The organism is Polaribacter marinivivus (assembly GCF_042651285.1).
Classification (GTDB): domain Bacteria; phylum Bacteroidota; class Bacteroidia; order Flavobacteriales; family Flavobacteriaceae; genus Polaribacter; species Polaribacter marinivivus.
On the sequence record NZ_JBHSCY010000001.1, the window covers coordinates 687,188 to 917,873 of the forward strand.

The 230,686-nt window shown below is 28.9% G+C and carries 223 protein-coding genes and 5 tRNA genes (2 of these 228 cut by a window edge); 129 read left to right on the forward strand and 99 right to left on the reverse strand.

Features of this window, described 5'->3' with window-relative positions:
• Together ACFOWD_RS03200 and ACFOWD_RS03205 are read right to left on the reverse strand one after the other, a co-directional pair.
• Positions 1 to 136, reverse strand: partial view of a G-D-S-L family lipolytic protein gene (locus tag ACFOWD_RS03200; protein WP_377408059.1) — the 5' portion only. Its footprint begins 1,406 nt before the window's first position; only the first 136 of its 1,542 coding nucleotides appear in the window; its start codon is at positions 134 to 136; the stop codon falls past the left edge of the window.
• Positions 137 to 154: 18 nt separating this feature from the next.
• Positions 155 to 2,953, reverse strand: a complete 2,799-nt coding sequence (locus ACFOWD_RS03205) for a TonB-dependent receptor (RefSeq protein WP_377408061.1) — start codon at positions 2,951 to 2,953, stop codon at positions 155 to 157.
• A gap of 191 nt (positions 2,954 to 3,144) precedes the next feature.
• Between ACFOWD_RS03205 and ACFOWD_RS03210 the strand changes: the two genes are divergently transcribed.
• Both ACFOWD_RS03210 and serS read left to right on the forward strand, forming a co-directional pair.
• Positions 3,145 to 4,077 (forward strand): bifunctional riboflavin kinase/FAD synthetase, encoded by a 933-nt coding sequence (locus ACFOWD_RS03210; protein ID WP_298990553.1) that lies wholly within the window; start codon positions 3,145 to 3,147, stop codon positions 4,075 to 4,077.
• A gap of 59 nt (positions 4,078 to 4,136) precedes the next feature.
• The gene (gene serS / locus ACFOWD_RS03215) at positions 4,137 to 5,411 is read left to right on the forward strand and encodes a serine--tRNA ligase (RefSeq protein ID WP_377408063.1); all 1,275 of its coding nucleotides are present in this window, start codon (positions 4,137 to 4,139) and stop codon (positions 5,409 to 5,411) included.
• A gap of 3 nt (positions 5,412 to 5,414) precedes the next feature.
• Here serS and ACFOWD_RS03220 read toward each other — a convergent pair whose 3' ends face one another.
• On the reverse strand, positions 5,415 to 5,558 hold the full coding sequence (locus ACFOWD_RS03220; protein WP_298990559.1) for a hypothetical protein: 144 nt from the start codon (positions 5,556 to 5,558) through the stop codon (positions 5,415 to 5,417).
• 187 nt (positions 5,559 to 5,745) lie between these two features.
• On the opposite strand from ACFOWD_RS03220, the gene ACFOWD_RS03225 reads away from it, so the two are divergent.
• From ACFOWD_RS03225 to mgtE, 4 genes are all read left to right on the forward strand, one after another.
• On the forward strand, positions 5,746 to 7,512 hold the full coding sequence (locus ACFOWD_RS03225) for a tetratricopeptide repeat protein (protein WP_377408065.1): 1,767 nt from the start codon (positions 5,746 to 5,748) through the stop codon (positions 7,510 to 7,512).
• A 64-nt stretch (positions 7,513 to 7,576) separates the two neighbouring features.
• On the forward strand, positions 7,577 to 7,906 hold the full coding sequence (locus ACFOWD_RS03230; protein ID WP_298990565.1) for a DUF4286 family protein: 330 nt from the start codon (positions 7,577 to 7,579) through the stop codon (positions 7,904 to 7,906).
• A 2-nt stretch (positions 7,907 to 7,908) separates the two neighbouring features.
• Entirely contained in the window at positions 7,909 to 8,712 is an 804-nt protein-coding gene (gene rsmA / locus ACFOWD_RS03235) for a 16S rRNA (adenine(1518)-N(6)/adenine(1519)-N(6))-dimethyltransferase RsmA (protein WP_298990568.1), read from the forward strand.
• Entirely contained in the window at positions 8,702 to 10,051 is a 1,350-nt protein-coding gene (gene mgtE / locus ACFOWD_RS03240) for a magnesium transporter (RefSeq protein WP_377408067.1), read from the forward strand. Before rsmA ends, mgtE begins: the two co-directional genes overlap by 11 nt.
• 51 nt (positions 10,052 to 10,102) lie before the next feature.
• Here mgtE and ACFOWD_RS03245 read toward each other — a convergent pair whose 3' ends face one another.
• The gene (locus ACFOWD_RS03245; RefSeq protein WP_377408068.1) at positions 10,103 to 10,633 is read right to left on the reverse strand and encodes an RNA methyltransferase; all 531 of its coding nucleotides are present in this window, start codon (positions 10,631 to 10,633) and stop codon (positions 10,103 to 10,105) included.
• Positions 10,634 to 10,757: 124 nt separating this feature from the next.
• Between ACFOWD_RS03245 and mutS the strand changes: the two genes are divergently transcribed.
• The gene (gene mutS, locus ACFOWD_RS03250; RefSeq protein ID WP_377409600.1) at positions 10,758 to 13,331 is read left to right on the forward strand and encodes a DNA mismatch repair protein MutS; all 2,574 of its coding nucleotides are present in this window, start codon (positions 10,758 to 10,760) and stop codon (positions 13,329 to 13,331) included.
• Positions 13,332 to 14,305: 974 nt separating this feature from the next.
• Here the strand turns inward: mutS and ACFOWD_RS03255 are convergent.
• Positions 14,306 to 14,782 (reverse strand): hypothetical protein, encoded by a 477-nt coding sequence (locus ACFOWD_RS03255; RefSeq protein ID WP_377408070.1) that lies wholly within the window; start codon positions 14,780 to 14,782, stop codon positions 14,306 to 14,308.
• Between the two features lie 241 nt (positions 14,783 to 15,023).
• Here ACFOWD_RS03255 and ACFOWD_RS03260 point away from each other — a divergent pair, with 241 nt between their 5' ends.
• A complete protein-coding gene (locus ACFOWD_RS03260) occupies positions 15,024 to 15,308 on the forward strand; it encodes a Sec-independent protein translocase subunit TatA/TatB (protein ID WP_298990577.1) in 285 nt (94 codons plus the stop codon).
• Between the two features lie 2 nt (positions 15,309 to 15,310).
• Here ACFOWD_RS03260 and ACFOWD_RS03265 read toward each other — a convergent pair whose 3' ends face one another.
• From ACFOWD_RS03265 to ACFOWD_RS03280, 4 genes are read right to left on the reverse strand one after another with little or no spacing between them, the layout of a single operon-like run.
• Positions 15,311 to 15,952 (reverse strand): O-methyltransferase, encoded by a 642-nt coding sequence (locus tag ACFOWD_RS03265; RefSeq protein ID WP_377408072.1) that lies wholly within the window; start codon positions 15,950 to 15,952, stop codon positions 15,311 to 15,313.
• A 12-nt stretch (positions 15,953 to 15,964) separates the two neighbouring features.
• Positions 15,965 to 16,228, reverse strand: coding sequence for a hypothetical protein (locus tag ACFOWD_RS03270; protein WP_298990580.1), 264 nt, complete (start codon positions 16,226 to 16,228; stop codon positions 15,965 to 15,967).
• Positions 16,229 to 16,233: 5 nt separating this feature from the next.
• Entirely contained in the window at positions 16,234 to 16,800 is a 567-nt protein-coding gene (locus tag ACFOWD_RS03275; RefSeq protein ID WP_377408074.1) for a sigma-70 family RNA polymerase sigma factor, read from the reverse strand.
• A gap of 29 nt (positions 16,801 to 16,829) precedes the next feature.
• Positions 16,830 to 17,309: a nuclear transport factor 2 family protein gene (locus tag ACFOWD_RS03280; RefSeq protein WP_377408076.1), complete on the reverse strand. Its 480-nt coding sequence runs from the start codon at positions 17,307 to 17,309 to the stop codon at positions 16,830 to 16,832.
• A 139-nt stretch (positions 17,310 to 17,448) separates the two neighbouring features.
• Here ACFOWD_RS03280 and panB point away from each other — a divergent pair, with 139 nt between their 5' ends.
• The 5 genes from panB (at position 17,449) to ACFOWD_RS03305 (ending at position 20,745) form a co-directional block, all read left to right on the forward strand.
• Positions 17,449 to 18,267 (forward strand): 3-methyl-2-oxobutanoate hydroxymethyltransferase, encoded by an 819-nt coding sequence (gene panB, locus ACFOWD_RS03285; RefSeq protein WP_377408078.1) that lies wholly within the window; start codon positions 17,449 to 17,451, stop codon positions 18,265 to 18,267.
• 241 nt (positions 18,268 to 18,508) lie between these two features.
• A complete protein-coding gene (locus tag ACFOWD_RS03290; RefSeq protein WP_377408080.1) occupies positions 18,509 to 19,447 on the forward strand; it encodes a 2-hydroxyacid dehydrogenase in 939 nt (312 codons plus the stop codon).
• 37 nt (positions 19,448 to 19,484) lie between these two features.
• On the forward strand, positions 19,485 to 19,943 hold the full coding sequence (locus ACFOWD_RS03295) for a DUF1801 domain-containing protein (protein WP_377408082.1): 459 nt from the start codon (positions 19,485 to 19,487) through the stop codon (positions 19,941 to 19,943).
• 5 nt (positions 19,944 to 19,948) lie between these two features.
• Positions 19,949 to 20,335 carry a VOC family protein gene (locus ACFOWD_RS03300; RefSeq protein WP_377408084.1) on the forward strand — a complete coding sequence of 129 codons (387 nt, stop codon included), beginning with the start codon at positions 19,949 to 19,951 and terminating at the stop codon, positions 20,333 to 20,335.
• 11 nt (positions 20,336 to 20,346) lie between these two features.
• Entirely contained in the window at positions 20,347 to 20,745 is a 399-nt protein-coding gene (locus ACFOWD_RS03305) for a DoxX family protein (protein ID WP_377408086.1), read from the forward strand.
• Between the two features lie 140 nt (positions 20,746 to 20,885).
• Here the strand turns inward: ACFOWD_RS03305 and ACFOWD_RS03310 are convergent, their stop codons facing one another.
• Genes ACFOWD_RS03310 through ACFOWD_RS03325 form a run of 4 tightly spaced genes read right to left on the reverse strand, consistent with a single transcriptional unit; the run spans position 20,886 to position 27,469 of the window.
• Positions 20,886 to 21,743, reverse strand: coding sequence for a class I SAM-dependent methyltransferase (locus ACFOWD_RS03310; protein ID WP_377408088.1), 858 nt, complete (start codon positions 21,741 to 21,743; stop codon positions 20,886 to 20,888).
• Between the two features lie 45 nt (positions 21,744 to 21,788).
• Complete coding sequence (mnmG, locus tag ACFOWD_RS03315; RefSeq protein ID WP_377408090.1) at positions 21,789 to 23,666, reverse strand: tRNA uridine-5-carboxymethylaminomethyl(34) synthesis enzyme MnmG; 1,878 nt, start codon at positions 23,664 to 23,666, stop codon at positions 21,789 to 21,791.
• Positions 23,667 to 23,712: 46 nt separating this feature from the next.
• Positions 23,713 to 24,126, reverse strand: coding sequence for an rRNA maturation RNase YbeY (ybeY, locus tag ACFOWD_RS03320; RefSeq protein ID WP_377408092.1), 414 nt, complete (start codon positions 24,124 to 24,126; stop codon positions 23,713 to 23,715).
• 1 nt (position 24,127) lies between these two features.
• Entirely contained in the window at positions 24,128 to 27,469 is a 3,342-nt protein-coding gene (locus ACFOWD_RS03325) for a DUF4175 family protein (RefSeq protein ID WP_377408094.1), read from the reverse strand.
• Between the two features lie 112 nt (positions 27,470 to 27,581).
• On the opposite strand from ACFOWD_RS03325, the gene ACFOWD_RS03330 reads away from it, so the two are divergent.
• The 4 genes from ACFOWD_RS03330 (at position 27,582) to ACFOWD_RS03345 (ending at position 32,043) form a co-directional block, all read left to right on the forward strand.
• Positions 27,582 to 28,421 (forward strand): hypothetical protein, encoded by an 840-nt coding sequence (locus tag ACFOWD_RS03330; RefSeq protein WP_377408096.1) that lies wholly within the window; start codon positions 27,582 to 27,584, stop codon positions 28,419 to 28,421.
• Between the two features lie 112 nt (positions 28,422 to 28,533).
• Complete coding sequence (gltX, locus tag ACFOWD_RS03335) at positions 28,534 to 30,069, forward strand: glutamate--tRNA ligase (RefSeq protein ID WP_377408098.1); 1,536 nt, start codon at positions 28,534 to 28,536, stop codon at positions 30,067 to 30,069.
• 150 nt (positions 30,070 to 30,219) lie between these two features.
• Positions 30,220 to 31,143, forward strand: coding sequence for an SPFH domain-containing protein (locus ACFOWD_RS03340; protein WP_298990609.1), 924 nt, complete (start codon positions 30,220 to 30,222; stop codon positions 31,141 to 31,143).
• Between the two features lie 27 nt (positions 31,144 to 31,170).
• On the forward strand, positions 31,171 to 32,043 hold the full coding sequence (locus tag ACFOWD_RS03345) for a LytTR family transcriptional regulator DNA-binding domain-containing protein (protein WP_377408100.1): 873 nt from the start codon (positions 31,171 to 31,173) through the stop codon (positions 32,041 to 32,043).
• Between the two features lie 172 nt (positions 32,044 to 32,215).
• Here ACFOWD_RS03345 and tatA read toward each other — a convergent pair whose 3' ends face one another.
• From tatA to rnr, 5 genes are all read right to left on the reverse strand, one after another.
• On the reverse strand, positions 32,216 to 32,410 hold the full coding sequence (gene tatA / locus ACFOWD_RS03350; protein ID WP_298990613.1) for a twin-arginine translocase TatA/TatE family subunit: 195 nt from the start codon (positions 32,408 to 32,410) through the stop codon (positions 32,216 to 32,218).
• A gap of 44 nt (positions 32,411 to 32,454) precedes the next feature.
• The gene (locus ACFOWD_RS03355; protein ID WP_377408103.1) at positions 32,455 to 33,144 is read right to left on the reverse strand and encodes a head GIN domain-containing protein; all 690 of its coding nucleotides are present in this window, start codon (positions 33,142 to 33,144) and stop codon (positions 32,455 to 32,457) included.
• Between the two features lie 75 nt (positions 33,145 to 33,219).
• Complete coding sequence (locus tag ACFOWD_RS03360; RefSeq protein ID WP_377408105.1) at positions 33,220 to 33,660, reverse strand: hypothetical protein; 441 nt, start codon at positions 33,658 to 33,660, stop codon at positions 33,220 to 33,222.
• Positions 33,661 to 33,671: 11 nt separating this feature from the next.
• Positions 33,672 to 33,995 (reverse strand): heavy metal-binding domain-containing protein, encoded by a 324-nt coding sequence (locus tag ACFOWD_RS03365; protein ID WP_377408107.1) that lies wholly within the window; start codon positions 33,993 to 33,995, stop codon positions 33,672 to 33,674.
• 9 nt (positions 33,996 to 34,004) lie between these two features.
• Positions 34,005 to 36,206, reverse strand: coding sequence for a ribonuclease R (rnr, locus tag ACFOWD_RS03370; RefSeq protein WP_377409602.1), 2,202 nt, complete (start codon positions 36,204 to 36,206; stop codon positions 34,005 to 34,007).
• A 145-nt stretch (positions 36,207 to 36,351) separates the two neighbouring features.
• Between rnr and ACFOWD_RS03375 the strand changes: the two genes are divergently transcribed.
• The 3 genes from ACFOWD_RS03375 to ACFOWD_RS03385 all read left to right on the forward strand — a co-directional run bounded on the left by ACFOWD_RS03375 (position 36,352) and on the right by ACFOWD_RS03385 (position 37,947).
• Complete coding sequence (locus ACFOWD_RS03375) at positions 36,352 to 36,531, forward strand: hypothetical protein (RefSeq protein WP_377408109.1); 180 nt, start codon at positions 36,352 to 36,354, stop codon at positions 36,529 to 36,531.
• 541 nt (positions 36,532 to 37,072) lie between these two features.
• On the forward strand, positions 37,073 to 37,507 hold the full coding sequence (rpiB, locus tag ACFOWD_RS03380; RefSeq protein ID WP_377408111.1) for a ribose 5-phosphate isomerase B: 435 nt from the start codon (positions 37,073 to 37,075) through the stop codon (positions 37,505 to 37,507).
• A complete protein-coding gene (locus ACFOWD_RS03385) occupies positions 37,507 to 37,947 on the forward strand; it encodes a GNAT family N-acetyltransferase (RefSeq protein ID WP_377408113.1) in 441 nt (146 codons plus the stop codon). The genes rpiB and ACFOWD_RS03385 overlap by 1 nt, the downstream gene beginning before the upstream one ends.
• Positions 37,948 to 37,978: 31 nt before the next feature.
• On the opposite strand, the gene ACFOWD_RS03390 is transcribed toward ACFOWD_RS03385, so the two are convergent.
• Both ACFOWD_RS03390 and ACFOWD_RS03395 read right to left on the reverse strand, forming a co-directional pair.
• Positions 37,979 to 38,878 (reverse strand): DUF2167 domain-containing protein, encoded by a 900-nt coding sequence (locus ACFOWD_RS03390; protein ID WP_377408115.1) that lies wholly within the window; start codon positions 38,876 to 38,878, stop codon positions 37,979 to 37,981.
• Between the two features lie 55 nt (positions 38,879 to 38,933).
• Entirely contained in the window at positions 38,934 to 39,716 is a 783-nt protein-coding gene (locus ACFOWD_RS03395; protein WP_377408117.1) for an aldose 1-epimerase, read from the reverse strand.
• Positions 39,717 to 39,829: 113 nt separating this feature from the next.
• Between ACFOWD_RS03395 and recA the strand changes: the two genes are divergently transcribed.
• Complete coding sequence (gene recA, locus ACFOWD_RS03400; RefSeq protein ID WP_377408119.1) at positions 39,830 to 40,837, forward strand: recombinase RecA; 1,008 nt, start codon at positions 39,830 to 39,832, stop codon at positions 40,835 to 40,837.
• A gap of 62 nt (positions 40,838 to 40,899) precedes the next feature.
• Here recA and ACFOWD_RS03405 read toward each other — a convergent pair whose 3' ends face one another.
• Genes ACFOWD_RS03405 through ACFOWD_RS03425 form a run of 5 tightly spaced genes read right to left on the reverse strand, consistent with a single transcriptional unit; the run spans position 40,900 to position 43,234 of the window.
• Positions 40,900 to 41,052 (reverse strand): PspC domain-containing protein, encoded by a 153-nt coding sequence (locus ACFOWD_RS03405; protein WP_298990628.1) that lies wholly within the window; start codon positions 41,050 to 41,052, stop codon positions 40,900 to 40,902.
• 12 nt (positions 41,053 to 41,064) lie between these two features.
• Positions 41,065 to 41,436, reverse strand: a complete 372-nt coding sequence (locus tag ACFOWD_RS03410; RefSeq protein WP_377408121.1) for a hypothetical protein — start codon at positions 41,434 to 41,436, stop codon at positions 41,065 to 41,067.
• A complete protein-coding gene (gene dut, locus ACFOWD_RS03415) occupies positions 41,436 to 41,867 on the reverse strand; it encodes a dUTP diphosphatase (RefSeq protein ID WP_298990633.1) in 432 nt (143 codons plus the stop codon). The genes ACFOWD_RS03410 and dut overlap by 1 nt, the downstream gene beginning before the upstream one ends.
• Positions 41,868 to 41,876: 9 nt before the next feature.
• Entirely contained in the window at positions 41,877 to 42,356 is a 480-nt protein-coding gene (locus ACFOWD_RS03420; protein WP_377408123.1) for an SRPBCC family protein, read from the reverse strand.
• A 14-nt stretch (positions 42,357 to 42,370) separates the two neighbouring features.
• Complete coding sequence (locus ACFOWD_RS03425; protein WP_377408125.1) at positions 42,371 to 43,234, reverse strand: alpha/beta hydrolase; 864 nt, start codon at positions 43,232 to 43,234, stop codon at positions 42,371 to 42,373.
• Positions 43,235 to 43,326: 92 nt separating this feature from the next.
• On the opposite strand from ACFOWD_RS03425, the gene ACFOWD_RS03430 reads away from it, so the two are divergent.
• The 3 genes from ACFOWD_RS03430 to ACFOWD_RS03440 are packed head-to-tail and all read left to right on the forward strand — an operon-like array spanning position 43,327 to position 46,297.
• Positions 43,327 to 44,322, forward strand: a complete 996-nt coding sequence (locus tag ACFOWD_RS03430) for an NAD(P)H-dependent glycerol-3-phosphate dehydrogenase (RefSeq protein ID WP_377408127.1) — start codon at positions 43,327 to 43,329, stop codon at positions 44,320 to 44,322.
• A gap of 43 nt (positions 44,323 to 44,365) precedes the next feature.
• On the forward strand, positions 44,366 to 45,025 hold the full coding sequence (locus ACFOWD_RS03435) for a hypothetical protein (protein ID WP_377408129.1): 660 nt from the start codon (positions 44,366 to 44,368) through the stop codon (positions 45,023 to 45,025).
• Positions 45,026 to 45,028: 3 nt separating this feature from the next.
• Complete coding sequence (locus ACFOWD_RS03440) at positions 45,029 to 46,297, forward strand: MFS transporter (RefSeq protein ID WP_377408131.1); 1,269 nt, start codon at positions 45,029 to 45,031, stop codon at positions 46,295 to 46,297.
• Here ACFOWD_RS03440 and ACFOWD_RS03445 read toward each other — a convergent pair.
• A complete protein-coding gene (locus tag ACFOWD_RS03445; protein ID WP_377408133.1) occupies positions 46,294 to 47,061 on the reverse strand; it encodes a DUF547 domain-containing protein in 768 nt (255 codons plus the stop codon). The two genes, ACFOWD_RS03440 and ACFOWD_RS03445, sit on opposite strands and share 4 nt — an antisense overlap.
• A gap of 23 nt (positions 47,062 to 47,084) precedes the next feature.
• Here ACFOWD_RS03445 and ACFOWD_RS03450 point away from each other — a divergent pair, with 23 nt between their 5' ends.
• Positions 47,085 to 47,789, forward strand: coding sequence for a TIGR04283 family arsenosugar biosynthesis glycosyltransferase (locus ACFOWD_RS03450; RefSeq protein ID WP_377408136.1), 705 nt, complete (start codon positions 47,085 to 47,087; stop codon positions 47,787 to 47,789).
• On the opposite strand, the gene ACFOWD_RS03455 is transcribed toward ACFOWD_RS03450, so the two are convergent.
• Positions 47,781 to 48,323, reverse strand: a complete 543-nt coding sequence (locus ACFOWD_RS03455) for a pyridoxamine 5'-phosphate oxidase family protein (RefSeq protein WP_377408138.1) — start codon at positions 48,321 to 48,323, stop codon at positions 47,781 to 47,783. The two genes, ACFOWD_RS03450 and ACFOWD_RS03455, sit on opposite strands and share 9 nt — an antisense overlap.
• A 91-nt stretch (positions 48,324 to 48,414) precedes the next feature.
• On the opposite strand from ACFOWD_RS03455, the gene ACFOWD_RS03460 reads away from it, so the two are divergent.
• On the forward strand, positions 48,415 to 49,890 hold the full coding sequence (locus ACFOWD_RS03460; RefSeq protein WP_377408140.1) for a Na+/H+ antiporter NhaC family protein: 1,476 nt from the start codon (positions 48,415 to 48,417) through the stop codon (positions 49,888 to 49,890).
• Positions 49,891 to 50,086: 196 nt separating this feature from the next.
• On the opposite strand, the gene ACFOWD_RS03465 is transcribed toward ACFOWD_RS03460, so the two are convergent.
• From ACFOWD_RS03465 to pheS, 3 genes are read right to left on the reverse strand one after another with little or no spacing between them, the layout of a single operon-like run.
• A complete protein-coding gene (locus tag ACFOWD_RS03465) occupies positions 50,087 to 50,482 on the reverse strand; it encodes a hypothetical protein (RefSeq protein ID WP_377408142.1) in 396 nt (131 codons plus the stop codon).
• Between the two features lie 4 nt (positions 50,483 to 50,486).
• Complete coding sequence (locus ACFOWD_RS03470; RefSeq protein WP_377408144.1) at positions 50,487 to 50,912, reverse strand: META domain-containing protein; 426 nt, start codon at positions 50,910 to 50,912, stop codon at positions 50,487 to 50,489.
• Between the two features lies 1 nt (position 50,913).
• On the reverse strand, positions 50,914 to 51,933 hold the full coding sequence (pheS, locus tag ACFOWD_RS03475; protein ID WP_298990657.1) for a phenylalanine--tRNA ligase subunit alpha: 1,020 nt from the start codon (positions 51,931 to 51,933) through the stop codon (positions 50,914 to 50,916).
• Positions 51,934 to 52,129: 196 nt separating this feature from the next.
• On the opposite strand from pheS, the gene gdhA reads away from it, so the two are divergent.
• The 16 genes from gdhA (at position 52,130) to ACFOWD_RS03555 (ending at position 65,421) form a co-directional block, all read left to right on the forward strand.
• Complete coding sequence (gene gdhA, locus ACFOWD_RS03480) at positions 52,130 to 53,485, forward strand: NADP-specific glutamate dehydrogenase (protein WP_377408146.1); 1,356 nt, start codon at positions 52,130 to 52,132, stop codon at positions 53,483 to 53,485.
• 71 nt (positions 53,486 to 53,556) lie between these two features.
• Positions 53,557 to 54,177 (forward strand): LysE family transporter, encoded by a 621-nt coding sequence (locus tag ACFOWD_RS03485; RefSeq protein WP_377408148.1) that lies wholly within the window; start codon positions 53,557 to 53,559, stop codon positions 54,175 to 54,177.
• A gap of 64 nt (positions 54,178 to 54,241) precedes the next feature.
• A complete protein-coding gene (locus ACFOWD_RS03490) occupies positions 54,242 to 55,084 on the forward strand; it encodes an alpha/beta hydrolase family protein (RefSeq protein WP_377408150.1) in 843 nt (280 codons plus the stop codon).
• Entirely contained in the window at positions 55,085 to 56,167 is a 1,083-nt protein-coding gene (gene dinB, locus ACFOWD_RS03495; RefSeq protein WP_377408152.1) for a DNA polymerase IV, read from the forward strand.
• A 54-nt stretch (positions 56,168 to 56,221) separates the two neighbouring features.
• Positions 56,222 to 56,674, forward strand: coding sequence for a GNAT family N-acetyltransferase (locus tag ACFOWD_RS03500; protein WP_377408154.1), 453 nt, complete (start codon positions 56,222 to 56,224; stop codon positions 56,672 to 56,674).
• Positions 56,675 to 57,784: an NAD(P)/FAD-dependent oxidoreductase gene (locus tag ACFOWD_RS03505; RefSeq protein ID WP_377408156.1), complete on the forward strand. Its 1,110-nt coding sequence runs from the start codon at positions 56,675 to 56,677 to the stop codon at positions 57,782 to 57,784.
• Entirely contained in the window at positions 57,784 to 58,917 is a 1,134-nt protein-coding gene (locus ACFOWD_RS03510) for an NAD(P)/FAD-dependent oxidoreductase (protein WP_377408158.1), read from the forward strand. Before ACFOWD_RS03505 ends, ACFOWD_RS03510 begins: the two co-directional genes overlap by 1 nt.
• Positions 58,917 to 59,627, forward strand: a complete 711-nt coding sequence (locus ACFOWD_RS03515) for a methyltransferase domain-containing protein (RefSeq protein WP_377408160.1) — start codon at positions 58,917 to 58,919, stop codon at positions 59,625 to 59,627. The genes ACFOWD_RS03510 and ACFOWD_RS03515 overlap by 1 nt, the downstream gene beginning before the upstream one ends.
• On the forward strand, positions 59,628 to 60,680 hold the full coding sequence (locus ACFOWD_RS03520; RefSeq protein WP_377408163.1) for a type III polyketide synthase: 1,053 nt from the start codon (positions 59,628 to 59,630) through the stop codon (positions 60,678 to 60,680). It abuts the gene before it with no gap.
• Positions 60,681 to 60,728: 48 nt separating this feature from the next.
• A complete protein-coding gene (locus ACFOWD_RS03525; protein WP_377408165.1) occupies positions 60,729 to 61,526 on the forward strand; it encodes an SDR family oxidoreductase in 798 nt (265 codons plus the stop codon).
• Complete coding sequence (locus ACFOWD_RS03530) at positions 61,527 to 61,976, forward strand: 3-hydroxyacyl-ACP dehydratase FabZ family protein (protein ID WP_377408167.1); 450 nt, start codon at positions 61,527 to 61,529, stop codon at positions 61,974 to 61,976.
• A complete protein-coding gene (locus ACFOWD_RS03535) occupies positions 61,966 to 63,237 on the forward strand; it encodes a beta-ketoacyl-[acyl-carrier-protein] synthase family protein (RefSeq protein WP_377409604.1) in 1,272 nt (423 codons plus the stop codon). The genes ACFOWD_RS03530 and ACFOWD_RS03535 overlap by 11 nt, the downstream gene beginning before the upstream one ends.
• A gap of 5 nt (positions 63,238 to 63,242) precedes the next feature.
• Positions 63,243 to 63,491, forward strand: a complete 249-nt coding sequence (locus tag ACFOWD_RS03540) for an acyl carrier protein (RefSeq protein ID WP_377408169.1) — start codon at positions 63,243 to 63,245, stop codon at positions 63,489 to 63,491.
• A 2-nt stretch (positions 63,492 to 63,493) separates the two neighbouring features.
• Positions 63,494 to 64,069, forward strand: coding sequence for a 4'-phosphopantetheinyl transferase family protein (locus ACFOWD_RS03545; RefSeq protein ID WP_298990682.1), 576 nt, complete (start codon positions 63,494 to 63,496; stop codon positions 64,067 to 64,069).
• Positions 64,059 to 64,508: a 3-oxoacyl-ACP synthase gene (locus ACFOWD_RS03550; protein WP_377408171.1), complete on the forward strand. Its 450-nt coding sequence runs from the start codon at positions 64,059 to 64,061 to the stop codon at positions 64,506 to 64,508. The genes ACFOWD_RS03545 and ACFOWD_RS03550 overlap by 11 nt, the downstream gene beginning before the upstream one ends.
• 34 nt (positions 64,509 to 64,542) lie before the next feature.
• Positions 64,543 to 65,421, forward strand: coding sequence for an AraC family transcriptional regulator (locus ACFOWD_RS03555; protein ID WP_377408173.1), 879 nt, complete (start codon positions 64,543 to 64,545; stop codon positions 65,419 to 65,421).
• Positions 65,422 to 65,597: 176 nt separating this feature from the next.
• On the opposite strand, the gene ACFOWD_RS03560 is transcribed toward ACFOWD_RS03555, so the two are convergent.
• From ACFOWD_RS03560 to ACFOWD_RS03575, 4 genes are all read right to left on the reverse strand, one after another.
• Positions 65,598 to 66,530: an ABC transporter ATP-binding protein gene (locus ACFOWD_RS03560; protein ID WP_377408175.1), complete on the reverse strand. Its 933-nt coding sequence runs from the start codon at positions 66,528 to 66,530 to the stop codon at positions 65,598 to 65,600.
• Positions 66,531 to 66,536: 6 nt separating this feature from the next.
• Positions 66,537 to 67,019 carry an ABC transporter ATPase gene (locus ACFOWD_RS03565; RefSeq protein ID WP_298990690.1) on the reverse strand — a complete coding sequence of 161 codons (483 nt, stop codon included), beginning with the start codon at positions 67,017 to 67,019 and terminating at the stop codon, positions 66,537 to 66,539.
• A 103-nt stretch (positions 67,020 to 67,122) separates the two neighbouring features.
• Positions 67,123 to 67,722, reverse strand: coding sequence for a thioredoxin family protein (locus ACFOWD_RS03570; protein WP_377408177.1), 600 nt, complete (start codon positions 67,720 to 67,722; stop codon positions 67,123 to 67,125).
• A 67-nt stretch (positions 67,723 to 67,789) separates the two neighbouring features.
• The gene (locus ACFOWD_RS03575; protein ID WP_298990694.1) at positions 67,790 to 68,731 is read right to left on the reverse strand and encodes an NAD-dependent epimerase/dehydratase family protein; all 942 of its coding nucleotides are present in this window, start codon (positions 68,729 to 68,731) and stop codon (positions 67,790 to 67,792) included.
• Between the two features lie 165 nt (positions 68,732 to 68,896).
• On the opposite strand from ACFOWD_RS03575, the gene ACFOWD_RS03580 reads away from it, so the two are divergent.
• On the forward strand, positions 68,897 to 69,514 hold the full coding sequence (locus ACFOWD_RS03580; protein ID WP_377408179.1) for a hypothetical protein: 618 nt from the start codon (positions 68,897 to 68,899) through the stop codon (positions 69,512 to 69,514).
• Positions 69,511 to 70,035 carry a nuclear transport factor 2 family protein gene (locus ACFOWD_RS03585; RefSeq protein WP_377408181.1) on the forward strand — a complete coding sequence of 175 codons (525 nt, stop codon included), beginning with the start codon at positions 69,511 to 69,513 and terminating at the stop codon, positions 70,033 to 70,035. The genes ACFOWD_RS03580 and ACFOWD_RS03585 overlap by 4 nt, the downstream gene beginning before the upstream one ends.
• On the opposite strand, the gene ACFOWD_RS03590 is transcribed toward ACFOWD_RS03585, so the two are convergent.
• From ACFOWD_RS03590 to ACFOWD_RS03615, 6 genes are all read right to left on the reverse strand, one after another.
• Positions 70,025 to 70,495, reverse strand: a complete 471-nt coding sequence (locus ACFOWD_RS03590) for a regulatory protein RecX (RefSeq protein WP_377408183.1) — start codon at positions 70,493 to 70,495, stop codon at positions 70,025 to 70,027. The two genes, ACFOWD_RS03585 and ACFOWD_RS03590, sit on opposite strands and share 11 nt — an antisense overlap.
• 125 nt (positions 70,496 to 70,620) lie before the next feature.
• Positions 70,621 to 71,040, reverse strand: coding sequence for a hypothetical protein (locus tag ACFOWD_RS03595; protein WP_377408185.1), 420 nt, complete (start codon positions 71,038 to 71,040; stop codon positions 70,621 to 70,623).
• A gap of 465 nt (positions 71,041 to 71,505) precedes the next feature.
• Positions 71,506 to 75,021: an efflux RND transporter permease subunit gene (locus ACFOWD_RS03600; RefSeq protein ID WP_377408187.1), complete on the reverse strand. Its 3,516-nt coding sequence runs from the start codon at positions 75,019 to 75,021 to the stop codon at positions 71,506 to 71,508.
• Positions 75,022 to 75,032: 11 nt separating this feature from the next.
• Entirely contained in the window at positions 75,033 to 76,202 is a 1,170-nt protein-coding gene (locus ACFOWD_RS03605) for an efflux RND transporter periplasmic adaptor subunit (RefSeq protein ID WP_377408188.1), read from the reverse strand.
• Between the two features lie 11 nt (positions 76,203 to 76,213).
• On the reverse strand, positions 76,214 to 77,545 hold the full coding sequence (locus ACFOWD_RS03610) for a TolC family protein (RefSeq protein ID WP_377408190.1): 1,332 nt from the start codon (positions 77,543 to 77,545) through the stop codon (positions 76,214 to 76,216).
• 9 nt (positions 77,546 to 77,554) lie between these two features.
• Positions 77,555 to 78,151, reverse strand: coding sequence for a TetR/AcrR family transcriptional regulator (locus tag ACFOWD_RS03615; RefSeq protein WP_377408192.1), 597 nt, complete (start codon positions 78,149 to 78,151; stop codon positions 77,555 to 77,557).
• A 127-nt stretch (positions 78,152 to 78,278) separates the two neighbouring features.
• Here ACFOWD_RS03615 and ACFOWD_RS03620 point away from each other — a divergent pair, with 127 nt between their 5' ends.
• The 3 genes from ACFOWD_RS03620 to ACFOWD_RS03630 all read left to right on the forward strand — a co-directional run bounded on the left by ACFOWD_RS03620 (position 78,279) and on the right by ACFOWD_RS03630 (position 80,929).
• Entirely contained in the window at positions 78,279 to 79,250 is a 972-nt protein-coding gene (locus ACFOWD_RS03620) for a polyprenyl synthetase family protein (RefSeq protein WP_377408194.1), read from the forward strand.
• 64 nt (positions 79,251 to 79,314) lie between these two features.
• A tRNA-Ile gene (locus ACFOWD_RS03625) sits at positions 79,315 to 79,388 on the forward strand.
• A 218-nt stretch (positions 79,389 to 79,606) separates the two neighbouring features.
• Complete coding sequence (locus ACFOWD_RS03630; RefSeq protein ID WP_377408196.1) at positions 79,607 to 80,929, forward strand: sugar MFS transporter; 1,323 nt, start codon at positions 79,607 to 79,609, stop codon at positions 80,927 to 80,929.
• Positions 80,930 to 80,977: 48 nt separating this feature from the next.
• Here ACFOWD_RS03630 and ACFOWD_RS03635 read toward each other — a convergent pair whose 3' ends face one another.
• From ACFOWD_RS03635 to ACFOWD_RS03660, 6 genes are all read right to left on the reverse strand, one after another.
• Positions 80,978 to 82,168: a DUF1501 domain-containing protein gene (locus ACFOWD_RS03635; protein ID WP_377408198.1), complete on the reverse strand. Its 1,191-nt coding sequence runs from the start codon at positions 82,166 to 82,168 to the stop codon at positions 80,978 to 80,980.
• A gap of 10 nt (positions 82,169 to 82,178) precedes the next feature.
• The gene (locus ACFOWD_RS03640; protein WP_377408200.1) at positions 82,179 to 83,570 is read right to left on the reverse strand and encodes a DUF1800 domain-containing protein; all 1,392 of its coding nucleotides are present in this window, start codon (positions 83,568 to 83,570) and stop codon (positions 82,179 to 82,181) included.
• 125 nt (positions 83,571 to 83,695) lie between these two features.
• On the reverse strand, positions 83,696 to 84,652 hold the full coding sequence (locus ACFOWD_RS03645; protein ID WP_377408202.1) for a PorP/SprF family type IX secretion system membrane protein: 957 nt from the start codon (positions 84,650 to 84,652) through the stop codon (positions 83,696 to 83,698).
• A gap of 13 nt (positions 84,653 to 84,665) precedes the next feature.
• Complete coding sequence (locus ACFOWD_RS03650) at positions 84,666 to 95,711, reverse strand: T9SS type B sorting domain-containing protein (RefSeq protein WP_377408204.1); 11,046 nt, start codon at positions 95,709 to 95,711, stop codon at positions 84,666 to 84,668.
• Between the two features lie 77 nt (positions 95,712 to 95,788).
• Positions 95,789 to 97,300, reverse strand: a complete 1,512-nt coding sequence (locus ACFOWD_RS03655; protein WP_377408205.1) for a PorP/SprF family type IX secretion system membrane protein — start codon at positions 97,298 to 97,300, stop codon at positions 95,789 to 95,791.
• Entirely contained in the window at positions 97,301 to 101,038 is a 3,738-nt protein-coding gene (locus ACFOWD_RS03660) for an Ig-like domain-containing protein (RefSeq protein WP_377408207.1), read from the reverse strand.
• Positions 101,039 to 101,260: 222 nt separating this feature from the next.
• Between ACFOWD_RS03660 and trxA the strand changes: the two genes are divergently transcribed.
• The 20 genes from trxA (at position 101,261) to ACFOWD_RS03760 (ending at position 118,134) form a co-directional block, all read left to right on the forward strand.
• The gene (trxA, locus tag ACFOWD_RS03665; protein ID WP_298990726.1) at positions 101,261 to 101,620 is read left to right on the forward strand and encodes a thioredoxin; all 360 of its coding nucleotides are present in this window, start codon (positions 101,261 to 101,263) and stop codon (positions 101,618 to 101,620) included.
• Between the two features lie 113 nt (positions 101,621 to 101,733).
• Positions 101,734 to 102,072 (forward strand): PadR family transcriptional regulator, encoded by a 339-nt coding sequence (locus ACFOWD_RS03670; protein WP_298990728.1) that lies wholly within the window; start codon positions 101,734 to 101,736, stop codon positions 102,070 to 102,072.
• A 10-nt stretch (positions 102,073 to 102,082) separates the two neighbouring features.
• Positions 102,083 to 102,739: a hypothetical protein gene (locus tag ACFOWD_RS03675; protein WP_377408209.1), complete on the forward strand. Its 657-nt coding sequence runs from the start codon at positions 102,083 to 102,085 to the stop codon at positions 102,737 to 102,739.
• Entirely contained in the window at positions 102,736 to 103,443 is a 708-nt protein-coding gene (locus tag ACFOWD_RS03680; protein WP_377408211.1) for a hypothetical protein, read from the forward strand. Before ACFOWD_RS03675 ends, ACFOWD_RS03680 begins: the two co-directional genes overlap by 4 nt.
• 48 nt (positions 103,444 to 103,491) lie before the next feature.
• Complete coding sequence (locus ACFOWD_RS03685) at positions 103,492 to 104,958, forward strand: DUF5687 family protein (protein ID WP_377408213.1); 1,467 nt, start codon at positions 103,492 to 103,494, stop codon at positions 104,956 to 104,958.
• Between the two features lie 21 nt (positions 104,959 to 104,979).
• Entirely contained in the window at positions 104,980 to 105,675 is a 696-nt protein-coding gene (locus tag ACFOWD_RS03690) for an ABC transporter ATP-binding protein (protein WP_377408214.1), read from the forward strand.
• Positions 105,676 to 105,795: 120 nt separating this feature from the next.
• On the forward strand, positions 105,796 to 108,015 hold the full coding sequence (gene porW / locus ACFOWD_RS03695; protein WP_377408216.1) for a type IX secretion system periplasmic lipoprotein PorW/SprE: 2,220 nt from the start codon (positions 105,796 to 105,798) through the stop codon (positions 108,013 to 108,015).
• 8 nt (positions 108,016 to 108,023) lie between these two features.
• Positions 108,024 to 108,434: a bactofilin family protein gene (locus ACFOWD_RS03700; RefSeq protein WP_377408218.1), complete on the forward strand. Its 411-nt coding sequence runs from the start codon at positions 108,024 to 108,026 to the stop codon at positions 108,432 to 108,434.
• Positions 108,361 to 108,615, forward strand: a complete 255-nt coding sequence (locus ACFOWD_RS03705; protein ID WP_377408220.1) for an AtpZ/AtpI family protein — start codon at positions 108,361 to 108,363, stop codon at positions 108,613 to 108,615. The genes ACFOWD_RS03700 and ACFOWD_RS03705 overlap by 74 nt, the downstream gene beginning before the upstream one ends.
• Positions 108,608 to 109,012: a DUF6168 family protein gene (locus tag ACFOWD_RS03710; RefSeq protein ID WP_377408221.1), complete on the forward strand. Its 405-nt coding sequence runs from the start codon at positions 108,608 to 108,610 to the stop codon at positions 109,010 to 109,012. The genes ACFOWD_RS03705 and ACFOWD_RS03710 overlap by 8 nt, the downstream gene beginning before the upstream one ends.
• 65 nt (positions 109,013 to 109,077) lie before the next feature.
• Positions 109,078 to 110,214: a F0F1 ATP synthase subunit A gene (atpB, locus tag ACFOWD_RS03715; RefSeq protein WP_377408223.1), complete on the forward strand. Its 1,137-nt coding sequence runs from the start codon at positions 109,078 to 109,080 to the stop codon at positions 110,212 to 110,214.
• 36 nt (positions 110,215 to 110,250) lie between these two features.
• Entirely contained in the window at positions 110,251 to 110,439 is a 189-nt protein-coding gene (gene atpE / locus ACFOWD_RS03720) for an ATP synthase F0 subunit C (protein WP_013993139.1), read from the forward strand.
• 100 nt (positions 110,440 to 110,539) lie between these two features.
• Positions 110,540 to 111,040: a F0F1 ATP synthase subunit B gene (locus tag ACFOWD_RS03725; protein WP_377408226.1), complete on the forward strand. Its 501-nt coding sequence runs from the start codon at positions 110,540 to 110,542 to the stop codon at positions 111,038 to 111,040.
• Between the two features lie 4 nt (positions 111,041 to 111,044).
• Positions 111,045 to 111,602, forward strand: a complete 558-nt coding sequence (gene atpH, locus ACFOWD_RS03730; RefSeq protein WP_377408228.1) for an ATP synthase F1 subunit delta — start codon at positions 111,045 to 111,047, stop codon at positions 111,600 to 111,602.
• Between the two features lie 21 nt (positions 111,603 to 111,623).
• Positions 111,624 to 113,201 carry a F0F1 ATP synthase subunit alpha gene (gene atpA / locus ACFOWD_RS03735; protein ID WP_298990755.1) on the forward strand — a complete coding sequence of 526 codons (1,578 nt, stop codon included), beginning with the start codon at positions 111,624 to 111,626 and terminating at the stop codon, positions 113,199 to 113,201.
• A gap of 57 nt (positions 113,202 to 113,258) precedes the next feature.
• Positions 113,259 to 114,122, forward strand: a complete 864-nt coding sequence (gene atpG / locus ACFOWD_RS03740; RefSeq protein WP_377408231.1) for an ATP synthase F1 subunit gamma — start codon at positions 113,259 to 113,261, stop codon at positions 114,120 to 114,122.
• A gap of 147 nt (positions 114,123 to 114,269) precedes the next feature.
• Positions 114,270 to 115,193, forward strand: coding sequence for a hypothetical protein (locus ACFOWD_RS03745; RefSeq protein WP_377408233.1), 924 nt, complete (start codon positions 114,270 to 114,272; stop codon positions 115,191 to 115,193).
• Between the two features lie 179 nt (positions 115,194 to 115,372).
• Entirely contained in the window at positions 115,373 to 116,122 is a 750-nt protein-coding gene (locus ACFOWD_RS03750) for an SDR family NAD(P)-dependent oxidoreductase (RefSeq protein ID WP_377408235.1), read from the forward strand.
• A gap of 1 nt (position 116,123) precedes the next feature.
• Positions 116,124 to 116,990, forward strand: coding sequence for an aldo/keto reductase (locus tag ACFOWD_RS03755; protein ID WP_377408238.1), 867 nt, complete (start codon positions 116,124 to 116,126; stop codon positions 116,988 to 116,990).
• A 1-nt stretch (position 116,991) separates the two neighbouring features.
• Positions 116,992 to 118,134: an ATP-binding protein gene (locus tag ACFOWD_RS03760; protein ID WP_298990764.1), complete on the forward strand. Its 1,143-nt coding sequence runs from the start codon at positions 116,992 to 116,994 to the stop codon at positions 118,132 to 118,134.
• On the opposite strand, the gene ACFOWD_RS03765 is transcribed toward ACFOWD_RS03760, so the two are convergent.
• On the reverse strand, positions 118,131 to 118,691 hold the full coding sequence (locus ACFOWD_RS03765; RefSeq protein WP_377408240.1) for a hypothetical protein: 561 nt from the start codon (positions 118,689 to 118,691) through the stop codon (positions 118,131 to 118,133). The genes ACFOWD_RS03760 and ACFOWD_RS03765 overlap by 4 nt on opposite strands.
• Before the next feature lie 258 nt (positions 118,692 to 118,949).
• Here ACFOWD_RS03765 and ACFOWD_RS03770 point away from each other — a divergent pair, with 258 nt between their 5' ends.
• Positions 118,950 to 119,606, forward strand: coding sequence for a class I SAM-dependent methyltransferase (locus ACFOWD_RS03770; RefSeq protein ID WP_377409606.1), 657 nt, complete (start codon positions 118,950 to 118,952; stop codon positions 119,604 to 119,606).
• On the opposite strand, the gene ACFOWD_RS03775 is transcribed toward ACFOWD_RS03770, so the two are convergent.
• From ACFOWD_RS03775 to amaB, 3 genes are all read right to left on the reverse strand, one after another.
• Entirely contained in the window at positions 119,601 to 119,870 is a 270-nt protein-coding gene (locus tag ACFOWD_RS03775; RefSeq protein WP_377408242.1) for a hypothetical protein, read from the reverse strand. The two genes, ACFOWD_RS03770 and ACFOWD_RS03775, sit on opposite strands and share 6 nt — an antisense overlap.
• The gene (locus ACFOWD_RS03780) at positions 119,867 to 120,640 is read right to left on the reverse strand and encodes a DUF1295 domain-containing protein (RefSeq protein WP_377408244.1); all 774 of its coding nucleotides are present in this window, start codon (positions 120,638 to 120,640) and stop codon (positions 119,867 to 119,869) included. Before ACFOWD_RS03780 ends, ACFOWD_RS03775 begins: the two co-directional genes overlap by 4 nt.
• Positions 120,641 to 120,723: 83 nt before the next feature.
• The gene (gene amaB, locus ACFOWD_RS03785) at positions 120,724 to 122,265 is read right to left on the reverse strand and encodes an L-piperidine-6-carboxylate dehydrogenase (RefSeq protein WP_377408246.1); all 1,542 of its coding nucleotides are present in this window, start codon (positions 122,263 to 122,265) and stop codon (positions 120,724 to 120,726) included.
• 111 nt (positions 122,266 to 122,376) lie between these two features.
• Between amaB and ACFOWD_RS03790 the strand changes: the two genes are divergently transcribed.
• Positions 122,377 to 123,429 carry an isoaspartyl peptidase/L-asparaginase family protein gene (locus ACFOWD_RS03790; RefSeq protein ID WP_377408248.1) on the forward strand — a complete coding sequence of 351 codons (1,053 nt, stop codon included), beginning with the start codon at positions 122,377 to 122,379 and terminating at the stop codon, positions 123,427 to 123,429.
• Here ACFOWD_RS03790 and ACFOWD_RS03795 read toward each other — a convergent pair.
• Positions 123,426 to 123,824: a hypothetical protein gene (locus ACFOWD_RS03795; protein ID WP_377408250.1), complete on the reverse strand. Its 399-nt coding sequence runs from the start codon at positions 123,822 to 123,824 to the stop codon at positions 123,426 to 123,428. The genes ACFOWD_RS03790 and ACFOWD_RS03795 overlap by 4 nt on opposite strands.
• A gap of 87 nt (positions 123,825 to 123,911) precedes the next feature.
• Complete coding sequence (locus ACFOWD_RS03800) at positions 123,912 to 124,265, reverse strand: hypothetical protein (RefSeq protein WP_298990781.1); 354 nt, start codon at positions 124,263 to 124,265, stop codon at positions 123,912 to 123,914.
• 144 nt (positions 124,266 to 124,409) lie between these two features.
• Between ACFOWD_RS03800 and ACFOWD_RS03805 the strand changes: the two genes are divergently transcribed.
• The 4 genes from ACFOWD_RS03805 to ACFOWD_RS03820 are packed head-to-tail and all read left to right on the forward strand — an operon-like array spanning position 124,410 to position 126,799.
• Positions 124,410 to 125,384, forward strand: coding sequence for a LuxE/PaaK family acyltransferase (locus tag ACFOWD_RS03805; protein ID WP_377408252.1), 975 nt, complete (start codon positions 124,410 to 124,412; stop codon positions 125,382 to 125,384).
• A gap of 10 nt (positions 125,385 to 125,394) precedes the next feature.
• Positions 125,395 to 125,847 carry a large conductance mechanosensitive channel protein MscL gene (gene mscL / locus ACFOWD_RS03810; protein ID WP_377408254.1) on the forward strand — a complete coding sequence of 151 codons (453 nt, stop codon included), beginning with the start codon at positions 125,395 to 125,397 and terminating at the stop codon, positions 125,845 to 125,847.
• 57 nt (positions 125,848 to 125,904) lie between these two features.
• The gene (locus ACFOWD_RS03815; protein WP_377408256.1) at positions 125,905 to 126,354 is read left to right on the forward strand and encodes a YHS domain-containing (seleno)protein; all 450 of its coding nucleotides are present in this window, start codon (positions 125,905 to 125,907) and stop codon (positions 126,352 to 126,354) included.
• Between the two features lies 1 nt (position 126,355).
• Complete coding sequence (locus ACFOWD_RS03820) at positions 126,356 to 126,799, forward strand: YHS domain-containing (seleno)protein (protein WP_377408258.1); 444 nt, start codon at positions 126,356 to 126,358, stop codon at positions 126,797 to 126,799.
• 49 nt (positions 126,800 to 126,848) lie between these two features.
• On the opposite strand, the gene ACFOWD_RS03825 is transcribed toward ACFOWD_RS03820, so the two are convergent.
• On the reverse strand, positions 126,849 to 127,625 hold the full coding sequence (locus ACFOWD_RS03825; RefSeq protein ID WP_377408260.1) for a sterol desaturase family protein: 777 nt from the start codon (positions 127,623 to 127,625) through the stop codon (positions 126,849 to 126,851).
• On the reverse strand, positions 127,618 to 128,910 hold the full coding sequence (gene tyrS, locus ACFOWD_RS03830; protein WP_377408262.1) for a tyrosine--tRNA ligase: 1,293 nt from the start codon (positions 128,908 to 128,910) through the stop codon (positions 127,618 to 127,620). The genes ACFOWD_RS03825 and tyrS overlap by 8 nt, the downstream gene beginning before the upstream one ends.
• A gap of 62 nt (positions 128,911 to 128,972) precedes the next feature.
• Between tyrS and ACFOWD_RS03835 the strand changes: the two genes are divergently transcribed.
• The gene (locus tag ACFOWD_RS03835) at positions 128,973 to 129,974 is read left to right on the forward strand and encodes an NAD-dependent epimerase/dehydratase family protein (RefSeq protein ID WP_377408264.1); all 1,002 of its coding nucleotides are present in this window, start codon (positions 128,973 to 128,975) and stop codon (positions 129,972 to 129,974) included.
• On the opposite strand, the gene ACFOWD_RS03840 is transcribed toward ACFOWD_RS03835, so the two are convergent.
• Genes ACFOWD_RS03840 through ACFOWD_RS03850 form a run of 3 tightly spaced genes read right to left on the reverse strand, consistent with a single transcriptional unit; the run spans position 129,975 to position 132,507 of the window.
• The gene (locus tag ACFOWD_RS03840; protein ID WP_377408266.1) at positions 129,975 to 130,442 is read right to left on the reverse strand and encodes a DUF4296 domain-containing protein; all 468 of its coding nucleotides are present in this window, start codon (positions 130,440 to 130,442) and stop codon (positions 129,975 to 129,977) included.
• Position 130,443: 1 nt separating this feature from the next.
• Complete coding sequence (locus tag ACFOWD_RS03845) at positions 130,444 to 131,778, reverse strand: dihydroorotase (RefSeq protein WP_377408268.1); 1,335 nt, start codon at positions 131,776 to 131,778, stop codon at positions 130,444 to 130,446.
• A 6-nt stretch (positions 131,779 to 131,784) separates the two neighbouring features.
• Positions 131,785 to 132,507, reverse strand: coding sequence for a polyprenol monophosphomannose synthase (locus ACFOWD_RS03850; protein WP_377408270.1), 723 nt, complete (start codon positions 132,505 to 132,507; stop codon positions 131,785 to 131,787).
• Between the two features lie 79 nt (positions 132,508 to 132,586).
• On the opposite strand from ACFOWD_RS03850, the gene ACFOWD_RS03855 reads away from it, so the two are divergent.
• Genes ACFOWD_RS03855 through ACFOWD_RS03865 form a run of 3 tightly spaced genes read left to right on the forward strand, consistent with a single transcriptional unit; the run spans position 132,587 to position 136,227 of the window.
• Positions 132,587 to 133,228: a DUF4271 domain-containing protein gene (locus ACFOWD_RS03855; RefSeq protein ID WP_367181365.1), complete on the forward strand. Its 642-nt coding sequence runs from the start codon at positions 132,587 to 132,589 to the stop codon at positions 133,226 to 133,228.
• A 12-nt stretch (positions 133,229 to 133,240) separates the two neighbouring features.
• Positions 133,241 to 133,987 carry a uroporphyrinogen-III synthase gene (locus tag ACFOWD_RS03860; protein WP_377408273.1) on the forward strand — a complete coding sequence of 249 codons (747 nt, stop codon included), beginning with the start codon at positions 133,241 to 133,243 and terminating at the stop codon, positions 133,985 to 133,987.
• A gap of 38 nt (positions 133,988 to 134,025) precedes the next feature.
• Positions 134,026 to 136,227 carry a tetratricopeptide repeat protein gene (locus tag ACFOWD_RS03865; RefSeq protein ID WP_377408275.1) on the forward strand — a complete coding sequence of 734 codons (2,202 nt, stop codon included), beginning with the start codon at positions 134,026 to 134,028 and terminating at the stop codon, positions 136,225 to 136,227.
• Here the strand turns inward: ACFOWD_RS03865 and radA are convergent.
• Genes radA through panC form a run of 4 tightly spaced genes read right to left on the reverse strand, consistent with a single transcriptional unit; the run spans position 136,224 to position 139,811 of the window.
• Positions 136,224 to 137,585, reverse strand: a complete 1,362-nt coding sequence (radA, locus tag ACFOWD_RS03870) for a DNA repair protein RadA (protein ID WP_377408277.1) — start codon at positions 137,583 to 137,585, stop codon at positions 136,224 to 136,226. The genes ACFOWD_RS03865 and radA overlap by 4 nt on opposite strands.
• Before the next feature lie 52 nt (positions 137,586 to 137,637).
• Positions 137,638 to 138,540 (reverse strand): lysylphosphatidylglycerol synthase transmembrane domain-containing protein, encoded by a 903-nt coding sequence (locus ACFOWD_RS03875; protein WP_377408279.1) that lies wholly within the window; start codon positions 138,538 to 138,540, stop codon positions 137,638 to 137,640.
• Between the two features lie 44 nt (positions 138,541 to 138,584).
• Positions 138,585 to 138,935, reverse strand: a complete 351-nt coding sequence (gene panD / locus ACFOWD_RS03880) for an aspartate 1-decarboxylase (protein ID WP_296638720.1) — start codon at positions 138,933 to 138,935, stop codon at positions 138,585 to 138,587.
• A gap of 30 nt (positions 138,936 to 138,965) precedes the next feature.
• Positions 138,966 to 139,811, reverse strand: a complete 846-nt coding sequence (panC, locus tag ACFOWD_RS03885; protein ID WP_377408282.1) for a pantoate--beta-alanine ligase — start codon at positions 139,809 to 139,811, stop codon at positions 138,966 to 138,968.
• 98 nt (positions 139,812 to 139,909) lie between these two features.
• On the opposite strand from panC, the gene ACFOWD_RS03890 reads away from it, so the two are divergent.
• From ACFOWD_RS03890 to glmS, 3 genes are read left to right on the forward strand one after another with little or no spacing between them, the layout of a single operon-like run.
• Positions 139,910 to 140,719 (forward strand): glycogen/starch synthase, encoded by an 810-nt coding sequence (locus tag ACFOWD_RS03890; protein ID WP_377408284.1) that lies wholly within the window; start codon positions 139,910 to 139,912, stop codon positions 140,717 to 140,719.
• Positions 140,720 to 140,729: 10 nt separating this feature from the next.
• The gene (locus tag ACFOWD_RS03895) at positions 140,730 to 142,286 is read left to right on the forward strand and encodes a DUF4270 domain-containing protein (RefSeq protein ID WP_377408286.1); all 1,557 of its coding nucleotides are present in this window, start codon (positions 140,730 to 140,732) and stop codon (positions 142,284 to 142,286) included.
• Positions 142,287 to 142,315: 29 nt separating this feature from the next.
• Positions 142,316 to 144,172 (forward strand): glutamine--fructose-6-phosphate transaminase (isomerizing), encoded by a 1,857-nt coding sequence (gene glmS, locus ACFOWD_RS03900; RefSeq protein ID WP_377408288.1) that lies wholly within the window; start codon positions 142,316 to 142,318, stop codon positions 144,170 to 144,172.
• Positions 144,173 to 144,221: 49 nt separating this feature from the next.
• Here the strand turns inward: glmS and ACFOWD_RS03905 are convergent, their stop codons facing one another.
• The 3 genes from ACFOWD_RS03905 to ACFOWD_RS03915 form a co-directional block, all read right to left on the reverse strand.
• Complete coding sequence (locus tag ACFOWD_RS03905; protein ID WP_298990822.1) at positions 144,222 to 144,950, reverse strand: energy transducer TonB; 729 nt, start codon at positions 144,948 to 144,950, stop codon at positions 144,222 to 144,224.
• Between the two features lie 113 nt (positions 144,951 to 145,063).
• Entirely contained in the window at positions 145,064 to 145,669 is a 606-nt protein-coding gene (locus tag ACFOWD_RS03910) for an NAD(P)/FAD-dependent oxidoreductase (protein ID WP_377408290.1), read from the reverse strand.
• Between the two features lies 1 nt (position 145,670).
• Complete coding sequence (locus ACFOWD_RS03915) at positions 145,671 to 146,258, reverse strand: MarC family protein (protein WP_298990826.1); 588 nt, start codon at positions 146,256 to 146,258, stop codon at positions 145,671 to 145,673.
• An 85-nt stretch (positions 146,259 to 146,343) separates the two neighbouring features.
• On the opposite strand from ACFOWD_RS03915, the gene ACFOWD_RS03920 reads away from it, so the two are divergent.
• The gene (locus tag ACFOWD_RS03920) at positions 146,344 to 146,907 is read left to right on the forward strand and encodes a DUF3109 family protein (RefSeq protein WP_377408292.1); all 564 of its coding nucleotides are present in this window, start codon (positions 146,344 to 146,346) and stop codon (positions 146,905 to 146,907) included.
• 94 nt (positions 146,908 to 147,001) lie between these two features.
• On the forward strand, positions 147,002 to 147,742 hold the full coding sequence (locus ACFOWD_RS03925; RefSeq protein ID WP_377408294.1) for an energy transducer TonB: 741 nt from the start codon (positions 147,002 to 147,004) through the stop codon (positions 147,740 to 147,742).
• A gap of 60 nt (positions 147,743 to 147,802) precedes the next feature.
• Here the strand turns inward: ACFOWD_RS03925 and ACFOWD_RS03930 are convergent, their stop codons facing one another.
• The 6 genes from ACFOWD_RS03930 to ACFOWD_RS03955 all read right to left on the reverse strand — a co-directional run bounded on the left by ACFOWD_RS03930 (position 147,803) and on the right by ACFOWD_RS03955 (position 157,040).
• Positions 147,803 to 150,637, reverse strand: coding sequence for an ELWxxDGT repeat protein (locus ACFOWD_RS03930; protein ID WP_377408296.1), 2,835 nt, complete (start codon positions 150,635 to 150,637; stop codon positions 147,803 to 147,805).
• Positions 150,638 to 150,773: 136 nt separating this feature from the next.
• Positions 150,774 to 151,304: a hypothetical protein gene (locus ACFOWD_RS03935; protein WP_377408298.1), complete on the reverse strand. Its 531-nt coding sequence runs from the start codon at positions 151,302 to 151,304 to the stop codon at positions 150,774 to 150,776.
• Positions 151,305 to 151,503: 199 nt separating this feature from the next.
• Positions 151,504 to 152,157: a response regulator gene (locus tag ACFOWD_RS03940; RefSeq protein ID WP_377408300.1), complete on the reverse strand. Its 654-nt coding sequence runs from the start codon at positions 152,155 to 152,157 to the stop codon at positions 151,504 to 151,506.
• On the reverse strand, positions 152,158 to 154,041 hold the full coding sequence (locus tag ACFOWD_RS03945) for a tetratricopeptide repeat-containing sensor histidine kinase (protein WP_377408301.1): 1,884 nt from the start codon (positions 154,039 to 154,041) through the stop codon (positions 152,158 to 152,160). It lies immediately after the preceding gene.
• 112 nt (positions 154,042 to 154,153) lie between these two features.
• On the reverse strand, positions 154,154 to 156,052 hold the full coding sequence (locus tag ACFOWD_RS03950; RefSeq protein WP_377408303.1) for an amidophosphoribosyltransferase: 1,899 nt from the start codon (positions 156,050 to 156,052) through the stop codon (positions 154,154 to 154,156).
• A gap of 61 nt (positions 156,053 to 156,113) precedes the next feature.
• On the reverse strand, positions 156,114 to 157,040 hold the full coding sequence (locus ACFOWD_RS03955) for a PfkB family carbohydrate kinase (RefSeq protein ID WP_377408305.1): 927 nt from the start codon (positions 157,038 to 157,040) through the stop codon (positions 156,114 to 156,116).
• A gap of 73 nt (positions 157,041 to 157,113) precedes the next feature.
• Here ACFOWD_RS03955 and ACFOWD_RS03960 point away from each other — a divergent pair, with 73 nt between their 5' ends.
• From ACFOWD_RS03960 to ACFOWD_RS03985, 6 genes are all read left to right on the forward strand, one after another.
• Positions 157,114 to 157,539, forward strand: a complete 426-nt coding sequence (locus tag ACFOWD_RS03960; protein ID WP_298990836.1) for a SufE family protein — start codon at positions 157,114 to 157,116, stop codon at positions 157,537 to 157,539.
• An 11-nt stretch (positions 157,540 to 157,550) separates the two neighbouring features.
• Positions 157,551 to 157,871, forward strand: coding sequence for a DUF59 domain-containing protein (locus ACFOWD_RS03965; protein WP_298990838.1), 321 nt, complete (start codon positions 157,551 to 157,553; stop codon positions 157,869 to 157,871).
• Between the two features lie 26 nt (positions 157,872 to 157,897).
• Positions 157,898 to 158,407: a DUF2480 family protein gene (locus tag ACFOWD_RS03970; RefSeq protein WP_377408308.1), complete on the forward strand. Its 510-nt coding sequence runs from the start codon at positions 157,898 to 157,900 to the stop codon at positions 158,405 to 158,407.
• A gap of 52 nt (positions 158,408 to 158,459) precedes the next feature.
• The gene (locus ACFOWD_RS03975; protein ID WP_377408309.1) at positions 158,460 to 159,320 is read left to right on the forward strand and encodes a DUF3078 domain-containing protein; all 861 of its coding nucleotides are present in this window, start codon (positions 158,460 to 158,462) and stop codon (positions 159,318 to 159,320) included.
• Positions 159,321 to 159,380: 60 nt separating this feature from the next.
• Positions 159,381 to 160,298 (forward strand): DUF3078 domain-containing protein, encoded by a 918-nt coding sequence (locus ACFOWD_RS03980; protein ID WP_377408310.1) that lies wholly within the window; start codon positions 159,381 to 159,383, stop codon positions 160,296 to 160,298.
• 80 nt (positions 160,299 to 160,378) lie between these two features.
• Positions 160,379 to 161,491, forward strand: a complete 1,113-nt coding sequence (locus tag ACFOWD_RS03985; RefSeq protein ID WP_377408312.1) for a CNNM domain-containing protein — start codon at positions 160,379 to 160,381, stop codon at positions 161,489 to 161,491.
• Here ACFOWD_RS03985 and ACFOWD_RS03990 read toward each other — a convergent pair.
• Together ACFOWD_RS03990 and hflX are read right to left on the reverse strand one after the other, a co-directional pair.
• A complete protein-coding gene (locus tag ACFOWD_RS03990; protein ID WP_377408314.1) occupies positions 161,488 to 162,153 on the reverse strand; it encodes a CPBP family intramembrane glutamic endopeptidase in 666 nt (221 codons plus the stop codon). The genes ACFOWD_RS03985 and ACFOWD_RS03990 overlap by 4 nt on opposite strands.
• 198 nt (positions 162,154 to 162,351) lie before the next feature.
• The gene (hflX, locus tag ACFOWD_RS03995) at positions 162,352 to 163,560 is read right to left on the reverse strand and encodes a GTPase HflX (RefSeq protein ID WP_298990851.1); all 1,209 of its coding nucleotides are present in this window, start codon (positions 163,558 to 163,560) and stop codon (positions 162,352 to 162,354) included.
• Between the two features lie 232 nt (positions 163,561 to 163,792).
• On the opposite strand from hflX, the gene ACFOWD_RS04000 reads away from it, so the two are divergent.
• Positions 163,793 to 164,770, forward strand: a complete 978-nt coding sequence (locus ACFOWD_RS04000; RefSeq protein ID WP_377408316.1) for an endonuclease/exonuclease/phosphatase family protein — start codon at positions 163,793 to 163,795, stop codon at positions 164,768 to 164,770.
• Here ACFOWD_RS04000 and ACFOWD_RS04005 read toward each other — a convergent pair.
• A complete protein-coding gene (locus ACFOWD_RS04005; RefSeq protein WP_377408318.1) occupies positions 164,767 to 165,006 on the reverse strand; it encodes a hypothetical protein in 240 nt (79 codons plus the stop codon). The genes ACFOWD_RS04000 and ACFOWD_RS04005 overlap by 4 nt on opposite strands.
• A gap of 47 nt (positions 165,007 to 165,053) precedes the next feature.
• Between ACFOWD_RS04005 and glpQ the strand changes: the two genes are divergently transcribed.
• Complete coding sequence (glpQ, locus tag ACFOWD_RS04010) at positions 165,054 to 166,025, forward strand: glycerophosphodiester phosphodiesterase (RefSeq protein ID WP_377408320.1); 972 nt, start codon at positions 165,054 to 165,056, stop codon at positions 166,023 to 166,025.
• A gap of 283 nt (positions 166,026 to 166,308) precedes the next feature.
• Here the strand turns inward: glpQ and ACFOWD_RS04015 are convergent, their stop codons facing one another.
• The 3 genes from ACFOWD_RS04015 to aspS are packed head-to-tail and all read right to left on the reverse strand — an operon-like array spanning position 166,309 to position 170,607.
• A complete protein-coding gene (locus ACFOWD_RS04015) occupies positions 166,309 to 168,087 on the reverse strand; it encodes a chloride channel protein (RefSeq protein WP_298990861.1) in 1,779 nt (592 codons plus the stop codon).
• Positions 168,088 to 168,807, reverse strand: coding sequence for a DUF6503 family protein (locus ACFOWD_RS04020; RefSeq protein WP_377408321.1), 720 nt, complete (start codon positions 168,805 to 168,807; stop codon positions 168,088 to 168,090).
• 45 nt (positions 168,808 to 168,852) lie between these two features.
• Entirely contained in the window at positions 168,853 to 170,607 is a 1,755-nt protein-coding gene (aspS, locus tag ACFOWD_RS04025) for an aspartate--tRNA ligase (protein WP_377409608.1), read from the reverse strand.
• Positions 170,608 to 170,742: 135 nt separating this feature from the next.
• On the opposite strand from aspS, the gene ACFOWD_RS04030 reads away from it, so the two are divergent.
• From ACFOWD_RS04030 to ACFOWD_RS04040, 3 genes are all read left to right on the forward strand, one after another.
• Entirely contained in the window at positions 170,743 to 171,102 is a 360-nt protein-coding gene (locus tag ACFOWD_RS04030; RefSeq protein ID WP_377408323.1) for a cupin domain-containing protein, read from the forward strand.
• A gap of 87 nt (positions 171,103 to 171,189) precedes the next feature.
• Positions 171,190 to 171,858, forward strand: coding sequence for a 16S rRNA (cytidine(1402)-2'-O)-methyltransferase (gene rsmI, locus ACFOWD_RS04035; protein WP_377408325.1), 669 nt, complete (start codon positions 171,190 to 171,192; stop codon positions 171,856 to 171,858).
• A gap of 28 nt (positions 171,859 to 171,886) precedes the next feature.
• The gene (locus ACFOWD_RS04040; RefSeq protein WP_377408327.1) at positions 171,887 to 172,768 is read left to right on the forward strand and encodes a hypothetical protein; all 882 of its coding nucleotides are present in this window, start codon (positions 171,887 to 171,889) and stop codon (positions 172,766 to 172,768) included.
• A 59-nt stretch (positions 172,769 to 172,827) separates the two neighbouring features.
• Here ACFOWD_RS04040 and ACFOWD_RS04045 read toward each other — a convergent pair whose 3' ends face one another.
• Genes ACFOWD_RS04045 through ACFOWD_RS04055 form a run of 3 tightly spaced genes read right to left on the reverse strand, consistent with a single transcriptional unit; the run spans position 172,828 to position 177,167 of the window.
• Positions 172,828 to 174,375 carry a M20/M25/M40 family metallo-hydrolase gene (locus ACFOWD_RS04045; RefSeq protein ID WP_377408329.1) on the reverse strand — a complete coding sequence of 516 codons (1,548 nt, stop codon included), beginning with the start codon at positions 174,373 to 174,375 and terminating at the stop codon, positions 172,828 to 172,830.
• 18 nt (positions 174,376 to 174,393) lie between these two features.
• Positions 174,394 to 174,996 carry a carboxymuconolactone decarboxylase family protein gene (locus tag ACFOWD_RS04050; protein ID WP_377408331.1) on the reverse strand — a complete coding sequence of 201 codons (603 nt, stop codon included), beginning with the start codon at positions 174,994 to 174,996 and terminating at the stop codon, positions 174,394 to 174,396.
• 11 nt (positions 174,997 to 175,007) lie between these two features.
• Entirely contained in the window at positions 175,008 to 177,167 is a 2,160-nt protein-coding gene (locus tag ACFOWD_RS04055; protein WP_377408333.1) for an Ig-like domain-containing protein, read from the reverse strand.
• Between the two features lie 82 nt (positions 177,168 to 177,249).
• On the opposite strand from ACFOWD_RS04055, the gene ACFOWD_RS04060 reads away from it, so the two are divergent.
• The 3 genes from ACFOWD_RS04060 (at position 177,250) to ACFOWD_RS04070 (ending at position 180,974) form a co-directional block, all read left to right on the forward strand.
• Positions 177,250 to 177,681: an OsmC family protein gene (locus ACFOWD_RS04060; protein ID WP_377408335.1), complete on the forward strand. Its 432-nt coding sequence runs from the start codon at positions 177,250 to 177,252 to the stop codon at positions 177,679 to 177,681.
• A gap of 17 nt (positions 177,682 to 177,698) precedes the next feature.
• A complete protein-coding gene (gene recJ, locus ACFOWD_RS04065) occupies positions 177,699 to 179,384 on the forward strand; it encodes a single-stranded-DNA-specific exonuclease RecJ (RefSeq protein WP_377408337.1) in 1,686 nt (561 codons plus the stop codon).
• A 135-nt stretch (positions 179,385 to 179,519) separates the two neighbouring features.
• Positions 179,520 to 180,974, forward strand: a complete 1,455-nt coding sequence (locus ACFOWD_RS04070; protein WP_377408339.1) for an ATP-binding protein — start codon at positions 179,520 to 179,522, stop codon at positions 180,972 to 180,974.
• Between the two features lie 12 nt (positions 180,975 to 180,986).
• Here the strand turns inward: ACFOWD_RS04070 and ACFOWD_RS04075 are convergent, their stop codons facing one another.
• The 6 genes from ACFOWD_RS04075 to ACFOWD_RS04100 all read right to left on the reverse strand — a co-directional run bounded on the left by ACFOWD_RS04075 (position 180,987) and on the right by ACFOWD_RS04100 (position 188,792).
• Positions 180,987 to 181,358, reverse strand: coding sequence for a VOC family protein (locus tag ACFOWD_RS04075; protein WP_377408341.1), 372 nt, complete (start codon positions 181,356 to 181,358; stop codon positions 180,987 to 180,989).
• Positions 181,359 to 181,411: 53 nt separating this feature from the next.
• Entirely contained in the window at positions 181,412 to 181,804 is a 393-nt protein-coding gene (locus ACFOWD_RS04080) for a hypothetical protein (RefSeq protein ID WP_377408343.1), read from the reverse strand.
• A 4-nt stretch (positions 181,805 to 181,808) separates the two neighbouring features.
• Positions 181,809 to 184,214, reverse strand: coding sequence for a helix-turn-helix domain-containing protein (locus tag ACFOWD_RS04085; protein ID WP_377408345.1), 2,406 nt, complete (start codon positions 184,212 to 184,214; stop codon positions 181,809 to 181,811).
• 98 nt (positions 184,215 to 184,312) lie between these two features.
• Positions 184,313 to 184,681 carry a DUF2200 family protein gene (locus tag ACFOWD_RS04090; protein ID WP_377408347.1) on the reverse strand — a complete coding sequence of 123 codons (369 nt, stop codon included), beginning with the start codon at positions 184,679 to 184,681 and terminating at the stop codon, positions 184,313 to 184,315.
• Positions 184,682 to 184,816: 135 nt separating this feature from the next.
• Positions 184,817 to 186,031 carry a 2-oxoglutarate dehydrogenase complex dihydrolipoyllysine-residue succinyltransferase gene (gene odhB, locus ACFOWD_RS04095; RefSeq protein ID WP_377408349.1) on the reverse strand — a complete coding sequence of 405 codons (1,215 nt, stop codon included), beginning with the start codon at positions 186,029 to 186,031 and terminating at the stop codon, positions 184,817 to 184,819.
• A gap of 34 nt (positions 186,032 to 186,065) precedes the next feature.
• Positions 186,066 to 188,792, reverse strand: a complete 2,727-nt coding sequence (locus ACFOWD_RS04100) for a 2-oxoglutarate dehydrogenase E1 component (RefSeq protein WP_377408351.1) — start codon at positions 188,790 to 188,792, stop codon at positions 186,066 to 186,068.
• A 184-nt stretch (positions 188,793 to 188,976) separates the two neighbouring features.
• Between ACFOWD_RS04100 and ACFOWD_RS04105 the strand changes: the two genes are divergently transcribed.
• From ACFOWD_RS04105 to ACFOWD_RS04120, 4 genes are all read left to right on the forward strand, one after another.
• A tRNA-Asn gene (locus ACFOWD_RS04105) sits at positions 188,977 to 189,050 on the forward strand.
• Between the two features lie 40 nt (positions 189,051 to 189,090).
• Positions 189,091 to 189,162: transfer RNA gene (locus tag ACFOWD_RS04110), tRNA-Gly, on the forward strand.
• A gap of 21 nt (positions 189,163 to 189,183) precedes the next feature.
• Positions 189,184 to 189,269, forward strand: a tRNA-Leu gene (locus ACFOWD_RS04115).
• Positions 189,270 to 189,500: 231 nt separating this feature from the next.
• A complete protein-coding gene (locus ACFOWD_RS04120; protein ID WP_377408353.1) occupies positions 189,501 to 189,719 on the forward strand; it encodes a sulfatase-like hydrolase/transferase in 219 nt (72 codons plus the stop codon).
• 20 nt (positions 189,720 to 189,739) lie between these two features.
• Here the strand turns inward: ACFOWD_RS04120 and ACFOWD_RS04125 are convergent, their stop codons facing one another.
• Entirely contained in the window at positions 189,740 to 189,910 is a 171-nt protein-coding gene (locus ACFOWD_RS04125; RefSeq protein ID WP_377408355.1) for a hypothetical protein, read from the reverse strand.
• 34 nt (positions 189,911 to 189,944) lie between these two features.
• Here ACFOWD_RS04125 and ACFOWD_RS04130 point away from each other — a divergent pair, with 34 nt between their 5' ends.
• Positions 189,945 to 190,124, forward strand: a complete 180-nt coding sequence (locus ACFOWD_RS04130; RefSeq protein ID WP_377408357.1) for a hypothetical protein — start codon at positions 189,945 to 189,947, stop codon at positions 190,122 to 190,124.
• Positions 190,125 to 190,158: 34 nt separating this feature from the next.
• Positions 190,159 to 191,805, forward strand: a complete 1,647-nt coding sequence (locus ACFOWD_RS04135) for a solute:sodium symporter family transporter (RefSeq protein WP_377408358.1) — start codon at positions 190,159 to 190,161, stop codon at positions 191,803 to 191,805.
• A 226-nt stretch (positions 191,806 to 192,031) separates the two neighbouring features.
• Here the strand turns inward: ACFOWD_RS04135 and ACFOWD_RS04140 are convergent, their stop codons facing one another.
• Both ACFOWD_RS04140 and ACFOWD_RS04145 read right to left on the reverse strand, forming a co-directional pair.
• The gene (locus tag ACFOWD_RS04140) at positions 192,032 to 192,325 is read right to left on the reverse strand and encodes a thioredoxin family protein (protein WP_298990886.1); all 294 of its coding nucleotides are present in this window, start codon (positions 192,323 to 192,325) and stop codon (positions 192,032 to 192,034) included.
• Positions 192,326 to 192,412: 87 nt separating this feature from the next.
• Positions 192,413 to 193,636 carry a metallophosphoesterase gene (locus tag ACFOWD_RS04145; RefSeq protein WP_377408361.1) on the reverse strand — a complete coding sequence of 408 codons (1,224 nt, stop codon included), beginning with the start codon at positions 193,634 to 193,636 and terminating at the stop codon, positions 192,413 to 192,415.
• Between the two features lie 103 nt (positions 193,637 to 193,739).
• On the opposite strand from ACFOWD_RS04145, the gene ACFOWD_RS04150 reads away from it, so the two are divergent.
• From ACFOWD_RS04150 to ACFOWD_RS04160, 3 genes are all read left to right on the forward strand, one after another.
• On the forward strand, positions 193,740 to 194,570 hold the full coding sequence (locus ACFOWD_RS04150) for a sterol desaturase family protein (RefSeq protein ID WP_377408363.1): 831 nt from the start codon (positions 193,740 to 193,742) through the stop codon (positions 194,568 to 194,570).
• A gap of 47 nt (positions 194,571 to 194,617) precedes the next feature.
• Positions 194,618 to 197,470, forward strand: coding sequence for a DNA polymerase I (gene polA / locus ACFOWD_RS04155; RefSeq protein ID WP_377408365.1), 2,853 nt, complete (start codon positions 194,618 to 194,620; stop codon positions 197,468 to 197,470).
• A gap of 86 nt (positions 197,471 to 197,556) precedes the next feature.
• Positions 197,557 to 198,186 (forward strand): hypothetical protein, encoded by a 630-nt coding sequence (locus ACFOWD_RS04160; RefSeq protein WP_377408367.1) that lies wholly within the window; start codon positions 197,557 to 197,559, stop codon positions 198,184 to 198,186.
• 31 nt (positions 198,187 to 198,217) lie between these two features.
• On the opposite strand, the gene ACFOWD_RS04165 is transcribed toward ACFOWD_RS04160, so the two are convergent.
• Positions 198,218 to 198,955 carry a hypothetical protein gene (locus tag ACFOWD_RS04165; protein ID WP_377408368.1) on the reverse strand — a complete coding sequence of 246 codons (738 nt, stop codon included), beginning with the start codon at positions 198,953 to 198,955 and terminating at the stop codon, positions 198,218 to 198,220.
• Positions 198,956 to 199,106: 151 nt separating this feature from the next.
• Here ACFOWD_RS04165 and ACFOWD_RS04170 point away from each other — a divergent pair, with 151 nt between their 5' ends.
• Positions 199,107 to 200,063 (forward strand): L-threonylcarbamoyladenylate synthase, encoded by a 957-nt coding sequence (locus tag ACFOWD_RS04170; RefSeq protein ID WP_377408369.1) that lies wholly within the window; start codon positions 199,107 to 199,109, stop codon positions 200,061 to 200,063.
• A gap of 1 nt (position 200,064) precedes the next feature.
• On the opposite strand, the gene ACFOWD_RS04175 is transcribed toward ACFOWD_RS04170, so the two are convergent.
• From ACFOWD_RS04175 to ACFOWD_RS04190, 4 genes are read right to left on the reverse strand one after another with little or no spacing between them, the layout of a single operon-like run.
• A complete protein-coding gene (locus ACFOWD_RS04175) occupies positions 200,065 to 200,409 on the reverse strand; it encodes a phage holin family protein (protein WP_377408370.1) in 345 nt (114 codons plus the stop codon).
• A 5-nt stretch (positions 200,410 to 200,414) separates the two neighbouring features.
• A complete protein-coding gene (locus tag ACFOWD_RS04180; protein ID WP_298990905.1) occupies positions 200,415 to 202,223 on the reverse strand; it encodes a lysophospholipid acyltransferase family protein in 1,809 nt (602 codons plus the stop codon).
• 56 nt (positions 202,224 to 202,279) lie between these two features.
• Entirely contained in the window at positions 202,280 to 203,533 is a 1,254-nt protein-coding gene (locus ACFOWD_RS04185) for an aspartate kinase (RefSeq protein WP_377408372.1), read from the reverse strand.
• Positions 203,534 to 203,535: 2 nt separating this feature from the next.
• Complete coding sequence (locus ACFOWD_RS04190; protein ID WP_377408373.1) at positions 203,536 to 204,015, reverse strand: GNAT family N-acetyltransferase; 480 nt, start codon at positions 204,013 to 204,015, stop codon at positions 203,536 to 203,538.
• A gap of 183 nt (positions 204,016 to 204,198) precedes the next feature.
• On the opposite strand from ACFOWD_RS04190, the gene fbp reads away from it, so the two are divergent.
• The 3 genes from fbp (at position 204,199) to ACFOWD_RS04205 (ending at position 206,620) form a co-directional block, all read left to right on the forward strand.
• On the forward strand, positions 204,199 to 205,209 hold the full coding sequence (gene fbp / locus ACFOWD_RS04195) for a class 1 fructose-bisphosphatase (protein WP_377408376.1): 1,011 nt from the start codon (positions 204,199 to 204,201) through the stop codon (positions 205,207 to 205,209).
• Positions 205,210 to 205,321: 112 nt separating this feature from the next.
• Positions 205,322 to 205,930: a superoxide dismutase gene (locus ACFOWD_RS04200; RefSeq protein WP_377408378.1), complete on the forward strand. Its 609-nt coding sequence runs from the start codon at positions 205,322 to 205,324 to the stop codon at positions 205,928 to 205,930.
• A gap of 120 nt (positions 205,931 to 206,050) precedes the next feature.
• Positions 206,051 to 206,620, forward strand: coding sequence for an acyltransferase (locus ACFOWD_RS04205; RefSeq protein ID WP_377408380.1), 570 nt, complete (start codon positions 206,051 to 206,053; stop codon positions 206,618 to 206,620).
• Between the two features lie 66 nt (positions 206,621 to 206,686).
• Here ACFOWD_RS04205 and ACFOWD_RS04210 read toward each other — a convergent pair whose 3' ends face one another.
• The 3 genes from ACFOWD_RS04210 to ACFOWD_RS04220 form a co-directional block, all read right to left on the reverse strand.
• Positions 206,687 to 207,727 (reverse strand): aldo/keto reductase, encoded by a 1,041-nt coding sequence (locus ACFOWD_RS04210; RefSeq protein ID WP_377408382.1) that lies wholly within the window; start codon positions 207,725 to 207,727, stop codon positions 206,687 to 206,689.
• A 115-nt stretch (positions 207,728 to 207,842) separates the two neighbouring features.
• Positions 207,843 to 209,030: a phosphoglycerate kinase gene (locus tag ACFOWD_RS04215; protein ID WP_377408384.1), complete on the reverse strand. Its 1,188-nt coding sequence runs from the start codon at positions 209,028 to 209,030 to the stop codon at positions 207,843 to 207,845.
• A gap of 89 nt (positions 209,031 to 209,119) precedes the next feature.
• Positions 209,120 to 209,890, reverse strand: coding sequence for a tryptophan-rich sensory protein (locus ACFOWD_RS04220; protein ID WP_377408386.1), 771 nt, complete (start codon positions 209,888 to 209,890; stop codon positions 209,120 to 209,122).
• 75 nt (positions 209,891 to 209,965) lie between these two features.
• Between ACFOWD_RS04220 and ACFOWD_RS04225 the strand changes: the two genes are divergently transcribed.
• Positions 209,966 to 211,108, forward strand: coding sequence for a DNA polymerase III subunit (locus ACFOWD_RS04225; protein ID WP_377408388.1), 1,143 nt, complete (start codon positions 209,966 to 209,968; stop codon positions 211,106 to 211,108).
• 7 nt (positions 211,109 to 211,115) lie between these two features.
• Here the strand turns inward: ACFOWD_RS04225 and ACFOWD_RS04230 are convergent, their stop codons facing one another.
• Both ACFOWD_RS04230 and ACFOWD_RS04235 read right to left on the reverse strand, forming a co-directional pair.
• On the reverse strand, positions 211,116 to 211,289 hold the full coding sequence (locus ACFOWD_RS04230) for a hypothetical protein (RefSeq protein WP_377408390.1): 174 nt from the start codon (positions 211,287 to 211,289) through the stop codon (positions 211,116 to 211,118).
• A 10-nt stretch (positions 211,290 to 211,299) separates the two neighbouring features.
• Entirely contained in the window at positions 211,300 to 211,884 is a 585-nt protein-coding gene (locus ACFOWD_RS04235; protein ID WP_377408392.1) for a riboflavin synthase, read from the reverse strand.
• A gap of 58 nt (positions 211,885 to 211,942) precedes the next feature.
• On the opposite strand from ACFOWD_RS04235, the gene pdxA reads away from it, so the two are divergent.
• From pdxA to ACFOWD_RS04305, 14 genes are all read left to right on the forward strand, one after another.
• Positions 211,943 to 212,977, forward strand: a complete 1,035-nt coding sequence (gene pdxA, locus ACFOWD_RS04240; RefSeq protein WP_377408394.1) for a 4-hydroxythreonine-4-phosphate dehydrogenase PdxA — start codon at positions 211,943 to 211,945, stop codon at positions 212,975 to 212,977.
• Between the two features lie 84 nt (positions 212,978 to 213,061).
• Positions 213,062 to 213,598, forward strand: a complete 537-nt coding sequence (locus ACFOWD_RS04245; RefSeq protein WP_377408396.1) for a YceD family protein — start codon at positions 213,062 to 213,064, stop codon at positions 213,596 to 213,598.
• Between the two features lies 1 nt (position 213,599).
• Positions 213,600 to 213,794, forward strand: a complete 195-nt coding sequence (gene rpmF / locus ACFOWD_RS04250; protein WP_068361688.1) for a 50S ribosomal protein L32 — start codon at positions 213,600 to 213,602, stop codon at positions 213,792 to 213,794.
• Between the two features lie 156 nt (positions 213,795 to 213,950).
• On the forward strand, positions 213,951 to 214,946 hold the full coding sequence (locus ACFOWD_RS04255; protein WP_377408398.1) for a beta-ketoacyl-ACP synthase III: 996 nt from the start codon (positions 213,951 to 213,953) through the stop codon (positions 214,944 to 214,946).
• Between the two features lie 24 nt (positions 214,947 to 214,970).
• Positions 214,971 to 215,459, forward strand: coding sequence for an acetyl-CoA carboxylase biotin carboxyl carrier protein (accB, locus tag ACFOWD_RS04260; RefSeq protein ID WP_377408400.1), 489 nt, complete (start codon positions 214,971 to 214,973; stop codon positions 215,457 to 215,459).
• A 72-nt stretch (positions 215,460 to 215,531) separates the two neighbouring features.
• Positions 215,532 to 216,872, forward strand: a complete 1,341-nt coding sequence (gene accC, locus ACFOWD_RS04265; RefSeq protein ID WP_298990957.1) for an acetyl-CoA carboxylase biotin carboxylase subunit — start codon at positions 215,532 to 215,534, stop codon at positions 216,870 to 216,872.
• An 88-nt stretch (positions 216,873 to 216,960) separates the two neighbouring features.
• On the forward strand, positions 216,961 to 217,410 hold the full coding sequence (locus tag ACFOWD_RS04270) for an Lrp/AsnC ligand binding domain-containing protein (protein WP_377408402.1): 450 nt from the start codon (positions 216,961 to 216,963) through the stop codon (positions 217,408 to 217,410).
• Between the two features lie 115 nt (positions 217,411 to 217,525).
• Positions 217,526 to 217,930 (forward strand): response regulator, encoded by a 405-nt coding sequence (locus ACFOWD_RS04275; protein ID WP_298990961.1) that lies wholly within the window; start codon positions 217,526 to 217,528, stop codon positions 217,928 to 217,930.
• 12 nt (positions 217,931 to 217,942) lie between these two features.
• A complete protein-coding gene (locus ACFOWD_RS04280) occupies positions 217,943 to 218,257 on the forward strand; it encodes an Hpt domain-containing protein (protein WP_298990963.1) in 315 nt (104 codons plus the stop codon).
• 24 nt (positions 218,258 to 218,281) lie between these two features.
• The gene (locus ACFOWD_RS04285; RefSeq protein ID WP_298990965.1) at positions 218,282 to 218,989 is read left to right on the forward strand and encodes a LytR/AlgR family response regulator transcription factor; all 708 of its coding nucleotides are present in this window, start codon (positions 218,282 to 218,284) and stop codon (positions 218,987 to 218,989) included.
• A 240-nt stretch (positions 218,990 to 219,229) separates the two neighbouring features.
• Complete coding sequence (locus tag ACFOWD_RS04290) at positions 219,230 to 220,228, forward strand: GntR family transcriptional regulator (protein ID WP_377408406.1); 999 nt, start codon at positions 219,230 to 219,232, stop codon at positions 220,226 to 220,228.
• Position 220,229: 1 nt separating this feature from the next.
• Positions 220,230 to 221,120 carry an aldose 1-epimerase gene (locus ACFOWD_RS04295; protein ID WP_377408408.1) on the forward strand — a complete coding sequence of 297 codons (891 nt, stop codon included), beginning with the start codon at positions 220,230 to 220,232 and terminating at the stop codon, positions 221,118 to 221,120.
• 6 nt (positions 221,121 to 221,126) lie between these two features.
• Entirely contained in the window at positions 221,127 to 222,272 is a 1,146-nt protein-coding gene (gene galK, locus ACFOWD_RS04300) for a galactokinase (RefSeq protein WP_377408410.1), read from the forward strand.
• 14 nt (positions 222,273 to 222,286) lie between these two features.
• Entirely contained in the window at positions 222,287 to 223,309 is a 1,023-nt protein-coding gene (locus tag ACFOWD_RS04305) for a UDP-glucose--hexose-1-phosphate uridylyltransferase (RefSeq protein ID WP_377408412.1), read from the forward strand.
• A gap of 59 nt (positions 223,310 to 223,368) precedes the next feature.
• On the opposite strand, the gene ACFOWD_RS04310 is transcribed toward ACFOWD_RS04305, so the two are convergent.
• The gene (locus ACFOWD_RS04310) at positions 223,369 to 226,494 is read right to left on the reverse strand and encodes a glycosyltransferase family 117 protein (RefSeq protein ID WP_377408414.1); all 3,126 of its coding nucleotides are present in this window, start codon (positions 226,492 to 226,494) and stop codon (positions 223,369 to 223,371) included.
• Between the two features lie 170 nt (positions 226,495 to 226,664).
• Here ACFOWD_RS04310 and ACFOWD_RS04315 point away from each other — a divergent pair.
• The 5 genes from ACFOWD_RS04315 to ACFOWD_RS04335 form a co-directional block, all read left to right on the forward strand.
• Positions 226,665 to 226,735, forward strand: a tRNA-Gln gene (locus tag ACFOWD_RS04315).
• A gap of 132 nt (positions 226,736 to 226,867) precedes the next feature.
• A complete protein-coding gene (locus tag ACFOWD_RS04320) occupies positions 226,868 to 227,266 on the forward strand; it encodes a VOC family protein (protein WP_298990977.1) in 399 nt (132 codons plus the stop codon).
• 72 nt (positions 227,267 to 227,338) lie between these two features.
• On the forward strand, positions 227,339 to 228,358 hold the full coding sequence (locus ACFOWD_RS04325; RefSeq protein ID WP_377408416.1) for a ligase-associated DNA damage response exonuclease: 1,020 nt from the start codon (positions 227,339 to 227,341) through the stop codon (positions 228,356 to 228,358).
• A 1-nt stretch (position 228,359) separates the two neighbouring features.
• Positions 228,360 to 229,946, forward strand: a complete 1,587-nt coding sequence (locus ACFOWD_RS04330; protein WP_377408418.1) for an ATP-dependent DNA ligase — start codon at positions 228,360 to 228,362, stop codon at positions 229,944 to 229,946.
• 3 nt (positions 229,947 to 229,949) lie between these two features.
• Positions 229,950 to 230,686: the 5' portion of a ligase-associated DNA damage response DEXH box helicase gene (locus ACFOWD_RS04335; protein WP_377408420.1), read on the forward strand. 1,711 nt of this gene lie beyond the right edge of the window; only the first 737 of its 2,448 coding nucleotides appear in the window; the start codon lies at positions 229,950 to 229,952; its stop codon lies beyond the right edge, outside the window.

A 230,686-nucleotide genomic window follows, 5' to 3' on the forward strand; every position in this document is an offset into this window, starting at 1 on the left:
AAAAGTCTAAACCATTTGTATTTAATTCCACTTCTTGTTCTACAACCGCTGGAATTTCTTCTAGTTCATTATTTACATCACAAGATGCAATCCCTAATGAGAGTAGAAATAATCCTATATATTTATAATTTTTCATAAAATATTGTAATTTTTATTAATTGTTAATTGTCCAAGATAAGTAGTACTGAGACCCTATTGCTCCAACACCAGGTGCACTTAAATATTCTTGACCTGTTAAGTTAGATCCACCAAGTTTAATTACAGACTTCCACTTTGGAATTGTATAATTAACTTGTGCGTCTAATATTGTTCTTGAGTCAATTACAGCATTATGGAATGTTGATTCCCATAAATATTCATCTTGCCATCTTACATTTATGTTAAATCCAAAGTTTTCAAATAAATCTGTTTTACCAAATTGAAATTTAACCTTGTGCTCTGGAGTGTTAAATGCAGCTTGGAAATCTGGATCTGTTGATTGATCAAAATCAAACTTAGCAAATGTATAGTTTAACCCTACATTAAATCCATCAAAAATTCTTGTATTTAAACCAATACTACCACCATAAGAGCTAATATCTGCAGAGGAGTTAGTATATGTAGAAAAGGCTGTAAAATCTCCATTAGCTAAAGCTGCTAATGATAATGAGTTGTCACCAACTGTACCATAAAAAGGAACTAATACGTTGTTATTAGAAATAAAGTCTTCATAACTATTATAGTAAACACTCATATCTACAGTAACTCTATTTTCGTTACCACCAACTATTCCTCTATATCCTACTTCATAAGCAGTTACTTTTTCTGGTTTAACTAACTCAACATTTGCTGCAGTTGGTGCTCCTTGCACAACTGAACTTGCTGAAAATGCATTTTCATAAGCTGCACGTCCTGTAAGTGTTACAGAAGATGTGCCTGCTATTGTAGCACCAGCTCCACTTAATGTTAATGCTGGAGTTGTATATCTATCTAAGTTATCTGGAGCAGAACCTACTAAGAAAGCTCTACCTGCATTTAATCCAATGTATTGATCTTGTGTAGTTGGGTTTCTGAAACCTGTTTGAAAAGACGCTCTAAAGTTTTGGTTTTTATCTTCTCCTGCAGCATATGCTAAAGAAACTCTTGGAGAGAAGTTACCATCAAAGTTTTGAGCTTTATCATAACGTAAAGAAGCTGTTAACTTTAAACGATCGTCTTCTAAAAATTTCTTTTGCATTTGTGTGTAAACACCATACTCATCATAATCAATTGGCCCATCGTAATCTGTAAAAATACTTCCATTAGAATTTAATGAATATAATCTGTAAGAAGCACCTACTTGAAACTCTGCCCAATCAATCATATCTTGAAAATTGTAATTTGCATCTACATGATATAATTTTGTATTATCTTGAAATTTAGATCCTGTTACTAAATCTGGATCATTTGTAACTTTATCAAAAGCTGCTTGAAATTCTGGAGTTCCTGGTAAAAATCTACCTGACTCTGCTTGTTGTCTTGCTAATGCATGAGCTTGATCTGAAGTTAAACCTCCAAGAGTTGCTCCAATATAAGCACCAACATACTCTCCAAACCATGTGTTATCATCTTTCCACTCTCTGTTAATATTAATTCCTGCAAATCGAGTGTCAAAAGAATCACCTGCATCTTCGTTAGTTAAATAACCTCTAACAAAAAAGTTCTTACCTCTAAACTCTAATTTGTGTTGCTCCATAAAGAAGTTTCTGATGTTGTATCTATTTAAACCTTGATAAATAGTATTACCTACACCAAATTTAGAATTCCAAATTACTTCTAATCTATCATCTCCATAAGGTCTATAGTTTAAAGACGCTCCAAACTTCATGCTTCTAGCATTGTAATTCATTAAATCTCTTTCATCATAACCAGTTCTACTTATGTCTTCACTTGGCACTAATGCTGATGAACCTGCAGGAGCTAAACCTAATTGTTCTAATGTTTGTGCAACACCTCTAATATTTGTAGACACCTCATCTCCATAAACATTTAATCCATCATAGTTTCTATCAGAATTTCTATCACCTGCAACATATTGTCCATTTAGTGTGTTTCTGTAATCTGTTGCAAACCATTCTGTACCTTTTAAATAAGATAACGTAGCTTTTGCTGCGAATTTTTCAGAAAATTTATAAGCCATACGAATATTAAAATCATAAAACTCATTATCTCCAGCAGCATCCTGACTTGTTAAACCTGTCTTTAAAGAAACACTAATTCCTTGATCATCAAAAGGATTTCTACTTGTCATAAACATAATACCGTTAAAAGCATTTGCTCCATAAAGTGCAGATGATGCTCCAGGTAATAATTCAACCGTTTTTACATCTAACTCAGACATACCTAGAAGGTTACCTAAAGCAAAATTTAACGCTGGTGATGAATTATCCATACCATCTACTAACTGCATAAAACGAGTGTTTGCAAACGTTGCAAAACCACGTGTGTTTACAGATTTAAATGTTAAACTGTTTGTGTTAATGTCTACCCCTTTTAGGTTTTCTAACCCATCATAGAAAGAAGGCGAAGATGTATTTTTAATGGCTCTAATATCCATCCTTTCCACAGTAACAGGAGACTCCATAATACGTTCTGGAGTTCTAGAAGCAGAAACAACAATTTCGTCTAATGCAGTTTCATTTTCTGTAAGACTAACATCTACTTTTTGTTTGTTTTTTGTAATTTCTACTTTTTCTGTCTGATACCCTAACATAGAAATCTCTATAGTAAAAGGTGGCGTATCTGACGTTTGCAAAGTAAATTCCCCATCGAAATCTGTATTTGTACCAACAGCCTTTCCTGAAATTTTAATGTTTGCTCCAGGAAGGGTTTCTCCCGTTTTTGCATCCTTAACAGTACCAGTGATAGTTGTTTGAGCTACCATTGCTATACTACCAAGCATTAATAATGCAAAGAGTAAAGTCTTTTTTATCATAATTTGAATTAATTTGTTAACTAAGATGCAAAATACAATTTTTTTTGAATTTCTGAATAATTCCTCAATAAAATTGTAGGGTTAACAATATTTATTAACATATTTTGCCATATATACATATTAAAACGCTAATAAAAACTACTTTTTACAATGTACTTATTGTACCTTTGTAAACCAATTATTCTATTGTTTTGCAAACTGTAAATAACGTTTTTAACTTTACTTCACAAGAAAAAACCTTTGTTACTATTGGTACTTTTGATGGTGTACATTTTGGTCATCAAAAAATTATCGAAAAATTAGTTTTAGAAGCTAAAAAAGAAGGAAAGAAATCTGTAGTACTCACTTTTTTTCCACATCCAAGAATGGTTTTACAAAAAGAAGCATCAATAGAGTTAATAAATACTATTGAAGAACGCGCAAAACTTCTTGAAAAAACAGGATTAGATTATTTAATAATTCATCCTTTTAGTAAAGAATTTTCAAGAACAACTGCACTAGAGTTTGTTCGAGATTTTTTAGTAAACCAACTTAATATTTCAAAATTAATTATTGGTTATGATCATCATTTTGGAAAAAACAGAGAAGGTAATATTAAACAATTAACAGAGTACAGTCAACTTTACGATTTTACAGTTGAAGAAATACCAGCTCAAGACATAGATGATGTTTCTGTAAGTTCTACCAAAATTAGACGTGCTTTGCATGCTGGAAATTTAAAAACTGCCAACAATTACTTAGGTTATAATTTTATGATTAATGGTGTTGTAGTTAATGGAAAACAACTAGGGGGTAAAATTGGGTATCCAACAGCAAATATTGATGTTAAAGAATCGTATAAATTAATACCTAAAACTGGTGTTTATGTAGTAAAATCTGAGATAGATAATGAAACTATTTATGGTATGATGAATATTGGCAATAGACCTACTGTAGATGGCAAACACCAAACTATTGAAGTTCATTTTTTCGACTTTAATAAAGATCTATATCATCAATCTTTAACTGTAGAATTAATTTATTTTTTACGTGATGAACACAAATTCGATTCTATTGATTCACTTATTCACCAGCTAAAAATAGATGAAAACACAGCAAGAAACTACATCAAAAACAATCTATAGTTCTACATTGCTAAAGTCTTAAGCTTACTGTATATTTGCGCCTTAAAAACATCTTTAAAATGTTACAAGTACAATTTATTAGAGAAAATAAAAAAGTCGTTTTAGATGGCTTAGCAAAACGTAATTTTGCAGATGCAGAAAACATTGTTAATCAAGTTTTAGCAGCTGATGAAAATAGAAGAGCAACACAAGTTGAGCTTGATAATACGTTGGCTGAATCTAATAAATTATCTAAGGAAATAGGAAATTTATATAAATCTGGACAACCACAAAAAGCAAATCTTTTAAAAGAAAAAACTGGACAATTAAAAGATGCTTCTAAAGATTTACAAGAAAAATTAAATGGTTATGCAGATGAATTACAATCACTATTGTATCAAATTCCAAATATACCTCATTCGTCTGTAAAAGCGGGTAATTCAGAAGAAGATAATGAAGAAGTTTTTAGAGAAGGTAACATTCCTGAATTAGGAGAAAATGCTCTACCTCATTGGGATTTAGCAAAAAAATATGACATTATTGATTTCGATTTAGGCGCAAAAATATCAGGTGCTGGTTTTCCTGTTTATAAAGGAAAAGGAGCAAGATTACAGCGTGCATTAATCAACTACTTTTTAGATAAAAATATAGCTGCAGGTTATCATGAAGTTCAAGTACCTCATTTAGTGAATGAAGCTTCTGGTTTTGGTACTGGTCAATTGCCTGATAAAGAAGGGCAAATGTATCATGTTACAGAAGATGATTTGTATTTGATACCCACTGCAGAAGTGCCTATAACCAATATGTTTCGTGGTAATTTAATGCAGGAAACAGAATTCCCAATATGTGTAACTGGGTATACTCCATGTTTTAGACGAGAAGCTGGTTCTTATGGCGCTCATGTACGTGGTTTAAATAGATTACATCAGTTTGACAAAGTAGAAATTGTTAGAATAGAACACCCAGAGAATTCTTATAATGCTCTAAATGAAATGGTAGAGCACATCAAAGAAATTTTAAGAGAGCTAAAATTGCCTTATAGAATTTTACGTTTATGTGGTGGAGATACTGGTTTTACTGCTGCATTAACTTTTGATTTTGAATTGTTTTCTACAGCACAAGACAGATGGTTAGAAATTAGTTCTGCATCAAACTTTGAAACATTTCAAGCAAACAGGTTAAAACTAAGATTTAAAAATGCAGAAGGTAAAAGTGAGTTAGCACACACGCTTAATGGAAGCTCATTAGCATTACCTCGTGTTTTAGCTGGTATATTAGAGAATTATCAAACAGAAGATGGAATTCAAGTTCCGGAAGTCTTGATTCCTTATACTGGTTTTGATATGATTAAGTAAAGTTTAATTTGCTACAATAGCAACCATTAATCTTTTGTATTTATTCATTTCTAATAAAGAGTTTAAATAATCTGCTATTTGACCATTTTTCATAAACTCTATAGAATTTTGCTTAGCAATCTCGTATTTGTTAGTTAGTTCTATCATGACCTTGTTAATTAGTTATTATATCCTATAGACAAGTTTTATGCCAAAATGTTACAAGGTTGGGGTTTAATTTCTTTTGGTTTAATAAAAAATTAACATTTTTGTTAATTATCTTTGAGATTGTATGAGAATTCTTATTCTTTTTTTAATTGTTTTTTGCAGTGAAGTAAACTTCGCTCAAAACATTATGTCTAATAAATCTGAAAACAGTTATTATTTAGCAGAAACCTATTTTAGACAAGGCGAATACCAAAAAGCAGAGCAACTTTTTAAAGAACTTTACAACAAAAGCCCATTTAACACAACATATTTAAATCGATTAATTTCTTGTTACCAAGAAACAAATCAGTTTTTAAACGCTGAAAACTTAATAACGTCAAAACTTAAAAAAGACCCAAGACAAACTTTTTTATATGTTTTGTTGGGGTACAATTTCGAAAAACAGCAACTTTCTGAATTAGCTAAAGTAAATTATGATAAAGCTATAAATTCTTTAGAAAAAAATGCTGCATTTGGTGGTATTATAGGTCGCTTTTTTAAAGACTATAACAAATTAGATTATGCTATTTCTGCTTATGAAATTACTATGTCTAAAAACGAAAATGCAAACTATAATTTTCAAATAGCTCAGATTTATGGAGAAAAAGGAGAATTTAAAAAGATGTTTGAATCTTATGTGAATCTTGTAGATAAAAATGATAGTTATTTAAATCTAATTCAAAGATATGCAAGCAGATATATAACTGATGATGCAGAAAGTGAGACTAATGTTTTATTTAGAAAAACACTTTTAAAGAAGGCAATAAGTAATCCAAAAAAAGAATGGAACATTTTGTTAAGCTGGTTATTTGCGCAACAAAAAGAATATGGTAAAGCATTTAATCAAGAAAAAGCTTTATACCAAAGAGAAGAATCTGATCTTACAGAAATTTTTAGTTTAGGCAAATTAGCTTTTGACAATGAAGACTTAGATGCAGCAAAAAAATGTTTCGACTTTATTAATGAAAAATCAACATTAATAGAAGAAAAAGTTGATGCTAATTTATACTTAGCAAAAATTGCTGTAGCGCTTAAAAATCCAGAAACTGAAGCTTTTTTTAAATCTCTTTTTGTTGAGTTTGGCAAAAATGCTCAAACCATAAATATACAAACTGAGTATGCAGATTTTTTAACCTTTTCTAAAAATGAGCCAGAAAAAGCAAAATTAGTTTTAGAAGAAGCTTTAACCTATGCAAACTCAAAATTTGATAAAGCTCGTATAAAATTAAAATTAGGTGATGTGCTTGTTTACACAGGTAAATTTAATAAAGCTCTTATTTATTTTTCTCAAATTCAAACTCAATTAAAGGGGAATAGACTTGCGCAAGAAGCACGTTTTAAAGTAGCACAAACCAGCTATTTTAAAGGCGATTTTACTTGGGCAAAAGCTCAGTTAAAAGTTTTAAAAAGCTCTACTACACAACTAATTGCAAACGATGCAGTAGATCTTTATTTAAAAATAATTGATAATGAACCTGTAGACTCTATCCCTTCTGGATTAAAGCAATTTGCAAAAGCAGAACTCTTAGCGTATCAAAATAAAGATGAAGAAGCCTTACAAGAATTAGAAGGATTGTTTTTTCCAACAAATCAAAATAAAAAAGACTTTTTTGCAGGTGCAAAACCAGGTGAAGTTATTTATGATGATGCTCTTTTTCTACAAGCTAAACTTTATGTAAAGCAAGAAAAATATCTAAATGCAATTGCAAGTTTAGATAAAATTATTGCTGCAGATAATCAAGGTTTTTTAACAGACGATGTCTACTTTATGATGGCAGAAATCTATAAAAACAATTTATTAGATATAGAAAAAGCTAAAGAATATTATCAAAAAATTATTTTTGAACATCCTTCTAGTATTTACTTAGTTGATGCTAGAAAAAAATACCGAAAATTAAGAGGAGACAATATATAATCAATTTAACAGATAAATTGGTTGGTTGTTGACTAACTTTAAAAACTAAAGATTACAAACCAATATGTACATATACAACGTTACAATTAATATAGATGATTCTGTTCATGACGAATGGTTAATTTGGATGGAATCTCATATACCAGAAGTTTTAAATACTGGTAAATTCATATCTGCTAAATTCACAGAAGTGTTGGTAGAAGAAGAAATGGGTGGTAAAACATATTCAGTTCAATATACTGCAAACAGTAAAGAAGATGTAGAAGCATATTATAAAGAAGATGCAGATGAATTACGTATAGAAGCACTTAAAAAATTTGGTGATAAAATGCTTGCTTTTAGAACAGAATTAAAATTAATTAAAGAGTTTTACCCTATAAATGTTAGTAATTAACCATGTCTGTAAAAGCAAAAAAACATTTAGGACAACATTTTTTAAAAGATGAAAATATAGCAAAAAAAATTGCAGATACTCTAACAGAAAATGGTTATAACAATGTTTTAGAAATAGGTCCTGGAATGGGTGTTTTAACCAAATACATTTTAAAAAAGAAACCAAAAGTTACTGTTTTTGAAATAGATACTGAATCTGTAATTTATTTAAAAGAAGTTTTTCCTGTAGAGCAAATTAGTATTGATACCTCAGCAGAAAAGTTTCAAATTATTGAAGGCGATTTTTTAAAATGTAATCTAAAAGAGGTTTTTAACAACCAACAAGTTGCTATTATTGGTAACTTTCCATATAACATTTCTAGTCAAATCGTTTTTAAAGCTATTGAAAACAGGGGTCTTGTACCCGAATTTTCAGGGATGTTTCAAAAAGAAGTGGCAGAAAGAATCGCAGAAAAACCTGGTAGTAAAACTTACGGAATTTTATCTGTTTTAACACAAGCTTTTTTTGATACTGAATATTTGTTTACTGTGCCTCCTTCTGTTTTTAATCCACCTCCAAAAGTAGATTCTGGAGTTATAAGATGCATTAGAAAAGAAAACTTTACCTTACCTGTAGAAGAAAAATTATTTTTTAGAGTCGTAAAAACAGCTTTTAATCAAAGAAGAAAAATGTTGCGTTCTAGTTTAAAATCATTTAATCTTTCGCTTTCTTTAAAAGAAGACCCTATCTTTGCTAAAAGACCTGAGCAGCTATCTGTTTCAGACTTTATTTTACTCACTCAAAAAATAACAGAAAATGGCAATTGAAGTTACTTCAGAGTTTTTAGAACAACTAAATGAGTACATAGCTCAAAACAAAGATGCAGCTATCAAAAAACTTTTTGATGAAGTGCATTATGCAGATATTGCAGAAATTTTAGATGAGGTTAGTTTTGATGATGCCATTTATATAATAAAGCTTTTAAACAGCGAAAAAACTTCTGAAATCTTAACAGAATTAGACGAAGATATTCGTGAAAAAATCCTAGAAAATTTATCTGCTCAAGAAATTGCAGACGAAATTGGAGAAATGGACACTGATGATGCTGCTGATATTATTGGTGAACTTTCAGATGAGCGTCAAGAAAGAGTAATTAATGCTTTAGATGATGAAGAATTAGCTGCAGATATTAAAGAGCTTTTATCTTACCAAGACAATACTGCTGGTGCTTTAATGGCTAAAGAGTTAGTTAAAGTTTATGAAACTTGGACAGTAGCTGGCTGTATGAGAAGAATTAGAGGTCAAGCTAAAGACGTTACAAGAGTCCACTCAATTTATGTTGTAGACAAAGAAGATAAATTAGTGGGTAGGTTGTCTTTAAAAGACTTAATTATTGCTAAATCAGATCAACAAATTGCAGATATTTTAAAAGACAATGTAGATGCTGTAAATGTTAACGAAGATGATGAAGAGGTTGCAAAAATTATGGCTAAATACGATTTAGAAGCCATACCAGTTGTAGACGATAATAACGTATTATTAGGTAGAATTACTATTGATGATATTGTTGATGTTTTAAAAGAAGAAGCAGATAAAGATTACCAATTAGCAGCAGGTTTAACTCAAGATGTAGATTCAGACGATAGTATATTACAATTAACTAAAGCACGATTACCTTGGTTGTTTTTAGGGTTAATTGGTGGTATAGGAGCTTTTATTATTATGGAAGGCTTTCAAGGAGTATTCGAAAAATATGCTTCTTTATTCTTTTTTACACCATTAATTGCAGCAATGGCTGGTAATGTTGGTGTGCAATCATCTGCAATTATTGTACAGGGTTTAGCAAACAATGATGTAAAGGGTAGTATAAACAGCAGACTTCTTAAAGAAATGTTTTTAGCAGCTTTAAATGGGTTTATTTTAGCGCTATTTCTATTTTTATTTGTTTGGATTTATGAAGGCAGTATTAATACAGGTTTAGCAATATCTGTTTCTTTAGTTGCTGTTATTATTGTGGCAGGTTTAATAGGTACATTTGTGCCACTTTTTTTAAACAAAAGAGGTATAGACCCAGCAATAGCTACAGGACCTTTTATAACCACCTCTAATGATATTTTTGGGATCTTAATTTACTTCTTAATTGCGAAATTAATTTTGGGTATATAAAAATCCTCTTAGATTGTTTCGTAGAGGAGTTTATAAGAATCGAATTTTAATTTATTGATATATTTTCTGAAATAAATCCCACAAAACAACACCAGTAGTTACAGAAATATTTAATGAATGTTTGGTACCTAATTGAGGTATTTCTATACACAAATCTGATGCGTTTACTACATCTTGCTGTACTCCTTTTACTTCATTACCCATTATAACTGCATATTTCTGGTTTTCTTTTGGATGAAATTCATTCAGTTTTGTGCTATTTTCGGCCTGTTCAATCGCCAAAACTTGAACATCATGACTCTGTAATTTTTTTACAACATCAATAGTCTCTTCAGCATACTCCCAATCTACTGATTCTGTTGCTCCTAAAGCAGTTTTATGAATTTCTTTATTGGGTGGAGTTGCAGTAATGCCACACAAATATATCTTTTCGATTAAAAACGCATCACTAGTTCTAAACACAGAGCCTACATTATTTAAACTTCTAATATTATCTAAAACCACAATAATGGGTGTTTTTTTAGTTTGTTTAAACTCTGTTACTGTAAGTCTATTTAACTCGTTATTTTTAAGTTTCCTCATAGTTTGTGAATAAGTTCACAGTAAACTGCTACTATAAACTGCCTACTAATTTTTACCTTCGCAAAACTAACTGAAATTTTTCTAAAACTTGGCAAAATCAAAAGCTAAAAAGGTAACTCCTTTAATGAAACAGTACAATGCAATCAAGGTTAAATATCCTGATGCTATGTTATTATTTCGTGTTGGAGATTTCTACGAAACCTTTGGCGATGATGCTAAAAAAGCAGCTGAAGTTTTATCAATTACACTTACAAAAAGAGGTGCAGGTTCAGACTCAGAAACAGCTTTAGCAGGTTTTCCTCATCACTCTTTAAACACCTACTTACCAAAACTGGTAAAAGCAGGAATGCGTGTAGCAATTTGTGATCAATTAGAAGATCCTAAAATGACGAAAACCATTGTAAAACGTGGTGTAACAGAGTTAGTAACTCCTGGGGTTTCTTTAAATGACGAAGTTTTACAGAGTAAGAAAAACAACTTTTTAGCAGCAATCCATTTTGATAAAAAACAACTTGGTATTTCATTTTTGGATGTTTCTACAGGTGAGTATCTAGTTGCTCAAGGAAATGCAGAATACATAGATAAATTACTTCAAAATTTTGCACCAAGTGAAATCTTAGTACAAAAACAAAACAAGCAACAATTTTTAGAAGTTTTTGAAAATAGATATTACTCTTTTTATTTAGATGATTGGGTTTTTCAAACTGAATATGCTAATGAAACTTTACAAAATCATTTTGAGGTAAAGAGTTTAAAAGGTTTTGGTATACAAGATTTAAAATGTGGGATAATTGCTGCTGGTGCTGTGTTGTATTATTTATCTGAAACACAACACAATCAATTAAAACACATTCAAAATATTAGCAGAATTGCTGAAGATAATTATGTTTGGATGGACAGATTTACAGTGCGTAATTTAGAATTATACAACCCAAACTCTGTAAATGCTGTTACTCTTTTAGATGTGATAGATAAAACCATTTCACCTATGGGTGGTCGTTTGTTAAAGCGTTGGTTAGCATTACCTCTAAAAAATATAGATTCAATTAAAAACAGGCACGAATTAGTAAAACACTTTATAGATTCAAACTCACTTTCACAAACTGTAACCTATCAATTAAAACAGATTTCAGATTTAGAAAGACTTGTTTCAAAAGTAGCTACAGGTAAAGCAAATCCAAGAGAAATTGTATTATTAAAAGATTCTTTAAAAGCAATTTTACCCATAAAAAAAGAGCTTGAAAAGAGCAAGAACAAAGCAGTTTCAGCATTAGGAAATCAACTAAACTCTTGTTCAGATTTAATTGAAAAAATTTCTCAAACCTTATTTGATGATGCTCCTGTTAACCTTAATAAAGGTAATGCTATCGCTAATAATGTTCATCAAGAATTAGATGATTTACGCGCAATTTCATCATCTGGAAAGCAGTTTTTAGATGCTATGTTAGCTCGTGAAACAGAGCGTACAGGAATCAGTAGTTTAAAAATTGCCTTTAATAATGTTTTTGGGTATTACATAGAAGTTAGAAATACGCACAAAGATAAAGTACCATCAGAATGGATTAGAAAACAAACTTTAGTTTCTGCTGAACGATATATTACAGAAGAACTTAAAGAATATGAAACTAAAATTTTAGGTGCTGAAGAAAAAATTCAAACATTAGAGCAACAGATTTTTAGCAAATTATTGCAATACATTATTCAGTTTGTAGATTTAATACAAAACAATGCTAAAACCATAGCAAAAATAGACTGTTTATTAGGTTTTTCTGTATTAGCTATTGATAATAATTACGTCCGTCCAATTATGGATGAAAGTACAGATTTAGACATCAAAAACGGGAGACATCCTGTTATCGAAAAGCAATTACCTATAGATCAAACCTATATTGCTAACGATGTTGTCCTTAACAGAAACCAACAACAAATTATCATGATTACTGGACCTAACATGTCTGGTAAATCTGCTATTTTAAGACAAACTGCATTAATTGTTTTGTTGGCGCAAATGGGAAGTTATGTACCAGCACATAATGCGAAAATTGGTATTGTAGATAAAATATTTACAAGAGTTGGTGCTAGTGATAATATTTCTATGGGTGAATCTACTTTTATGGTAGAAATGAATGAAACTGCATCTATCTTAAATAACATTTCTGAACGTAGTTTAGTATTGTTAGATGAAATTGGTAGAGGTACCTCTACTTATGATGGAATTTCAATTGCTTGGGCTATTTCAGAGTTTTTACACGAGCATCCATCTAAGGCAAAAACATTATTTGCAACTCATTATCATGAGTTAAATGAAATGACAACAACTTTCGAAAGAATTAAAAACTTTAATGTCTCTGTAAAAGAGTTAGAAGATAACATCATTTTTCTTCGTAAGCTCGTTTCTGGTGGCTCTAATCATAGTTTTGGTATTCATGTAGCTAAATTGGCTGGAATGCCAAATATGGTGATTCATAGAGCTAATAAAATTCTTAAAAAGCTTGAAGAAAACAATAAAAATGATGAGGTAAAAGAAACTTTAAAACAAACTCAGAACGAAGATTTACAACTCAGTTTCTTTCAATTAGATGATCCTTTATTAGAAAATATTAGGGAGGAAATTTTAGCAACTAACATTGATACTTTAACGCCTATTGAAGCACTAATGAAATTGAATGAGATTAAAAGAATGTTGCTAAAAAAATAAATATTCTATTTTACTTTCTTGAACAACTTAAATATTAACACAACTATAGCTATAACAAACAATAAAGAAATTGTTTGAATTAAAATTAAATTCCAGCTAAAGTCGTTTAAAATTGTTTCCATAAATTATTAGTGTTTATAAATATCCTTTCTTTTAAATCTAAAAATGATAAATGGTGTTATCATAGAAACAAACATTAAAACATCAAAAACAATTTTATTTGGTAGAAAATAATTAATAACCAAATAAATAGAACATAAAGAAAAAACAGCTTTATATTTTAGTTTAAAAGGAGAGAATACTATTAAAAGAAATAATAAAAGCCCAATTATTGTATATAACTCGTTAATGGTTAGCATATAATAAAGATAAATAAAAGATTTTTAAATTTAAATAGCAGTGAAGTAAAAAACCCTAATTTTTCACTAAACTGCTATTTTAAAATTGCTTTATGTAATTACTCTATTTGGGGGATTAATAATAAATTATACTTATAAGACAGTTACAATTTTAATTTTATTATTGTTGAGTAATTATATGGTAAAAATACTTGGTAAATACATACTAGTCAATCCCTGTAAACAGGGAAATTTCTAACTCCCTGTTTACCATGATAGTTATCCCTGAAAACAGGGAGCTGAAAAAACATAACTATTTGATTATTAATTTTTTAAATAATTTTTGATATTAGCAATTATTGTATTATAATTTTTTTCCTAAAAAATTAAAATTTCTAAATATTGCTGATTAAGAGTTTTTATAATACAAAAAACAAGTAATTCGTTTTAATTTATTATTCTCTAAAACATTGTATTTAAGTAGTAAGCTTTATGTTAAAGCGACATAAGTTGCATTAGAAAGTTGCTTAAGTTATAAAATAAAAAAAACCTAAAAGCATAGCATGCAAATAGGTTTTTAAATTTTATTTTAGGGAAATAAAATCTAATCTCTTATTAAAAGAAATAATTTATAGTTTAAATAGATCTATTTAAATTTAATAAATTATTTGTTGATTTAATGTAACTGTTGTTGATGGTTTCAAATTTCTGAAGACTTTTAAGGCTAAAATCAGATTTAGTCTCAATAATTTCGTCTCCATTATCCATCTTTTTAGCAGATAAACTGTTCTCTAATAATTGAGTTCCTTTAAAATTTGGAACCATAATTATTTCATCAGAAATTTTAGCAATACTACCAGTAGATTTTTCTAAAATAAATACTTTGGCTTCGATTGTGCTTGCACCTCTAACTTTTTCTACAAGTTCAGTTTCAACAAAAAATGAATAATTAGAATTTGGCCTACAAGAAGTGTTCTGCTCTAAAAGAACATTTAAAACATCTATAGTATTCAAATCTAAGTTTGAGTTTTCTGCGGTATTGGTTTTTGAAGTAAACGCAAAGATACCTAGAAGTAGCACCAAAAGTGCTGCTAGTTTTTTAAGGGGTTTCATATTTAGGGGTTTAAATATTTAGATTACAAATGTATATAAAAATTTAATTGGTTTTAAAAATATTTTAATAAAAAACGCAAAATTAATTTATAAATAAGTCAAAAAACAATATAACTTATTCATTTGTAGGTATTTATGTTTATTTGTAAATAACAAAAAAATTAATGAATTTTATTAAACAATACGCATATTTGATATAAATTAGTTTGTTTTTGTACAATAACTACTATCTTTGTAGACGATGATAAATACTTTTTTTCTCTTTATAAGTGGTCAAGAAATATTCATAATAATGATTATTGTTGTGATGCTTTTTGGTGCAGATAAGATTCCTGAAATTGCTCGTGGTTTAGGAAAAGGCATACGTCAAGTAAAAGACGCAACTAATGATATTAAGAAAGAAATTAACGAAAGTGCAAAAAAACAAGGTTTAGATACAAACCTTACTAAAGATCTGAATAAAGAAATTAATGATGTAAAAAAAGACATTGATGATTTTACAGGTCCTATAAAAAGAAATATGTAATCTTATAGTACTCTACTAACTGTTAAACCATCTCTTATAGGTAACAAAACAGTTTCTACTCTTTTATCAATATTCAGTAACTTATTATACTCTAATAAAACTTTGGTGTCTAGGTCTTTAGGATTTAATTGTTCAACAACTTTTCCACTCCATAAAACATTATCAGATAAGATTATTCCTCCAGGTTTCATTTTATCAATAATTAAATGAAAATAGTTAATGTAATTTGATTTGTCTGCATCAATAAAAACCAAATCAAATTGCTGATTTAAAGTTGGAATAATTTTGGTTGCATCACCCACCATTTGTTGTATTTGACTTCTGTAACCAGATTTTTCGAAGTATTTGTTTTGTAAAGTTTCTAGCTCTTCGTTTTTATCAATAGTAATTATTTTTCCGTCTTTTGATAATCCTTCTGCAAAACAAAGTGTTGAATAACCTGTATATGTCCCTATTTCTAAAATGTTTTTGGGTCTTATTAACTTAGAAATCATAGACAATACTCTACCTTGAAATGCACCACTTAGCATTCTCGGGTTTAATACCTTTTGCCAAGTTTCTTTAGTTAGTTCTTGTAAAATTTTTGGTTCTTGTTGTGAGTGATTTACAACGTAATCGTCTATTTTTTCTGGTAAAAAATCCATTTAAAAAAGTAGCTATGCTTTAGAGTTTTCAAGCTTTTGTTTCAATGCAGCTTTATCAATATCAGATAAACATGGTTTTTCTTTTTGGCAATCTGTTGCTTTCATTCTAAACAAATCAGACATTTTATTGTTTTGTTTTGTATAAAGCCTACAAATACCACATCTTAAAAAATGAATATTTAGTTGAATCTTTTCAAATAACGAAGCCTCATTATATTGACTTTTATCACAAATCATTGTGGCTTCATCACATGTTATAAATAAAAACTTAAACATATATTTTAACTATTAAACCAGTTATCTTCCATACATTTTCTTAACTGCGTTCTTGCTCTATGGATAATAACCCAAAGGTTTGACGCTGTAATATCTAACTCCTTACAAATTTCTTCTGTTTCGAATTCTTGAATGGTTTTCATTCTAAAAACCATTGCATATTTTTCGGGTAAATTGTCTATACAAGCTTCTAATTGATCTTTTAATTCTTCATTTTCAACGGCTTTTTCTGATGCATTGTCCCAGCTTTGAGGTACTCTTTCTTCTAACCAGTTTCCTTGTTGTTCGCCATCAACATAAAAGTTCATTCTTACTTCTGCTTGTCCTTTTTTAGAATTGATTTTTCTGTAATAATCTATTACTTTTCTTTTAAGAATAGAAACTAACCAAGTTCTTTCTGTAGATTTCCCTTGAAAATTTTTAGCAGATTTTAATGCAGCTATAAAAGTATCTTGAACCAAGTCTTTTGCTAAATCACTATCATTAACTCTAACAACAGCATAATTAAAGAGATAATCTGCGTAATTATCTATCCATTTATCTGGTTGTAAAGTTGGTTTTGTGTTAGGCATTTTAGCTTTAATAAAAAGCCAAATATAACTTATTTTTTGTCTTTTAGCGCTTTACAATTATCTCTTCTTCTCATATCTACAATATAAATGATTTGCCACTTACCATTATTGTTAAATAACTGAAAAGAATTAGCCCCACAATGACTAAAGTTATCATTTAAATAGAATTCATAAGGAGTCCAAACAGATGCTAAATTACCATCAATTTTAATGTCATAAGAAAGTAACTTTTCTAAATAGACATTTTCTGGTTTTTTATTAGCAACACCTGTTAATAAAGCTTGTCTTGATTGGGTATTTAAGTTTTTTAATCCTTCTCTATTTGTAAAAGTAGTTTGAATTTTAATGTCTTTGTGTAAGGTAGATTTCATGATGGTACTATCTCCTTTATGTAAGCCTATAAAAAATGTTTCAATTACTTTTTTAACTTCTTGTTGCTCATTTTTTTCTTGAGCTGTTATTACTAAAGAACTAATTAATAATAGTAAAAAAGGTATAATTTTTTGCATAATTGATTGATTTTGAAAATCTAAAACTAATTAATTTTCTCTATTTACATATAGCTTTAAAAATACATTAACAGAAGATTAACTAGGTGATGATGTAAATGATATTTCTTACTTTTACCATTGTCAAAAAATTAAAAATATGTCAATTGCAAAAAAACAGTACAAAAGAATTACTGTAAAATCTTTAGTTGAAATGAAAGCAAATGGAGAAAAAATTTCCATGCTAACAGCTTACGATTATACCATGGCTAAAATTTTAGATAAAGCAGGTTTAGATGTGCTACTAGTTGGTGATTCTGCCTCTAATGTCATGGCTGGTCATGAGACCACATTGCCTATTACATTAGATCAAATGATTTACCATGCAAGCTCAGTAATTAGAGGTATAGAACACTGTTTAGTAGTTGTAGATTTACCTTTTGGTAGCTATCAATCTGACCCCAAAGAAGCATTACGTTCTGCAATTAGAATCATGAAAGAAAGTGGCGCCCATTCTATAAAACTTGAAGGAGGAAAAGAGATAAAAGAATCTATAAAACGAATTTTAAATGCAGGTATTCCTGTAATGGGTCATTTAGGATTAACACCACAATCAATATATAAATTTGGTACTTATACTGTAAGGGCTAAAGAAGAACAAGAAGCAGAAAAATTAATGGAAGATGCTTTAATGTTAGAAAGAATTGGTTGTTTTGCTATTGTTTTAGAAAAAGTACCTGCAAAATTAGCCAAGAAAGTTGCAGAAGCATTAACAATACCTGTAATTGGTATTGGAGCAGGAAATGGGGTTGATGGTCAAGTATTAGTAACTCATGATATGATTGGTATGACTCATGAATTTAACCCACGCTTTTTAAGAAGGTATTTAGACTTATTTGCTGATATGACAGGTGCTTTTCAACAATATGTAAAAGACGTTAAAAGTAAAGACTTCCCAAATGAGGAAGAACAGTATTAATCAAAAATGACAATTTCTCAAAAGCTTTTTCAATCATTATTATTTCTACTTACTATTCCTTTTTTTAAAATACTATTTAAGTTTTTTTTGATAAGAGCTGAAAAGTTTTTTATAAAATACAACTCTAAAAGAATGGAGTTTTTCTATTCATATAAAAAAGTGGTCACTTTCTTTATAAGTTATATTTGGCCAGGATTAATCATATTGTTAGTTATATTAATTTGGTTTAATTTTTAATGTTATGAAAGTAATTCATTTAGACACCAACCACCCTCTTTTAATTAATCAATTGAATAAATTAGGGTTTACTAATGATGAAGATTACTCATCTTCAAAAGAAGATATTGAAGCTAAAATTCATAACTATGATGGCTTTATCATAAGAAGTCGTTTTAAAATTGATAAAGCCTTTATAGATAAAGCTACTAACCTAAAATTTATTGGAAGAGTTGGTGCTGGTTTAGAAAATATAGATTGTGAATATGCTATATCAAAAAATATTGCCCTAATAGCTGCTCCAGAAGGAAATAGAAATGCAGTTGGTGAACATACATTAGGTATGTTATTGTCACTATTTAATAAGTTAAATAAAGCTGATAAAGAAATTAGAGCAGGGAAATGGCTTCGTGAAGAAAATAGAGGATTAGAACTAGATGGAAAAACTATAGGTCTAATAGGTTATGGAAATATGGGGAAATCATTTGCAAAAAAATTAAGAGGATTTGATGTAGATGTTTTATGTTATGATATAAAATCAAATGTGGGTGACGAAAATTGTAAACAAGTTTCTTTAGAAGAATTACAACAGAGGTCTGATGTTTTAAGTTTACATACCCCACAAACAACACTTACAAGAAATATGATAAACAAAGCTTTTATTAATCGTTTCAAGAAATCTTTTTGGTTATTAAATACAGCACGTGGAACATCTGTTGTCACAAAAGATTTAGTTGCTGCTTTAAAAAGTGGCAAAATTTTGGGTGCTGGTTTAGATGTTTTAGAATATGAAAAATCTTCTTTTGAAAACTTATTTTCTGACAAAAATTTACCAGAAGCTTTTCAATATTTAATTGCATCAGAAAATGTAATTTTATCACCTCATGTTGCTGGTTGGACTATAGAAAGTAATGAGAAATTAGCACAAACCATAGTAGATAAAATCAAAGCAAAATTTTGTTAACTTGTAAGTCGTTATTCAACCATCAAAAAAAACTAAAATGACATACGAAGCTAACACTCCAGAAGAATATGTTGCTCAAATACCTGAAGAAAGAAAACCAATCATTTCTAAATTAAGAAAAATTATAAAAGATAATTTGCCTGAAGGTTTTGAAGAGGGATTAAACTATAAAATGTTGGGTTATTATGTTCCTCACTCAATATATCCAGAAGGTTATCATTGTGACCCAAAATTACCTTTACCTTTTATGAATTTGGCTTCTCAGAAAAATTCTATAAACTTATATCATAGTGGAATCTACGCAAAAAAAGAACTGTATGATTGGTTTGTAGCTGAATATCCTAAACATGCAAAAAGAAAATTAGATATGGGGAAAAGTTGCATCCGTTTTAAAAAAATGGATGATATTCCTTACGATTTAATAGCTGAATTATGCACAAAACTAACTGTAAATGAGTGGATTAACATATACGAATCTGCAACAAAAAAGAAATAATAAATATGAAAAATAGAGTAACTGGTATTGGTGGTGTTTTCTTTAAAAGTGATGACCCAACTGCATCTAAAGAGTGGTATAAAAAACACTTGGGTTTTAATATCGATAATTGGGGATGCACTTTTTGGTGGAAAGATAAAGATGGTAAAGATGCCTCTACACAATGGAGTCCTTTTACAAGCAAAACAGATTATTTTAAGCCCTCTAAAAAAGATTTTATGATTAACTATCGAGTTGAAAACTTGGTTGAATTATTATCAGAATTAAGAAAAGAAGGAGTTACTATTGTTGGAGACATACAAGAGTTTGAATATGGAAAATTTGGATGGATACTTGACAATGATGGTAATAAAATTGAACTTTGGGAACCAAAAGACGAAGCATTTAAATAAATATAAATATCATGAACTTATTATCTAAATATCCAACAGAAGTATTAGTACTATTATTTTTAACGGTAACTTTTTTACAATCTGGTATTGACAAATTATTAGATTGGAAAGGAAATGTTGCTTTTATAAAAGATCATTTTAAAAACTCACCTTTAAAAAATACAGTGCCTCTATTACTAGCTATCATTCTTGTTTTAGAAATAGTTGCAGGTTTTTGTATGCTTTTTGGTATTTATGAACTTTATACTTCTGGAGCAAAAGAAATTGCTTTATTAGGAACAGAACTTTGTGCTGTTACTTTAATCTTTTTATTAATAGGACAACGTTTAGCAAAAGATTATGCAGGAGCAATAAGCTTAGCTGTCTATTTTATCATTACACTTTGGGGTGTGTTTTTATTAAATAGTTAAAAATTATAATATAAATATTTACATAAGTATTTCTTATGTAAAAAGCCTTTAAAACAGATGTTTTAAAGGCTTTTTATTTTTTTGGAGGGTGTTTGGTTGTTTTTAGCACAAACAATTAAAAAACCTTTTAAAAAGGCGTTTTATTGCTTTTTTAAGACATAAATTAAAGATGAGTACTCCTTTGTTGACTTAGCTTTAAAGTTTGACTTAAATCCATTAATAAATGCTGAAAAAGGTTTACTTTTTTTATACTTGTATTTTTCACTTAATAATGCAACATAATAAGCATCAAATTTCATAGGTAGTATTTTTTCTACTTTCATATTCTCATAAGAAAATAATTTAGAAATAGACGTTTTACTAAAATGCCATAAATGTCTTGGTACATCAAAAGCGGCCCAAAACTCTTTATATTTTATTGCGTCATAACTTTTAAAATTTGGTACAGCAATAATTAATCTTCCATTTTCAGTTAATAAACTTTTTAATGTGGTAATATATTCTTGGAGGTTTTCTACATGTTCTAAAACATGCCAAAGTGTAATGACATCAAATTGTTGATTTTGAAGTTTAGATAAATCTTTTTCTAAATTAACACCTTTTTTAGCAGCAATATTTCTTGCTCCTGAATCTGGTTCTGAACCAAAAATTTCCCAAGAATTCGTTTTACATACTTTTAAAAAATCGCCTGTTCCTGCCCCTACATCTAAAACTTTTTTTGATTTAGTATTAAAAGAGTTAATTAACTTAAGTTTTCTTTTTAAAGTGATATTTTTTATAGCTTGATATACTTTGTCAAAAAGTGATTTTTTAGAATCTGTATGAGAAATATAATCTTCACTTTTGTAATAATCTGAAATGTTTTTTGGAACTGGAATTGTCACTAACATATCAAACTCTTTATTAAACATTACTTGATATTCTTCATGAGAAACAGTGTAATCTTTACAAACTAAGTAAGGTTCTAAATTTTGATAAAAATCGGTTTTCTTTGACATAAAATTTAAATTGTTCCACGAGGAACATCTATGAAATTTGTAAAATTATCTACCCATATACACTAAAAGAACAGAAATATCTGAAGGAGAAACACCACTAATTCTACTAGCTTGTGAAATTGAAGTGGGCTGTATTTTACTTAATTTTTCTCTAGCTTCATATGAAAGAGATTTTACCTTTTGGTAATTAAAACTAGAAGGAATCATAACATTTTCTAGCCTATTTAATTTATCTGCATTACTCTTTTCTTTAGCAATATATCCAGAATATTTTAAATGAATTTCTGCTTGCTCAATTACTTCTTTATCAATGTTATTTTCCTCTAAAAAAGAATTTAATTTCTTTATGTTTTTAAAATCAGAAAAATCTAATTGAGGTCTAGCAGCAATTTTAAAAAGCTTCATAGATTGATTTACTAAAGCTAAATTTTTAGCTTCTAAAATAGGATTTATCTCTTCTTTTTTTACACTTGTTTTTTCTAAAAACTCAATTAATAATTTAGATTTTTCTCTCTTTTCTTTTACCCTATCCAATCTTTCTTTTGAAGCTAAACCAAGTTCAAAAGCCTTTGGTGTTAATCGTAAATCTGCATTATCTTGCCTTAACAAAGTTCTATACTCTGCTCTAGAAGTAAACATTCTATAAGGCTCTTCTGTACCTTTTGTTATCAAATCATCTATTAAAACACCTATATAAGCTTCATTTCTTTTTAAGATAAAAGAAGGTTTATTTTGAACTTTTAAAGCAGCATTTACACCAGCCATTAAACCTTGTGCTGCAGCTTCTTCATAACCAGTTGTTCCATTTATTTGACCTGCAAAAAATAGATTTTTAATCAACTTTGTTTCTAATGAATGCGTTAATTGTGTTGGCGGAAAATAATCATACTCTATTGCATAACCATATCTAAAAAACTTTACATTTTCGAAACCAGCAACAGCTCTTATAGCTTTGTCTTGAATATCTTCTGGTAAAGATGTAGAAAAACCATTTACATACATTTCACAAGTTGTCCAGCCTTCTGGCTCTACAAAAATTTGATGTCTTTCTTTACTTGCAAAACGATCTATTTTATCTTCAACTGAAGGGCAATATCTTGGGCCTGTAGATTGTATTCTACCATTAAACATTGGAGACCTATCAAAACCTTCTCTTAGTAAATCATGCACTTCAGGATTTGTGTAAGTTAACCAACAAGAACGTTGTTTCTTTAAGTTAGTTGTAACAGGTAAATAAGAAAATTTTTCTGTGATTTCATCTCCTGGTTGCTCAGTCATTTTAGAATAATCTAAAGACCTTCCATCAACTCTTGGAGGGGTACCTGTTTTCATTCTTCCTGCTTCAAAACCTTTAGCAACTAAATCTTCTGTGATACCTCTTGAAGCTCCTTCTCCAGCTCTACCTCCACCAAAACTTTTATCTCCAATATGAATTAATCCATTTAAAAAAGTTCCTGCTGTAATAATAACAGTCTTTGCTTTTATATCTAAACCTAAAGCTGTTTTAACTCCAATAATAGTATCTCCATCAAACAACAATCCATTAACTGAATCTTGATAGAAATCTAGGTTTTTAGTATTTTCTAACATGGTTCTCCAACATTCAGCAAACTGCATTCTATCAGATTGTGCTCTTGGACTCCACATTGCAGGACCTTTAGACTTATTTAACATCTTGAATTGTATTGCTGTTTTATCTGTAACAATACCACTATAACCTCCAAGCGCATCAATTTCTCTAACAATTTGACCTTTTGCAATACCACCCATTGCAGGATTACAACTCATTTGTGCAATATTTTGCAGATTCATTGTAATAAGTAGAGTGTGTGCTCCCATATTTGCAGCAGCAGCAGCAGCTTCACTTCCTGCATGTCCACCACCAACTACAATAACATCGTATTTTGTTGTAAATAAACTCATAGTTATTTAAGTTCCACGTGAAACTTTATATTTATTTATTTGATTATCAATATTTTAACAAAGACAAAGCAGCGTTTTCAGCATTTCTCATTTTTATTTTATCATCATCAGATTTATCTTTAAAACCCATATAATGTAAAACACCATGAATCATTACTCTGTGTAATTCATTTTCAAAACTTACCTTAAAATCTTTTGCATTTTCTTCTACTCTTTCTATAGAAATAAATATATCTCCAGAAATTAATTTACCTAAGGTATTATCAAAACTAATAATATCTGTTAAGGTGTCATGATTTAAAAACTCGACATTTAATTTATGAAGATAATTATCATCACAAAAAACATAGTTGATTTCACCAATTTCAAAACCATTATCAGCAACTACTTTTTGTATCCATTCTTGAGTTTGTATTTCATTAGGCAACTCAAAAGGTGTTTCGTAATTAAAAACAATCATTTTATTCTTTCTTAGTATCAGAAAAGTAAGCTCTTACCTTCTTTTTATAATTTTGCTGCAAAGGTAATGATTGTCTATTTAATATTTCTATTTGATTGTAAAACTGCTTTTTAAATTTAAGTGCCTTGATGTTGTTTCTTCGGTTTTCTAAAGTATTTGAAGTTGATTTACGTTTTTTGTCTTTTCCTTGTTCTAAGGCAGCTTTGTCAAGTTTTAATAATTCGTAATTTAAATTTTGCATTTTCTGTAGTGTTGCAGCATTGAATCCTTTTTCAAGTATTTCGTTTTCTAATTCTTCCATGCTTTTTAATGCTTTTTTTGCATTAGCATTACCACCTGCTTTACCTTGTTCGTTTTCTTTTAATGCATCCTGTAGTTCTTGCCTTAATTGAGTCTGTTGTTTAAAGATTTCGTATAATTCTCCATTTAAATCATCATTTGCTTCTCCTTCTCCTTTTCCTGTTTTATTCCCTTTATTACCTTCGCCTTTCTTACCATTATTATCGGGTTTATTACCTTCTTTACCTTTACCCTTCTTTTCTCCTTTCTTCAAACCATCTTTCATTTTTTCAGAAAGTGATTCTTGCTTTTTTATTAAATCTGGTAAACTAAATCCTTGACCTTTTCCTTTTTTTCCTTTACCCATTTTCATAGACATATTGTTCTGCATATTATTTAAAATATTACTTAAATAATCTGCTAAATTATTGGTGGCAGTCATTACATAACGTTGATTAGAAATTCCGTTATTAAATCTGTTTTCAGAAAAATTATATAAAGATTGATCTAAATTATAATGTGCTGTAGATAAATCATCTTGAATCTTAGTAGATATTTTTGGAACACGCATTGCTAAAACATATAAACTATCATCTATATGTTCGAAATACGTTTTAATTTCATTTTGTTTTTTTAGGTCTTTACCAAAATCTGGATGTGAGGTTGAAGTTTCACTAAACTTATTCATCAACTGTTCTTGTTGAAAAGAGAAAATAACTAAGTTTTCTAAAATTTTACGCAAATCTTCTATATTCTCTTCTATAGCTTCTCCTTGCATTTCCATCATAGATTTCTGCATTTTAGCACTCATCTCTTTCATCTTTTTTGATGACTGTTTTTGATTCTTTTTAGCTTTCTGTTGCTGTTGATTTTTTAGGTTTTCTTCTGCTTTATTTAATTCTTCTTCTACTTTTTCTTTTTCATCCTCAACATCTGGCAATTCCATTGGTTCTTTTAACTTCTCATTATCTTTATCTAATTCTTGAAGTTCTTTTTTAATCTCATCAAACTCTTTTTTAATCTCTTTTTGAGCTTCTAAATTATTTTCTTGACTTTTTTCTAAGGATTCCTGTTTTTTAGACAACTCCTCTATTTTATTGGCAATTTGCATTGTTTTTTGTTCAACATAAAAACGTTTTACCATTTCTAATGTTTTCTCTAAACTACGTTGCTGTTGCTTGTTTTGTTGTGCTAATTCTTTTGCTTTTTGAACTAAGTCTTCTTTATTTAATTTATCAGCCATTTTTTGGATTTCATCCAATAACTTTTGTTGTTTTTCTAGTTTCTTTAATTCTTTAATACGTTCTTTTAAATCTTCTTTCTTTTCTTGTAATGTTTTATCTTTTTCTGTTTTTTCATCTAAGTTTTCTTGAAGCTTATCTGTTTGTCTTTGCATCATTTTCTTGTATTGTTCTTGACGCTTTATAAAACTTTCTACCTTCTTTTTATCATTCCAATTAAAGCTTTTTTTATTCTGTAATTCTTGCTGAATATTTTCTAGTTGCTCTTGTTGTTTCTTTTGCCTTTGAACAGAGTTTTCTAGATCATTAATTGTATTTCTTTGTTCTTGTAATAGCTCTTGTTCTATTTCTTCTTCTGTTTTTTGTCTATAATTAAAAATCTTACTTTTTGTAGATTTATTTCCATTAACAGCATCATTATCAGAAACTTGAAAATATAATTCGTAATTAACTCCTTTTGAAAGTTGTAAACCATTAGGAAATTGATAGAAAAAAGTCTGAATATTTTGCTTGGTTATTGGAAGCTCTATTTGTTGTTTTTTATTAGAATTATCCTCTTGATAATACACAAGTTGTAATTTTTTAATTCCATAATCATCAGATATTTGACCTGCAAATTGCGCTGTTCCACGTGAAATACTATCAATATTTGAGCTTACAGAAATTAGAGGAAACTCGTCTTTTACAACATCAATTGCGAACTGTAATTTCTCATAATCTAAAAGGTTTTCATTAGATGAAGAAATCTGATAGCTTAGAGGCTTCTTTATACGTTTTGTAAATTCAAAATTATCTGATGAAGTACTTTCAAAAATTTCTCTTTTTTGATTTTGAATGAATGCTAATTCTTGGGTTTGATTGGTTTTTACTTTCCATGTAATTTTTGTACCTTCTGGAACAACTAAATTATTGGTGTTTTGAACAACTTCATCTTTTCTATTTGTATAATATGGATAATCTAGACTTAATGAAATATTATTAATCGTTGGTGTACCTATGACATTAATTTGATAATCTTGAGATTGAATTCCATTAGCTTCTACATAAAAATTTATTGGTTTTTGAACATCAGAAAATGTGTATGAAAATGAAGCGTCTTCATTATTCTGTAAATAATATTGTTGATTATTAAACAAAATTTTTGCTTCACTTGGAGTTACATTTCCAACAGTTTTTACAACAATAGTAATGGGTTTTCCTTGAATAACTTCAAGGGTTTTATTCTCTATTATAAATGCAAAAGGAGCTGGAGGATTATATGCTGTTCTATGATTAACAACACGCTCTAAACTTTCTGTTAAAGAACCATTACTAATTGTAAATAAGCTAATTACATATACTAAAACAGGAACAATAGTATATTTTAGATATTTCTTGTTTTGTTTAAAGTCAATAGCTTTAACAAATGGTATGGGTTGTAGTTCTAGAGATTTCTGCTCAATACTTGCTAAAATTAAATCAGATTTATTGGTGTTGTCTTTAAGTTGTAATATGTTTAATAATTTATCTTCGACTTCTGGAAAATGAGCTCCAATAATTTTTGAAGATTCAGCAAATGAAATTCCGTTTCTAAAGCCTATTAATTTAAATATAGGAATTGCTATAAATCGAATCAATAAAAAAAGTTCTACAACAACAAAAGCCCAAAACAAAAAGGTTCTTGCTGTTGGTTTTAGCCATAAAAAATATTCTAAAAACAACGTGAAAAAGAAATATAACAATCCAAAAGAAAAGAAAAGAATTGTTCCTTTTATCAACTCGTTAGTATAATACTTTCGAGTAAATTGATGTAATTTTTGTTGTATGTTTTTAAAATTGCTCATAATCAATTAATAAAAATACAGATTTTGTAAATAGTATCTTTCAAATTATTGTTAAAAGACATTGTAAGTATTTATAAAAACAAACTACTAATGCTTTATAAAATTTTAAATCATGAAAAAATTAGCCAAATTAGTTATTCTTATAATCACTTTACAAGCTTATTCTCAAAGTCCTTGGACACAAAAAAAAGGCAACTATTATACACAATTATCATTTACATCTATTTCTGGATATAATACTTTATTTGGGAACCCAGATTATAATACAGAAAGAGAAATTTCTGATAGAACTTTACAATTTTTCACAGAATATGGATTATCAGATAAAACATCGTTATTGGTAAATATTCCTTTTAAAATGATGGAAACAGGTGAATTAACATCTCCTTCTATTACTGCAATTCCGTTAACAAGTAGTGCAACAGAAAGTGCTTTAGGAAATATTTCTTTAGGTATAAAACATAATTTTTATCATAAAAAATGGGTGTTATCTGGTCAACTATCTATAGAAGCAAACACGAGTTCTTATGATGCTGCTTCAGGCATAAGAACAGGTTATGATGCATGGTCTTTTACACCATTATTTTTAGCTGGTAGAGGATTTGGAAAAACATACATTCAAGGATTTATTGGTGCAGATATAAGAACAAATGACTATAGTTCTAACTTTAAAATTGGTGGAGAAATAGGTAGAAAACTAGGCAATTTTATTTGGTTAATAGGTTTTGTAGATGTTTCATCTTCATTTAAAAACGGAGATGTTATGTTACCAGCAGAAAATCAATTAACAGGTTTATATGTAAACGATCAAGAATATGGTGCTTTTGGGTTAAAAGCTATAGGAGAGTTTTCTAATAATTTCGGAATTACAGCTGGTTATGGAGGTGCTTTTTCTGGAAATAATGTGGCTAAACAAGCAGCTTTAACTTTTGGGGTGTATCATAAATTTTAATACATATACTTTTGAATTAATTTAAAAAGACTTCACTTTACTGAAGTCTTTTTTCTTTTATCAAATTTCTCTTCTCTTTAATAAAAACTATCTTTGCAAAAAATTAAATTTAATGGAATCTAATGTTCGTGTACGTTTTGCACCAAGTCCAACAGGACCTTTACATATTGGAGGTGTAAGAACAGCTTTATACAATTATTTATTTGCTAAAAAACACAATGGAACTTTTATATTAAGAATAGAAGATACTGACCAAACACGTTATGTTGCAAACGCAGAACAATATATAATTGATGCTTTAAACTGGTGTAAAATTCCTTTTGATGAAGGCCCTGGAAAAGATGGTGGTTTTGGACCTTACAGACAATCTGAACGTAAAAGTTTGTATAAAAAATACGCAGATATTTTACTAGAAAAAGGATGGGCTTATTATGCTTTTGATACAGCAGAACAATTAGATGCTCATAGAAAAGGGAATGAAGTAGAAGGAAAAACCTTTATTTATAATTGGTGTAATAGAGAAAAAGGAGATTTAGTAAATTCTTTGGTTTTATCTGAGGAAGAAGTACAAAAAAGAATAAATTCTGGTGAAAAATTTGTAATTCGTTTTAAATCATACAATGGTAATCCTGATGCTAGAAGTATTTTATCTATTTCTGATGAAATTAGAGGGAGGGTTTCAATTGATGTAAAATTATTGGATGATAAAATTCTATTCAAAAGTGATGGGATGCCAACCTATCATTTAGCAAATATTGTAGATGATCATTTAATGAAAATTAGCCATGTAATTCGTGGTGAAGAGTGGTTGCCTTCTATGGCTTTGCATATTCTACTATACCAAGCCTTTGGATGGGATGCGCCAAAATTTGCTCACTTACCTTTAATCTTAAAACCTGTTGGTAAAGGAAAATTAAGTAAAAGAGATGGAGATAAATTAGGTTTCCCAGTATTTCCTTTAGAATACACGAATGAAGAAACAGGTGATGTTTCACGTGGATATAAAGAAGATGGTTATTTTGCTGATGCATTTATAAACATGTTAGCTTTTTTAGGTTGGAATCCTGGTACAGAACAAGAACTATTTTCTTTAGAAGAGTTAATTAAAGAATTTGATTTAAAACGTGTTTCTAAATCTGGTGCAAAATTTAATCCAGATAAAACAAAATGGTTTCAACAGCAATATATGCAGACTAAAAGTGATGCTGAATTAACTGAATTATACATTCCAATTTTAGAAGAAAAGAATATTTCTAAAGAAAAAACATATGTAGAAAAAGTAATTTCATTGATTAAAGAAAGAGCTGTTTTTATAGAAGATTTTTGGGAATTATCGTCTTTCTTTTTTGAAGCACCAACTGAATATGATGCTAAAAACGTAAAAAAGAATTGGAAAGAAGGAACACCTGAATTAATGCAAGAATTGATTGCTGTTATTAATAATATTGAAAATTTCTCATCAGAAAATACAGAATCAAAAATAAAAGCTTGGATAACAGCAAAAGAAATTGGTTTTGGTAAAGTAATGCAACCTTTACGATTAAGTTTGGTTGGTAAATTAGCAGGACCTCATTTATTTGATATTATAGCCATGATTGGTAAACAAGAAACTGTTGCTAGACTAAATAATGCAATAGAAAAGCTATAGAAATATTACTGTAAAAATGTGAAATCCTCTCAAAATTGAGAGGATTTCTTTTTTAAACCTGTAACATTTTAAAAGTTTTTACTACATATATATACTTAATCTTTTAAGTATATTTACAGTACACTATTATTAACATTTAAAACTTTTATTATGCCACCATCGTTTTTTATTATTATATTTTTATCATTAGTTGTTCTTTTTGCAGCTTTTTTTATGGTAAAACAACAAACAGCTGCTATTATAGAACGTTTTGGTAAATTTCAAAGCATTCGTCATTCTGGTTTACAAATAAAAATTCCTTTAATTGATAGAGTTGCAGGAAGATTAAGTTTAAAAATTCAGCAATTAGACGTAATTGTAGAAACAAAAACGTTAGATGATGTATTTGTTCGTTTAAAAGTTTCTGTACAATACAAAGTAATTAGAGATAAAGTTTATGATGCTTTTTATAAATTAGATTATCCTCATGATCAAATTACTTCTTATGTTTTTGATGTAGTAAGAGCAGAGGTTCCAAAAATGAAGTTAGATGATGTTTTTGTGAAAAAAGATGATATAGCATTAGCTGTAAAAGCAGAGTTAAATGATGCTATGTCTGATTATGGATTTGATATAATTAAAACTCTAGTAACAGATATAGACCCAGATGCACAAGTAAAAGCGGCTATGAATAGAATTAATGCTTCTGAACGTGAAAAAATTGCTGCTCAATTTGAAGGAGATGCTCAACGTATTTTAATAGTTGAGAAAGCAAAAGCAGAAGCAGAAAGTAAGCGTTTGCAAGGGCAAGGTATTGCAGATCAAAGACGTGAAATTGCTCGTGGTTTAGAAGAGTCTGTAGAAGTGCTTAATAAAGTGGGTATTAACTCTCAAGAAGCCTCTGCTTTAATTGTAGTAACACAACATTATGATACTTTACAATCTATAGGTGAAGAAACAAATAGTAATTTAATTCTATTGCCAAACTCACCTCAAGCAGGTAGTAATATGCTAAATGATATGGTTGCTAGTTTTACTGCAAGTAATCAAATTGGTGAAGCTATGAAGCAGCAATCAAAGAAGAAAAAAGAATAATTTAAATAAAATTTTTATCTTGTAAACATGTTACAAGATCTAGAAAATTGGTTGAATAAGCCTTATTATTTTAATCCATCAATTAAATTTAAAAGTAAATTAAGTTTAGTTTTTGGATTTTTTGTTTTTAGTTTTCTTTACATTTTTGAGCCCTTTACACTTTCTACTTTTAAAGAATATCTTTTTGATTATACTTTAGGGATAGGGTTAGTAACATTCGTAGGAACTTTAATCGTTTTAATAATACCACCAATATTATTTAAAAACTATTTTAATGAAGATAACTGGACTATAGGAAGAAATCTTATCTACATTGGATTATGTATCATTTTTAATGGTACTATTTTATGGTTTTTTGGGCAATTATTTAAGCAAGAAACTAGCATAGAGCATATTAATTATTTTACTTTTATCTATTACACATTTCTGGTTAGTGCTTTACCATTAATCATATTTATCTCATTTAATGAAAAACGTATTAGAAAAAAGAGAGAAGAAACAGCTAAAGAAATTAATGATTTTAATAATGCAAAATTAGAAGTTAATTTACCACTAAAGAACGTTGTTATATCTTCTGAAAACAACAAAGAATCTTTTACAATTGAAGTAGAAAAGTTAGTTTATATAACTTCTGAAGGCAACTATGCTAGTTTTTTTATTATTAAAAATAATGAATTAAAAGAAAAAATTTTAAGGGTTACCTTAACAAAAATTGAGTCATTTTTAAAAGACTATGATTTTATTATAAGGTGTCATAAATCTTATATTATAAATACAAAGTATGTTAATGGGATAACTGGCAATGCAAGAGGTTATTTGTTAAAATGCAATATTTTAGATTTTTATATACCTGTTTCAAGAAAGTTTAGTAAAAAATCTTTGTTAACATTGGTTAAATAACCTTCCCATTTATCACAAAAAATTTAAAAACCTTCCCATTTATCACAATTTAAAGCAATTTTAAAGCTGCTTATATATATTTGTTAAAATTAATTAGTTGGGGGATTTAATTAATTTAAAACAAAAAGCGCAACTGTACAGTTGCGCTTTTTTATTTTTTTATTTTAAAGAATTACTTTTTTTCTTCTATTTTATCATCATTATCTTCTTCTTTAGAGGCTTTTTTAAATTCTTTAATTCCACCACCTAAACCTTTCATAAGTTCTGGAATTTTTTTTCCTCCAAATAATAATAGAACTGCTAGTGCAATTAAAATCCAAGAACCTCCACTTGGCATGCCTAATAAAAATATATGTAAAGTATTCATTTTCTTAATATTTAATAGTACAAAGATATAAAAAAAGCTTTGGTTTAATTTCTTTTTTGAATAATACCTCCTATTACTTTTTTATCTTTAATTAATTCAGGATTTCCTTTATAAAATATAGAACCTCCAAAACTTACTTTTGCTGTTAATGTTTCGCCTGCAAATATTTCTGCTTTTGCACCTGTACCTGCTTTAACAGTACTTGTATTTTCTGTTTTTAAATTAAAACCATGGTAAACACCATATAAATCTAAATTTACATCTTGGTGTTTTGTGGTACCAGATAATTTTATAATACCTCCAGAAGAAGTTTTTACTTCTATATACTTAGTGTTTACAACTAAATTAATTAATGCTCTTTCTTGAGAGTTTACAACTAATTTTTCTTGATTAATATCTTTTCCAGTAATAGTAGCTCCTTCATTAGCATCAATTACATCTATATTAGTAGAGTAAAATAACTTAACAATAACTTCTCCATCAGCTGAATTATTTTCTGGTTTTAAAGAAAAAGGAAGTGTTAATTTTAAAGTTTTATCTACATTTTTAATAGTTACCTTTTCAGATTTTTTACCTCTTATTTCTATCTTTTGTTCATTTGATTTTATTAACTCTACTTCTATACCATTAAAGACTTTTAATGTAGTAAAATCACCTAAATTTTGGCTAACTGTAGACTGAGATTGAGAAGCTACATGTACCAAAAGCATAAGTATAAAAAATATTTTTTTCATAATATTTAAGTTTGATGCTGATTGTAAATCAAAAAATGTACCAATATTTAACGAAGAAACTAAATTAATGTTATACTAGAAAGAATTTTTAACAAATACTTTCCCTTTAATTTTGATATCATTAGCTACAATTATTTTTGATATAGAATTAATTACAAAGGTTGGATTTTTACTAGTTAAAGAAACAAAAAAAGGATCTTGAAGATATGTTGTGAAAATTTCAAATAAAGATGTTGGTTTTGTAAGAAGCTCTTCTAATGAACAATAATTTACTTTAGAAAATTCTGAAGTATCATTATACATATCATCATCTATTTTAATTTCACTTTTTACAACATCGTAAATGTCATTTAATTTTAATAAAAATGCTGCTTTTGTAATTTCTATAGTAAAATCTTTTGTTTCAGAACTAGTTGTAAATCTTCCGAAGTTAAGGCCATCATTATAGGCGATATCATCTTGATTAATAGATATATTATCTATTAAAATACTTTTAAAGTTAGTTAGAATACTCACAGTAATCTAATTTATTTAACTTTAACAGCTGTGCCTGTAATAGAAACTATTAATGTTGCAGAATTAGCTAAAGGTTCTACATCTATTTGAATACCAACAACTGCATTTGCACCTAATTTTATAGCGTTATCTTTTAAATTTTGAAAGGCTTTTTCTTTTATGTTTTCTAATCCTAAGGTGTAAATTTCTCTATATTTAGACATACTAAACATATCTTTAAAAGACATTTTTTGTCCATTTGAAGTATAACTAGAATCATAAGCTGTACCTGTTACAATCCCTAAATAATCAACTATTTTAAAATTTTCTATGTTATGTGTTGTAGTTAAAATCATATTAAAAAATTACTCTTCAATTAAATTAAAGTCTAAATGTTTACGTTCTAAATCTGTCTTTTTTACTTGTACTTGAACATTATCTCCTAATTGATACATCTGTTTTGTAGATTGCCCAACAATAGCATATTGTTCTTCATCGAAAATATAATAATCACTTTTTATATCTCTAATTCTAACCATTCCTTCACATTTATTTTTGGTAATTTCTACATAAATTCCCCATTCTGTAACACCAGTAATAACACCATTAAAAATTTCATCTTTGTGATCTTGCATGTATTTTACTTGCATATATTTAATAGAATCACGTTCAGCTTTACTAGCTAATTCTTCTCGTTTTGAAGAGTGTTTACATTTTTCTTCATAAACTTCTTGTTTTGCGCTGTTTCCTCCATCTAAATAATGTTGTAGTAATCTATGTGTCATTACGTCTGGATAACGTCTTATAGGTGATGTAAAATGGCTATAGTAATCAAATGCTAATCCATAATGACCTATATTTTGAGTGGTGTACACTGCTTTAGACATAGAACGTATTGCAAGTGTTTCTATCATATTAGATTCTGCTTTTCCATGAACATCACTTAATAATTGATTCAATGAATCTGATGTGGATTCTCTAGTATCAGTATTTATTTTGTACCCAAATTTACTAATGATGTTTTGTAAAGAAGCTAATTTTTCTATATCTGGTTCATCATGCACTCTGTATACAAAAGTTTTGTTTGATGGCTTCCCTCCTTTTGATTTACCTATAAATTCAGCAACTTTTCTATTAGCTAATAACATAAATTCTTCAATTAATTTATTAGCATCTTTTGCTTCTTTAAAATATACTCCAACAGGATTTGCAGCTTTATCTAAATGAAACTTCACTTCTACTCTATCAAATGAAATTGCTCCTTGTTTCATTCTCTTCTTTCTAAGTATTTTAGCTAATTCATCTAATTTTAAAATAGCTTCAACTATAGCATCATCCACTTTATATTCTTTACCTGTTAAAGAAACATTAGCTGGAACAATATTATTTTTATTTTCAATAATTACTTGTGCTTCTTCATAAGCAAATCTTTTATCTGAATAGGTTACAGTTCTACCAAACCATTGCTTAATAATTTGTGCTTTTTCATTGATTTCAAACACTGCTGAAAAAGTTAATTTTTCTTCATTTGGTCTTAAAGAACAAACACCATTACTTAACATTTCTGGTAACATAGGTACTACTCTATCTACTAAATATACAGAAGTTGCTCTTTCATAAGCTTCTGCATCTAAAATAGTTTTTGGTTGTACATAATGTGAAACATCTGCAATATGAATTCCTATTTCATAATTACCATTTTCTAATTTTGTAAAAGATAAAGCATCATCAAAATCCTTTGCATCTTTTGGGTCTATAGTAAAAGTTAAATCACTACGCATATCTCTACGTTTAGTAATTTCATCTTTGGTAATCTCTATAGAAAGTGTTTCTGCATCTTTCTCAACTTCTGATGGGAATTCGTAAGGTAAATCGTACTCTAATAAAATAGAATGCATTTCTGTATTATGATCACCAGGTTTACCTAAAACTTTAGTGATTTTACCAAAAGGATTTTTAGATTTTTCTGGCCAATCTATAATTGTAGCTTGTACTTTATCTCCATGTTCTGCTCCATTTAATTTAGATTGAGAAATAAAAATGTCTGCATACATCTTATTACTATCTGGTAATACAAAACCAAAATTTTTATTTAATTGTAATACGCCAACAAAATCAGATTTTGCTCTTTCTACAACTTCAACAACATCTGCTTCTAATTTATTAGATCTTCTTTTTTTATAGACATATACTTTAACCATATCTCCATGTAAACCTTTACCTAGATTTACATTTGGTACAAAAATATCTTCTTCGTAATCATCAGAAATAAAATAACCATTTCCATTAGAGGTAATATCTAATGTTCCTAAAGAATATTTACGATCTTCATTAATTTGAAACTTTCCTCTATCTACTTCTTTTATTTTTTTATTAGCTGTAAGTTCTGCTAATTTTTTTAAAATTTGGGTTTTTCCATCTGTATCAGAAATTCCCATTTTTGAAGCTATTTGCTTGTAATTGTAGAACTTATCACTATCTTCATTTAGAATTTTAAAAATATTTCTTGTTAAATCTTTAATAATTCTTCCTTTCTTTTTAAAAATTTTTTTCTTCTTTCTTGGCATAAATGCATTTACTTGTTTTGAAGTAACCAAATTACAACTATTTAAACTTAAATTGTTTAAATAAGATAAAAGTTAAAGAAATCTTAAAAATTTTGTAACGTTTTCTAAATTATTACGTCTTTAATATAAGAACAAGTAATTTACAATGAAAAACTTACGTAAAATAATAGCATTTTTTGCAATGATATTTATTGCAGGGATTTATTTAGCTGTAAGAACTGTAAATACTTCTTTACAACAAAAAGAGACTCCAAAAGAAACTGTCGAAATTCAAAAAGACACCACTTATCTATTAAAATCAGAAAAGAAAATAAAAACAGTATAAATCATTTTTAGATTTTCACTTATCAACATTCTTTATTATTATATTTTTCTTTTTATAAATTTTTAAAAAACTACAATGTTTATAATAGCTTGTGAATAGTTACTATAAAAATTAAATATTTTATTTTATTATTTGAGTTATTAAAAAACATTGACAACTTATTAGTTATTTAAATAGTTAAAAATCAATATAAATTTACCTTTATTAACAATTGTTATTAACAGCTATTCACTTATTTTTCTCATAAGTATTTTAATTTTTAATGTAAACAAATGGTAAATTTTATGTTGATAAACTTTTATGAAAATAGAATAATAAAATTTGCATATATCATTCTATCCCTTGTATTGTAATTATTTTTTTATTCACCAAAAAAAGTTTCGAGTTTTTAGTGATAAGTTCTTAACATTAACTTAAAATAGTTAAATCATTAAAAAATAAGAGGTTATTAAATATTAATAAATTTTAAATGTTTATAACTGTTGATAACCGTTAATTTCTATATTTTTGCAGTATACAATACAATTAAAATCAACATATTATGACAATTGCCATTGGTAATGATCACGCAGGAACTGAATATAAGTTCGAAATTATAAAACACCTAGAAAACCAAGGATACACTGTTCTTAATTTTGGAACAGACACTAATGATTCTATGGATTATCCTGATGCAATTCATCCAACTGCAGATGCTGTTGAATCTGGTAAAGCTGCTTTAGGAATTATCTTATGTGGTTCAGGTAATGGTGCTCAAATGACTGCAAATAAACATCAGGGAATTAGAGCTGCTTTATGTTGGAATAAAGAATTAGTTGAATTAACAAGACAACATAATAATGCGAATATTTTAACTATTCCTGCACGTTTTGTGTCTTTACAACAAGCTTTAAGTTTTGTAGATGTATTTCTTTCTACAGAGTTTGAAGGAGGAAGACATGAAAATAGAGTAAATAAAATTTCTTGTGCTGGCTAATGGATTTTCAAGTAAAATCTTTTAAAGAATTAACAGTAGATGAATTGTATGCTATTTTACAATTACGATCTGAGGTTTTTGTTGTAGAACAAGATTGTGTATATCAAGATATTGATTATAAAGATCAAAAAGCCTTACATGTACTTGGTTTCAAAAATGACAAGTTAATAGCCTATACACGTATTTTTAAACCAGGAGATTATTTTAAAAACTCTAGTATAGGTAGAGTAGTGGTTACAAAAGATGAACGTAAATATGGTTATGGACATGAAGTAATGAAAGTATCTATAAAAGCAATAAAAGATTATTTTTCTGTTACTACTATTACTATTTCTGCTCAGAAATATCTTACTAAGTTTTACGAAACACATCAGTTTACACAAGTAGGAGAGGAGTATTTAGAAGATGGTATTCCTCATATAAGAATGGATAGAAAATAAAAAAGAGGAATATTAATTCCTCTTTTTTATTTTATTCTTCAGATTCTTTAGAGCCAAATATTCTTTTCTTAAATACAGAAAATAAACCTACAGCACCTATTGCAATAAATTTCCAAAATTTTAAAAGTAGTGCAAAAAATCCAGCTTTAGCAAGAAGTTTACCTGCAATTAACCCTCCAATTCCATAAGCTGCAACTTCATCTATATCTGGATTAAAATCTGCATATTTATTACCAGCTGTAAAATGTACACTATTTAAAATCTCGTCTACATCATTATTAAATTTTGGTAAAACATCAATAGTACCAATTGCATTTAAATTTAAATAACCTTTTCTACCTAACACTCTTATATTATAATTAAGAGTGTTTAATTCTTCACCCTCAAAACTTAATTCTTTAGCCCAGTGTAATTTTTTATTTTTATCATCATAAAAAGGTTTAGAAGCCCAACCCACAAGATCAATTTCTGGGTAACCTAATTTTTTTCTTTCAGGGTTTGCTGCATTAGTATCATCTTGCATTTCTTCTAAAAGATCATCATAATCTAAATCTTTTGCATCTTCATCATCTATATAACCTTCATTAGAATACGTAATTTCAACAGCATAAGTAAAATCATCACTAATTGGGGAAATTTCTTCTGGTAATAAAAGGCCTAATACTTCTGATGGAGGATTACCCCATAAATCTGAAAGTACATATTTACTTTGCTCAGCATTTAAAAATTTATATCCTTTAGGAATATCAATTTCAGCAATACCATTTTCTAAAGAAATTTTTCCATATTCGTACTTAAAAGTACTATTGATACTATCAATTACTCTTTGATATTCAATTTCTTGTTCTTTAGTGATTTCATCATTATTTTCTTGACAAAAAGTTACTGTTATAGTTAAGCATAATAGTATGCTAGTAAGTAAATTTCTCATAAAAGGTTTTTTGGTTAGGTGCAATTATACAAATAATCAATGTAAAATTTTAAAACTATAAAATTTTTATTGTCACAGAAAAAATATCTTTAATTGAGGTTAAACTCATATTTTTTTCAGAAAACTTTTGATCTGTATAAGAAGTATACTGTGTAATTGGTTCTATACAAACCATATTATCAACCTCTGTCCAAAGCATAAAATTATTGAAACCTTTTGTTGTAATTTCTAAATGAGGTTTATCAATATTTTTTAGCACTATTGTATCTGTGTTTAAAATAGGAAAAGCACTAGAACCAGCTTTATAAACATCTTGTAAAGTATAAATTTTATGATCTGATTCAAATGTTTCTTTACCTGTATTTGATAATAAAAATGCTGGATGATAACCCAACATAAAAGGCATTTCTTTTTCTGAAAGAATTACAAAATCTATTTTTAATTCACTGTTTTCAATTTTAAAATGTTTTTCAAAACTAAAATCAAAAGGCCATGTTAAAAACTCTTCTGAAGACTTCTCTGGAAACTTACTGTTCTTAATTTTTGTATTCGCTTTATAATCTTTTTTAAAGATTGCAGTAACTTCATTATTAGAAATTAATTGGTAATCTAATTCTCTTAACAATCCATGCTGATCTTGAATTGCATCGTCTTTTTTAGTATGCACTCTAAAGTTATTTTTTGCAGTAGGACCAATAATAGGAAACATTTCATCATCACTTTTACGCCAACCTTTATTTCCTTTTTGATGAATAAATTCAACACCATTAACAGTAAAACTTACCAATTCACCATTATCAATTTTTACTAAAGAGTTATCATTTCTTAAGGTTATCATAGATTATAGATTTGTTCAAAAATAATATAAAAAGCAGTTGAATTTGTTAGGAAAATCTTTTTTGTTTTTTGTAACTTACATCACTTTAAAAAACTAAAATTTAGCAAAGATTTATGGCGACAGATAAAGAAAAACAAGCAAAGCTTAAAGCATTACAACTTACACTAGATAAGTTAGATAAAACTTATGGTAAAGGCTCTGTAATGAAAATGGGAGATGCAGTAGTAGAAGATGTAGATGCAATACCATCTGGTTCTTTAGGTTTAGATTTAGCATTAGGTGTTGGTGGTTACCCAAGAGGAAGAATTATAGAAATCTATGGTCCAGAATCTTCAGGTAAAACTACTTTAACAATTCATGCTATAGCAGAAGCACAAAAAGCAGGAGGTATAGCAGCTTTTATTGATGCAGAACACGCTTTTGATCGTTTTTATGCAGAGAATTTAGGTGTAGATATTGATAACTTAATTATCTCTCAACCAGATCATGGAGAGCAAGCTTTAGAAATTGCAGACAATTTAATTAGATCTGGAGCTATTGATATAGTTGTTATAGATTCTGTTGCTGCTTTAACACCAAAATCTGAGATTGAAGGTGAAATGGGTGACTCTAAAATGGGTCTTCATGCACGTTTAATGTCTCAAGCATTACGTAAATTAACAGGTACTATTTCTAAAACAAACTGTACAGTTATTTTCATTAACCAATTGCGTGAGAAAATAGGAGTGATGTTTGGTAATCCAGAAACTACTACTGGTGGTAACGCACTTAAATTTTACGCTTCTGTTCGTCTAGATATTAGAAGAAGAACGCAAATAAAAGATGGAGATAGAGTTATTGGAAACTCTACTAAAGTTAAAGTGGTAAAAAATAAAGTTGCACCACCTTTTCAAACAGCAGAGTTTGATATTATGTATGGAGAAGGAATTTCTAAGGTTGGTGAAATTTTAGATATAGGTGTAGAGTTAGGAATCATAAAGAAAAGTGGTTCTTGGTTTAGTTATGGTGAAACCAAATTAGGACAAGGACGTGATTCTGTAAAAGGATTAATTAAAGACAATCCTGAATTAATGGAAGAACTTGAAAACAAAATAAAAGACGCTATTGAAAATCAAGATTAAGTTTTAAAAAGTTCTATTATTTATATAAGGCTGCTTTAGAATTATTTTCTAAAGCAGTTTTTTTATTCTTTAGATAACACTTTAACTAACCATAAAATAAGATAAGCACCCACACCAAAACCAGCCAACAATACTGTTAACACAAAAAATATTCTAATATTTTTAGCAGTAAATTGTGTTTTTGTACTTAACCATTCGCATACACCTAAAAGCATAGTTTTAAATTTTTAATTATTATTTTTATAAGGAGGTAATTGCAAGACCAACTGTTCAATCTTTTTAACAATTTCTAATCTATTTTTAGTCTTAAGTTCAAAATAGGGTTCTTCCCAATCACCTTCGTAATTTATATTTCCTTTTTTATTGGTTGTTTTTATTAGGTTTAGAACACGTAAATGAAAAAAACCATTAGCATCATTTTCTGGTTTAAAATCTAAATTGATAGCCCTCATTAATTGATGATTTTCAATATGTAACAATGAGCTAGCATCTAAATATTGCATAGTTTCATTAGAAGGGTCTACTTCGTAAAATAAATTCCATTCTATTAACCAACCAGAAGTAATTCTTAAAGGTTGTAATTCAATTTCACTCATCATTAAACGCCTGTACTTCCAAAACCTCCAGAACCACGTTCAGTTTCACTTAAAACATCAACTTCTTGCCAAGTAACTCTTTCGTGTTTTGCTATGACTAATTGCGCAATTCTTTCACCATCATTTACCACAAAATCTTCGTTAGATAAATTTACTAAAATTACACCTATTTCACCTCTATAATCAGCATCTACAGTTCCAGGACTATTTAGTACAGTTATTCCTTTTTTTGCAGCCAAACCACTTCTTGGTCTAACCTGAGCTTCAAAACCTTGAGGTAGTGCAATAAATAAACCTGTTTTAACAATAGCTCTTTCTAAAGGTTTTAGAGTTATGGCTTCTTCAATATTAGCTCTTAAATCCATGCCTGCTGCACCATCTGTTTCGTAAGCAGGTGTTATGTGTTTTGATTTGTTAATGATTTGTACGTTCATATGTTATTCTTAATCTTTAGTTATTATTTCTTTCCATTTATCAGATTCAGCAAACTCTTTGATTATTTGATTTCTTTTTATCAGTAAATTTTCCATATATTTTTTTAAAAATACACTATCTGCAATTTTACCAAGAATCCCAAAAGGAGAGACATAAATAAAAATATCTTTCATTAAAGTTCCTTTTTCTTTATCAGAAAAAATATGTTCATGTTTAAAACTATGAAATGCACCTTTCTGCATTTCATCACAAAAGTATGTTGGATATTTATAAGATGTAATTTTAGATGTTAAGTTTTGGTAAAAACCAAGATGTTTAGCCCTCCAAGTAACACTTTCGTTAAACTCTATTAGTCCTTCTGTTTTTCCAGCAATAGCTTTTTCGTTTGTGTGTTTAGTTGAAATTTTATGTAAATCAACACTTCTTGAGAGGTTAAAAACAATTTCTTTATTTGCATTTATAAATGTTTCAATAACTATTTTCGGCATTTTTATTTGCTCATTTAATCATATAAAAACTCAATTACTTCTAAAAATTCACTCTTCCAAAAAGCTTCATTATGTTTGCCTTCAGCAACTATTTTTGACTTTAAATTGTCTTTTGGAAATCCTATTTCTAATAATAATTTTTCCATGTTTTCTGTATCTGGCACCATAGAATCTCCTTCTTTACCACCTACTAATAAAAACAATTTAGTGTTTTTTAAATTCCCTTTTGCTTTTGCAAAAGTGTTTACTTTATCAGAAAACCAAAAAGAGGTAGATAAAGCACCTATTTTACCAAAAATTTCAGGATGCTCTAAACCACCATAAAAAGAGATTAAACCACCTAAAGAACTACCAATTATAGCTGTCTCATTAGCTTCTGGTTTGGTTCTGTAATTTGCGTCTATGTATGGTTTTAATTCATTTGCTAAAAAATTGATATAAATAGCACCTTTTCCTCCTCCATATTTTTCATGTTTCCAAGGTGTATATTCTTCAATTCTTTTTTCACCTCCATTTTCTATCCCTACAACTATAAATCCTTTTCCTGTTTTGTTATAATAAGAATTCAATGTTTCATCAATACCCCATTCACCCACAAAAGATGTTTTGTCATCAAATAAATTTTGAGCATCATGCATGTAAATTACTGGATATTTTTCTGAAGAGTTCTTGTAATTTGGAGGTAAATACAACCAAACTTTATGAAAAATATCGTTTAAATCTTTAATCAGAAATTCTTTCTCTAAAATAGAAACATTATCAGACTTTGTAGATTTTCTTTCCTCTTCTTTAGGTGATTTAATTGCTGTTTTTTCAATATCTTTTTTACAAGAAACAATGAAAAAGAAGGTTAAACAAGCAATTAAAAAAGGTTTCATATTTTGATTGATTTATCACAAATATAATAATTCGAAATCCTATTTAAAGCTAGTAAATAGTTTTCTTACTTTTGAAAAATAATTTTAGATATATGAGCGAACATAAAAAAATAGCTGTTTTTGGAGGAGGAAGTTGGGCTACAGCTATCGTTAAAATGTTAACTGAAAATTTAGATACTGTAGGTTGGTATATGCGAAATGAGCAAGCTATTGAACATATTAAGAAAAACTTTCATAACCCAAAGTATTTAAGATCTGCAGAACTAAAGGCATCACAGCTAGATTTGTCTTCAGATATAAATAAAATGATTACGAATTATGATGTACTCATTTTTGCAATTCCTTCTGCTTTTTTAACTCAAGAATTAGAAAAAGCAACCATTTCTTTAACTAATAAAATTGTCTTTTCTGCAATTAAAGGTATTGTTCCAGAGACAGGATTAATTGTAGGCGAACATTTTCATCAAGAATATAATATCCCTTTTCAAAATATAGGGGTTATCACAGGACCTTGTCATGCAGAAGAAGTGGCAATGGAACGTTTGTCTTATTTAACAGTGGCTTGTCAAAATGAACAAAATGCAAAAGACATGGCTAAAGCTTTAGAAAGTTGGTATATTAATGTAAAAACTTCTGATGATATTATTGGAACAGAGTATGCAGCTATGTTAAAAAACATTTATGCAATAGCTGCAGGTATAGCTCATGGTTTGGGTTATGGAGATAATTTTCAGTCAGTTTTAATGAGTAATGCCATTCGTGAAATGAAACGTTTTATAAAGAAAGTGCATAAAATGAAACGTAACATTAACAACTCTGCATACTTAGGTGATTTATTAGTAACAGGTTATTCTACCTTTAGTAGAAATAGACAGTTTGGTAACATGATTGGTAAAGGCTATACTGTAAAATCTGCTCAAATTGAAATGAGTATGATTGCAGAAGGGTATTATGCAACTAAAAGTGCTTATAAAATTCAACAAGAAAAAGGTGGCAAAACCCCTATTATACAAGCTGTTTATAATATTTTGTATGATGACAAAGACCCTAAAAAAGAATTTAAAAAGTTGACGGTTAAATTAGATTAATTGTTTAATTTTGAACAATTAAATTTAATTTTAAACTTTTGTTATGAAAACAATACAAGAGGTTGTTGAAAGTACCATTAGAAAAACACCTTTTATAGAAGAGGCGTTAAATGAAAAATTAATAAACGTTTCTTCTTTAGCAAGAATAATACTTCCTGAAGTATCGCAAACATTAAAGAAAGAAGTAAAAGTTGGTGCAGTTATGATGGCTATTAATAGGCTTTCTCCTGCAAGTGAATTACGTATTCGTAAAAACATAAAAAAACTAGCTTTAGATTTAGGTGATGTTATTGTAAGATCTGACTTATGTGATTTTACTTTTAAAAATACGACTTCACTCTTAAAAGAAATTGCAAGAATATTGACAAAATCTTCAGAAAGTCAAGATTACTTTTTAACGGTGTCACAAGGTATTTTTGAAACCAATATTGTTACCAGTAAAAACTTAAGACCTTTTGTTGAAGAAATTTTTGATAATGAAACTTTAACCAATAGTATGCTAGATTTAGCATCTATAACCATAAAGCTTCCAAAAGAAAATCAAGAACAATCTGGTATTTATTATTTTATTTTAAAGCAATTGGCTTGGGCAGATATTCCTTTACAAGAAATTATTTCTACAACTAATGAAATGACAATTGTAGTTAAAGAAAAAGACATCAATCAAACATTTGCCATTTTAATGGATATGAAATTAAACTAATTCATGGCAAAAAACGATCCTTATGCTGCACTAAGAATTAGAGAGTTTAATATTTTTTTATTTGTACGCTTTCTTTTAGTTTTTGGTTGGTCTATGCAATTTATTGTTATTGAATGGCAAGTATATTCAATTACAAAAGATCCACTTTCTTTAGGTATCATAGGGTTAATGGAAATTATTCCTGCCTTTACTATGGCATTATTTGCAGGTCATATTGTAGATCAAAAAGAGAAACGAAATATGCTGTTAAAATGCACAGCAGCTTTTTCTTTTATTAGTTTAGGATTGTATTTTTTTACATCAGATTATGTCACAAACAACTATGAAATCAATACCATTCTTTACGGTATTTATGCTCTGGTATTTTTTGGTGGATTTTTACGTTCGTTTTTTGGACCTACTATTTTTTCTTTAGTTGCTCTTTTGGTTCCTAAAAAAATCTATCATAATGCAGCAACTTGGAGTACAAGTACCTGGAAATTAGCATCAGTAACTGGAGCACTTGGTGGAGGTTTTTTCATAAGCTGGATTGATGTAGACAACACATTATTATTGATTTATATTTTAGTAATACTTTCTTTAATTTTTACTTTTTTAATTAAGAAAAAACCCATTTTAAATACAAAAATTGGAGAACCTATAAAAGAAAGTTTAAAAGCAGGAGTAAAGTTTGTTTTTGAAAACAAGGCAATTTTAGGAGCATTAACTTTAGATATGATTGCTGTTTTGTTTGGTGGAACTGTAGCTATTTTATCTGTCTTTGCTCAAGATATATTAAAAGTTGGTCCAGAAGGTTTTGGAATGTTAAATGCATCTATTTCTATAGGTAGCATTGCAACCATGTTTTTAACAACCTACATACCAATTAATAGAAATACAGGTAAAAAGATGTTAATCTCTGTATTTATTTTTGGGGTAAGTATCATTGCTTTTGGTTTATCTTCTATTTTCTGGGTAAGTTTATTAGCCTTGTTTGTAAGTGGTGCTGCAGATGGAATTTCTATGGTCATCAGACAAACGATTCTTCAATTAAAAACTCCAGATGAAATGAGAGGTAGAGTCTCTTCTGTAAACTCAATGTTTGTGGGTTCTTCTAATGAACTAGGTGCTTTTGAAAGTGGCTTAGCAGCTAAATTAGTGGGGCCAGTTGCAGCTGTTGTTTTTGGTGGAACCATGACTATTTTAACAGTAGTTACTACTGCAGCAGTTAGCCCAACAATTAGAAATTTAGATTTAACAGAAGATATTAAAGCTTCTGAAATTGAAGATTAATTAAATTTTGGAAGCGTTCTGTAATTGCCTAAGCTTAGCGTCCAATCATAATTGGCAAATTTTAGTTTTTTTGGTTTTTTAGGCACAATATTATATTCTTTTAAAATTTTACAAGCACCAGATTTTCCTCCAAAATCTGCCCTAAACCAAGACATTAACGCAACAGATGTAGCTGTTTTTGTTTCTTTATTAAATGTAGTTTGTTCCTTTAAATATTCTTTAGTCATAAAATCTAATTGTTGATTTAATTTTTCTGGTGAATAAACAGCTACAGGAGGACAGCTTTTTGCACCACAATTTAAAGCAAAGTGAATTCGCCAATCTATATCATCTACACGTAATTTACGTTCCCATTTTGCTCTAAAAGGAGTTCTTAAATAGCCCCAACTTAACTTACATCTTGATTTTCTAATAATTCCATGTTCTATATCATCAAAAGACAATATTTCTCCAGCTATTTTTATTCTTTCATCAGAAAAAAATGAACCTCTATTTTTATATAAATCAGGTTTTTCAGATAGAGAAATCTGAATAAAAGCATTGTAAATGTTTACCCAAAAAGCAATTTTTTGAGTATCTGTTGAAAATTGATGAATAAGTTCGTTTAAGGTAGATTTTTCAAGAATTTTAACTTGTTTTTCATACGACTTTCCATCAATAATATTTTGTAAAAGTACTTCTGATACTTTTTGATAATTTACTTTTTCTTGTGAAAAGACTGAGCTAGATATAAAAAAAAAGAATGTGTAAATAAAAAGTTTCATATAAAATTACGTAAGTTTAAAAAGTGAAAATTTCTATAATTATTCCTACTTATAACGAAAAAGAAAACCTTCTTAAAAGGTTGTCGTTTTTATGTAAACAAGCTAACAATTATCCTATAGAAATTATCATTGCTAACTCACCAGAAACTACAGATGATTCATCTAAAATTTGTGCTAAAAAAAATAAAGTTAGGTTTTTAAATTCGATAAAAAAAGGAAGAGCAGCACAAATGAATTTTGGAGCTTCTAAAGCCAAAGGTGATATTTTTCTGTTTTTACATGCAGATGTACAATTACCAAAAGATTTTTACACACAAATAGATAAAGCCATAAAAGCGGGTCATAAAGCAGGTTTTTTTGCCTATCAGTTTGATAAAGAATCTTCGTTATTAAACTTTAATAGTAGGTTTACAAAAAAAGATGGATTATTTGCTGGAGGTGGAGATCAATGTCATTTTTTTACAAGAGAAACTTTTGAAAAATTAGGAGGTTATGATGAAGATTTTTGTATTATGGAAGACTTTGAAATGATAGATAGAATTAGAAAACAAAATATCCCTTTTACAATAATTCAGTCTAAGGCTATTGTAAGCGCAAGAAAATATGAAGATAATAGTTGGTTAAAAGTAAACCTGATTAATGGCTATGTTTTTTTAAAATATAAACTAGGAGTACATCCTATGAAACTGAGAAAAACTTATAAGAGTTTATTAAGAGAATCAGTCTAATATTTTAGTCGGTAAACCATCTATACTTTCTTGGTTTTTTTCTGTCCAATATTCTTTAATACCTTTTTTTCCTTTAGAAGACGCCCAATCATTTAACTCTTCTCTTTCGCCTTTATATTCAAAAAAAGGAATAGACATACCACAAGAAGTTTGTGCAGATTCTATGGTAATATCAAATATTTGTCTAGTACCAGGTGTTTCTGGGAAAAAACCAATTAACTCATTCCATCCATCATCACCTTCCTTTATTTCTTTACCTTTTCCATATAATCGTAAAATATTTGGAGCACCTTCAAAAGAACAAAACATCATTGTTATTCTTTTATTTTCTAATAAATGAGCAGCAGTTTCATTTCCACTTCCAGTTACATTTAACCAAACTACTCTATTTTCATCTAAAACACGAAAAGAATCCATCCCTTTTGGCGATAAATTAATACGACCATTATTTGGTGCTGTAGCCACAAAAAATATTTTTTGTGCTTCTATAAATTTCTGAATTCTTGATGAAATTTTTGTGTAGAATTTTGCCATTTTAAAGCGTTTTAGGAAATCAAATTTACGAAATATGAATTATAGTTTCTGATATTAATTGTTACCTTTAACCCAAATAAACTACTTATTCATGGAATACGGATTTTTATCAGTAATACCACCAATTATAGCCATAATTTTAGCATTAAGAACCAAACAAGTATATATTGCTTTATTATTTGGTATTTGGTTTTCTTGGTTAATTATAAAAGGTTGGCATCCTTTAGAAGGTACTTTAGCAATGATTGAAGGAATGGTAAATGTATTTCAATCTAAAGGAAACACAAGAACAATCATATTTAGTGCTTTAGTGGGTTCTTTATTAGTGTTTATTCAATACTCAAGAGGTGTAGAAGGGTTTATTAACATTATCAACAAAAGGTTAGTAAAATTAGAGGCAAAAAAATCTGGATTTGCTAGAGTTATGGTCCAAATTTTAGCCACTATTACAGGCCTTTTATTATTTGTAGAAACTAGCATTTCGTCTTTAACAGTGGGTACTTTATACAGACCAATTTTTGATAAATTAAAAATACCAAGAGAAAAACTAGCTTATATAGCAGACTCAAGTTCTGCTCCATCATCAATTTTAATTCCCTTTAACGCTTGGGGAGCATTCATTATGGGATTATTACTTACACAAGGTATAGATAAGCCTTTTTCAGTAATGATTGCTTCAATTAAATATAATTTTTATCCATTATTAGCTATCGGAATTTTATTCTTCATCATACTATCTAAAAAAGATTTTGGCTTAATGAAAAAAGCTGAACAACGAACTAAGGAAACAGGATTATTAATGAATAAAGGTTCTAAACCTATGGTTTCTGATGAAGTTACTTCTTTTCCTCCTAAAGAAGGAATACCTGCAAGAGCTTATAACATGATAGTTCCTTTATTGGTAATGGTTTGTATGATGCCTATTAATTTGATTTACACTGGCTGGAACAATGTAGAAAAATATTCAACTACTTTCGATCATATAAAACAAGCAATTGGAGAAGGTTCAGGTTCTTCTTCTGTTTTATATGCAGTAATAACAGCTATTCTTGTAGCTATTACTATGTATTTTGTACAAGGAATTTTAAAACCCAAAGATGCTGTAAATTTAACTTTAAAAGGGATAAGTGAGTTAATGCCATTAGCACTTTTGATGTTGTTAGCTTTTGCTATAGGTGACGCTTGTAAAGCATTAGATACAGGAAATTATGTAGCGAATATTACAGAAAGTTGGTTGTCTCCAGAATTATTACCTGCAGTAGTTTTTGTGGTAAGTTCTTTTATTGCTTTTTCTACAGGAACTTCTTGGGGTACATTTGCAATTATGATGGCTATTTCTGTACCAATGGCTAATATTCATGGAGCAGACATTACCATTGTTGTAGCTGCAACTTTAGGAGGAGGTATTTTTGGTGACCATTGTTCACCAATTTCAGATACTTCTATTATTTCTTCTATGGCTTCAGCAAGTGATCATATAGACCATGTAAAAACACAATTACCTTATGCTTTGTTTGGTGGCTTAATAACAACTTTATTGTATTTGATTATTGGGTTTTTAGGGTAATGAATTTTAAGTAATGAAATTATATTTATTAATATTTTTTTTAGGTTTATTTCTTTTATATAGAGGGAAACTACTTATGAATAAATTGGAAGAAAAAAGAGATTCTAAAAAAGATAATTCAGGAGTATTTTTTCAAATAGATTTTTTAATGCTTTATTCTGGTTTTATCCTAACTATTACTTCATTTTTATTTATTCTATTTAGCTAAAACTCCACGCTTATTTAACTCAGGTATCATTCGTAAAGCACCTTCTTTAATAGTGTTTGCTTCAAAAGTAAAAGTTTTGTCATATAAAGTGTTTCCTTCAAAAAAAGTAACTTGAAACCTGTTAGAAAGAGAAAATAATTCAGGTTGAATGAGTTCTACTTTAGCAAAAGAATTTGCAGGTAATTTTTCTAATTTTTTACGCAATAAAGAAGTGGTTTTAGTTTTAGAAAAACCTTGTGAAACAATCACAACCATTTCTATATCTACGTTCTTTTTATTAATGATATACACATTCCAATCATCAGTTTTGTAGATATCATTGTATTCGTAAACAATGGCCATTTCTACATCAGTAACTTCAGGTATTTGGATGTCTTTTTTCAAAAAACTAGTCTTTTGTGAAAGTTAAAATTTTGTCACCATCTTTATTTAAAAAGACCAATGTATTAGTTTCTATTAAATAAGTATTTATACTTGAAACCAATAGGCTAAATGCATCAGGTATTTTCATTTCTTGACACATCATTTTTGTTTCTCCAAAAGGAGAAAATGTAATTGAATTTTTATCAATTGAATTAATTGAAGAGAAAAAACGGTTACATCCATTAGTGCCACTAATATTGTTTCCTTCAATTTTTATAAAAGGAATATTGTTAAAATCTTTTATATCAGATTTTGAAAATCCTTTCATATCAGAAAGGTTCCATTTACCTTTAATTATTTTTAAAAAATCCTTTTCAGTTTTTTTATTTTCAGGTTGCCCAATGCAAGAGAGCATAAGTAAAGAAAAAAATAAAAAAAAGGCATTTTTCATTTTAAATAATAGATTTAAACTGGTCTAAGAAACGTTTATCGTTTTCGTAAAACATTCTAATATCTGGTATTTGATATAGTAACATTGCAATACGTTCTATACCCATACCAAAAGCATAACCAGAATATTTTGTTGGGTCTATATTACAGTTGGTAAGTACGTTTGGATCTACCATTCCACAACCCATAATTTCTAACCAACCTGTACCTTTTGTAATTCTATAATCAGTTTCAGTCTCTAATCCCCAATAAATATCTACTTCTGCACTTGGCTCTGTAAATGGGAAGTAAGAAGGTCTTAATCTAATTTTAGATTTACCAAACATCTCTTTAGTAAAGTATAAAAGTGTTTGTTTTAAATCTGCAAAAGAAACATCAGTATCAATATACAAACCTTCTACTTGATGAAAAATACAGTGAGCTCTAGCAGAAATGTCTTCGTTTCTAAAAACACGACCAGGAGAAATAGTTCTTATTGGAGGCTCGTTATTTTCCATATAACGAACTTGCACAGAAGATGTATGTGTACGTAATAAAATATCAGGATTTTGTTCAATAAAGAACGTGTCTTGCATATCTCTTGCAGGATGATATTCAGGTAAATTTAAAGCAGTAAAATTATGCCAATCATCTTCTATTTCTGGTCCTTCAGAAACTGTAAAACCAATTCTATTAAAAACCTCAATAATTTGATTTTTTACCAATGATATTGGATGACGAGACCCTAATTCAATAGGTTCTGCTGGTCTAGTTAAATCTCCATAAACACCTTTTTCTTCAACAGCATTTTCTAAAGCATCATTTAGTTCTGCTACTTTATTTTCTGCAGAACTCTTTAAATTATTTAAAGCCTGTCCAAAATCTTTACGTAACTCAGCATCAACATTTTTAAACTCAGCAAACAAACCTTTGAGTAAGCCTTTACTACCTAAATACTTAATTCTAAAAGCCTCTACTTCTTCTTTTGTTGTTGCAGAAAATGCATTAACATCACCAATCAGTTCTTTTACTTTATCTAACATTTTTAAATAAAATTTGGGTACAAATTTAATCTTTTTTAAAGAGTTTTGATTTCATTTTTAGAATAAATACACGAAACCAAACGAAATCGATTGAAATCAATACTTTGAATAATTTTTAAGAAAACTTTTTTATTTTATCATATTTAAAATTAACTATCTTTGCCACGTTAAAATTTTATTAATCTCGTAAAAAATTATGGAGGAAAATATCAAATCGAAAATTGATGGTTTCATGCAGTTGGTAAAACAAAGAAATGGACATGAACCAGAATTTTTACAGGCAGTACAAGAAGTTGCTGAAACTGTAATCCCTTATATCATTCAACATGATATTTATCATGGAAAAAACATTCTTTTAAGAATGGTAGAACCAGAAAGATTAATTTCTTTTCGTGTTTCTTGGGTAGATGATAATGGAGAGATTCAAGTAAATAGAGGCTATAGAGTACAAATGAACTCAGCAATTGGGCCTTATAAAGGAGGTTTGCGTTTTCATCCAACAGTAAATGCTAGTATTTTAAAGTTTTTAGCTTTTGAACAAGTGTTTAAAAACTCTTTAACAACATTACCTATGGGTGGTGGAAAAGGAGGTTCTGATTTTGATCCAAAAGGAAAATCTGATAATGAAGTGATGCGTTTTTGCCATGCTTTTATGACAGAATTATTTAGACATATAGGTCATAACACAGATGTGCCTGCAGGAGATATTGGAGTTGGTGCTAGAGAAATTGGTTTTATGTTCGGAATGTACAAAAAACTTAAAAACTCATTTACAGGTGTTTTAACTGGTAAAGGTCAATCTTGGGGTGGTTCTTTAATTAGACCAGAAGCAACAGGTTATGGAGCTGTATATTTTGCTCAAAACATGTTACAAAGAAAAGGTGATTCTTTCGAAGGTAAAACAGTAGTAATTTCTGGTTCTGGTAACGTTGCTCAATATGCTGCTGAAAAGTCATTAGAGCTTGGTGCAAAAGTGGTAACACTTTCAGATTCTGCTGGATATATCTATGATAAAGAGGGTATAGACACAGAAAAGTTAAAGTTTGTAATGGACTTAAAAAACAATAGAAGAGGTAGAATTAAAGAATATCTTGATACATATCCAAATGCAGAATATTTTGAAGGAGAAAGACCTTGGTCTGTAAAATGTGATATTGCATTACCATGTGCAACTCAAAACGAATTAGATGGTGATGAAGCAAAACAACTAATTAAAAATGGTTGTATGTGTGTTGCAGAAGGTGCAAATATGCCTTCAACTGCAGAAGCAATTCATGAGTTCCAAAATGCAAAAATCTTATTTGCTCCAGGAAAAGCAAGTAACGCAGGTGGTGTTGCAACTTCTGGATTAGAAATGAGTCAAAATGCATTACGTATGAGTTGGTCTCGTAAAGAAGTTGATGAAAAATTAAAAGATATTATGGAAGATATCCATGATTCTTGTGTAGAATATGGTAAAAATGATGATGGCTCTATAGACTATGTTAAAGGAGCTAATATTGCTGGTTTTGTTAAAGTAGCTGATGCTATGTTAGCACAAGGAATCATCTAAAAAAAGCAATTCTTATACTTTTTAAATCTAACGCGTTAATTTATTAACGCGTTTTTTTATTTCTTTGATGTATGAACATTTTATTGTGTATAATTTTAGGATTTATCATTGCATCAACAGGAAGTATATCTCCTAGTTTTTTAAATTTAACTGTTGTAAAGTTTAGTTTAAAAAGCGGTAAAAAAGCAGCCTTATTTTTAATTGGAGGTTTTGCAACAGTGCTTTTTTTTCAAGCCAATATAGGTGCTTATTTAGCGAGTATTTTAATGAAAAACTCATCCTACATTACTTTAATTCAACAGTTAGGTACAGTAATATTATTCATACTTTCTGCCAATTTTTTAAGACTACACTTTAATCAAAATAAAACCACAAATAAGATTGAGATTAAAAAATCTAAAGCTTATTTACATGGCTTAGGCATGTCTCTTTTAAACACTTTTGCGATACCTTTTTATTTTACAACTATCTCATTTTTAATAGGTTTAAATTACTTTGATTATTCTTTTTACAATGCATTTTACTTTTCAATTGGTTCTACTTTAGGATCTTTTACAACTTATTCAGTTTACGCAATTGTAGCTAATAAAATTGAACATAAATTAACCAAAGTTGCTCAAAAAATGGATTTAATTCTAGCAGTTTTAACAGGTGGAGTTGCAATTGTTAACCTAATTTTACTTTTAAAATAATCACTAAAACTTTACTATTTTACTCAATTTTCATTTCTTAATTTTGTAAATTAAGTTCCTATTTATGAAAATTATTAAAAACTTTAGTATTGAAGGCAAACATCAAAAACCAATAGTTACTGATGTTTTTTATAATGAGACTCATCAACCTAAAAAGGTAGTTATTTTTTGTCATGGTTATAAAGGCTTTAAAGATTGGGGGGCTTGGAATTTAATGGCAGAAGCTTTTGCAAATGCTGGTTTTTTCTTCATAAAATTCAACTTTTCTCATAATGGAGGCACCCTTGAACAACCTATAGATTTTCCAGATTTAGAAGCTTTTGGTAATAACAATTATACCAAAGAATTAGATGATTTAGCATCTGTAATCGATTGGATATTTAATACAAATGAGTATAAAAATGAAGTTGATTTACAACAAGTTTATTTAATAGGGCATAGTAGAGCTGGAGGCATTGTGTTGCTTAAATCAAATGAAGACTCAAGAATTAAAAAAGTAATTACACTTGCTTCTGTTTGTGATTTTGGAAAAAGAACAGCAACCATTGGTGATTTAAATCAATGGAAAAAAGAGGGTGTAAAGTATGTGGTTAATGGAAGAACAAAACAAAATATGCCACACTTTTATCAATTTTATGAAAATTTCATTCAAAATAAAGAACGCTTAGATATTAAAAAAGCGACAGAACAATTAGCTATTCCACATTTATTAATTCATGGAGATAGTGACACCTCTGTTTTAATAGATGAAGCAGAAAACTTGCAACTATGGAACCCAAATGCAGATTATAAAATTATTAAAAATGCAGATCATGTATTTAATGTAAAACATCCTTGGAAACAAAAAGACATGTCTAAAGAAATGGAAGAAGTAGTTAACCTATGTATAAACTTTATAAAAAAGTAAATGCAATTACAACCTCCTTTCAGAAAAATTATTCATGTAGATATGGATGCTTATTATGCATCTGTAGCGCAATTGGATAATCCTGAATTAAGAGGAAAACCTATTGCTGTTGGTGGTGGAGGTGTTAGAGGTGTAGTTTCTGCTGCAAGTTACGAAGCCAGAAAATTTGGTGTTAAATCTGCTATGAGTAATGTGTTAGCCAAACAAAAATGCCCACATATTATTTTTGTAAAATCAGACTTTAAACGATACAAAGAATTAACAGCTCAGATAAGAGAAATCTTTTATGATTATACAGATTTAGTAGAACCCCTTTCTTTAGATGAAGCCTATTTAGATGTTACCGAAAATAAAAAAGGAAATCCTTCTGCAAACGATATTGCTAGAGAAATACGACAGCGAATTTTTGAAGAAACAGGCTTAAGAGCTTCAGCAGGAATTTCTATAAACAAGTTTTTAGCTAAAGTTGCTTCAGATATTAATAAACCTAATGGACAAAAAACGGTTCATCCAGAAGAGGTTATAGATTTTTTAGAAAAGTTACCAGTAAATAAATTTTATGGTGTAGGTAAAGTTACAGCTGCTAAAATGTACAATCTTGGCATATTTGTAGGAAATGATTTAAAGCAAAAATCATTAGAAGAATTGACAACTCTTTTTGGAAAATCGGGTCAACATTACTACAATATTGTTAGAGGCATACATAACAGCCCTGTAAAACCAAATAGAATTCGTAAATCTGTTGGTGCAGAAAGAACATTTAGAGAAAATATTTCTTCTGAAATATTTATGTTAGAAAGACTAAATGATATTGCTGATGAGATTGAAAATAGAATGATAAAAAGTAATGCAAAAGGCAAAACAATTACATTAAAAATTAAATATTCTGATTTTACACAACAAACAAGAAGTAAAACAGTACACCATTTTATTTTTAAAAAGAAAGACTTTTTTCCAATTGTTAAAGAGTTATTGTATCAAGAAAAAATTAAGAATTCTGTTCGACTTTTAGGCATTTCTTTTAGTAACTTAAACACCACAAAAAAAGAACCTGTTTGGGTACAATTAAAATTTGATTTCTGACAAAAACTAGTTTTTGTCATTCTGAACTTGTTTCAGAATCTAAAAAATTATATGATGAATACGATTGTAATTAGAACAAATTCAGAAAACAAAGACTTTGTAAATCTTGTAAAACAGCTAGATGCTTACTTAAAAATCACAGATGGAGAAGAACACGATTTTTACAATCAGTTTAATAATATAGATGTTTTACAACATGTAGTTGTTTTGTTTGAAAATGATGTAGCTGTGGGTTGTGGAGCTATAAAGAAGTTTGATAATGCGTCTATGGAAATAAAAAGAATGTTTGTAAAAGGCGATAAACGTGGTAAAGGATATGCTCAAAAAATTATAGAAGAATTAGAAGTTTGGTCTAAAGAATTAGAATATAAAAGATGTGTTTTAGAAACAGGCAAAAGACAAAAAGAAGCTGTGCGTTTTTATCATAAATGCAACTATAATGTGATACCAAATTATGGACAATATATAGGGATGGAAAACAGCGTGTGTTTTGAAAAACAATTATAAATGAACTACAGTTACTGGGAATTAAAAGAGTGGTTTACAAATATCGATTTCACAATTGTTGGAAGTGGAATTGTAGGTCTAAATTGTGCCATTACTTTAAAAAAAAATCACCCAAAAGCAAAAATTCTTATTCTTGAAAAAGGAATGTTACCTCAAGGAGCATCTACTAAAAATGCTGGTTTTGCCTGTTTTGGAAGTCTTTCAGAAATTATAGATGATTTAAATTCTCATACAGAAGAAGAAGTATTTCATTTGGTACAAAAACGTTGGGAAGGGCTACAATTATTACGAAAAAATTTAGGAGATACTGCTATAGATTTTCAACAAAACAAAGGTTTCGAATTGTTTGATTCTGCATCTTTTTTTGAAGAGTGTATTTCCAAAAAAAATGAAATTAATCAATTATTACAACCCATTTTTAATGATAATGTATTTTCAATTTCTGAAAACAAATTTGGGTTTGAAAAAGTACATGAGCAATATGCTGTTAATAATTTTGAAGGTCAAATAGATACAGGTAAAATGGCTGCTCAATTGTTATTAAAAGCGCAAAAATTAGGAATTAAAATTTTAAATAATATAACTCTAGAAGCACATCAAGAATCTAGCAATAAAGTTTATTTAAAAACCAATAGATCAGATTTTTATACTAAAAAATTGCTAATTGCTACAAATGGATTTTTTAGAGAATTAATTCCAGAAAAAGTACAGCCAGCAAGAGCTCAAGTATTAATTACAAAACCCATTAAAAACTTACATATAAAAGGTACTTTTCATTTAGATAAAGGCTATTATTATTTTAGAAATATAGACAACAGAATTTTATTTGGTGGAGGTAGAAATTTAGATTTTGAAACTGAAAATACTACAGAATTTGGCCAAACTGAAATTATTCAAAATCAGTTAGAGAAAATATTAAAAGAAACTATTTTACCAAATACAACAGTTGAAATTGAGCATAGATGGAGTGGAATAATGGGAGTAGGAAATCAGAAAAAAGCTATAGTAAAACAATTGTCTAACAATGTGTTTTGTGGTGTTCGTTTAGGAGGAATGGGTGTCGCAATTGGAAGTTTAATAGGAAAAGAATTAGCTGAATTGGTAGATTAATGATGCAAGAAAAATCAAATTTTGATGTCATTATCATAGGTGGAGGTTTAGCTGGTTTATGCAATGCCATTCATCTTTCAAAGCATGAAAAATCTGTTTTATTAATAGAAAAAAATAGCTATCCAAAGCATAAAGTTTGTGGAGAATACATTTCTAATGAAGTTTTATCGTATCTAAATTATTTAGACTGCAACCCTTTTGAGTTTGGTGCAGTTAAAATTGATAATTTTCAATTATCAACCACAAATAACAAATTGATTTCTGCAAAACTACCTCTTGGAGGTTTTGGAATTTCTAGATTTACCTTAGACTTTGAACTTTCTAAAAAAGCAATAACAAATGGAGTTGTAATTCTTCATGATGCTGTATTAAACATTAATTTTAAAGATGAACAATTTAAAGTTGCAACCAAAGAAAATAATACTTTTACTTCAAAAATTGCTATTGGTTCTTTTGGGAAAAGATCAATTTTAGATGTTCAATTAAACAGAAAGTTTATTCAAAAAAAATCTCCTTATTTAGGCATTAAATTTCATGTAAAAGGCAATCATCAAAAAGATTTTGTAGCGCTTCATAATTTTAAAGGTGGTTATTGTGGGGTTTCTAAAGTAGAAAATGATGTCATTAATTTATGCTATATCACTAGTTATACTTCCTTTAAAAAATTTAAAAATATAGATGATTTTCAAGATCATATTGTTTTTAAGAATCATTTTTTAAAAGAGATTTTTAAAAATGCAACACCATTATTTGAAAAACCATTAACCATTAGTCAAATTTCATTTGAATCAAAAGAATTAGTTCAAAATCATTTAATTTTTTGTGGTGATGCTGCAGGTATGATTCATCCTTTGTGTGGCAATGGAATGAGTATGGCTATACAATCAGCACAAATCGTATCACCTTTAATCATCGATTTTTTAAATGGTAATATTAATAGGAATCAGTTAGAAAAAAGTTATATTTCAAAATGGAATAAAGAATTTAAATGGAGGTTAAAAGCAGGTCATTTTATTGCTGCTTTATTTCGAAAAGATTGGATTGCTAATGTTTTATTAAGAGTCATTCAGAAATTTCCTTTTTTATTACCTATTATTATTAAACAAACTCATGGTAAATCCATAAAAATGTAATGGCTTTTTTTGTAAACACAAAACAAAGAACAGACAAAGAAGAAATCATGGACGATTTTTCTATTGGAGGTGATTTGTTGCGAGACACTTTAGATAAATTAGAAAATATAAATCGTTGGCTAGGAGGTAATAAGGTAACTTTAAATGGGTTAAAAACTATTTTAAAAAATCATTCTAAAACAGAAGAAATTACAATAATAGATATTGGCTGTGGACATGGAGATATTTTAAGAGACATCGCAAAATTTGGTAGAAAGTATAAGTATAAATTCAAATTAATTGGAATAGATGCAAACCCAACAGCTATAGAATATGCAAACGAATTATCTGTAAATTACCCAGAATTGAGTTTTAAAACAGAAGATATTTTCTCTGAAGATTTTAAAAACAGAAAAGTAGATATTATTATAACCACACTGTTTTTGCATCATTTTAAAGAAGAAGAATTGACCTCTTTTTTAAAACAGTCATTAAAACAAACAAATATTGGCATTGTAGTAAACGATTTACATAGACATAGATTAGCCTATTATTTATTCCTTTTATTATCTATTTTTATAAAAAATAAAATGATTATTGAAGATGGTTTAACTTCTGTTTTAAGAGGATTTAAAAGAAAAGACTTAGAAGCACTATCAAACAAAATAAATGTAAAACCACAAATTTCATGGAAATGGGCATTCCGATTTTTATGGATAATTAAGAAATAAATGGCAGTAAAAATAACAGCAGTAGCCAAACAACTACCCAAATATTACAAAGAAACAAAAGATATCATTCCTTTTGTAAAGCTTTGGATGCAAGACCAAGAGTCTCGATTTCAAAGAAAAGTAATTAAATTGTTTGAAGGAGCAGGAGTTGACAAACGCTACTCAATTATGGATCCTGTAGAAGTTTTTACAGCCACATCTTTTGAAGAAAAAAACAATATTTATAAAAGAGAGGTTATTCAGTTAGCAGAACAATCTTTAAAAAAATCACTGCAAAAAGCCAATTTAAAACCCACAGATTTAGATTACATTATCACAGTTAGTTGTACAGGTGTCATGATTCCTTCTGTTGATGCTTATCTTATTAACTCTTTAAGGATGAAGCAAGATATTGTACGCTTACCAGTCACAGAAATGGGTTGTGCAGCTGGTGTTTCAGGTATTATTTATGCAAAGAATTTTTTAAAGGCAAACCCAAATAAAAGAGCAGCAGTTGTTGCAGTAGAAGCGCCAACAGCTACTTTTCAATTAAACGATTTTTCGATGACAAATATTGTAAGTGCAGCAATTTTTGGGGATGGAGCTTCATCAGTAATTTTATCTTCTTTTGATGAAGATAAAGGCCCAACAATCATTGATGAAGAAATGTATCATTTTTTTGATGCTACACACATGATGGGTTTTAATTTGGTAAACTCAGGCTTACAAATGATTTTAGACAAAGAAGTGCCTCAAAAAATCGCAGATCATTTTCCAGCGATTATTCATCCTTTTTTAGAACAAAATAAGCTAACTATAGAAGATATAAATCATTTAATATTTCATCCAGGAGGAAAAAAAATAGTACAAACAGTAGAAGATTTGTTTGGTAAATTAGGTAAAAATATAAACGATACAAAAGAGGTTTTACGTTTGTATGGTAATATGTCTAGTGCTACTGTATTGTATGTTTTAGAGCGTTTTATGGATAGAAACCCAACAAAAGGAGAAAGAGGAATCATGTTAAGTTTTGGACCTGGGTTTTCTGCGCAAAGAATTTTATTAGAATGGTAACAACTTGTTGTTATGCTGAATTTATTTCAGCATCTTTAAGATATAGAAATGAGTAAAGAGTTTAAAAATAAAAATGAATGGGCAATCATTCTAGGAGGTTCATCTGGCTTAGGTTTAGCAACTGCAAAAAAATTGGCTAAACACGGTTTAAATATTTGTATCATCCACAGAAATTCTAGAGCTCAATTACCTCAAATAGAAATTGAGTTTAATAAGATAAAAAAACAAGATATCGATTTTTTAAGTTTCAATATAGATGCCGTAAATGCTGAAAAAAGAAAGCAAACTATTGATGCGATCTCAGAAAAATTTAGAGACAAACATAAGATAAAAGTAGTTGTACATTCTATTGCAAAAGGAAATTTAAAACCTATGGTTTCAGACGAAAATCAAACCTTAAAAAATGATGATTTTCAACTTACCATAAATGCAATGGCTATTTCTTTATACGATTGGTTTACAGATTTATTTGATGCAAATTTATTTTCAAATGATACTAGAATTATAAGTTTTACAAGCGAAGGCAATATAAAACCTTGGGCAAATTATGCTGCTGTTTCTGCTGCAAAAGTTACTTTAGAAGCTATTACAAGAAGCATTGCTTTAGAATTTGCAAAATTCGGAGTTAAAGCAAATTGCATTCAAGCAGGTGTAACCAATACAGATTCTTTAAATAGAATTCCGAATGCAGATAAAATTAAAACGCACACTTTACAAAGAAACCCATTTAACAGATTAACAACTCCAGAAGATGTTGCAAATGCTGCTTATTTATTATGTAAAGAAGAAGCTTCTTGGATAAATGGAACTATTTTAAAAGTAGATGGAGGAGAAAGTTTACAGTAAATGAATACAGAAGAAATCATAACATTATTACCTTACCAAAAGTCTTTTTTGTTTGTAGATGAAATAACTTCAATCACAAAAAACCAGGTTTCAGGAAACTACACATTTCAAGAAAATGAGTTTTATTATCAAGGGCATTTTAAAGATAAACCTATAACTCCAGGTGTAATTCTTACAGAAGCTATGGCTCAAATTGGTGTGGTTTGTTTAGGTGTTTTTTTACTAAAGGATGAAATTTCTACTGATAATAAACCACAAATTGCTTTAACTTCTCATCAAATAGATTTCTTTTTACCAGTGTTACCAAATGAAAAAGTAACAGTGGTCTCAGAAAAAATCTTTTTTAGATTTAACAAACTAAAATGTGCAGTAAAGATGATGAATACTAAAAACGAATTAGTTTGTAGAGGTGAAATTTCAGGAATGATAATACCTAACAATAATGAGTAGAGTTGTAATTACAGGATTGGGAGTTGTTGCTCCAAATGGAGTAGGTTTACAAGCGTTTTCTGAAGCTATTCAAAAAGGAAAATCAGGTATTACTTTTCATCAAGAGTTAAAAGACAAAGGTTTTTCTTGTTGTATAGGTGGAGTTCCAGAGATGTCTGAAGAAAAAATTAGTCAATATTTAACGCCTTTACAATTAAGAGGATTTCATAGTACGTCTATTTTATATGGAATAATTTCTGGCATTGATGCTTGGAAAGATGCAGGTTTTTCTGTGGATGAAAATTCAAGTTTAGATTACGATACAGGAATCATATTTGGAACAGGAACTTCAGGAATTGAAAAATTTAGAGAATCTATTTATAAGATAGATGACCATAAAGTTAGACGTTTAGGAAGCACTTCAGTTGTACAAACGATGGCAAGTGGTATTTCTGCTTATTTAGGTGGAATATTAGGTTTTGGTAATCAAATTACAACCAATTCTTCTGCATGTACAACAGGTACAGAAGCTTTGTTAATGGGTTTTGAAAGAATAAAATCTGGCAAAGCAAAACGAATGTTAGTAGGTAGTTCTTCTGATAGTAGTTTGTATTCTTGGGGTGGTTTTGATGCAATGAGAGTTATGACTTATAAGCATAATGAATCTCCAGAAAAAGGGTCTAGACCTATGAGTGAAACTGCTTCTGGTTTTGTTCCTGGTAGTGGAGGAGGAGCTTTAGTATTAGAATCTTTAGAAAGTGCTTTAGAAAGAAATGCCACAATTTATGCAGAGGTTTTAGGAGGTAATGTAAATTCTGGAGGTCAAAGAAATGGAGGGTCTTTAACAGCCCCAAATGCTGAAGCTGTTCAAAAATGTATTACAGATGCATTATTGGATGCTAATATAAAAGGTTCAGAAATAGATGCCATTAATGGACATTTAACAGCAACATCAAAAGACAGTTTAGAAATTGAAAATTGGACAAAGGCATTGAGTTTACAGGGACATAATTTTCCTTTAATTAATTCATTAAAATCACAAATAGGACATTGTTTAGCAGCATCTGGAGCTATAGAATCTGTAGCATCAGTTTTACAAATTAAACAGCAATTTATCTTTCCAAACATTAATTGTGAAGATGTACATCCAGAAATTTCAGCATTAATTTCAAAGGATAAAATTCCAACAAAAAGAGTAGAGAAAAATATCAAAATTGTGGCAAAAGCAAGTTTTGGTTTTGGTGATGTTAATGCTTGTGTTATCTTTAAGAAATATTCCTAAATAATATGAATAGAGAAGAACTAATTAGCAAATTAAAAGTAATTGTAAAGCCATATATTCAAGATGAAGAAGCTTTCAATAACTTAACAGAAGACACTGATTTTATTTATGATTTAAAAATAAACTCAGCCAATTTAGTAGATGTGGTATTAGATGTAGAAGACGAATTTGATATAGAAATTGACAACGATTCTATGGAAAAAATGCTATCTGTAAAAGCTGCAATGGAAATTATTGAAGCAAAACTAGCTTAATAATGGTTGGTAATGACATTGTTGATTTAAACCTCGCCTCTAAAGAAAGTAATTGGCAGAGAAAGGGGTTTTTAGACAAGCAGTTCACAACAAAAGAAAGAAGAGAAATTTTAGCTGCTGAAAATCCTTTTTTAAAAGTTTGGTTGTTTTGGTCTATGAAAGAAGCAGCTTATAAGTGTTATACTCAAAAGTTTGAAAAAAGGTTTTTTGCTCCACAAAAATTTGAATGTAGTCTAACTTCAGAAGATACAGGAGTTGTAATTTTTAAAGAATTACCATTTTATACTTCAAGTGATTTAACTACATTTTACATTCATACAACAGCAGAAGATATTTTCATAGAGAATAATTCTGAAATAAGAATGTATGCAGGTATAGGAAACCCAAACTTTGTTGCTAAATACTTAAAAAAAAGGCTTGAAGAAAAAACAGGAATTTTGGCACAAGAAATTGTAAAAAGAAAAACAAATATTGGTGCTCCTCAATTTTATCAAAAAGAAAAATTACTAACAAAATCTTGCTCAATTTCTCATCATGGAAACTATGGAGCATATGTATTTATGTTGAATGAATATTAAAGAAGAACTACTAAAAAAATGTCACAAATTTGTAAATAACCGTTTACAAAACATTGAGGAAACTATTTCTTCTAATCAGGCTGCTTTGCAATCAGAAACAAAAAGTTCTGCAGGAGATAAACATGAAACAGGTAGAGCTATGTTGCAATTAGAAATGGAAAAAGCTGGTCAACAATTAGCTAATATTCAACAAATGAAAGAAACTTTAGCAAAAATTGATGTGACAAATAAATCAACAAATGCTCATTTAGGAAGTCTTGTAAAAACAAATACAGGAAATTATTTTCTATCTGTTTCTGCAGGACAATTGAAAGTAGATAATGAATTGTATTTTGCAGTTTCAGTATCTTCTCCTATTGGTAAATTGTTATTAGGAAAATCAGTAAATGAGCAAGTTATGTTTAACTCAAAAAATATAAAATTGTTATCTATAAAATAATTTTGTACTTTTATGATGCTTAAACTCCCCCATAATGAAGCAACCTATATCTTTATTCGCTAACTATAGCCCAAAATTTTTAGTATCTGATTTCAACATCTTAAAAGTTGAAGATTTTTTTAATGATGTTGGCAAAGACACGTTAAACAAAAATCAAAAGGTAGATTTTTACACTATTTTTTTAGTAACAGAAGACATTGGAAGACATACCATAGACTATAAAGATTATTATTATTCTAAAGGCACAGTTTTAGCCATTAGAAAAGATCAATTTCAAAGATTTCATATCAATAAAAATGTAAAAGGATATTTGCTTTTTTTTAACGAGGAGTTTTTAAATAGATTTTTGAATGATGAAGAAGTTTCTAGCACTTTACAGATGTTTAATGAGTTGTTAGCATCACCAAAAACACAATTAGAAAAAAAAGAATTTGAAAAAGCTTTAAAAATTATAAAAGAGATTGAAGATGAAAATAGTAGATTATCAGACAGTTACTCTTTAAAAATAATAAGAAGCTCTTTACATATTTTAATTACATTAATACATAGGGTTAAAACAAAAGGGATAAATAAAGTACAATTAACAAATTATTTAAAAGAATTTATAAAGTTTCAAAATCTTTTAGAGAAGGAGTTTAATAACTCTAAAAAAGTAAATTTTTACTCAGAAAAATTAGGTTTTTCGTCAAAAAAATTAAATTCAATTGTAAACTATGTAGCTAATAAAAGTGCTAAATCTTTTATAGATGATGTTATTATTATTAAAGCTAAAAAAGATTTGTTACACTCTAGCTTATCAGTTAAAGAAATAGCCTATAAACTTGGTTTTAAGGATCCTACAAATTTTTTTAAATATTTTAAGAAAAACACAAGCTTTACTCCAGAATCCTACAAAAAGAGATATAAAAAGTAATTTATTTCCCGTTTTTACACTTCTTAGGCCTAAAACTACCTTAATTTTAGTTTTTATTAACCTAATTTTGTACTAGGATATAAAGATATATACCCCCCGACTTTTTTTTGTAATGCATTATAGGGGTCATTATTAAAAAAAGTCATTAATTTGTTCTAATCACCTTAATACATGTATTAAGGTGATTTTTTTATTTCTAAACAGATAGCTTTTTCTTTTTCTAAAAAACTTGTATGATTTAGAAAAATATTTTGTTCATTACATAGACATTCAACTAACCAATAAGAACCTTTAAAATAACAATTTAAAACACTTGCAGTTAATGTAGATTTATCTACTATTTTTATTTGATGAGGATAAACTAAAATGCTTTTGCCATTAATTTTAATAGAATTTACATCATCAAAAAGAGCTGCAATATATTTTTGTTTTGGATTATTGTATATCTTTTGAGGAGTATCAAAAGTGAGTATTTTATTACTTTTAATTACCATTAACTTGTCTGCAAAAGAAAGAGCATCATTTTTATCATGAGTAGCAACAATACAAGCAATGTTTTTCTTTTTTAAATAGGAAAATAACTTTCTTCTTAAACCATTTTTCTTAAAGTTATCTATTTGGCTAAATGGTTCGTCTAATAGCAATAAATCTGGTTCTTTGGCTAAGGCTCTAGCAATAGCAACCCTTTGCTTTTGGCCTCCACTTAAATTTTTAACTTTAGCTTTTTCAAAAGCTTTCATATCAATAACTTCAAGAAGTTCTTGTGTTCTTGTTTCACTTTCTTCTGGATAAAAACGAGATAGAAATTTTTTGATATTCTCTGCTACAGAAATGTATGGCATCAAATCAAAATCTTGAGCTACATACTTGAACTTTTCAAAACCTGGAACTAAATTAAACTCGGGCCCTAAAACTTGATTTTCTTCCCAAAAAATAGATCCCTTTTGTAAATCTAATAAACCATAAATAGCTTTAAGTAGAGTAGATTTTCCACATCCACTCTCTCCCATAACACATAAATGTTCTCCTTTTTTTAGTGAAAAGCTAAAATTATTGAGAACCACTTTTTGTTTAGAATACTCAAAAGTTATGTCTTTTACTTGTAACATAAGATTTTACAAAAACCTATTATACCAACTATCTTCAATAGGAATTTCCCAGAAGTTTTTAAAGTCGTAATTATTAGCAACTAAATTATCAAAAATGATTGTTTTACCAGTGACAGCTTTGTTTTTCAGTAATTTTTTAAAGTCTTTAAGTTCTTTATATTGTACATATTTACCTTGTTTAAAGCATACATTCATTTTGTCTAAAAGTTGCACATTATACTCTTCTTGAAGTTTTAAAATAAAAGCAACAGAAGCATCTATATCTACATTTTGTAACGCACTCTTTTCATCATCAGCTATTAAAACGATAAATCGATCGTATAAGAACTGAAAAGAAGCAGTAAAATCTTCATCACCTGCTTTCCAATTTTGGATAAATGATTGTATTTTTTGAGTTACCTCTTCAATTTCATTAGGATAAAATTTTCTACTAGAAGGGTATACCCAAACTTTAGCAGTATCAGAAATTGTGGAGTATTCTACGAACATTATTTTTTAATTTAGCACTGCAAAGATACACAAAGAAAAACCGCAAAATTGTAATCAATTTTGCGGTTTTAATACTTTCAATAAAAAGTAATTAAGATTATTTTTAAATACTTTTATTAATTAATTCTTTAAAATCATTTTGTATACTTTCTCCTTTATCTTTATTGTACCAAACCTGTAAATCTTGTTTAAATTGGGCATCTAAAGAACCATGTTTAGTTTTATAGTCTAAAACCATATTTGTTGCTGTTTGTGGTCTTGGCCCCCAAGTAAATAATATGTTTAAGTCTTTATCTAAAGCAATTAGTTTTGGAATAGATCTACCTCCGTTTGTTAAAAATAAATCCATTAACTCTAAATTTTCGTCACGTAAAACTAATTGTAGATTAATATTACTATTTACTTCTGTCATTTTATGTATTACAGGTAAGTTTTGAGCAGCATCTCCACACCAACCTTCAGTTAATACCAACCAAGTTTGAGGGCTTTTGATAGTCTTTAAAAATTGTTTTGTGTCATCAAAAATTTTAATGGTTTTATCTAAACGTTTCATTCTTTTATCATTTAACAAACTATAATTTGTTAAATCTTCAGATTGGTTTGGACCTGTAGATTTACCTTCTAATAATAAGGTTTTTACTAAATCTTTATATGCTTGGTAAGTGTACGTTTTTTGTAAACTTTTTTTGATGATATCTTTCATAATTTATTTTGATAAACTCAAGAATTTAGACGAGAAAAAATAGATTTCTTACAGCAACGATTTTTGACTATTTTTTTAAGTTTTTAAGAATATCTTTAGTCATCGTTTCTAAATCAAAATTGTGTTTCCAGTTCCAATCTTTTCTTGCATGATCATCATTTATTGATGAAGGCCAACTATCTGCAATAGCTTGTCTAAAATCTGGATTGTAAGTAATTTGAAAATCTGGCACATGTTTTTGAATTTCTGCAGCAATCTCTTTTGGAGTAAAATCGATGGCAGAAAGGTTATATGAAGTTCTAATTTTAATGTTTTCAGATTTTTCTTGCATTAACTGTATGGTTGCATTCACAGCATCAGGCATATACATCATTGGCAATCTTGTGTTTTCAGATAAAAAACACTCATATTTTTTATCCTCTATAGCTTTAAAGTAAATATCTACAGCATAATCTGTAGTACCTCCACCTGGTTTAGTTTTCCAAGAAATTATGCCTGGGTAACGTATACTTCTTACGTCTACGCCATATTTTTGATGGTAATAATTGCACCAAAATTCACCAGAAATTTTACTGATACCATATACAGTAGAAGGCTCCATTATAGTTTGTTGAGGTGTATTGTTTTTTGGAGTTGATGATCCAAAAACAGCAATAGAACTAGGCCAATACACTTGTTGTATGTGTTTTTCTTTAGCTAAATCTAGAACAGCTAATAAAGAGCTCATATTTAAATCCCAAGCTTTTTGAGGAAACTTTTCTGCTGTAGCAGATAGCATTGCAGCTAACAAATACACTTGGTTAACTTTATATTTTTGTACAACAGAAAGTATGGTTTCTTTACAAGTGGCATCTATAATTTCAAAAGGTCCAGAAGCCATCATTTCTGCATTTCCTTCTCTAATATCTGACGCAATTACATTAGTTTCACCATAAACTTCTCTAAGTTTTTGGGTAAGTTCTGTACCAATTTGACCACTAGCACCCAACACTAAAATAGTTGTATTCATTGCAATAAATTGAATAATTTTGACGAACAAAGGTAATTAATTTTATTTTTCGCAATATTGTTTCGCAATAATAAATATTTCATAAAATTTTATTGTTTTTTTAAATATTACTTAGCAATGTACTCTCTTAAAAATTAGTACTTTTACTGAAGATAATTAGTAGAAATGAGATATTGCTTACTTATTTTAATGGTTTTTTTATCTTGTAAAAAACAAGTACAAGAAGTAACTAAAAACAATGATGAAAATTCGGTTTTAAGTGTTGTAAAAAAACATCATGATTTTACAATGGTTATTCCAAGTTTTAAAAAAGAAGTCGAAGATTGGACAACATTACAAAACACAGAAGATTTTTTAGAAAGATTTAAAAAAGGTTCTGCAAATGAAATTTTGAGTAATGCTTTAGAATTTAAAACCATTTCTAAAGCTTTAAAAGATAGTATAAAGCCCACTTTGTTTAGTTTACCTTCTGTAGAGGCTAGGATAAACATTCTTTATAACGAATCTTTACGACTAGCAGATATGACTTACATACCTGCAATTACTGCAGATGAAGTACATGAACAAACCAATAAAATTATGGATGCATTTTCATCTATAAATTCAAAAATAAATACAGTTTTAAGAAAGAAGCAATTTGAAGATGCCATAGATATTGATGTTTCTTTTATAGGTTTAGATACTACTAAAATAGATAGTGTTTCTAAAAAAGCTATTTTAGAAAAACAAAAGGATAAAAAAGATATACAACCCATACAAGAACAATTAAAAAAGGAGAAATGATGAAAAATATAGTAACATTTTTATGTTTTATTTTATTGATGAGCTCTTGTAATTTATCAAAAAAAGAAGCTATAAAAATTAATAAAAGCTCCATTAAACAAGAAATAAATACCTTGTTAAACGATTGGCATTTAGCTGCAACAGAAGCCAATTACAATAATTATTTTTCAAAAATGGATAGTATTTCTGTTTTTATAGGTACAGATGCCACAGAAAATTGGAACAAGCAACAATTTGAAGCTTTTAGTAAACCTTATTTTGATAATGGAAAAGCTTGGGATTTTAAAACTTTAGAAAGAAATATTTATTTAAATTCTGAAGGAAATTTTGCTTGGTTTGATGAACTTTTAAATACTTGGATGGGTACTTGCAGAGGTTCTGGAGTATTAGAAAAAAAAGATAATTCTTGGGCAATAAAACATTACGTTTTATCTGTACCAATACCAAATGATGATATTCAAAAAGTTATTGCAGTTAAGCAAGAAAAGGACTCTATTTTTCTAAGTTCGTTTAAGAAGTAACTTCATCTACAGTTTTATAAATTAACTCATTTTCATAACCTTTTCGCATTAAAAAGTCGATAAGTTTTCTTTTACGTTTGTAAATATTTGGTTCAGAAATGACTTCATTTCTTTTTTCTGTGATACTGTAAATGGTTTTTAAGTACTCTTGTTCATCAATCTCTTTGAGTGCGGTTTTAATATTGTAGCTAGAAATATCTCTAAATTTTAATTCTCTTACAATACGTTGTTTACCCCAATGTTTTATTCTAAATTTTCCTCTTGCAAAACTTTTAGCAAAACGTTCTTCATTTAAAAAATTGTCTTGTAGTAAACTTAATAAAATCATTTCTTTAGCTTCAGGAATTAAGTTGTATTCCCTCATTTTTTGCTCAACTTCTTTATGACACCTGTCTTGATAAACACAATATTGCTCTAATTTGCGCTTAATTTCATCTACAGTAAAGACTTTGTTTTGCATTAAGCAAATTTAATAAAATACTAAACGTGTTGTTATATTGAAAGTAGCAGATAAGAAATAGTTTTTTTAATTTAAAAATTAAAATAGCAGAGAAATACAATTTTTTATAGTATGTTGTGTATGAATTATTTCTTTTTATATAAAAATAAATAACCAAATAGAATAATTGCAGAGCTTAATACCCAAAGCCAATACCCAAAACCATAAAAATTTACTATTGAAGTTGTACTACCATCATTTACAATAATTTCATCTACAAGTAGAAAAGATATCATCAATAGAAAAGCTATTCCACTTAATACCAAAGCTATTTTTGTCTTTTTTACAAATAAGAATAACCAAGAAAAAAAAAGTAAAGGATTTGCTAACCATGGAAATGCTGGTAAATGCAATTTAAATACACCAAACCATCCAAAGATTAAATGTAACAAACCAGAAAAATATTCGCAAGTATTACCAACAGTACAAAAGCTTTTTTGTGGTAAAGAGATTAGATACAAACCTATGCTCAAACATAAAATAATTCTTTGATATTTATTTTTCATAATTCCACAGTAATAAAGAAATGCTAAAAAATAAAATACTTATTTTAAAGATATTGGTTAGTTTAATTTCTTTCTTTTTCATCTGGTTTAAAATTAGTAATTAATATTTAAGTGTTGATACACTCATCGATTTTAAAAATTTGGAGCATATATTACTTTTTAATTTTAACTACTAAAAAGACAAATGTCAATCCCTATAAATGGTGAAATTTTTCTCTCCCCATAAATAGGAAGAAGCCTCCCCATTTATGGGGAGATGAAGTTTTTTAAACCTCTAAAAAACAACACTTTAACAAAAATTATAAATTACTCTTTTTTTATTCTTTTTTATACTAAAAAAAGAAGCTGAATGTTAGAAGCGTCAAGTTTTGAGAAAAATATAAAAAAGAATGTAGCTACTTAACAAACAAAAAGGGTAGTAATTTTTATGATTACTACCCTTTTTTAGTTAACAAAATAATTAATTTATCCTCCTATTTCTTGAATTTGTATAGGCGCTTCTGCATTAGTTTTACCTAACTTTTTAAATAACCACATTTTAAAACGAGTAATTAAATAGAATAAAATAGGTACAACAATTAAGGTTAAAAAAGTAGCTACAAACAATCCATAAATTACAGTCCAAGCTAATGGACCCCAAAAGATAACATTGTCTCCACCCATATAAATTTTTGGATCGAACTCACTAAATAATGAGAAGAAATCGATATTTAAACCAATAGCTAAAGGAATTAATCCTAAAATAGTAGTTATTGCTGTTAATAAAACTGGTCTTAAACGAGCCTTACCTGCTTTTACAACATTTTCTAACAAATATTTCTTAGGTAAATAAGCATTATCATCTAAATCTAGTTCCTCTTTTTTTCTGTCAATTAACAATTGGGTATAATCTAAGAGAACTACCCCATTATTTACAACAATACCCGCTAAAGAAATAATACCCATCATAGTCATCATAATTACAAAAGAAGACCCAGTAATTACAATACCACCAAACACACCAATGAAGCTTAAAAAGATAGCGATCATTATAATTCCTGGTTTAGAAACCGAATTAAATTGGAAAATTAAAATGAAAAATATTAACGCTAATCCTTTAAAGAAAGCTCCCATTAAAAAGGCTTGTTGTTTGTTTTGTTCTTCTAACTGACCTGTATAATCAATTTGTATACCAGAAGGAAGCTCTTTAAAATTCTTCATTTCTTCCTTAATCTTATTTACAGCTGCTGCTGCATCTACATAACCAGGAGCTAATTGAGAATATACAGTTACCACTCGTTTTGTGTCTCTATGCTTAATAGCACTAAATCCTGAACTATTACTTTGCGTAGCAATAGCAGAAATAGGGATGGCTCTTACTTGTCCAGAAGCCATATCTCTAAAGGTTATTTTTTGATTAAAAATAGCGTTTTTATTATATCTGATATCTTCTTTAAAACGAACATTTATATCATAATCATCACCATCTTCTTTGTAAATACCTGCTTTTGCGCCAAAAATAGCATTTCGTAATTGTTGACCCACTTGACCAGTAGAAACTCCAAGTTCACCAGCCTTTTGTCTATCAACAACCACTCTCATAGAAGGCTTGTCTTTATTTACATCTATCTTTAATTCATCTACTTCAGCAATGTTTCTAGAGTTTACGTAAGCTCTCATTTTTTCTGCAGTAGCAATTAATTCTTCATAATCATCACCTTCTAACTCTATATTAATTGGAGCACCAGTTGGAGGGCCATTTGCATCTTTTTCAACAGAGATTAAAACTCCAGGATAAATACCAGCCAAACCTTCTTGTACTTTTTGGCGTAATTTTTCGCTATCTAATCCACGTCTATATTTATATTGACGCATAGAAGCTGTAATCTTACCTTTATGAGGCATTTCTGCAGAAGAACCACCATCTGTATTTGGGTTTCCTGCACCTTCACCAACTTGAGAAACCGAACTTTCTACCATAAAATTATGATCTCCATCCATATACATCTCTTGATTTAAGATGCCATATACACGTTTTTCAATTTCTTTAGTGATTTTATTAGTTTCATCTATGTCTGTTCCTTGCGGATATTCTATATACACTACAACCTGATTAGGTTTGTTGTCTGAGAAAAACTCAATTTTAGTTCTTTGTGTTCCAACAGACCAACCAAAGCCTCCAAAAGCAGCAAAAAGTAATAGAAATGTACCAATTGTTATTACAACTGGTCTCCATCCTTTTAAAGCGCCTTGCAATGTTTTTTCATATACATTTTCTAACCAAACCAAAGTATTTCTTTGAAAATAATTAGCAGCTTTTCTTAAGATTAATCTATACACCCATAGCATAATTGCTGTAAAAACCATTACAGAACCTAAACCTCTATATTCGCCACCAAAAATTAAAATGAATAACCCAACACCACCAACAATTGCAGAAATAATTATGATTCTTTTTAAAGGCATGTCTTTATCTTCTGTGGTCATAAATTGTGAAACCAAAACAGAGTTAAAGAAAATAGCAACAACTAATGATGAACCTAATACTACAGAAAGTGTAATTGGGAAATAAATCATAAACTGACCAAAAAGCCCAGGCCATAAACCCAAAGGAACAAAGGCAGCTACAGTTGTAACTGTAGAAATAATAATTGGGTAGGCAATTTCTCCAATTCCTTTTTTAGCAGCTTCAATTCTTGTTAGCCCCTCTTCATCCATTAAACGATAGACGTTTTCTACAACCACAATTCCATTATCTACTAACATTCCTAGACCCATAATTAATCCAAAAAGAATCATAGTATTTAAGGTATACCCTAATGCTCCTAAAATTGCAAGAGACATAAACATAGACATAGGTATTGCAAAACCTACGAATAATGCATTTTTAAAGCCTAAGAAAAACATTAAGACAGTAACTACTAAGATGATTCCAAAAATGATGTTATTTACTAAATCATCTACTTGACCAATAGTTTTATCTGATAAATCGTTAGTAATTACTACTTCTAAATCTGGAGGAAATTTTTCGTTAATAGCTTTATTTACGATGGTTTTAATTTCTTCTGCTGCTGCAACCATGTTTTTACCTGCTCGCTTTTTTACATCAAGCATTACAACAGGTTTCCCTTCTTTTCTAGCAAACGTGGTTTTATCTTTTTCTCTAAAAGAAATAGTAGCTATATCTTTTAAATAGATAGAATTTCCTTTTTCTGATTTTACAACAAAATCTTTTAAGTCTGAAGGGTCTTCTATTTCACCTAGAATTCTAATAGTTCTTCTTTGTCCGCTTGAAATTAAATTTCCAGCAGAAGAAGTTACATTTCCTCTTTGGATAGCAGAAGTAATATCATCGAAACTAACTTGCATAGCCATCATTTTATAGATGTCTACAGCAACTTCTACTTCTTTGTCTTGAACACCTCTAATGTCTGCTTGTTTAACTTCAGATAAATCTTCTATTTCATCTTGTAAATCTTCTGCAAATTCTTTTAACTTTTGAAGTGGGTAATCCCCAGAAATATTAATATTTAAAAACGGAATTTCCTCAGATAAATTTAAATCAAAAGCATTTGGGTCTACTTTTGCACCATTAAAAGTAGGCCAGTCTTCAGAAGCTTTTTCTGTATCTAATTTATCTTTTACACGTTGTTTGGCAACTTCAACATTCATATCATCATCAAATTCTACAATAATCATAGAATAATCTTCTTGAGATGTTGAGGTGATTTCTACAACACCACTTAAACCTTTTAATTGGTCTTCTAATGGATCTGTAATTAGTTTCTCTATATCTTCTGCAGTGTTACCAGGATAAAGTGTACTAATGTATATTTTAGTTTCTTTTATTTCTGGAAAATCTTCTCTAGGCATACTAAAATAGGCAGATATACCAAGAACAAGAATTAAGAATATAGCAACATACATAGTGGTTTTGTTGTTAATTGCCCACGATGAAAGTTTAAATTCTTTATCTGTTTTTTTCTGTTGATTTTTTTTCATCTTACTTTTAATTAAGATTTAGATATTTTAACTTCTTGTCCGTTTTTTACGCTTCTAGCACCTGCTTCAATTAACACATCTCCAGAAGTTACACCTTCTAAAATTTCGATAACATCACCTTGAGTTTTTCCTGTTTTTACTACAGTTTGTGTAGCAATTCCTTTATCATTATTCAAGTTTTTGATTACATATACATATTGTTCTCCATTTGCATTTTCAGAGATAATACTTTGCGGAATTAAAATAGCTTCTGCATTTGTATAATCGTTTATTTTAAGTTTAGCAGTTAAATTAGGCTTAATGCTTCTGTCGTTATTTGGTACACCAACCTCTATCTTAAAAGTTCTATTAGCAGGATTTATAAAATTACCTGTTTGTCTAACTTTAGTTTCTAAACTTTTACCTAACACAGGGAAGTCTATTTCTACATATTTACCAATTGTAACATCTGTAATATAACTTTCTGGAATATCAGCTTCTATAAACATATTGCTTAGGTTTACTATTCTAAAAATTTCTGCACCTGGCCCAGGAGCAACAACAGTACCTTGATCTTTAATAACATCATCGATAACACCAGAAAAAGGAGCTCTAATTGTAAACTTATCTATTTGCTTTTTTAGTTGCGCTAATTGGTTTTTACTCGCTTCATAATTGGTTTTAGTTTGTAAATACTGAATTTCTGAACCAATTTTTTCATCCCACAATCTTTTTTGACGTTCAAAAGTTGTTTTAGCTAAAGCAGTAGTTGCTTCTAATTGAGCAACTTGTTGTTCTAAACCACCATTATCTATTTTTCCTAAAGCTTGACCTTTTGAAACTTTTTGACCTTCTTTAACAAAAACCTTTTCTAAAGTACCTGCAACTTCTGGATAAATTAAAACATTTTGTTTTGTAGTTACATTTCCTTGTAATTCTAAAAAATGTGTGAATACTTCATTTTTAAGTTTTATAGCTGTTACTAAAGGCACTCTTTTTAAAGTGTCTAATATTTCGATTTCTGTATTTAATAACTTAATTTCTGCAGAAATTTGTTGCATTTTATTATCTAGTTCAGATTTTTTTGCACGAATTTGAGCTAAATCTTTACTGGCGATAACATCACTTAAAGATTGTTCTTTTTGACCTTCACAAGAAGATAAAACAAGAATAATGGCGAATATTGAATATATTTTTTTCATTGCTGATTAGTTTATTTAATTGGAATATTTAATGCGTTTTCTAAAGCTGCTTTTTTAGCAATTACATCTAACATAGATTGCAAATAATTTTGTTGCTGGCTGTATAATTGATTTTGTGCTTGTAATAAATCGAAACTAGAAGAAAGACCTTCGAAAAATTTAATACGTTGTTTCTTTTCTATTCGTTCAGCAAGGTCTACGTTTTTCTTTGCTGTTTGATAGCTTTCTACACTAAATTGATAATCATTTTTAGCACTTTCTACTTGTAGTTTAAGTTTCTGTTTAGTTTCTTCTAAACGAATATCAGAATTTTCTAAGTCTATTTTAGCTTGTGCAGTTTTTGCTTTTCTACCAAAACTACTAAAAATAGGCACGTTTAAACTTACACCTAAAAGTGAAGATTGAAACCAACGTTGATCGCTATCAAAAAAAGTAAACTCGTTAGAAAAAGCTTGCGTACCGTAATTAACGAATGCATTTAAAGTAGGTAAATTTTTACTCTTTTCTAGTTTTACCATTAAACGCTTTGTTTCTCTATCATTTTCTGCAATTTTATAGTCTATATGATTGTCTACCATAAAACTTTTTGAAATAAGATTTAGATTGATATTTTGTTCTGCAAGAGAATCTAGAGTATCTGTTAAAACTAAATTAACTTCAATTGGGTTTCCTAAAGCAAGGTTTAAAAATCGATAAGCTATAGTTTCTAATCTTTTAAAATTATTTAATTGATTTTTTAAACTACTTAAAGTAATTTCTAACTGTTCTACATCTTCTTCTTCATTTAAACCATTTTCGAATATTTTTTTAGCATCATTATAATTTTTTTGAAGAATTTTAATGTTGCTTTCTAAAACTGTAATTGTACTTTCTGTAAGTAATACATTACCATAAGCATTTATTACAGCTTCTCTTGTTATATATTCTGTTTTTTGTTGTGCTTGTTCAGATATTTTTAAAAATGTTTTAGAAGCTTGTAACCCTACAAGATAAGAACCGTCAAATAACAATTGCCTTAGAGTTACAGCAACATTCATGTTTTGTTTTGTACCAAAAACAAACTCTTCATTTACTCCATCACCATTTATATCTGCTACAGTAATAGGTTGTTTTAAAAAGTTTTGATAATCTACAGCTCCATTTATTTGAGGTAAACCAATTGTTGTAGTTTCCCAAACTTTTTTCTTTGCAGATTCTATATCATTAATGGCAACTTTTGCGTTGTAACTATTTTCTAAAGCAAATTCTATTGCTTGCCTTAGAGATAGCTGCATGGTTTTTTCTTGAGCATTAGTATTCATTACAAATGCAAACAGAAAAAAGAGAAAGCCTAATTTTTTCATATTATAATTCTATTTTTCAAGTTGATTTTCTAATTGATTTATTCCTTTTGCTGTACAGATTCCTCTTAAATGATATTCGTAATAAAAGTTAAGAAGTGTTTTCATTGAATAATTTTTAAGCGGAAACATATCATTATCTTTTATGCCTATAAGACCGTTAAAATATATTCTAGAGATAAATTCTAAATCTATATTTGGTCTATACAATCCTAATTCAATTCCTTTTTTTAAATTATCAATAACACATTCTTGCATTACTTCGAATTGTTTTTTCTTTAAAGACAAAAAAATCTTTGGGTAGTATTTTTGTAGTTGATATTGAGGAGAAGATTTTTCGTCTTTTAAATGCTCCATCACAAATCTTTTTATTGAAAAAAGCTCATCAATAGGATTCATATTTAAATGACATATATGGTCTATTCCACAAGAAATTGAATCGAAAACATGATTGGTAACAGCATTTACCAAATCTGTTTTGTTATTAAAATATTTATAAATCGTTTTTTTAGAAACACCAAGAGCACTTGCTATTTCGTCCATAGTAACGCTTTTAAATCCAAGATTTAAAAACAACTCAGTTGATTTTTCTACTATTTTTTGTTCCATAATTTGAATGCAAAAATACAAACGGAAACTTTAGAAACAAAAATAGTTTCCAAAGTTTTAAACATTTTTTAACATTTACATAAAAAAGAAGCATTTCTTTACATTATTTTTACAAAAAATTTCAGTTTTGGATATTTTACATTATCAAAAAGAGTTTCTTTCTTATTTAGAATCAAAAGAATGGGTTCGTGAACCAAAAAATTTATACGAACCAATTGATTATATTTTGCAATTAGGAGGTAAGCGTATGCGTCCTATTTTAACGCTTATGGCTGCAGATATTTTTTCTGGAGAATTTAAGAAAGCGTTACCAGCTGCTTTAGCTGTTGAGGTTTTTCATAATTTTACTTTAGTGCATGATGATATAATGGATGATGCACCTTTAAGAAGAGGTAAAGAAACGGTTCATGAAAAGTGGGATACTAGCACAGGTATTTTATCTGGAGATGCTATGCTAATTTTAGCATATCAATATTTTGAAAACTACGAACCAGAGGTTTTTCAAAAATTAGCAAAGCTATTTAGTAAAACAGCTCTAGAGGTTTGCGATGGCCAACAGTTAGATGTTGATTTTGAAACTAGAAAAAATGTAAGTATTGATGAATACATGAATATGATTCGTTTAAAAACATCTGTATTGGTTGCAGCAGCCTTAAAAATGGGTGCTATTGTTGCAAAGACTAATGATGAAAATGCAGGTTTAATTTATGATTTTGGATTAAACCTAGGTTTGGCGTTTCAATTACAAGATGATTATTTAGATACTTTTGGAGACCCAGAGACTTTTGGCAAACAAGTAGGTGGAGATATTATAGAAAACAAGAAAACATTTTTATATTTAAAAGCTTTAGAAGTTGCAGATAAAGAAACTGCCAAAAAATTAAAGTATTTCTATAAAAGAAAACGAAAAGACAATACTATTAAAGTAACAGAGGTTACTCGTATTTTTCAAATATTTGATATACCTTTATTAATATCAGAAGAAATAAAGAGTTATACACAAAAAGCTTTTGATACTTTAGATAAAATGAGGATTAGTCAAGAAAATAAAGATAAATTAAAAAACTTTGGTACTTGGTTAATGAATAGAACAGTTTAATTATTCTTTAAATTAATTTGCAAATAATTTAAAATAAATAGTACATTTGCAAACCAAAATTATAGGTCCTATAGCTCAGTTGGTTAGAGCACCTGACTCATAATCAGGTGGTCCATGGTTCGAGTCCATGTGGGACCACAACTAAAAGCCTTAACTCTTATTTATAATAAGTTGTTAAGGCTTTTTTTAGTTTCAAATTTATAAAAGCAGAACTAAACTTATCCAACAGGGTTTTTATTTAAATTAACTTACAATCAGTGATATTTTATATATTTACATCTCATCAACTTATAAGGGAAGGGCACTTTTTTAAAAGTCATTTGGAGCTAAAATAAATATAAATCAATACCAAATATATGTCAACAGATACACAAAAAAACAGCACTTTAGTACCTATTATCATTATTGCTGGCCTATTTTTTATATTTGGTTTTGTTACATGGATTAATGGAGCATTAATCCCTTTTATGAAAACCATAAACGAACTAACTGATGCTGAGTCTTATTTAGTAGCATCAGCATCTTACATATCATTTGTTGTCATGGCTTTACCTGCCTCATCTATCATCAATAAAATAGGGTATAGAAAAGGAATGTCATTAGGGTTAATAATCATGGCAATTGGTGCTTTGGTTTTTATACCTGCTGCAAACGCAAGAACATATTGGATGTTTTTAGCAGCAATATTTATACAAGGTGCTGGTATGACTTTATTACAAACAGCATCTAATCCTTATATCACTATTTTAGGGCCTATAGAAAGTGCAGCAAAACGTATAGCAATAATGGGTATTGCTAATAAAGTAGCTGGTGCTTTAGGTTCTGTTATATTTGGTGCTATTCTTTTATCTGGTATAGATGAAATAAAAGATAAATTATCTAATGTAGATGCAGTTGAAAAAGCGGGCTTATTAAATACAATGGCTGATAGTGTTATCACTCCTTACATAGCCATGGCTGTAGTCTTATTTATACTCGGAATTTTAATAAGAAAAGCACCTTTGCCACATGTAGAGGCTGCTCCAATAGAAGAAACTACTTCTAGTGAAAAAACAAAAAACAGTATTTTTCAATTTCCACATTTATGGTTAGGTGTGTTAGCATTATTTGTTTATGTAGGTGTTGAGGTTGTTGCTGGAGATACCATTATTGCATATGGCATATCTTTAGAAATACCTGTAGAACAAGCTAAGTTTTTTACATTGTTTACATTGATGGCTATGGTTGCAACTTATGCATTAGGCGTATTTTTAATTCCAAAATATATTAGTCAAGCTTTTGCTTTAAAAGCGAGTGCTATTTTAGGTATTGCTTTATCTTTCTGTATTATTTTTACTTCTGGGTATACCTCAGTTTTATTTGTTGCAGCTTTAGGTATTGCAAATGCTTTGGTTTGGCCAGCTATTTGGCCATTGGCATTAACAGGATTAGGTAAATTTACCAAAACAGCATCAGCACTCTTAATTATGGCTATTTCTGGTGGTGCAATTATTCCTCCATTATATGGAGCTTTGGTAGACCATAAAAAAGAGAGTTTAATAGTAAGTGGTTTAAACGAAGCTACAGCAATGGCAGAAGCTGCCTCATTTGGTTATTGGATTTTACTACCTTGCTATTTAATTATTTTCTATTATGCTTTTTGGGGACATAAAGTAGGTTTAAAGAGTATAGATTCATAATCAATATTAAAACTAAAGTAAAAGATAAAAAACCTTTTAAAACTTTAATTAAATAAAATTAAGTTTATTAAATGAGTTATTTAAAATTGTGTTTTCATTAACATTTAACCAATTATTTAAAATAGTAGCATATATTTCTCTAAAGTCTATTTGATATATTAAATCACCATTTTTATCTAAGTTAGATAGATTAGGAGCTTCATTATAAAACCCTTTTTTATTTAAATTTTCGCCCATTATAAAAACATTATTTGCAGCTCCATGATCTGTACCTCCAGCTGCATTTTGTTTAACTCTTCTACCAAACTCTGAGAAAGTTAGTATTAAAGTATCTTTAAAAGTATCGTTCTTTTTTAAATCATTTATAAAAACTTCGATGGCAGAGCTATAAACTTCTAACAATTTTTTATGTCTTATGTTTTGATTTACATGAGTATCGAAACCTCCCATAGAAATATAATAAACCTTGGTGTCTAAATTTGAATTTATAAACTCTGCAGTTGTTTTTAATTGATTACAAAAAGCATTATTTGGGTACTCTTGAGAAGTTTTATAGGTCTTAGTAGTTTCATTAATATATTTAGCAGAAGATTTAGCATCTATCATAGTTTTGTATAAGTAACCCAAATTATGTTCACTTAAGTGCTCTTCTGTTTGATTTTTTAATATTTTAGAGAAAAATGGTGTATTTGTATTATGATATAAAATTCTTGCATTTTTTGTAGCTATACCATTCTTTTTTTCTCCTTTCATTATTAGTGATAAACTATCATCTAACTCAATAGCTGCATAAGGGTTGTTATTGTATTGCTCTAAAAAACGACCTACCCAACCTGAAGTTAAATGTTCTTTTGAACCACTTGCTGTTTGCCATATATCTGTAGATCTAAAATGCGATCTGTTTGGGTTTGGATAACCAACATTATTAATTATTGATAAATACCCTTGATCATATAGGTTTTTTAAAGGCTGTAAACTTTCATGAAACCCTAAGTAATCTGTTACCTTTAAAAGATTATTTTTTTTGATAGATAATTTTGGTCTACTTCTGTAATAAATATCATTTGTATAAGGTATTATAGTGTTTAAGCCATCATTACCACCAGATAATTGAATAATAACTAGTTTTTTATTATTAATTTTTTGTGAGGATAAATATTCTATATTTTTTACAAAATTTGGCACAAAAAATAAGCTACTAGCTAAGCTACTTTGTTTTAAAAAATCTCTTCTATCCATAACTTTTAGTTTAACAAAGTTGGTATTCTGGTATTGACATTAATTGTACGCAAAAGTTCCTATTAGAGTTTACTTGTAAACTTTTTAAATAACTATATGTATCTTCATCTATTTTGGAGACAATTAAATTATTAATCAAATCATTTGTGCTTGAGTTTTGATACATTTTATCAAAAGAAACCCAATTAACTGTAGTTTTTATAAACCTATTTCTATTTTTTGTTTTTTGATAATACTTTTCAAAACTATCTTCAAATTCACCTTTTTCTTCTAAATTAATAACAGCTTTATTTAGTAATAAAGCAGCTAATTTTAATCTAAACATTAATGAGTTTGCATCTATCCATGATTTACCACCTTTCCAACCTGCAACATTTTCTGGGAACAATAATATTTGCCCCATCATTTTTTGTAAATAGTTTAATTGCTTAGGTTTTTCGAATTGTAATGGCACTACTTTTTGTATACCAACCAATAATTCTATGGGAGATTTTATTTTTACACCAATATTAGATTCATTATAAAACCATTTAGATTTAAAAATGTATTTCATAAGTTTTGCAATATTGTAATCTTTATAAAAAATAGATGTTATTTCTTCTAATCTATTTTCATCTACTGTAGGATTTACAAAATACGTATAGATTTTTGTACAAATAAATTTAGCACATTGTCTTTGTTCTAGAATTATATCAATAATATCATCGCCACCAAACTCACCTGTTTTATTAAAGAAAGTTTTAACTCCATAATCATGATGCTTTTTTCTTAAAAAAAACGCACCATTTTCTTTAAAAGACCACCCAGTAAAAGCTCTAGCAGATTCTTTAATGTCTTGTTCTGTGTAATTACCTATACCTAATGTAAAAAGTTCCATAAGTTCTCTAGCAAAATTTTCATTTGGACTTCTCTTAATATTTTGCCTATTATTTAGGTATTTACTCATAGATGGCTCTTTGGCTATTGCTTTTACAAAATCGCCAAAATTACCTAGTGCATGTTGTCTTAAGGTGTTATTGTATTGTTGAATATGAAAAATATTATTATCTCTACAAACAAAAACATTTGCCCAAAAGAGTGTCATTTTTTCTCTTAATTGCTGATTTGAATTCGTAAGTCTTTCTATCCATATACTATTTAAATCTCTTAGTTTTAATCGTATATTTTTTTGAATCTCTACCAATTCTTTTTTTGAATACTGACTTTTAAGCTCTTTATAATTTTTATTTTTATAGATAGCTATATCAGATAGATCTAATTCTAAAGGAATAAATTCTTTTGATTCAGAAAAGAGCTTAGAGACTATTTTAGATTTTGTTTTTTTTTGAAGTTTTTCTTCATTTTTAAAATCAACTCCAAAACCAGCTCTCCAATATAAATGTTGAATATGCTTTTGCTTCATCAAATTAAGTTTATTCTTAGACCAGTAAACTTTTATAAAGTTTAACTTATAATAATCTAAATATAAAACATTTTGATTATCAAAACAGTAATTTTAAATATCCAATATAATAACGTTATATCTTTTTATTGAAACATGTAATATTTTTGTGTACATCTTGCCAGACTTTCTCTCTTCATAAAGTCGTATCCAAGAGTTATCATATGTGACCCCACATTAAAACTCTGAGTGTTATTTATATTAATACCAAAACCATAAGACGCATACAAGTTTCCTGATTTAAGACCAATTAAAGGTGCAATAGTATTAGGGTTTAACAACTGATCATTTAAGAAATTATAAGTAAATCCTGCCCAAATATATCCACTAGAAGTTCTTTTTCTAACTTTTAAGTTTAAGTCTGTTCTAGACCTTTGGTCTCCTTCAAAATATTCAACTAAAATTGAAGGTTCAATTTCATAATCGCCATAAAAACGCGTAAACACATAATAATTATATAGTGAGTATCTTCTTAAAATTACAGGCTCACCATTAGAAAAAAAACGGTCTTTTTTATCTAGTAAATTAGATACATTGAAACTTACTCCATAATCATTAAAACGATAAAGAAAACTTACATCGAAATTTGAAGAATTAAAATTAAGCAGATTATTTAATCCTACATCTAAATCATCGAAAGTGGATGCATCTATATTAAACATTACCAAGCTGTAGGTAAAACCAAATGAAAAAAAACTCTGATTCACTTCACTTAAAATTAAATGACTTGCAAATGTAGCTTTTAATCCTTGTTGAGAGGTGTTACCATTGGCATCTTTAAAGATGACAAGGCCACCACCAAACCTATCTCCTAATCTACTTTCTATAGATAAAGATTGGGTTTGTGGTGCATTTTTAATACCCACCCATTGAGTTAAACCATTTAAACGAAGACGCATACCAGAACCAATGCCTACATATGCAGGTGTAATTACAAAAGGGTTGTCTCCTAAATAATTTAAATATTGAGGTAAATTTACTTCTTGTGCGTTAGTATTTAAGCTAAAAAGTACTGTTATAATTAAGATATATATTTTTTTCATGTTCATTAATCAATTATCTGTATAGTGTAAAATTGCCCATTAATCTTCTTCTTTTTTGAGGGGTTTGGTTGTAATAAATTACATACCAATAATCACCTGATGGTAGAGGTCTATTGTTGTATAAGCCATCCCAACCTTCTACAATTCCTGTATAAGTTTTTAAAAGTCTGCTGTATCTATCATATATTTTAACCTCTATATTATGATAGTCTTTTACCTTTTTAGGATACCAATAATCATGTTTACCATTTCCATTTGGGGTAAAGAAATTAGGGATATCTATATCTATAAAAATGCCTTCTATAACTAGGCTTACTAAACATCCTCTACTATCTTTTACAGCAATTGTATAAAAACGAGTCTCGCTAATTACAAACTCATTATTTGAAGTAAAATCACCATTATCTATGCTGTAAGTATAGGGTGGTACACCACCAGAAGCATTTGCAATTAAAGTGTTTTCTTTAGAAGTATCGATATCTAACTTTAACTCTGGTTTATCTTCTATTATAATAGTCTTAGTAACAGAACAACCGTTTTTATGAGTCGCTTTAATAAGATATTCTCCTTTTGGTAAGTTTGTAAAAATACCATCTGTTTGTGGGTTAGCACCATTAATGGTGTAGGTAACATCACCTTCATAAAGATCATCTACTAAAGCAAAGACATTAGCATCTTTTGTACAGTTATATTCTGGTTGAAGTACTAAATCTAAATCAACACCTTTTTCTATATCTACACTAAAAGAAGTTTCACAGTCATTGCTGTCTTTTACAAAAACAGTATAGGTATTTCCGCCTTCTAAATCAGAAAAAGAAAATTGATTTTGAACATAATTACCATTATCTAACTTAACGAAATAAGGAGCATTACCTCCTTGAACATCAATTTCAAAACTACCTTTTTCGGTTGTAGCACAACCTACTTGTTGAATTGTTTTTAAAGAAACTTTTATTTCTTCAGTTTCATTAATAATTACATCAGTAGAAACACGAGTACAATCTAATTCGTCTTTAATAGTAATTTGATAGGTGCCTTTAGCAAGGTTATTAAAAGTAGCATCAGTTTGAAAGTTAGCACCATCTATACTATAAAGAATTGTTCCTTGACCACCAGAAGCATTTACAGTAACAGACCCTGAATTTTCACCAAAACAAAGAATGTCTGTTGGAGTAACAGTGTCAATTGTAAGAGGAGTAGGGTTATTTATAATTACTTGCTCAGAAACAGAGCAACCGTTTTTATGTGTGGTTAAAACAGTATATGTTCCACTTGCTAAGTTATCAAAAATATTTGAAGTTTGAGTAGCTCCATTGTTTAAGCTATACACAACATCATCTTTTAAAGCAGCATCAACATTAACTTCTATTGTAGAAAGATAATTGATACAGTTAAGTGTTGATGTAGCTGTAGCTTGAAGATCTATAGCGTTTTCTAGAGTAACTTCAATAGAAGAAGTACAACCATTGTTATCTTCAACATCAACTTTGTAGGTTTTACCACCTTCTAAATTAGAGAAAGTTAGTTGATTATTTACAAAAGCAGCGCCATCTAAACTTGTTTTATAAGGAGCATTACCACCAGAAATAGTTAATTCGAAAGCCCCATCTTTTTGATTAACACAAGATTCTTGTTTTGTAATAGATGCAGTTACGTTAACAGCAGCAGGTTCATTAATAATTACATCAGTAGAAACACGAGTACAATCTAATTCGTCTTTAACAGTAATTTGATAAGTGCCTTTAGCAAGGTTACTAAAAGTAGCATCAGTTTGAAAGTTAGCACCATCTATACTATAAAGAATTGTTCCTTGACCACCAAAAGCATTTACAGTAATAGACCCTGAATTTTCACCAAAACAAAGAATGTCTGTTGGAGTAACAGTATCAATTGTAAGAGGAGTAGGGTTATTTATAATTACTTGTTCAGAAACTGAGCAACCATTAGTGTGAGTTGCAGTTATTGTATATGTTCCACTTGCTAAGTTTTCAAAAATATTTGATGCTTGTGGAGTGCCATTATTTATACTAAATAACACATCGTTTTTTACATCATCATTAATATTAGCTTCTATTGTAGATAAATAATTTACACAACTTAATGCAGTTGTAGTAGATAAATTTACAGTTACAGCATTTTCTAAAGGTACAGCTATAAACGTCTCACATCCTTTTGCATCTTCTATGAAAACTACGTAAGTTTTACCACCTTCTAATCCAGTAAAAGTAAGTTGATTTTCTATGTATGCACCACCATTTAAACTTGTTTTAAAAGGAGCAGTACCTCCTGTAATATCTAATGTAAACGCACCATTTTTATCACCAGAACATAACTCTTGTTGAATATTAATTGCTTGTGCAGTTAATTCATTTGGTTCTGTAATTGTTACAGATTCTGTTTTAAAACAACCCCTTTCATCTTGCACAACAACATCATAAACACCTGCAGAAAGGTTTAAGAATACATTACTTTCTTGGTATTTAACTTGGTCTATACTATATAATAATTTACCAGTACCACCAGAAGCATTTACAATTATACTACCATCTTCACTACCAAAACAAGAGATGTTGTTTACCTGAACAGGAGTTGTAATTGCGATAACATTTGGCTCAACAATTTCATAATTATTAGTTACAAAAACACAATCTTTACTCAATACTTTTATTTTATAAATTCCTGCTGATAAATCAGCAAAAGTATCAACACTTTGTTGAGGTCTTATAATTGCATCATTTTCATCTAATAATTGATACGTATAGTTTCCAAAACCACCAGAAGCATTTGCTTTTAACACAGCATTACTTTCACCAAAACAAGTTATTTGAGAAGCAGAAGTGTCTAATGTTGCTGTTAATGGAACAACGTCTTCTATTTCTACAATTGCAGAAGCATCAGAAATACAACCATTACTGTCTTTAGCATAAAACTGATGTAAACCAACAGCAACATCAAAGGTATTTGCAGTGCTAAAATTGACTCCATCTTTACTATAGGTGTAACCTCCAGAACCACCAGTTGCAGACACTGTAACACTAGCAGTATTTACAGAACATGAAATGGTTGTTGTAATAGATGCAGACGCTATTACAGTTGTAGGGTTATCTATAGTTATAGGATATGATTTACTACATGAGTATTCATCAGAAATAGTTACAGTGTAGTTTCCTGCTGCTAAATTGTTAAAAGTATTGTTAGTTTGTTTTGCAGAGATTACTCCATTTTCTTTTTGCAATTGATAATAGTAAGTCACAGGATTTCCTTGACCACCTGTTACAGTATTTACTGTAATTGATGCATTATCATCATCAAAACAAACTAAAGGAGTTGCATCTAAGGTCGCTGTAATTTCTGTAGGGTTTGTAAAAACAACAGACTTATCTACAACACAACCTAATTGATCTCTAACAGAAATTATATAACTATCAGCCACTAAATTCGTAAACGAATTTGTGTTTGAAAAGTCTTGAATAATAGTACCTGTTGATGTCGCTAATTTATATTGGTACTCTAGCCAACCACCAAAAGCATTTACCAAAATTGATCCGCTATTTGTAGTATCACAATTTATTGGAGTAGTTGTATAAGTAAAATCTAAAGCACTTGCAGGAGATTCAATAGAAAAAGGACTTGAATCTACCACACAGAAAGGGAAATCTAATTGTGTTACTCTAACAAAAAATTCTCCTTCAGGTATTGAGGTTATTGTTGTTTTTCCACTATTTGTTCCACTTATTGTGGTTGCTATATTAGTGTTGTTATCAATTAATACGTAATTATAATTGTCTGAATAAAGAGTAGTAGTAGCAAAATCAAAAGAAATACTACCTGAGTCATCATTAAAACATGTGTTATCTTTTTCTTTAGTAACTACTAATTCAAATTCATTTGGCTCATCAACTTCGTAGATGGTTTCTAAGAAACAATTCGTATCTAAATTAGTTACTCTTATTGTATAAATACCAGCAATTAAATTAGTAAATACACCAGTAGTATTTGTATCAGAAAATCCACTTGTATTTGTTATTAAATAAGATTTGTTTGCTGAATTTACCTCTGCATTTGTATTTACAGTTATTGATGCTCCTGTGTTACAGTCAGCTAATTTGTCTGTAACTATAGAAATATCTGTTAAAGGATTAAATGGATTTATGATCGCGCTTGTAGATCCAAGACATCCTTTATCATCATAAACGTTTATAGTATAATTACCTCCGTTTTTATCATTTGATGTAAAAATTGGATTATTATTAAATTGTACTACAACATCATCTGAAGCATCTGCAGTTCCTTGATTATTTATAAATTCAAATAATGTATAATTTCCACTTCCGCCAGTAATTGATGCAGTATCAACAGTTATACTAGCTGTGTTACTTATATTTCCTGTTGAACAAGAAAATTGTGAAACAACTGGAGTAGCTACATTAATTAAGGCCAACTCATCTATAACAATATTTATAGAGGTTGATGTACAAGCATTATCTGCTGTTGCTGTTACTTGATAAGAACCTGGAGTTAAATTTGTAAAACTATTTGAGGCTGCATCAAAACTACCTACATTTGGTAAAATTGAATAGCTGTAATTTATAGCTGAATTTGTGTTGGTTAATTTTATTACTCCTTCATTACTTCCAAAACAAGTACTATTTTCAACTTCATAAGTAAATGTGGGTTCTTCTTTTTCAAGAATTTCGACATCTATAGATTTTGAACAATTTGTAATATTATCAAAAAGTGTAATAGTATAAATGCCAGAATTAGATAACTGAATTGTTTCAGTTGGATTTGTAAATGTTCTTCTAGAAATTATATTTGTATTTACAGCATTTTTAACTTCAATATCAACATCACTAGAGCTATCTAAAAGATTAATTTCAATAGTAGCGTCTGCAGTTAAAGAACAATCTAAATTTTTTGTTATAGCTGCTTCAAAATTTAAACTTGGATGCACTATAACAGCTTCAGATAAGCTAATACAACCATTGCTATCTATAACTTTAACTGTGTAATTACCTTCTGCAACATTATTAAAAGTAGCACTAGATTGATAGGTTACTCCATTATCAATAGAATAAAAATAAGGAGCTAAACCATTTGTTGCTGAAATAGTGATGCTTTTATTAATATCGCAAACATCAGTTGTAATGGTTTGTATTTCTGGTTTTTCACTAACATTTAAAATTACATTTCCAAGATCTTTAGCACAATCTGAACCATCTGTTACTGTTACATTTATTGTTGATGAAATAGTATTATCTACTAAGTTATTAATATCAACTTCTATAGCAGTATTTTGTGTTGTTATTGGATTCACAAAGTTAGAACTTGTAAGCGTAAATTGGTAGTTGCCAAATCCACCAGAAAGTGAATTTATTGTTATAATTCCTGGTTGATTACAAGTAATATCTCTAGTAACAATTGCATTCCCATTGATTTCTAAACCTCTGTTTATAGTTTCAGTTCTGCTTCCCCAAGAACATAAATTGTTAGTTATCACTAAATAAAAATCACCTGCAGGTAAATTAGAAACAACAATATCATTGGTATTGTTTTGAGAGCCATTTCTAATTGCTGTGTTTGTATTTGCATCAAACAATTGCCAATTAATTGTTCCGCTTAAAATATTATTAGAATTGTCTATGCTAAAAGTAATTTCTCCTGTATCTGAAGTAGCACAAGCTTCTTTAGTAACTGTACTAGTAATATTTACATCAGGAGTAAAATTATCATATACATCTATACTATTTTCTTTAATACAACCACTAGCATCTCTTACGTAAAATAGATAAGATAATCCTGGAATTAAGTTGGTAAAGGTATATGAATCAGATCCTGAAGTAACCCAGTTACTTGTAGAATTAATCGAAAATTCGTAAGGTGCAACTCCATCTTGAGCTTGTACAATTGCTTGAAAACCATCTGCACAATTACCACTTGCATTTGCACTAACAATTAAGTTAGATACTTCAAAAGGCATTCTAAAATCGTCTAAAGGTTTTATACACCTAACTGTTACACCATCAGTTTCTAAAAGACGTAACATTGGTTTTAAAATAGTGCCAGATGCAATGCCCATATAATTGGTATTGGTAGACCAAGAAGTTCCATTATCTATAGAAAACTGTATAGTGTAAGGAGCGTAATTTTCTGTAACTACAAAATCAATTCCATATTGATTGATATCTGTTACACCACAAGTTGGTAATATTGGGCTAATAGTTGCTTCTAACTCTTTTGGATTTTCTATTACTGCAGTAATTTGTTTCGTACAATTATTAGCATCTGTAACAGTAATAGTATAAGTGTCTGCAACTAAATTAAAGTACTCTTTTGTACTTGAAAAAATTGAAGAATTAGTATCTGAAAACCCTAAAGTATTTGTTACAGCAACAGTATAAGGTAATTTGCCTCCAGAAAAAGTTAAGTCTAAATTACCTGTTTCATTAAAACATTTAGGTTGAGTTACATTTGCAGTAACATCTAAATCTGGTGTTTTAGTAATGGTTACTGTTTCAGAGAATTCACAATAATTTGCTGTTCCATTTTTATCTCTCACATAAACATCATAATTACCAGCTGTGTTTACAGTAGCTGTATTGGTTGATGAAAAGTTAGCAGCAGAAATTGTACTTCCTGATGTTACTATTGCATACACATAATTAGAATCTCCACCAGTTGCGTTTACAGTAATTGAACCATCATTACAGCTAATATCAGTAGCTAAAACAGCAGCATTTAATTGCGGATTAATGATTAAATTTTCTTCTGCAACATCACAAGAGTAAGCGTCTTTAACACTTACTTTATATGTATTTGGTTGAAGATTGTTAAATGTAAATTGATTTGGAGTTGCACTGTTTGGAGATTGCCAAGGACCATCATTTACACTAAAAACATAGCCTCCATTACCATCTGTAACTGTAATATTTATGGCTCCATTGTTGCCATTAAAACAATTGGTAACTGTAGTATTAAATAATATATCTTTTGGACTATCAACAACAACATTTGCATTTATAGTTGAGATACAATCATTAGCGTCTTTAGCTATTACTGTATAATTACCAGCTAAAATATTAGTTAAATTATTTACCCAAGTAACACCATTATCAATTGAAAATAGATAGGGAGCAGTACCTCCTGAAGCAGAAGCTGTAATTGTTGCACCTATATTTGAACAAGAAATTTCAGTAGCAATAGTTGCTGTTACATTAATTTCATCTGGTTCAGAAATTATAGCATCTCCTAAATCAATGATACAACTATCAGATTGAATCTTAATATTATAAGTACCCTGACTAAGATTATTAAGTACAAGTTGTGATGTACTAGCTGTTACCCAATTACCATTATTTATGGCATAAGTATAATCTGCACCAAAATTTTCTACATCTATAGTTATACTGCCATTTGCATCGCCAAAACAAGTTGCATTTGTAGTATTACTTATAAATCCATTAAATGCTTTATTAGGAAGTACATTAAAATCTATGGTTTCTAAACAGTTTTGACCAATATTGATTTTTACAACATGATTTCCTTCAGGTAAATTTGCAAACGTATTAGAACTTGTAAACGCACCTCCATTTAATCTATATGTAAATGTTGCGTTTGCAGGAAGAATTTCTACACTACCTAAACCATCACAATTGTAATTTATAGAACTTGTAAAACTTGGAGTAATTGGTAAAGGATTAACAACAATATTTGGTAATTGTAACAAACAATCATTAGCATCTTTTATAAAAGGAGTATAAGTACCTTCTTGAATATTATTAAAACTAAAAGAAGTAAAATAATTAACACCATCTATACTATAGGTATAAGGTGCTGTGCCTCCAGTAACTGAATCAAAAGAAATAACTCCATCAGCATCACATGTATAATCTTGACTTAATGTTGCGTTTCCAGAAATCACAGTGGGTTCAGAAATGGTAATTGTTTTTTCATAGGCACAAGTGTCTATACTTTTAATAGCATTAATTAAAATTTTATAATTCCCTGCACTTAAATTAGAAAACAGATTTTCTGTTTGATAAGTAGCACCATTATCTATACTATAACTAAAGTCATAATTGTTTAAGGGTTCGTTTGGTGTTATTGAAACACTACCATTACTATCTCCATTACAACTAACATTTTGTATAGTTTCAGAAAATGTAAAAGGAGGTTCTAGTGCTATTGTTACTGGGTTAGAAAACACAAAACAATTGTTGTTGTCTACCATTACAAATTCATAAGTGCCTTCATTACCAGGAGTAATTTCTAAGAAAGAATTCGTAAAAAACTCAATAATAGGAATGGTATTAACATTCGCATATTTTTGCACACCATTATAAGACCAAATAGCATAATTATACAAAGGAGTTCCTCCTGATGTATTAAATTCAATCATACCATTAGTACAGCTTATATCTTTAGTTGCAACTGCAGAAAAAGTAATTGGATCTGGCTTTATTATATCTACTGTACCTTCGAAAGTACAATTATTAGGTGCTGAAACTTTTACAGTATAATTACCTTCATCAGATACCTGAAAAGTATGATCATTATCTGCTTTTGGAGCAGTTTCTACCAATAAATTTCCATCTTTTAAAAGTTGATAAATGTATTCCCCATCAACTTTATTTACTTGTACTCTAATAGTGCCATCATCTTCTGCACATTGTATGGGTTCTACAATTAAATCAACTTCAATATTTTTTTCGAAAACGTCAATTACAGGTAATTCATAAACACAAGATGTTGCAATACCGCCTTTTTTTCTAATGTAAACAGTGTAACTACCTGCAGAGGTAATTGTAAAAGAATTATCATCTTGAAAAGTGTTTATATCATTAGTTAAACTAAATTGGTAATCGTCTGAAATGTTATTGATTGTAATGTTTCCTGGAGTGCCACAAATAATATCTGTTTTATCTACTAGAGGGTTAATTGATGCTTGAAAAACATCAAAATAATAACGTTTAAAACAACCACCTTGAGCTCTAATTTCTAATCTAAATCTTCCAGGTTCGTTTGCTACATAATCATTGCCTGTTTTTATGGTGTTCCATGTGCAAGAATTATTTGTGTTAGGACAACTTTCATCATCATTATCTGTACAAGAATTTTCGTCTAATTTTTGCCAAATAAGTGTATTTGAATTAAAAATATTAGTCTGTATAAGTTTAGTGCTTTCTGAACCACATAAATAAATTTCTGATAATGTAGATCCATCATCTACACAGGTTTTAATTTCATCTGCAAAATTTATAATTGGATTAGGTTGATTTATAAAAGAAACAACATTTATAATTTCTTGGCTACTAATACAACCAACAGGAGCAACTTTATCTACAGTATATCTACCTGTTTGAGATACAAAAATAGATTGTGTAGTTCCAATAATATTACCTGCACTATCTTTCCAAGTATAAGATAAAAAGCCAGAACCAGCAGTAAGTTCTACTTTGTCTGTACAAAGTACTTCTTCTCTTTCATAAGTACACTGATCTACATCTACTAAAAAGTTTGATGGCCCCTCAAAACCCCTATTACAATTATCTACACCAAAATAACTAGGAGTATTGTTTGTGGTAACTCCGTTTATTTTACCAGTATAATCTACAAAAGCTTGATTTTGAATAATGTTAGAACAAACATCTCTTAACTCATTACAAGATTCTACTACTTTTACTTTAAGTCTAATATTATATGTTGGATCTCCTTTTTCTACTAAATTGTCAGGAATAGTAAATATTAATTCCCCTCTAAATTGATTTGCTATTGTTGGTGCTTGATAGGTATAAGTAACACCTGTAGGAACAACAACTTCACTTTCAAAAAGATCTACATTTTTAGGAAGTCTGTCTACGATTTGCGTTAAAGTAGCATCATCATTTCCTTTATTTCTAAAAGCAATATTATACCAAATTTCATTACCTAAAGTAACATCTCCACCAGCAATATCATTACCATTTACATCTTCTATGGTTTTTATAAGTTCTATATCTGGTTCAATAATTTCGACACTCATAGCATTTAAAAACACCCAATAACCATCCCCACTTGTGGTTAATCTTATATTTGCATCTGTTTGGTTGTTTGCAATTAGTTGATTGTTAATATTGTTTAAATCAAATAAATCTGCATCAAAACCTAAAGTATTTTGGCTGCTAGGATTTCTATTAGCTAAATACTGATCGTTAATTGTAATAGAGCCATTAAAAAAGTTTCTTACAGGGTTTGTGTTTGGGGTTGATAAAGATTGATAGGTACCATTTACATCTTGAAAAGTAAAACGATCTCCTCTAATTGACTTATCACCTTCTAAAGCTGCTACTAGCATTTTTGCTCTAACAGGACCAGTTGGTATGGTTTTAAATCCAGAATAGTTTACTTCTGCATTTACAGAGTTAGATCCTCCTTTAACTGCTGTAAAACCATCAAAAATAGAAACTCTTCTAGTTGGCTCAAGTTCGTTTTCATAGATAACTACTAATATCCAACCTGCAGAAGAACCAGTATTACTACTACCTCTAACTGTTGCTTTTATGTTTGCTGCAAAATAATCTCCATTAGGTGAGTCTTGTGCACCAACTATACCTGTTACATCTTTAAAGCATGTATAAACAACTTTCTCATTGTCACTTGGTAATGTTAACCCATCAAAAATAACCTCACCTGTTACATCTTGATAAGAATCGTTTGGTAGTTTAAACTTAATGGTATTTACATCTGGGTCTCTAGTACTATTTACATCATTCCATAATTTTCTTGGATATACAGCAGACCAATACAAACCTGCAAATACAACTTTAGAACAACCAGGTAAGTTTAGCTGAGCTTTACTTGATGAGAAAGTTGTAGGATCGTTATCTACATCTATATAATCTAAGTTTAATCGATTATTACTTTCACTACCATTATAATTGTCATTAGGTACTGTGCCATCTTGACTTTTACTAACAATACTGTTAGCAATAAATGTAATGTCTCCTTTTAAATTTACTCCACCATTTTGTAGCCTTTGTTTAAAAGGAACAAACGTTTGTGAATATGTGAAATTTGCCATGCAAACTATTGCAATACACGAAAGCAATAGAGTCTTTAATTTTGAGAAAGTATTCATATTTGGGGGGTTTATGAATGTTAATTTTCAACTTGTAAAATCCATTTTTCGTGAATGTATTTACCATTCACATTATTATAGATTAATTTTAATATTTCTTTTTTGTCTTTTGAATACGATATATAAACGTATCTATATTTTTTTATGGGATGAATAAAGTAATTAGGCGTTAAATTATTTTTTTCTAATTCTTTTATAAATGATTCTGCATATCTTTTCCTAGCAAAAACATTTACAATTAGGTAAAAACCTTCTTCTAATTCTTTACTATTTTTTATTACTTCTGTTTTTGGCTCATAAGGTTTTTTATTTTCTACTTTTAAACTATCTTTTATTTCTAAGCCTGCTTTATTTTTAAGAATTGATCTTGTATTGCTTTTATTTAAAGAGTCTTTTGCAATAATTTTTTTTACATCTTCTTTTGTAAGAGTATCATTTACATTATTATCATTGTTGAGCTTATTGGCTAAACTATCTTTTTGTTTTAAAGATTTATTTTCTTTAGCTTCTATTTGAGTTTTACTTGTTTTTAATGTGTCTTTTACAATAATTTTTTTGTCATCTTCTTTTATAATAGACTTTGAATTAGTATCGGTTTTTAGTGTAAAACTATAATTTATTGGGTTTTTTGGTTTTTTTGAGAAAGAATAAATAATTCCAATTTCACTAGTTGGGCCTAAATCATTTTTACCAGTTTCATAAACATAAGAAATGGCCACTTTTTGCGATAATCTAATTCCAACTCCTGCAGAAGAACCAAAAAAGCCATCATAACCACCTTGTAACCAACCCAATTTTGGTAGATCTAACAGAATATTTCCTGTAAAATTACTATTGGTGTTATGGTTAGCACTATAAAAAAATCGTAATACCCCATCTTCTAATAATTTAATATTACTATTTAAAGGCTCTGAATATTGGGCATGAACAGAATAAGCTTTTTCTGATAAAGGGGTAATAAATTCACCTTCTTTAATATTATAATCTACAACATCTCTTAAATGAATACCTATATTAAATTTACCATAGTTATAGCTTAAAGCAGTTTGTAATATAATATTTGTTTTTTCTTGAAAGTTAAAAATTACTGGATCTGAAGTTGGGTCTAAAATTCTTGTTCTATCAATATCTATATGACTAAACATAAAATTAAAGCCAAGAGAAAGACTACTTTTAGTACTTAGTTTTATTCTGTAAGCATAGTTAGCAATAGCACCAAAGTTTGTAAAAACTCCAATTGTTTGTCTGTAAACTCCAACACCTGCACCAATATTTTCACTAATTTTTCCAGAAAAACCAAGAATATTAACAACAGGTGAATCTTCGAAACCTATAAAACTATTTCTACTTAACAGGGCTATTGATTTACCTGTTTCATTTACAACTGTAAAAGTTGGGTTTAACAAATAGGTATTCTGTTTTACAAAACTTTGAGAAGAAAAACGATTAAATATTTTTTCTACAGAATCTTGCGAATACAGTGAGGTTACTGTACATAATAAAATAATGATATGTCGTTGTTTTTTAATCATTTATTTTATGATGTTTATTGTACCTTTTTTAATAATACTTTTATCATCTCTTATTATATAGAAATACAGACTAGCTGTTTTTACATTATTTTCTGGCCAATTATTTTGGTAATTTTTTTGTTTAAGAACAGTTCTACCTCCAATCGAAATAATCTCTACTTCAATATTATTTTTAAAAGCAAATTCAGGTGGTATTTTCCAAGAATCATTTACTCCATCTCCATTTGGAGTTAAAATATTTGGTACATATATATTACCAGAGATTACAATTACTGTAAATAATTTTTCTACAGAACATCCATTTAAATAAGCGATCACTCTATAGTTTCCTGCCTTATTAATCTCTATACTAGATGAAGTTTCTATAATATTATCATTTTCATCAAACCACTCGTAAGTATCTGCACCACTTGCAGAGATCACTATAGATTCTCCTTCTTGAATTGTTATTTCATCATCGAAATTAAATTCAATAGAATTTCCGTCAAAAGACTTAATAATAATTTCTTGTGAAGTTTTATTACAAGAGAATCCTGTAGCTTCTATTCTATAATTACCAACTTCAGAAACTTTAAGAGTTGGGTTTGTTGCTCCTGTAATTGCTAAATCATTAAAAAACCACTGATAACTTAATCCATTAATTTGTGCAGTTGAAAGCGTAATTTCTTTGTTACTACAAAGTGAAAAAGTATTATCAATTGAAGTAACATTAATTTCTGGTAGTCCAAGCTTTACGTCTAAAGTATTTGATGTTGATGTTACAGAACCATTTATAATTTCAAGAAAATAGCTGCCATTTTCTTCATAATTATTGATAGTAATTTCGCTATTGGTAAATCCGTTAAGCAAATTATTGTCTTTATACCATTTAAATTCTAAAAGCGCAATTTGTGCTGTAGATAACTCATGTGTTGTACCATTAGTGTCTTTAGCCTGAATATTATCTAAAAAAAGATTTGTTTGTAAAGAAGAACATTCAGAATAGCTAGGTAAAGTTTTAATTATTGTTGTAAAACTATCAATAGCACTAACTGTAATAGCGTTTATAGTTTTGGTTTCAGAGCATCCATTTAAGCTTTTTTCGACTTGAGCATAATAAACTCCTGCTTCTGTTACGTTTAAATTATTTGTATTTGAATTAGGTATTTCTACATTGTCTTTAAACCATGTTATTTCTGCATTTTGTGCATTATGAGAAACATTAAGAACCTTTGTTTCTCCTGCTAATATAAATGTAGATGAAGTTGTAGTTGTAGAAATAGCGAAATCACTATCAAAATTTTCAATAGTAAATTCGCTAGATTTTTTAGAACATCCATCTTGGTTGGTAACTTCAATTTGATACAATCCTCCAGTAGTGATTTCTATATTAGTTCCTGTTGCATTTGCAATAGCAGAGCCATTTAAAAACCATTGATAGGAAACACCATTTTGTTGAGTTGAACTCAACCTTATTTGCTTAGAGTCACAATACGTGTTTGTATGATCATTAGAAGTAATAACTGGCTCAAGAACTCCTAATTTTACTGCTACAGTATTTGACTGAGATTTTACAGTACCATTAGAAATTTCAAGAGAATAATTACCATTTTCTACATGAGAATTAATTGTAATTTGTTTAGAAGAAAAACCATTTAAAGAATTATTGTTTTTGTACCAATTAAAATTTAACAAACTAATTTGATCATTAGTTAAGTCATAAATGTTTTGATTTACACCTCTAGCTTTTACACTTTCTAATAATAATTGAGTAATTGTAGAGGTACATTCTGAATAATCAGGTAATTTTTTAATATTTACATTAAACCCTTCAACAGCACTAACAATCATACTTTCAGAAGTTTTAGTTTCTGAACAGCCATTTACAGTATTTTTTACTGTTGCATAATAAATACCAGGTTCAGTAATTGTTAAACTAGTAGTATTAGCATTAGGTATTTGAACACTATTTTTAAACCAATTGATTTCAGCATTTTGAGCATTATGTGTAATTTCTAAGACCTTAGTCTCTCCTGATAGAATAAATGCTGGACTGGAGTTAATGTTAATTGAAAAATCACTATTTACATTGGTTATACTAATTTCATTAGAATTACTAATACATCCTTTTGTGTTAGATAACTCTACATAATACACTCCTGCTTGTGTAATTTGTAAAGTATTGTTTGTTGCACTAGATATAGCTGTGTTATTTAAATACCATTGGTAATTTAAACCATTTATCACATCAGCTGTAAGTGTAATTTGTTTATTGTCACAGTAAGTATATGTTGAATCATTACTAGTAATTTCAACTTCAGGCAATTTTAAATTAACGTCTAAATGATTTGAATTAGAAGCAACTGCGCCATTAGAAACTTCAAGAAAGTAATCACCATTATTTTCATAACCATTAACGTTAATTTGCTGATTAGTAGCACCATTTAATAAAAGATTATTTTTAAACCATTTAAAATTTAATAAAGCTATTTGGCTATTAGTTAAGCCATGAGAAACATCATTTACATCTATCGCTTTTACTAATTCTAATTGTAATCGTGCTGAAGTAGAAACACATGCTGTATAATTTGATGTTGTACCAATATTTAATTCAAAGCTTTTAAAATTATTAACAATAATACTATCAGAAGTTTTAGTTTCTGAGCAATTATTTACTGTACTTTTAACAGTAGCAAAATAAGTTCCAGGCTCGTTAATATTTAAATTAACTGAGTTAGAATTTGGTATTTCAATGTTATTCTTATACCAAATAATTTCAGCATTTTGTGCATCATGAGTAATAGCAAGCACTTTAGTTTCTCCTGATAAAATATTTATTGGAGTAGCTGTATTTATATTTACTGAAAAATTGGTGTTAACGTTGTTAATTGAAACTTCATTAGATGTGTAACTACAACCAAATTCATTGGTAATTTCTAAAGAATAAGTGCCAAAATCTGCTGCATTTGAAATATTTATTGATGGAGAGTATGCAGGTAAGTTATCGATTTTTACCCCATCTTTAAACCAACTATAAGTGTATAAATTATTACTTACAGAGGCTTCAAGTGTGTAAGATTCATTTTCACATAAGTAAACATTAGAGTCACCAATAATTTTAGCTTCAACAGCATCACCTATATTTACCTCTACAATATTAGATGTTGCAGGCGAATTACAAGCACCATAATATATTTCACAATAATATAATCCTGGCTCATCAACAGTTATTGAAGAGCCTCCTAATGTAAATTTTTGTCCATTTTTGTACCATTGTAGATTGTTTGTAGTAGAAGTAGCTACACTTATTTCTTTAGACTCACCTTCGCAAAGTGTTACGTTTTCAAAATTATTTAGCACTAAGTTTTCTAATGACATAAAATAAGCTTCAAATGCATCAGATTCTGGGCTAATTTTTTCTGGAGAGGATGATTTTACTCGAATTTTATAATCACTACCTGCAGTATTTTGAGGTATGCTAAAAGTTGTAGTAAATCTAAAAGTATTGTTTTGGTTTGATATTGTTTTTATAGCAGTTGGCGAAGAAAAATCACCAGAAGCGTCTGATAGTTCTAAAGTAAAAGTGTTATCTGAATTAAAGGTAGCAGCTATGTAAGTCACCTCAACATCATACATGTTAAAGGAATTGCTTGCACAAGCATTCGTAAATTTTAAAACAGGCTTTAAAAGTTCTTGTGATTCAAGAACTTGAGATGCGAGTAATAAAAGGAGTATTATGGGGGCACCTTTTCTAATCACTTTTTAATAATATTCAATAACTATTTACAATAGTTATGGGGGTTTGAATTGACTAATGTACAATTTTATTGATTATAATTGAAAATTTAGATTAAATTTTTAGTCATTTTTTCCTTATTTATAAAATTCTTAATTTTAAGTGTCTCAATTTTAGTAATTATTTAAAAACTGTAATGTTATTGATAAAATTACGACTAGTTTTGTACACAATAAATTAAAAGAATGACAGAAAATTTAACTAGAGAAACTTTTTTAGAAAAGGTTTTTAATTATACAGAAAATAAAGATTGGAAGTTTGAAGGTGATAAACCAGCATTAATTGATTTTTATGCAGATTGGTGTGGTCCTTGTAAAATGTTGGCTCCTATTTTAGAAGAATTATCTGAAGAATATGGAGACAAAATCAATATTTACAAAATTGATACTGAAGCAGAGCAAGAATTAGCTGCAGCATTTGGTATTAGAAGTATTCCTTCTATGCTGTTTTGTCCTATGGATGCAGAACCACAGATGGCAAATGGAGCTTTACCAAAAGCTGAATTAGAAAGAGTAATTGCAGATGTTTTAAAAGTAGAAAAATAAGCTTAAATTTTTTAAAAGTTAGAAACTCGGGCATCATGATGTTCGAGTTTTATTTTTGTTAAAATTTAATACATAAGAATTTTATGCATAAAAAAATTATGTATATTTGTTTTATGGGAAATCAAAAATTATATAAAGGTTCTTTACAAACCATTATTTTAAAATTATTAGCTAGCCATTCTAAAATGTATGGTTATGAAATTACTCAGAAAGTAAAAGAATTAACTAAAGGAGAGCTTAATATTACAGAAGGTGCTTTGTATCCTGCTTTACACAAATTAGAAGCAGATGGTTTGCTAGATGTAGAGGTTGCTAAAGTGGGTAACAGATTACGAAAATATTATAAGTTAACAGAAAGAGGTACAAAAGAAACTGCCAATAAATTACAAGAAATGCAAGAGTTTTTAAAAACCATGCAGCATTTAGTAAACCCAAAATTTAGTGTAGAATAATTTTTTAATTATGGAATTAACTAAAAGCCAAATACAGCAAATAGAACTTCGTTTAAAATCTGGTGGAATTAAATATTGGGATTTACGCCTTGAAATTATAGACCATATTGCAACAGATTTAGAGCAAAACTCTGAAAGTAATGACTTTAATAAAGAACTAAACAATTCTTTAAAACGAATTGGTTACCTAAATAATTTATCAGCAGTAAATACAAAAGGTTGGCAAAATGTAAATAAATTTTATAGAAAGAGATATTTAGATAATATTAAAACGTATTTAAAAAAACCATTGATTTTACTCTTAGTAGTTTTAAGTATAATTACAAATTATTTTCTATTTGAATATTTACCATTAAAAACTTTTAAGCTACTTAACTTTTCTCTTTATATTATTTTTTCTATTCCTTTTTTTGTTTTAACCACAAAACTTTGGTTAAAGAAATATGGTAAATCTGTACACTTAGATTATGGTATTTTTTACTTCGGATTTGCTTTAATAATGATAAACTTACCCATTCAGTTTGCTGGATATTTTGAAGCTATTTATCAAAAAATATTTTTAATACTATTGTTACCTATTTTTATATTGGCTTCAATTTCTGGGTATCAACTTTTTAATGAATCAATTCAAAAAGTAGAAAGAATTAGAAAAGAACTAAATCTATGAAACTTACAGAAAATCAAATAGAAGCTTTATACAAATTTACGCGTCAACATTATGTGTATCATTATGATGTGCAAACAGAATTGGTAGATCATTTAGCCAATGATATAGAGCAAATATGGGAAGAAAACCCAAGGTTTTCTTTTGAAGAAGCAAGAGATAAATCGTTTAAAAAGTTTGGCATATTTGGTTTTATGGATGTTATTGAAGCCAAAGAAAAACAAATGAATAAACGCTACTGGAAACTGATTTGGAGATTTACAAAAGAATGGTTTAGTATACCAAAAATCATTATTACAATATCTCTATTTCTTGGTATTTTATTATTAATTCAGATTAAAAACTCAGAGTATTTTATACTTACTTTCTTAGCTGTTGCTGTCTATTTTGAAATGTTTGCAATTTATTTAAACCGAAAAAAACAAAAGAAGAGAGAAGAAAAAAATGAAAAAATATTTCTGCTAGAAGCTATGATAGGCACAACAAAAAACGGATACACAGGTTTTTTGTTTATAAATCTTTTCAATTTTGTAAATTTAACAAGGCTAGATTTTTCATCATATGCTATTCACTGGTTAATTTTAATTGCCTTAATTACAACGTTATTAATAATTATTTTTTACGTTTCTAATTATGTATTGCCTGAAAAAGCAGAAGAATTATTGCAAGAAACTTATCCAGAATATAAATTAGTAAAAAACTTGTAACATATTCTTATTTTCAACTACTTATACACTAACTAAACCAAGTATTTTATGATTTCACATTTTTTAAAGCTAGAGTGGAAACAGTATTTTAGATCTGCTCATTGGCAAAAAGGGATAGCCATAAAAGTAATTATGGTGTTTTTTGCTTTATACTTTATAGTATCTTTCTTAGCTGTTGGAGTTGGAGGTTATTATCTTCTTAAAAAAGAATTTCCAGATCAAGATCCTTTACAAATGGTAAATGCCTATTTATTATATGCTTTTTTAGGTGATTTGGTAGTAAGGTATTTAATGCAAAAGTTACCTGTAATGAATATTAAGCCTTTTTTAATTTTACCCATTAAAAAAAGCAAATTGGTTCATTATGTTTTAGGTAAATCGTCTTTTTCTGCATTTAATATTTTTGGGCTGTTTTTTTATGTTCCTTTTTCAATAGTATTAATAAATGAAGGCTATACTACTTCTGGTGTTTTAGGATGGTTGTTTTTTATTATTTTACTAACTCAAGCTAACAATTTCTTAAACTTTTTAATTAATAAAAACAACAAAGCATTTGTAATTATAGCCTTTCTTTTAGCTCTTTGTATTGGTTTACAAAAATTTGATGTTTTTGATATAACTGTTTATGGAGGTCAGCTTTTTGATGCCATTTATGCATCACCTATTTACGCGCTATTAGGTGTTTTATTAGTTGTGATTTTATATAATTTAAATTATAAACAACTAAGAAATCAAGTATATTTAGATGAAGCAGTTTCACAAAAAGTAGTAGAAGCAAAATCAGCAGATTTATCTTTTGCGAATAGATTGGGTGATGTAGCTCCATTTATAAAAAACGATATGCGTTTAATCTGGAGAAACAAAAGAACAAAAACAGTATTTTTAATGTCTTTTCTTTTTCTTTTTTATGGTTTAATCTTTTTTACACAAGAAACCTATCAAAAAATGCCAGCAATGTTAATGTTTGCATCACTTTTTGTTACTGGAGGTTTTACGTTTAATTATGGTCAATTTATTCCTGCTTGGGATAGTGCACATTACAAAATGTTAATGAGTCAAGGATTTAGATATCGTAAATTTTTAGAATCAAAATGGATCTTAATGGTTGTTATGACGTCAATTCTATACTTCTTAAGCATACCTTATTTATATTTTGGATTAGATATTTTTTTAATGATTACTTGTGGTGCCATTTTTAACATTGGCTTTAATTCATTGTTCTTATTGTTTGCAGGTTCTTTTAATAGAAAAAGAATCGATTTAAATAGAAGTGGTTTTGGTAATACACAAGGTACTAGTGCTACACAATTTATTGTCATTATTCCTTTAATGTTGTTTCCGATGTTAGTGTTTTGGTTACTCAATAAATTTGTAGGTGGTAATTCAGGTTATATTGCTGTTGCAGCAATTGGTGTTTTATGCTTATTGTTAAAAAACTATGCCATGAACTTTATAGAAAAAAAATATATAAAAGATAAATATGTAATGATAAATGCTTTTGGTAAAGAAGCTTAATAATCAACTAAACAAAATAAGATGATAACAATAGATTCAGTTTCAAAAAAATACGGAAAAGCAGAAGTGCTAAATGTAGCTTCTTTAGAAATACCAACAGGACAAAGTTTTGGTTTGGTAGGTAATAATGGTGCAGGAAAAACCACTTTGTTTAATATATTATTAGATTTAATTAGACCTACAACAGGTGCAATTATAAATAACGATATTCAGGTAAATACAAGCGAAGCTTGGAAAAACTTTACAGGCTCATTTATAGATGAATCTTTTTTAATTGGCTATTTAACTCCAGAAGAATATTTCGATTTTATAGGTGAGTTAAGAGGTATGAACAAAGCAGATATCAATACATTTTTAGCACAATTTGATGAGTTTTTTAATGGGGAAATTCTTGGAAAGAAAAAGTATTTAAGAGATTTAAGTAAAGGAAACCAAAAGAAAGCAGGTATAGTAGCTTCTATGATGGGTAATCCTCAAGTAGTTATTTTAGATGAGCCTTTTGCTAATTTAGACCCAACTACACAAATTAGATTAAAAAAGATCATTAAAACATTAACAGAAAATAGAGAGATTACTGTTTTAATTTCTAGTCACGATTTAACTCACGTTACAGAAGTTTGTGAAAGAATTGTAGTCTTAGATAAAGGACAAGTTGTCAAAGACATTGAAACATCTGAAGCTACTTTAAAAGAATTAGAGAGCTATTTTGCTGTTTAATTAGACTATTCTTTTATAATCACTATTTTTACACTCTTATTTATACTAATTTCAATAGATTTTAGTTGTAAATAAGAGTTTTTGTTTTGTGATACCAAATTTTAATTTAGATTTATCAGTGTGAAAAACACCTCAAAAATATTTTTCTTTTTATTACTTGTTTTGGTCGTCTTTGCATGTGGGCCAAAAAAAGACACTATTATTCGAAGAAACTATCAAGCTTTAGTTACTAAATACAACGTTTTATTTAATGGTAAAGAAGCTTTAAATCAAGGCATAGAAGAACTTAATGAAAACTATAAAGACGATTGGTTTGAGAGATTACCTATAGAACCAATAGCCTTTGAAGAAGATAAAATTATAGCTCCTACGTTTAGCAATGGTCCAGGAACAGGATTTAACAATACGAATAATTCAGATAAAAAACCAAGTACTCCATTTGAGAAGGCAGAAGAAAAAGCTGTAAAAGCCATACAGAAACATGGCATGAATATTAATGGTATAGAAAGAAATAGACAAATAGATGATGCTTATTTATTACTAGGTAAAGCTCGCTATTATCAACAAAGATTTATACCAGCTATAGAGGCTTTTAATTATGTAATTGCAAATTATCCAAATGCAAATTTAATTGCTGAAACAAAAATTTGGAGAGCCAAAGCAAACATTAGAAATGATTTTGAAGATACTGCTATAGAAAGCATGAAATTATTGCTAATAATTAAAGATACTTTAGAAGCAGATTGGTCTAATGAAATTAAAGAGAAAGGCTATACAGCAATGGCTATGGCTTATGTTAAAAGCGATAGTTTACAGAAAGCTAAAGAGAGTCTTAAATTAGCTACAAGAACATTAGACAATACTACTCAAGCTGCTAGAAACTTATTTATACTGGGTCAAATGTATGCTGATGAGAATAAAAAAGATTCAGCAAGTCAAGTATTTAAAAGGTTGGTCAATTTTAAAAAAGCACCTTATAAATATAGAATACATGCAAATATAGAATTGGCTAGAAATACATCAAATGATTCTACTTCTGCAATAGTTTTAAAAACGTTAGATAAACTTATTAAAGACAGAGATAATAGGCCTTATTTAGATGAATTATATTATCAAAAAGCTCTACTACATGAGAGAAATGATAGTATTGGTTTAGCGTTATCAAATTACAAAAAGTCTTTAAGAGCTAAAGATGGTAGTGATAAACAAAAGACATTTACTTTCGAAAAATTAGGGAATTTAAATTTTAAAGATGCAAAATACCAATTAGCAAGTGCTTATTATGATAGTATCTTACAGATTTCTACAGACAGTTTAGATTTAAGAATTAGACGTATTAAAAGAAAACATAAAAACTTAGCATCTTTAATTAATTTTGAAAATATAGTAGATAAAAACGATAGCATTATTAGAATTGCATCAATGACCCAAGAAGAACAAAAACAGTTTTTTGAAGGGTATGTTGCAAAAATTAAAAAAGCAGATGAAGATGCAGCTCAACTTCGTTTAAATCAATTGGCTTTTGGAAATAGTGGTAACAGTTTAGGTTCTTCTAAAAAAGGAAGTTGGTACTTTTATAATAGTCAATCTTTAAATTTTGGTAAAACAGAATTTATAAAAAACTGGGGAGTTAGAAAGTTAGAAGATAATTGGAGGTGGTCAGATAAAGCAACAATTGGTGGTGTAAAAGAAAATGTTGAAAATGAAAATCTAGTTAATGCTAGGTATGATGTAAACACCTATTTAAAAAGTATACCCTCAAGAACATCAACTATAGATACATTAAAGTTAGATAGAAATCAGGCTTTGTATGAGTTAGGATTAATTTATAAAGAGCAATTTAAAAATAACGACCTTGCTATTAAAAGATTAGAAAGAGTCAATAAATTAAATCCAGCTAAAGAATTAATTTTACCTATTAATTGGCATTTATATCAAATTTATAATAATACTGGTAATAAAGATAAAGCAGCAATTCATAAAAAAGTAATTTTAGAAGATTATGCAGAAACTAAATTTGCTCAAATTATAAACAATCCAAATGCTGATTTAAAAGAAGAAATTGAAGTTAGTGAAGTAGAAAGTACTTATAAAGATTACTACTATTTATATAAAGATGATAAATTTGAAGAAGCTGTAACTAAAATTAATGAATATCTCCCATCAATTCAACAATCAGAATTATTACCAAAATTCGAGTTGTTAAAAGCGTTAGCTATAGGTAAATATAAAGATAAAGAAGCCTATAAAAAATCTCTTGAGTTTGTTTCTGTTAGCTATGGTAATACAGAACAAGGTAAAAGAGCAAAGGCTATTTTAGATAAATTGACAAGTAAATAATTAGCAAAATGGAAAGAAATGTAATTGCTAAAAAAACAACAATTACTGGAGATATTTCTTCTGAAGGAGATTTTAGAATAGATGGTATCTTAGAAGGTACTTTAAAAACTAATGGAAGAGTTATTATTGGCTCTGGTGGTTTTGTAAATGGCAAAGTAGATGCTTTAAATGCAGATATAGAAGGTAAAATTTCTGGAAAGTTAGAAGTAAAAAAAACACTAACAGTAAAAGCTGCTGCAGATATATCAGGAGAAGTTATAGTTGGTAAGCTTTCAATTGAGCCAGGAGCTGCTTTTAACGCAACTTGTGTCATGAGAGTTGTACCAGAAGAAGATAAAAAACAAAATGAAACCAATAAAAAGGGAGAAAAACAACAAAACAAAAAGCAACAAGCTAAAGCAAAAAAAACCTTTAAATAAAGCATTACAATTATCTGGTGCTGGTTTACAAATGGGGCTAACCATTTATTTAGGTTTTTTGTTAGGTGAGTGGTTAGATAAAGTCATTGAAAAAAATTTCTTAACAGAAACCATAACTTTACTTTCTATCTTTTTAGCTATGTATTCATTAATAAAACAAGCGAATAGAATTAATGATTAAAACTATTTTTTTATACAGTTTTATTTTCTTCACACTCTTTTACATTTCTTTTTCTTTACACAATTACTTTCTAGAAGAAAACCAAGTTTTGTTACCCTTTTCTCTTAAAAAAGTGTATTTATTTCATTTAGGTTTTTCTATGCTTATTTGCATAAATTTTAAACTACTTTCTTCTGTTAATAAAATTGCAGATCAATTAGGATTTATATATTTAGGAACTTTATTATTAAAAATAGTTTTGTTTAGCATAATCTTTTATCAATCAATATTTACAGAAGAAGAGCTAAGTAAAATCTCTAGAATTTCCCTGTTAATTCCTGCCTTAATTTTTTTATTAACAGAGGCTATTTTTGTGGCTAAAATTTTGAATAAAAGAGATATATCAAAAATACCTTAAAAAAGGGTTTGTAGTTTTGAATTATTACGTACCTTTGCGCCGAATTTAGAAAGCGTATTTTTACAATGAAGATTGCACAAAAAACAATCAAATTTCTTACAATAGCAATGGTAGCCTTTTTTACAGCTACAACTTTTGCTTCTGGTACAGATAAAAAACACGACGATCAAAATGATGGAGGACGTGTAAATACGAAAGAAGAAGTAGAAGCTTATATTCTACATCACATTAAAGATTCTCACGATTTTTCTTTGTTTTCATATACAGGTGACAATGGAGAAAGACATCATTTCGGATTTCCATTACCAATTATTTTATGGACAAGTGAAGGGTTAGTTACTTTCATGTCTTCAGAATTTCATCACAATGATGATGGTCATGTAATTGTTGAAAAGAAAGGATTAAAATTCGCAAAAGTTCATTCTAAAATTTACGAATTAGATGAAAGTGCTTCTTCAATTAGTTTTGACGAGACTCATCATCCAACAAATGCTCACAAAGTTTTAGATTTTTCGATTACTAAAAGTGTAGTAGGTATTTTATTTATAGGGTTATTGTTGTTGTTCTGGTTTTCTAGATTGGCAAAACAATATAAGACTAAAAAAGTGCCAACAGGTTTCGCAAGAGTTTTAGAGCCTTTAGTAATTTATGTTCGTGATGAAATTGCAAAACCAAATATTGGAGAAAAACATTACAGAAGATTTACAGGATATTTATTAACAGTATTCTTTTTTATATGGGTATTAAACTTATTAGGTTTAACTCCATTTGGATTTAATGTAACAGGTCAATTAGCAGTTACTGCTTGTTTAGCCATCTTTACATTAGTTATTTACACAGTAAGTGGTACAAAGGGATATTGGATGCATATGGTTTGGATGCCAGGTGTACCAGTATTAATTCGTCCAGTTTTAGCGATTATAGAATTAGCTGGTGCGTTATTAATTAAACCATTTTCATTATTGGTTCGTTTGTTTGCGAACATTTCAGCAGGTCATATTGTGGTAATGAGCTTAATTGCAATTATGTTTACACTTAAAGAATCTTTAGGGGTTGTTGGTGCAACAGGGTTGTCATTAGTATTATCATTTTTTATAACATTAATTGAGGTTTTAGTGGCTTTCTTACAAGCTTATATCTTTACAATGCTTTCAGCATTATTTATAGGTATGGCTGTAGAAGATCATGATGAGCATCATTAATAAAAGTTTGTTTAATTTAATATAAATACATTTATTATGTACAATTTAATTGGAGCAGGATTAATCGTAATCGGAGCAGGAATTGGATTAGGTCAAATTGGTGGAAAAGCAATGGAAGGTATTGCTCGTCAGCCAGAAGCAACTGGTAAAATCCAAACAGCAATGATTATTATCGCTGCATTATTAGAAGGTTTAGCATTTGGTGCATTATTCTTAGGAAAATAATCCAAACAAAAAACAAAAAAACACAATTCTGTAACGGTTGGTTACAGAATGTGTTTTTAAAATTAAACAAAGAAAAAAAATTATATAATTAGTTTATAGAATGGAAACTTTATTAAACGATTTTTCACCAGGGTTATTTGTAGTATCAACTATCTTATTATTAGCTTTAATTGGGTTAATGGTAAAATTTGCTTGGAAACCAATTTTAAACTCTTTAGAAGAAAGAGAAACTGGTATAGAAGATGCTTTAGCAGCAGCAGAAAATGCTCGTAAAGAAATGCAAAACTTACAAGCTGATAATGAAAGGTTAGTAAAAGAAGCAAGAGCAGAAAGAGATGCAATGATGAAAGAAGCTAGAGATATCAGAGATAAAATGATAGCTGAAGCTAAAGAAGATGCTAAAGAAGTTACAACAAAATTAATAGAAAATGCACAAGCATCAATTCAGCAAGAAAAGCAAGCAGCTTTAGCTGAATTAAAGAAAAATGTTGCAGAATTATCTATAGGTATTGCAGAAACTGTAATTAAAAAAGAATTGTCTTCTAAAAAAGATCAACTTAAATTAGTTGAAGAAACTTTAAAAGACGTTACTTTAAACTAAAAGTATGAAAGACGCAAGAACAGCATTACGTTACGCAAAAGCTATTTTAAATCTTGCTAAAGATTCAAAAGACGAATCTGCTGTAAATAAAGATATGCAGTTAATTGCAAGTACAATATCTGAAAACAATGAGTTAGACGTTGTTTTAAAAAGTCCTGTTATAAAATCTGCAGATAAAATGAATGTTTTAAATGCAATGTTTTCTAATAAAATAAGCAACATAACATTAGGTCTTTTTAATTTATTGCAAGAAAATAAAAGAATATCTATGTTAGAGTTAATTGCAAAGCAATACTCTATCATATATGATCATGATAAACATACTCAAGTAGCTAAAGTTACAACAGCTGTTCCTATCACAAAAGATATAGAAGAGAAAGTTTTAGCTAAAATTGTTGCTTTAACTGGCAATAAAGCAAATTTAGAAAACGTAGTTAATCCAGATATTTTAGGAGGATTTATTTTAAGAGTTGGAGATGTGCAGTATGATGCAAGTATCTCTAATCACTTAAATGAATTAAAAAAAAATTTCGACAATAACGATTACATACCAAAAATTTAATTATACATCAAATTAGAAAAGATGGCAAGTATTAAACCAGCTGAAGTATCAGCAATATTAAAAGAACAATTAACAAACTTCGAAGCACAAGCTTCATTAAGTGAAGTAGGAACTGTATTACAAGTGGGTGATGGTATTGCTCGTGTTTATGGTTTATCTAATGTGCAATATGGAGAGTTAGTTGAATTCGAAAACGGACTAGAAGGTATTGTACTTAACTTAGAAGAAGACAATGCAGGTGTTGTATTATTAGGAGCATCTACTTCTATAAAAGAGGGTTCTACTGTTAAACGTACTGAAAGAATTGCTTCTTTAAGAGCAGGTGAAGGTATTGTTGGTAGAGTTGTAGACACTTTAGGAAGTCCAATTGATGGTAAAGGTCCTATTAAAGGTGAAACTTTTGAAATGCCATTAGAGCGTAAAGCTCCTGGTGTTATCTATAGAGAGCCAGTAACAGAACCATTACAAACTGGTATTAAATCTATTGATGCTATGATTCCTGTTGGTAGAGGTCAACGTGAGTTAATTATTGGAGACCGTCAAACTGGTAAATCTACTGTAGCTATTGATACAATTTTAAATCAAAAAGAATTTTTTGACGCTGGAAACCCAGTATATTGTATTTATGTAGCAGTTGGTCAAAAAGCATCTACTGTTGCTGCAATTGCTAACATGTTAGAAGAAAAAGGAGCATTAGCTTATACTACTATTGTTGCTGCAAATGCATCAGACCCTGCACCAATGCAAGTTTATGCACCATTTGCTGGAGCTGCAATTGGAGAATATTTTAGAGATACAGGTAGACCAGCATTAATTATTTATGATGATTTATCTAAACAAGCTGTAGCTTATAGAGAGGTTTCTTTATTATTAAGAAGACCTCCAGGACGTGAGGCTTATCCTGGTGATGTATTCTATTTACACTCAAGATTATTAGAAAGAGCTGCAAAAGTTATTAATGATGATACTATTGCTGCACAAATGAATGATGTACCAGCTTCTTTAGTTGGTAAAATTAAGGGTGGTGGTTCTTTAACTGCATTACCAATTATTGAAACGCAAGCAGGAGACGTATCAGCATATATCCCAACAAACGTAATTTCTATTACAGATGGGCAAATCTTCTTAGAATCAGATTTATTTAACTCTGGTGTTCGTCCAGCAATTAACGTAGGTATTTCTGTATCACGTGTTGGAGGTAATGCACAGATTAAATCTATGAAAAAAGTATCTGGTACTTTAAAATTAGATCAAGCTCAGTTCCGTGAATTAGAAGCATTTGCAAAATTTGGTTCAGATTTAGATGCTGCTACAATGAACGTGATTTCTAAAGGACAACGTAATGTTGAAATTTTAAAGCAAGCACAAAACGATCCTTTTACTGTAGAAGATCAAATTGCAATTATCTATGCAGGTTCTAAGAATTTATTAAAAGATGTTCCTGTAAATCAGGTTAAAAACTTTGAAAGAAATTACATCGATTATTTAAACGCAAAACATAGAGATATTTTAGATGTTTTAAAATCAGGTAAATTAACTGATGAAGCAACTTCTACTTTAGAAGCTGCAGCAAAAGAAATATCTAAACAATTTGCATAAATAGAAGTTAGTTTTTAGAAATATAAATACTAGAAACTAATAACTAATACCTAAAGTATGGCAAACTTAAAAGAAATACGTAATAGAATTACTTCTATTAAATCAACAATGCAGATTACATCTGCCATGAAAATGGTATCTGCTGCAAAGTTGAAAAAAGCTCAAGATGCTATTGTAGCTATGAGACCATATTCGTCTAAGTTAACTGAATTATTACAAAATTTAAGCGCAACTTTAGATGGTGATACTGGTGGAGCATATTCTAAACAAAGAGAAGTTTCTAAAGTATTGTTAGTAGTTGTAACTTCTAATAGAGGTTTGTGTGGTGGGTTTAATTCATCTATAACAAAAGAAGTTGTAAAAACTATTTCAGAAAAGTATACTGATGTTTCTGTAGATTTATTTGCCATAGGTAAAAAAGGTGCAGATGTATTATCTAAAGAATACAATGTAGTTGCTACTAGAAATGATATTTATGACGAATTAACTTTTGATAATGTAGCAGCTATTGCAGAAAAGTTAATGAACTTATTTGCTGAAGGAACTTATGATAAGATTGAGTTGGTTTATAATCAATTTAAAAATGCAGCTACTCAATTACCTCAAGTAGAGCAATTTTTACCTATAAAGCCAATTGAAGGAGGTGAAGCAATTACAAATTCTGATTATATTTTTGAACCATCAAAACTAGAAATTGTTGAAGCTTTAATTCCAAAGTCATTAAAGACTCAATTATATAAAGCCATTAGAGATAGTTTTGCTTCTGAACATGGTGCACGTATGACAGCTATGCACAAAGCAACTGATAATGCTACAGATTTAAGAGACGAATTATTATTAACGTATAATAAAGCACGTCAAGCAGCAATTACTAATGAAATTTTAGAAATTGTTGGAGGAGCTGAAGCACTAAACAACTAATAGAATCTAAATATCTATAAAAAAAGGCGAATCAATTTTGATTCGCTTTTTTTATTATAATCAACTGATAAACAGGTGTTAGTGTTTATTTAGAATTTTTGGCATACAATTTGAATATTTATAAGCATAACCATAAAACGAAGGCTTATGAAGACGCTAAAATTACTTTTAACATTATTAATTACAGGAGTACTATTTACTTCTTGTACAGCAATAATATCTGACGATGTTATTATTGAACCATCATTAGAAAATGTTGTTTCTGGTTATGATTTATGGTATGTAGATTATCATAGAACTACAGGAAATGGAGATGTACCTTATGTTTCAAGAGCATTTACATTATCATTTATAAACGGTATATTATACGCAAATAATAATATTGTAGATATTGGAAGAACAGGAAATGGATTAGGAATTGATGTGGGAACATATAGTACATTTAATGGCTATTTAGAAACTTCACATGATATTGATGGTTTTCATGATTTTGATATCACTGTTTTATCAAACAATGAAATTAGATTGTATAATTTTAATCAGAATGTAAGCTATTATTTAATAGGTTATAACGTTAATAATTTTGATTATGACAAACTGTTTTATGAAAACATAGAATATTTTTTACAAGAGTATGTAGCTTGGGAAAAAGTAGACGCTAGGGGAGGTACTCCAAATGCTTTTGATGATGAAAATTATTTACAATTTACACCAGAAAATATAACAACTTTTTATAGTTCTCAAGATAACTTTGGCACACAAGTTGATTATATTAATTGGGATTATGTAGGAGCTTATGAAGTGTTTGATGTTAATGGTTATGAAGACCTAAAAATTTTAACATTGAATTATGATAATGGAGATATAGAAGAGTTTGAATTAAGCGTTGTTAATGATGGTAGAATAAGTTTATATCATTACAATTCAGAAACTACGTACGACTTTGCAGGCAGAGGATTTGTTCAGTATTTAAAGGGTAAAAAGAATGTTAAAACTGCTAAAGATATTGTAAGGAATAACAATAGAAAACGTACTAAAGTAGAAAGAAAAACAAAGAATAAAAGAAATTAAAAATAAAGTTTGGTTAGTTGATTTTTGATTGGCTATTTCTCAGATAGCCAATTGAAAGAGAAACCACCCTGAGGAGGGTGGTTTTTTCTTTGTTAATAATTGATGAAAATTTTACATAATTAACTAAACACATAGCAAGTTGTTTTCATAATTTTAAAGAGAAATAAATTATCATTCAAATGAAAACAGCATTTATTACAGGAGCCACCTCTGGTATAGGCAAAGCAACAGCAGAGTTATTTGCAAAAAATAAGTTTAGGTTGGTTTTATGTGGCAGAAGAAAAGAAAGATTAGAAGAGCTTAGAACAAACTTAAGTAAGCTTACTCAAGTAACTACTTTACAGTTTGACGTTTCTAAGAGAGAAGAAGTTAAAAACGCAATAGCATCAATTCCAGAGGAATTTAAAAAAATAGATATTTTAATAAATAATGCAGGTAATGCACATGGCTTATCAACGATACAAGAGGGTAGTATTGATGATTGGGAAGCTATGTTAGACATTAATGTAAAAGGATTGCTTTATGTTTCTAAAGCTATTATTCCTCAAATGATAGAAAACAATTCAGGATTTATAGTAAATATTGGCTCTACAGCAGGCAAAGAAGTGTATAGGAATGGAAATGTATATTGCGCTTCAAAGTTCGCTGTAAATGCTTTAAATAAGTCTATGAGGCTAGATTTAAACGAATACAACATTAGAGTTTCAGGTATTCATCCAGGATTAGTAGAAACCGAGTTTTCTGATGTTCGTTTTAAAGGTGATTCAGATAGAGCAAAAACAGTGTATCAAGGTTATAAAGCTTTGCAAGCAGAAGATATTGCAGACATAATTCATTTTGTGGTAACAAGGCCTTATCATGTGAATATAGAAGACTTAGTTGTATATCCTACAGCGCAAGCAAGTGCAACAATTATAAATAAGAATTAATATGAAACCTTCTTCAAAAATTATTATTGGTTGCATGTCTTGGGGAAAATGGGGTAAACAGTTCTCTATTAAAGAACAAATTGATATGATTGAGTTTTGTTTAGAAAATGGCAACTCATTTTTTGATCATGCAGATTTGTATGGAGATTATACTACTGAATCTGAATTTGGTAAAGCATTACAAGAAGGTAATTTTAAAAGGGATGATTTACATATTATTACAAAATGTGGCATCCAAAATCCTGGACAAACTAGAAACAATAGTGTAAAGCATTATAATTATACAAAAGATTATATTATTTGGAGTGCAGAACAATCGTTAAAAAATCTAAAAACAGATTATTTAGATACTTTTTTACTGCATAGACCAAGTCCATTGATGAATCCTTCTGAAATAGCTGAAGGTATTACTCAACTTAAAGAAAGTGGTAAAATTAAAAACTTTGGAGTTTCTAATTTTACACCAAGTCAAGTAGATTTATTAAATGAAAAAATAAATATTTCTGTAAATCAAATTGAATTTTCTTTAACTCAAAATGCAGCAATGTCAAATGGAAGTTTAGATCAAATGCAAGTAAAAGGCATACAGCCTATGAGCTGGAGTCCTTTAGGGTCTGTTTTTAAAGAAGATAATTCACAAATAAATCGAATTAAAGTGGTTTTAAAAAAGCTATCAGAAAAATATAATGCATCAGAAGACACTTTACTGTTAGCTTGGATTTTAAAACATCCATCAAAAGTATCTCCAGTAATTGGTACAACAAATAAGCAAAGAATACAGCAAGCAAATTTTGCATTAACCATAAATTTAGAGTTAGAAGATTGGTTTTTACTTTGGGAAGCAAGTAGAGGTAAAGAAGTAGATTAGAATGATTAATAAAAGATTGCTTATTAAAAATTTACTTTCTCATAATGATGAGAATAGTTTCTATGATAAAAAGCAAAAAATAACGCTAAGCTCTAAAGAAGGCAAAGCAAAATTTCTAAAACATATATGCGCCTTATCTAACTCAAATCCTGAAAATAATTCATACATAATAATTGGTGTTAGTGATGAAGAAAATACAATTATAGGAGTAGATTTTTTCGATGATAGTAAAATTCAAAATTTGGTAAATGCGTATTTAGTAAATCCGCCAAAAATTCAATATGAAAATGTTCCTTTTCCAAGATTACCTAGACATAAAGTTGTGGGTTTGGTTACAATATACCCTAACCATAAAATATCTTCTCTATTAAAAAATGCATGGAAATATAGAAGAAAAACTATTTTTTATAGAAGAGGCAGTAACTCTATGTCTTTCTTAGGTTCAGATTTTCAACTTAAAAATACTAATAAATCTATAGTTGAATCCATTGAAAATAATGCAAGAAATAATATAGAGCTCACCTTAAATGGTGTGTTTGATTTTATGAACAATCATAAAGAAATTTATAATCCACAATACAAAGTTTTTAACGAGCAATTTGTGTTATGTTGGGCTGGAGAAAAAAAACTAATTAACGATAAAGAGTTTTTTTCTAGGGTAGATATTGAATTGATTAATGAACAAGTTCGTTTATTTTTTTCGGCTTTAGATGATGTACAAATAACTTACAACAATCACTCATTTATAGTTACAGAATATATTTTAATTGGTATAGATAATTTACAGAAACATTACCCTTTAGAAAAAACAGTAATTCATTTTAAAAATAATGGAAAGCACGATATCAAAACAGAGTTTTTGTTTGATCCACCAAAATACGACGCAGTTATAATACAGCATATTTATACCAATGCAATCGCAATTGTTTCTAAAATTATTGCAAAAAAGAAATTATCTGTACTAGATCATGAAGATGTATTTAGATTGCCTAACAATCTTTTGTTGTGTTTTTTAAACGGATTTTTAGATGCAGCAGAGCAGCTTAGAAAAGCAAAAAATTATATTAAAAATCTTGAAGACAAAACCACTTACATTAAATATAAAGAGGCTATGAGAGTAATTCGAAAAGTAAAGTATAGTTAATATTTTTCAAAAAATCCATTTAAAAACTCTCCATTATTTTTTACAATTATTTTACAAGTTGGTATTTTTCTAGACAGATGTTTTAAATTGATAATATCTTCTTGAGAGCTAGTATCACTTAAAAACAGTTCTTCTAAAGATTTATTATTTAGGTTTAATAAACCTTTGGTTGTAATATTTGTTTCATGAACCTGTAACTCTTTTAAGCTTATCATATGATTAAAATAAGAGATACTTTTATCTGTAATATTAGTTTCTTTTAGTCTTAAATATTCTAAATTACTTAGGCTAATTAAATGTGCTATACCTTTATCTGAAATACTAGTAAAAGTTAAATTTAGGTTGTTTATAGAATTACAAGTACTTAGATACTTTAAACCTTCGTCATTAATATTTGTACCATTTAAAGACACTGAATCTAAACTTGAAAAGAGAGCAAGTTTTTTAAACTCTTTCATGTTTTCAACTTGTTTATAAAGTGTTTCAAATGCAAAATGTTTACGTTTTGATTTGAAAAATTCTCCTGCGATTTCTATTAATGCTCCTTTTTTACCCATGTAAATAAAAATGAGATTTGAGATCTATTTTAGGATGCCATTTTTTTCTCATATTTTAGTTTTTAATTATTAGTTGTGATTGAAAGTTTCAATTTATAAACTTAAACTTTATTCAACTAAAATAGAATATTTCTGATAAAATATAAAAACACAACTCAAAGAGAAAGATTTCTATTCTACTATATTTTTTAAAATAGATTTTTAGATGCAGTAGATAATTTTAATCAACTAATTAATAATTTTAAAAGTGAAGTTTCAATATTGATAAAATCCAAAAAACCTTGGCCAACAAAAGCTGTAATGCAACAAATTTATGAGGCTAATCTTTGGGGTAAAAATGGAGATGATTTTTATTCTGGAGAAGGTTCTCATCATCCTAACATTGTTGTTCCTTATGTGAAAGTTGTAAGTTCTTTTTTAACGTCTTTTAAAAACCCTATAACTATTTGCGATTTGGGTTGTGGAGATTTTAATATTGGTAGTCAATTGTTGTCTTTTTCTAAAGAATATTTTGCAGTAGATATTGTTCCAGAATTAATAGAACATCTTAAAAAACAATATCCACAAAAAGAGGTTAGTTTTTTTTGTTTAGACATTGCAAAAGACGAATTACCAAAAGCAGATTGTGTTATTATTAGACAAGTGCTACAACACCTATCTAATAAAGAAATAAAAGAAATTGTTTCTAAATTATATGATTATAAATATGTGATTTTAACAGAGCATTTGCCAATAGGAAAGTTTGAAGCCAATAAAGATATTATTTCTGGACAAGGCATTCGTTTAAAGAAAAAGAGCGGATTAGATATTACAAAATCACCTTTTAATTTTAAGTTTAAAAAGACAGTTGTTTTAAATAATTTTGATTTAGAAAACAATAAAGGAAAAATTGTAACAACACTTTTTGAACTATGAAAAATACATATAACAAATAAATAACACTGTATATATACCCAAATAAAATCTATAAAAATTACGCTGTTTTAAATACTCTTTATTGTCTGGATACAAGTTGCCAAAAAGCCCTTTTACTTCCTTTATAAACAGAGGTTTTATATTGATAAGCCAATGATCTGTTTGATATACAATTTTACGGAATTTACTTCTGTAATAGGTCATAGGTAATCCCCAAAGAATAAATAAAATCAACCAAATATGTTCTTTTAAAAAAGCCATCATTTTTTAGGAAACCAAGGTATAAATGCGTTTGTTTTTTCTATGTAGTCTTTATACTTAGGTTTGGTGTTTTTTAGTGTTCTCTCTAGCATAGCCACTCCAGAAACTTTAATAATTAAGAGAGTCATAATAATACTTCCAACAATTTGCCAATAACCAGCAGCTGCTATACTAAATAATGCATAAGACCACCAAACAGCTGCATCACCAAAATAGTTAGGATGCCTTGTATATTTCCAAAATCCAGTATTTAACACTTTATCTTTATTTTCTGTATTATTTTTGAATTGATATAATTGATAATCTCCACCAGCTTCAAAACTAAATCCAACTAACCAAACTAAAATAGCCAAATAATCTAACCAATAAAGTTCACCTGAAGAGTTACTGGTTTGGATAGCTAATAAAGGTAGAGATACAATTAAAATTAACGCTCCTTGTAAAAGAAACACTTGAAAATAACTAAACCACCAATAACGCTTTTCTCCATAATCTTTTCGAAATTGTTGATACCTATAATCTTCTCCTTTACCAATGTTTCTAAAGGCTAAATAAATAGTTAAACGCAAGCCCCAAATAGAAACTAAAAAAAGTAATAACCAGTTTCTAGGTTGCATTTCTTCTAAATTATAAAAGTAAAATGCATTGACTACCACAAAACCAAAACCCCAAAAAATATCTACAATACTTACATTTTTAATGGCAATACTTAATAACCAAAGTAAGGTTACTAAAATCCAAATGATAAGTGAAGCTTGAAAAAAAAGTGTCATAGTTAAAGATACAAAATAAAAAACCAACACTTTTAAAAATTAAAAAGTGTTGGTTTTCTTGGTTTTGAGGGACTCTAAAATAACTATAAATCAAATTTAATACCTTGTGCTAAAGGTAAGTCTGTAGTATAATTTATAGTATTCGTTTGTCTACGCATATAAATTTTCCAAGCATCAGAACCAGATTCACGTCCACCTCCAGTATCTTTTTCACCTCCAAAAGCACCACCAATTTCTGCTCCAGAAGTTCCAATATTAACGTTGGCAATTCCACAATCTGAACCAGCAACAGACAAAAAGGCTTCAGCTTCACGTAAATTATTGGTCATAATTGCAGAAGATAAACCTTGAGCAACATTATTTTGAATTTCTATGGCGTTTATAACATCACCTGAATATTTTAATAAATATAAAACAGGTGCAAAAGTTTCATGTTGTACAATTTCAAAAGTATTTGAAGCTTCTGCAATAGCAGGTTTTACATAACAACCAGATTCATATCCTTCTCCACTTAAAACACCACCTTCAACAATTATGTTTCCACCTTCTGCAACTACTTTTTCTAGTGCTTTATTATACATAGCAACAGCATCTTTATCTATTAAAGGACCAACATGATTGTTTTCATCTAAAGGATTTCCAATACGCAATTGTTTATAAGCCTCTACAATAGCATTTTTAACTTTATCATAAATAGATTCGTGTATAATTAGTCTTCTTGTAGAAGTACATCTTTGGCCAGCAGTACCAACTGCACCAAAAACTGCACCAATAACTGTCATTTTTAAATCTGAATCTGGAGTAACAATTATTGCATTATTACCTCCTAATTCTAATAGAGATTTACCTAATCTTCCTGCAACTTCACTTGCAACAATTTTACCCATTCTTGTAGAGCCTGTTGCAGATACTAAAGGAACTCTAGTATCTTTTGTCATAAATTCACCAACTTTATAATCTCCATTAATTAAGCAAGAAATACCTTCAGGTAAATTATTTTCTCTTAAAACTTCAGCAATAATATTTTGACAGGCTACACCACAAAGAGGTGTTTTTTCACTAGGTTTCCAGACACAAACATCACCACAAATCCAAGCTAAAGCAGTATTCCAAGACCAAACAGCTACTGGAAAATTAAATGCAGAGATAATACCAACAATACCTAATGGATGATATTGTTCGTACATTCTGTGACCAGGTCTTTCACTATGCATGGTTAACCCATGTAATTGACGAGAGAGACCTACTGCAAAATCACAGATATCTATCATTTCTTGCACTTCTCCTAACCCTTCTTGATAGCTTTTTCCCATTTCATAAGAAACCAATTTTCCCAAAGCTTCTTTTTTTACTCTCAATTTTTCTCCAAACTGACGTACAATTTCACCTCTTAAAGGAGCAGGTTTTGTTCTCCATGTTTTAAAAGCTTCTGTAGCAGTTTGCATTACTTTTTCATAATCTTCTTTAGTGGTAGTGCTAACTTTTCCTATCAATTTTCCATCAACAGGTGAGTAGCTTTCTATTATATCTCCTGAAGAGAAATGTAAATTTCCAGTTGATGTTCCTTTATTTACTTCTTGTAAGCCTAATTCTTGCAAAGCTTTATCTATTCCAAAATCAGTCATTTTGTAGTCTAGTTTTTGTTGTTTAAATTCGAAGAACGAATTTACGAATAATTTAAGACATATATAAATTTAACAAAAACAAAGCTATTTGTTTAAAATTAAACAAAAAACATGAAAAACTTAGCCTTTACACTTTTATCATTTCTAGTATTAATAGGATGTACTCCAAATGGAAAGGAATCAAAAAATGAACAATCTCAAAAAGTGAATGATTTTGCAATAATCATTCATGGAGGTGCAGGTACTATTTTAAAGAAAAATATGACAGATGAAAAAGAAGCTGCGTATAAAGCTAAGTTAGAAGAAGCGATTAAGGTAGGACACACCATTCTTAAAAATGGAGGTACTAGCCAAGAAGCTGTTATTAAAACCATACAAGTAATGGAAGAATCACCTTTATTTAACGCTGGTAAAGGAGCAGTGTTTACAAATGCTGGCACAAATGAATTGGATGCTTCTTTTATGGATGGAAAGACTTTAAATGCTGGAGCTGTTGCTGGTGTAAAAGATGTAAAAAGTCCTATTGAATTGGCTGTAAAGGTAATGACAGATTCAGAGCATGTAATGCTTTCTGGAGAAGGCGCATCTACCTTTGCAAAAGAAAAAGGATTAGAAATCGTAGACCCAAGTTACTTTTACACAGAAAGACGATTTAAGTCTTTACAAAGAATTATAGATCGTGAGAAAACTCAGTTAGATCATGATGATAAAACTGCTGCTTTTTATGATAGTGACATTAAAAATGCCAAGTTTGGAACTGTAGGTTGTGTTGCCTTAGATAAAAATGGAAATATAGCTGCAGGAACTTCAACTGGTGGTATGACTAACAAAAGATGGGGCAGAATTGGTGATGCACCTATTATCGGTTCAGGAACATATGCGAACAACAATACATGTGGAGTTTCTTCTACGGGTTGGGGTGAGTATTTTATTAGAAGTCAAGTTGCCTATGATATTTCTGCACAAATGGAATATCAGCAAAAATCATTAAAAGAAGCTACAACAGATGTCATTCAAAATAAATTAACCAAACTTGGAGGAACAGGTGGTGTTGTTGCCTTGGATAAAAATGGTAATATGTCTTTTGAATTTAATACAGCTGGCATGTATAGAGCTTCTATGAATGATAAAGGTGATTTAGTAATAAAAATATATAACGATTAATTTACAGGTACAGTAACGTTATCAAAAATTGAGTTACCTTCTGTGTCTTTACCTTTATAAAACCTAAAAACATAATCTTCTTCTTGAAGTACATGAACAGGTATTTTTATCTCTTGCTCAATAGTAGCTTGTGTACAAGAAATTTCGTTATCTAGTAGTGCGTTTATTGCAACTATTCTAGAATTTCTTTCTATTTCATAATACACACTTCTAAAGCTGTAATAAGCATTTGGTAAATCATACTTTAAAACTAAGGTATCTACAGTTCTATATTGAAATTCTGTAGGTACAATTGCACTTTTTACTGGCAAAATCTTTAATTCTAAAATTGGATCGTTTGATGTACAACTATAAATTAATGATAGAAATAGTACAAATACAACAAGCTTTTTCATCTTTACTATTTTTTAATTAATACTTAAATACAGTAAAATAAATTTATTAAAATATCAGAAAAGATAATAAAAAAGAATTAAGCTAAATTAAAATGAATAAGCCAACCATTCTTCTGGTAAAGGCTCTACTTTTAATTCTACAACTTCGGTTTTTACCTTTTTCTTAATACCAATTCTTGATATTTTTGGAATAGATAAATTTATTCGATTTCTTTTATTAATAAAATCTAAAACCTGATTTATATCTCTTTTTCCACAAAGCACAAGACTATTCATCATTGCATTTGATTCTTTAGCCAAATCAAAAACATCAACAAAAAACTTAGGTTTATTGTCTTGATAAATTAGCCATTGAGTTTCTCTTTGAGTTGGAAGTTCTACTATCTCCTTGTATCCACTAAAAGTTAAATAAGTGGATTTGTTTAATTTTTTTGATATCATAACTGAAAGTTGGGGACTACAAATGTAGATGTAAAAATTAAAAATTGACAAGAAAAAATTGTTAAAATTTATTTATTCTTGGTAATATATTTATGCATTTAAAAATGGAAAAAGAGTAACTAGAATGTTATTTTTGCTAAGTATATGATAAACAACATTTTCTCCATAAAAAACGAAATTGAGTTTAATAAAAAGGCTTTAGAAGTTTTTAAACACCAATTTAAAAACAATAAAGTTTATCGTTCTTTTTGTGATTTGTTGTACATACATCCTTCAGATATTACTAAAATTGAAGAGATCCCTTTTTTACCTATTCAGTTTTTTAAACAAAGAAAAATAGTTTCATCTTTAGATGAAGTTGATGAAATATTTTCAAGTTCTGGCACTACAGGTAGCATAACTAGCAAACATTATGTTACAGATATAAACCTCTATAAAGAAAGTTATTTAAAAGGATTTCATCACTTTTATGGAGACATAGAAGAGTACACTGTTTTGGCGTTATTGCCTAACTATTTAGAAAGAAAAGGTTCTTCTTTGGTGTATATGGTTGATGATTTAATTCGAAAATCTAAGCAAGAAGAAAGTGGGTTTTATTTAAATAATTTAGAAGAATTAGCCAAAAAACTAACACAACCTAATCATCAACATAAGAAAGTATTGTTAATAGGAGTTTCATTTGCATTGTTAGATTTAATTGAAAAACATCAATTTAAACTAACAAATACTATAATTATGGAAACAGGAGGGATGAAAGGAAGAAGAAAAGAGCTAATTAGAAATGAACTACATCAATTGCTTTCTATAGGTTTTGGAGTAGAAAAAATTCATTCAGAATATGGAATGACAGAACTGCTGAGTCAAGCATATTCAAAAGGAAATGGAATTTTTGAAACACCACCTTGGATGAAAATTCTAACTAGAGACACAGAAGATGCATTAACCATTCAACCAACAGGAAATACTGGAGGAATTAATGTAATTGATTTAGCTAATTACAATTCTTGCTCTTTTATAGCCACACAAGATTTAGGAAAAACGCATCATAATAATACCTTCGAAATTATTGGACGTTTTGACAATTCTGATATAAGAGGTTGTAACTTAATGGTATTATAATTTATAGATTATGAAATTTTTAAAAGATTTTAAAGAGTTTGCTGTAAAAGGTAATATGATAGATATTGCTATTGGTGTAATTATTGGAACTGCTTTTAATAAGGTTGTTAATACTTTAGTAAAAGAAGTTTTTATGCCACCTTTATCATATATGACATCTAGTAATAATTGGGAAAATAAAAAAATTATTCTAAGAGATGCTTTATTTATAGAAGGTAAAGAAACAATAGAAGAAATAGCCATAGGTTATGGAAAATTAATTGAAGCTGGAATCGATTTTATTGTAATTGCTTTTAGTGTTTTTATTGTTGTAAAAGTCTTAAACAAAATGAAAAAGAAAGCAGAAGATCCAAAAAATAAAGAGGTTTCTACACCTAAAAACATTGAGTTAATGAATAAAACCAATGAACTTCTAGAAAAACAAAACCATTATTTAAAGCAATTGATTAAAAAAGAAGACTAATATTTTGTAAAGTTTAGCATTTGTTACGACTATTAAAAAGTAACTAATCAAAATCTAATGAAATATTTAATTTTACTTCTGTTTCTATCTCAGGCATTATTTTCTCAGCAAATAGATTACAATACTAAAAAAGGGTTTGTTGCAGAAGGTTATGATGTTGTTTCTTATTTTACAAAAAAAGCACCCCTAAAAGGTAACAAGAAATATGAAGCCACTTTTGAAAACGCAAAATTTAGATTTGCAACACAAGAACATTTAAATCTTTTTAAAGAAAACCCTAAAAAGTACATTCCACAATATGGAGGTTATTGTGCATATGCTGTTGCTGCTAAAAAAACAAAAATGTATATAGATGCAGATGCTTACGAAATTAGAGATGGTAAATTATATTTATTTTATAGCTCTTGGTTAGGTAGTAAATTAAAAGATTGGCAAACCGAAGACACCAAAAAACTACAAGAAAAAGCTGATAAAAATTGGCAAGAAATTAAATATAAAAAGAACTAATATGAGAAGTATTTTAGTCTTATTGTTATTGGTTACTTCAGCAGTTACTTCTCAAAATAAAAATGTTAATACCAAAAAAGGTGTTGCTGTAAATGGTTATGATGTTGTTGCTTATTTTGATAATGAACCTAAAGAAGGTTTAAATGATTTAACTCAAGTATATGAAGGAGTTACTTATAAATTTTCAATCAAAAATAATTTAGATAAGTTTATAAAAAATCCAAAAAAATATATTCCAGAATATGGTGGGTATTGTGCTTATGCTATTGGTTTAAAAGGGAAAAAGGTTTCTATAAATCCAGAAACTTTTGAGATTAGAGATGGTAAACTCTATTTATTTTATAATAAAGGTAAAACAAACACGCTTGATTTGTGGTTAAAAAACAATCCAGAAAAATTACAAAAACAAGCAGATAAAAACTGGCAAAAATTCATCAACAAATAGTGTTGATTCTATATATACATTTTGATCTATAAAAAAGAGTTGGCTTAAATCAACTCTTTTTTTCTACCTCAAATTCTGTATTCATTAATCTATCCCAAAACGTAAAATACAACCCATAATTGTAATTAAATTTTGTGTGATGTTTATCATGATGAGAAGCTCCAATAATCCATTTTTGAAACCAATTACCAAATTTTCCTGAAGGATAGACTTCTACTCCTGCATGATTAATAGTAGCAGAAATAGTCATTAAACCTAAAACAGCTAAAAAAGCATATAAATGTATAGGTAAAAAAAGCACCACTAATGGAAAAAATATAGCTTGCATAATTGTTTCTAAAGGATGAAATGAAAATGCTGTAAATGCTGAGGTATGAATGCTTTTATGATGTACCAAATGAAAATATTTATACACTTTTGGAAGATGCATCCATCTATGAGCCCAGTAATAATAAGTGTCTTGTAAAAATAAAAACAGAAAAATACTGATAGGAATATATAGCAAAGAATAAGCATTTACATCTGTATAAATGGCTGTATAATTATTTACATATAAAAAGTAGAACAATACTGATACTCCTCCAAAAATCAATCCGCTAATGGCAGACCAATAAATTTCTTTACGATACTGCTTTTTCTTTAGTCTTTTGTTGTGTAAAAATCGATTAGATAATTTATGCTTTAGTACTTTAAAAAAAGTAAAATGATATGCTAAAGAAAAAATTAAATATCTAAAGAAAATGATAAAAGTTAATGCAAAAATGAGCCATAGAATGTAGGCAGGATTGCTGAAATCAACTTTTATGTTTAGAAATAGATTACTCAACCTTTAATAAAAAATAGGTTTTCTTTCCACGTTGTAAAAGCACATATTTTTCTGCAATTAAATCTTTACTAGAAATAATATAGTCTTCTTTAACCTTTTCTTTATTTACAGAAATTGAGTTTTCTTTTAAAGCTCTTCTTGCGTCTCCATTAGATTTTAAGAAGTTTGTTTTGGCAGCTAAAGCTCCAATCATATCTAAACCAGCAGAAAAATCTTCTGAAGAAACTGTAGCTTGAGTTACCCCATCAAAAACATCTAAAAATGTTTGCTCATCTAATTTCTTTAAACTTTCTGAAGTTGATTTACCAAATAATATTTCTGAAGCTTCTAAGGCTTTTTCATACTCTTCAGCTCCATGAACTAAAACAGTTACTTCTTCTCCTAAACGTTTTTGTAATACACGTATATGAGGTGCTTCTTGATGTTCTGCAATTAAAGATGCAATAGTTTCTTTATCTAAAAAAGTAAAGATTTTTATATACTTTTCTGCATCTTCATCAGAAGTGTTTAACCAATATTGGTAAAATTTATAAGGTGATGTTCTTTTAGCATCTAACCAAACATTTCCTCCTTCAGACTTCCCAAATTTAGAACCATCAGACTTTGTGATTAAAGGGCAAGTTATTGCATATCCTTTTCCATTGCCAATTCTTCGAATTAGCTCTGTACCAGTAGTTATATTTCCCCACTGATCAGAACCACCCATTTGAATTGTAGTATCATTTTCTCTAAACAAATGCAAGAAATCATAACCTTGTACCATTTGATAAGTAAACTCTGTAAAAGACATTCCTTCTTTAGATTCAGAACCAATTCTGTTTTTTACAGAATCTTTGGCCATCATATAATTAACAGTAATGTGTTTACCTACATCTCTAATAAATTCTAAGAAAGAAAACTCTTTCATCCAATCGTAATTATTTACTAAAATCGCAGCATTTTCTGCATCAGAAGTAAAATCTAAGAAATGGCCTAATTGTGCTTTTACACATTCTTGATTATGACGTAATGTTTTTTCGTCTAATAAATTACGCTCAGAAGATTTACCTGAAGGATCACCAATCATACCAGTTGCACCACCTACTAAAGCAATAGGTCTATGACCACATCTTTGGTAATGAGCTAATAACATTATAGGTACTAAATTACCAATATGTAAAGAATCTGCAGTCGGATCAAAACCCACATATGCACTTCTCATTTTTTCTAGAAGATGTTCTTCTGTGCCTGGCATACTATCATGCAACATCCCTCTCCATTGTAATTCTTCAATAAAATTCTTCATTGTAATCAATTTATCAGTTGGCAAATATAAGTTTATCAACTAAAATATACTAAATTCGTTGTATGATTTTAGTTACTGGAGGTACAGGTTTAGTGGGCTCTCATTTGTTATATCATCTCACTTTAAAAAATGATGTGATTAGAGCTACTTACAGAACAAAATCTTCTCTAGAAAAAGTAAAAAAAGTTTTTTCTTATTATACTTCTGACACTAGTCTTTTTGATAAAATAGAATGGTGTAAAGCAGATATTACTAAAGTGCCAGATATGATTTTGGCTTTTAAATCTGTGAATCAAGTTTATCATTGTGCTGCATTTATTTCTTTTAATCCAAAAGATTATATAGAAATGCGAAAGGTAAATATTCATGGAACAGCCATTGTTGTTAACCTTTGTATTGATGCAAAAGTTGATAAACTTTGCTATGTGAGTTCTATTGCTGCAGTAGGTGATGCAAAAATAGGACAAGAATTTATTGATGAAACTTGCGAATGGAATAAAGAATTAGACAATAGTGGTTACTCTATTACTAAGTTTGGTGGAGAAATGGAAGTATGGAGAGCAAGTCAAGAAGGAGTTGATGTAGTTATTGTAAATCCTGGTGTAATTTTAGGAAGTGGTTTTTGGGATGCTGGTTCAGGTAAATTATTTAGCCAAGTGTATCATGGATTTAACTATTATACAGAAGGTGTTACAGGTTTTGTATCTGTGCAAGATGTTGTAAAAGCCATGATTCAATTAGTAAATTCTAGTATTAAAAACGAACGGTTTATTTTAGTCTCAGAAAATAAAACGTACAAAGAGGTGTTGTTTACAATAGCTGATGCTTTTGGTAAAAAAAGACCTTCTGTAAAAATAAAAAAGTGGCAAACAGAACTTTTTTGGAGGTTTGCTTGGGTAGTTTCAAAAATTACAGGAGTCACTCCTTTATTAAGTAAATATTCTGCAAGAAGTGCACATACTATTTCTAAATACTCATCAAAGAAAATTAAAGAAAAACTTGATTTTGAATTTGAGGATGTACAAGATTCGATTAATAGAATTTGTGGAAAATTTCAGCAATAACTAATTTATAATTAAACTGTCTACTTTTAATATAGAGTCTTTAATTTTAGTTTTTTGTTTTAAACTGTCTGTTTTTCTTTTTAAAGCTCTTACTTTTTTTATAGAATCTCTACGTAAAGAATCTTGCTCTTTTTTTAGTAAATCGTAAAAAGTTTTCTGCTCTTCTAATTGCTTTTTAGCATCATCATAAATTTTAATATAATCGTCTATGGTAGACATATAGTAAAAGTTACTTCTTTTAAAACGGCTACTATCAATATTAAAACGATCATACACAAAAGGCATATAATTTATGTTCTTTTGTAGGTTTTTGTTTTTTATGAATTTTGCAGAAGAAGCTTTCATTAATTCTTGCACTAATAAACTCATAGTGTCTTTAGGAATTAAATCTTTTGGTTTTTCTAAAATAGAATTACTAGTGCAAGAACACAAAATGACTGTTAAAATTAAAAAAGCAGTTTTCTTCATTTTATCTGTTAAATGTCAAACGTTTTCCTTTAATATCATCATTAAAAACACCTTCATTATAAATAAGATTACCATTCACAAAAGTATGTGTTATAGTAGATGAAAAGGTAGTTCCCTCAAAAGGAGACCAGCCACATTTATACAAAATATTTTCTTTGGTAACTGTTTGCGATTGTTTTGGGTCAATTAAAACCAAATCTGCAAAATAGCCTTCTTTTATAAATCCTCTTTTTTCAATTTGAAATAATTTAGCAGGATTATGACTCATTTTTTCTACAGCTTTTTCTATAGGAATTACACCTTCTTTTACTTTTTCTAAAATAGCTAAAACAGCATGCTGTACTAATGGTCCTCCACTTGGTGCTTTGGTGTATACATTGTTTTTTTCTTCTAAAGTATGAGGTGCATGGTCTGTTGCTAAAACATCAATTCTATCATCTAATAAAGCCTCCCACAAACCTAGTCTATCTTGTTCTGTTTTTACAGCAGGATTCCATTTAATAAATGTTCCTTTTTCATCATAATCTTTATCATTAAACCAAAGATGATGCACACAAACTTCTGCAGTAATTTGCTTTTCTTCTAAAGGAATATCATTTCTAAACAAATGAGTTTCTTTTGCTGTAGAAACATGAAAAATATGAATACGTGCTCCTGTTTTTTTAGCTAATTCTATAGCTTTAGAAGAAGAGATATAACAAGCTTCTTCACTTCTAATTACTGGGTGATATTTAATAGGAATATCATCACCGAATTTTTCTTTATAAGTAGCTGTATTTTTTCTAATGGTAGCTTCATCTTCACAATGTAGAGAAATAATCATTTTTGTAGAAGAGAAAATCTTTTCTAAAACTTCTACATCATCAACTAACATATTTCCTGTAGAAGAACCTAGAAATAATTTGATACCTGCAACCGTTTTTGGATCTGTTTTTAAAAGTTCTTCTAAATTATCATTTGTACCACCAAACATAAAAGAGTAATTTACGTAAGATGATTTAGAGGCAATTTGAAACTTGTCTTCTAATAATTTTTGATTAGTAGCTTGTGGCACTGTATTAGGTTGCTCTATAAAGGTAGTAATACCACCTGCAGCTGCTGCTCTACTTTCGGTTTCTATATTTGCTTTATGAGTTAAACCTGGTTCTCTAAAATGTACTTGATCGTCTATAAAACCAGGAATTAAATATTTACCTTCTGCATTTATAACTTTAACATTGTCTGCCACATTTATTGCTGAAGCAATTTCCTTTATTTCTTCATTTTCTATTAAAACATCTCCTTTAAATGTTTTGTTTTCGTTTACAATTGTTGCTCCTTTTATTAAATAACTCATACTTTTTTATTTTGGTAATCCATTTAACCTCATTTTAATCACTCCAAAAAGTGCTTCATAAATAATGTTTCCATTCATTTTAGATTCACCTTCTTTTCTATCTGTAAAAATAACAGAAACTTCACTTATTTTAAAGTTATGTTTCCAAGCTTTAAACTTCATTTCTATTTGAAAAGCATACCCAATAAATTTTATTTTATTTAGCTGAATAGTTTCTAAAACATTTTTACGCCAACAAACAAAACCAGCTGTTGTGTCATAAACAGGAATTCTAGTAATTAATTTTACATACCTAGAGGCAAAATAGGATAACAATAATCTTTTAATGTCCCAATTCACCACGTTTACTCTATTTTTTACATATCTAGACCCAATAGCTAAGTCATTATTGTCTTTTGAACAAGTATTATACAATCGAATTAAATCATTTGGGTTATGAGAAAAATCTGCATCCATTTGAATGATATAATCGTAATCTTTTTGTAAAGCCCAATCAAAACCACATAGATAGGCTTTGCCTAGACCGTTTTTTTTGGTTCTGTTTTCTATAAATAGTTTACCTTTAAATTTGGTGATTAATTTGTTGACAATTGAAGCAGTACCATCAGGAGAATTATCATCAACCACAAGAATGTGAAACTCTTTTTCTTGATTAAATACGGCTCTAATAATGGCTTCAATATTTTCTTTTTCGTTGTAAGTAGGTATAATTACAAGGGCATCAGACATAAATAAATTTCATGAAGTAATAAGGCAAATATACATTATTTAATTACTAATTTTGTCTTAAAATAAATATAACAAAAGAGTGCAATTAATAGAAAAAACAATAATTCCTGAGTTTTGGGTTACCTTAATTCTACTTTTATTGTTATCACTTGTTTTTTTATTAAAAGTTCTTAATGCCAACTTACTAAAACAACACTTTTTAACATTATTTAAAGTGCCTTTTGTAGATTTTGAATCTGAAGAAAATGTAGGTTTTTTTGATACTTATAAAGCAGTTTTATTTTTGTTTTCTGTAATTAATTATGCTTTATTTTTTAGTTTTCTTTACAGTTACTTGTCAGATAATGTGATAATAAGCTTTCCTACTTTTTCTGGGGTATTAGGTTTTGTGATTTTATATTTTAGTATTAAATGGTTTTTAGAGTACTTATTTACAGTTTTATTTTCAATAAAAAAACAAACAGAAACCTTTATGGTTTCTAAATGGTATTACCTTTTTTCGATTTCTTTTTTCATATATATATCTATTATAATTAAAGTTTATTTAAAATTTAATTTTGCTTATGTTTTATACTTTATAATTTCTCTTTTTGCATTTCGATTTCTATTTATTTTGATATCAAACAAAAAGCTGATTTTTAATAAGTTGTTTTATTTTATTTTATATCTTTGCGCCTTCGAAATAGCGCCGCTATTTATATTGTTTAAATTGATGTTTTAAAAACAAAAGCGTATGAAAGTGAAAACGATATTAGTATCGCAACCTGCACCTAAAACAGAAACCTCTCCTTATTTTGATTTATCTGACAAACAAAAAGTTAAAATTGACTTTAGATCATTTATTCATGTAGAAGGTATACCTGCTAAGGAAGTAAGAGCTCAAAAGATAGATCTTAAGAATTATTCTGCTATTATTTTAACTAGTAGAAATGCAGTAGATCACTTTTTTAGAGTTGCAGAAGAAATGCGTTTTAAAGTACCTGATGATATGAAGTATTTCTGTCAATCAGAAGCAGTAGCATATTATCTTCAGAAGTATGTTGTTTATAGAAAACGTAAAATTTATGTAGGTAACAGAACTTTCCCTGAATTAACTAAGTTGATTAAAAAACATAAAACAGAGAAGTTTTTATTACCATCTTCAGATAAGCTAAAGCCTTTAATTCCTGAAGAATTAGACAAATTAGGTATTACTTGGAAAAGAATAGATTTATACAGAACAGTGGTTAGTGACTTATCTGATTTAGAAAATGTTTTTTATGATGTATTAGTTTTCTTTAGTCCATCTGGTATAGAATCATTATTAAAAAACTTTCCAGATTTTAAGCAAAATAATACTAGAATAGCTGCATTTGGTAACTCAACTATAAATGCTGTTACAGAAGCTGGTTTAAAGTGTGATATACAAGCACCATCACCAGAAACTCCTTCTATGACAATGGCACTAGAAAAATATATTAAACAAGCTAATAAAAAATAAAGCTTGTTTTAAAATTAAATAAAAAACCTCACTATTTTGTGAGGTTTTTTTTTATACCTATTTTTATCTTACAAATACAAACGCCTGTGTCTGAAGTAACTAAAAGTACTGGTAAAAAATGGCAAACTGTTATTAAAATTTTAGCTGCTTATTTAGTGGCAGCTTGGACTTTTCTTCAGTTTGTAGATTGGGTTCTAATAAGATATAATATTTCACCTTATTGGGTAGATATTTTATTATGGATGTTTGTAGGTGTTATACCATCATTAATAATTTATCTCTATCATAAAGAAAGAATCAATAATGGTATATTAAAACTTAGAGAAAAAATTATTATTCCTTTAAATATTTTATTGATTGGAGTGATTATTTTCTTTGTTTTTGGTAATAGCGATTTAGGTTCAACCACCAAAGAAGTTACGTTTACCAATAAGTCTGGAGAGGTAGAGAGACAAACTATAACTAAAGAAGAGTTTAGAATTGGTATACCTATATTTAACTTTCAACAAAAAAATAAAGACACCTTACACTCATGGCTTGGTAATACTATAAATAAAGTTTTAAAGATAGATTTACAACAAAACAAAACATTAATGCCTTCTTGGTATTACGTTAATAATACTATTGAAAAAATTAATACAAGTCGAGTTTTTGATAAATATTATGTTGATGGTGAATATGAAGTAAGTAATGGAATATATACAATTATACCAGTTTTACGAAATAGCAAAAATGGAAATGAAATTACTAGAAAAACTTTTTCTGGCAGCGATTTTTTCTCTCTTATAGATGAGATATCAATCTTTATAAAAAATAATTTAGGTATAGTAAAAGAAACTCAAAATACTTATATAGATTTAGAGATAAGAGACATTACTACAAGCTCTATGGAAGCCTTAAAATATTGGTCTAACAACTCATATGAACAGGCTACTAAGGTAGATGATAAGTTTGCATTAGCCTATTTAGATAATGCAATTCGAAGAAATAAATACAGCCATGGAGAACTTGAAGAAAAATATCAAATAGATAAAGCTTACGAAAATAAAGCAAAGTTGCCTACACAAATTCAGTTCGAAATATTAATGTATAAAAACATTATCTACAACAGATGGCAAGATGCTAAAGAGCTTGTAAAATATCAACTAGAAATTGAACCTAATAATGCAACCTATAATTATTTACTTGATTTAATTTATAGTGAAACAAAAAATATAGAAGGATATTATAAGCACGCTTCAGAAAGATTTAATAAGGTGAAAAACGAAACTAATGCTAGAAGTTATTTTCAAGCTTTAATTCTTAAAAGAGAATTTAAAAAAGCAATTGATCTTATTAAAGTTTATGAAGTAATGGCACCAAATACAGAAGAAGTTCAGTTGATTAAAGCATATGCTTATTTAATGAGTGGTGATATAAAAAAAGCCAAAGAAACCTATAAGAAAGTTAATTTGCTTTGGCCTAAAGAAAGTATACATAAAGAAGAGGTTAAAAAATACATAGCTTATAAAGAGAAAAACGATGCTTTAAATTTTAATATTGAAGCTTTAGATGGTTTTTATAGATCTACAGGTTCTGAACAACAAATAGAATATTTTAAAAAGGCTAATAATTACATGGTGCATTATAAAAACCAATTGATGTATGTAACATTACCTTATAACAATATGTTGCTATCACTTAATGGTGGTTGGCTAGGAGGTTCAAAACACATCTTTGAAAAAGACAGCACAAATAACATTTATAGGGTTCAGGTTCAGCAGTTTAATCAGAATAATTTAAATACTTTTTATTACTATAAAGAAAATAAAGATATATCTAAAGCATATAAAATGCTAAAAGAAAAAAAATATGATAGTTTATCAAGTACGTTTAAAAATTTAGTAGAAAAATATCCAAAACATTGGTTTATTAAACAAGCAGCACAACATATTGAGTATGTAAAAAGTACAGATAAAAAAGCATTAGAAAATCAATACAAAGCAATAGTAGGCTCTTATGCTAATAGAAAATTTTGGATTGAAGACAATAGATTGTATTATAAAAGAGATAATTTAACAAAAGTTGAAATATTGCCAATTTCTAAAACTAGGTATATTTCTTTAACAAAATTTGATACTAATTACGAGTTCGAATTTTTACCTAATAATAAGATAGCTTCTTTTGCTTTAGTATATAATATAGAAAAGGAAGCGTGGGATAGTTTGAAAAATAACACGAATTATTTGCTAAAAAACTAAGCAAATAAAGTGGCAAAAGCTTCTTCTATTTTTCCAACTAATATGAGTTTTATTGAATGATTTTTAGACGAAATCTTATTGTATTTAGAAGCCACAAAACTCTTATAACCTAATTTCTCGGCTTCTGTAATTCGTTGATCTATTTTTGAAACTGGTCTTATTTCTCCTGCTAAACCAACTTCTGCTGCAAAACAAACATTTGGATTAATAGCAATATCTTGATTGCTTGACAAAATTGCAGCTACCACTGCTAAATCTATTGCAGGGTCATCAACATTTATACCTCCTGTAATATTTAAAAATACATCTTTTGCTCCTAATTTAAAACCTGCTCTTTTTTCTAGAACAGCTAAAATCATATTTAATCTTTTTAAATTATAGCCAGTTGTAGAACGTTGTGGAGTACCATAAACTGCTGTAGAAACCAGTGCCTGAATTTCTATCATTAAAGGTCTAATGCCTTCTAAAGTAGATGCGATTGCTGTTCCGCTTAAATCTGCATCTTTTTTAGAAATTAAAATTTCAGACGGATTGGAAATTTCTCGTAAACCATCAGAAAGCATTTCGTAAATACCTAATTCTGATGTTGATCCAAATCTATTTTTCTGACTTCGTAAAATTCTGTATGTATGATTTCTGTCGCCTTCAAATTGTAAAACAACATCAACCATATGTTCCAAAATTTTTGGTCCTGCAATATTTCCTTCTTTGTTGATATGACCTATTAATAATACAGGTGTAGCAGTTTCTTTGGCAAATTTTATCAATTCAGCAGAGGTTTCTCTAATTTGAGAAATGCTTCCAGGAGAAGCTTCTATAGAATTTGTGTGTAAAGTTTGTATTGAATCTATTACTAAAACTTCAGGTTCAGTTTCTTCTATGTTTTTGAAGATTTGTTGTGTATTGGTTTCTGTTAAAATTAGGCAGTTAGAATTGATAGCTTCTAATCTTTCTGCTCTCATTTTTATTTGAGATTGACTTTCTTCACCAGAAACGTATAATACTTTTTGACTGATATTTAAAGCTACTTGCAGTAATAAAGTAGATTTACCAATACCAGGTTCACCACCTAAAAGCGTTACAGAACCTTTTACTAAACCACCCCCTAACACTGTATCTAATTCGTTGTTATTAGTTACAATTCTTTCTTCAGGATTTAGCTCAATATCTGCAATTTTTAAAGGCTTGTTTACTTTTTGTTTAGCAGTTGTAGATTGTTTCCAGACTCTTTTTTCTTCTTTTTGTATAACTTCTTCAACAATTGTGTTCCATTCTTTACAAGCACCACATTGTCCTACCCATTTTGCATGTTGAGTACCACAATTTTGACAGAAAAAAGTTGTTTTAGTTTTAGCCATTCTTTAAGAAATACAAAATTTTAAAGAAGTAAAGTTACGAAGTAAAAATAGATTACTTGTTTTTATTTACTACAGGTAATAGTAAAAAAGCTAATCCACCAAAAACAATAATCATGGCAGTTTGAGCAGTCCACATAATCCATCCAAAAGCGTTTCCTGTAATTTTATCAACCCCAAAAAGAGCTAAAGCACTTGCAACAGCAACTGGGTATAAACCAACTCCACCATTAGTTGCAGCAATAGATAAACCACCAGCAATAAAGCCAATTAAAACGCCACCAACAGGAACTTCTAAACCATTAACAGCAGGTATTGTTGCCCAAAACATAGCTACATACATACCCCAAATAAAAACAGTATGAAAAATAAAAGCCCATTTATTTTTCATGTTAAAGATGCTTAAAACTCCGTCTTTTAATCCTAAAAAGAACTTTTTAATTTTTAAAGCAAATTTTGATTTTCCTTTTTTGATGTATAAAAATAATCCCACAAAAAAGCCAACAGACAATAGTAAAGAAATTATCGATTTTACTGGTTTAAAATCTTTAGTTAGTAACTCCCAAATAAAATCAAACTGTATTAAAAGAGTGATGCTAATAATAATTAACATCATAACTAAATCAGCTATTCTTTCTGCTACTATGGTTCCAAAACCTTTTTCAAAAGGTATTTTTTCATAGTTACTCATTACAGCAGCTCTTGTAACTTCGCCTGCTCTTGGTAAAAAGATATTCATTAAATAGGCAACTAATACAGCTAAAGTAGAGTTTAGAAATTTAGGTTTATAGCCAAGTGGCTCTAGAAGAAACTTCCATCTGTAAGCTCTTGATAAATGGCTTAAAATACCAAAAACCAATCCTAAAGCTATCCACCAATAATTAGCATCTTTAAAGTATTGAATTAATTCTGATGGAGATACAATTGTAAGTGAATACCAAACTAAAAATCCTCCCAAAATGAGAGGAATAATAATTTTTAAAATTTTTTTGATATTCAAAACTAAGTAAGCGTATTATCTTTTTCGTTAGGAAAAACTAAAGAAGGCTTAAACTTTTTAGCTTCTTCTAATTCCATAAACGCATAAACTATAAGTATTAAAACATCACCAACAGCTACCAACCTAGAAGCAGCTCCATTAAGCGTAATTTCTCCACTTCCTCTAGGACCAGGAATTGCATATGTTTCTAAACGATTACCATTGTTATTGTTTACAATTTGAACTCGTTCACCTTCAATAATACCTGCAGCATCCATTAAATCTTCATCAATGGTTATACTACCTATGTAATTTAAATCTGCACCTGTAACTTTTACACGATGGATTTTAGATTTTACTACTTGTACTAACATGCTGCAAAAATAGGAATTTTTTGATTAGGATTACTTTAATTGTATATTATCAATTAACCTTATTTTTCCTGCAAAAACTGCAATAAAAGCTCTATTTTTTTTGCTGAATTCTTTAGTTTCTAAGGTTTCTAATGTTTTTTCGTTAGCAATGGTAAAGTATTCTAAATCTAAAATAGGATGTTCTTTAAATTTTTTCTCTACCCAGTTGTTAATTTTTGAAATTTCTTCAGTTTTAAACTTCTTTTTTACTTTCTTGAGTATTTTATGTATAAAAGGAGCAGCTTCTCTTTGGGTAGGTGTTAATCGAACATTTCTAGAACTCATGGCTAAACCATCTTCTTCTCTGTAAATAGCACATCCTTTAATTTTTACATTAATTTTATGCTTTTCAACCATTTTCTTAATGATTTGTAATTGCTGAAAATCTTTCTCTCCAAAATAAGCTTTATCTGGTTCAACAATTTCAAATAATGTTTTTACAATTGTACCAACTCCATTAAAATGCCCTTTTCTAAACTTTCCTTCCATTTGGTTTTCTAAGCCATCAAACTTAAAATCATTAGAAGAAACATTATTCTCATAAATCTCTTCTACACTTGGATGAAAAACGATATCACAATTGACTTCTGATAACAGAGCTAAATCTTTTTCTAAAGTTTTTGGATATTTTAAAAGATCTTCTTTATTGTCAAACTGAGTAGGATTTACAAAAATACTTACAACAACAATATCATTTTTTTTACTTGCTTTTTTTATTAAAGATAAATGACCTTTATGCAAAGCACCCATTGTAGGCACAAAACCAATACTTTTATTTTGTGCTTTTAATTTAGATAAATAAACTCTTAGAGGTTGTTTTTCTGAAAAAAGTTCCATTTGAATAAGCAGTAAAATCTGTGCAAACTTAGTACAATTAACACGATATTAGCATAAAAATTTGTATTTTTGCACCTTTACAAAAAGAGTTTGATTTAATGAAGGACAAGAGAATTTTATTTGTGTCATCAGAAGTAGTGCCTTATTTACCAGAAACAGAATTGTCTTCGACATCTTTTATGGCTGCAAAAAACGCACATTCAAAAGGAGTACAAACCCGTATTTTTATGCCAAGGTTTGGGGTAATAAATGAAAGGAGACATCAATTACACGAAGTAATTCGTTTATCTGGGATGAACTTAGTAGTTAATGATGTAGATATGCCATTAATTATTAAAGTTGCTTCAATTCCTAAAGAAAGAATGCAAGTTTACTTTATAGATAACGAAGAGTATTTTAAAAGAAAAGCTGTCTTTACAGATGAAGATGATAATTTATTTTCAGACAATGATGAAAGAGCTATTTTCTTTGCAAAAGGAGTAATTGAGACTGTGAAAAAATTAAACTGGGCCCCAGATATTATCCATGTACATGGATGGATGGCTTCATTATTACCTCTTTATTTAAAAGAATATTATAAAGAAGAGCCTTTATTTACAGATAGTAAAATTGTTACTTCTGTTTACAATAATGGGTTTGAAGGAGATTTAAATAGTGATTTGGTTAACAAAGTTAACTTTGATCTTACAGATGCTTCTAAATCTAAAGTACTAAAAACACCAAACTATTCTAATATAATTAAAAGTGCAATTGAAAACTCTGATGCTATTATTTATGGGAGTGAATCAATTGACGAAGAATTAACTTCTTTTGTTGCTTCTAAAGAAATACCTTCTTTAGAATATGAAGCAGAAAATATAAAAGAAACATATTTAAATTTTTATGCTGATTTATTAGCAGATGATTAATTTTTTTACAGTGAAGAAAATCTTAAGAAAAGTTATTACCCTTGGTGTTGCCATTTTTTCAATATTATTTATCATTTCTTGCGAAGAAGACTTTGCAAATATTGGTTCTAATGTAATTAGCAATACAAAATTTGATACAAATTCGATAGAAATAGAAGTTTCTCTTGAAAATAGTCCATTAGAAAAGTTACAATCAGATAATATATCTAGACAATTAAATCAATATTTATTAGGGGTTTATAATAGTTCTGATTACGAAAAATTAGAAGCTTCAATAGTTTCTCAAGTTGGTGTTTTAACAGACTTAAAGGTTGTAGATAATACGTATGGTGCAGATACTACTGTAGTTACTAAAATAGATACTGTATTTATTAAATTACCATATCAAGTATTATTAAATGATACTTCTAATAACTATGATTTAGATTCTGTTTTTGGTGATGCCTCTAACTCATTTAAATTAAATGTGTACAGGTCAAATACATTTATGAATGCCTTTAATCCATTAGATCCAACAAAAAGAAATAGTTACCAATCTAATGATGCTTTTGAAAAGATTGGAAATAATTTAAATGCAACTCCAGATTATCAAATTACACCTAGTAAAAACGATACATTAATAGCTATAAAAAGAAGGCTTTTTGATGATTCTGTAGCAAATATAGATACAGTTAAATTATCATTTACAACATCTAATCCTATTCCAATTCCTTTTGCAAGAATTCCATTAGATGAGTCTGAAATAAAAAGTATTTTTTTAGATAAGTATGAATCTTCAGAATTTACATCTCAAGATGCATTTAATGACTATTTACGAGGGATAATTTTAGAAGCTTCTGGAAACGAAAGCTCTTTAGTTTCTTTCAGTTTTAATAGTACAAATTCAACGTTAATACCATCAATAGAAATTTATTACACAAATACAGTTTTAAAAACTGAAAATAATGTTACTTCACCTGTTGATACAATTTATAAAAACAATAGTTTTCCATTAACAGGCTTTAGAGTAAATACTTTTAATATGGATAACAGAACATATCCAGCAAATAACGAAGTTAAAATACAAGGTACAGCAGGTAGTGAAGGTCGTCTTACATTAATGACTCCAAATGATATTAGTAATTTAAGATCTCAAAATTGGTTAATTAATGATGCTACTGTTACAGTTTACGTAAATCAATCTGCAGATACCACCAATGTTCCCTCTAGATTATATCTTTATAAATATTATGATTTAGGAACATCAACGATTACAAGTCAAATAAAAGATACTTATAGTGAAGCTCTTTTTGGAGGAATTGGAGGATTCTTACAAAGAGATGATAATGGTAAAATTGAAAGTTATACATTTAACATAACAGACTATATTTCTGATATTGCAAGTGGAGAAATAAACGATTTTCCAGATGTAAAAATTAAAGCATTTAATACAACAGATTTACCTGTTTCAGGTACAGATACCATTTTTAATAATTTTAGCTGGAATCCAAAAGCTGTAACATTATTCAACAGTTTGAATAGTACAAAAAAACCAGTATTAAAAATATCATATTCAGAGAAAAAGTAATATATCAACAACTAACAAAAAAATAGACTATGTGTGGAATATCAGCCTATATTGGCCCTAGAGAGGCTTATCCAATCGTTATAAACGGTTTAAAAAGATTAGAATATAGAGGTTATGATAGTGCAGGTGTAATGATATATGATGGTGAAAAGATGCACCTTACCAAAACCAAAGGAAAAGTTTCTGACTTAGAAGCAATTACAGATAGTGAGCCAGATAGAAAAATAGGAAATATAGGAATGGGTCATACACGTTGGGCAACCCATGGTGTTCCAAATGATGTTAACTCTCATCCACATTATTCACAATCAGGAAATTTAGTTATAGTTCATAATGGAATTATAGAAAATTATGATACTATTAAAAAAGAACTTATTTCTAGAGGATACTCTTTTAAAAGTGACACAGATACTGAAGTTTTAGTAAATCTTATAGAAGAGGTAAAAATAACCGAAGGTTGTAAATTAGGTAAAGCTGTTCAGCTTGCTTTAACAAATGTAGTTGGAGCTTATGCCATTTCTGTTTTTGACAAGACAAAACCTAATGAAATTGTTGTTGCACGTTTAGGTAGCCCTATTGCTATTGGTGTAGGTGAGAATAATAGCGAATTTTTTATAGCTTCAGATGCTTCTCCTTTTGTTGAGTTTACCAAAAATGCTATTTATTTAGAAGATGAAGAAATGGCAATCATAAAGTTAGGTAAAGGCATCAAAGTCCATAAAATCATGGATGATTCAAGAGTTGATCCTACTATTCAAAAACTTCAAATGAGTTTGGATCAAATTGAGAAAGGTGGATATGATCACTTTATGCTTAAAGAAATTCATGAGCAACCAAAAGCAATTACTGATACTTTTAGAGGAAGAATGCTTCATGAAGAAAAGATTATTAAGATGTCTAGTATAGAAAATCATCTTGATAAATTTTTAAACGCAAATAGAATTATAATTGTTGCTTGTGGTACTTCTTGGCATGCTGGTTTAGTTGGAGAATATCTTTTTGAAGATATGGCTAGAATTCCTGTTGAAGTAGAATATGCATCAGAATTTAGATATAGGAATCCAATTATTACAAATAAAGATGTAGTCATAGCTATTTCTCAATCAGGAGAAACAGCAGATACTTTAGCAGCAATAAAATTAGCAAAATCAAAAGGAGCTTTTGTTTATGGTGTATGTAATGTTGTAGGTTCTTCAATTGCCAGAGAAACACATTCAGGAGCCTATACTCACGCAGGTCCTGAGATTGGTGTAGCATCTACTAAAGCATTTACAACACAAATAACTGTGTTAACTTTAATAGCAATGAAGTTAGGTGAAGCTAATGGTTCTTTAGCTAAGCATACTTTTGAGAATTATATTAGTAAAATGCAATTAATACCAAGACAGGTAGAAGAACTATTAAAAATTGACGATAAAGTTAAAGAAATAGCTGAAGTTTATAAAGATGCAAAAAACTGTTTGTATTTAGGTAGAGGCTTCAACTTTCCTGTAGCTTTAGAAGGAGCTTTAAAATTAAAAGAGATTTCTTATATACATGCAGAGGGTTATCCTGCTGCAGAAATGAAGCATGGCCCAATTGCTTTAATTGATGAAAACATGCCAATATTTGTAATTGCTACTAATAGAGGTCATTATGAAAAAGTAGTAAGTAATATTCAAGAAATTAAATCAAGAGCAGGTAAAATTATTGCAATTGTTACAGAAGGCGATACTACTGTAAAAGAAATAGCAGATCATGTTATTGAAATTCCAGATACAGAAGAGGCATTAACTCCATTGTTAACTACAATTCCTTTTCAATTATTATCTTATCACATAGCAGTTATGCTTGGTAAAAACGTTGACCAACCTAGAAATTTAGCAAAGTCAGTAACTGTAGAATAATATTATTTAATCATTTAAAAAAAGCCAACTCAATTGAGTTGGCTTTTTTTTATAACATTACTTGAAAAGTAATAGGAATACTATAACTTACAGGAACCGCTTTTCCATTTTGTTTACCAGGTTTCATTTGAGGTAAATCATTTATTATTTTGATGACTTCTTTTTCTAAAACTGGATGTGGTCCTCTAGCTCTAACATTACCAATAGTCCCTTTTTGGTCTATTCTGAAGACAACAAATAGCTTCTTTTTACCTTCACTTAATCCTAATTCGTTTGCTAAACCAGCATTAAAATTTTTTGAGAAATAAAATTGAATTTTTTGAGAAAAACACTTTTTTAATTCTTCATTATTTCCTTCACAGCCTGGAAAAATAGGTACATTTTGAATTGTCATAAAAGGGACATCTTCTACAACAACCTCTTCTTCTTCTATCTCTGTGATTTCTTGAGGCACTACAATAACTGCTTGAGTTTCGTCAGTCTCTGTAGTTTCTACAATTGTTTCTTCGATTTTTAAATCATCCTCAACAACTGTAATTTGTTGCACAATAGCAGGTGTTTTAGGAGGTGGAGGTAAATTTTTCATTTCTACAATTGGTATTTCTTCTTCTAACTCATTAACCAATGTTACATCACCTAAAGAATTTGCATATTCTTTTTCAAAAGTTTTATGTTCAATTAGAAGGTAGATTATAAATAATGACAAAGCAATACCAATTTGAAAAAAAAGTTTGCTGAAATTACCTAACTGTTTTCGTGGGTGCTTTTTTGTTTTCATCTTTTAACCTTTTTTGAATTTATAATTATTCCTCCAGAGGTTTTCAAATTATCTTAAATTCGATCTCTGATTATAAAATTATAAACTTAAAGAGGTTTAAAACATGATATTCATCATATTTTGTCGTGAACTTTAGTGTGGCTACCTCTATTCCAAAGTGTTAGAATATCTGTGGCAACAGAAGCTCCACTACCTGCAGCTATTGCAAATTGACTTCTATGACCAGCTATAGTACCACAACAATACAATCCAGCTTTTATAAGATGGTCTTTATTTAGCAATTGAATTCTATCTTTAGCAATATTGGCTTTTTTATGAGGAATTAAAAATTCGTCTAAGCCTTTAATAGTAAAAGGCTTAGCGTAATTTAAAGCAATTACTACAAGTTTAGATTGATAGCTATTTTTATTTGTTATAATAGTGTATAAACCATCATTTTCTTTAATAGAAAGTACTTTTTCTTTTTCGATTTGAGAGATATGAGGATATAAGTTAGAAAGCTGCTCTTTACCTTCAATTAAAATATCTTTACCTAATGTTTTGGGTGATAAACCTAAAACATTATTAAATAAAGCATTTTCTAGATGAGATGCTCTTTGATGTAATATAATTCCTGTTTTCTTATCAATAGCAAAAGGTTTATTTTTTGCAGAACCTATAACTAAAGCACATTGCATTCCAGAAACACCCCCACCAATAATTAAACAATCAAAAATCATATTAAATAAATAACATCTTTATATTTTGGGCAAATAGTTTAACAGATATTGCTAATAAAATTACACCAAAAACTTTACGAATTATTTGTATACCACTAGCACCAATTAATCGTTCAATCTTTGAAGAAGTCTTTAAAACGATGTAAAGAAAAATTACGTTTAAAATAACTGCAATTATTATATTTTCTATTGCAAACTCTGCTCTTAAAGATAATAAGGTTGTTAAACTTCCTGGACCAGCAATTAAAGGAAAAGCAAGAGGAAATACAGTAGCAGTAATTGCAGCAGAGCCATTACTATCGTCTTTATATAAAGTAATTCCTAAAATCATTTCTAAAGCAATAAAAAACAATATAAACGAACCAGCCACAGCAAAAGAGTTTACATCTATGCCTATTAAATTTAGTAAACTTTTACCTACAAAAAGAAATAAAATCATAATAAAACCAGCTATTAAAGAGGCTTTTTCAGATTGTATATGTCCTACTTTTTTACGTAAATCTATAATAATTGGAATGTTACCAATAATATCTATAACTGCAAATAATACCATAAAAGCAGTAATTATTTCTTTAAAATTAAAATTCATTTTAGTTGATTATTTTTTTGCAAAATTAGTTAACTAATTTAAGGAAGTTAAAATAAACAGTAAAAAATATTATTATTTTTGCAGCATGTTTCAACTAGGTAAAACAATTGTTTCTGAAGATATTATAGAAAAAGATTTTGTCTGTAATTTATCTGCATGTAAAGGTGCTTGTTGTGTAGATGGTGAAGCTGGTGCACCTTTAAGTAAAGAAGAAACTAAAATTTTAGAGGATATTTATCCAAAAGTGAAACCTTTTTTAAGAAAAGAAGGTATAGAGGTTATAGAAAAAGAAGGTGCTTGGATAACCAGTGAATGGGATGAATTAGAAACCCCTTTAATAAATGGAGCAGATTGTGCTTACGTTATTTTTGATAAAAAAAAGACAGCACTTTGTGGTTTAGAAGAAGCTTACAATCAAGGAGAAATTGACTTTAAAAAGCCTATTTCTTGTCATTTGTATCCTGTAAGAGTTAAAGATTATAGTGAGTTTGCTGCTGTAAATTATCATAAATGGGAAATATGTGATGATGCTTGTTCTTTAGGAAAAGAATTACAAGTGCCTGTTTATAAATTTGTAAAACAAGCTTTAGTTAGAAAGTTTGGACAAGATTGGTATGATGAGCTAGAAAAAGTTGCTCAGAAATTATAATTAACCTTATTATAAAAACCAATTATTAACTGTTTTTATTTTTTGGCACGTTAATTGTCTTAAGAAAATTTTAACATTTTAAAACTTTCTAATTATGAAAAACGTAAAAAAACTACCTACCAAACAATTAGAAAAGTTCTCAACCATTTTTACCCAGTTGGGGCTAGTACTGGTGTTATTTATTGTTTACCTAGCAATAGAACACGAAACTGAAGAAAAAAAACTTTCAGAAGTAAATTATGAAACCACTAAAAAGGTATTTGTTGATCCAGATCAAGACATTGTTTTTGTAAAAGAAAAACAACCAAAACCTAAGATTAATCAAAATAGAAATGTTTTTATACCTGATGAACCTATAGAAAAAGGAGATAATCTTGTAAAAGAGACCATTATAGATGATCCTATTGATGAACCAATTGAAGTAGATGTTAATAAGATTATAGAACTTGATGAACCTCCTAAAGATCCAGAGCCAGATAATGTACCTTTTATTTCTATAGAAGAAGCTCCTGTTTTTAAAGGTTGTGAAGGTTTATCTAAATCAGAAAACAAAAAGTGTTTTGATAGACAAATGAATAAATTTATACAACGTAATTTTAATACATCATTAGCTAATGAACTTGGTTTACGTTCTGGAAAACATAAAATATTTACTCAATTTATTATTGATAAAAACGGAGAAGTTGTAGATATAAAAATTAGAGCTCCTCATCCTAAGTTAAAATCAGAAACACTTGGCACTATTCAAAAACTTCCAAAATTTAAACCTGGAAGACAAAACAATAAATTTGTAAAAGTAAAATACACCTTACCTATTACTTTTAAAGTAGACTAGCATAAAAAGCCTCCTAAATGGAGGCTTTACTTTTTAATTCTACAATATTTTTACAAAAAACTATTTCTTTATAATTTTTTTAGAAATTGTAGATGTTTCTGTTTCAAATTGAACCATATACAAACCTGAAGGAAATTGAGAAATATCTATTTGTGTAATTTCATCTTTTTTATTCGAAATTTTGAATACTTCCTTTCCTAGAATATTAAATATTTTAACTCTTTTTACAGAATTGTTATTTGCTTTAATATTTATAAATGAAGAGGTTGGATTTGGATAAATCTGAACACTTTCTATATTCTTTAAACTGTTTGTATTTGTGCTAAGTGCAGTTTTTTCTAACATCCATAATTCTGAACCTACTGTACCATCATTTGCAGAAAAGTATAAGATATCATTACTTACAAAGAAGTTTGTTGGGGAACTACCACTGTTAAACTGTTCTGAAGATGGATTTATTTCTTGCACAAGTTTAGTACCTTCATTAGTGCCATCTGTAAGCCAAAGTTCGATTGAAGTGTTAGATACTCCACCACCAAATAGTAAATCGTCTCCAAAACTAACCATATCAGAAATAGTAAGGCTAGATGACCCTGAGTTGATATCTTTTACCAATATTGTTCCTGCATCTGTACCATTAGATTTCCATAATTCATTACCATTTGTACCATCATTTGCAATAAAATATAAAGTACCTTTATGATCTTTTAATTTGCTTGGAAAACTACCATTATTACCTCCAGAACCTGGTCTTATATCTTTTACTTGATATACAGTAACTCCATTTTCAGTAGCCCAAAGTTCACCTCCACTGCTATATGTAGAAACAAAATATAAGAATTCCCCAGAAACAGTCATGTTACTATATCCTTTATCTGTTATAGTAGAGGTATTTGTACCATCAGTTCTAAACATTTTACTTCCAGAAGATGTATTTGCTCTAAAGTGCAAGCCATCTTTAAATTCTATAAAACTATCAGGACTTCCACTCGATGAAGAATTAGCTTCATAAAATAAATTTGTACCAGCTTCAGTTCCATCTGAAGTCCATAATTCAAAATCATTACTACTATCAGTGGCATTAAAATATAGTTTATTCTTAAACACAATTAGTTCTCCACTTCTCATGCTATTATTAGCACCAGAATTGATGTCTTTTAAAAGTTTTGTTCCAGTTTCTGTACCATCACTTTCCCAAATTTCAGAACCTGTAATTTCATTAGTTGCGAAAAAGTATAATTTGTTATTTAAAACCACAATATTAGCACTATTACTATTTTGTAAACCACTAGAACTGCCAGTATAAATATCTTTTACTAAAGTTGTACCTGATGCTGTTCCATCTGTCTTCCAAAGCTCAATTCCATCATCTGAAGTTTTAGCTTTAAAGTATACCTGACCATTTAACTCAACAAAATCAGAAGGATTGCCATAGTAAGGACCAGGATTAATATCTTTTACCATACTTGTAGTCCCATTTTCTATTACCCAAAGTTCTCTACCATGTACTCCATCATCCGCACTAAAAAGTACTTTATCACCAAATTGAAAATGATGTTGAGGTAGAGATGAATTATTGCCTTGTTTGTTAATGTCTTTTAAAAGTAATGTTCCATTTTCAGTTCCATCAGAAATGTAAAGCTCTTTTCCTTTCCAATTTCCATCATTAGCAGTAAAGATGATGTTATTGCCAAGAGCCACAATATCTTCTATATTATTGTCATCGAATTCAGGATGAATATCTTTAACCAGAACAGTTCCATTTTCAGTTCCATCAGTTTTCCAGAATTCATAACCTAAGTGATTTCTGCCTTGAAAATAAAGTGTACTACCTATGGCAGTAAAAGAACTGTTATGTGCAAATTCTTCGTAACTTGGTTCAAAGCTAGTAGTTCCATTATCTGTGCCATCAGAAACCCATACTACTTGTTTTTGTGTACTTGAATCTCTAGCAATAATCAAAATTTTATTACCTAAGGTAGTCATTAAACTTATGTTGCCTAAATTATTTTTAACTTCAACTGTAGATGCTTCTATTCCGTTTGAAGCCCATAGGGAAGTGCCTGAATTAAAGAATAAAATGTTATTGAAAGTAACAAATGAAGTGTTGAATGCAATACCACTACTTGAGCCAGAAGCAACATCTTTTACCATGACAGTTCCGTTTTCAGACCCATCAGTTTTCCAAAGTTCAGTTCCATTAGAACCATTATTTGCAGAAAAATAAATAACTCCATTTAGTTCTGTAAAATGATTTGGAAATGAATCTGAAGAACCACTTCTAATATCTTTTATCAAAACAGCACCGTTTTCTGACCCATCAGTTTTGTATAACTCTCTTCCAATAGATGAATATGATTCACCAGAGAAATACATTTCACTCCCTGATTTCACAAAACGATTTCCAAAAACAGGAAAGTTTTCAATTTTAATAGTTCCATTTTCGGTTCCATCTGTTTTCCAAAGTTGATTATTGGCTGAAAAAATGAGTTCATTATTTATAACTGTATGAAAGTCTGTTACCGTTGAAAATTGTTTAATTTTTTCAGTTCCATTTTCAGTTCCATCAGTTTTCCATAAATAGTTGTCAGTTCCTTCTTTAGCAACAAAATATAGTAGATTTACATCAGCATAAAATTTAAAAATACTAAAACCACTGTCTTCACCAGCAATAAATTCTTTAAACAAGATTGTACCTGCTTCAGTTCCATCAGTTCTCCAAAGTTCACTCCCTCTTAAACCATCATTGGCTACAAAATAGACATGATTTTTAAAGGTTATTTTATAATTAGGGTTACTTGAGCCATTTCCTAAATTAATATCTTTAATTAAAGTTGCTTGACCAAAACTTACTAATGAGCTAAGTAGTAAAATAAAAAGTAATTGTTTTTTCATAATTTTTTTGGAATTAAATTGATAATAAAAAGTAAAACTATTCTTTAAACATTATTTTTTAAATAAGACATTTGCCTTATTTATTCATGATTTAGTTCTGAAGCTTTTACACTTCAAAACCAAATCAAGAGCTTTTTTAAATTTCTTCTTTTTCTTCTGCTGCATCAATAAGAATAGCAACTTTCCCTCCTTTTCCTTTAGCTATCGCATGCACAATTTTCTTACCTGTTTCTCTATCTTCATATACTTTAAAGCTTTTAATTTCATATGCTTTCCCTGAATATTTTTTGTCCCAAGCATTTTCTGTGACGTATTTTTCAGAAACTACTTTGCTCTGTAAACTAGAAGCTAATAACTTATCACCAGCAACATTTTTTGCAGTGTTTACTGCATTTTTTATTCCTTGAATATTACTTGTGTTCAAGTTGGCTACATTATTTACATTCTTTACTGTTTTCATAATGTTACCAAAAGACATGCTCGATTTAAATTGATAAACAAAAGCATATTTATCTGAATTACTTGGATTTTTTAAGATAATAGCATCTCCAACTTTATAAGTTTTTCCTTTAGAAGATGTAAAAGGTTCTTTTGATTTTTCACCTTTAATTTGAGCTAGCATTAACATTGGAGCTAATAATAACAAGATAATAACATTTTTTTTCATGATTGTTTGTTTTAAATGATAAAAAACAGCATCTATCTCTCAGTTGTTAATTCATCCTAAAATGGATTTTGAGACAGATACTGTTTACAATATTTTCTTCTATTTAGGATGTAATGAATTAACACTCTAAAAGTAGTATAGAAAGAAAGTCGAGTAAATAGGGTGATTTATGTATTTAACTAGGGTATTTTACGTAATTCTAATTAATTAAACCGTTTTTAAAGGCAAATCGAATTAATGAAGCCACATTATGTATGTCTAATTTTTTCATAATATTGGTTCTATGTGTGTCCACTGTTCTAGGGCTTATAAAAAGTTTTTCACCAATTTGAATATTAGTATTTCCTTGAGAGATATATGTAATAATTTCTTTTTCTCTTGGTGTTAACTCATTAAGTAGAGGTGATTTTTCTTGAAAAGGTTCCAAATGAGAAGTGTTTTCTTCAGAAAGTAATGCCTTGGTTACATCAGCATTAAAATAGTTTTTACCTTCATAAATATTTTTTACCGCAAATAACAATTCTTTACTAGGTATGGTTTTTAACATATAACCATGCACACCAATTTTCATTAATTCTGTAATTATTGATTTTTCTTGATGCATAGAAAGCATGGCAATTTTTATATTTTTAAAATCAGCTATAATTTTTTTTGCACAAACAATGCCATCCATAATTGGCATATTAATGTCTAGTAAAATAAGATCTATATTTTTTTCTTTAACAAAACCTATAACTTCTTTACCATTAGCAACAATGCCAACAACATCATACTCTTTTTTATTGAGAAACGTATTTTTTATACCTTCTGCAATTAAAGGATGATCGTCAGCAATTAAAATTTTTATTGGCATTTATAATGGAATTTTAACAGTAACTAAAGTACCACTTTTAGGACTTGGTTCAAAATTAACATTCCCATTCACCATATTTAATCTGCTAGAAATATTTAATAAACCTATTCCTTTTTTGCTTTCTTTTGAAGAAAAACCAACACCATTATCTTCTACAATTAAAATAATATTGCTATTATTTCTAAAGAGTTGCACAATAACCTCATTTGCTTTGCTATGTTTAATAATATTATTGATAAGCTCTTGTGTAATTCTATAAATGGTGACTTCAATTTTCTCTGGTAAACGACTTTCTATATTAAAATGTTCTAAATGAAATTTAATGTCAGAATAGCTTAAACTATTTTCTAACAAATCCTTTAAAGCAGGAATAATGCCTATTTCTTTTAAAGCTCTTGGCATCATTTGATGCGATATATTTCGCAAATCTTGATTTGAGTTTTCTAAACTTTCTATTAGCTTTTTAGCAGCTTTATTTTCCTTGAATTCTTTTTTGTTAAATAAGTTTCTTGACTTTAAAATAATACTCCCAATTTGTTGGACAACTCCATCATGCAGTTCTCTAGCAATTTTACTACGCTCTTCTTCTTGCGCATCAATAATAGCTTTATACCCTTTTTCTTTTTCTTTTGTAATTTTTTCTTGCGTTTTTCTTTTATTTCGTTGATTGATTGCAAAAAATAAAATAATTGTAATTAATAAACCTCCAATCAAAACAAAAATCCAACCTCGTGTTTTTGAGAGTTGTAGTTCTGTTTCTGCTTTTTCAGTTCTACTTTGTAAAAGTTGAGTTTCTTTTTCTTTAAAATCGTATTTAATTTGTAGTTCTGCTAATTTTTTAGCCTTAGATTCATCAATTAAGCTATCTTTTTGAATTATAAACTTATTATAATAATACAATGCAGAATCTTTTTTGTTTAAAAAAGTATAATTCTCAGCAATTATCTCATAAGAATCAACCATTTCTTCTCTAGTATTAACTTTTCTAGCGTATAAAATTGCTTTTTTAGCAAAACTATTAGACGCTTTATATTTTTTAATATGTTGATTAGACTCTGCTAAATTTTTATATGTTTCTGCTAATCCTAAATAGTTTTCTAATTTAAAATGTAAATCAACTGCAGTTTTATATTCTTCAATTGCTTTATAATGCTTATTGTCTTGTTTATATACCAAACCAATATTGTTGTAAGCAAAAGCCTTAGTTCTTAAGTCTGCATGTTTGTTTCCTTTATTTATAATTTTATTTAGGTAAAATCTTGCAGAGTCTTTAACTTTTAATAAATTATAAACTCCACCAACAGATAAATAAGATTGATAAATAAATGCAGAGTCTTTAATTTTTTTTCTAATTTCTAAAGCTTTAATAAAATATTTTTTTGCTTCTGTAAATTGCTTAAGATTTTGGTATAATATGCCTATGTTATGATTTGGATTTGATATAGCATGTAAATTGTTTGTATGTTTAGCAAAATCAAGAGAGTATTGATATTCATTAATAGCATCAATATAATTATCTGTATTCGTGTAAACTAATCCTTTTAGATTATGAATACTAGCTTTACCATAAAAATTTGTATTTGGATACCACATTTTTGAAGTATCACATTTTTGTAATGTTTTTTTGTATTCACCAGCATAAAAGTTAAAAATAGCTTCATAATAATAAGCTTGTGCAACCCATAAACTATCTGGTTTTTTTAAAGCTAATTTTTTTGCTTTCTTCGTTATTGCAAATGCCTGTTTAGTATTTTCTTTAATGTTCCAAGCTTTACTTATTAATGAATAAAACTCTAATGAATCTTTGTTTATATTATTCTGAGCAAAAAGAAAAGGATAAAAAAATATTGATAAAAAGAGAGTTAAAATAATTCTTGATTTCATAGCTCATAAAATGAGCTACAAAATAAAAAATATTATTTACTATAAAAAATATCCAATTGAAGTTTAAAATTTAACAATTGGATAATTTTTATAATTTAAAAAATAAAAATGACTAATAAGCTCTTTCATCATTACCTTCATAAAAGTTAATGAAGGCTTGGTTTACAACTCTCATACCTCCAGGAGTTGGGTAATTACCAGTAAAATACCAGTCTCCTGTATGGTTAGGACAAGCTTTATGCAGTCCTTCTATTGTTTGATAAATAACTTCAACTTCTGCATTTATTTCCTCTGTTTTTAGCATTTGAGCAATTTTTGCTGAAATTTGATCTGCAGTAAAAGGCTTATAAACCTCTTTAACATGATTTATAATATCTACATCTTCTTTAGATTGTTGAGCTTTACATTTTTTATAAACCTCATCAATAATATGATATTGATTGGTTTCTTTTAACAATTCTAAAGCTGCCTTAAAAGCAATAAATGCCTCAATTCTAGCCATGTCAATTCCATAACAATCTGGATATCTAATTTGAGGTGCAGAAGAAACTACTACTATTTTTTTAGGTTGTAGCCTATCTAAAATCTTTATAATACTCTTTTTAAGAGTTGTTCCACGAACAATACTATCATCTATAACAACTAAGTTATCAGTTGGTTTTACAACACCATAAGTAATATCGTAAACATGCTCTACTAAATCGTCACGTGAGTTATCATCTGCAATAAAAGTTCTAAGTTTAGCATCTTTAATTGCTATTTTTTCAAAACGTGGTCTTTCTGATAGAATTTCAGTTACTTTTTGAGCAGATAAACTTTTGCCTCCTTCTAAAATTTTAGCTGTTTTTTGTTGATTTAATAAATCTTCTGCAGCTTCTGTCATTCCATAAAAAGAAGTTTCTGCAGTATTTGGGATAAAAGAAAAAACAGAATTAGAAATATCTGAATTTATAGAATCTAAAACTTGAGGGAACACATATTTTCCTAGGTTTTTACGTTCTTCATAAATATCTGCATCACTTCCTCTAGAGAAGTAAATACGTTCAAAAGAACAAGATTTTTTATCTTTTGGTTCTTTTACTTTTTTAATAGAAACTTCTCCACTTTTTTTAATAATTAAAGCATGGCCTCTTTCTAATTCTTTAACCTTATCAATTTTAATATTAAAGACAGTTTGTATTACTGGTCTTTCTGAGGCAACTACAACCACTTCATCATCTTCATAAAAAAATGTTGGTCTAATTCCATTTGGATCTCTTAATACAAAAGCATCTCCATGACCAACTAAACCAGCCATAGCATAACCACCATCCCAATTTTTAGAAGATCTTTTTAATACTTTTTTAAGGCTTAAATTTTCTTCTATAAAAGGTGATGCTTCTCTTTTGTTTAATCCTTTTTTCTTTGCTTTTTGATAAAGTTTACCTACTTCATCCTCTAAAAAGTGACCAATTTTTTCCATCACAGTTACAGTATCTGTAAACTCTTTTGGATGCTGACCAAGCTCTACTAACTCTTGTAGCATTTGGTTAGAATTAGTCATGTTAAAATTACCAGCAACAATTAAGTTCTTATGTTTCCAGTTGCTTTGTCTTAAAAAAGGATGAACACTTTCTATCGAATTTTTTCCAAACGTACCATATCTTACATGCCCTAGAAATAAATTACCTATGTAAGGCATATTTTCTTCTTGCCAAGCAACATCATTTTTTTTCTCTGGAAAATTTTCGAAAACGCCATTAATTCGCTCATTTATTTGAGCAAAAATATCTTGTATAGGTTGCGATTTGTTAGATCTAATTCTACTAACATATCTTGTACCAGGTTCTACATTAAATTTTACACTAGCAAAACCAGCACCATCTTGTCCACGATTATGCTGTTTTTCCATTAATAAATACATTTTATTTATTCCGTAAAAAGCAGAACCGTATTTATCCTTATAAAATTGTAAAGGCTTTTTTAAGCGAACAAGTGCAATACCACATTCATGTTTAATAGCGTCACTCATTATTTTTTATTTTCAGTTTTAAGATAAAAAAATCCGCATTTTTACACGCGGATTCTTTGTTTTAAGATAATTCTATATCAAATTGTGTTAAGTCTTTAAAAGACTGTAAACGATTTTTTACTTCTTTTTCTGTAAGCTCTTGCATTCGTTCTGTACCAAACTTTTCAACACAAAAAGAAGCTAAATTAGAGCCATAAATAATAGCATTCTTCATGTTATCAAAAGATACATCTTGTGTTTTTGTTAAATATCCACAGAAACCACCTGCAAAAGTATCTCCTGCTCCTGTTGGATCAAAAACTTCTGCTAATGGTAATGCTGGCGCAAAAAACATATTGCCTTCGTTAAATAATAACGCTCCATGTTCTCCTTTTTTAATCACCACATATTTTGGCCCCATTTCATGGATTTTTTTAGCAGCATTCACTAAAGAATATTCTCCTGAAAGTTGTCTTGCTTCTTCGTCATTAATAGTAATAACATCTACTTTTTTTAATACATCATGTAGTTCGTTTAGAGAAATATCCATCCAAAAATTCATAGTATCTAATACTACTAATTTAGGTCTTTTAGACATTTGCTCTAAAACTGAAGCTTGTACCAGTGGGTGTAAATTACCCAACATTACAATATCTGCATCTTTAAAATTTTCTGGAACTACTGGCTGAAAGTTTTCTAATACATTTAATTCAGTAATTAATGTATCTCTTGAATTCATATCATTATGATATTTACCACTCCAGAAAAAAGTTTTGCCTTCTTTTATTATCTCAACACCATCAGTATTAATTCCTTTGGCATTCATCATGTCTAAATATTCTTGTGGAAAATCTCCTCCAACTACAGAAACAACTCCTGTTTCTACACCAAATTGGCTTGCTGCTAAACCTACAAAAGTTCCAGAACCACCAAGTATTTTATCTGTCTTTCCAAAAGGAGTTTCAATTGCATCAAAAGCTACTGTACCAACTGCTAATAATTTGCTCATTTCTTAAATATAATCAGTAATTTTGCACTTTGTAAATGCAAAAGATTTTAAACCACAAAAATAAGTTTAAAAAATGACTATCAAAGAAATACAAGAAGAAATTATTGACGAGTTTTCTATGTTTGATGATTGGATGGAACGTTATGAATATATCATAGAACTTGGCAAGTCTTTACCAATGATTGATGAACAATACAAATTAGATGAAAATTTAATAAAAGGTTGCCAGTCTAAAGTTTGGTTATTTTCTGAATTAGATAAAGATGTTGTAAAGTTTTCTGCAGACAGTGATGCTATTTTAACAAAAGGTATTGTTGCCTTATTACTGCGTGTTTATTCTAATCAAAAACCAGAAGATATTTTAACAGCAGAAACTCATTTTATAGATGAAATAGGTTTAAAAGAGCATTTGTCTCCAACAAGAGCAAATGGTTTAGTTTCTATGGTAAAACAAATTAAAATGTATGCAATTGCACAACAAGCTAAATTAGCAAACTAAGATTTTAAAAGATGACAGATAAAGAATTAGAAGAAATTGGAGATAAAATCATACGAGTTTTAAAAACCATTTATGATCCAGAAATACCAGTAGATATCTACGAGTTAGGCTTAATTTATGATGTATTTGTTTCTGAAGAAAACGACGCTAAAATTTTAATGACTTTAACCTCACCTAATTGTCCAGTTGCAGAAACTTTACCAGTAGAAGTAGAAGAAAAAGTTAAGACACTAAAAGAAATTAACAATTGTGAGGTAGAAATTACTTTTGATCCTACTTGGACACAAGAAATGATGAGTGAAGAGGCAAAATTAGAGCTAGGAATGCTTTAATAAAACTAGGTAATCTTTCAAAAATAATGGCAGAAGAAATCATAAATAGGGTAGCAAATAGTAAGTTAAAAACGTTTGATTTAGAAGAAATATATCCAAAAGGAGAGCGAGTTTTATTTGATATTAAAGATTGGTTATTTCAAGAATTAATTTTAAAAGAAAGAGATTTTAGAGTATTTGTAAAAAATCATGATTGGTCTCAATATAAAAATGCTTTTGTTGCTATAACTTGCTCTGCAGACGCAATAATACCTTCTTGGGCTTATATGTTAGTAGCATCAGAAGCTACTGTTTTTGCTAATAAAGTAGTTATAGGTAATTTAGAAACTTTAGAAACAGCTATTTACCAAGAGCTGCTTTCTTTTTTAGATTATTCAGAATTTGTTGATTCACCTGTTATCATAAAAGGTTGTGCAGATAAACCTATACCAAACTCCGCTTATGCTTTTTTAATAGAAAAATTACAACCTATAGCTAAAAGTATTATGTTTGGAGAAGCATGTTCTACTGTGCCTTTGTATAAATCTAGAAAATAATTTTTTTATTTTACAATCAATTTTATTTTTGTAGCAAAATCAATCAGTAACAATGAGACTCTTTTTAGTTCTCTATTTTTCTCTATTTTCATTACTGCTACTTTCTCAAGAAAAGAAAGAAAAAAAGCCAACTCCAAGATGGAAAATTCATGGTAGATTTGCTTTTATATTTAATCAATCTTCTTTTACAAATTGGGCTGCAGGTGGAGATAATACTGTAGCTGGGAACATAAATGTTAATTACGATTTTAACTACAAAAAAAATAATATTAACTGGGATACTAGGTTTATTACAAGTTATGGTCTTAGTTACATAAGTGATAAAGGTTATCGAAAAACAGATGATCGTTTTGAGTTAAATACCATCTTAGGGGTTAAAACATCTACTTATTGGTTTTTTTCATTTATTGGAAATTTTAGAAGTCAATTTAATGATGGTTATAATTACAAAAAAGATCCACGAGAACTAGTATCACAATTCTTTTCTCCTGCATATTTAACTTTAGGGCCAGGAATGTTATGGAAAAAATCTGATGATTTAAGTTTAAACATTGCACCAGCAACTGCAAGATGGACTTTAGTTAACGACCAGTTTTCTGGAAAATATGGTGTAGAGCAAGGAAGAAATACAGCATTTGCTTTAGGTTTTAATTTGTCTGGTTATTTCAGATTTGTTTTAATGGAGAATATAGAAATGGAGAATATTCTAAATTTATACTCAGATTATTTAGCACAAGTTGGTAATATAGATATAGATTATCAAGCAAATATTAGATTTAAAGTAAATAGAAATATTAAAATGCATATGACTTTCCATACCATAGTTGATGATAATTCATCTAGTAAAATTCAATTTAGACAACTATTTGGGTTAGGGGTTAATTATAGTTTCCATGAAAAAGTTAGGTATTAGACTTTTGCCATCTAATTTTTAAAAAGTGTATTTTTACATAAAAATTAAAATAAAATCAAAATGAAAAAAATAATCATCTTGTTATTGTTGGTTGGTTTAAGCTTTTCTACAAACGCACAAACTGCTGATGAATTAAAAAAGGAATTAGCTTCTAAAAAAGATTCTATTTCTAAATTACAATCTAAAGCTTCTGCAATTCAAAAGAAAATTGATGCCTTACCTGGTTGGAGAAAAGGAGCTTTTGGTACTGTAGGTATGAGTCTTTCTGGTTTTAACAACTGGTATGCAAGAAATGCTCCTGATGCAGATGCAGGTAACATTGGAATTACTGTAAATGCTTTTGCAAACCTTATTCAAGATAAATTTTTCTGGAGAAATTCTATGAATATTAATTTAGGATGGGTGAAACTAGATGATAAATCTGTTTCTGGAGATGAAGGTTTTGATACAGCTACAGATGTTTTTAACATCAACTCATTATATGGTAGAAGATTAAATAAAAAATGGGCTGTTTCTGGATTATTAGAATATAGAACTACAATAATTGATAATTTTAATGACCCTGGATATTTAGATTTAGGTGCTGGTTTTACTTGGACACCAACTAGCAACTTAGTTGTTGTATTACATCCAGGAAACTACAATTTTGTTTTCAGTAGTGGTAACACCGTTTTTGAATCTTCTTTAGGTGCAAAAATATTAGCAGATTATAATGCTAAGTTTAATAAGTTAAGTTTAAAATCTAATCTATCTATATTTCAAAGTTATGATAGTAGTGATTTATCTAACTGGACATGGACCAATGCTTTAGGTTATACTTTATGGAAAGGTATTGGTTTAGGTTTTGAATTTGGTTTACGTAATAACAAACAAGAAGCATTAAATAATGCCTTAATTTCTGATCCATCTGCAACTTTTGCTAGTTTAGATAACAAATTACAAAGTTATTGGTTATTTGGTTTAAGTTATTCGTTTTAATAAAATCATTACAAAAATAAAACCTCAAGAAATACTTGAGGTTTTATTTTTATGTATTTTTACAATCTAAATTTCTGTGAATGACATTATTAATTATTTACGCTACTATTTCTATTTTCTTTTCTTTTCTATGTTCAATTTTAGAAGCAGTATTATTAAGTATAACACCAACTTTTATTAACATAAAAAAGAGTGAAGGTCATGAATATGCAACAGAACTAGAAATCTTAAAAAAGGATGTAGATAAACCATTAATTGCTATTTTAACTATAAACACTATTGCTCACACAGTAGGTGCAATTTTGGTTGGTGTACAAGCTAAAGTTGCTTATGCAGAAATGTATGGTTCTACAACTAGGTCTTTGTTTGGTATTCAATTTACAGAAGACATTATGGTTGGTGTAGTTTCTACATTAATGACCATTTTAATTTTAGTGGCCTCAGAAATTATACCTAAAACTATTGGAGCAACTTATTGGAGAGGTTTAGCAAACTTTACTTCTAAGGCTTTAAAAGTGATGATTTTTCCATTAAAATACACAGGTATTCTTTGGATTTTACAACTTACAACCAAATTAATAGGAGGTAAAGGTCATGGAAGTATTTTAAGTAGAGAAAGCTTTTTAGTAATGGCAGATATGGCTGAAAAAGAAGGAGTTTTTCAAAAAAATGAAAGTAAGGTTATTAGAAATTTATTAGGTTTTAAAGAAATAAAGGTTAATGATGTTATGACACCTAGATCTGTTTTAGAAACTGCAGACGAAACACAATCCATTGTTTCTTTTTATGAAGCACATAAAGATTTACAGTTTTCTAGAATTCCTATTTATGCAGAAAACCCTGATGAAATAACAGGTTATTTCTTAAAAGCAAATCTTTTAGAAGCTCTTGTACAAGGTAAAGGTAAAGAACCTTTATCTTCTATTAAAAGAGATATTTTGGTTACAGACAGAGAATTATCTATTCCAGATTTATTTGATAAATTGATAAAAGAAAAAGAACATATTGCATTAGTAGTTGATGAATATGGCTCTGTAAGTGGTTTAGTTTCTCAAGAAGATGTTATAGAAACCTTGTTAGGCCTAGAAATTATGGATGAAACAGATAATGTTGCAGACTTGCAGGCTTTAGCCAAAAAATCTTGGAAAAATAGAGTAAAAAATCTTGGGATTATAAAAAACAATAATGACTAATAACTAGTACTTATTAGTTCATTAACTTCTTTTTGACTTAATTTAATTAAAAAATACATTCCATAAATAAAACAAGGTAATGTTAAAACAACTAAGTAAATAAAGTCATTAACATCAGTATAATTAGACCCATTTTTAGTTAAAAGTGATTTTTCAGTCACAAAAATTTCTAAAACAGAAGGAATATTAATAAGAAAGTGAATTAATATACTAGGCCATATCTTTCTGGTTAATAATAACAATGTCCCCATTAAAAAACCAATAAAAAAAGAGTATAAAACCTGAGCCATTTCTCCATAATAACCTTGATTGTATTTTATTAAGTGTGATAATCCAAAAATAATAGAGCTAGCTAAGACACAAAGAATAAGTGATTTTTTATTTTTTGCTATCTTTTTAATTAATACAGATTGCAAAAGACTTCTGAACATTAATTCTTCTAACAATGCAATAGAAAACACCCAAAAGATTAAAACTATCCAATTTAATACAGAGATTTTTGAAAATAAGACATAACTAGGATATAATAATTCTCCGATTACAATTATATAAAGAGGAAAAATAAATAATTCCCAATGCTTAACTTTATTTATGTTGAAACCTCCTAATTTCTTTACATTAAAAAAAGATATTAATTTGATTGTAATTACTCCAAAAATCAAATTAAATACGGTGTATAGTGAATATTTAATACTAGCTTTAATGAAGCCATTATCTGAAAATAAATAAACACCCTTTTTTTTTAATTTAATAAATAAAAAATATAGTAAAATATAACTTAAAGTATAGAGAAGAGGGTGGTTTTTAATATTAGACTTAACTTTTAATAACAAGAGATTATTTTTTCATTAAATAGTATTTTACTCCTCTTTATATTCGTAATACAAAAAGTCGTTATAAGGAAAACGTTGAATATGAATTTTCTTTACTTCTTCATAAACCAATTCTTTAAAATCGTCTAAATTTTCTTTATTTAAAGCAGAAATAAAAATAGATTCAACATCATTTTTATTCATCCAAGTTTTTTTCCAATCTTGTAAAGTATAATGCTCTTTAGTTTTTTCTGTTACTAAATCATCTTCATCAATGGTTTCATGCTCATAAGCATCAATCTTATTAAAAACCATTACTGTAGGTTTATCATCGCTTTTTATATCTGTTAAAATAGCATTTACAGAGGCTATATGATCTTCAAAATTTGGATGCGAAATATCTACAACATGTAATAATAAATCTGCTTCACGTACTTCATCTAAAGTAGATTTAAATGATTCTACTAATTGTGTTGGTAATTTTCTAATAAACCCAACAGTATCTGTCATTAAAAAAGGAATGTTCTTAATCACAACTTTTCTAACAGTTGTATCTAAAGTTGCAAAAAGTTTATTTTCTGCAAAAACCTCACTTTTACTAATAACGTTCATTAAAGTTGATTTACCAACATTAGTATACCCAACTAAAGCAACTCTAACCATTTTACCTCTATTCTTTCTTTGAACAGCCATTTGCTTATCTATGGTCTGTAAACGCTTTTTTAGTAAAGTAATTTTATCACGAATAATACGTCTATCTGTTTCAATTTCTGTTTCTCCAGGTCCACGCATTCCAATTCCCCCTTTTTGTTTATCTAAGTGAGTCCAAAGCCTTGTTAAACGTGGTAATAAATATTCGTGTTGTGCTAATTCTACTTGAGTTTTTGCAGAACTTGTTTGTGCTCTTTGAGCAAAAATATCTAAGATTAAATTGGTTCTATCTAAAATTTTACAATCTAAGATTTTCTCTATGTTTCTTAATTGAGCAGGAGATAATTCATCATCAAAAATAGCAGTACCAATGTCATGAGTTTTAATATAATCTCTAACATCTTCAAGCTTACCTGTTCCCAAAAATGTTTTTGGGTTAGGTCTGTCTAGTTTTTGAACAAAGCGTTTTACAGGCACACCACCTGCAGTATGCGTTAAAAACTCTAACTCATCTAAATATTCTTCAGATTTAGTTTCGTCTTGTAATTGGGTAATAACACCAATTAAAACAGCTTTTTCAGAAATGGCTTCTTTTGCATCTATCATAGACTACAAAAGTACGAACAAAACTTTTGAAATAGTCATAAAAAAATCCCCAACAATGTTGAGGACTCTTTAATTAATTCAAATTTACACTATTTATTGTTGACTTCTTCTTTTTAAGAATTTTTAGCACTGCAAAAATATGACCATAATTGTAGTTTAAAGTTATTTGAAAGTTAAATAAAGGCAATCTTAAAGTTATTCTAATTTTATATTTTTATAGAAATTACCATTTATGTTAAAAAACATACTATATCCTCATAGAAAAAAAAGCATCTCTACGATTGCGTTTTATAATGTTGAAAATTTATTTCATCCAGATGATGATACAAAGACTAAGGATGATGATTTTACACCAGAAGGAAAAAGAAATTGGACTTTAAAAAGGTATAAACGTAAAATAAAAAAGTTAGGTTCTGTAATCTCTAAATTAGGTATGAATAGATCTAAAACTCCTCCAATAATTGTTGGTTTAGTAGAGGTAGAAAGTGCAAGAGTGGTAGACGATTTAACAAACTCTTCTTTACTCAAAAAATATAGTTACGATTTTGTACATCATAATTCACCAGATGAAAGAGGTATAGATGTGGCACTCTTATATAATAGAGTTGCTTTTGATTATGTAGGCTCAACAACATATCCTGTTTTTTTAGAAAATGAAGAAGGAGATAGAGATTATACAAGAGACATTTTAAAAGTAAGTGGATATTTACATGGCGAATTAACTCATATTTTAGTAAATCATTGGCCATCTAGAAGAGCAGGTGCAGAAGAAACCGAACATAAGAGAATTACTGCAGCAAAAACTGTAAGAAGAGTTATTGATGAAATTTATGATGATGAAATGGATCCAAAAATTATTATCATGGGCGATTTTAATGATGACCCAAATAGTAAAAGTATAAATGAATTTTTAGTTGGTGATGATTTGTATAATCCTATGGAAAGTTTGTTTGATAGAGAAAAGTATGGTTCGTTAACCTATAATGGAAAATGGAATTTATTTGACCAAATTATATTTTCTAAAAATTTTTTAGAGAAAAAAGAAGACAACTACTCATTTTACTACGCATCAGTTTTTAATAAAAGATGGATGAAAATTCATAGAGGTAAATTTAAAGGGAATCCTTTTAGAACATATGTAGGAAGATGGTATCAAGGAGGGTTTTCAGATCATTTTCCTGTGTATGCTTTTCTGAAAAAAGAGAGTTAATCTTTCCCAACATTTTTAAAAGCTTCTTTTAGCTTTTCATCATTTATAATATACTTTTTGTATTTACCATCTTTATATCTATAATAAATGAATAAAGGCATAAAAATAAATGAAAGATACAAAACACCTAATCCCATTACTACTTGCGCTTTTTCGTGTTGTGTATTTATTAAATATGCACCAGTTATCATCCAAACAATAAAGATGACAAACATAATTTTTAATGCTAACTTCATATTACAAAATTACAAAAGTTCTATCTTTAAAACATAATTTTCTTTTTATGAAATACATTTCAGTATTTTTGATTTGTTGGTTAATTAGTAATTGTCAACATACAGAAAAATCAACTAAAATGAAGAAAAAAACAGTAATTGCACATAGAGGAGCTTCTGGTTATTTACCTGAACACACGTTAGAAGCTAAAGCAATGGCTCATGCTATGAATGTTGATTTTATAGAGCAAGATTTGGTGTTGAGTAAAGATAATGTACCTATTGTTATACATGATATTTATTTAGATGATGTAACTAATGTTGCAATAGTATACCCAGAAAAGAGTAGGGCAGATGGTCGTTTTTATGTGATAGATTTTACATTTGAAGAATTAAAAAAACTTAAAGTTACTGAGCGTTTTAACCCTCAAACAGGAGAGCAAGTTTATAAAAATAGATATCCAATATGGAAAGGTAACTTTCAATTACATTCTCTCCAAGAAGAAATTGAGTTAATTCAATGTTTAAACAAAAGCACCCAAAAAAATATTGGAATTTATCCTGAGATTAAAAACCCTGCATTTCATCAAAAAGAAGGAAAGCAAATTTCTGAAATTGTATTAAAAATACTAGCAGATTATGGTTATAAAACCCAAAAAGACAATTGCATTTTACAATGTTTTGATGCTAAAGAATTAGAACGAATTCGTACAACATTAAAATCTGAATTGTTTTTAGTGCAATTAATGGAGTATCCAGAAGAAACGAATCAATTAACCCATTTTGCGACTTATGCAAATGGTATTGGGCCTTGGTATAAACAAATTTTAGATAAAAAAACAGGTGGTAATTTTACGTTTACTTCTTTAGTGAATGATGCTCATAAATTGGGTTTAGTTGTACACCCTTACACATTTAGAGCAGATGCTTTAGATGAATTTTCTTCTTTTGATGAAATGCTTCAAACTATTTTAATAGACGCAAAAGCAGATGGCGGTTTTACAGATTTCCCAGATAAAATGGTTGACTTTTTAAAATAAAAAAATGAAAAAAATTGCTTACGAAATAGAACAGAATAACAATGAACTTTATTTAACTAAAGAAAAAATCTATTTATAAAAATACTATTAAAATTGCTGAATTTGATGAATCTACAGCAGAGAATAATTTAATAAAAGTACTAGTTTCTGAGAAAGAAGAATTAGAGAGAGTATTTTTACTGTATGCTTGTTTGTTAATAGGTGTAAATGATTTTACCTCAAAAACAGTTTTAAGAAGCCAAAAACAATTAGAGAAAAATGAAGAACCGTGGTTCTAATTTTTTTAAGAAGTAACTTCTATTAATTTTTTTCTATAAGCAGTTAGCAGCTTAGATTTTGATATAAAACCAACATATTTACCATCTTTAACTACAGGTAAATTCCAAGCATCACTATCTTTAAATTTTTGCATTACTTTTTGCACAGAATCTTCATAAAAAATAATTTCTGGTGCAGATTTCATAAGGGTTTCTACAGCTACAGAATTGTACATATCAGCATCAAACATAATAGATCTTATATCATCTAATAAAACGATTCCTAAAAATCGTTCTGATTCTTTATGTATTACAGGAAATATATTTCTAGTAGATTTTGCTACAGCAAATTTTAGCATTTCTCCCAATAACATCTCTGGATAAACAGGTTTAAAATTGGTTTCAATAAGCGTGTTAATACGCATCATCATTAACACATTTTTGTCTTTGTTGTGTGTTATTAGCTCTCCTTTTTTGGCAAGTTCAACAGTATAAATTGAGTTAGAAATAAAGTATTTTGTAAATGCAAAACTAATAGCAGCTACTAACATTAAAGGTACAAATAACTCATAACCTCCAGTAATTTCAGCAATTAAGAATATGGCTGTTAATGGAGCATGCAGCACTCCAGCCATTAATCCTGTCATACCAATTAAAGTAAAATTACTTTCTGAAACACTGCCCCCTAAGGTGTTAATGATTTTAGCAAATAAATTTCCTAAAGCAGAACCCATAAAAAGTGTAGGAATAAAAATACCTCCAACTCCACCAGCTGCGAATGTGGTTGTCATTGCTATGGCTTTAAAAACAGCAATTAAGAAAAGAAACCCAATAACAACCCAAATATTAGTTAAGTCTACTTTATAAGGTATATCTGCTAAAGCAGCAGTTGAATTTCCATTTAAAAGATTGTTTATAAAACCATAACCTTCACCATATAAAGGCGGAATTAAATACAGTAATAAACCTATTGCAAAACCTCCAATAATTAATCTATGCATAGGTTTTTTAAAAAATTTAAAAAACTTGGTAATTTTAAAGTAAATTTTTGAAAAATACACAGAAGCTACTCCTGTACCAAATCCTAAAATAATGTAATAAAAAATGTCTTTGGTTTGGAAAGCATCAATCAATTTAAAACCAAATAAAGCATCTTTTTCAAAGAAAAAATAAGAAGTAATTACAGCAGAAACAGAAGCTAATAATAAAGGAACTAAAGAGGCAAAAGCTAAGTCTAAACTAAAAATTTCTACTGCAAAAATAATGGCTGCTACTGGTGCTTTAAACATAGAAGACATAGCTCCTGCTGTGGCACAACCAATAAGCAACATTCTTGTTTTAGCGTTCATATGAAACAATTGTGATACATAAGAACCTAAAGCTGCACCTGTACTAACTGCAGGTCCTTGTAAACCTGCTGAACCACCAAAACCAACAGTTATTGGAGCTGTAATTAGAGAAGCATACATTTTGTATTTCTCTATAATTCCATTTCTTTTAGAAACTGCATGTAGTGTAGTAGAAATACCATGACCAATTTCTTTTTTTATGATTTTCTTTTTGATGTAATACACCAAGATTAAACCAATGATAGGAAAGATAAAATATAAAGAATAATGAATATCTTTAATAAACCTGCCTTCTAAAACTTCTTCGAAAAAGAAAGTTAAGTTCTTTAAAATGGCAGTTCCTAAGCCTGCTAATAAACCAACTAAAACACTTAATACATAAATAAACTGGCGTTCAGAAATATATTTATATCTCCAAATTAAAATTTGCTTTAAATATTTATTTTTTGTGGGCATTTACTTTTTAGTTGATAAAAAATCAGTACCTAAATAACCATCATCTTTATTGTAATACCAAGCTCTGTTTTTGGGCATTTTTATACCATTAATAATTTCTAAGCCTGACAATAAAATGTATTCTCCACTTTCTTTAGTGTCTTTAAAAAACTGATAAACCTCCATAGCATAAGTTGTAGGATCAAAATAAAAATACCAAGTATCTTTTCCTATTTCTTTAGGATAGGTAACTTTTAAAACTAAATACTCTTTTTCTTTAAACTTTTTTCTTTCTACTTTTTTGTGGATGATAGTACCTTCGTCTTTTAATTTCATAGGCAAACCATACAAATAGGTGTAATAGTTTTTATATAAATTCGCTTTTTTACAGTCTTCTTCTATTTTCTTTTTCCATTCTTCTTCAGTCAATTCCTTCTTAAATTGTAATCCTATTGTAGAAGTAGAACATTTGCTTTTATTTAATTCATAAATAGTCGAAATAGAATCTCTTTTAGCTCTTAATCTAAAATATTCGTTTGGTAAGTTGATGGTGATTTTGCTTTCTCTATCACTTTTATTTGGAGTTTCCATAGTAACATAAAAAGTTCCAGAAAATGTTGACCAATTGTTATTTGGGTCATGAAATTTTATAGCTCTATTTAATAATTCTTCACCAGTAATTTCTTGAGAAAAATTAGTTTGGCTACAAAGTATAAAGAGAAGTATGATTAGTTTTTTCATAACTTAAATGTAATAAAAAATCCCGCTTTTTGCGGGATTTTTTAGTTATTCTTGAATCTCAACTCTGAGATTTAATTCTTTTAATTGTTCATCATCTATAAACGCAGGAGCATCAATCATGACATCTCTTCCAGAATTGTTTTTTGGGAAAGCAATAAAATCTCTGATGGTTTCTTGTCCTCCTAAAATGGCAACCAATCTGTCTAAACCAAAAGCTAATCCTCCATGAGGTGGAGCACCATATTCAAAAGCATCCATTAAAAACCCAAATTGAGCCTTAGCTTCTTCTTCTGAAAAACCTAAATGTTTTAACATGGTTGCTTGCGTAGCTTTGTCATGTATTCTTATAGAACCTCCACCAATTTCATTACCATTTAATACTAAATCGTAAGCATTAGCTTTTACTTCACCTGGTTTTGTGTCTAATAATGCTATTTGACCTGGTTTTGGTGATGTAAATGGATGATGCATAGCATGATAATGACCAGTTTCTTCATCTAATTCTAATAATGGGAAATCTACAACCCAAACAGGAGCAAATTCATTGGGTTTACGTAAACCTAATTCTTCTGCCAAATGCATACGTAGTGCAGATAATTGAGCTCTTACTTTATTAGTTTCACCAGATAAAATACAAATTAAATCACCAGCTTTTGCATCAGTTAGGTCAGCCCATTTTGCCAAATCTTCTTGGTCGTAAAATTTATCTACAGAACTTTTAAAAGTACCATCTTCATTAACTCTACAATATACCATACCTAAAGCACCAACTTGTGGTCTTTTAACCCATTTAATTAAGTTGTCTATTTGCTTTCTTGTGTACGAATTTCCTCCAGGAACTGCAATACCCACTACTAATTCTGAGTTATTAAAAACACCAAAATCTTTATGTTGAGTAACTTCATTTAACTCACCAAATTGCATTCCAAATCTAATATCTGGTTTGTCATTTCCATACAAACGCATAGCATCATCATATTGCATTCTTGGAAATTTATCTACTTCTACTCCGTTAATTTCTTTTAATAAATGACGTGTTAAGCCTTCAAAAATATTTAGGATATCTTCTTGCTCTACAAAGGCCATTTCACAGTCTATCTGTGTAAATTCTGGTTGTCTGTCTGCACGTAAATCTTCGTCTCTAAAACATTTTACAATCTGAAAATATTTATCCATTCCACCAACCATTAAGAGTTGTTTAAAGGTTTGAGGAGATTGAGGTAATGCATAAAACTGACCTTCATTCATTCTACTTGGTACCACAAAATCACGAGCACCTTCTGGAGTAGATTTAATTAAATAAGGAGTTTCAACTTCTATAAATTCTTGGTCAGATAAGTATTTACGAACTTCCATAGTTACTTTATGACGAAAGATTAAGCTGTCTTTTACAGGATTTCTTCTTATGTCTAAGTATCTGTATTTCATCCTAATATCTTCTCCACCATCAGTTTTATCTTCGATTGTAAAAGGTGGCAACTTAGCTGCATTTAAAATTTCTAGTTCAGAAACTAAAACTTCTATTGCACCTGTTGGCATTTTATCGTTTTTAGACTCACGCTCAATAACAGTACCTTTTACCTGAATTACAAACTCTCTTCCTAAAGACTTTGCTTTTTCCATCATTGCTGCAGGAGTGCGTTCTTCATCAAAAATCAATTGCGTAATTCCATATCTATCACGTAAATCTACCCAAATCATGAAACCTTTATCACGACTTTTTTGCACCCAACCTGCTAACGTTACTTCTGTATTGATGTGTGATGCTCTTAACTCACCACAAGAATGACTTCTGTACATATAAATTTTAAATTTATTATGCTGAACATGTTTCAGCATCTACTTTTAAAGTGCTGCAAAATTAATCAAATTAAAAGAATTATGAATAGTTTTATAAATTGAATTATAACTAGAATTTCTTTGTAAATTTGAGGTATGAGCGTAGTTAATATTCAAGAAAAGTTTAATTTGTTCGAAGATCAATGGTCACCTAAAAAAATTGGTGAATTAAATGGTCAACAAATTTTATTGGCAAAAATAAAAGGAGAATTTGTTTTTCATAAACATGACAATGAAGACGAATTATTTTTAGTGAAAAAAGGAGTCTTAGAAATGCATTTGCGTGATGAAATAATCACTATAAATGAAGGAGAATTTTATATTGTACCTAAAGGTGTAGAGCATAAACCAGTTGCTAAAGAAGAGGTACATATATTATTATTTGAGCCATTATCTACTAAACACACAGGAGATATTGTTGCTGATATTACTGTTGAAAATTATGAATCCATATAGCAATTAGCCCCTGGTTTTTAGCTATTAGTTAAAATATAAATTTAGTTCAGGCTAAAAGCAAATAGCCAAGAGCAAAAAGCTAAAAAAATGAAACTATACTTAGTACCCACTCCAATAGGTAATTTAGAAGATATGACTTTTAGAGCTATTAAAGTTTTAAAAGAAGTTGATTTTATTTTAGCTGAAGACACAAGAACCAGTGGAAAACTTTTAAAACATTTTGATATAGCTACGCACATGCATAGTCATCATATGCATAATGAGCATAAATCTATAGAGCGTATTTTACAGCGTATAAAAAACGGAGAAAGCTGTGCAGTTATTTCAGATGCAGGTACTCCTGCTATTTCAGATCCTGGTTTTTTATTAACGAGAGCTTGTGTAGAAAACGACATAGAAGTAGAATGCTTACCAGGTGCAACTGCTTTTGTACCTGCTTTAGTAAATTCAGGTTTACCCAATGATAAGTTTGTTTTTGAAGGCTTTTTACCTGTAAAAAAAGGAAGACAAACGCGTTTAAAAATACTTGCTGAGGAAACTAGAACTATGATTTTTTATGAATCTCCACATAAACTTTTAAAAACACTATCTAATTTTGTTGAATATTTTGGCGCAGATAGAAGAGTATCTGTTTCAAGAGAACTTACAAAACTATTTGAAGAAACCATTAGAGGAACAGCAACAGAAGTTTTAGCATTTTACACTAAAAAACCAGCAAAAGGTGAAATTGTAATTGTTGTTGAAGGGAAAAAATAAAACATTAAAAAAAACCTGAATTTTATTTATGACTGATTTAAAATACATACTATTTTTTTGTACAATTCTATTTTTATCATCTTGTGAAAAAGCTGTAAAAAAAGAAAAAATTGAAGATTTAAAAATTACGAACTCTGAACTGCAATCAGATGAAATTTATTTTAGTAATAAAAAAAGTAAAATAAAAAATCAATTTTTTTATGGAGAAAAATTAGAAATCAATTTTAAAAATCTACGAGGTTTTAAAGAAGTTGATGGTCTTGTTTATCCTGGATTACAATTACTTGTCTTAGGTAAGAATAAAGATACTTTACTTTTTAATAAAGACCTTTATGAAGATGAAATTGATGGTTTTGACCCAAAAGAATTAGATTTAATACCACAAATAACTTTAGCAAAACCTATTAATTCTAATGCAAAATATAAGGTTATTACTCATTTTTGGGATAAAAAAGGCACAGGTACATTAACTGCTGAAACTAAAATTAAATTAGTCCCAAATAAAGAAATTAAGATAAAAAATGAATCTTTTACTTTTAAAGAAATTTATCTTTATTCCGAAAACAGAAATGAAGTTATTTTAGATAAAAAAGTAGTGACTGATGAAAATATATACTTTATAATTGAAGGATTAGAGGGGTTTAACATTAAAGATAATAAAGTTTCAATTGGAGCTAGTGTAATTGTTACAGATTCTAATGGAGGGTTAATTTTTGAAAATAAAGATATATTTGAAAATAAAGATTACAGTGTATCTGAAATTAATGAAAGATTTTCTTCTTATATTATTTTTAATGAAAAAGGATCAGGTGTTGTTAAAGTGAGGTATAAGTTTAAGATATGGGATAAATTTAATGAACAGAATACACTACTATTATCAACAAATTTATTGTTAGTTGATGAAATTTAGATACTTAATTAAAATATTTGGCAATAAAAAAACCTCATGCTTACATGAGGTTTTTTTTATTAATCTAATCCACCTTTTCTTTGTGGAGATCTAGGTTTTGGCCAAGTTCTTTGTTTTCCTGTTCTTGGATTTATAGGTAAAACAATTTTTTCTCTAGAAGTTTTTTCTGGATCTTCACTAGCCATGTAAGCTAAAATTGCTGTAAGAATAACGTTATTTCTTACATCATCAAACACAATTTTATCATAAGTATCTCTGTTGGTATGCCAAGTATAGTTCCAGTAAGACCAACTTAAAGAACTTAAACTAAAACCTGGAGCACCAGCAGCTACAAAAGCTGCATAATCAGATCCTCCTCCTCCTGGAGTTCCAGGAAAAGTCGTTTCTATATGTTTGGTAATATCTCTTGGTACTGCACTTAACCAACGACCTAAATAATCATATGAATGTAAAAATCCTTGACCAGATAATCTTACTACTCTACCTGTTCCATTATCTTGATTAAATAAAGCTTGTACGTTTTTTACAATTTCTGGATGATCTTCTACAAAAGCTCTAGAACCATTTAAACCTTGTTCTTCACTTCCCCAATGACCAACTAAAATGGTTCTTTTTGGGTTTGGATACATTTTCTTTAAAATACGCATTGCTTCCATCATTACTAAAGTACCTGTTCCATTATCTGTAGCTCCTGTTCCTCCATCCCAAGAATCGAAATGTGCAGATAAAATTACGTACTCATCTGGTTTTTCAGTTCCTTTAATTTCTGCAATCGTGTTAAATGTAGGTACTTTACCTAGTTCTTTAGATTTAGCCACTATTTTAATTTGAGGCTTATCTCCATACTCAACCATTCTATATAACATTCCATAATCTTCTAACTCTAAATCTACTGTTGGAATTGTTTTAGTTCTTGCACTAAAAATTTTATTGACTCCAAAACCATTAGACCATCTAGATGCTACAATACCAACTGCACCTGCTTTTTCTAATTCTGTTGTTAAGCTTCTACCATAACCTATATTGCTTAAATTTTTCCTCCAAGCTTTGGTTTGCTCATCTCTTTCTTTTTTCATTTTTTCGAAAGATTCTTCTGTTGCAAACTCTTCCCAGTTGTAGTTAGGTCTTCCTGTAGGTTGATTCATAGAAATCATGACTAATTTTCCTTTTACATTTGGCAACCATTTCTTAAACTCATCTTGATTATTTACCATAGGTAAAGTAATCAACTCTGCAGTTACTCCTTGATCTGAAGTACTTGGATTCCAAGCCAATTGTGTACCTCTTAAAGATTGCACTCTTGGGTAAACCATGTCTATATGAGTAATTCCACGTTCCCAACCACGCCATTCACCCCATTTTTCATTTCTGGCAGAAATGTCCCAAGCTTTATATTTAGCAACTGCCCAATCATTGGCTTTTTTCATTTGTGGTGTACCTACTAATCTAGGCCCAATAACATCCATTAGTTCGTGACCTAAATTTTTTAATTGTGAGTTTTCGTTAGCTTCTTTAATAATACTCTCTACAATTGCATCTTTTTTTTGAGCTTGCAATGCTATAGCTGAAAGAAATAGTATTACTGTGATTTTAAAAATTTTATTCATTTTATTAAATTTAGTTGATTAATATTTTGATCCATTGTGTTTACCTACTTCAAAACCATGCTTTCCTAAATATTGATTTCCACTATCTATTGCATCTTCTTCTAGAGTAGTTCCCATAGAATCATTCCATCTATTTAGATAACCAAATAAAGAAATAACACCTAACATTTCTACAATTTCACCTTCATCCCAGTATTTATAAAGTTCATTTTTTATGTCTGCATTTACCGCATTTGGCACCATTGATGCGGCTAAAGAAAAGTCTAGAGCTGCGCGTTCTGCATCAGAAAATGCAGGATGTGTTTTATATTCCCAAATATTGTCTAGTTGTTCTTGCTCTGCTCCATAACGTTCTGCTGCTCTAATAGCATGTGCTTGGCAATACCTACAGCCAGTTGCATTACTAGATACCCAAGCAATCATTCTTTTTAAAGCAGAAGTAACTCTACCTTCATTAGCCATTACAGCTTTGTTAAGATTTATAAAGGCTTTAGAAATGGCTGGTCTTCTTTGCATGGTTAGTACAGAATTAGGACAAAACCCTAAAGTTTCATTAAAAAATTCTGCTAATTTTTTTGTTTCTAAATCGTGTTCTGCTCCTAAAGGTGTTACTAATGGCATGTGTTAAAGTATTATCTTATTAAACTTATGTTTCCAAATTTTTCAAAAGAATATCCATTGATATCAGTTAAAACAACTCTAAACCAGTAGGTGTTAGAAGGCATTTTTTTGCCTCCAAAATTACCATCCCAACCTTGACTGTTTTGTTCTATGGTATATAATAGATTTCCAAATCTGTTGTAAATATAAATATTTGATTTTGTGTAAAAACTTCTATCAAATCCATTTATTTGCCAAAGATCATTTTCTCCATCTCCATTTGGCGTAAAGAATTTTGGATAGGCTAAAATAGAAAACTGATATTCTTGAATTCCACAACCTCCTTTGTCTCTTATGTATAAAGTATGTATTCCAGGAGATAGATTATCAAAAAAACGATTATCCGTATATACTCCATTTATATCATCCAAAGAAAACTCATAATCACCACTACCAATATTTAAATTTGCAATTTGAATGGAGTTGTTAATGGAATCATCTGTAATAATTACATCTTCTTTAGTGAGGTTTGATTTTTCTGAATCTTTTACAATTATGGTTTGTTCAGGAGAAGTACAACCAGCAGAAGAAACTGCAATTACTGTATAAGTGCCAGATTCTGTAACATTTATTGTTGAGTTGTTATTTGGTAATAATCCACCCTCTTTTTTCCATATGTATGTATAATTATCTTGTGCATTTATGGTTTCTAAATCTACGTTACCAATATCTATACATAAGGCATAACTTGACTTTGCTAAATCAAAGCTAGGAATAGTATTATCTATTGTTGCAATTACCTCTGTTCTTGTTGAAGAACTGCAATTAAAAACATTAGCTTCTACAAAATAACTAGTAGTTGAAGTTAAATTTGGAGTTTGAAAACTTTCACCTATAAAAAGAGGAGTAGTGCTTGTTGCAGTCTCATACCAATAGACATCACCAGAAGAAGATTCTGCACTTAAAAGAGCAGAACCAGAACATATAATATCTTCAGTTGTATTAATTATTGTTGGTCTTTCATTAACCGTAATTGTAACTGGAGTTCTTGGCAAAGAATTACATCCATTGATATTTATAGATGCATAATAAATAGTGGTTTGTGTAACATTTACATTTAAATTACTTCCTCTTGCAATTTCTGTTTGGGTGCCAATTATTGGAGAATCATACCAAAATATTTCACCTTCACTTGCAGTAGCAGAAATGGTTGCATTACCAGATTCACAAACTTCTGCATTCACTGTATTAATTATTTGAGGTATATATATACTAGTACTAGCAGAAATATTTAAAGGCGGATCTTCAGGTGCTCCATATTCTACAATATATCCTCTTGGAATATATAAACCAGTTCCTCCTATGTTTGGTAAATCATTCCATGCACCAGGAATTCCAATAGAAGGGTCTGTTATATGTGCATAATCTTCTCCATTAAAATCATTGGGTTCATTATTATTCCAAAAAGCAAAATTAGGAGTAGTTCCGCTTACAGCACCTCTCCAAAAAACAGTACCAGCTTCAGGGCCAGTAACCCATTTCCACTCTCCTTCTGTCTCTTCATCAGAACCACCAATCCAACCTGCACCTGATGCTTGTTTACCAGCAAAATCTGCTTCTTCTGCACTTGTTAATGTTGCTAAATAACCTCTTCTGCCAAAATAAGTTCTATTTTCTGCTGCAATTTTGGCTTGTTGCCAAGTAATTCTCTCATCAGAAACAAATTCATAAAAGTGATCTGTAGATGGTAAATAATTTGCATCATCAATAGTAAATGAAAAAGTTTTTTCTTCTGTGACATTTAATGATGGATTTGTAAGAATAACATCTTTAACAGCATTCTCTAAATCAGTAAATAATATTTCTGTATTGTTAGCAGAAGACAATGTAAGTTTCCCTTCGTTTTGATTCCAGCTAGTAGCAATACTTGGGTAATTTCTAGAAAGTTCTAGTCTGTCTAATCCTATTTGATACCCTGAAGATATTTGTATAAAAAATTCAGAAATGCCTGTATCATCTGGATCTGTTATGGTAAAATCTGTTACAATATTAATCGAATTTCCAGGACAAAAAACTTGTCTTCCTGAAGCTGTAATTGAAGGTGCTTCATCTGTTTGAGAATAACAAATAAAGCCGCTTAAAAAGAGAAATATATAGGTGATAATATTTTTAAAATTTACAGATTTATTCATTTTAATGAAGAACTTCTATACGTTTTGTTATTTTTGTTATAAAGCACAAGTTAATACTTGAAATTTTAATAAATAAAAAATTATGGTTAAAAATTTAGTTACTACAAAATGGACTCAGAAATCTCAATTCGAAACAGATAATCCTAGTGGTTATAAATTTACAATGTTCGATAAATCTCAAGATAATGGAGATGTTGTTGGTTTTGCGCCTAAAGCTTTAATGCTATCTTCTTTAGCTGGCTGTTCTGGTTTAGATGTGGTTTCTTTATTAGAAAAAATGAGAGCTGAAGTAGCAGAGTTTTATATAGAAGTTTCAGGAGAATTAACAGACGAACATCCTAAATATTACCACAAAGTAAAAGTAGATTATCATTTTTCTGACGTTAATTTACAAGAAGATAAAATTCAAAAAGCAGTAAACTTATCTATTACTAAATACTGTGGAGTAATGGAAATGTTTAGAAGATTTGCTACAGTAAAAACAGAAATTCATTTACATAAAAAAGAAGTATAAAAATCCTATCTATTGCTATGAGATGGACTTTAAAAAAAGAACCAGAAAAAGAAAAAATAGACAAATTAGCTAGAGAATTACAAGTAGATTCAAGCATTGCAAAAATACTTTGTCAACGACAAATCGAAACTTTTGAGGAAGCTAAAAAATTTTTTCGCCCTAATTTAAAAGATATTCATAATCCTTTTTTATTAAAAGATATGGATTTGGCTGTTGCAAGAATAGAAACTGCCATTTCAAAAAATGAAAATATTTTAATTTATGGCGATTATGATGTTGATGGTACTACAGCTGTTTCTTTAGTTTCTTCTTATTTAAAGACCATTACACCAAATATAGCTACTTATATTCCTGATAGATATGCAGAAGGTTATGGTATTTCTTATAAAGGAATAGACTTTGCAGAAGACAATGATTTTTCTTTGATTGTTGCCTTAGATTGTGGTATAAAAGCCGTAGAAAAAGTGGCTTATGCAAAAGATAAAAACATCGATTTTATTATTTGTGATCATCACAAACCAGGAGATAAAATTCCAGATGCTGTTGCTGTTTTAAATGCAAAAAGAACAGATTGTAACTATCCTTTTGATGAGCTTTGTGGTTGTGGAGTAGGCTTTAAATTAATACAAGCTTTAGGCACAAATCGCAATCAAACGATTACAGATTTTTTACCTTATTTAGATTTGGTAGCAACAGCAATTGCTGCAGATATTGTGCCTATGGTTGGCGAAAACAGAGTGTTGGCTTATTATGGTTTGCAAGTAATTAATGAACAACCAAGAAATGGAATTAAAGCAATCATTCATCAAATTAATAAAAAAGAATTGACCATTACTGATGTTGTTTTTATAATTGCACCAAGAATTAATGCTGCTGGACGAATGAAACATGGTAATTATGCAGTAGAATTATTAACAGAAATGGATTTTGATGCAGCTGTAAAATTTGCTGCTGATATAGAAATATTTAATGCAGATCGTAAAGATTTAGACAAACAAATTACAAACCAGGCTTTAATTCAAATTATTGATAAAGATGAAGAAAATAAAAACACGACTGTAGTTTATCAAGAAGATTGGCATAAAGGTGTTATTGGAATTGTTGCTTCTAGATTAATAGAAACGTATTATAGACCTACATTGGTTTTTACCAAAAGTGGAGATAAGTTAGCTGCTTCTGCACGTTCTGTAAAAGGGTTTGATGTGTATAATGCATTGTTGCAATGTGAAGAATTTATAGAGCAATTTGGAGGGCACAAATATGCAGCTGGTTTAACCTTATTACCTGAAAATTATATACATTTTAAAAATAAATTTGAAGAAGTAGTTTCTAAAACTATTGATAAAAAATTATTGACTCCAGAAATTACCATTGATGCAGAAATAGAACTATCTGAGATTACACCAAAATTCTTTAGAATATTACAACAAATGGCTCCTTTTGGCCCCCAAAACATGAAACCTGTTTTTAAAAGTAGTTGTGTTAGAGATAATGGTTATGGAAAAAAAGTAGGAGCAGACGAAACTCACTTAAAATTGAATGTTTTTCAAGGAGATAATAAACAAACATTTAATGCAATAGGCTTTAATCTAGGAGATAAAATGGATTATGTTCAAGATGAATTTGATATTGTATACACCTTAGATGAAAACGAATGGCAGGGTTTTAAATCGATTCAGTTGGTGTTAAAAGATTTGAAGTAAAATTCTTATTTCCATTTCATTTTTATTTTTAAATTGTTGAAAATCAATTATATATATGATTTTTTAAATTAAATTATAAATAGAGTCAATTAATTGACTCTATTTTTTATATTTGCTTATTTAAATAATAGTAATATGAGTTTATTGAGAGCTTTCTCTAAAGAGCAAATTATAAATAAAATTAATTTTGAAAACCCTTGGTGGAGAAATCATAAAATAGATGACTATTATTCATCAATGAAAAAAAGACTTTATTTTGATTTATTTTCTCCTTTGGTTTATGAAAAAAAAATAAAAAGAGCTGTTGTATTAATGGGGCCAAGAAGGGTTGGAAAAACAGTAATGCTTTTTCACCTAGTTCAAGACTTAATTGATAACAAAATACCTTCAAAAAATATTTGCTATTTATCTATTGAAAACCCTATTTATAATAGTCTTTCTTTAGAAGAAATGTTACTTCATTTTTTAGAGCACAATAATCTAAATTTTTCAAATGAATTATATGTTATTTTTGATGAAATACAATATTTGAAAAACTGGGAAGTCCATTTAAAAACTTTAGTAGACTCATATCACAAAATTAAATTTATTGTATCTGGTTCAGCTGCAGCAGCACTTAAATTAAAGAGTATAGAGTCTGGAGCTGGAAGATTTACCGATTTTATGCTACCTCCACTTACTTTTTATGAATATATAGATTTAAAAAATTTATCTCACTTAATTTCACTAAAAATTAAAGAATGGAAGGGAGTTTCTGGTAATTACTATGTAACTGATAATATAGATGTATTTAATAATCATTTTATTGATTATATCAATTTTGGAGGATATCCAGAGGTTTCTTTATCTAAAGAAATTCAGTCAGATCCAGGAAGATATATTAGAAATGATATAGTAGATAAAGTTTTGTTGAGAGATTTACCAAGTTTATATGGAATTAAGGATGTTCAAGAACTAAATTCTTTATTCACAACAATTGCTTATAATACTGGAAATGAATTTACTTATGAGGAATTATCTAAGAATTCAGGTATCGTAAAAAATACTTTAAAAAAATATATTGAATATCTTGAGGCTGCTTTTTTAATAAGAGTAATTAATAAGATTGATCAAAATGCAAAAAAATTTAAAAGAGCTACATCATTTAAAATTTATTTAACAAATCCTTCTTTAAGAAGTGCGTTATTTTCACCATTAAGAAAAGACGATGATTTCATGGGTAATTTGGTAGAAACTGCGATTTTTTCACAATGGGGTCATAATACAGATTTTACCCCTTATTATGCAAGATGGAAAAATGGTGAGGTAGATATTGTAAGTTTGTCAAAAGAAAAACAGAAACCTCTTTGGGCTGTTGAAATAAAATGGAGTAATAGATTTGTTAAAAGTGTACAAAAGTTATCAAATCTAAAATCATTTTGTGAAAAGAACAATCTGGATAGAACATTGGTTACTACAAAAGATATAGAAAAAATTAAAGAATTAGATAACTTAACTTATGACTTTACTCCTAGTAGTATTTATTGTTATACAGTAGGAAGAAATGCAATAGAAAGAAGATTAAATAAAACTATGGGTATTTCTCACTAGAAATATAATCATTTAAACATGCTGATCAATCAAAATCGTGTTTCCATCAGGGTCAAAAAAGACAATACTTGCAGGACCAGAACTTTTCTCATCTGCTTCTTGTTCTAATTTTATATGATTGGCTTTTAAATGTTTTTGAATATTTCTAACATCATCAAAGTCTTCTAAAGTATTTGCATTTTCATCCCAACCAGGATTAAAGGTTAAAATATTGTTTTCAAACATACCTTGAAACAAACCTACTAAAGCATTACCATTTTTCATGATGAGGTAATTGCGCTCAATATCTCCTGCAAAAACAGAAAAGCCTAAAGTTTCATAAAATGCTTTTGATTTGTGAATGTCTTTTACTGCCAAACTAATTGAAAATGCACCTAATTTCATAATTGTAGTTTTATGGGTTGATATCTATAAAGATAAGTAATTATTAAAAGATTCTATTTCTTTTTATAATTCCTTACTTGACTTAGTAATAAAAATAGGTAGCTAATAATCCAAATATAAAAACCAAAATTTGGTTTTACATTTGTATAAGCACCTCCTTCATCTAATGGTATTGTTTCAATCCCAAAAGTAAACAATGAGCAAGTTATTGTTAAAAAGGATAGTAAAAATTTAAAATTACCAATTTTTGATTCAAAAGTAAAATTAAACAAGAACAGAGCATTAGAAAACCATGGTAAAACTATGTATATATTAGGCTCTATAAACCCCAGAAAACCTGATATTAAAGCAAATATTCCATAAACTTCTGCTCCAAGAAATACTGGTAGAAACAACGAAATTAAATAGAATATGAATGATAGATTTTTAAAATTTATTTTTCTCATAAATTTAACTTTCCATAGACAATAAAACCATTCGTAACTCCATAAAAGTAAAAGATTTATCTACTTTTTCTTTCAATTCTGTAAGGTTTTTAAATTCTACTTCTTCTATTTGAGAAATGATTTTTTTATATTTTTTAAGCGGAATTAATTCTAAAATATCTACTTCACCTAGTGGAATAAATGTCATTAAATGACTCTGAATAGTATTTAATGTTAGCTTACGTTCCTTAGCAATTTCTTTGGGTGACAAACCTGCTTTAAACAATTCAAAAGTAATTTGTTTAGTATTTTTTTTATTTTCTTTTTTTTGTTCGTTGAATGAATTGATTCCGTTTTCTGAGCAATATTGCTCAATAACTTCTAGAATTTCTTCTCCGTATTTTTTTACACGAACTTTACCCATTCCATTTACTTTAAGTAATTCTGCTGCTGTTCTAGGCAAAGCATCACACATGTTGTATAAAGTTTCTTGTGTAAATATTTGAAAATGAGGTATCATTTCTGCTTTAGCAATATCATCTCTTAACTCACGAAGTTTTAATGCTAATAAAGGATCTCTTTTAGAAGATAATTTCTTCTTCTTTTTTGGTGCTGTTTTTTGTAAAACAGCATTTGCTCTTACTTGCAAAAAGTTTTTTACATAAAAACCTTTTGTCATTTTTTCTAGGGCAAATAATTTCTCTTCTAATTTTTCTTGAAGACTATCAAACTGTTTAGAAAAATCTTTTTTTACTCCTTTGTTATCAGATGAAAATGAAATGGCATCTAATGGTTTTTGAATATTATTTTTTGTTTGATTGATAAAATAATCTACTCCTTTTGTAAATCGTTCTTGAATTACTGAACTATTTTCTGGCAAGATATTGTCATCAGAAATTTTATTTAATTGATGTTTAAATCCATTAGAGACTTTCATTAAATTAACAACTCCATCATCTTTTATAGTTTGCAAATGATCAATAACATCTCCTTTTATACTGGTTTGATTTTTATAAAAAATATCAATCATTCTTGTTGTTGGGTATAAAAATGATTGAAAATCAAACAATTCTGAGATTAAATTCAGTTGAAATTGTTTTTCTGATTCTAACAACTCTTGCTCACTTGGATGATTTTCTTCTACACTTTCATTAAAAGAACTTACAGTTTGATCGTTAATAATTGCGTTGCTAGAAATTGGTGTTTTTAAAACCAAACCTTCTAAAGAAGTACATCTACTTAAAGCTACATATGTTTGACCATGAGCAAAAGAAGCCTCTGCATCTATAATGGCTTTATCAAAGGTTAATCCTTGGCTTTTATGAATGGTAATTGCCCAAGCCAATCGTAAAGGAATCTGTTTAAAAGAGCCAATAATGTCTTCTTTAATTTCTTTAGTTTCTTCGTTAATTGAATAATTTACATTATCCCAAAGTTCAAACTCTGTAACAATTTCCTCAGTTTCATTTGGGCATTTTACTGTTACGTTTTCTCTTGATAGATCTGTAATTACACCAATTTTTCCATTAAAATATCTTTTTTCAGGTGAAGAATCATTTTTTATAAACATCACTTGAGCTCCAATTTTTAGCTCTAGTGTTGCATCATTTGGATACGAGTTTTCGTTAAATTTTCCAGAAACTTCTGCCTCAAAAAAGTAACTGCTATTTTTGAGTTTATTAAGTTCAGCTTCGTTAATAGCATTCGCTCTTCTGTTGTGTGTAGTTAAGGTGATATAACCTTCTTCTTTGGTAGGAGAAAAATCTGGATTGTATCTTCTATTTAGTATTTTTTCTGAGGCTTGCGTTAAATTATCGTTTCTTATTTCATTTAAAATGGTAATAAAATCTTCATTTTTTTGACGGTAAATATGCTTTAATTCTATAGAAATTACATTGGCTTCTTTGTAAGCTTTACTACTAAAAAAATACATGGTTTCATAGTGGTTTCTTAGCAAACTCCATTCATTAGGTTTTACAACTGGTGCTAATTGCTGTAAATCTCCTATCATTAAAATTTGTGCACCACCAAAAACTTGATTTCTATTTTTATACCTACGTAAAACTTGATCTATACCATCTAACAGATCTGCACGAACCATAGAAATTTCATCAATAATAACTAAATCTAAAGATTTGATGATATCTATTTTTGTTTTCGAAAATTTTCTTTGCGCATTAGAAGTATTTGCAATTTGGTTGGGTAAAATAGGGCCAAAAGGCATTTGAAAAAAAGAGTGAATGGTAACTCCTTTTGCATTAATGGCAGCAACACCTGTAGGAGCTACAATAACCATTCTTTTTAAGGATTCATTTTTTATTTTATGTAAAAAAGTGGTTTTACCTGTACCTGCTTTTCCTGTGATAAAAAGGTTTCTATCGGTTTTATTGATAAAGTCAAAAGCAAGTTCTAGTTCAGGATTTTTAGGCATTTGAGCTTTTTTGTGCAATTTAAACAATATAAAAATTACATCTTTAGAATTCTTAAATTATGTACACAGATTTATAAATAATATGAAAAATAATTTTTTTAAGCTCTTAAAATTTTCTCCATTTTTCTTCCTTTTGCTAATTCATCAATTAACTTTTCCAATTGTCTACATTGTTTATATATGATAAATTCATCTTCTATTTCTTCAATTCTATAACCACAAACAACTCCTTTAATCAAGTTTGAATTAGGATGCATTTTTGCCTTCTCAAAAAATGTTCTAAAAGTTACTTTTTCATCAATAAGTTTTTGTAAAATTTTATGGTTATAACCAGTAAGCCACTCAATAACTGTATCTAGTTCTTCTTTAGTTCTTCCATTTTTTACTATTCTATTTAGATAATGAGGATAAATAGACCCAAAAATCATATTAGCAACTTGTTCGTTTTTTTTAGCGGTAACTTTCATACAAATTAAGTGTTAATGTAGCAATTTACTAAAAATCTATAAACGAAAAAATCCCAAGCAAAAGCTTAGGATTTTAAAATTTATAACAAACTTAGACGAGCTTAGTTTGATGTTTTTATTTGGCAAGATGCTTGCCTACATTTCTAAAGCCTTTTCAGGATTATTATCCATTAACAACTCAACTGGGTTTTCTAAAGCTTCTTTAACAGCTACTAAGAAACCAACAGATTCACGACCATCAATAATTCTATGATCGTAAGATAATGCCACATACATAATAGGAGCAATTGTTACAGCACCATCAACAGCAATAGGTCTGTTTACAATGTTATGCATGCCTAAAATTCCACTTTGTGGAGGATTTATAATAGGCGTAGATAACATAGAACCAAATACACCACCATTAGTAATGGTAAATGTACCTCCTGTCATTTCATCAATGGTAATTTGTCCATCTCTAGCTCTTAGTGCCAAACGTTTTACTTCAGATTCTACTCCTCTAAAAGATAAGTTTTCCGCATTTCTTATTACAGGGACCATTAATCCTTTAGGACCAGAAACTGCAATTGAAATATCTTGGAAATCGTGTTTTATTTGGTAATCTCCATCAATCATAGAGTTTACATCTGGATACATTTTTAAAGCTCTAACTACTGCTAAAGTAAAGAAAGACATAAATCCTAAACCAACTCCGTGTTTTGCTTTAAATTCTTCTTTGTATTGAGAACGTAAATCAAAAATAGGTTGCATATTAACTTCGTTAAACGTTGTTAACATTGCAGTATCATTTTTAACAGATACTAAACGTTCAGAAACTTTTCTACGTAACATAGACATTTTCTTACGTTCTGTTCCTCTAGAACCATTAGCTGGTTGAGTTCCCATAGAAGGCACAGCTTTTACAGCATCTTCTTTAGTAATTCTGCCATCTTTACCTGTTCCCTTTACAGATGAAGCCTCAATACCTTTTTCTGCTAATACTTTTTTAGCAGCAGGAGAAGCTGTTCCTGTAGCATAAGTTTCAGCTTTAGGCGCTTCTTTAGTTTCTGCTTTTTTCTCTTCTTTAGGAGCCTCTTCTTTTTTGTCAGATGAACCACCTTCTGGTTTTGATGCACTAGTATCTATTAAGCAAACTACTTCACCTACAGCAACAGCATCACCTTCTTCTGCTTTTAAAGTGATGATTCCACTTTCTTCTGCAGGTAACTCTAAAGTAGCTTTGTCAGAATCTACTTCTGCAATAGGTTGGTCTTTTTCTACATAATCTCCATCTTCAACTAACCAAGTTGCAATTTCTACTTCTGTAATTGATTCTCCTGGAGAAGGAACTTTCATTTCTAAAACACTCATGGTTTCTTATTTATTATTTTCTGAAATTTTATTTTTAATTATTAAATACACTATCGATTACAGCTCTATGTCGCTTTTTAAATCGTGTGCTAGAACCTGCTGCTGGAACAGCATAATAATTACGAGAACGTACAGTTAGGTTTTTCAACTCAAAACGCTGAAGCATGTAACTCCAAGCTCCCATATTTCTAGGTTCTTCTTGTGCCCAAATATATTCTTCTACATTTGGATATCTATCGATAATTTTTTGAATTTTTTCTTTATGTAGAGGAAATAACTGCTCTATTCTAACTAAAGCAATATCTTCTCTTTCTAATTGTTCTCTTTCTTCTAATAAATCGTAATAGAATTTACCCATACAAAATACCAGTTTTTTGATACCATCTGGATTTAAAGTATCATCAATAACTTCTTGGAATTCTCCAGAGGCTAATTCTTCTATAGAATTTACTGCTTTTGGATGACGTAATAAGCTTTTAGGTGTAAATACAATTAAAGGTTTTCTATAATCACGTTTCATTTGACGACGTAATAAATGATAGAAATTTGCAGGAGTTGTACAGTTAGCTACTGTCATATTATCTTCTGCACATAATTGTAAATATCTTTCTATTCTTGCTGATGAGTGTTCAGAACCTTGGCCTTCATAACCATGAGGTAATAATACAACAATACCATTTTGTACTTTCCATTTATCTTCTGCAGCAGAAATATATTGATCAAACATAATTTGTGCACCATTAGAAAAATCTCCAAATTGTGCTTCCCAAATGGTTAATGTATTAGGGTTACCCATAGCATAACCATAATCAAAACCTAACACACCATATTCAGACAATAACGAATTATAAATCGTCATTTGTCCTTTATTGTTTGGATTGGTATTTAATAAATTGATTCTTTCTTCGGTTTTTTCATCACGTAAAATGGCATGTCTGTGAGAAAAAGTACCTCTCTCTACATCTTGTCCAGAAATACGAACATTGTAGCCTTCTTCCATTAAAGAACCATAAGCTAAATTTTCAGCCATTCCCCAATCTAATTGATTGGTTTCAAAGACCATTTTTTCTCTTCCTTTTAAAATACGTTCTGCTTTTCGAACAAAGTTTACTCCTTCAGGAACTGTAGAAACAACTTTTGCAATGTCTTTTAATTTGTCTACTGAATAAGTCGTATCTAGAGCCTTTAACATGGCTTCTTGGTGTTGACGTTCAAAGCCTTCCCAAGTAGATTTCATAAACTCTTTTACTTTTGAGTTTTTATCTTCTTTAGATTTATCAAACTCTGTTTCTAACATCCCTTTATATTCAGCAGTAATTTCATCTACATAAGATGAACTAATAGATTTTTCTTCTATTAATTTAGAAGCATAAAGGTTTTTTGGATCTTTATGTTTTGAGATTGCTTTATATAAAGTAGGTTGTGTAAAACGAGGCTCATCACCTTCATTATGCCCATATTTACGATATCCTAATAAATCAATAAATATGTCTGTTTTAAATCGCATTCTAAACTCTAATGCCATTTGCATAGCATGACATACAGCTTCTGTATCATCTGCATTTACATGTAAAACAGGAGATAATGTAACTTTACCAACATCTGTACAATAGGTACTTGAACGACCATCTAAATAGTTTGTTGTAAAACCAATTTGATTATTTACTACAATATGAATGGTTCCACCAGTTTTGTAGCCATTTAATTTAGCCATTTGTACCACTTCATAAGCAATACCTTGACCAGCAATAGCTGCATCTCCATGAATTACTATTGGTAAAATTTTACTTGAGTCTCCATCATATTTTCTGTCAATTTTAGCTCTAGTAATACCTTCTGCAACAGCTGCAACAGTTTCTAAGTGAGATGGGTTTGGCACTAAATTCATTTTAATTTCATGACCATCTCTATAGGTTTTACTTAATGTTAAACCTAAGTGATATTTTACATCACCATCTATATCTTCATCTTCAAAATCTTTACCTTCAAATTCACTAAATAATTCTCTAACAGGTTTTTTAAATATGTTTACTAATGTGTTTAAACGACCTCTGTGAGCCATTCCTAAAACACATTCTTTAACATCAAATTTTTCAGCAGCCTGTCTAAGCATCACACTCATTCCAGGAATTAAAGTTTCACCACCTTCTAAAGAAAAACGTTTTTGGCCTACATATTTAGTTTGTAAAAAACTTTCAAAAGTAACAGCCTGGTTTAATTTAGTAAGAATGTATTTTTTATCCTCAACATCATAATTAGGGTGATTGTCGTTTTGATTTAAACGATTTTGCCACCATTTTAATTTTTCAGGATTACGCATGTACATGTATTCAACTCCAATAGAATCACAGTATATACGTTTTAGATTATCAATTATATTAGAAAGTGTAGTTTTACCTAAGCCTAAAATTTCTCCTGCAGAAAACTCTAAGTCTAAATCGTTTTCGGTTAAACCGAAATTTTCGATATCTAGAGTAGGTTTATATTGTCTTCTTTCTCTTACAGGGTTAGTTTTAGTAAATAAGTGGCCTCTAGTTCTATATCCATTAATTAGATCTATAACTAAAAACTCTTTTTTTACCTCTTGAGGTATTTCAAAGTTTTCTTCTTCTTTTATAGAATAGCTTTCATTTGCTAAATCATAACCTTGAAAAAAACTTCTCCAACTAGGTTCTATAGCATCTGGATTTATTAAATATTTGTCATATAAATCGGCTATAAAGCCAGTATGTGCTGCGTTTAAGAACGAATATTTGTCCATATAATAGTTTGTGCTTTTTTTTGTAAGCAAATTGTAGATACAAAAATACAATTTTTAAGAATAGTAGATATTTATTTTTAAATATTAATACTTAAAGATTTATTAAAAAATTTAAAAAAAGTGTTTGGCAGTTTTTTAAAAAGATATATATTTGCACTCGCTATTCACAAAATGTGATGCAAACTCCTCCTTAGCTCAGTTGGTTAGAGCATCTGACTGTTAATCAGAGGGTCCTTGGTTCGAGCCCAAGAGGGGGAGCAAAATTAAGCTACGGCTTACGTTCTTTAAAAATAAGACTGCGAAAGTAGCTCAGGGGTAGAGCATCACCTTGCCAAGGTGAGGGTCGCGGGTTCAAATCCCGTCTTTCGCTCTACAACATTAAAATACCAATGCTGAAGTGGTGGAATTGGTAGACACGCTGGACTTAAAATCCAGTGAGCAGTAATGCTCGTATGGGTTCAAGTCCCATCTTCAGTACAAAATCCGTAACGCAAATGTTACGGATTTTTTGTTTTTTAAATACTAACAGTTTAAGAATTAAATAAACTAAACTTATATTTAAAAGAATATCTTATAATTGTTAAACTTTTGACAGACATTTTAAGGTAATTACTTTACTTTCTATAAAGTATTTATGATTGTAAATATTATGTATGGGTCCAAGAGGAGATTGTTATTTTAGAGGCAGATTGGGTTATTGGTGAGTTTATGAAAACTCTAGAGCAAGAAGGTATAATGGAAAATACGTTAATTGTTTTTTCAAGTGATAATGGCCCAGTTTTAAACGATGGTTATTATGATGATGCTGTTGAAAAGATTGGAAATCATGACCCAAAAGGAGGTTTACGTGGAGGTAAGTATAGTATTTTTGAAGCTGGTACAAGAGTTCCTTTTATAACCTATTGGAAAGGTAAAATAAAACCTTAAACGTCTAATGCTATCGTTTGTCAGATAGATTTATTAGCCTCAATTGCTGAAATTGTAGGTGCAAAAGTAACAAATACAGACAGTAAAAATTTAGCAGATGTTTTACTAGGAAAATCAAAAGAAGGAAGAAAAAACTTAATTATTGAGGCTACAGGAAAAACAGCACTTAGAAGTGGAGATTGGTTATACATACCTGCTTATATAGGTAAAAATTATAGAGAAGCAGTGGGTATTGAAGTTGGTAACTTTCCTTATGAGCAATTGTACAACGTAGTAGAGGATAAAGGACAACAAAACAATTTAGCTAAAACTAATCCAAAAAAACTGTTAGAAATGAAAGAAATATTTATCAAACTAAGAGGAGAAGATTACCAAATAAGAGTAAAAGAGGTGATTTTTGAATAATAATATTTTATAACAAAACAATTAACTAAATAATATGCAAATCTTAACATTCATTGGCTTCACAGCATTAGTAGCTATCATATCATACTTAGCAACAAGAAAAACTTCAGAAAGCACCTCTGATGGATATTTTTTAGGAGGTAGAAGCTTAACAGCTGGTGTCATTGCTGGTTCGTTATTATTAACCAATTTGTCTACAGAGCAAATTGTAGGTCTTAATGGTTCTTCCTATTCAAGTGGATTATCTGTTATGGTTTGGGAAACGTTAGCAGCTATAGCCATGATTGTAACTGCTGTTTATTTACTGCCAAAATATTTAAAAGGTGGTCTTACTACAATTCCTGGTTTTCTAGAAAAGAGATTTGATGTATCTACAAAAACACTAACCTCTGTTTTATTTCTAACAGGTTATGTAGTTGTACTTTTACCTATAATACTTTATTCAGGGTCTTTAGCTGTAAGTGGTATGTTTGATATTCCTGAACTATTAGGAGTTTCACAAACTCAGTCTATTTGGATTTGTGTCTGGGGCATAGGAATAATTGGCTCTATCTATGCTGTTTTTGGAGGCTTAAAAGCAGTTGCAGTTTCAGATTCTATTAATGCAATAGGTTTACTAATAGGTGGATTGTTAATTCCTATTTTTGGACTGCTATTAATTGGTGATGGGAACTTATTTAATGGATTAGATATTTTGGTTTCTGAAAATCCTGAGAAATTTAAATCTATGGGAGGTGCAACAGATCCTGTTCCCTTTTATACCATTTTTACAGGTATGATGCTAGTACAGCTTTTTTATTGGGGAACCAATCAACAAATTATACAAAGAGCTTTAGGAGCTAAAGATTTAAAGGAAGGACAGAAAGGATTATTGTTAGCTTCTTTTATTAAAATATTGGGTCCAATTATTGTGGTTTTACCTGGGTTAATCGCTTTTCATTTATTTGAAGGAAATTTAGAAACTGCAGATAGTGCTTATCCTTTGCTTGTAAAAAAAGTACTCCCTAAAGAATGGCTAGGTTTTTTTGCTGCTGTGTTATTTGGTGCTATCTTAAGTTCATTTAATAGTGTTTTAAATAGTTCTGTTACCTTATTTGGTATTGATGTATATAAACAACACATCAATAAAACTGCTGATGAAAAAACTGTTGTAAAGTATGGTAAAATATTTGGAATTATTCTGGCTTTAGCAGCCATGTGTATTGCCCCCTTAATTGCAAATGCAGGAAGCCTTTTTGATTATTTACAAGAAATAAATGGTATATATAGTATCCCGATTTTAACAATAATTGTTGTAGGGTTTACAACTAAAAAAGTACCAGCCATTGCAGCTAAAATTGGGTTAATTTCTGGATGTTTGTTGTATATAATTAGTCAGTTTATCTTACAGCCATATTTTGTAAATTCAGCATTAGAAAATGCTACATCAGAAGGTATTAAAAGTGCAGTAGATTTAGCCTTAATAAAAGCGCAAGCTTATCCACATTTCTTAGACATTATGGCTATTTTATTTGTTTTGAATATTCTAATAATGTTAGTTATTGGTAAGCTCAAACCTCGCAAAAAACCTTACATTCAAGAATATACAAAACAGGTAGATATTACACCTTGGAAATATGTGAAACAAGTTGGACTTTTAATCACTATTATTGTGATTGCTGTATATGCTTATTTTGCTTAAAAATTAAGAAACTATTGTAAAATTAATATAACTCTTTTAACCTATAAATAATTTTATTTTAATGTCTAAAAAAAGTTTGTCAATTAAATAAGAGTTTTTCGAATCTTACTACTAATAAATTATAGATATAAAATTCAGCTCTGTTTTAAAGTTTGGGTTCAAGTCCCATCTTCAGTACAAAAAAGCTCAACTAGTAATAGTTGAGCTTTTTTATTTATTAAAATTTTTATAAATATTGTTGTACAAGACCTATTAAAGTATTTGCATCTTGATATCCTGTTTGTCTCCACTTCATTTCTCCATTTTTATAAATCATAAAAGTAGGATTCCCTTTTACTCTTAAGGCATCAGCAAGAGTTTCGTTTTTTTTGATATCAATTTTAATGACTTTTGCTCTATCTCCTAAAGCAGCTGCAACATCTCTTAAAGTATCAACACTGTTTTCAACCTCATCCCAATCTGCATAAAAATCAATTAAAACAGGCTTATCAACACTAATTAATTCTCCAAATTTTGTCATATTTTATATTTTTTTTGGAAACAAAATAACACGTATAAATATATGTGTAAATACAAATATAACAAATCTAATTAAATAACCTGATAATCAGGCTTTTTTCAATTCTATAACAGTAATTTCTGGCCAAATACCAACTCTTCCTGGAAATGCATGATAACCAAAACCTCTATTTACATTGATGTATCTTCCAAACTCTTGATACAAACCAGCCCATTGTTTATAAACAAATTGAGAAGGACTAAATCTAAAAAAACCAGGAATCTCTATACCCATCTGTAAACCATGTGTATGACCACTTAAAGTTAAATGATAATTAAAATCATCTTTTTTTATCATGACTTCCCAATGACTAGGATCATGACTCATTAGAATCTTAAAATCTTCTTTATTAACATTTAAAGAAGCTTTTTTAATATCACCTGCTTTATTAAATCCTTTACCCCAATTTTCAACCCCAATTAAAGCAACTTTTTGTCCATTTTTTTCTAGATATCTACTTTCATTTAAAAGTAATTCAAAGCCAATTTTTTTATGAATTCCTTTAATTTTTTCAAAGTTTTTTATTTTGTCTTCTGGATTTTTCCAGTCCATATAATCGCCATAATCATGATTACCTAAAATAGAATATTTACCTTCTTTAGCTTCTAATTTAGAAAAAACATCAATCCAATCATCCATTTCATCAGCAGTATTGTTAACAATATCTCCTGTAAATAGCATTAAATCTGATTTTTGTTCATTTATCAGATCAACTCCATATTGTATTTTTTCTTTGTTAGTAAAACTACCTGAATGAATATCACTTATCTGTGTAATTGTATAACCGTCAAATGCTTCTGGTAAATCATCAAAAGTTAATTGATATTTTAAAACTTTATAGTTGTATTTACCTTGTATTATCCCATAAATAAAAGACACAAAAGGTATAGCAGCAATACCTAAAGCAATTTGAGAAATAAACTTTCTTCTACCTGGTATAGTTTGCGTTTCTGAATTAGAAATCGAGGAGATTAGTTTAACTGTAAATCGATAAATATCTTCACCAAAAAGAATAATTAAAATTAATAATTTTGGTATTAAAAACGTTAAAACTAACCCCATAGACATTTGAAATTGAGGTGTTTGTCCGTTTTTTCTGTCATATGAAAGTACAGTAATAAAAAAGTTTATATAAACAAGAATACTTGCTGCTAAAAAACCAAATCTTATGAGCTTATTTTTACTAATTGTTTTAAAAGCTTGAAAAGAATATATTTCAAGTATAACAGCTAAAAAAACTAAAATTATTAGTGAAAAAATAAAGCGAGACATAAATAAAACTTATTAAAATGCAGCAAAGGTAGTTGTTAAAACACGAAAGAATTTTAACAACAAGTTAAAGTTTTTAGTAAATTTAGACACAAAAAATAATGAAATGATAGATTCTGTTGTAGCTTTTTTTGAAAACCTTACTAGCCTTCAAAAGTTTATTTGGATTGTAGGTTGTTTATCTGTGTTTTGGGTTTTAGAAGGTGTGTATCCTCTAAAGAAACACCAATATAACAAATGGAAACATGCTAAAACTAATTTAGTTTTATTGCTTTCTACAATGATAATTAATGTTGTTTTTGGATTGCTTACAGTTGGTGTTTTTAATTGGATTGAATCTTCGAACTTTGGTTTATTAAATATGGTTGATTGGCCTGTTTGGATTGAAATTATTCTAGCAATCATGATTTTAGATTTCACCTCTCAATATGTAGTACATTATTTATTACATAAAGTGCCTTTTATGTGGCGTTTTCATACGGTTCATCATAGTGATACTCATGTAGATGTTACTTCTGGCACAAGACATCATCCTATTGATTTTATTTTTAGAGAAACTTTTGCATTGATTGGCGTTTTAATTGCTGGCTTACCAGTCGCATATTATTTAATGTATAGAATTCTTACAGTATTATTTACTTATTTTTCACATGCAGATATAAGTTTACCCGTAAAAATAGATAAAGCAATTAGTTATGTGTTTATTTCACCAAATACCCACAAATTTCATCATCATCATGTAATGCCATGGACAGATACTAATTTTGGTAATATTTTTTCTTTTTGGGATCGAATTTTTGGCACATTTGTTTATGAAGACACAAAGGATATTGTATATGGTGTAGATATTTTAGATGCAGAAAAATCTGATGATATTGTTTATCAGTTAAAAGCGCCTTTTCAAAAAGGTCTAAAATCTGTGCCTTACAATCCTTAATTTATAATCCTTTTTTGTAGCTTTATATCTTTATCAAAAAGATACAAATGTCAGACAAAAAAAGACTTTTTTTAGTTGATGCTTACGCATTAATTTTTCGAGGATATTACGCATTTATAAAAAACCCAAGAATAAATTCTAAAGGGTTAGATACTTCTGCAATAATGGGTTTTATGAATTCTTTATTAGATGTCATAAAACGTGAAAGACCAGATCATTTAGCTGTTTGTTTTGATAAAGGAGGAAGTGCAGATAGAGTAGAAATGTTTGAAGCTTATAAAGCCAATAGAGATGAAACTCCAGAAGCCATAAGACTTGCAATACCTTATATAGAAAGTATTTTAAGAGCTATGCATATTCCAATTATGGTAAAAGAAGGTTTTGAGGCAGATGATGTAATTGGTACACTTTCTAAACAAGCAGAAAAAGAAGGATACCAAACCTTTATGGTAACACCTGATAAAGATTTTGCACAACTAGTTTCAGAAAATATCTTTATGTACAAACCACGTTTTGGAGGTGGTTATGATGTATGGGGAATACCAGAAGTTCAGAAAAAATTTGAGGTAGAAAATCCACTACAAGTCATTGATTTTTTAGGAATGATGGGAGATTCTTCTGATAATATTCCTGGGTTACCAGGAGTTGGAGAAAAAACTGCAAAAAAGTTTTTAGCTCAGTTTGGATCAATGGAAGGTTTGTTAGCCAACACAGATCAACTTAAAGGTAAAATGAAAGAGAAAGTAGAGGCTAATAAAGAACTGGGTTTATTATCTAAAAAATTAGCAACAATTATGTTAGATGTTCCTGTAACTTTTGATGCTAATGACTTTACTTTAGATGAACCTGATATAGAAAAAGTAACAGAAATTTTTAACGAACTTGAGTTTAGACAATTATTAACAAACTTCTTAAAAACATTTGCAACAGAAACATCAACACAAGAAAATTCTACTACTAATTCTGGTGAAACAGAGAAACCTCAAAAACCAAAATCACAAAAACCAACTACTAATACAGAAGGTCAGTTTGATTTATTTGCTGCTCCAGGTTCTGGAAGTGTTTCTGAAGAAGAAAGTTTGTCTGGGTTTAAAACCATAGAAAATACAAATCATTTATATCAACATATAAATTCTCCTCTTTCTAGAAAATTATTACTTCAGAAATTAATGCAACAAACCTCTGTTTGTTTCGATACTGAAACTACTGGTTTAAAAGCCTTAGAAGTTGAGTTAATAGGCATTGCTTTCTCATGGGAAAAAGGCAAAGGATTTTACGTTTCTTTTCCAGAAAATCAAGAAGAAACTAAAGCTATTTTAGAAGAATTTAGACCATTTTTTGAGTCGGATATAGAAAAAGTAGGTCATAATTTAAAATACGACATAAAAGTATTGTCAAATTATAATATGCCAGTAAAAGGCAATTTGTTTGATACCATGATTGCACATTATCTTATTAATCCAGATATGAGGCATAATATGGATGTTTTAGCAGAAACCTATCTAAATTATCAACCAGTTTCTATTACAGAATTGATTGGTAAAAAAGGGAAAAATCAACTTTCAATGCGAGTTGTACCTATTAAAGATCAAACAGAATATGCTGTTGAAGATGCAGATATTACCTATCAATTAAAAGAGCATTTTACCAAGGAATTAGAAAGTGGGAACGTAACCAAATTGTTTAACGAGGTTGAATTACCATTAGTATCTGTTTTAACAGCTATGGAAATAGAAGGTATTAATGTTGATACAGATTTTTTAAAAGAACTTTCTGTTGCGTTATCTGATGATATCTTAAGATTAGAAAAAAGTATTTACGAGCAAGCAGGAGAAGAGTTTAATATTGCATCACCCAAACAATTAGGTGTTATTTTATTTGAAAAATTAGAGTTGGTTAAAAAACCAAAGAAAACTAAATCAGGTCAATATTCTACAGCAGAAGATGTATTGTCTTACTTAGCAAAAGACCATCAAATTATAAGAGATGTTTTAGAGTTTAGACAGTATAAAAAACTACAAAGTACTTATGTAGATGCATTGCCTAATGAAATTAATCCGAAAACCAATAGAATTCATACTGTTTATGCACAAGCAGTTGCTGCTACAGGACGTTTAAGTTCTAATAATCCTAATTTACAAAACATTCCTATTCGAACAGAAAGAGGTCGTGAAGTACGTAAAGCTTTTGTTCCAAGAGATGAAAACTATGTTTTATTAGCTGCAGATTATAGCCAAATAGAATTAAGAATTATTGCTGCTTTAAGTGAAGAAGAAACTATGATGAACGCCTTTAAAAATGGAGAAGATATTCATGCTTCTACAGCTGCAAGAGTGTTTAATGTTCCTCTAGAAGAGGTTACACGTGAACAACGTAGTAATGCAAAAACTGTGAATTTCGGAATTATCTATGGGGTTTCTGCTTTTGGATTAAGTAATCAAACCAACTTATCTAGAAGCGAAGCAAAAGAATTGATTGATACGTATTATGAAACCTATCCTAAATTAAAAGCGTATATGGCTGCTCAAGTAGATTTTGCAAGAGAGCATGGTTATGTAGAAACTGTTTTACATAGACGTAGATATTTAAAAGATATAAATTCTAGAAATGGAATGGTTAGAAGTGGTGCAGAACGAAATGCTGTAAACGCACCAATACAAGGGTCTGCTGCTGATATTATAAAGTTAGCAATGATTAATATTTACAAGCGTTTTGAAGCAGAAGGTTTTAAATCTAAAATGTTACTGCAAGTGCATGATGAATTAGTTTTTGATGCACATAAAGATGAATTAGAAACCATAAAACCAATTATAAAACATGAAATGGAAAATGCTTTTACAATGAGTGTTCCTTTAGATGTTGAGATTGGCTTGGGAGACAATTGGTTGGAGGCGCATTAATACTTAAAATGAATAAAAATCTAAAAGTTTTATATTCTTTTTTATTATTGATGATATTGAGTTGCAATTCCCTTAATCCTCTATACATGTCAGAAAAACCTTTTTTAGCAACTTTTGATAACCAAGAAGAATTTCAAAAAAACTGGAAAAATAATTCTTGGAAAAGTCCTGCATCTTATCAACTAGAAAAAGGGTTTTTAAAAATATCTACTAGACCCAATTCTAATGATCGTGTAAAAATTAGGAGTAAAAACACTTTTACAACAGGCAAGTATACTTGGCGAATTTTTGTGCCTAAATTCAACTTATACGAACAGGTAAGTATAGGTGCTTTTTTGTATCATAATCAAGAAAAAGAATTTGAATTTGATTTTGAAATTGGTTCAGGCCAAGAAAAAGATAGAGAAAAATTGGGTTTAAAAAATGATGAAGCTATTGTATTTTGTGTTTCTCAATTTGAACCTTTTAACTCTAGTCAATATCCTGTACAAATGAATGACTGGTCTACATTTACTATTGAACTTTTAGATATAGACGGTTTCTATTTTGTAAAATGGTATATCAATAATCAATTGGTTAAAGAGTTACAAACACAAGTAGATGCATCAACATCATTTAGAGCACATTGTAGTTTAGAAAATCTTGGCTTTATTGGAGATAAAAAAACAACACAAGAAAATTTTGTGCTGTTTGATTATTTTGAATTTAAAAAATAAAAAGGTAGATGTTTTCTACCTTTTTTTTAATCTATTTTTTGGCGTTTTTCACTAAATTTTTGGTATACTTTTTCATTTCTTCATTATACTCTTCAATAGCTTCATTTAATTTTCCTTCATCCATTTTCTCATTGAATTCTTCAATAGCATCTTTCTTTGTTTCTAAATACATTTTTAATGTTTCGTCTAATTCTTCTTTTAAATCATCAAATTGCTCATTAAATTCTTCTAAATTTTCTCTTATCTCTTTTTCAGAAGCATTTTTTTCAGAAATTAACTCTAAATATTCTTTTTGAATATCTGCAACATCTTCCATAACTTCTTCTGTTTTTAAATAAGCTGGAATAGAATTTCTTAGATTAGCTACTTTATAATTTAGTCTATTTAATTTTTCTGAAGTAGTAACAAAATTAGTATTGATAACCTTTGCTAATTCTGTGTTTATAATGGTAAAATCTTTCCAATCTTCAAAACCTGCAATCCCTTTTGCATTTAAATAATATGAAATGGTTGAACCATCTTTCATTTTATAAGTTCTAGTTTTAATTTCCATTTCATTTTTAGAACTATTCACTTCTAAATTATCAATTTCCTTATTAATTAAACTATCTTTTACTATTGAATCTTTTACAATTTTAACTTCTGCTATTTCAATAATTTCTCTCTCACTTTTCTTTTTATCATTACATGAAACTATTACTAATGTTATTGCAAAAGCAGCAATTACAAAAAGGTTTATTAAACTATCTTTAATTTTTTTCGTACTCATAATTTCTTTTTTTACAAAGATAAAATCAAGGCAGAGTCTCACTTTGCTCATATCAATTAAATTTTTGTTCTTATAAGAAAACTGAAAATTATCAAGTCATTATTTTTTATAAAGACTACTTTAAAAATGATTAATTTTGTTGCTGAAAATTATGAGCATTATTTCTAAAGACATACAAAAGGCAATTAGTCTATTAACTAATGAAGAATTAGTTGCAATACCTACAGAAACTGTATATGGTTTAGCAGGTAATATTTTTAGTGAAAAAGCAATTAAAAAAATCTTTGAAACAAAAAAAAGACCTTCATTTAATCCTTTAATTGTCCATATTTCTTCTATCAATGATTTAACTAAAGTGGTTAGTTATTTGCCTGAAAAAGCAAAAATTTTAGCACAACATTTTTGGCCTGGTTCTATGACCTTAGTTTTACCTAAAAAGGAAACAATCCCAGATTTAATTACTGCTGGTAAAAGTACAGTGGGTGTTCGTGTACCAAATCATCCAGTTGCTTTAGAATTGTTACAAAAACTATCATTTCCATTAGCTGCACCAAGTGCAAATCCTTTTAATAGCATTAGTCCTACAAAACCAGAACACGTAGAAAATTATTTTAAAAATGATATTAAAATGGTGCTTGATGGAGGTAATTGTTTAAAAGGAATAGAATCTACTATTATTGGTTTTGAAAATGAAGAACCAGTGATTTACAGATTAGGATCACTTACTATTGAAGAGATACAAGATGTGGTTGGAGATGTTATTGTAAAGAATGAAAAAGAGGAAAATCCTGATGCTCCAGGAATGTTAAAAAAGCATTACTCACCTAAAACAAAAACTGTTTTTACAGATAATATTAGTGATGAAATTAAAAAGTATTTACCAAAAAAGATAGGTATACTCTCTTTTTCAGATACTTTTAAAACTAATGATGTAGTGCATGAAATTATTCTAACAGATAATTTTGACATGAATATAGCTGCCTCAAAACTATACAGTGCTTTACATGAGTTAGACCATTTAGAATTAGATGTAATTATAGCTGAAAAAGTACCTAATATTGGATTAGGAAAATCTATAAATGATAGATTAAAAAGAGCTTCTTCTTAAATTATTCTTTATCCTGTAGTAAAGAAAATAAGGCTGATCTAAAAATAGATAGTAAAATACTAAAAAACAGTGCTGTCCAAAAACCATTTACAGTAAAGCCATCAACTAATTTATTTGCTAAAAGAATAATAATAGCATTAATTACAAAAAGAAACAATCCAAAAGTTACAATAGTTGCTGGTAGTGTAAAAAATATAAGTAAGGGTCTTACAAACATGTTTAATAAAGAAATTACTAACGCTACAATTATAGCAGATAAATAACCGTTTACACTTACCCCAGGTAAAATATTAGCCAAAACAATAACAGCTAAAGCTGTTAATAAAATTTTTAATAGTGTATTCATAATAATTATTTTTTCTGAGCGTCTTCAGCAGCCTTTCTTTCTAATTCTGCTTGAAATTCTTCCATTACAGGTTTTACTGTACTATCAGGAATATCAGCAACTTTTATATACATTAAACCATCTACTGCATTGTTAAATTTAGGGTCTACATTAAAAGCTACTAATCTTGCATTCTGTTTTACATATTTTTTGATAAGTACAGGAATACGTAAGGCACCAGGTTCTATTTCATCTATAACTTTATCAAATTTTTGCATGTCTGCTTTTGTAGAGTCAAAAACAAAATCTTTATCTGCATCTTTTAATTGAACCTTAAATTCTTTTTTGGGTTGTATGTATTGAGCAATGTAAGGATCGTAATAATGAGATTTCATAAACTCAATCATTAACGATTTAGAAAAATCTGAAAATTGATTACTAATAGAAACACCACCCATTAAATATTTATGTTCTGGGTACCTTAAGGTTACATGAACAATACCTTTCCATAACAAGAAAAGAGGCATAGGTTTTTGTTGATATTCACCTATAATAAAAGCACGCCCCATTTCTATAGTGTTTTCCATCATTTGATGAAGCTCTGGTTCTATCCTAAAAAGCGTCTGTACATAAAAACCATTGATACCATATTTTTTAAAGATCTCTTTACCTAATCCCATTCTATAGGCACCTGCTAAGCAGTTAGCATCTCTATCCCACAAAAACATATGATAGTAATATTTATCATATTTATCTAGGTCAATAGATTTGTTTGTACCCTCTCCAACATCTCTAAAGGTTATTTCTCTAAGTCTACCAATTTCATGCAATAAATTAGGAATCTGTTTTGCATTGGCAAAAAACACTTCATAATTTTTACTTTCTAAAAGCCTACCATTATTTTCTCTTAGGGCATCAACTTCTTTTATAAAAGACTCAACATTTCTTTGAGCAGTAATTTTTTTAGCAGGTTTTTTTATTTTTATGTTTTCTGTAGATAGTAGTTTGCTTTTCTTTTCAAAAGGATTAGCTAACATGTAGGTTTTCTTTCTAATAAACTCGTAGAAAGAATTCATGTCTTTATACTCTTGTTGGTCTTTTACATAAATGGGTTTACCAATTCTAACCTTAATAACTTTACCTTCTTGAGAAATTACTTCAGAGGGTAATTTAGCTGTTCTAAGTGTATCACTAATTTTTGATAGAATATAAAATAGTCTACTATTTTTTGCATGAAAGTAAATGGGGATTACTGGTACTTCTGCTTTTTTAATTAATCTTACAGCTCCTTGTTCCCAAGGTTTGTCTACTTTTAATTTACCATCTTTATAAGTAGATACTTCACCTGCAGGAAAAATACCTAATGGCTTACCCTCTTTTAAATGAGATAATGCACTTTTAATACCAGCTACACTAGATTTTGCATCCTTTCTGTTTTCAAAAGGATTTACAGGCATTACATAAGGTTTTAAAGGCTCTATTCTATGTAATAAAAAGTTAGCTATAATTTTGTAATCTGCTCTTTTTTCAAGTAATAATTTTAAGAGTAAAATACCATCTACACCACCCAAAGGATGATTAGAGATAGTAATAAAAGCACCATCTTTTGGTATTCTTTTTAAATCTTCTTCTGGTACTTGAAACTCTATATTACAATCGTCTAAAACACCATTCAAAAAATCTAAATCAGACTTATTTTTATTTCTGTTATAAATTCGATTGAGTGCAGATATACGAAGTACTTTAATAAGTAACCACCCAATGAATGTTCCAATAAAACCGAGTTTCTGTAAACCAAGTACTTTTGAAATCTCTTTTGATGTTACTAATGCCATAAATTATCGTAAGTGATAACTGCAAACTTAGTAAAAAATTTGAAACAAAAATTTAGTTAGTTAGGTTTTACAACAATTTGTGAAGTCTCTTTATTAATCTGAGTCAATAAGGATTCACCTTTTTGTTCAATAACAGAGATTGCATCAGCATTAAAATGACGAACAGTATATAAGTCTACATCTTTTTGAACATCTATTTTAAACTGACTATTTAACTCATTATAAAACTCATCGAACTTGCCAAATTTATTGTCTATACAAACAGAAAAACTAATTGCAGAGTTTTGAATCAAATTAACTTTTAGTTGATAATCATGCAGTTTTTGAAATATAAAACTAATATTATTTTCTACCATAAAAGAGAAATCTAAAGCAGAAATCGATACTAAAATCTGATTTTTCTTAACAATAAAACAAGGTATATAAGGTACTAAAGTAGTACCCTTAGAAACTTTTGTGCCAGCTGCTTTTGGGTTTACAAAAGAACGAACTAGTAAAGGAATTTCTTTTCTTTCTAAAGGTTGTAATGTTTTTGGGTGTATTACAGAAGCTCCATAAAAAGCCATTTCAATTGCTTCTTCATATGATATTTGTTCAAGCAAAGTTGTTTTTTCAAACACTCTTGGATCTGCATTTAAAACACCATCTACATCTTTCCAAATGGTAACACTTGCTGCGTTTAAACAATAGGCAAAAATACCTGCAGTGTAATCTGATCCTTCTCTTCCTAAAGTGGTTGTGTTTTCAGTATCATTGGCAGCAATAAAACCTTGAGTAATATTTATTTTTGTAGCATCTACTTTTTCTGTGATTAGTTCTTGAGTTAACTCCCAATCTACTTTTGCATCTCTGTAATTACTATCTGTTTTTATAAAGTTTCTGGCATCGAACCAAATGTTTTCTGTGCCTATTTTTTCTAAATAAGCACTTACTATTTTTGTAGATAATAATTCTCCAAAGCAAATTATTTGATCGTATACATAATTATATCTCTTAGAAGTATTTCTAGCCAAAAACCAACCTAATTCACCAAATAAAACATCTACTTTTTCATAAATAGCATCAGTTTTATCAAATAAAGAGCTCATTATTTTTTTGTGGTAATCTTCTATATAATTTAGTTTTTCTGGTAAATTATCTTTTTTGTTATAGTACGCATCTACAACTTCTTCAAAAGCATTAGTCATTTTACCCATTGCAGAAACTACAACAAGAGTATCTTTAGCCCCTTCATTTTTAATAATAGAAGCTACATTTTTTACACTATCTGCATCTTTTACAGAGGCTCCTCCAAATTTAAAAATCTTCATTTCTAATTGTTTTCTATAAATTTTGCTAAATTTTCTTTATTCATTTGTACAACAGACCAGTCATTTAAATAAGTGGCTCCTGTACTTTTATAAAAGTTAATTGCATTTGTATTCCAATCGATTACCTCCCAAGCAACTCTATTAAAATTATGGTCATAAGCATATTTTAATACAGCTGTGTACAAAGCTTTACCTGCTCCAATTTTTTGTCTGCTTTGGGTTACAATTAAATCTTCTAAATGAATGGTTTTACCTTTCCAAGTAGAATATCTTTCATAAAATAAAGCAATCCCAATTATTGTATTATTTTCTTCAGCAACAAATAATTTAAATTTTGGATTTTCACAAAAACCATCATTTAATAAATCTTCTACAGTAATTTCTACAGCTTCTGGTTCTTTCTCAAAAACAGCTAGTTCTGTAATTAGATTTAATACAGATTGCACATCTTCTTTTTTAGCTTCTCTTATTATAAAACTCATAATTAGGTATTTCTTTGGCAAAGATATGTGATTAGATTTTGCTTGAAAAAAAATGAATTTTTTGAACATTTATTTTTGATTTGTTAAAAATATGCATCAAAAATTGAAGAATCATTTTAACGAAAACGTTGTCGTAAACTATAAAAATTTGCATCTTTGTGAATATCTACTATTTCAAAGAAAATGACTTTCAAAAAACAAACCTTAGGAGAATTTATTATTGAAAACCAATCTTCATTTAAATATTCTTCAGGAGAACTTTCACGATTAATTAATTCGATAAGATTAGCAGCTAAAGTAGTTAACCATGAGGTAAATAAAGCTGGTTTAGTCGATATTATTGGTGCTGCTGGAGATACAAATGTTCAAGGCGAAGATCAACAAAAATTAGATGTTTATGCCAATGAAAAATTTATACAAACACTTACAAAAAGAAATATTGTTTGTGGTATTGCTAGTGAAGAAGAAGATAGTTTTATCTCTATAAACAGTCAAGACGAAAATCATCAAAATAAATATGTAGTTTTAATAGATCCATTAGATGGTTCTTCTAATATAGATGTTAATGTTTCTGTTGGTACTATTTTTTCTATTTACAGAAGAGTAACTCCTGTTGGTACACCTGTTCAATTAAAAGATTTTTTACAAAAAGGAAGAGAACAAGTTGCTGCTGGTTATGTAGTTTATGGTACTTCTACAATGTTAGTTTATACTACAGGACATGGAGTTAATGGTTTTACATTAAATCCTGCAATTGGTTCTTTTTATTTATCACATCCAAATATGACTTTTCCAGAAGATGGAGGAATTTATTCTGTAAATGAGGGTAATTATCAAGACTTTCCACTAGGGGTTAAAAAGTATATCAAATATTGCCAAGAAGAAGAAGGTGATAGACCTTATACTAGTAGATATATTGGTTCTTTAGTTTCAGATTTTCATAGAAATATGATTAAAGGAGGTATATATATGTACCCAAAAGGATCTAGAAATCCTAATGGAAAATTAAGACTTTTATACGAATGTAATCCTATGGCTTTTTTAGCAGAACAAGCAAATGGTAAATCTTCTGATGGTTATACAAGAACTTTAGATGTAGTGCCTACTGAACTTCATCAAAGAGTACCTTTTATTTGTGGAAGTAAAAACATGGTCGAAAAACTAGAAGAATTTATGCAAGAATTTGGTGAATAAATCATTTCTATGCAGCTATAAGTTAACAAAACGCTAATATCTTGTTATCTGATTAATTAATGTTTAAATTTGTTGAACAGAAATTAATATAAACTTTTTTAAAAATAAAATTATGGCTTTTGAATTACCAGAATTAGGATATGCACATGATGCACTAGAACCACATATTGATGCAAGAACAATGGAGATACACCATGGAAAACATCATAATGGATATACTACAAAATTAAACGCTGCAATTGAAGGCACAGATTTAGAAGGTAAATCTATAGAAGATATTTTAACAAATTTAGATATGAGTAATGGAGCTGTTAGAAATAATGGTGGAGGTTTTTACAATCACTCATTATTCTGGACAGTAATGAATCCAAATGATAGAGGATATTTATCTGGAGAATTAAAAGATGCTATTGAAGCAGAATTTGGTTCTAAAGAAGCCTTTATAGATGCTTTTTCTAAAGCAGCAGCAACTCAATTTGGTTCTGGATGGGCATGGTTATGTGTTCATAAAGGAGGTAAAGTAGAGGTTTGTTCTACACCAAATCAAGACAATCCATTAATGCCAGGTGTTTCTTGTGGAGGAACTCCTATTTTAGGATTAGATGTTTGGGAACATGCTTACTATTTAAACTACCAAAACAGAAGACCAGATTATATAGATGCTTTCTTTAAAGTAATTAACTGGAACGAAGTAGAACGCAGATATGCTGAAGCTAAGTAATCAGATACAATACATTACAAAAAGCGATAGAGTTTATTTTCTATCGCTTTTTTTATGTCCTTATCTTAAAAAACATGTTTTCATATTATTCCCTACATTTGTTTAAAATCAATAGGTATTATGGATTATTTTGCACATGAAACTGCTGTAATAGATGATAATTGTCAAATTGAAAAAGGCACAAAAATTTGGCATTTTAGTCATATTATGTCTAATTGTAAAATTGGTGAGAATTGTAATCTGGGTCAAAATGTAGTGGTTTCTCCTGATGTTATTTTAGGCAATAATGTTAAAGTACAGAACAATGTGTCTATTTATACAGGTGTAATTTGTGAAGATGATGTTTTTTTGGGTCCTTCAATGGTATTTACTAATGTGATAAACCCAAGAAGTGCAGTAAATAGAAGAGGACAATACCAAAAAACCTTAGTTAAAAAAGGAGCTAGTATTGGCGCAAATGCCACTATTGTTTGTGGTAATGATATAGGTGAATATGCTTTTATTGGAGCAGGAGCAGTAGTCACTAAAGAAATACCTGCATATGCTTTGGTAGTGGGTAATCCTTCTAAACAAATTGGTTGGGTTTCAGAATATGGGCATAGATTAGTATTTGATGAACAAGGATTTGCAATTTGTAAGGAAAGTGGAGAAAAATATCAATTGAAAAACAATCAAGTAGAAAAAATATAAACTAAAAAAAATCCAAAGAATATTCTTTGGATTTTTTTAATTAATTCTAGCTGTAAAATAATAGAATTATGGTGCAGGGTTAGGAATTTCTGCATGTACAGCGTTAATTTCTTTTATAATTTCATCAGATAAATCCACATGTATAGAATTGATATTTTCTTTTAACTGATCCATTCTTGTAGCTCCAATAATATTACTTGTTACAAAAGGTAATTGATTAACAAATGCTAAAGACAATTCAGATAATGTTAAATCATGCTTTTTTGCAATTTCTAAATATTTTCTAACTGCATTCTCAGAATTTTCGTTTTTGTAACGAGCAATAAATCTAGGAAATAACGTTCCTCTAGCACCATCAGGTAAGTTACCATCTAAATATTTACCAGATAAAACACCTTGTGCTAATGGAGAATAAGCTAATAAGCCAATATTTTCACGCATCGAAACTTCGCTCATACCTACTTCATATCCTCTATGAATTAAAGAATATGAATTTTGTACAGTTACTGGTCTTGGTAAATTATATTCGTTTGAGGCTTGTAGATATTTCATAGTACCCCAAGGAGTTTCGTTAGACAAACCAACTTGTCTAATTTTTCCTGCTTTTATAAGTTCTTGTAATCCTTCTAAGATTCCTAAATAATCTTCTGCTTCTTGTTCTGCAGTTTTATACGGATAATCTCTTACTCCAAATACATTAACACCTCTATTTGGCCAATGCAATTGGTATAAATCTATATAATCTGTTTGTAATCTTTGTAGACTTTTATCAATGGCATCAAAAATATTTTCTTTATTGATTCCACCATTTCTAATATGGGCAGTATAATCTCCACCACCTGCTATTTTAGAGGCTAAAACAACCTTATCTCTATTGCCAGTTTTTTTAAACCAAGTACCAATAATACGTTCTGTATCTCCATAAGTTTCTGCATTTGCAGGCACAGGATATAACTCTGCTACATCAAAAAAGTTTACACCTTGCTCTAAAGCAAAATCCATTTGTTCATGACCTTCTGCTTCTGTGTTTTGGTTTCCCCAAGTCATAGTTCCTAAACAAATTTTAGAAACTTTAATATCTGTATTTGGTAGTGTTGTGTATTTCATTAAATCTTGTAATTTTAATAGTTTTACAAAAATAAGGCTTATTTAGCAGGATATTAAATCAACAAAAAAAGTTCTCAAATTTTGAGAACTTTTTTAACATATTTTTTAAGAAATCTTACTTTAAAATGGCTTCAATACCAGGTAAAGATTTTCCTTCTAACATTTCTAGCATGGCTCCACCTCCTGTAGACACATAGCTAACTTTATCTGCAAAACCAAACTGTTTTACTGCAGCAACTGAATCACCACCACCAACTAAAGAAAATGCACCATTTTTAGTGGCTTTATCAATTGAATGCCCTAAAGCAATTGTACCTCCAGCAAAAGATTCCATTTCAAAAACCCCTAAAGGACCATTCCATAAAATAGTTTTAGATTGATTAACAATACCATCAAAAATTTCTTGTGATTTTGGTCCAGCATCAACACCTTCCCAACCATCAGGTATTGCATTAATGTCACAAATTTGAGTATTGGCATCATTGCTAAAATTATCTGCAGCAATAACATCAACAGGTATGTGAACTTGCACACCTTTAGCTTCTGCTTGTTTTAAAATTTCTAAAGCCAACTCTTGTTTGTCGTCTTCACAAATAGAGTTTCCAATTTTACCTCCTTGTGCTTTTATAAAGGTAAAACTCATTCCTCCACCAATAATTAAATGATCTACTTTATCTAAAATATTTTCAATTACCGTAATTTTTGAAGATACTTTTGCACCTCCTAAAATTGCTAATACTGGTTTTTCAGAGTTGTTTAATACCTTATCTATACTTTCAATTTCTCTAGCCAATAGACTACCAAAACATTTATTTTCTTCGAAAAATTGAGCAATAATTGTAGTTGATGCGTGTGCTCTGTGTGCAGTACCAAAAGCATCATTTACATAAATATCACCTAATTTAGAAAGTTGTTCTGCAAAAGTTACGTCACCTTTAGTTTCTTCTTCATAAAAACGAAGATTTTCTAAAAGTAAAATTTCACCAGACTCTAAATTAGCAGCAGCTTGTTCTACTTTTTCACCTACGCAATCATCAACAAATTTTACGTTACAACCAATAATTTCAGTAACTTCATCTACAATATGGCCTAAAGAAAACTCATCTTGTTTCCCTTTTGGACGACCTAAATGAGACATTAAAATACAACTACCCCCATCTTCTAAAATCTTAATAATTGTTGGTTTTGCAGCTTGAATTCTAGTAGCATCTGTTACTTCAAATTTGTCATTTAAAGGCACATTAAAATCTACTCTTATAATTGCTTTTTTGTCTTTAAAGTTAAAATCGTTTAAGGTTTTCATTGTTGAATCATTTTTAACAAAAATACTTTTTTATTTATGGTTGATAAAATGCAAACTATAAAAGTTAAGTTAACGTTTTCGCTTATTAATTAGTTCAAGTTAGTCTGTCTATTTTTTAATAATTTAATAGCGACTAAAATCAGTAAAAACCCAGCAGCTATAAATGCTGTAAAACCAACTGTATTTTGCTTTGTTTGGTTAGCAATACCTATTGCAATTAAAGCCCAAGAACCAACTAAAGCAAAACCATTCATATTTCTTTTAAAAATGATTATTGCATTTATAATTACAGCAATAAGTATCATAATAATTGTCCAGATTTCATCAGAAATTCCAAAACCATTCCAATTTATTTTTACTAAGTAAGAAGATACATTTGCCACACTTGCTACAGTTACCCAACCACTATATATGGTAAAAGGTAAATACAAAAATAGTTGTTTAGAGCTGCTAACTTTATCTATGTTAATACCTAAGTTTAAGACTATTTTAAGTAGAGAAATTAATAAAAGAAAAATAAAAAAACAAGATAAACCTGTGTAACCATAAATCCAACTAAAAACCCAGCTACAATTTGCAATACAAGAAATTATAAACCAAAATCCAATTTTTTCTATAAAGCTATCATCAGCATCTTTTTTAAATAAACTTCTTCCTTGATAAACAGCAAAACCCAACAAAAATAAATAGATAAGCCCCCATATAGAAAATGCATAACCAGCAGGAGTAAATAAAGATTTTATGTTATCTGAAATACCACCAATAGTTTTACCATCCATAATGCCAGTATTTGATAAATAGTTTATAAAAACAGTAGAGCCAAATGCAAGACCGTTTAAAATTTGTAGTGTTTTTTTCATTTTTTCTGACTTTTTTAATTGCATTAAATTTACGAATATTAAACTTAAATTTTAGGAAAGCTCTATATTTGCTTTATGCTTTTTAATCAAATTATAGGTCAAGATCATATAAAAAAACACCTTATAAAGTCAGCAGAAAATGGCAGAATACCTCATGCTCAATTATTCGTTGGTAAAGAAGGTTGTGGCACTTTACCAATGGCAATTGCTTATGCTCAATTTTTATTGTGTAATTTTTCTAATGATGTAGATGCTTGTCAAATAAAATGCAATAAGCTTCAGCATCCAGATTTACATTTTGCTTTTCCTGTAACTACAAACGATTCTGTTAAAAAACATCCTGTTAGTAATTTGTTTTTAGAAGATTGGAGGTCATTTGTGGCAAACCAACCTTATGGAAGTTTATTTAATTGGTTACATCATATAGGTGTAGAAAATAAACAGGGTTTAATTGGTGTAGATGAAGCTGAAGATGTTGTAAAAAAACTAAAATTAAAAAGTTACGAAGGTGGTTTTAAAGTGATGATTATTTGGATGGCAGAAAAAATGAATATTGCTGCTGCAAATAAATTATTAAAACTAATAGAAGAACCACCAGAAAAAACTGTTTTTATACTGATCACAGAAAACGAAGAGCAGATTATAAACACCATTAAATCAAGATGCCAAGCTTTACATTTCCCTGCTTTATCAGAACAAGATATTGCAAATGCTTTGGTCGTAAACCATCAAGTAGATGATAAAAAAGCTGCGCATATTGCTCATCAGTGTGAAGGTAATTTAAATAAAGCATTACATTTATTACATGAAGATTCTTCTGATTTGGTTTTCGAGGAATGGTTTGTAACTTGGATTAGAACTGCATTTAAAGCTAAAGGAAATGCTACTGTTGTAAAGCAATTAATTGCTTGGTCTGAGACTATTGCAAAGTCTGGCAGAGAAACACAAAAACGATTCTTAGAGTACTGTTTGCAATTTTTTAGACAAGCATTATTGTTGAACTATAAGTCTGATCAGCTGGTTTTTATGGAGACAAAAACAGGCTTTAATCTAACTAAATTTGCACCTTTTGTGCATTCAGGAAACATCCTAGAAATTGAAAAAGAACTAAATGACGCTATGTATCATATAGAAAGAAATGGTAATGCAAAAATTATTTTGTTAGATCTTTCTATGAAATTAACTCGTTTTCTACATAAAAAAGAAGAAAAGGTTTAAAATAGATTTACCTTTTCCAAGTTCCTCCATATACATAATTTGGATTTCCTTCTTTTACTTTTAAAAGGCACTCTTTACATGTAAAAACCCAAGCTTTTGGCAATTTATATTGAATTCTATACATTGTAGAGAACTCTTTTTCACAAACAGCACAGTATTTTACTCTGGATTTTGTGGCCATTAACTAAATTTTACAAATTCGTTAAACGTGCAACATATTTGCCAATCACATCAAATTCTAAATTTACAGTATCTCCAATTTGTAATGTTTTAAAAGTGGTATTTTCCCAAGTGTAAGGAATTATGGCTACAGAAAAACCGTTTTTAGTAGAGTTTACAACAGTCAAGCTTACTCCATTAATAGTAATAGATCCTTTTTCTATAGTAACATTATTCTTATCAGAATTATATTCAAAAGTATAAACAGTACTTCCGTTTTCATCTTTAATGTTTGTGCATACTCCTGTTTCATCTACATGACCCTGTACAATATGTCCATCTAACCTATCACCTAATTTCATTGCACGTTCTAGATTAACAATATCATTAGTTTTTAAAAACCCAATATTGGTTTTATCTAAAGTTTCTTTAATGGCGGTTACAGTGTATTCATCATTATTAATAGCCACAATAGTTAAGCAAACTCCATTATGAGCTACACTTTGGTCTATTTTTAATTCGTGAGTAATTGTACTCTTAATAGTTAAATGAAGATTTTCTTGCTCTTTTTCAACATTTGTAATAGAGCCAAGTGTTTCTATAATTCCTGTAAACATATCATTAAAAATTAGTTACTTTTGTAAGTACAAAAATACGCATATTACAAGAGTTACTATGGATAAAACTGATAAAATAGTTGTAGGGATTTCAATTGGAGATTTAAATGGTATTGGTATTGAAGTTATTTTAAAAGCCTTTCAAGATAAAAGGATGTTAGAATTCTGCACACCTGTTTTATTTGGGGCAACAAAAGTAGTTTCATATCATAAAAAAGCTTTAAATCTAGAAGTTCCTGTTCATGGAATTACGAATATCGATCAGATTAATCCAAATAAAATTAATGTTTTAAATATTTGGAAAGAAGAAGTAAAAATTGATTTAGGCAAAGCCACAAAAGAGTCTGGTACATATGCAGCAAAATCTTTAGAAGCAGCAACAAATCATTTAAAAGAAAACAAGGTTGATGTTTTAATTACTGCACCAATTAATAAAGAAAACATACAGTCTGAAAGTTTTAATTATCCTGGTCACACAGAATATTTAGAAGCAAATTTAGAAGGTAAAAGTTTAATGATTTTGCTTACTGATGAGTTAAGAATAGGATTAATCACTGGTCATATTCCTATAGCAAAAGTAGCAGAAACCATTACATCAGAGTTGATAAAAGACAAGGTTGATACGATGCATGAATCTTTGAAAAGAGATTTTGGTATTGTAAAACCAAAAATCGCAGTTTTATCTTTAAATCCACATTGTGGAGATAATGGAGTTATAGGCAAAGAAGATGATGAAATTATTAAACCAACTGTTCAAGAAATTGCAGCATCAGGTAAAATGGTTTTTGGTCCTTATGCAGCAGATGGTTTTTTTGGTTCTAAAACCTACAAACAATTTGATGGAGTTTTAGCCACTTATCATGATCAAGGATTAGCACCTTTTAAAGCGTTGTCTTTTGGTAAAGGAGTTAATTTTACAGCAGGGTTAAATCATGTTAGAACCTCTCCAGATCATGGAACAGGGTACGATATTGCAGGAAAAAATTTAGCAAATTCATCATCATTTACAGAGGCTTTATTTACTGCTTTGCAAGTTTTTAATTGTAGAAACGAGTATAAAGAAATCACTAAAAACCCTCTGCCAATTTCTTAAAAAAGAAAGATTTCTATTTTTTAAAAGAAAATATTGTAGAAAAACATTTTTTTGTATCTTTGCACGCTCAATTGATGATTGATAATGAAAGACTTGAAACAATACAACATACAGTTTGTAGGATTAAAAGAAGGTATTCATTTATTTAATTACAAAATTGAGAACAAGTTCTTTGACGCATTTAATTATAATGAGTTTGTATCATCAGATGTAAATATAGATTTACATTTTACAAAAAAAAGCACTTTAATAGAGCTAGTTTTTGAAGCTAATGGTACAGTAGAAGTGCCTTGTGATATTACAAACGAGTTATACCATCAAAAAATTGAAGCAACCTTACCTATTGTGGTTAAGTTTGGTCCAGAATATAATGATGACAATGAAGAAATTTTAATTCTGCCTCATGAAGCGTATGAATTAAATGTTGCTCAATTTATTTATGAAATGATTGTTTTGGCAATTCCAACAAAAAGAATTCATCCAGATGTAGAAAATGGAACAATGCAATCAGAAATTCTAAATAAATTAGAAGAATTAGAAGTTAAAAAGACAAAAGAAGTAGAAAATATAGACCCTAGATGGGATAAATTAAAGAATTTAATAACAGAAAAAAAGACATAAAATGGCACATCCTAAAAGAAAAATATCTAAAACAAGAAGAGATAAAAGGAGAACTCATTATAAAGCATCAGCTCAGCAAATTGCTACAGATCCAACAACTGGAGAAGCTCATTTATATCATAGAGCTCACTGGCACGAAGGTAAATTATATTACAGAGGTCAAGTTGTTTTAGAATCTGCAGCTGCAGAAGCTTAAAAAATACTAAATTTAGATTTTTGAAAAACCCTCAATTTTGAGGGTTTTTTTACGTTTTATGATAAAATTTGACCGTTTATAGTTACATTTCATCAAAAATGTAAAATATTTCCATTATTTTTGACCGTTCTAAACTTTAGAAATTAAACCATTATTATGACAAAAATCACTGCAGCAATCACAGCAGTTGGCAAATATGTTCCAGAATATGTTCTAACAAATAAAGAGTTAGAAACCTTTGTAGACACCAATGATGAGTGGATAACCACAAGAACAGGTATAAAGGAAAGAAGAATATTAAAAGGCGAAGGTTTAGGTACTTCTTATATGGCCATAAAAGCCGCAGAAGATTTATTAAAAAAGTCAAATACTAATCCAGAAGAAATAGATATGGTAATTGTTGCAACTGCAACACCAGATTTACCAGTAGCTGCAACAGCAGCTTATACAGCTTCTAAAATAGGAGCTATAAATGCTTTTTCTTATGATTTACAAGCAGCTTGTTCTAGTTTTTTATATGGTATGTCTACAGCTTCTAGTTATATAGAATCTGGTAGATATAAAAAAGTGTTACTCATAGGAGCAGATAAGATGTCTTCAATAATTGATTATAAAGACAGAGCAACTTGTATTATTTTTGGAGATGGAGCTGGAGCTGCTTTATTTGAACCAAATAATGAAGGTTTAGGTTTACAAGATGAGTTTTTAAGAAGTGATGGGATAGGAAGAGACTTCTTAAGAATAGAAGCTGGTGGTTCTATTTTGCCTCCAACTTTAGATACAGTTAAAGAGGGTAAACATTTTGTTCATCAAGAAGGTAAAACAGTATTTAAGTATGCTGTTTCTAATATGTCAGATGTATCTGAAAAAATGTTAATAAGAAATAACTTAACAGAAGAAGATATTCAATGGTTAGTGCCACACCAAGCAAATAAAAGAATTATAGAAGCAACAGCGAAAAGAGTAGGTGTTGGGCCAAATAAAGTAATGATGAATATCCATAAATATGGTAATACAACATCAGCAACTTTACCTCTTTTATTAGCAGACTATGAAAAAGAATTGAAAAAAGGAGATAATTTAATTTTTGCCGCTTTTGGAGGTGGTTTCACTTGGGGAGCTATCTATTTAAAATGGGCATACAATTCATAAATAAACAACTAAACAATAAGAAAAATGGATATTAAAGAAATTCAAAATCTTATAAAATTTGTAGCAAAATCTGGCGCAAGCGAGGTAAAGTTAGAAATGGAAGATGTGAAATTAACAATTAGAACAGGTTCAGGTAAAACAGAAACAACTATTCTACAGGCTTCTCCTGTAGCAAGTATGCCTCAAGTACAGGCAGCACCAGCTCCAGTTGCTCAACAACCAGTAGCTGAGCCAGCAGCTCCTGCAAAAAATGATGCTAATGACGATGCTAATTACGTTACTGTAAAATCGCCAATTATTGGAACATTTTATAGAAAACCTGCTCCAGATAAACCAAATTTTGTTGAAGTTGGTTCTGATATTTCTGCTGGAGATACGGTTTGTGTTATTGAAGCTATGAAATTATTTAATGAGATAGAATCTGAAGTTTCTGGTAAAATTGTAAAAGTTTTAGTTGATGATTCTTCACCAGTTGAGTTTGATCAACCTCTATTTTTAGTAGATCCATCTTAATTTTAGATTATTAGATTTTTAGTAATAAAATATCTAGCAATTAAGTAATTAAAATAATCAAAATTCTAAAAGATGTTTAAAAAAATATTAATTGCCAACAGAGGAGAAATAGCTCTACGTGTTATTAGAACCTGTAAAGAAATGGGTATAAAAACTGTTGCTGTTTACTCTAAGGCAGATGCTGAAAGTTTGCATGTTAGGTTTGCTGATGAAGCAGTTTGTATTGGACCTGCACCAAGTAGCGAATCTTACTTAAAAATGGCAAATATTATTGCAGCAGCAGAAATTACAAATGCAGATGCAATTCATCCTGGATATGGTTTTTTATCTGAAAATGCTAAATTTTCTACTCTGTGTGAAGAACACGATATTAAATTCATAGGTGCTACAGGTAAAATGATAGATCAGATGGGAGATAAGGCTAATGCTAAAGCTACAATGAAAGCTGCAGGTGTGCCATGTGTTCCTGGGTCAGATGGTGTAATCACTGACTTTGAAGAATGTAAAAAAGTTGCATTAGAGACTGGTTATCCAGTAATGTTAAAAGCTTCTGCAGGTGGTGGAGGTAAAGGAATGCGTGCTGTTTGGAAAGAAGAAGATTTAAAAGATGCATGGGATTCTGCAAGACAAGAAAGTAAAGCTGCTTTTGGAAATAACGATATGTATATGGAAAAGCTTATTGAAGAGCCAAGACATATAGAAATACAAATCGTTGGAGATGCTTATGGTAAAGCATGTCATTTGTCTGAAAGAGATTGTTCTGTACAAAGACGTCATCAAAAACTAACAGAAGAAACTCCATCTCCATTTATGACAGATGAGTTAAGAGAAGCTATGGGTAATGCAGCTGTTAAAGCAGCAGAATTCATAAAATATGAAGGAGCAGGGACTGTTGAGTTTTTAGTAGATAAGCATAGAAATTTCTACTTTATGGAGATGAATACTCGTATTCAAGTAGAGCATCCAATAACAGAAGAAGTTGTAAACTACGACTTAATTCGTGAACAAATATTAGTTGCTGCTGGAGTGCCAATTTCAGGTAAAAACTATTATCCACAATTACATTCAATTGAGTGTAGAATAAATGCAGAAGATCCTCATAATAACTTTAGACCTGCACCAGGTAAAGTAACATCATTTCATGCACCTGGAGGTCATGGAGTAAGAATGGATACTCATGTGTATGCAGGTTATATGATTCCACCAAATTACGATTCTATGATCGCTAAATTAATTGTAACAGCTCAAACTAGAGAAGAAGCAATTAATAAAATGAAGAGAGCATTAGATGAGTTTATTATTGAAGGAATTAAGACAACAATACCATTTCATAGACAATTAATGGATCATCCAGATTATGTTTCTGGTAATTATACCACAAAATTTATGGAAGATTTTAAAATGGAGTCTTAAAGAGATATCACATATAATTATATTAAAAAATAGAGAATACATGTATTATTCTCTATTTTTTTTATATTTATAATTAAATTATCATTTAATGAAAATTGATGGAATAGATAAAATAATCATAAGAAGATTAGTTAAAGATGCCAGAACTCCTGTTTTAAGTATTGCTAGAGAAGTAGGTATATCTGGTGCAGCTATTCATCAAAGATTAAGAAAATTAGAAAAATCAAAACTAATAGATGGCTATAAAATGGTGATTAATCCTAAGGCTTTAGGATATACAACTGCAGCTTTTATTGGTATTTTTTTAGATTCTTCAAGTTTGTATTCTTCAGCTATAAAAAGATTAAAAGAAATTCCTGAAGTTGTAGAAAGTTATTATACAACAGGTAATTATGCAATTTTTATAAAAATTCTATGTAAAAATAACGAAGATTTAATGCATCTTTTAAATAGAGATATACAAGGTATTAAGGGTGTTTCTAGAACAGAAACATTTATATCTTTAGATCAGCAAATTGATAGACAAATTAGCATATAGTTAATTATCTATTAATTTAAACGATTTAAGGCTCTAAAGTTACCGTTTAACAAATAAAAATTAGATTTTTAATTTAAAATTCTCATATTTGAAGTTAAATTTCCCCAACATAAAAATGAAAGCACTTTCAATTCTTTTAGTTGAAGACGATGAAATAATAAGATTAAAGTTTAAAAAGGTTTGTAAAAACCTTAAAGCTAATCATAGTGTTGTTGAAGCAGAAAATGGAGAAAAAGGTTTAGCTGTTTTGGCAAATCATCATTTTGATTTAATTATTTCTGATTTAAAAATGCCTGTCATGAATGGTATTACATTTATTAAAAATGTAAAAAAAGATGACAGGTTTAAAAAAATCCCTTTGGTAGTAATGACAACTTCTGAAGAAGAAGAAGATATGCAACAGTGTAATAATTTATGTGTTGATGGGTATTTTCTAAAATCTTTAAACTTTAAAAAATACGAACAAGAGGTCATTTCTATTTTAGACTATTGGAGCACGAAAGAAAAAGTAATTTCTTAAATTTATTTTTTTATGGAGAAACCTAATATGCAAGTTATTGAGGAGATTTCTGGTAATGATGAAGATTTTAAAAAAAACTTATTAGAAATAATTAAAAAAGAATTTTCTAAAGAGTTTGAAAACTATAATCATAGCTATCTTAAGAAAGATTTTGAAGAAGCGTCTGAGTGTGTGCACAAGTTAAAACATAAAATTTCTCTTTTAGGTTTTAAAGAAGAATTACAAAAAGCAGCTTTATTTGAGAAAGAAGTAAAAAAAGGTAATTTAGAATTACATGAAAATTTTATTGATACTTTAAACAAAATTAATGTATATTTATACGATTAGTAACCTAAAGAGTATATTTAAGTAATGAAATGTATTATTGTAGATGATGATGAAACTGCAAGACTAATTCTAAAACAACACTGTTTAAACACCTCTAACTTACAGGTTTTATCAGAATTCAGCTCAGCAATTGATGCCATAAAATACTTGAATTCTAATGATGTGGATTTAATCTTTTTAGATATTCACATGCCTTCATTTTCTGGTTTCGATTTTATAAAAACACTTAGTAAATCACCAAAAATAGTATTAACTACTTCAGATAAAAACTTAGCTCTTGAAGCTTTTGAGTTTAAAAACGTAATAGATTACTTAGTTAAACCAATAACAAAAGAAAGATTTGAAAAATCTTTTGAAAAAGTAGTTTCTTTATCAAAAACAGAAGATTCAACAAATACAAAAGAGAATTTAAATAAAAAATCTGATTATTTATATGTAAGTGTAGATAGAAGATTAGTTAATGTACATATTCCTAGTATATATTTAATAGAAGCAAAAGGAGATTATATAAATATTAAAACTGATGGAAAAAACTACATAGTTCATTCAACTTTAAAAAAGATTGAAGATAAATTACCTGAAGAGTTATTTTTTAAAGTTCACAGGTCTTTTATTATCAATACTTCTGAAATTGTAGACATAGAAGATAATAGTGTAGTTGTAAGAAAAGAAGTAGTGCCAGTTAGTAGGTCTAATAAAGGAATTTTAATGGATAAGTTAAACTTATTGTAATAATCAAAATCGTAAGTTATTTTGTTTTAATCTACACTTTAGTGTCATTCGTCGACAGTTAGTTGAATAGTTTAATAAAAAGTTGTTTCTTTATAGCATATTAAAACAATTATAAATTGGGGGATTTATAAATTGATAATAGGAATAGGATTGAGAAATCAATCCTATTTTTTTGTGATCTACACAAATACATACTGGTAGGTACTAGTAGGTTATATTCTTTTTCTATATATTTGTAAAATGAATATAGTTTCTTTTAAAGAAAAATCTGGGCAACCTAAATACAAACAGATTGTTAACTCCATAGAAAAGGCAATAGCAAATAATGTTCTAAAAAAAGGAGATAAATTACCGTCTTTAAATATTATTAGAGACACCCATAAGGTTTCTAGAGATACTGTCTTGAATGCTTTTAATGAATTAAAAAATAGAGGTATAATTCATTCAATTGTAGGCAAAGGATATTATGTGTTAAATGAAAATGTAGAGGTTTCAAAAAAAATATTTTTACTTTTTGATGAATTAAATTCATTTAAAGAAGACTTATATGCAGCTTTCTTAGAAAACTTAACTAAAGAAGTTGAAGTAGACATTTATTTTCATCATTTTAATTCTTCAATATTTAATAAACTTATTAATGATAATTTAGGCAAATACACACATTATATTATTATGCCTGCTAACATTAATAATGCCTCTTTTAGTATTAATAAGTTACCAGAAGAAAAACTGTTTATTTTAGATCAAACTAGTAACGAATTAAAAAAATACGCTTCCATTTATCAAAACTTTGAAAACGATATTCATAAAGGTTTATTTACAGCACTGCATAAAATTAGAAAGTATCATAAATTGATACTGGTGTTTTCTAGTATTAAACAACCATTAGGAATTAAACAAGGATTTATAAATTTCTGTTCACAATATAATATTGAATCAGAAATATTAAATTCTTTAAAAGATAATACTCCTGAAAAAGGGGATGTATATATTACTTTAGAAGACAAAGATTTAATAAAAGTAATTAAACAAATAAAAGAGAATAAACTCATTATTTCTAAAGATGTAGGCATTATATCCTATAATGATACCTTGTTAAAAGAGGTTGTAGAAAACGGAATTACAACAATTTCAACAGATTTTAATTATATGGGCAAACGTTTAGCTCAAATGATTTTAGATGATGAAAGAATAGTAATTGAAAACCCTAGTAAACTCATTTTTAGAAAATCTATTTAATATGTTTAAAATCTATCAACATACAGAAAACAATAAAGAATACATAGTTTTAGAAAGTAAGAATAAACAAGCTTATGCTTCAATTTGTTTAGATGAAGGAGCAAGAGTTAAAGATTTAGTACTTAATGGAAAATCAATTATAAAAGAACAATCTAATTTTGATTATGAAGACTCTTATGCTTCATCTATACTTTTTCCTTTTGTAAGTAGATTAAAAGAAGGAAGCTATTCTTTTAATTATGATTCATATGAATTACATAAAAACGATAAAGGAATTAATGCACTTCATGGATTAGTTTATAATAAAAAGTTTGAGTTATTTGAACCAGAAGAGTATCAACACAAATGCTCTGCAACATTTAATTATTACGAACAAAAACCTCCTAAAGGTTATCCATTTAAATATTTTTTATCTATAACCTACACACTTTTTAAAGATGATTTTCAAATAGCTATTACTGTAAAAAATATTGATTCAAAATCTTTTCCATTTACTTTAGGTTGGCATCCATATTTTAATTGTAATGATTTCTCTAAAGCCTATTTACATTTTAAGAGTAGCAAAAAGATAGTTTTTGACAATAATTTAATTACAGAAGCAATTGAAGATTTTATTATAGACAAAAAATTTTCTTTAGAAAGTAAGCAACTAGACGATTGTTTTATTTTAAATGAACAAGGAGTAGATTTTATAACCTCTGAATATCATTTAAAATTAACTTCAGATGCTTTAGAAAACTATTTACAGTTATATACACCAAAGAACAAACCCATAATTGCTATAGAACCTATGACTGGAATTTCTGATAGCTTTAACAATAAAATTGGATTACAGGTTTTAGAACCAAATAAAACCTATGCTGTTAATTTTAGAATAGAAATGATACAATAACTTAACATGAAAAACGAATTAATAAAAGAAGTAAAATCTAAATTTATAAAGATTTTTAAAAATAATCCCTTATTGATATTTTCTCCAGGTAGAATTAACATTATTGGAGAGCATACAGATTATAATGGAGGATATGTTTTTCCAGCTGCAGTAGATAAGGGTATAGCTGCAGCTATTCAAAAAAGCGATACAGGTAAAAGTACTGCAGTTGCATTAGATTTAAATAGCAAAGTAGAATTTGATTTAAATAATTTAAAACCATCTAAACAAGGTAGTTGGGAGAATTATGTTTTTGGTGTAGTTGCAGAAATTCAAAATAGAAATAAAGTTGTTGGCGATTTCAATATCGTTTTTAAAGGAAATATACCTGGTGGTGCAGGTATGTCATCATCTGCTGCATTAGAAAACAGTGTTGTATTTGGTTTAAATAAATTGTTCGATTTAGGATTGACTAAAACCGAAATGATTTTAATTTCACAACAAGCAGAACATAATTATGTTGGTGTTAAATGTGGAATTATGGATCAATATGCCAGTATGTTTGGTATCAAAGATCACGCAATATTGTTAGATTGTAGAAGATTAAAATCAAAGCCATATAAAATTGATTTTAAAAATCATCAATTCATACTTATCAATACAAATGTTAAACATAGCTTATCTGATAGTGCATATAATGATAGAAGATCTGCCTGTGAGAATATTGCTAAACTATTAGAGGTAGAAACATTAAGAGATGCAACTGAAGAAGATTTAGAGAAAATAATAAATAAAGTTACTCCAGAAAATTATCAAAAAGCATTGTATGTAATTCAAGAAATTATAAGGACAAAGAAAGCAGCGAAAGCTATAGAAAATAACGATTTAGAAAAATTAGGTGCTTTAATTTATGCATCTCATAATGGATTACAACACCAATATAAAGTAAGCTGTGATGAACTTGATTTTTTAGTAGACCAAGCCAAAAAAAACAAATACGTTTTAGGAGCTAGAATGATGGGTGGTGGTTTTGGTGGCTGTACTATTAATTTGATTGCTAGAAATAAAGTAAAAGATTTTGCAGCATCAGCTTCTAAAGCTTATAAAAATAAATTTAATAAAGAGTGTTCTGTTTATTTTATAGAACTCTCTCAAGGAACTCATACAGTATAACAATTAGCTTAAAAATGAAAAATACTAACTTACAAGATTATTCACATAAACGATTTAATATTCTTACTGGAGAATGGGTTTTGGTTTCTCCTCACAGAGCAAAACGTCCTTGGCAAGGTCAAAATGAAGAAATTTCTAAAGAAAAAAGACCTACATATGATAGTACATGTTATTTATGTGCCACAAATACTAGAATAAATGGAGAGGTAAATCCAGATTATAAAGATGTCTTTATTTTTACGAATGATTTTGCTGCTCTTCAAAATAATTCACCCTCTTTTCAGGTAAATGACGGATTGTTTAAAGCACAAAGTGAAACAGGTATTTGTAAGGTAATTTGTTTTAGTCCAGATCATTCAAAAAGTTTGGCAGATATGCAGGTTGATGAAATTACCAAAGTTGTACATGCTTGGAAAAAAGAATACATTTCTTTGGGTGAAAATGATTTTATAAACTACGTACAAATCTTTGAAAATAAAGGTGCTGTTATGGGTTGTAGTAATCCACATCCTCATGGTCAAATTTGGAGTCAATCTACTTTACCAAACGAAGTTGATAAGAAAGATAAGCAACAAGCTAATTATTTTAAAGAAAAGAAATCTAGTTTATTAGGAGATTATTTACAACAAGAATTAGAGGCAAATGAGCGAATTATTTTTGAAAATGATGATTTTGTTGTGTTAATTCCTTTTTGGGCAATTTGGCCTTTTGAAGTTATGATTGCTCCTAAAAAACAGCAAAGAAATATTGCTGAACTTTCAGATAGTGAGTCTAGAAATTTTGCTGAAGCCATTTCTGTAATTACAAAAGCATATGATAAGTTGTTTAATACATCTTTTCCTTATTCAAGTGGAATTCACCAAGCTCCAACAAATGGTAAGAAAAATAATCATTGGCATTGGCACATGAGTTTTTATCCGCCTTTATTAAGAAGTGCAACCGTAAAAAAGTTTATGGTAGGTTATGAAATGTTTGGCTCTCCTCAAAGAGACATTACTGCAGAAATAGCAGCTCAAAGAATTAAAGAATTAGTGTAAATAAAAAAATCCGTAATAAATTTATTACGGATTTTTTTTAAAATATCTTGAAATACTATTTATTCTGATGGAATAATATGTTTAAATAAATCTAAGGTTTCATTAAAATCTTTCTGCAGTTCTTTAACATACTCTTGATCTGTATCGAAGTTTTCAACTTGATCTATGACACCTCTGTAAAGATATCTAAACGTTAAATCAAACTCTTCAAAAACCATATCAAAACTCTCAGAATCGAAAGTACTAAACCATATTAATTTATCTTTAAATAACTTAATAAGTGTTTTTGCTGCAGCTCTTGCTTTTTCTTGCTCACCCAATTTATAATAAAACTCTGGATATTCTAAAGATAAACTAAAGTGATCAAAGTCTTTAATTGGTAATTTTTCTAAAGATAAATCTAAGACTTCTATAGCTTTTAAAGTATCTCCTTCTTTAGCAAAAGCAGTAGAAAGTCTCATTAAACTATTACGCATAGAAATGGCATTTCTTTTAGTTTGTTCATCTAAATAAATTTTACCATCATTTATATTTCTCCATTCCCATTTTTTAATGTTGTTATACATTTTTTCTGGATCAATTCTACCAATATCAAAAAGACTTAATTCTCTAGTAAGTTGTCCTTCCTGATTATATATTTTTGTTGGAGTTTGTATGGGCACTAATTTAAAAGCAACACCATCTAACTGTAAATAATCTTTTAACCAAATATATTCACTATCAGAATTAGAACCTCCAGTAAAATAAATAGGTCTTTTCCAATCAAAATTATTTAAAATATCTAACATTAAAATGGTATTCTTACCTATAGCTCTGTCAATAGTAATATCTATATATGGTACAATTTTATCTGCATCTTTTTGAGCAACAATACCATATTTTAAAACGTTCTCTTTATTAACAGGAATTCTAATTTTATTGGTTGGTAATATTTTTTCAGGATTACCATCATCATCTAAATCATAGAAAGTACGTTTGCTATCACTCCTAATCCACTTCATATAGCTATCTATATCTAAAACAGAATCTTTTAACTGAGGGAATAACTCTTGAAAATAATAAGCAACATCTAAAGTGCCATATTTATATTCATCATGAGTTAACTCAGAAGGGATAGGAGCAGCTTTGTAGGTTGCTCTTTTCATCTGGTCTATATACCAATCTGTTTGAAAAAGACTTGTGTTTACTAGCTTTATATCAGTTCTAATACCTTCAACTTCTTGCATATACCAAAGAGGAAAAGTGTCATTATCTCCAATTGTAAACATAATGGCATTTGGGTCACAACTTTCTAAATAAGCTTGTGCATTTAAAAAGGTTGTATATCTATTAGATCTATCATGATCGTCCCAATTTTCTGATGCCATAAGAGTTGGCACAGCTAAAAGAGAAACTACAGAAACTGCAATTGCTAAAGCCTTTTTATTTACGAAAGATTTTAAATAATCAAATAAAGCAAAAACACCAAAGCCAATCCAAATGGCAAAAATGTAAAAACTTCCTACAACTGCATAATCACGTTCTCTAGGTTCAAAAGGTTTTGGATTTGTGTAAAATATAATAGCAGCACCTGTAAATAAAAAGAATAAAAATAGCGTATAGAAGTTTTCTTTATCCCATTTAATTTGAAATAATAAACCTATGATTCCTAAAATTAGAGGTAAAAAATAATAGGTATTTCGTCCTTTATTTTCTAATACTTGAGGTGGTAATTTTTGTTGTGATCCTAATCTAGCTTCGTCTATAAAATCGATACCACTTAACCAATTGCCATTAAATATATCTAAGTTTCCTTGAGTATCATTTTGACGTCCAACGAAATTCCACATAAAATAACGTCCATACATATAGCCAAATTGATAGCTAATCATAAACTTTATATTTTCTGCAAAAGTGGGTCTACGTTTACTATTTTCAGGAATACCAGCAATAGCTTTGTACATTTTTTCTTTAGATGGATCTACCATTCTTGGGATAAAGCCTTTGTGCTTATCAGACCAATTAGGTAAAACGTCTTTGTAATTATTTACAATTACATATTTGTCTTTTCCGTTAACAACTTTCTTCTCGTATTTTGGTTTATCATCTCTTGTAGGATTGTTTCTATCTTGTTCCCTACTATAAGTGTTAGAGTAATAAGTATCGTAAAAAACGTTAGCATCTCCATACTGTTCACGTTCATAGTAAGCTAGTAATTCACGAGCACTAGAAGGGTTATTTTCGTTAATAGTTGTATTTGCATTTGCTCTAATAGGTAACATCATCCAAGATGAAAAACCAATCATCATAAATAGTAAAGACAAGACTAAATTATTTGCAGTAATTTTATTTTTCTTTCTAGTATAAGAAAGTCCAAAGTAGAATAAAGCAACTAAAATAATGCCAGCAATAATACTTCCAGAATTAAATGGTAAGCCAATTGAATTCACAAAAAACAACTCTGATGCACTAAAGAATTTAAGTGTAAATGGAAATATAAATTTAAATACCAACACTAAAATTAATACAGAAATAACAGAAGCTACTGCAGTAGTTTTTAGATTGATATTCTTATAAGTTTTAAAGAAATATAACATTACAATAGCAGGGATCACTAATAAAGAAAGGATGTGAACTCCAAAAGATAAACCTACCACAAAACTGATTAATATTAACCATTTGTTACCTCTTGGTAAGTGTATTTCACTTTCCCATTTTAGACCTAACCAAAATAGAATAGCCATTAAAAATGAAGACATTGCATACACTTCACCTTCTACAGCACTAAACCAAAAACTATCAGAAAAAGTGTAAGCTAAAGAACCTACAACACTACTTCCTAAGATTGCTATATAAGACCCTTCAACAATTCCACCAGATTTTATCGCTAATTTTTGACCTAAATTAGAAATCGTCCAAAACATAAATAAAATAGTAAATGCACTTGCTAAGGCAGACATAAAGTTTACCATTTTTGCAATTTCAGAAACATCTGATGTAAACATTGCAAAAAATGCACCTAACATTTGAAAAAGCGGTGCTCCTGGTGGATGACCAACTTCAAGTTTTACAGCTGTTGAGATGTATTCTCCTACATCCCAAGCACTAACTGTAGGCTCTATTGTTAATGAGTAAGTTATTAAAGCTATGGCAAAGGTTAACCATCCTAAGATGATATCCCATTTCTTAAATTTTTTAGCAGTCATAAATACATTATAATGTGTGGGCGAATTTACTAATAAATATGAATAAATCTAATTACTCTAAACTTTTATAAATGAGTTACTTCTCATAAATCTTTGTTAATTTTAAAAATTGATTAAAAATGTTTGTAAAATAAAAAGATTGGCTTAAATTTGCATCCGCTAACAAGCATTGGCCTATGGTGTAATGGTAACACACCGGTTTTTGGTACCGATATTCAAGGTTCGAGTCCTTGTAGGCCAACTTCAATAGTCTTTACAATAAAAATTGTAAAGACTTTTTTCATTTACGATACTATTAAAATCATTTCCGTTAAATAAAGGGCGCTTTCAATATTAATTTTGATAAAAAATTATTAATTAAAAACAATATAGAATGAAAGTACAAGCATATTTAGCCTTTAATGGTAACTGTCAACAAGCGTTAAATTTTTATGGTGAACTATTTAATGCAGATTTAAAAAACAAAATCACTTACGAAGATAAAAAAGTAGATGTACCTCAAGATTACAGAAAAAAGTTGCAACATGCAGAACTAAAAGGGAAAAAAGTACATATTATGGGATATGATGCAACACCAGATACACCTTTACATCATGGGAGTAATATTCATATGAGTGTTGATTTAAATGATGTAGATGATGCAGAAAATGTGTTTAAAAATTTAGCTAAACAAGGTACAACTCACCATGATTTTAGAGAAAGAGAATGGGGTTATTTTGGAAGATGTACAGATAAATTTGGCATAAATTGGATGGTAAATTGTAATTGTTAAAATACTAATAAATCAAAACAATGGATTGTAGGGAACTGCAATCCATTTTTTATCTTTACTAAAATCTAAAATTTGAGGCTTGTAAAATTTACAAAAAAAGGTATTTACTGTATTCCAGGGAAATTCTATTTAGACCCATGGTATCCTGTAGAATATGCAATTATTTCTCATGGTCATGCAGACCATGCAAGATGGGGCAACAAGCATTATTTATGTCATAACCAATCTAAAGCCATTTTACAGCATAGAATTGGCGCTGATATTTCTATAGAAAGCTTACCTTATAATGAATATAAAGTAATTAATGGAGTCAAAGTAAGTTTTCATCCTGCAGGCCATATCATAGGTTCTGCACAAATTAGATTAGAATATAAAGGATATATTGTTGTTTTTTCTGGGGATTATAAAACACAACCTGACTTTATAACCACTCCTTTTGAGCCTGTTAAATGCCATGAATTTATTACAGAAAGTACCTTTGGTTTACCCATTTATAAATGGAAAAGTGAAGAAGAGTTACAACAAGAGTTACAAGATTGGATAGTCCAAAATCAACAAAATAATAGAACAAGCGTTTTTTTAGGGTATAGTTTAGGAAAAGCACAAAGAATAATGAAGTTAGTAGAAAATGTAGAAGAAATTTATGTTCATTCTGCAATTCACTACTTAAATAAAGCCATTGAAAATTCAGGCATAAGTTTACCAACCACAAAACTTTTAACTGCTGATTTTAAAAAGATAGAGATTCAAAACAAAATTGTCATTTTGCCACCAGCATTATTAGGTTCTAAAATGATAAAAAAAATACCTAATGCTGCAACAGCCATTTGTTCTGGATGGATGCAAATTCGAGGAAATAGAAGATGGAAAGGTGTTGATGCTGGTTTTGCTGTAAGTGATCATGCAGATTGGGATGGACTCTTATCTGCTGTGAAAGCTACAGAAGCAGAAAAAGTTTATGTTACTCATGGCTCACAAGCAGTATTTTCTAAATATTTAAATGAGATAGGTATTGAAGCACATGAATTAAAAACTGAATTTGGTGAAGATGAATTAGAAACAGCAGAGCAGCTAAAAACTGATATTGTTTAATATGAAAGACTTTTCTAATCTTATCAGCGCTATTGAAATCACCAATAAAACAAATGCAAAAATAGAAGCATTAGTTAATTATTTTTCATCTGCTCCAGATAAAGACAAATTATGGCTCATAGCTTTATTTACAGGTAAAAGACCAAGTAGACCAGTAAAATCTAACTTAATGAAAGATTGGTGTATGGAAATCACTAAACTTCCAGAATGGTTGTTTTTAGAAAGTTATTCATCTGTAGGCGATTTAGGAGAAACTTTAGCATTGTTATTACTAAACCCAAAACAACACATAGAAAAACCCTTACATGTTTGGATTGATGAACTTATAGACCTTAAACAAAAAACAGATCAAGAAAAAAAGGAATATGTTTTAGCTGCTTGGAATGGTTTACAGTCTCAAGAACGATTAATTTTCAACAAACTAATTGGAGGTAGTTTTAGAATTGGAGTATCAAAAAAGACATTGGTAAATGCGTTAGCAAAACTATCAGGTATAGAGGCAAATCAATTAATGCATAGCATTATTGGTAATTGGACACCAGACACTATTACTTTTGATGATTTATTAAATGGAGAACATATTAATTATGATAATTCTAAACCTTACCCTTTTTGTTTGGCTTATGCTTTAGAAGATAGTTTGATAAATTTAGGCGAAGAAAAAAATTGGCAAGTAGAGTATAAATGGGATGGGATTCGTGGTCAAATCATTAAAAGAAAAGAAGAAGTATTTATTTGGTCTAGAGGAGAAGAGTTGGTTACAAAACAATTTCCAGAAATTGTAGAAGCAATCTCAAAACATGAAGGAAGTTTTGTAATTGATGGAGAAATACTGGCCATAAAAGACAATTCAGTTCTACTGTTTAATGACTTACAAAAACGTTTAAATCGTAAAAATGTAACAAAAAAGTTATTAGAAGAAGTGCCTGTTGGTTTATATGTTTATGACATTTTAGAATTAAACGAAATTGATTTAAGGCAACAATCAATGCAAGAAAGAAGACTAAAATTAGAACAATTATTTACACAAAATACAAGTGATATTTTAAAACTTTCAGAAATCATTGATTTCAAAAATTGGTCTGAATTAGATGCATTAAGAAATGCAGCTAGAAGCTTTAATTCAGAGGGATTAATGTTAAAAAAGAAGTCTTCAATTTATCATGTTGGTCGTAAAAAAGGCGATTGGTGGAAATGGAAAGTAGACCCTTTAACTATTGATGCTGTTATGATTTATGCTCAAAAAGGAAGTGGAAGAAGAAGTTCTAAATTCACAGATTATACATTTGCTGTACAAAAAGATGACAATTTAGTAACTGTAGCTAAAGCCTATTCAGGTCTTACAGATAAAGAAATTTCCGAAATTTCTAGTTGGGTAAATAAAAATGCCATCGAAAAATTTGGCCCTGTAAGAACAGTGAAACCAGAATTAGTTTTCGAAATAGCCTTTGAAGGGATTGCTTATAGTAAACGACATAAAAGTGGAGTAGCATTGCGTTTTCCCAGAATAAAACGTTGGCGAAAAGACAAAACTGTAAAAGATATAGATACAATAGAGAGTGTTAAATCATTAATAGAAACCAACTAAAATTTGAGCAACTTTAAACAAACTCAAGGTTTTCAAATCATTCAAAATTGGATGAAAGAAAAAGGTCATGAACCTTTTAGTTTTCAATCCCAAACTTGGGAACGTTACCATAATAATTTTAGTGGAATGGTGGTAGCACCAACAGGTTTTGGAAAAACTTTTTCTGTTTTTTTAGCAGTAGTTATCGATTATTTAAATCATCCAAATAGCTATAAAAAAGGATTAAAACTCATTTGGATTAGTCCATTACGTTCTCTTGCAAAAGATTTAGCTAAAGCAATGAGTGCTGTTGTAGAAGAAATTGGTTTAGATTGGGAAGTAGCTGTAAGAAATGGAGATACACCTACTAATGTTAGACGAAAACAAGAACGTTTAATGCCAGATGTTTTACTAACGACTCCAGAAACTTTACATCTTTTATTCTCTCAAAAGAAAAATTCAAGATGGTTTAAAAATGTAGCTTGTATAGCTGTTGATGAATGGCACGAATTATTAGGTTCTAAAAGAGGGGTTTTAACAGAATTAGCGATTGCTCGTATTAAAAAATTATCTGCTAAAACAAGAATTTGGGGAATTTCTGCAACCATTGGTAATTTAGAAGAAGCAAAAAATGTTTTAATTCCTTATGCAGAGAAAACAACCATGATTCGTGCAAAAGAGAAAAAGAAAATTGAAATTATTTCTGTGCTACCAGATGAAGTAGAAGAATTGTCTTGGGCTGGTCATTTAGGAAAAAAGAT

Excerpts from the sequence above, each read along its gene's own strand:
- ACFOWD_RS03205 (WP_377408061.1), bottom strand. The coding sequence starts at position 2,953 with ATGATAAAAAAGACTTTACTCTTTGCATTATTAATGCTTGGTAGTATA.
- serS (WP_377408063.1), top strand. The coding sequence starts at position 4,137 with ATGTTACAAGTACAATTTATTAGAGAAAATAAAAAAGTCGTTTTAGAT.
- ACFOWD_RS03220 (WP_298990559.1), bottom strand. The coding sequence starts at position 5,558 with ATGATAGAACTAACTAACAAATACGAGATTGCTAAGCAAAATTCTATA.
- ACFOWD_RS03225 (WP_377408065.1), top strand. The coding sequence starts at position 5,746 with ATGTCTAATAAATCTGAAAACAGTTATTATTTAGCAGAAACCTATTTT.
- ACFOWD_RS03230 (WP_298990565.1), top strand. The coding sequence starts at position 7,577 with ATGTACATATACAACGTTACAATTAATATAGATGATTCTGTTCATGAC.
- rsmA (WP_298990568.1), top strand. The coding sequence starts at position 7,909 with ATGTCTGTAAAAGCAAAAAAACATTTAGGACAACATTTTTTAAAAGAT.
- mgtE (WP_377408067.1), top strand. The coding sequence starts at position 8,702 with ATGGCAATTGAAGTTACTTCAGAGTTTTTAGAACAACTAAATGAGTAC.
- ACFOWD_RS03245 (WP_377408068.1), bottom strand. The coding sequence starts at position 10,633 with ATGAGGAAACTTAAAAATAACGAGTTAAATAGACTTACAGTAACAGAG.
- mutS (WP_377409600.1), top strand. The coding sequence starts at position 10,758 with ATGAAACAGTACAATGCAATCAAGGTTAAATATCCTGATGCTATGTTA.
- ACFOWD_RS03255 (WP_377408070.1), bottom strand. The coding sequence starts at position 14,782 with ATGAAACCCCTTAAAAAACTAGCAGCACTTTTGGTGCTACTTCTAGGT.
- ACFOWD_RS03260 (WP_298990577.1), top strand. The coding sequence starts at position 15,024 with ATGATAAATACTTTTTTTCTCTTTATAAGTGGTCAAGAAATATTCATA.
- ACFOWD_RS03265 (WP_377408072.1), bottom strand. The coding sequence starts at position 15,952 with ATGGATTTTTTACCAGAAAAAATAGACGATTACGTTGTAAATCACTCA.
- ACFOWD_RS03270 (WP_298990580.1), bottom strand. The coding sequence starts at position 16,228 with ATGTTTAAGTTTTTATTTATAACATGTGATGAAGCCACAATGATTTGT.
- ACFOWD_RS03275 (WP_377408074.1), bottom strand. The coding sequence starts at position 16,800 with ATGCCTAACACAAAACCAACTTTACAACCAGATAAATGGATAGATAAT.
- ACFOWD_RS03280 (WP_377408076.1), bottom strand. The coding sequence starts at position 17,309 with ATGCAAAAAATTATACCTTTTTTACTATTATTAATTAGTTCTTTAGTA.
- panB (WP_377408078.1), top strand. The coding sequence starts at position 17,449 with ATGTCAATTGCAAAAAAACAGTACAAAAGAATTACTGTAAAATCTTTA.
- ACFOWD_RS03290 (WP_377408080.1), top strand. The coding sequence starts at position 18,509 with ATGAAAGTAATTCATTTAGACACCAACCACCCTCTTTTAATTAATCAA.
- ACFOWD_RS03295 (WP_377408082.1), top strand. The coding sequence starts at position 19,485 with ATGACATACGAAGCTAACACTCCAGAAGAATATGTTGCTCAAATACCT.
- ACFOWD_RS03300 (WP_377408084.1), top strand. The coding sequence starts at position 19,949 with ATGAAAAATAGAGTAACTGGTATTGGTGGTGTTTTCTTTAAAAGTGAT.
- ACFOWD_RS03305 (WP_377408086.1), top strand. The coding sequence starts at position 20,347 with ATGAACTTATTATCTAAATATCCAACAGAAGTATTAGTACTATTATTT.
- ACFOWD_RS03310 (WP_377408088.1), bottom strand. The coding sequence starts at position 21,743 with ATGTCAAAGAAAACCGATTTTTATCAAAATTTAGAACCTTACTTAGTT.
- mnmG (WP_377408090.1), bottom strand. The coding sequence starts at position 23,666 with ATGAGTTTATTTACAACAAAATACGATGTTATTGTAGTTGGTGGTGGA.
- ybeY (WP_377408092.1), bottom strand. The coding sequence starts at position 24,126 with ATGATTGTTTTTAATTACGAAACACCTTTTGAGTTGCCTAATGAAATA.
- ACFOWD_RS03325 (WP_377408094.1), bottom strand. The coding sequence starts at position 27,469 with ATGAGCAATTTTAAAAACATACAACAAAAATTACATCAATTTACTCGA.
- ACFOWD_RS03330 (WP_377408096.1), top strand. The coding sequence starts at position 27,582 with ATGAAAAAATTAGCCAAATTAGTTATTCTTATAATCACTTTACAAGCT.
- gltX (WP_377408098.1), top strand. The coding sequence starts at position 28,534 with ATGGAATCTAATGTTCGTGTACGTTTTGCACCAAGTCCAACAGGACCT.
- ACFOWD_RS03340 (WP_298990609.1), top strand. The coding sequence starts at position 30,220 with ATGCCACCATCGTTTTTTATTATTATATTTTTATCATTAGTTGTTCTT.
- ACFOWD_RS03345 (WP_377408100.1), top strand. The coding sequence starts at position 31,171 with ATGTTACAAGATCTAGAAAATTGGTTGAATAAGCCTTATTATTTTAAT.
- tatA (WP_298990613.1), bottom strand. The coding sequence starts at position 32,410 with ATGAATACTTTACATATATTTTTATTAGGCATGCCAAGTGGAGGTTCT.
- ACFOWD_RS03355 (WP_377408103.1), bottom strand. The coding sequence starts at position 33,144 with ATGAAAAAAATATTTTTTATACTTATGCTTTTGGTACATGTAGCTTCT.
- ACFOWD_RS03365 (WP_377408107.1), bottom strand. The coding sequence starts at position 33,995 with ATGATTTTAACTACAACACATAACATAGAAAATTTTAAAATAGTTGAT.
- rnr (WP_377409602.1), bottom strand. The coding sequence starts at position 36,206 with ATGCCAAGAAAGAAGAAAAAAATTTTTAAAAAGAAAGGAAGAATTATT.
- ACFOWD_RS03375 (WP_377408109.1), top strand. The coding sequence starts at position 36,352 with ATGAAAAACTTACGTAAAATAATAGCATTTTTTGCAATGATATTTATT.
- rpiB (WP_377408111.1), top strand. The coding sequence starts at position 37,073 with ATGACAATTGCCATTGGTAATGATCACGCAGGAACTGAATATAAGTTC.
- ACFOWD_RS03385 (WP_377408113.1), top strand. The coding sequence starts at position 37,507 with ATGGATTTTCAAGTAAAATCTTTTAAAGAATTAACAGTAGATGAATTG.
- ACFOWD_RS03390 (WP_377408115.1), bottom strand. The coding sequence starts at position 38,878 with ATGAGAAATTTACTTACTAGCATACTATTATGCTTAACTATAACAGTA.
- ACFOWD_RS03395 (WP_377408117.1), bottom strand. The coding sequence starts at position 39,716 with ATGATAACCTTAAGAAATGATAACTCTTTAGTAAAAATTGATAATGGT.
- recA (WP_377408119.1), top strand. The coding sequence starts at position 39,830 with ATGGCGACAGATAAAGAAAAACAAGCAAAGCTTAAAGCATTACAACTT.
- ACFOWD_RS03405 (WP_298990628.1), bottom strand. The coding sequence starts at position 41,052 with ATGCTTTTAGGTGTATGCGAATGGTTAAGTACAAAAACACAATTTACT.
- ACFOWD_RS03410 (WP_377408121.1), bottom strand. The coding sequence starts at position 41,436 with ATGATGAGTGAAATTGAATTACAACCTTTAAGAATTACTTCTGGTTGG.
- dut (WP_298990633.1), bottom strand. The coding sequence starts at position 41,867 with ATGAACGTACAAATCATTAACAAATCAAAACACATAACACCTGCTTAC.
- ACFOWD_RS03420 (WP_377408123.1), bottom strand. The coding sequence starts at position 42,356 with ATGCCGAAAATAGTTATTGAAACATTTATAAATGCAAATAAAGAAATT.
- ACFOWD_RS03425 (WP_377408125.1), bottom strand. The coding sequence starts at position 43,234 with ATGAAACCTTTTTTAATTGCTTGTTTAACCTTCTTTTTCATTGTTTCT.
- ACFOWD_RS03430 (WP_377408127.1), top strand. The coding sequence starts at position 43,327 with ATGAGCGAACATAAAAAAATAGCTGTTTTTGGAGGAGGAAGTTGGGCT.
- ACFOWD_RS03435 (WP_377408129.1), top strand. The coding sequence starts at position 44,366 with ATGAAAACAATACAAGAGGTTGTTGAAAGTACCATTAGAAAAACACCT.
- ACFOWD_RS03440 (WP_377408131.1), top strand. The coding sequence starts at position 45,029 with ATGGCAAAAAACGATCCTTATGCTGCACTAAGAATTAGAGAGTTTAAT.
- ACFOWD_RS03445 (WP_377408133.1), bottom strand. The coding sequence starts at position 47,061 with ATGAAACTTTTTATTTACACATTCTTTTTTTTTATATCTAGCTCAGTC.
- ACFOWD_RS03455 (WP_377408138.1), bottom strand. The coding sequence starts at position 48,323 with ATGGCAAAATTCTACACAAAAATTTCATCAAGAATTCAGAAATTTATA.
- ACFOWD_RS03460 (WP_377408140.1), top strand. The coding sequence starts at position 48,415 with ATGGAATACGGATTTTTATCAGTAATACCACCAATTATAGCCATAATT.
- ACFOWD_RS03470 (WP_377408144.1), bottom strand. The coding sequence starts at position 50,912 with ATGAAAAATGCCTTTTTTTTATTTTTTTCTTTACTTATGCTCTCTTGC.
- pheS (WP_298990657.1), bottom strand. The coding sequence starts at position 51,933 with ATGTTAGATAAAGTAAAAGAACTGATTGGTGATGTTAATGCATTTTCT.
- gdhA (WP_377408146.1), top strand. The coding sequence starts at position 52,130 with ATGGAGGAAAATATCAAATCGAAAATTGATGGTTTCATGCAGTTGGTA.
- ACFOWD_RS03485 (WP_377408148.1), top strand. The coding sequence starts at position 53,557 with ATGAACATTTTATTGTGTATAATTTTAGGATTTATCATTGCATCAACA.
- ACFOWD_RS03490 (WP_377408150.1), top strand. The coding sequence starts at position 54,242 with ATGAAAATTATTAAAAACTTTAGTATTGAAGGCAAACATCAAAAACCA.
- dinB (WP_377408152.1), top strand. The coding sequence starts at position 55,085 with ATGCAATTACAACCTCCTTTCAGAAAAATTATTCATGTAGATATGGAT.
- ACFOWD_RS03500 (WP_377408154.1), top strand. The coding sequence starts at position 56,222 with ATGAATACGATTGTAATTAGAACAAATTCAGAAAACAAAGACTTTGTA.
- ACFOWD_RS03505 (WP_377408156.1), top strand. The coding sequence starts at position 56,675 with ATGAACTACAGTTACTGGGAATTAAAAGAGTGGTTTACAAATATCGAT.
- ACFOWD_RS03510 (WP_377408158.1), top strand. The coding sequence starts at position 57,784 with ATGATGCAAGAAAAATCAAATTTTGATGTCATTATCATAGGTGGAGGT.
- ACFOWD_RS03515 (WP_377408160.1), top strand. The coding sequence starts at position 58,917 with ATGGCTTTTTTTGTAAACACAAAACAAAGAACAGACAAAGAAGAAATC.
- ACFOWD_RS03520 (WP_377408163.1), top strand. The coding sequence starts at position 59,628 with ATGGCAGTAAAAATAACAGCAGTAGCCAAACAACTACCCAAATATTAC.
- ACFOWD_RS03525 (WP_377408165.1), top strand. The coding sequence starts at position 60,729 with ATGAGTAAAGAGTTTAAAAATAAAAATGAATGGGCAATCATTCTAGGA.
- ACFOWD_RS03530 (WP_377408167.1), top strand. The coding sequence starts at position 61,527 with ATGAATACAGAAGAAATCATAACATTATTACCTTACCAAAAGTCTTTT.
- ACFOWD_RS03540 (WP_377408169.1), top strand. The coding sequence starts at position 63,243 with ATGAATAGAGAAGAACTAATTAGCAAATTAAAAGTAATTGTAAAGCCA.
- ACFOWD_RS03545 (WP_298990682.1), top strand. The coding sequence starts at position 63,494 with ATGGTTGGTAATGACATTGTTGATTTAAACCTCGCCTCTAAAGAAAGT.
- ACFOWD_RS03550 (WP_377408171.1), top strand. The coding sequence starts at position 64,059 with ATGAATATTAAAGAAGAACTACTAAAAAAATGTCACAAATTTGTAAAT.
- ACFOWD_RS03555 (WP_377408173.1), top strand. The coding sequence starts at position 64,543 with ATGAAGCAACCTATATCTTTATTCGCTAACTATAGCCCAAAATTTTTA.
- ACFOWD_RS03560 (WP_377408175.1), bottom strand. The coding sequence starts at position 66,530 with ATGTTACAAGTAAAAGACATAACTTTTGAGTATTCTAAACAAAAAGTG.
- ACFOWD_RS03565 (WP_298990690.1), bottom strand. The coding sequence starts at position 67,019 with ATGTTCGTAGAATACTCCACAATTTCTGATACTGCTAAAGTTTGGGTA.
- ACFOWD_RS03570 (WP_377408177.1), bottom strand. The coding sequence starts at position 67,722 with ATGAAAGATATCATCAAAAAAAGTTTACAAAAAACGTACACTTACCAA.
- ACFOWD_RS03575 (WP_298990694.1), bottom strand. The coding sequence starts at position 68,731 with ATGAATACAACTATTTTAGTGTTGGGTGCTAGTGGTCAAATTGGTACA.
- ACFOWD_RS03580 (WP_377408179.1), top strand. The coding sequence starts at position 68,897 with ATGAGATATTGCTTACTTATTTTAATGGTTTTTTTATCTTGTAAAAAA.
- ACFOWD_RS03585 (WP_377408181.1), top strand. The coding sequence starts at position 69,511 with ATGATGAAAAATATAGTAACATTTTTATGTTTTATTTTATTGATGAGC.
- ACFOWD_RS03590 (WP_377408183.1), bottom strand. The coding sequence starts at position 70,495 with ATGCAAAACAAAGTCTTTACTGTAGATGAAATTAAGCGCAAATTAGAG.
- ACFOWD_RS03595 (WP_377408185.1), bottom strand. The coding sequence starts at position 71,040 with ATGAAAAATAAATATCAAAGAATTATTTTATGTTTGAGCATAGGTTTG.
- ACFOWD_RS03600 (WP_377408187.1), bottom strand. The coding sequence starts at position 75,021 with ATGAAAAAAAATCAACAGAAAAAAACAGATAAAGAATTTAAACTTTCA.
- ACFOWD_RS03605 (WP_377408188.1), bottom strand. The coding sequence starts at position 76,202 with ATGAAAAAAATATATTCAATATTCGCCATTATTCTTGTTTTATCTTCT.
- ACFOWD_RS03610 (WP_377408190.1), bottom strand. The coding sequence starts at position 77,545 with ATGAAAAAATTAGGCTTTCTCTTTTTTCTGTTTGCATTTGTAATGAAT.
- ACFOWD_RS03615 (WP_377408192.1), bottom strand. The coding sequence starts at position 78,151 with ATGGAACAAAAAATAGTAGAAAAATCAACTGAGTTGTTTTTAAATCTT.
- ACFOWD_RS03630 (WP_377408196.1), top strand. The coding sequence starts at position 79,607 with ATGTCAACAGATACACAAAAAAACAGCACTTTAGTACCTATTATCATT.
- ACFOWD_RS03635 (WP_377408198.1), bottom strand. The coding sequence starts at position 82,168 with ATGGATAGAAGAGATTTTTTAAAACAAAGTAGCTTAGCTAGTAGCTTA.
- ACFOWD_RS03640 (WP_377408200.1), bottom strand. The coding sequence starts at position 83,570 with ATGAAGCAAAAGCATATTCAACATTTATATTGGAGAGCTGGTTTTGGA.
- ACFOWD_RS03645 (WP_377408202.1), bottom strand. The coding sequence starts at position 84,652 with ATGAAAAAAATATATATCTTAATTATAACAGTACTTTTTAGCTTAAAT.
- ACFOWD_RS03650 (WP_377408204.1), bottom strand. The coding sequence starts at position 95,711 with ATGGCAAATTTCACATATTCACAAACGTTTGTTCCTTTTAAACAAAGG.
- ACFOWD_RS03655 (WP_377408205.1), bottom strand. The coding sequence starts at position 97,300 with ATGATTAAAAAACAACGACATATCATTATTTTATTATGTACAGTAACC.
- trxA (WP_298990726.1), top strand. The coding sequence starts at position 101,261 with ATGACAGAAAATTTAACTAGAGAAACTTTTTTAGAAAAGGTTTTTAAT.
- ACFOWD_RS03670 (WP_298990728.1), top strand. The coding sequence starts at position 101,734 with ATGGGAAATCAAAAATTATATAAAGGTTCTTTACAAACCATTATTTTA.
- ACFOWD_RS03675 (WP_377408209.1), top strand. The coding sequence starts at position 102,083 with ATGGAATTAACTAAAAGCCAAATACAGCAAATAGAACTTCGTTTAAAA.
- ACFOWD_RS03680 (WP_377408211.1), top strand. The coding sequence starts at position 102,736 with ATGAAACTTACAGAAAATCAAATAGAAGCTTTATACAAATTTACGCGT.
- ACFOWD_RS03685 (WP_377408213.1), top strand. The coding sequence starts at position 103,492 with ATGATTTCACATTTTTTAAAGCTAGAGTGGAAACAGTATTTTAGATCT.
- ACFOWD_RS03690 (WP_377408214.1), top strand. The coding sequence starts at position 104,980 with ATGATAACAATAGATTCAGTTTCAAAAAAATACGGAAAAGCAGAAGTG.
- ACFOWD_RS03700 (WP_377408218.1), top strand. The coding sequence starts at position 108,024 with ATGGAAAGAAATGTAATTGCTAAAAAAACAACAATTACTGGAGATATT.
- ACFOWD_RS03705 (WP_377408220.1), top strand. The coding sequence starts at position 108,361 with ATGAAACCAATAAAAAGGGAGAAAAACAACAAAACAAAAAGCAACAAG.
- ACFOWD_RS03710 (WP_377408221.1), top strand. The coding sequence starts at position 108,608 with ATGATTAAAACTATTTTTTTATACAGTTTTATTTTCTTCACACTCTTT.
- atpB (WP_377408223.1), top strand. The coding sequence starts at position 109,078 with ATGAAGATTGCACAAAAAACAATCAAATTTCTTACAATAGCAATGGTA.
- atpE (WP_013993139.1), top strand. The coding sequence starts at position 110,251 with ATGTACAATTTAATTGGAGCAGGATTAATCGTAATCGGAGCAGGAATT.
- ACFOWD_RS03725 (WP_377408226.1), top strand. The coding sequence starts at position 110,540 with ATGGAAACTTTATTAAACGATTTTTCACCAGGGTTATTTGTAGTATCA.
- atpH (WP_377408228.1), top strand. The coding sequence starts at position 111,045 with ATGAAAGACGCAAGAACAGCATTACGTTACGCAAAAGCTATTTTAAAT.
- atpA (WP_298990755.1), top strand. The coding sequence starts at position 111,624 with ATGGCAAGTATTAAACCAGCTGAAGTATCAGCAATATTAAAAGAACAA.
- atpG (WP_377408231.1), top strand. The coding sequence starts at position 113,259 with ATGGCAAACTTAAAAGAAATACGTAATAGAATTACTTCTATTAAATCA.
- ACFOWD_RS03745 (WP_377408233.1), top strand. The coding sequence starts at position 114,270 with ATGAAGACGCTAAAATTACTTTTAACATTATTAATTACAGGAGTACTA.
- ACFOWD_RS03750 (WP_377408235.1), top strand. The coding sequence starts at position 115,373 with ATGAAAACAGCATTTATTACAGGAGCCACCTCTGGTATAGGCAAAGCA.
- ACFOWD_RS03755 (WP_377408238.1), top strand. The coding sequence starts at position 116,124 with ATGAAACCTTCTTCAAAAATTATTATTGGTTGCATGTCTTGGGGAAAA.
- ACFOWD_RS03760 (WP_298990764.1), top strand. The coding sequence starts at position 116,992 with ATGATTAATAAAAGATTGCTTATTAAAAATTTACTTTCTCATAATGAT.
- ACFOWD_RS03765 (WP_377408240.1), bottom strand. The coding sequence starts at position 118,691 with ATGGGTAAAAAAGGAGCATTAATAGAAATCGCAGGAGAATTTTTCAAA.
- ACFOWD_RS03775 (WP_377408242.1), bottom strand. The coding sequence starts at position 119,870 with ATGATGGCTTTTTTAAAAGAACATATTTGGTTGATTTTATTTATTCTT.
- ACFOWD_RS03780 (WP_377408244.1), bottom strand. The coding sequence starts at position 120,640 with ATGACACTTTTTTTTCAAGCTTCACTTATCATTTGGATTTTAGTAACC.
- amaB (WP_377408246.1), bottom strand. The coding sequence starts at position 122,265 with ATGACTGATTTTGGAATAGATAAAGCTTTGCAAGAATTAGGCTTACAA.
- ACFOWD_RS03790 (WP_377408248.1), top strand. The coding sequence starts at position 122,377 with ATGAAAAACTTAGCCTTTACACTTTTATCATTTCTAGTATTAATAGGA.
- ACFOWD_RS03795 (WP_377408250.1), bottom strand. The coding sequence starts at position 123,824 with ATGAAAAAGCTTGTTGTATTTGTACTATTTCTATCATTAATTTATAGT.
- ACFOWD_RS03800 (WP_298990781.1), bottom strand. The coding sequence starts at position 124,265 with ATGATATCAAAAAAATTAAACAAATCCACTTATTTAACTTTTAGTGGA.
- ACFOWD_RS03805 (WP_377408252.1), top strand. The coding sequence starts at position 124,410 with ATGATAAACAACATTTTCTCCATAAAAAACGAAATTGAGTTTAATAAA.
- mscL (WP_377408254.1), top strand. The coding sequence starts at position 125,395 with ATGAAATTTTTAAAAGATTTTAAAGAGTTTGCTGTAAAAGGTAATATG.
- ACFOWD_RS03815 (WP_377408256.1), top strand. The coding sequence starts at position 125,905 with ATGAAATATTTAATTTTACTTCTGTTTCTATCTCAGGCATTATTTTCT.
- ACFOWD_RS03820 (WP_377408258.1), top strand. The coding sequence starts at position 126,356 with ATGAGAAGTATTTTAGTCTTATTGTTATTGGTTACTTCAGCAGTTACT.
- tyrS (WP_377408262.1), bottom strand. The coding sequence starts at position 128,910 with ATGAAGAATTTTATTGAAGAATTACAATGGAGAGGGATGTTGCATGAT.
- ACFOWD_RS03835 (WP_377408264.1), top strand. The coding sequence starts at position 128,973 with ATGATTTTAGTTACTGGAGGTACAGGTTTAGTGGGCTCTCATTTGTTA.
- ACFOWD_RS03840 (WP_377408266.1), bottom strand. The coding sequence starts at position 130,442 with ATGAAGAAAACTGCTTTTTTAATTTTAACAGTCATTTTGTGTTCTTGC.
- ACFOWD_RS03845 (WP_377408268.1), bottom strand. The coding sequence starts at position 131,778 with ATGAGTTATTTAATAAAAGGAGCAACAATTGTAAACGAAAACAAAACA.
- ACFOWD_RS03850 (WP_377408270.1), bottom strand. The coding sequence starts at position 132,507 with ATGTCTGATGCCCTTGTAATTATACCTACTTACAACGAAAAAGAAAAT.
- ACFOWD_RS03860 (WP_377408273.1), top strand. The coding sequence starts at position 133,241 with ATGAAAGTGAAAACGATATTAGTATCGCAACCTGCACCTAAAACAGAA.
- radA (WP_377408277.1), bottom strand. The coding sequence starts at position 137,585 with ATGGCTAAAACTAAAACAACTTTTTTCTGTCAAAATTGTGGTACTCAA.
- panD (WP_296638720.1), bottom strand. The coding sequence starts at position 138,935 with ATGTTAGTACAAGTAGTAAAATCTAAAATCCATCGTGTAAAAGTTACA.
- panC (WP_377408282.1), bottom strand. The coding sequence starts at position 139,811 with ATGGAACTTTTTTCAGAAAAACAACCTCTAAGAGTTTATTTATCTAAA.
- ACFOWD_RS03890 (WP_377408284.1), top strand. The coding sequence starts at position 139,910 with ATGAAGGACAAGAGAATTTTATTTGTGTCATCAGAAGTAGTGCCTTAT.
- glmS (WP_377408288.1), top strand. The coding sequence starts at position 142,316 with ATGTGTGGAATATCAGCCTATATTGGCCCTAGAGAGGCTTATCCAATC.
- ACFOWD_RS03905 (WP_298990822.1), bottom strand. The coding sequence starts at position 144,950 with ATGAAAACAAAAAAGCACCCACGAAAACAGTTAGGTAATTTCAGCAAA.
- ACFOWD_RS03910 (WP_377408290.1), bottom strand. The coding sequence starts at position 145,669 with ATGATTTTTGATTGTTTAATTATTGGTGGGGGTGTTTCTGGAATGCAA.
- ACFOWD_RS03915 (WP_298990826.1), bottom strand. The coding sequence starts at position 146,258 with ATGAATTTTAATTTTAAAGAAATAATTACTGCTTTTATGGTATTATTT.
- ACFOWD_RS03920 (WP_377408292.1), top strand. The coding sequence starts at position 146,344 with ATGTTTCAACTAGGTAAAACAATTGTTTCTGAAGATATTATAGAAAAA.
- ACFOWD_RS03925 (WP_377408294.1), top strand. The coding sequence starts at position 147,002 with ATGAAAAACGTAAAAAAACTACCTACCAAACAATTAGAAAAGTTCTCA.
- ACFOWD_RS03930 (WP_377408296.1), bottom strand. The coding sequence starts at position 150,637 with ATGAAAAAACAATTACTTTTTATTTTACTACTTAGCTCATTAGTAAGT.
- ACFOWD_RS03935 (WP_377408298.1), bottom strand. The coding sequence starts at position 151,304 with ATGAAAAAAAATGTTATTATCTTGTTATTATTAGCTCCAATGTTAATG.
- ACFOWD_RS03940 (WP_377408300.1), bottom strand. The coding sequence starts at position 152,157 with ATGCCAATAAAAATTTTAATTGCTGACGATCATCCTTTAATTGCAGAA.
- ACFOWD_RS03945 (WP_377408301.1), bottom strand. The coding sequence starts at position 154,041 with ATGAAATCAAGAATTATTTTAACTCTCTTTTTATCAATATTTTTTTAT.
- ACFOWD_RS03950 (WP_377408303.1), bottom strand. The coding sequence starts at position 156,052 with ATGAGTGACGCTATTAAACATGAATGTGGTATTGCACTTGTTCGCTTA.
- ACFOWD_RS03955 (WP_377408305.1), bottom strand. The coding sequence starts at position 157,040 with ATGAGCAAATTATTAGCAGTTGGTACAGTAGCTTTTGATGCAATTGAA.
- ACFOWD_RS03960 (WP_298990836.1), top strand. The coding sequence starts at position 157,114 with ATGACTATCAAAGAAATACAAGAAGAAATTATTGACGAGTTTTCTATG.
- ACFOWD_RS03965 (WP_298990838.1), top strand. The coding sequence starts at position 157,551 with ATGACAGATAAAGAATTAGAAGAAATTGGAGATAAAATCATACGAGTT.
- ACFOWD_RS03970 (WP_377408308.1), top strand. The coding sequence starts at position 157,898 with ATGGCAGAAGAAATCATAAATAGGGTAGCAAATAGTAAGTTAAAAACG.
- ACFOWD_RS03975 (WP_377408309.1), top strand. The coding sequence starts at position 158,460 with ATGAGACTCTTTTTAGTTCTCTATTTTTCTCTATTTTCATTACTGCTA.
- ACFOWD_RS03980 (WP_377408310.1), top strand. The coding sequence starts at position 159,381 with ATGAAAAAAATAATCATCTTGTTATTGTTGGTTGGTTTAAGCTTTTCT.
- ACFOWD_RS03985 (WP_377408312.1), top strand. The coding sequence starts at position 160,379 with ATGACATTATTAATTATTTACGCTACTATTTCTATTTTCTTTTCTTTT.
- hflX (WP_298990851.1), bottom strand. The coding sequence starts at position 163,560 with ATGATAGATGCAAAAGAAGCCATTTCTGAAAAAGCTGTTTTAATTGGT.
- ACFOWD_RS04000 (WP_377408316.1), top strand. The coding sequence starts at position 163,793 with ATGTTAAAAAACATACTATATCCTCATAGAAAAAAAAGCATCTCTACG.
- ACFOWD_RS04005 (WP_377408318.1), bottom strand. The coding sequence starts at position 165,006 with ATGAAGTTAGCATTAAAAATTATGTTTGTCATCTTTATTGTTTGGATG.
- glpQ (WP_377408320.1), top strand. The coding sequence starts at position 165,054 with ATGAAATACATTTCAGTATTTTTGATTTGTTGGTTAATTAGTAATTGT.
- ACFOWD_RS04015 (WP_298990861.1), bottom strand. The coding sequence starts at position 168,087 with ATGCCCACAAAAAATAAATATTTAAAGCAAATTTTAATTTGGAGATAT.
- ACFOWD_RS04020 (WP_377408321.1), bottom strand. The coding sequence starts at position 168,807 with ATGAAAAAACTAATCATACTTCTCTTTATACTTTGTAGCCAAACTAAT.
- aspS (WP_377409608.1), bottom strand. The coding sequence starts at position 170,607 with ATGTACAGAAGTCATTCTTGTGGTGAGTTAAGAGCATCACACATCAAT.
- ACFOWD_RS04030 (WP_377408323.1), top strand. The coding sequence starts at position 170,743 with ATGAGCGTAGTTAATATTCAAGAAAAGTTTAATTTGTTCGAAGATCAA.
- rsmI (WP_377408325.1), top strand. The coding sequence starts at position 171,190 with ATGAAACTATACTTAGTACCCACTCCAATAGGTAATTTAGAAGATATG.
- ACFOWD_RS04040 (WP_377408327.1), top strand. The coding sequence starts at position 171,887 with ATGACTGATTTAAAATACATACTATTTTTTTGTACAATTCTATTTTTA.
- ACFOWD_RS04045 (WP_377408329.1), bottom strand. The coding sequence starts at position 174,375 with ATGAATAAAATTTTTAAAATCACAGTAATACTATTTCTTTCAGCTATA.
- ACFOWD_RS04050 (WP_377408331.1), bottom strand. The coding sequence starts at position 174,996 with ATGCCATTAGTAACACCTTTAGGAGCAGAACACGATTTAGAAACAAAA.
- ACFOWD_RS04055 (WP_377408333.1), bottom strand. The coding sequence starts at position 177,167 with ATGAATAAATCTGTAAATTTTAAAAATATTATCACCTATATATTTCTC.
- ACFOWD_RS04060 (WP_377408335.1), top strand. The coding sequence starts at position 177,250 with ATGGTTAAAAATTTAGTTACTACAAAATGGACTCAGAAATCTCAATTC.
- recJ (WP_377408337.1), top strand. The coding sequence starts at position 177,699 with ATGAGATGGACTTTAAAAAAAGAACCAGAAAAAGAAAAAATAGACAAA.
- ACFOWD_RS04070 (WP_377408339.1), top strand. The coding sequence starts at position 179,520 with ATGAGTTTATTGAGAGCTTTCTCTAAAGAGCAAATTATAAATAAAATT.
- ACFOWD_RS04075 (WP_377408341.1), bottom strand. The coding sequence starts at position 181,358 with ATGAAATTAGGTGCATTTTCAATTAGTTTGGCAGTAAAAGACATTCAC.
- ACFOWD_RS04080 (WP_377408343.1), bottom strand. The coding sequence starts at position 181,804 with ATGAGAAAAATAAATTTTAAAAATCTATCATTCATATTCTATTTAATT.
- ACFOWD_RS04085 (WP_377408345.1), bottom strand. The coding sequence starts at position 184,214 with ATGCCTAAAAATCCTGAACTAGAACTTGCTTTTGACTTTATCAATAAA.
- ACFOWD_RS04090 (WP_377408347.1), bottom strand. The coding sequence starts at position 184,681 with ATGAAAGTTACCGCTAAAAAAAACGAACAAGTTGCTAATATGATTTTT.
- odhB (WP_377408349.1), bottom strand. The coding sequence starts at position 186,031 with ATGAGTGTTTTAGAAATGAAAGTTCCTTCTCCAGGAGAATCAATTACA.
- ACFOWD_RS04100 (WP_377408351.1), bottom strand. The coding sequence starts at position 188,792 with ATGGACAAATATTCGTTCTTAAACGCAGCACATACTGGCTTTATAGCC.
- ACFOWD_RS04120 (WP_377408353.1), top strand. The coding sequence starts at position 189,501 with ATGAAAACTCTAGAGCAAGAAGGTATAATGGAAAATACGTTAATTGTT.
- ACFOWD_RS04125 (WP_377408355.1), bottom strand. The coding sequence starts at position 189,910 with ATGTATAACCAATCTCCACTTCTAAGTGCTGTTTTTCCTGTAGCCTCA.
- ACFOWD_RS04135 (WP_377408358.1), top strand. The coding sequence starts at position 190,159 with ATGCAAATCTTAACATTCATTGGCTTCACAGCATTAGTAGCTATCATA.
- ACFOWD_RS04140 (WP_298990886.1), bottom strand. The coding sequence starts at position 192,325 with ATGACAAAATTTGGAGAATTAATTAGTGTTGATAAGCCTGTTTTAATT.
- ACFOWD_RS04145 (WP_377408361.1), bottom strand. The coding sequence starts at position 193,636 with ATGTCTCGCTTTATTTTTTCACTAATAATTTTAGTTTTTTTAGCTGTT.
- ACFOWD_RS04150 (WP_377408363.1), top strand. The coding sequence starts at position 193,740 with ATGATAGATTCTGTTGTAGCTTTTTTTGAAAACCTTACTAGCCTTCAA.
- polA (WP_377408365.1), top strand. The coding sequence starts at position 194,618 with ATGTCAGACAAAAAAAGACTTTTTTTAGTTGATGCTTACGCATTAATT.
- ACFOWD_RS04160 (WP_377408367.1), top strand. The coding sequence starts at position 197,557 with ATGTCAGAAAAACCTTTTTTAGCAACTTTTGATAACCAAGAAGAATTT.
- ACFOWD_RS04165 (WP_377408368.1), bottom strand. The coding sequence starts at position 198,955 with ATGAGTACGAAAAAAATTAAAGATAGTTTAATAAACCTTTTTGTAATT.
- ACFOWD_RS04170 (WP_377408369.1), top strand. The coding sequence starts at position 199,107 with ATGAGCATTATTTCTAAAGACATACAAAAGGCAATTAGTCTATTAACT.
- ACFOWD_RS04175 (WP_377408370.1), bottom strand. The coding sequence starts at position 200,409 with ATGAATACACTATTAAAAATTTTATTAACAGCTTTAGCTGTTATTGTT.
- ACFOWD_RS04180 (WP_298990905.1), bottom strand. The coding sequence starts at position 202,223 with ATGGCATTAGTAACATCAAAAGAGATTTCAAAAGTACTTGGTTTACAG.
- ACFOWD_RS04185 (WP_377408372.1), bottom strand. The coding sequence starts at position 203,533 with ATGAAGATTTTTAAATTTGGAGGAGCCTCTGTAAAAGATGCAGATAGT.
- ACFOWD_RS04190 (WP_377408373.1), bottom strand. The coding sequence starts at position 204,015 with ATGAGTTTTATAATAAGAGAAGCTAAAAAAGAAGATGTGCAATCTGTA.
- fbp (WP_377408376.1), top strand. The coding sequence starts at position 204,199 with ATGACTTTCAAAAAACAAACCTTAGGAGAATTTATTATTGAAAACCAA.
- ACFOWD_RS04200 (WP_377408378.1), top strand. The coding sequence starts at position 205,322 with ATGGCTTTTGAATTACCAGAATTAGGATATGCACATGATGCACTAGAA.
- ACFOWD_RS04205 (WP_377408380.1), top strand. The coding sequence starts at position 206,051 with ATGGATTATTTTGCACATGAAACTGCTGTAATAGATGATAATTGTCAA.
- ACFOWD_RS04210 (WP_377408382.1), bottom strand. The coding sequence starts at position 207,727 with ATGAAATACACAACACTACCAAATACAGATATTAAAGTTTCTAAAATT.
- ACFOWD_RS04215 (WP_377408384.1), bottom strand. The coding sequence starts at position 209,030 with ATGAAAACCTTAAACGATTTTAACTTTAAAGACAAAAAAGCAATTATA.
- ACFOWD_RS04220 (WP_377408386.1), bottom strand. The coding sequence starts at position 209,890 with ATGAAAAAAACACTACAAATTTTAAACGGTCTTGCATTTGGCTCTACT.
- ACFOWD_RS04225 (WP_377408388.1), top strand. The coding sequence starts at position 209,966 with ATGCTTTTTAATCAAATTATAGGTCAAGATCATATAAAAAAACACCTT.
- ACFOWD_RS04230 (WP_377408390.1), bottom strand. The coding sequence starts at position 211,289 with ATGGCCACAAAATCCAGAGTAAAATACTGTGCTGTTTGTGAAAAAGAG.
- ACFOWD_RS04235 (WP_377408392.1), bottom strand. The coding sequence starts at position 211,884 with ATGTTTACAGGAATTATAGAAACACTTGGCTCTATTACAAATGTTGAA.
- pdxA (WP_377408394.1), top strand. The coding sequence starts at position 211,943 with ATGGATAAAACTGATAAAATAGTTGTAGGGATTTCAATTGGAGATTTA.
- ACFOWD_RS04245 (WP_377408396.1), top strand. The coding sequence starts at position 213,062 with ATGAAAGACTTGAAACAATACAACATACAGTTTGTAGGATTAAAAGAA.
- rpmF (WP_068361688.1), top strand. The coding sequence starts at position 213,600 with ATGGCACATCCTAAAAGAAAAATATCTAAAACAAGAAGAGATAAAAGG.
- ACFOWD_RS04255 (WP_377408398.1), top strand. The coding sequence starts at position 213,951 with ATGACAAAAATCACTGCAGCAATCACAGCAGTTGGCAAATATGTTCCA.
- accB (WP_377408400.1), top strand. The coding sequence starts at position 214,971 with ATGGATATTAAAGAAATTCAAAATCTTATAAAATTTGTAGCAAAATCT.
- accC (WP_298990957.1), top strand. The coding sequence starts at position 215,532 with ATGTTTAAAAAAATATTAATTGCCAACAGAGGAGAAATAGCTCTACGT.
- ACFOWD_RS04270 (WP_377408402.1), top strand. The coding sequence starts at position 216,961 with ATGAAAATTGATGGAATAGATAAAATAATCATAAGAAGATTAGTTAAA.
- ACFOWD_RS04275 (WP_298990961.1), top strand. The coding sequence starts at position 217,526 with ATGAAAGCACTTTCAATTCTTTTAGTTGAAGACGATGAAATAATAAGA.
- ACFOWD_RS04280 (WP_298990963.1), top strand. The coding sequence starts at position 217,943 with ATGGAGAAACCTAATATGCAAGTTATTGAGGAGATTTCTGGTAATGAT.
- ACFOWD_RS04285 (WP_298990965.1), top strand. The coding sequence starts at position 218,282 with ATGAAATGTATTATTGTAGATGATGATGAAACTGCAAGACTAATTCTA.
- ACFOWD_RS04290 (WP_377408406.1), top strand. The coding sequence starts at position 219,230 with ATGAATATAGTTTCTTTTAAAGAAAAATCTGGGCAACCTAAATACAAA.
- ACFOWD_RS04295 (WP_377408408.1), top strand. The coding sequence starts at position 220,230 with ATGTTTAAAATCTATCAACATACAGAAAACAATAAAGAATACATAGTT.
- galK (WP_377408410.1), top strand. The coding sequence starts at position 221,127 with ATGAAAAACGAATTAATAAAAGAAGTAAAATCTAAATTTATAAAGATT.
- ACFOWD_RS04305 (WP_377408412.1), top strand. The coding sequence starts at position 222,287 with ATGAAAAATACTAACTTACAAGATTATTCACATAAACGATTTAATATT.
- ACFOWD_RS04310 (WP_377408414.1), bottom strand. The coding sequence starts at position 226,494 with ATGACTGCTAAAAAATTTAAGAAATGGGATATCATCTTAGGATGGTTA.
- ACFOWD_RS04320 (WP_298990977.1), top strand. The coding sequence starts at position 226,868 with ATGAAAGTACAAGCATATTTAGCCTTTAATGGTAACTGTCAACAAGCG.
- ACFOWD_RS04330 (WP_377408418.1), top strand. The coding sequence starts at position 228,360 with ATGAAAGACTTTTCTAATCTTATCAGCGCTATTGAAATCACCAATAAA.